Annotated in this window: 215 protein-coding genes, 1 tRNA gene, 2 pseudogenes and 2 riboswitches (1 of these 220 running past the window's edge); of the genes and pseudogenes, 92 read left to right on the top strand and 126 right to left on the bottom strand. The window is 66.2% G+C overall.

What is annotated here, in order from left to right; all coding sequences use genetic code 11:
- The 3 genes in view from EP380_RS04790 to rsmA are tightly spaced (each overlapping or abutting the next) and all read left to right on the top strand, a layout consistent with a single transcriptional unit that may run on beyond the window.
- Positions 1–374 carry the 3' end of a peptidylprolyl isomerase gene (locus tag EP380_RS04790; RefSeq protein WP_420845837.1) on the top strand. 553 nt of this gene lie to the left of the window's left edge, so only the last 374 of its 927 coding nucleotides appear in the window; its start codon lies beyond the left edge, outside the window; it ends in the stop codon at positions 372–374.
- Entirely contained in the window at positions 364–1395 is a 1032-nt protein-coding gene (gene pdxA, locus EP380_RS04785; RefSeq protein WP_338036293.1) for a 4-hydroxythreonine-4-phosphate dehydrogenase PdxA, read from the top strand. The genes EP380_RS04790 and pdxA overlap by 11 nt, the downstream gene beginning before the upstream one ends.
- Entirely contained in the window at positions 1392–2225 is an 834-nt protein-coding gene (rsmA, locus tag EP380_RS04780; protein WP_127597075.1) for a 16S rRNA (adenine(1518)-N(6)/adenine(1519)-N(6))-dimethyltransferase RsmA, read from the top strand. The genes pdxA and rsmA overlap by 4 nt, the downstream gene beginning before the upstream one ends.
- A gap of 10 nt (positions 2226–2235) precedes the next feature.
- Here rsmA and gmk read toward each other — a convergent pair whose 3' ends face one another.
- The 8 genes from gmk to EP380_RS04740 all read right to left on the bottom strand — a co-directional run bounded on the left by gmk (position 2236) and on the right by EP380_RS04740 (position 9947).
- Entirely contained in the window at positions 2236–2892 is a 657-nt protein-coding gene (gene gmk / locus EP380_RS04775; RefSeq protein WP_106572365.1) for a guanylate kinase, read from the bottom strand.
- A gap of 3 nt (positions 2893–2895) precedes the next feature.
- On the bottom strand, positions 2896–3783 hold the full coding sequence (locus EP380_RS04770; RefSeq protein ID WP_127597073.1) for a YicC/YloC family endoribonuclease: 888 nt from the start codon (positions 3781–3783) through the stop codon (positions 2896–2898).
- A gap of 36 nt (positions 3784–3819) precedes the next feature.
- Positions 3820–4992 carry an endolytic transglycosylase MltG gene (mltG, locus tag EP380_RS04765; RefSeq protein ID WP_106572367.1) on the bottom strand — a complete coding sequence of 391 codons (1173 nt, stop codon included), beginning with the start codon at positions 4990–4992 and terminating at the stop codon, positions 3820–3822.
- A gap of 103 nt (positions 4993–5095) precedes the next feature.
- On the bottom strand, positions 5096–6358 hold the full coding sequence (gene fabF, locus EP380_RS04760) for a beta-ketoacyl-ACP synthase II (protein ID WP_127597071.1): 1263 nt from the start codon (positions 6356–6358) through the stop codon (positions 5096–5098).
- A gap of 46 nt (positions 6359–6404) precedes the next feature.
- Entirely contained in the window at positions 6405–6641 is a 237-nt protein-coding gene (locus EP380_RS04755; RefSeq protein WP_106572369.1) for an acyl carrier protein, read from the bottom strand.
- Between the two features lie 279 nt (positions 6642–6920).
- Positions 6921–7658, bottom strand: coding sequence for a 3-oxoacyl-[acyl-carrier-protein] reductase (fabG, locus tag EP380_RS04750; protein WP_106572370.1), 738 nt, complete (start codon positions 7656–7658; stop codon positions 6921–6923).
- Positions 7659–7724: 66 nt separating this feature from the next.
- Positions 7725–8660, bottom strand: a complete 936-nt coding sequence (gene fabD / locus EP380_RS04745) for an ACP S-malonyltransferase (RefSeq protein ID WP_127597069.1) — start codon at positions 8658–8660, stop codon at positions 7725–7727.
- Between the two features lie 120 nt (positions 8661–8780).
- Positions 8781–9947, bottom strand: a complete 1167-nt coding sequence (locus tag EP380_RS04740; protein WP_127597066.1) for a M20 aminoacylase family protein — start codon at positions 9945–9947, stop codon at positions 8781–8783.
- 211 nt (positions 9948–10158) lie between these two features.
- On the opposite strand from EP380_RS04740, the gene EP380_RS04735 reads away from it, so the two are divergent.
- The 12 genes from EP380_RS04735 to EP380_RS04680 all read left to right on the top strand — a co-directional run bounded on the left by EP380_RS04735 (position 10159) and on the right by EP380_RS04680 (position 22164).
- Positions 10159–11100 carry a calcium/sodium antiporter gene (locus EP380_RS04735; RefSeq protein ID WP_238719735.1) on the top strand — a complete coding sequence of 314 codons (942 nt, stop codon included), beginning with the start codon at positions 10159–10161 and terminating at the stop codon, positions 11098–11100.
- Between the two features lie 267 nt (positions 11101–11367).
- Positions 11368–11763: a 30S ribosomal protein S6 gene (gene rpsF / locus EP380_RS04730; RefSeq protein ID WP_106572378.1), complete on the top strand. Its 396-nt coding sequence runs from the start codon at positions 11368–11370 to the stop codon at positions 11761–11763.
- 11 nt (positions 11764–11774) lie between these two features.
- On the top strand, positions 11775–12023 hold the full coding sequence (rpsR, locus tag EP380_RS04725; RefSeq protein ID WP_106572379.1) for a 30S ribosomal protein S18: 249 nt from the start codon (positions 11775–11777) through the stop codon (positions 12021–12023).
- Between the two features lie 200 nt (positions 12024–12223).
- Positions 12224–12817, top strand: coding sequence for a 50S ribosomal protein L9 (rplI, locus tag EP380_RS04720; protein ID WP_106572380.1), 594 nt, complete (start codon positions 12224–12226; stop codon positions 12815–12817).
- Between the two features lie 137 nt (positions 12818–12954).
- Positions 12955–14232 (top strand): SAM-dependent methyltransferase, encoded by a 1278-nt coding sequence (locus tag EP380_RS04715; RefSeq protein WP_127597064.1) that lies wholly within the window; start codon positions 12955–12957, stop codon positions 14230–14232.
- Positions 14233–14425: 193 nt separating this feature from the next.
- On the top strand, positions 14426–15916 hold the full coding sequence (locus tag EP380_RS04710; protein WP_106572382.1) for a replicative DNA helicase: 1491 nt from the start codon (positions 14426–14428) through the stop codon (positions 15914–15916).
- Positions 15917–15947: 31 nt separating this feature from the next.
- Positions 15948–17132, top strand: a complete 1185-nt coding sequence (gene alr / locus EP380_RS04705) for an alanine racemase (protein ID WP_238719734.1) — start codon at positions 15948–15950, stop codon at positions 17130–17132.
- On the top strand, positions 17132–18529 hold the full coding sequence (radA, locus tag EP380_RS04700) for a DNA repair protein RadA (RefSeq protein ID WP_106572383.1): 1398 nt from the start codon (positions 17132–17134) through the stop codon (positions 18527–18529). Before alr ends, radA begins: the two co-directional genes overlap by 1 nt.
- Before the next feature lie 48 nt (positions 18530–18577).
- Positions 18578–19099, top strand: coding sequence for a CvpA family protein (locus EP380_RS04695; RefSeq protein ID WP_106572384.1), 522 nt, complete (start codon positions 18578–18580; stop codon positions 19097–19099).
- A 71-nt stretch (positions 19100–19170) separates the two neighbouring features.
- Positions 19171–20673 carry an amidophosphoribosyltransferase gene (gene purF / locus EP380_RS04690; protein ID WP_238719733.1) on the top strand — a complete coding sequence of 501 codons (1503 nt, stop codon included), beginning with the start codon at positions 19171–19173 and terminating at the stop codon, positions 20671–20673.
- Between the two features lie 16 nt (positions 20674–20689).
- Positions 20690–21451, top strand: a complete 762-nt coding sequence (locus EP380_RS04685) for an SDR family NAD(P)-dependent oxidoreductase (protein ID WP_238719732.1) — start codon at positions 20690–20692, stop codon at positions 21449–21451.
- Between the two features lie 92 nt (positions 21452–21543).
- Positions 21544–22164, top strand: coding sequence for a hypothetical protein (locus EP380_RS04680; RefSeq protein WP_127597059.1), 621 nt, complete (start codon positions 21544–21546; stop codon positions 22162–22164).
- Between the two features lie 83 nt (positions 22165–22247).
- Here EP380_RS04680 and EP380_RS04675 read toward each other — a convergent pair whose 3' ends face one another.
- The 3 genes from EP380_RS04675 to EP380_RS04665 form a co-directional block, all read right to left on the bottom strand.
- A complete protein-coding gene (locus EP380_RS04675) occupies positions 22248–22892 on the bottom strand; it encodes a hypothetical protein (RefSeq protein ID WP_127597057.1) in 645 nt (214 codons plus the stop codon).
- 133 nt (positions 22893–23025) lie between these two features.
- Positions 23026–23784, bottom strand: a complete 759-nt coding sequence (locus tag EP380_RS04670) for a class I SAM-dependent methyltransferase (protein ID WP_127597055.1) — start codon at positions 23782–23784, stop codon at positions 23026–23028.
- Positions 23785–24001: 217 nt separating this feature from the next.
- On the bottom strand, positions 24002–25006 hold the full coding sequence (locus EP380_RS04665; protein WP_127597053.1) for an AraC family transcriptional regulator: 1005 nt from the start codon (positions 25004–25006) through the stop codon (positions 24002–24004).
- A 195-nt stretch (positions 25007–25201) separates the two neighbouring features.
- On the opposite strand from EP380_RS04665, the gene EP380_RS04660 reads away from it, so the two are divergent.
- A complete protein-coding gene (locus tag EP380_RS04660) occupies positions 25202–25654 on the top strand; it encodes a cupin domain-containing protein (RefSeq protein WP_106572390.1) in 453 nt (150 codons plus the stop codon).
- The gene (locus EP380_RS04655; RefSeq protein WP_338036295.1) at positions 25651–27255 is read left to right on the top strand and encodes a flavin-containing monooxygenase; all 1605 of its coding nucleotides are present in this window, start codon (positions 25651–25653) and stop codon (positions 27253–27255) included. The genes EP380_RS04660 and EP380_RS04655 overlap by 4 nt, the downstream gene beginning before the upstream one ends.
- A gap of 67 nt (positions 27256–27322) precedes the next feature.
- Here the strand turns inward: EP380_RS04655 and EP380_RS04650 are convergent, their stop codons facing one another.
- The 6 genes and pseudogenes from EP380_RS04650 to EP380_RS04625 form a co-directional block, all read right to left on the bottom strand.
- Entirely contained in the window at positions 27323–27667 is a 345-nt protein-coding gene (locus EP380_RS04650) for a RidA family protein (protein ID WP_106572392.1), read from the bottom strand.
- A 60-nt stretch (positions 27668–27727) separates the two neighbouring features.
- A complete protein-coding gene (gene pssA, locus EP380_RS04645) occupies positions 27728–28546 on the bottom strand; it encodes a CDP-diacylglycerol--serine O-phosphatidyltransferase (RefSeq protein ID WP_238719731.1) in 819 nt (272 codons plus the stop codon).
- 3 nt (positions 28547–28549) lie between these two features.
- Positions 28550–29251 (bottom strand): annotated as a pseudogene (locus EP380_RS04640) (phosphatidylserine decarboxylase); the annotation flags it as partial.
- Positions 29252–29330: 79 nt separating this feature from the next.
- Complete coding sequence (locus EP380_RS04635; protein WP_238719730.1) at positions 29331–31229, bottom strand: ABCB family ABC transporter ATP-binding protein/permease; 1899 nt, start codon at positions 31227–31229, stop codon at positions 29331–29333.
- 37 nt (positions 31230–31266) lie between these two features.
- Positions 31267–31593 carry an ArsR/SmtB family transcription factor gene (locus EP380_RS04630; protein ID WP_106572394.1) on the bottom strand — a complete coding sequence of 109 codons (327 nt, stop codon included), beginning with the start codon at positions 31591–31593 and terminating at the stop codon, positions 31267–31269.
- Between the two features lie 58 nt (positions 31594–31651).
- Positions 31652–33424 (bottom strand): LysM peptidoglycan-binding domain-containing protein, encoded by a 1773-nt coding sequence (locus tag EP380_RS04625; RefSeq protein WP_127597048.1) that lies wholly within the window; start codon positions 33422–33424, stop codon positions 31652–31654.
- A 115-nt stretch (positions 33425–33539) separates the two neighbouring features.
- Between EP380_RS04625 and EP380_RS04620 the strand changes: the two genes are divergently transcribed.
- Positions 33540–34148 carry an LOG family protein gene (locus EP380_RS04620; protein WP_106572396.1) on the top strand — a complete coding sequence of 203 codons (609 nt, stop codon included), beginning with the start codon at positions 33540–33542 and terminating at the stop codon, positions 34146–34148.
- A gap of 60 nt (positions 34149–34208) precedes the next feature.
- Here EP380_RS04620 and rarD read toward each other — a convergent pair whose 3' ends face one another.
- The 6 genes from rarD to cysS all read right to left on the bottom strand — a co-directional run bounded on the left by rarD (position 34209) and on the right by cysS (position 40327).
- Positions 34209–35114, bottom strand: coding sequence for an EamA family transporter RarD (gene rarD, locus EP380_RS04615; protein WP_106572397.1), 906 nt, complete (start codon positions 35112–35114; stop codon positions 34209–34211).
- A 76-nt stretch (positions 35115–35190) separates the two neighbouring features.
- Positions 35191–36807 (bottom strand): citramalate synthase, encoded by a 1617-nt coding sequence (gene cimA / locus EP380_RS04610; RefSeq protein WP_127597046.1) that lies wholly within the window; start codon positions 36805–36807, stop codon positions 35191–35193.
- Positions 36808–36842: 35 nt separating this feature from the next.
- Positions 36843–37799: a prolyl aminopeptidase gene (pip, locus tag EP380_RS04605; RefSeq protein ID WP_127597044.1), complete on the bottom strand. Its 957-nt coding sequence runs from the start codon at positions 37797–37799 to the stop codon at positions 36843–36845.
- A complete protein-coding gene (locus tag EP380_RS04600; RefSeq protein ID WP_106572400.1) occupies positions 37796–38266 on the bottom strand; it encodes a GFA family protein in 471 nt (156 codons plus the stop codon). Before EP380_RS04600 ends, pip begins: the two co-directional genes overlap by 4 nt.
- Positions 38263–38754, bottom strand: coding sequence for a GFA family protein (locus EP380_RS04595; protein ID WP_127597042.1), 492 nt, complete (start codon positions 38752–38754; stop codon positions 38263–38265). Before EP380_RS04595 ends, EP380_RS04600 begins: the two co-directional genes overlap by 4 nt.
- A 31-nt stretch (positions 38755–38785) precedes the next feature.
- Positions 38786–40327, bottom strand: a complete 1542-nt coding sequence (gene cysS, locus EP380_RS04590; RefSeq protein ID WP_127597040.1) for a cysteine--tRNA ligase — start codon at positions 40325–40327, stop codon at positions 38786–38788.
- A 136-nt stretch (positions 40328–40463) separates the two neighbouring features.
- On the opposite strand from cysS, the gene EP380_RS23720 reads away from it, so the two are divergent.
- Entirely contained in the window at positions 40464–40895 is a 432-nt protein-coding gene (locus tag EP380_RS23720) for a hypothetical protein (RefSeq protein ID WP_238719729.1), read from the top strand.
- Between the two features lie 31 nt (positions 40896–40926).
- Here the strand turns inward: EP380_RS23720 and EP380_RS04580 are convergent, their stop codons facing one another.
- Positions 40927–41694: an SOS response-associated peptidase gene (locus tag EP380_RS04580; RefSeq protein ID WP_127597038.1), complete on the bottom strand. Its 768-nt coding sequence runs from the start codon at positions 41692–41694 to the stop codon at positions 40927–40929.
- Positions 41695–41783: 89 nt separating this feature from the next.
- Between EP380_RS04580 and EP380_RS04575 the strand changes: the two genes are divergently transcribed.
- The 7 genes from EP380_RS04575 (at position 41784) to EP380_RS04545 (ending at position 45958) form a co-directional block, all read left to right on the top strand.
- On the top strand, positions 41784–42242 hold the full coding sequence (locus tag EP380_RS04575) for an NUDIX hydrolase (protein ID WP_127597036.1): 459 nt from the start codon (positions 41784–41786) through the stop codon (positions 42240–42242).
- Positions 42243–42244: 2 nt separating this feature from the next.
- Complete coding sequence (locus EP380_RS04570; RefSeq protein ID WP_106572482.1) at positions 42245–42619, top strand: TIGR02301 family protein; 375 nt, start codon at positions 42245–42247, stop codon at positions 42617–42619.
- A gap of 129 nt (positions 42620–42748) precedes the next feature.
- A complete protein-coding gene (locus EP380_RS04565) occupies positions 42749–43006 on the top strand; it encodes a hypothetical protein (RefSeq protein WP_106572406.1) in 258 nt (85 codons plus the stop codon).
- 124 nt (positions 43007–43130) lie between these two features.
- A complete protein-coding gene (locus tag EP380_RS04560; RefSeq protein WP_238719728.1) occupies positions 43131–43880 on the top strand; it encodes a hypothetical protein in 750 nt (249 codons plus the stop codon).
- 62 nt (positions 43881–43942) lie between these two features.
- A complete protein-coding gene (locus EP380_RS04555; protein ID WP_106572408.1) occupies positions 43943–44371 on the top strand; it encodes a hypothetical protein in 429 nt (142 codons plus the stop codon).
- A gap of 100 nt (positions 44372–44471) precedes the next feature.
- A complete protein-coding gene (gene ygfZ, locus EP380_RS04550; protein ID WP_127597032.1) occupies positions 44472–45365 on the top strand; it encodes a CAF17-like 4Fe-4S cluster assembly/insertion protein YgfZ in 894 nt (297 codons plus the stop codon).
- Between the two features lie 32 nt (positions 45366–45397).
- Positions 45398–45958 carry a YfbR-like 5'-deoxynucleotidase gene (locus EP380_RS04545; RefSeq protein WP_106572410.1) on the top strand — a complete coding sequence of 187 codons (561 nt, stop codon included), beginning with the start codon at positions 45398–45400 and terminating at the stop codon, positions 45956–45958.
- A 35-nt stretch (positions 45959–45993) separates the two neighbouring features.
- Here EP380_RS04545 and EP380_RS04540 read toward each other — a convergent pair whose 3' ends face one another.
- Positions 45994–47448, bottom strand: a complete 1455-nt coding sequence (locus tag EP380_RS04540) for a RimK family protein (protein ID WP_127597030.1) — start codon at positions 47446–47448, stop codon at positions 45994–45996.
- Positions 47445–48545, bottom strand: a complete 1101-nt coding sequence (locus EP380_RS04535) for a GNAT family N-acetyltransferase/peptidase C39 family protein (protein WP_127597028.1) — start codon at positions 48543–48545, stop codon at positions 47445–47447. The genes EP380_RS04540 and EP380_RS04535 overlap by 4 nt, the downstream gene beginning before the upstream one ends.
- A 271-nt stretch (positions 48546–48816) precedes the next feature.
- On the opposite strand from EP380_RS04535, the gene EP380_RS04530 reads away from it, so the two are divergent.
- Together EP380_RS04530 and EP380_RS04525 are read left to right on the top strand one after the other, a co-directional pair.
- Complete coding sequence (locus EP380_RS04530) at positions 48817–49677, top strand: mechanosensitive ion channel family protein (RefSeq protein WP_164749760.1); 861 nt, start codon at positions 48817–48819, stop codon at positions 49675–49677.
- Positions 49678–49810: 133 nt separating this feature from the next.
- Positions 49811–51049: an MFS transporter gene (locus EP380_RS04525; protein WP_106572412.1), complete on the top strand. Its 1239-nt coding sequence runs from the start codon at positions 49811–49813 to the stop codon at positions 51047–51049.
- A gap of 3 nt (positions 51050–51052) precedes the next feature.
- Here the strand turns inward: EP380_RS04525 and EP380_RS04520 are convergent, their stop codons facing one another.
- The 11 genes from EP380_RS04520 to EP380_RS04470 all read right to left on the bottom strand — a co-directional run bounded on the left by EP380_RS04520 (position 51053) and on the right by EP380_RS04470 (position 62919).
- The gene (locus EP380_RS04520) at positions 51053–51571 is read right to left on the bottom strand and encodes a PaaI family thioesterase (protein WP_106572413.1); all 519 of its coding nucleotides are present in this window, start codon (positions 51569–51571) and stop codon (positions 51053–51055) included.
- Positions 51572–52330 carry a DNA repair protein RecO gene (gene recO / locus EP380_RS04515; protein ID WP_127597026.1) on the bottom strand — a complete coding sequence of 253 codons (759 nt, stop codon included), beginning with the start codon at positions 52328–52330 and terminating at the stop codon, positions 51572–51574. It abuts the gene before it with no gap.
- Positions 52331–52745: 415 nt separating this feature from the next.
- On the bottom strand, positions 52746–53690 hold the full coding sequence (gene era, locus EP380_RS04510; RefSeq protein WP_106572415.1) for a GTPase Era: 945 nt from the start codon (positions 53688–53690) through the stop codon (positions 52746–52748).
- The gene (rnc, locus tag EP380_RS04505) at positions 53663–54385 is read right to left on the bottom strand and encodes a ribonuclease III (RefSeq protein ID WP_127597024.1); all 723 of its coding nucleotides are present in this window, start codon (positions 54383–54385) and stop codon (positions 53663–53665) included. The genes era and rnc overlap by 28 nt, the downstream gene beginning before the upstream one ends.
- Positions 54382–55128: a signal peptidase I gene (gene lepB, locus EP380_RS04500; protein ID WP_127597021.1), complete on the bottom strand. Its 747-nt coding sequence runs from the start codon at positions 55126–55128 to the stop codon at positions 54382–54384. Before lepB ends, rnc begins: the two co-directional genes overlap by 4 nt.
- Positions 55129–55228: 100 nt before the next feature.
- A complete protein-coding gene (acpS, locus tag EP380_RS04495) occupies positions 55229–55630 on the bottom strand; it encodes a holo-ACP synthase (RefSeq protein WP_127597019.1) in 402 nt (133 codons plus the stop codon).
- Complete coding sequence (locus tag EP380_RS04490; protein ID WP_338036292.1) at positions 55627–56187, bottom strand: DUF2062 domain-containing protein; 561 nt, start codon at positions 56185–56187, stop codon at positions 55627–55629. The genes acpS and EP380_RS04490 overlap by 4 nt, the downstream gene beginning before the upstream one ends.
- A gap of 231 nt (positions 56188–56418) precedes the next feature.
- Positions 56419–58662 (bottom strand): RelA/SpoT family protein, encoded by a 2244-nt coding sequence (locus EP380_RS04485; protein WP_106572420.1) that lies wholly within the window; start codon positions 58660–58662, stop codon positions 56419–56421.
- A gap of 103 nt (positions 58663–58765) precedes the next feature.
- On the bottom strand, positions 58766–59170 hold the full coding sequence (gene rpoZ, locus EP380_RS04480) for a DNA-directed RNA polymerase subunit omega (protein WP_106572421.1): 405 nt from the start codon (positions 59168–59170) through the stop codon (positions 58766–58768).
- A gap of 126 nt (positions 59171–59296) precedes the next feature.
- Positions 59297–60196, bottom strand: a complete 900-nt coding sequence (gene folD / locus EP380_RS04475) for a bifunctional methylenetetrahydrofolate dehydrogenase/methenyltetrahydrofolate cyclohydrolase FolD (RefSeq protein WP_127597016.1) — start codon at positions 60194–60196, stop codon at positions 59297–59299.
- A gap of 101 nt (positions 60197–60297) precedes the next feature.
- Positions 60298–62919, bottom strand: a complete 2622-nt coding sequence (locus tag EP380_RS04470) for a GNVR domain-containing protein (RefSeq protein WP_127597014.1) — start codon at positions 62917–62919, stop codon at positions 60298–60300.
- A 204-nt stretch (positions 62920–63123) separates the two neighbouring features.
- Between EP380_RS04470 and EP380_RS04465 the strand changes: the two genes are divergently transcribed.
- Positions 63124–64431: a lipopolysaccharide biosynthesis protein gene (locus EP380_RS04465; protein ID WP_420845836.1), complete on the top strand. Its 1308-nt coding sequence runs from the start codon at positions 63124–63126 to the stop codon at positions 64429–64431.
- 34 nt (positions 64432–64465) lie between these two features.
- Here the strand turns inward: EP380_RS04465 and EP380_RS04460 are convergent, their stop codons facing one another.
- The 3 genes from EP380_RS04460 to EP380_RS04450 are packed head-to-tail and all read right to left on the bottom strand — an operon-like array spanning position 64466 to position 67349.
- On the bottom strand, positions 64466–65395 hold the full coding sequence (locus tag EP380_RS04460) for a DUF6492 family protein (protein WP_238719726.1): 930 nt from the start codon (positions 65393–65395) through the stop codon (positions 64466–64468).
- A complete protein-coding gene (locus tag EP380_RS04455) occupies positions 65392–66183 on the bottom strand; it encodes a WecB/TagA/CpsF family glycosyltransferase (protein ID WP_127597012.1) in 792 nt (263 codons plus the stop codon). The genes EP380_RS04460 and EP380_RS04455 overlap by 4 nt, the downstream gene beginning before the upstream one ends.
- Positions 66180–67349 carry a glycosyltransferase family 4 protein gene (locus EP380_RS04450; protein ID WP_127597009.1) on the bottom strand — a complete coding sequence of 390 codons (1170 nt, stop codon included), beginning with the start codon at positions 67347–67349 and terminating at the stop codon, positions 66180–66182. Before EP380_RS04450 ends, EP380_RS04455 begins: the two co-directional genes overlap by 4 nt.
- Positions 67350–67495: 146 nt before the next feature.
- Between EP380_RS04450 and EP380_RS04445 the strand changes: the two genes are divergently transcribed.
- The 3 genes from EP380_RS04445 to proC all read left to right on the top strand — a co-directional run bounded on the left by EP380_RS04445 (position 67496) and on the right by proC (position 70717).
- Entirely contained in the window at positions 67496–68524 is a 1029-nt protein-coding gene (locus tag EP380_RS04445; protein WP_420845835.1) for a glycosyltransferase family 2 protein, read from the top strand.
- Positions 68493–69803 (top strand): O-antigen ligase family protein, encoded by a 1311-nt coding sequence (locus EP380_RS04440; RefSeq protein WP_127597007.1) that lies wholly within the window; start codon positions 68493–68495, stop codon positions 69801–69803. Before EP380_RS04445 ends, EP380_RS04440 begins: the two co-directional genes overlap by 32 nt.
- 98 nt (positions 69804–69901) lie before the next feature.
- Positions 69902–70717, top strand: coding sequence for a pyrroline-5-carboxylate reductase (gene proC / locus EP380_RS04435; RefSeq protein ID WP_106572427.1), 816 nt, complete (start codon positions 69902–69904; stop codon positions 70715–70717).
- Positions 70718–70756: 39 nt separating this feature from the next.
- Here proC and EP380_RS04430 read toward each other — a convergent pair whose 3' ends face one another.
- Complete coding sequence (locus EP380_RS04430; protein ID WP_127597005.1) at positions 70757–72052, bottom strand: acyltransferase family protein; 1296 nt, start codon at positions 72050–72052, stop codon at positions 70757–70759.
- 155 nt (positions 72053–72207) lie between these two features.
- Entirely contained in the window at positions 72208–73518 is a 1311-nt protein-coding gene (locus EP380_RS04425) for an NAD(P)H-dependent oxidoreductase (RefSeq protein ID WP_127597003.1), read from the bottom strand.
- Between the two features lie 183 nt (positions 73519–73701).
- Here EP380_RS04425 and EP380_RS04420 point away from each other — a divergent pair, with 183 nt between their 5' ends.
- Positions 73702–74706, top strand: coding sequence for an Ldh family oxidoreductase (locus tag EP380_RS04420; RefSeq protein ID WP_338036291.1), 1005 nt, complete (start codon positions 73702–73704; stop codon positions 74704–74706).
- A gap of 11 nt (positions 74707–74717) precedes the next feature.
- Here EP380_RS04420 and EP380_RS04415 read toward each other — a convergent pair whose 3' ends face one another.
- Positions 74718–75227 (bottom strand): tyrosine phosphatase family protein, encoded by a 510-nt coding sequence (locus EP380_RS04415; RefSeq protein WP_106572490.1) that lies wholly within the window; start codon positions 75225–75227, stop codon positions 74718–74720.
- Positions 75227–76288 (bottom strand): threonine-phosphate decarboxylase CobD, encoded by a 1062-nt coding sequence (gene cobD / locus EP380_RS04410; protein ID WP_127597001.1) that lies wholly within the window; start codon positions 76286–76288, stop codon positions 75227–75229. The genes EP380_RS04415 and cobD overlap by 1 nt, the downstream gene beginning before the upstream one ends.
- On the opposite strand from cobD, the gene cbiB reads away from it, so the two are divergent.
- On the top strand, positions 76287–77264 hold the full coding sequence (gene cbiB, locus EP380_RS04405; protein ID WP_127596999.1) for an adenosylcobinamide-phosphate synthase CbiB: 978 nt from the start codon (positions 76287–76289) through the stop codon (positions 77262–77264). The two genes, cobD and cbiB, sit on opposite strands and share 2 nt — an antisense overlap.
- Here cbiB and EP380_RS04400 read toward each other — a convergent pair.
- The 6 genes from EP380_RS04400 to EP380_RS04375 all read right to left on the bottom strand — a co-directional run bounded on the left by EP380_RS04400 (position 77248) and on the right by EP380_RS04375 (position 81693).
- Positions 77248–78708 (bottom strand): cobyric acid synthase, encoded by a 1461-nt coding sequence (locus EP380_RS04400; protein WP_127596997.1) that lies wholly within the window; start codon positions 78706–78708, stop codon positions 77248–77250. The two genes, cbiB and EP380_RS04400, sit on opposite strands and share 17 nt — an antisense overlap.
- Before the next feature lie 34 nt (positions 78709–78742).
- Positions 78743–79357 (bottom strand): cob(I)yrinic acid a,c-diamide adenosyltransferase, encoded by a 615-nt coding sequence (cobO, locus tag EP380_RS04395; protein WP_127596995.1) that lies wholly within the window; start codon positions 79355–79357, stop codon positions 78743–78745.
- Positions 79358–79873 carry a bifunctional adenosylcobinamide kinase/adenosylcobinamide-phosphate guanylyltransferase gene (gene cobU / locus EP380_RS04390; RefSeq protein ID WP_106572433.1) on the bottom strand — a complete coding sequence of 172 codons (516 nt, stop codon included), beginning with the start codon at positions 79871–79873 and terminating at the stop codon, positions 79358–79360.
- Positions 79866–80582: a CbtA family protein gene (locus EP380_RS04385; RefSeq protein ID WP_127596993.1), complete on the bottom strand. Its 717-nt coding sequence runs from the start codon at positions 80580–80582 to the stop codon at positions 79866–79868. The genes cobU and EP380_RS04385 overlap by 8 nt, the downstream gene beginning before the upstream one ends.
- Before the next feature lie 13 nt (positions 80583–80595).
- A complete protein-coding gene (locus EP380_RS04380; protein WP_106572434.1) occupies positions 80596–80775 on the bottom strand; it encodes a CbtB domain-containing protein in 180 nt (59 codons plus the stop codon).
- A gap of 36 nt (positions 80776–80811) precedes the next feature.
- Positions 80812–81003, bottom strand: a riboswitch (cobalamin riboswitch).
- Positions 81004–81099: 96 nt separating this feature from the next.
- Positions 81100–81693 (bottom strand): LysE family translocator, encoded by a 594-nt coding sequence (locus EP380_RS04375; RefSeq protein ID WP_127596991.1) that lies wholly within the window; start codon positions 81691–81693, stop codon positions 81100–81102.
- Between the two features lie 105 nt (positions 81694–81798).
- Positions 81799–81999, top strand: a riboswitch (cobalamin riboswitch).
- A 38-nt stretch (positions 82000–82037) separates the two neighbouring features.
- On the opposite strand from EP380_RS04375, the gene EP380_RS04370 reads away from it, so the two are divergent.
- From EP380_RS04370 to EP380_RS04340, 7 genes and pseudogenes are all read left to right on the top strand, one after another.
- The gene (locus EP380_RS04370) at positions 82038–82493 is read left to right on the top strand and encodes a DUF1636 family protein (protein WP_127596989.1); all 456 of its coding nucleotides are present in this window, start codon (positions 82038–82040) and stop codon (positions 82491–82493) included.
- On the top strand, positions 82490–83527 hold the full coding sequence (cobW, locus tag EP380_RS04365; RefSeq protein ID WP_127596987.1) for a cobalamin biosynthesis protein CobW: 1038 nt from the start codon (positions 82490–82492) through the stop codon (positions 83525–83527). Before EP380_RS04370 ends, cobW begins: the two co-directional genes overlap by 4 nt.
- Before the next feature lie 19 nt (positions 83528–83546).
- Positions 83547–86894, top strand: a complete 3348-nt coding sequence (gene cobN, locus EP380_RS04360; RefSeq protein ID WP_127596985.1) for a cobaltochelatase subunit CobN — start codon at positions 83547–83549, stop codon at positions 86892–86894.
- Positions 86891–88228, top strand: coding sequence for a precorrin-3B synthase (cobG, locus tag EP380_RS04355; protein ID WP_127596983.1), 1338 nt, complete (start codon positions 86891–86893; stop codon positions 88226–88228). The genes cobN and cobG overlap by 4 nt, the downstream gene beginning before the upstream one ends.
- The gene (locus EP380_RS04350) at positions 88225–88857 is read left to right on the top strand and encodes a precorrin-8X methylmutase (RefSeq protein WP_127596981.1); all 633 of its coding nucleotides are present in this window, start codon (positions 88225–88227) and stop codon (positions 88855–88857) included. The genes cobG and EP380_RS04350 overlap by 4 nt, the downstream gene beginning before the upstream one ends.
- The gene (locus EP380_RS04345; RefSeq protein ID WP_106572441.1) at positions 88854–89594 is read left to right on the top strand and encodes a precorrin-2 C(20)-methyltransferase; all 741 of its coding nucleotides are present in this window, start codon (positions 88854–88856) and stop codon (positions 89592–89594) included. Before EP380_RS04350 ends, EP380_RS04345 begins: the two co-directional genes overlap by 4 nt.
- A pseudogene (locus EP380_RS04340) lies at positions 89591–90368 on the top strand (precorrin-3B C(17)-methyltransferase). The gene EP380_RS04345 and the pseudogene EP380_RS04340 overlap by 4 nt, the downstream one beginning before the upstream one ends.
- On the opposite strand, the gene EP380_RS04335 reads toward EP380_RS04340, so the two are convergent.
- Positions 90317–91096: a cobalt-precorrin-6A reductase gene (locus EP380_RS04335; RefSeq protein WP_127597523.1), complete on the bottom strand. Its 780-nt coding sequence runs from the start codon at positions 91094–91096 to the stop codon at positions 90317–90319. The pseudogene EP380_RS04340 and the gene EP380_RS04335 sit on opposite strands and share 52 nt — an antisense overlap.
- Before the next feature lies 1 nt (position 91097).
- Between EP380_RS04335 and cbiE the strand changes: the two genes are divergently transcribed.
- The 14 genes from cbiE (at position 91098) to EP380_RS04265 (ending at position 105767) form a co-directional block, all read left to right on the top strand.
- Positions 91098–92342, top strand: a complete 1245-nt coding sequence (cbiE, locus tag EP380_RS04330; protein WP_127596979.1) for a precorrin-6y C5,15-methyltransferase (decarboxylating) subunit CbiE — start codon at positions 91098–91100, stop codon at positions 92340–92342.
- Complete coding sequence (locus tag EP380_RS04325) at positions 92339–92725, top strand: cobalamin biosynthesis protein (RefSeq protein WP_164749758.1); 387 nt, start codon at positions 92339–92341, stop codon at positions 92723–92725. Before cbiE ends, EP380_RS04325 begins: the two co-directional genes overlap by 4 nt.
- Complete coding sequence (gene cobM, locus EP380_RS04320; RefSeq protein ID WP_127596975.1) at positions 92722–93486, top strand: precorrin-4 C(11)-methyltransferase; 765 nt, start codon at positions 92722–92724, stop codon at positions 93484–93486. Before EP380_RS04325 ends, cobM begins: the two co-directional genes overlap by 4 nt.
- Entirely contained in the window at positions 93483–94286 is an 804-nt protein-coding gene (gene cobA / locus EP380_RS04315) for a uroporphyrinogen-III C-methyltransferase (RefSeq protein WP_127596973.1), read from the top strand. Before cobM ends, cobA begins: the two co-directional genes overlap by 4 nt.
- Positions 94283–95599, top strand: coding sequence for a cobyrinic acid a,c-diamide synthase CobB (locus tag EP380_RS04310; protein ID WP_127596971.1), 1317 nt, complete (start codon positions 94283–94285; stop codon positions 95597–95599). The genes cobA and EP380_RS04310 overlap by 4 nt, the downstream gene beginning before the upstream one ends.
- Before the next feature lie 2 nt (positions 95600–95601).
- On the top strand, positions 95602–96369 hold the full coding sequence (cobS, locus tag EP380_RS04305; RefSeq protein ID WP_127596969.1) for an adenosylcobinamide-GDP ribazoletransferase: 768 nt from the start codon (positions 95602–95604) through the stop codon (positions 96367–96369).
- Positions 96370–96385: 16 nt separating this feature from the next.
- The gene (cobT, locus tag EP380_RS04300; protein WP_127596967.1) at positions 96386–97399 is read left to right on the top strand and encodes a nicotinate-nucleotide--dimethylbenzimidazole phosphoribosyltransferase; all 1014 of its coding nucleotides are present in this window, start codon (positions 96386–96388) and stop codon (positions 97397–97399) included.
- An 18-nt stretch (positions 97400–97417) separates the two neighbouring features.
- On the top strand, positions 97418–98185 hold the full coding sequence (gene cobF / locus EP380_RS04295) for a precorrin-6A synthase (deacetylating) (protein ID WP_106572451.1): 768 nt from the start codon (positions 97418–97420) through the stop codon (positions 98183–98185).
- Positions 98186–98405: 220 nt separating this feature from the next.
- Positions 98406–99356: a TRAP transporter substrate-binding protein DctP gene (gene dctP / locus EP380_RS04290; protein WP_127596965.1), complete on the top strand. Its 951-nt coding sequence runs from the start codon at positions 98406–98408 to the stop codon at positions 99354–99356.
- Positions 99357–99383: 27 nt separating this feature from the next.
- Positions 99384–99881, top strand: coding sequence for a TRAP transporter small permease (locus EP380_RS04285; protein WP_127596963.1), 498 nt, complete (start codon positions 99384–99386; stop codon positions 99879–99881).
- A gap of 119 nt (positions 99882–100000) precedes the next feature.
- A complete protein-coding gene (locus EP380_RS04280) occupies positions 100001–101317 on the top strand; it encodes a TRAP transporter large permease (protein WP_127596961.1) in 1317 nt (438 codons plus the stop codon).
- 103 nt (positions 101318–101420) lie between these two features.
- Positions 101421–103580 (top strand): thiamine pyrophosphate-dependent enzyme, encoded by a 2160-nt coding sequence (locus EP380_RS04275; protein WP_127596959.1) that lies wholly within the window; start codon positions 101421–101423, stop codon positions 103578–103580.
- Positions 103577–105187, top strand: a complete 1611-nt coding sequence (locus EP380_RS04270; protein ID WP_127596957.1) for an indolepyruvate oxidoreductase subunit beta family protein — start codon at positions 103577–103579, stop codon at positions 105185–105187. Before EP380_RS04275 ends, EP380_RS04270 begins: the two co-directional genes overlap by 4 nt.
- A 37-nt stretch (positions 105188–105224) precedes the next feature.
- Positions 105225–105767, top strand: coding sequence for a MarR family winged helix-turn-helix transcriptional regulator (locus EP380_RS04265; RefSeq protein ID WP_106572457.1), 543 nt, complete (start codon positions 105225–105227; stop codon positions 105765–105767).
- A gap of 100 nt (positions 105768–105867) precedes the next feature.
- Here the strand turns inward: EP380_RS04265 and EP380_RS04260 are convergent, their stop codons facing one another.
- The 11 genes from EP380_RS04260 to EP380_RS04210 form a co-directional block, all read right to left on the bottom strand.
- Positions 105868–106953 (bottom strand): cyclase family protein, encoded by a 1086-nt coding sequence (locus EP380_RS04260; protein ID WP_127596955.1) that lies wholly within the window; start codon positions 106951–106953, stop codon positions 105868–105870.
- 176 nt (positions 106954–107129) lie between these two features.
- A complete protein-coding gene (locus tag EP380_RS04255) occupies positions 107130–108578 on the bottom strand; it encodes an aldehyde dehydrogenase family protein (protein ID WP_127596952.1) in 1449 nt (482 codons plus the stop codon).
- A gap of 32 nt (positions 108579–108610) precedes the next feature.
- Complete coding sequence (locus EP380_RS04250) at positions 108611–109378, bottom strand: sugar isomerase domain-containing protein (RefSeq protein ID WP_106572459.1); 768 nt, start codon at positions 109376–109378, stop codon at positions 108611–108613.
- Between the two features lie 46 nt (positions 109379–109424).
- A complete protein-coding gene (locus EP380_RS04245) occupies positions 109425–110159 on the bottom strand; it encodes a phosphorylase family protein (RefSeq protein ID WP_127596950.1) in 735 nt (244 codons plus the stop codon).
- Positions 110156–111007, bottom strand: coding sequence for a carbohydrate kinase family protein (locus EP380_RS04240; RefSeq protein ID WP_164749757.1), 852 nt, complete (start codon positions 111005–111007; stop codon positions 110156–110158). The genes EP380_RS04245 and EP380_RS04240 overlap by 4 nt, the downstream gene beginning before the upstream one ends.
- On the bottom strand, positions 111000–111575 hold the full coding sequence (locus EP380_RS04235; protein ID WP_127596946.1) for a cysteine hydrolase family protein: 576 nt from the start codon (positions 111573–111575) through the stop codon (positions 111000–111002). The genes EP380_RS04240 and EP380_RS04235 overlap by 8 nt, the downstream gene beginning before the upstream one ends.
- Positions 111572–112471, bottom strand: coding sequence for an ABC transporter permease (locus tag EP380_RS04230; RefSeq protein ID WP_238719725.1), 900 nt, complete (start codon positions 112469–112471; stop codon positions 111572–111574). Before EP380_RS04230 ends, EP380_RS04235 begins: the two co-directional genes overlap by 4 nt.
- On the bottom strand, positions 112468–113550 hold the full coding sequence (locus EP380_RS04225; RefSeq protein WP_127596944.1) for an ABC transporter permease: 1083 nt from the start codon (positions 113548–113550) through the stop codon (positions 112468–112470). The genes EP380_RS04230 and EP380_RS04225 overlap by 4 nt, the downstream gene beginning before the upstream one ends.
- Positions 113543–115093, bottom strand: coding sequence for an ABC transporter ATP-binding protein (locus tag EP380_RS04220; RefSeq protein WP_164749756.1), 1551 nt, complete (start codon positions 115091–115093; stop codon positions 113543–113545). The genes EP380_RS04225 and EP380_RS04220 overlap by 8 nt, the downstream gene beginning before the upstream one ends.
- A 104-nt stretch (positions 115094–115197) precedes the next feature.
- Entirely contained in the window at positions 115198–116232 is a 1035-nt protein-coding gene (locus EP380_RS04215; RefSeq protein ID WP_127596940.1) for a BMP family lipoprotein, read from the bottom strand.
- 35 nt (positions 116233–116267) lie between these two features.
- Positions 116268–117056, bottom strand: coding sequence for a GntR family transcriptional regulator (locus EP380_RS04210; protein WP_127596938.1), 789 nt, complete (start codon positions 117054–117056; stop codon positions 116268–116270).
- 450 nt (positions 117057–117506) lie between these two features.
- On the opposite strand from EP380_RS04210, the gene EP380_RS04205 reads away from it, so the two are divergent.
- Together EP380_RS04205 and EP380_RS04200 are read left to right on the top strand one after the other, a co-directional pair.
- Positions 117507–117583: transfer RNA gene (locus EP380_RS04205), tRNA-Met, on the top strand.
- A gap of 420 nt (positions 117584–118003) precedes the next feature.
- Positions 118004–119233, top strand: coding sequence for an ATP-binding protein (locus EP380_RS04200; protein ID WP_164749755.1), 1230 nt, complete (start codon positions 118004–118006; stop codon positions 119231–119233).
- Between the two features lie 533 nt (positions 119234–119766).
- Here EP380_RS04200 and EP380_RS04195 read toward each other — a convergent pair.
- The 11 genes from EP380_RS04195 to EP380_RS04145 form a co-directional block, all read right to left on the bottom strand.
- Positions 119767–120321 carry a GNAT family N-acetyltransferase gene (locus tag EP380_RS04195; RefSeq protein ID WP_127596933.1) on the bottom strand — a complete coding sequence of 185 codons (555 nt, stop codon included), beginning with the start codon at positions 120319–120321 and terminating at the stop codon, positions 119767–119769.
- Complete coding sequence (locus EP380_RS04190) at positions 120318–120626, bottom strand: type II toxin-antitoxin system TacA family antitoxin (protein ID WP_106573347.1); 309 nt, start codon at positions 120624–120626, stop codon at positions 120318–120320. The genes EP380_RS04195 and EP380_RS04190 overlap by 4 nt, the downstream gene beginning before the upstream one ends.
- Before the next feature lie 518 nt (positions 120627–121144).
- Positions 121145–122875 (bottom strand): hydantoinase B/oxoprolinase family protein, encoded by a 1731-nt coding sequence (locus tag EP380_RS04185; RefSeq protein ID WP_127596931.1) that lies wholly within the window; start codon positions 122873–122875, stop codon positions 121145–121147.
- Positions 122876–122885: 10 nt separating this feature from the next.
- Entirely contained in the window at positions 122886–124925 is a 2040-nt protein-coding gene (locus EP380_RS04180) for a hydantoinase/oxoprolinase family protein (RefSeq protein WP_127596929.1), read from the bottom strand.
- A 160-nt stretch (positions 124926–125085) separates the two neighbouring features.
- Positions 125086–126096, bottom strand: a complete 1011-nt coding sequence (locus tag EP380_RS04175; RefSeq protein WP_127596927.1) for a dipeptidase — start codon at positions 126094–126096, stop codon at positions 125086–125088.
- Positions 126097–127203: an ABC transporter ATP-binding protein gene (locus tag EP380_RS04170; protein WP_238719724.1), complete on the bottom strand. Its 1107-nt coding sequence runs from the start codon at positions 127201–127203 to the stop codon at positions 126097–126099.
- Complete coding sequence (locus EP380_RS04165) at positions 127200–128225, bottom strand: ABC transporter ATP-binding protein (protein WP_238719723.1); 1026 nt, start codon at positions 128223–128225, stop codon at positions 127200–127202. Before EP380_RS04165 ends, EP380_RS04170 begins: the two co-directional genes overlap by 4 nt.
- Positions 128222–129076: an ABC transporter permease gene (locus EP380_RS04160; protein WP_238719722.1), complete on the bottom strand. Its 855-nt coding sequence runs from the start codon at positions 129074–129076 to the stop codon at positions 128222–128224. Before EP380_RS04160 ends, EP380_RS04165 begins: the two co-directional genes overlap by 4 nt.
- Before the next feature lie 41 nt (positions 129077–129117).
- On the bottom strand, positions 129118–130035 hold the full coding sequence (locus EP380_RS04155) for an ABC transporter permease (RefSeq protein ID WP_106573353.1): 918 nt from the start codon (positions 130033–130035) through the stop codon (positions 129118–129120).
- 75 nt (positions 130036–130110) lie between these two features.
- Positions 130111–131649 carry an ABC transporter substrate-binding protein gene (locus EP380_RS04150; protein ID WP_106573354.1) on the bottom strand — a complete coding sequence of 513 codons (1539 nt, stop codon included), beginning with the start codon at positions 131647–131649 and terminating at the stop codon, positions 130111–130113.
- A gap of 124 nt (positions 131650–131773) precedes the next feature.
- Complete coding sequence (locus EP380_RS04145; protein WP_106573355.1) at positions 131774–132538, bottom strand: IclR family transcriptional regulator; 765 nt, start codon at positions 132536–132538, stop codon at positions 131774–131776.
- A 488-nt stretch (positions 132539–133026) separates the two neighbouring features.
- Here EP380_RS04145 and bchI point away from each other — a divergent pair, with 488 nt between their 5' ends.
- Genes bchI through EP380_RS23510 form a run of 6 tightly spaced genes read left to right on the top strand, consistent with a single transcriptional unit; the run spans position 133027 to position 139715 of the window.
- Positions 133027–134064 (top strand): magnesium chelatase ATPase subunit I, encoded by a 1038-nt coding sequence (bchI, locus tag EP380_RS04140; RefSeq protein WP_127597519.1) that lies wholly within the window; start codon positions 133027–133029, stop codon positions 134062–134064.
- The gene (locus tag EP380_RS04135) at positions 134057–135919 is read left to right on the top strand and encodes a VWA domain-containing protein (protein ID WP_164749754.1); all 1863 of its coding nucleotides are present in this window, start codon (positions 134057–134059) and stop codon (positions 135917–135919) included. Before bchI ends, EP380_RS04135 begins: the two co-directional genes overlap by 8 nt.
- Positions 135916–136842: an alpha/beta fold hydrolase BchO gene (gene bchO, locus EP380_RS04130; protein WP_127596920.1), complete on the top strand. Its 927-nt coding sequence runs from the start codon at positions 135916–135918 to the stop codon at positions 136840–136842. The genes EP380_RS04135 and bchO overlap by 4 nt, the downstream gene beginning before the upstream one ends.
- Positions 136839–138413, top strand: coding sequence for a phytoene desaturase (locus EP380_RS04125; protein WP_127596918.1), 1575 nt, complete (start codon positions 136839–136841; stop codon positions 138411–138413). The genes bchO and EP380_RS04125 overlap by 4 nt, the downstream gene beginning before the upstream one ends.
- The gene (locus EP380_RS04120; protein ID WP_127596916.1) at positions 138410–139570 is read left to right on the top strand and encodes a phytoene/squalene synthase family protein; all 1161 of its coding nucleotides are present in this window, start codon (positions 138410–138412) and stop codon (positions 139568–139570) included. Before EP380_RS04125 ends, EP380_RS04120 begins: the two co-directional genes overlap by 4 nt.
- Complete coding sequence (locus EP380_RS23510; protein ID WP_164749753.1) at positions 139563–139715, top strand: hypothetical protein; 153 nt, start codon at positions 139563–139565, stop codon at positions 139713–139715. The genes EP380_RS04120 and EP380_RS23510 overlap by 8 nt, the downstream gene beginning before the upstream one ends.
- Here EP380_RS23510 and EP380_RS04115 read toward each other — a convergent pair.
- Both EP380_RS04115 and crtD read right to left on the bottom strand, forming a co-directional pair.
- Complete coding sequence (locus EP380_RS04115) at positions 139712–140575, bottom strand: carotenoid 1,2-hydratase (RefSeq protein ID WP_238719721.1); 864 nt, start codon at positions 140573–140575, stop codon at positions 139712–139714. The genes EP380_RS23510 and EP380_RS04115 overlap by 4 nt on opposite strands.
- Before the next feature lie 2 nt (positions 140576–140577).
- Positions 140578–142161: a 1-hydroxycarotenoid 3,4-desaturase CrtD gene (crtD, locus tag EP380_RS04110; protein WP_127596914.1), complete on the bottom strand. Its 1584-nt coding sequence runs from the start codon at positions 142159–142161 to the stop codon at positions 140578–140580.
- Positions 142162–142263: 102 nt separating this feature from the next.
- Here crtD and EP380_RS04105 point away from each other — a divergent pair, with 102 nt between their 5' ends.
- The 12 genes from EP380_RS04105 to pufC all read left to right on the top strand — a co-directional run bounded on the left by EP380_RS04105 (position 142264) and on the right by pufC (position 153353).
- The gene (locus tag EP380_RS04105; RefSeq protein ID WP_127596912.1) at positions 142264–143133 is read left to right on the top strand and encodes a polyprenyl synthetase family protein; all 870 of its coding nucleotides are present in this window, start codon (positions 142264–142266) and stop codon (positions 143131–143133) included.
- Between the two features lie 9 nt (positions 143134–143142).
- A complete protein-coding gene (locus EP380_RS04100) occupies positions 143143–144333 on the top strand; it encodes a methyltransferase (RefSeq protein ID WP_127596909.1) in 1191 nt (396 codons plus the stop codon).
- 140 nt (positions 144334–144473) lie between these two features.
- Entirely contained in the window at positions 144474–145415 is a 942-nt protein-coding gene (bchC, locus tag EP380_RS04095) for a chlorophyll synthesis pathway protein BchC (RefSeq protein ID WP_238719720.1), read from the top strand.
- Positions 145412–146419 (top strand): chlorophyllide a reductase iron protein subunit X, encoded by a 1008-nt coding sequence (locus tag EP380_RS04090; RefSeq protein ID WP_238719719.1) that lies wholly within the window; start codon positions 145412–145414, stop codon positions 146417–146419. The genes bchC and EP380_RS04090 overlap by 4 nt, the downstream gene beginning before the upstream one ends.
- A 15-nt stretch (positions 146420–146434) precedes the next feature.
- Positions 146435–148012, top strand: a complete 1578-nt coding sequence (gene bchY, locus EP380_RS04085; protein ID WP_238719718.1) for a chlorophyllide a reductase subunit Y — start codon at positions 146435–146437, stop codon at positions 148010–148012.
- Complete coding sequence (gene bchZ, locus EP380_RS04080) at positions 148006–149451, top strand: chlorophyllide a reductase subunit Z (RefSeq protein WP_127596905.1); 1446 nt, start codon at positions 148006–148008, stop codon at positions 149449–149451. Before bchY ends, bchZ begins: the two co-directional genes overlap by 7 nt.
- Before the next feature lie 44 nt (positions 149452–149495).
- Entirely contained in the window at positions 149496–149729 is a 234-nt protein-coding gene (locus tag EP380_RS04075; protein ID WP_127596903.1) for a hypothetical protein, read from the top strand.
- Between the two features lie 117 nt (positions 149730–149846).
- The gene (pufB, locus tag EP380_RS04070) at positions 149847–150068 is read left to right on the top strand and encodes a light-harvesting antenna LH1, beta subunit (protein WP_127596901.1); all 222 of its coding nucleotides are present in this window, start codon (positions 149847–149849) and stop codon (positions 150066–150068) included.
- Positions 150069–150080: 12 nt separating this feature from the next.
- Positions 150081–150278 (top strand): light-harvesting antenna LH1, alpha subunit, encoded by a 198-nt coding sequence (pufA, locus tag EP380_RS04065; protein WP_127596899.1) that lies wholly within the window; start codon positions 150081–150083, stop codon positions 150276–150278.
- A 98-nt stretch (positions 150279–150376) separates the two neighbouring features.
- Positions 150377–151222 (top strand): photosynthetic reaction center subunit L, encoded by an 846-nt coding sequence (gene pufL / locus EP380_RS04060; RefSeq protein ID WP_127596897.1) that lies wholly within the window; start codon positions 150377–150379, stop codon positions 151220–151222.
- A gap of 11 nt (positions 151223–151233) precedes the next feature.
- Complete coding sequence (gene pufM, locus EP380_RS04055) at positions 151234–152199, top strand: photosynthetic reaction center subunit M (protein ID WP_127596895.1); 966 nt, start codon at positions 151234–151236, stop codon at positions 152197–152199.
- 11 nt (positions 152200–152210) lie between these two features.
- Positions 152211–153353 carry a photosynthetic reaction center cytochrome PufC gene (gene pufC, locus EP380_RS04050; RefSeq protein WP_127596893.1) on the top strand — a complete coding sequence of 381 codons (1143 nt, stop codon included), beginning with the start codon at positions 152211–152213 and terminating at the stop codon, positions 153351–153353.
- A gap of 254 nt (positions 153354–153607) precedes the next feature.
- Here pufC and idi read toward each other — a convergent pair whose 3' ends face one another.
- Genes idi through bchF form a run of 15 tightly spaced genes read right to left on the bottom strand, consistent with a single transcriptional unit; the run spans position 153608 to position 169913 of the window.
- A complete protein-coding gene (idi, locus tag EP380_RS04045; protein WP_127596891.1) occupies positions 153608–154132 on the bottom strand; it encodes an isopentenyl-diphosphate Delta-isomerase in 525 nt (174 codons plus the stop codon).
- A 36-nt stretch (positions 154133–154168) separates the two neighbouring features.
- The gene (hemA, locus tag EP380_RS04040; protein WP_127596889.1) at positions 154169–155386 is read right to left on the bottom strand and encodes a 5-aminolevulinate synthase; all 1218 of its coding nucleotides are present in this window, start codon (positions 155384–155386) and stop codon (positions 154169–154171) included.
- A 29-nt stretch (positions 155387–155415) separates the two neighbouring features.
- Entirely contained in the window at positions 155416–156267 is an 852-nt protein-coding gene (gene puhE, locus EP380_RS04035; protein WP_127596887.1) for a putative photosynthetic complex assembly protein PuhE, read from the bottom strand.
- Between the two features lie 9 nt (positions 156268–156276).
- On the bottom strand, positions 156277–157386 hold the full coding sequence (gene acsF, locus EP380_RS04030) for a magnesium-protoporphyrin IX monomethyl ester (oxidative) cyclase (RefSeq protein ID WP_127596885.1): 1110 nt from the start codon (positions 157384–157386) through the stop codon (positions 156277–156279).
- Complete coding sequence (locus tag EP380_RS04025; RefSeq protein ID WP_238719717.1) at positions 157383–157691, bottom strand: hypothetical protein; 309 nt, start codon at positions 157689–157691, stop codon at positions 157383–157385. The genes acsF and EP380_RS04025 overlap by 4 nt, the downstream gene beginning before the upstream one ends.
- Positions 157691–158182, bottom strand: a complete 492-nt coding sequence (gene puhC, locus EP380_RS04020; RefSeq protein ID WP_127596882.1) for a photosynthetic complex assembly protein PuhC — start codon at positions 158180–158182, stop codon at positions 157691–157693. Before puhC ends, EP380_RS04025 begins: the two co-directional genes overlap by 1 nt.
- 9 nt (positions 158183–158191) lie before the next feature.
- The gene (gene puhB, locus EP380_RS04015; RefSeq protein ID WP_127596880.1) at positions 158192–158866 is read right to left on the bottom strand and encodes a photosynthetic complex putative assembly protein PuhB; all 675 of its coding nucleotides are present in this window, start codon (positions 158864–158866) and stop codon (positions 158192–158194) included.
- Positions 158863–159642 (bottom strand): photosynthetic reaction center subunit H, encoded by a 780-nt coding sequence (gene puhA, locus EP380_RS04010; protein WP_127596878.1) that lies wholly within the window; start codon positions 159640–159642, stop codon positions 158863–158865. The genes puhB and puhA overlap by 4 nt, the downstream gene beginning before the upstream one ends.
- A 37-nt stretch (positions 159643–159679) precedes the next feature.
- Positions 159680–161119 (bottom strand): BCD family MFS transporter, encoded by a 1440-nt coding sequence (locus EP380_RS04005; RefSeq protein ID WP_127596876.1) that lies wholly within the window; start codon positions 161117–161119, stop codon positions 159680–159682.
- Positions 161116–161835, bottom strand: coding sequence for a magnesium protoporphyrin IX methyltransferase (gene bchM / locus EP380_RS04000; RefSeq protein WP_127596874.1), 720 nt, complete (start codon positions 161833–161835; stop codon positions 161116–161118). Before bchM ends, EP380_RS04005 begins: the two co-directional genes overlap by 4 nt.
- Positions 161836–161851: 16 nt before the next feature.
- The gene (gene bchL, locus EP380_RS03995; RefSeq protein WP_127596872.1) at positions 161852–162781 is read right to left on the bottom strand and encodes a ferredoxin:protochlorophyllide reductase (ATP-dependent) iron-sulfur ATP-binding protein; all 930 of its coding nucleotides are present in this window, start codon (positions 162779–162781) and stop codon (positions 161852–161854) included.
- Positions 162778–166548 (bottom strand): magnesium chelatase subunit H, encoded by a 3771-nt coding sequence (locus tag EP380_RS03990; RefSeq protein ID WP_127596870.1) that lies wholly within the window; start codon positions 166546–166548, stop codon positions 162778–162780. The genes bchL and EP380_RS03990 overlap by 4 nt, the downstream gene beginning before the upstream one ends.
- Positions 166523–168061: a ferredoxin:protochlorophyllide reductase (ATP-dependent) subunit B gene (bchB, locus tag EP380_RS03985; protein WP_127596868.1), complete on the bottom strand. Its 1539-nt coding sequence runs from the start codon at positions 168059–168061 to the stop codon at positions 166523–166525. The genes EP380_RS03990 and bchB overlap by 26 nt, the downstream gene beginning before the upstream one ends.
- Entirely contained in the window at positions 168052–169359 is a 1308-nt protein-coding gene (locus tag EP380_RS03980) for a ferredoxin:protochlorophyllide reductase (ATP-dependent) subunit N (RefSeq protein ID WP_127596865.1), read from the bottom strand. The genes bchB and EP380_RS03980 overlap by 10 nt, the downstream gene beginning before the upstream one ends.
- On the bottom strand, positions 169356–169913 hold the full coding sequence (gene bchF, locus EP380_RS03975; protein ID WP_127596863.1) for a 2-vinyl bacteriochlorophyllide hydratase: 558 nt from the start codon (positions 169911–169913) through the stop codon (positions 169356–169358). The genes EP380_RS03980 and bchF overlap by 4 nt, the downstream gene beginning before the upstream one ends.
- Positions 169914–170300: 387 nt before the next feature.
- Here bchF and EP380_RS03970 point away from each other — a divergent pair, with 387 nt between their 5' ends.
- From EP380_RS03970 to EP380_RS03945, 6 genes are all read left to right on the top strand, one after another.
- On the top strand, positions 170301–171113 hold the full coding sequence (locus EP380_RS03970; protein WP_127596861.1) for a cobalamin-binding protein: 813 nt from the start codon (positions 170301–170303) through the stop codon (positions 171111–171113).
- A 59-nt stretch (positions 171114–171172) separates the two neighbouring features.
- Complete coding sequence (gene ppsR / locus EP380_RS03965) at positions 171173–172549, top strand: transcriptional regulator PpsR (RefSeq protein ID WP_238719716.1); 1377 nt, start codon at positions 171173–171175, stop codon at positions 172547–172549.
- A gap of 104 nt (positions 172550–172653) precedes the next feature.
- Positions 172654–173574: a chlorophyll synthase ChlG gene (gene chlG, locus EP380_RS03960; protein ID WP_127596856.1), complete on the top strand. Its 921-nt coding sequence runs from the start codon at positions 172654–172656 to the stop codon at positions 173572–173574.
- Between the two features lie 63 nt (positions 173575–173637).
- Positions 173638–174966, top strand: coding sequence for a BCD family MFS transporter (locus EP380_RS03955; RefSeq protein ID WP_238719714.1), 1329 nt, complete (start codon positions 173638–173640; stop codon positions 174964–174966).
- Positions 174967–175004: 38 nt separating this feature from the next.
- Positions 175005–176210, top strand: a complete 1206-nt coding sequence (locus EP380_RS03950) for a geranylgeranyl diphosphate reductase (RefSeq protein WP_127596852.1) — start codon at positions 175005–175007, stop codon at positions 176208–176210.
- Positions 176207–176542: a hypothetical protein gene (locus tag EP380_RS03945; protein ID WP_127596850.1), complete on the top strand. Its 336-nt coding sequence runs from the start codon at positions 176207–176209 to the stop codon at positions 176540–176542. Before EP380_RS03950 ends, EP380_RS03945 begins: the two co-directional genes overlap by 4 nt.
- Here EP380_RS03945 and EP380_RS03940 read toward each other — a convergent pair.
- On the bottom strand, positions 176473–176919 hold the full coding sequence (locus tag EP380_RS03940; RefSeq protein ID WP_127596848.1) for a TspO/MBR family protein: 447 nt from the start codon (positions 176917–176919) through the stop codon (positions 176473–176475). The genes EP380_RS03945 and EP380_RS03940 overlap by 70 nt on opposite strands.
- Positions 176920–177213: 294 nt before the next feature.
- On the opposite strand from EP380_RS03940, the gene EP380_RS03935 reads away from it, so the two are divergent.
- Both EP380_RS03935 and EP380_RS03930 read left to right on the top strand, forming a co-directional pair.
- Positions 177214–179112, top strand: coding sequence for a 1-deoxy-D-xylulose-5-phosphate synthase (locus EP380_RS03935; protein WP_127596846.1), 1899 nt, complete (start codon positions 177214–177216; stop codon positions 179110–179112).
- Between the two features lie 125 nt (positions 179113–179237).
- Positions 179238–180185: a cobalamin B12-binding domain-containing protein gene (locus tag EP380_RS03930; RefSeq protein ID WP_238719713.1), complete on the top strand. Its 948-nt coding sequence runs from the start codon at positions 179238–179240 to the stop codon at positions 180183–180185.
- Between the two features lie 79 nt (positions 180186–180264).
- Here EP380_RS03930 and EP380_RS03925 read toward each other — a convergent pair whose 3' ends face one another.
- The 17 genes from EP380_RS03925 to EP380_RS03845 all read right to left on the bottom strand — a co-directional run bounded on the left by EP380_RS03925 (position 180265) and on the right by EP380_RS03845 (position 199108).
- Positions 180265–181689: an FAD-dependent oxidoreductase gene (locus EP380_RS03925; RefSeq protein WP_238719712.1), complete on the bottom strand. Its 1425-nt coding sequence runs from the start codon at positions 181687–181689 to the stop codon at positions 180265–180267.
- Positions 181690–181691: 2 nt separating this feature from the next.
- Positions 181692–182306, bottom strand: coding sequence for a cysteine hydrolase family protein (locus EP380_RS03920; RefSeq protein WP_127596844.1), 615 nt, complete (start codon positions 182304–182306; stop codon positions 181692–181694).
- The gene (locus tag EP380_RS03915) at positions 182303–184363 is read right to left on the bottom strand and encodes a hydantoinase/oxoprolinase family protein (protein WP_127596842.1); all 2061 of its coding nucleotides are present in this window, start codon (positions 184361–184363) and stop codon (positions 182303–182305) included. The genes EP380_RS03920 and EP380_RS03915 overlap by 4 nt, the downstream gene beginning before the upstream one ends.
- Positions 184360–186108 (bottom strand): hydantoinase B/oxoprolinase family protein, encoded by a 1749-nt coding sequence (locus tag EP380_RS03910; RefSeq protein WP_127596840.1) that lies wholly within the window; start codon positions 186106–186108, stop codon positions 184360–184362. The genes EP380_RS03915 and EP380_RS03910 overlap by 4 nt, the downstream gene beginning before the upstream one ends.
- The gene (locus EP380_RS03905; RefSeq protein ID WP_127596838.1) at positions 186105–186974 is read right to left on the bottom strand and encodes an isocitrate lyase/PEP mutase family protein; all 870 of its coding nucleotides are present in this window, start codon (positions 186972–186974) and stop codon (positions 186105–186107) included. Before EP380_RS03905 ends, EP380_RS03910 begins: the two co-directional genes overlap by 4 nt.
- On the bottom strand, positions 186971–187477 hold the full coding sequence (locus EP380_RS03900) for a LeuD/DmdB family oxidoreductase small subunit (RefSeq protein ID WP_106573360.1): 507 nt from the start codon (positions 187475–187477) through the stop codon (positions 186971–186973). Before EP380_RS03900 ends, EP380_RS03905 begins: the two co-directional genes overlap by 4 nt.
- The gene (locus EP380_RS03895) at positions 187474–188751 is read right to left on the bottom strand and encodes an aconitase/3-isopropylmalate dehydratase large subunit family protein (RefSeq protein ID WP_127596836.1); all 1278 of its coding nucleotides are present in this window, start codon (positions 188749–188751) and stop codon (positions 187474–187476) included. Before EP380_RS03895 ends, EP380_RS03900 begins: the two co-directional genes overlap by 4 nt.
- Positions 188751–189455 carry an ABC transporter ATP-binding protein gene (locus tag EP380_RS03890; RefSeq protein ID WP_106573362.1) on the bottom strand — a complete coding sequence of 235 codons (705 nt, stop codon included), beginning with the start codon at positions 189453–189455 and terminating at the stop codon, positions 188751–188753. Before EP380_RS03890 ends, EP380_RS03895 begins: the two co-directional genes overlap by 1 nt.
- Positions 189448–190194, bottom strand: coding sequence for an ABC transporter ATP-binding protein (locus EP380_RS03885; RefSeq protein WP_106573363.1), 747 nt, complete (start codon positions 190192–190194; stop codon positions 189448–189450). Before EP380_RS03885 ends, EP380_RS03890 begins: the two co-directional genes overlap by 8 nt.
- Positions 190187–191167 carry a branched-chain amino acid ABC transporter permease gene (locus EP380_RS03880; protein ID WP_127596834.1) on the bottom strand — a complete coding sequence of 327 codons (981 nt, stop codon included), beginning with the start codon at positions 191165–191167 and terminating at the stop codon, positions 190187–190189. The genes EP380_RS03885 and EP380_RS03880 overlap by 8 nt, the downstream gene beginning before the upstream one ends.
- 2 nt (positions 191168–191169) lie before the next feature.
- A complete protein-coding gene (locus tag EP380_RS03875) occupies positions 191170–192042 on the bottom strand; it encodes a branched-chain amino acid ABC transporter permease (protein WP_106573365.1) in 873 nt (290 codons plus the stop codon).
- A 64-nt stretch (positions 192043–192106) separates the two neighbouring features.
- Positions 192107–193351 carry an ABC transporter substrate-binding protein gene (locus EP380_RS03870; RefSeq protein ID WP_106573366.1) on the bottom strand — a complete coding sequence of 415 codons (1245 nt, stop codon included), beginning with the start codon at positions 193349–193351 and terminating at the stop codon, positions 192107–192109.
- A 2-nt stretch (positions 193352–193353) separates the two neighbouring features.
- The gene (locus tag EP380_RS03865) at positions 193354–194253 is read right to left on the bottom strand and encodes a GntR family transcriptional regulator (RefSeq protein WP_106573367.1); all 900 of its coding nucleotides are present in this window, start codon (positions 194251–194253) and stop codon (positions 193354–193356) included.
- Positions 194254–194526: 273 nt separating this feature from the next.
- Positions 194527–195375 (bottom strand): HTD2 family dehydratase, encoded by an 849-nt coding sequence (locus tag EP380_RS03860; protein WP_127596832.1) that lies wholly within the window; start codon positions 195373–195375, stop codon positions 194527–194529.
- Entirely contained in the window at positions 195372–196490 is a 1119-nt protein-coding gene (locus EP380_RS03855; protein ID WP_127596830.1) for a CaiB/BaiF CoA transferase family protein, read from the bottom strand. Before EP380_RS03855 ends, EP380_RS03860 begins: the two co-directional genes overlap by 4 nt.
- Before the next feature lie 8 nt (positions 196491–196498).
- The gene (locus EP380_RS03850) at positions 196499–197671 is read right to left on the bottom strand and encodes an acyl-CoA dehydrogenase family protein (RefSeq protein WP_127596827.1); all 1173 of its coding nucleotides are present in this window, start codon (positions 197669–197671) and stop codon (positions 196499–196501) included.
- Between the two features lie 48 nt (positions 197672–197719).
- The gene (locus EP380_RS03845) at positions 197720–199108 is read right to left on the bottom strand and encodes an MmgE/PrpD family protein (RefSeq protein ID WP_238719711.1); all 1389 of its coding nucleotides are present in this window, start codon (positions 199106–199108) and stop codon (positions 197720–197722) included.
- Between the two features lie 129 nt (positions 199109–199237).
- Here EP380_RS03845 and EP380_RS03840 point away from each other — a divergent pair, with 129 nt between their 5' ends.
- The gene (locus EP380_RS03840; protein WP_106573371.1) at positions 199238–200143 is read left to right on the top strand and encodes a LysR family transcriptional regulator; all 906 of its coding nucleotides are present in this window, start codon (positions 199238–199240) and stop codon (positions 200141–200143) included.
- Between the two features lie 16 nt (positions 200144–200159).
- Here the strand turns inward: EP380_RS03840 and EP380_RS03835 are convergent, their stop codons facing one another.
- From EP380_RS03835 to EP380_RS03770, 14 genes are all read right to left on the bottom strand, one after another.
- On the bottom strand, positions 200160–201131 hold the full coding sequence (locus EP380_RS03835; protein WP_127596824.1) for a CobW family GTP-binding protein: 972 nt from the start codon (positions 201129–201131) through the stop codon (positions 200160–200162).
- Positions 201128–201448 carry a hypothetical protein gene (locus EP380_RS03830; RefSeq protein WP_106573373.1) on the bottom strand — a complete coding sequence of 107 codons (321 nt, stop codon included), beginning with the start codon at positions 201446–201448 and terminating at the stop codon, positions 201128–201130. The genes EP380_RS03835 and EP380_RS03830 overlap by 4 nt, the downstream gene beginning before the upstream one ends.
- Positions 201449–201508: 60 nt before the next feature.
- Entirely contained in the window at positions 201509–202414 is a 906-nt protein-coding gene (locus EP380_RS03825) for a polysaccharide deacetylase family protein (protein WP_127596822.1), read from the bottom strand.
- Positions 202415–202707: 293 nt separating this feature from the next.
- Entirely contained in the window at positions 202708–204165 is a 1458-nt protein-coding gene (hydA, locus tag EP380_RS03820) for a dihydropyrimidinase (RefSeq protein ID WP_127596820.1), read from the bottom strand.
- Positions 204166–204230: 65 nt separating this feature from the next.
- A complete protein-coding gene (locus EP380_RS03815; RefSeq protein ID WP_127596818.1) occupies positions 204231–205169 on the bottom strand; it encodes an N-carbamoyl-D-amino-acid hydrolase in 939 nt (312 codons plus the stop codon).
- 32 nt (positions 205170–205201) lie between these two features.
- The gene (locus tag EP380_RS03810) at positions 205202–206116 is read right to left on the bottom strand and encodes an NAD(P)-dependent oxidoreductase (RefSeq protein ID WP_238719710.1); all 915 of its coding nucleotides are present in this window, start codon (positions 206114–206116) and stop codon (positions 205202–205204) included.
- Positions 206113–206505, bottom strand: a complete 393-nt coding sequence (locus tag EP380_RS03805) for a carboxymuconolactone decarboxylase family protein (protein WP_106573377.1) — start codon at positions 206503–206505, stop codon at positions 206113–206115. The genes EP380_RS03810 and EP380_RS03805 overlap by 4 nt, the downstream gene beginning before the upstream one ends.
- A 28-nt stretch (positions 206506–206533) precedes the next feature.
- The gene (locus EP380_RS03800; protein ID WP_199190544.1) at positions 206534–207928 is read right to left on the bottom strand and encodes an amidase family protein; all 1395 of its coding nucleotides are present in this window, start codon (positions 207926–207928) and stop codon (positions 206534–206536) included.
- A gap of 331 nt (positions 207929–208259) precedes the next feature.
- Complete coding sequence (locus EP380_RS03795; protein ID WP_106573378.1) at positions 208260–209396, bottom strand: ABC transporter ATP-binding protein; 1137 nt, start codon at positions 209394–209396, stop codon at positions 208260–208262.
- A 48-nt stretch (positions 209397–209444) separates the two neighbouring features.
- Complete coding sequence (locus tag EP380_RS03790; protein WP_338036290.1) at positions 209445–210266, bottom strand: ABC transporter permease; 822 nt, start codon at positions 210264–210266, stop codon at positions 209445–209447.
- Between the two features lie 4 nt (positions 210267–210270).
- Entirely contained in the window at positions 210271–211134 is an 864-nt protein-coding gene (locus EP380_RS03785; RefSeq protein ID WP_127596816.1) for an ABC transporter permease, read from the bottom strand.
- Between the two features lie 65 nt (positions 211135–211199).
- Complete coding sequence (locus EP380_RS03780) at positions 211200–212489, bottom strand: ABC transporter substrate-binding protein (protein WP_127596813.1); 1290 nt, start codon at positions 212487–212489, stop codon at positions 211200–211202.
- A 197-nt stretch (positions 212490–212686) separates the two neighbouring features.
- Positions 212687–214459 (bottom strand): hydantoinase B/oxoprolinase family protein, encoded by a 1773-nt coding sequence (locus tag EP380_RS03775; protein ID WP_106573382.1) that lies wholly within the window; start codon positions 214457–214459, stop codon positions 212687–212689.
- 10 nt (positions 214460–214469) lie between these two features.
- A complete protein-coding gene (locus tag EP380_RS03770; RefSeq protein ID WP_127596811.1) occupies positions 214470–216557 on the bottom strand; it encodes a hydantoinase/oxoprolinase family protein in 2088 nt (695 codons plus the stop codon).
- 299 nt (positions 216558–216856) lie between these two features.
- Between EP380_RS03770 and EP380_RS03765 the strand changes: the two genes are divergently transcribed.
- Positions 216857–217765, top strand: coding sequence for a LysR substrate-binding domain-containing protein (locus EP380_RS03765; RefSeq protein ID WP_106573384.1), 909 nt, complete (start codon positions 216857–216859; stop codon positions 217763–217765).
- 22 nt (positions 217766–217787) lie between these two features.
- On the opposite strand, the gene EP380_RS03760 is transcribed toward EP380_RS03765, so the two are convergent.
- Positions 217788–218513, bottom strand: coding sequence for an isochorismatase family protein (locus tag EP380_RS03760; RefSeq protein WP_238719709.1), 726 nt, complete (start codon positions 218511–218513; stop codon positions 217788–217790).
- 75 nt (positions 218514–218588) lie between these two features.
- Between EP380_RS03760 and EP380_RS03755 the strand changes: the two genes are divergently transcribed.
- The 5 genes from EP380_RS03755 to EP380_RS03735 all read left to right on the top strand — a co-directional run bounded on the left by EP380_RS03755 (position 218589) and on the right by EP380_RS03735 (position 222846).
- Positions 218589–219572, top strand: coding sequence for a LysR family transcriptional regulator (locus EP380_RS03755; RefSeq protein WP_238719708.1), 984 nt, complete (start codon positions 218589–218591; stop codon positions 219570–219572).
- Positions 219573–219634: 62 nt separating this feature from the next.
- Complete coding sequence (locus EP380_RS03750) at positions 219635–220681, top strand: ornithine cyclodeaminase family protein (protein WP_127596809.1); 1047 nt, start codon at positions 219635–219637, stop codon at positions 220679–220681.
- A 24-nt stretch (positions 220682–220705) separates the two neighbouring features.
- Positions 220706–221317: an isochorismatase family protein gene (locus tag EP380_RS03745; protein ID WP_127596807.1), complete on the top strand. Its 612-nt coding sequence runs from the start codon at positions 220706–220708 to the stop codon at positions 221315–221317.
- 240 nt (positions 221318–221557) lie between these two features.
- Positions 221558–222157 (top strand): LabA-like NYN domain-containing protein, encoded by a 600-nt coding sequence (locus EP380_RS03740; protein ID WP_106573388.1) that lies wholly within the window; start codon positions 221558–221560, stop codon positions 222155–222157.
- An 8-nt stretch (positions 222158–222165) separates the two neighbouring features.
- A complete protein-coding gene (locus tag EP380_RS03735; protein ID WP_420845834.1) occupies positions 222166–222846 on the top strand; it encodes a uracil-DNA glycosylase in 681 nt (226 codons plus the stop codon).
- A gap of 33 nt (positions 222847–222879) precedes the next feature.
- Here the strand turns inward: EP380_RS03735 and smpB are convergent, their stop codons facing one another.
- A complete protein-coding gene (gene smpB / locus EP380_RS03730; protein WP_106573389.1) occupies positions 222880–223353 on the bottom strand; it encodes an SsrA-binding protein SmpB in 474 nt (157 codons plus the stop codon).
- Between the two features lie 24 nt (positions 223354–223377).
- The gene (dapA, locus tag EP380_RS03725) at positions 223378–224259 is read right to left on the bottom strand and encodes a 4-hydroxy-tetrahydrodipicolinate synthase (RefSeq protein ID WP_127596805.1); all 882 of its coding nucleotides are present in this window, start codon (positions 224257–224259) and stop codon (positions 223378–223380) included.
- Positions 224260–224487: 228 nt separating this feature from the next.
- On the opposite strand from dapA, the gene EP380_RS03720 reads away from it, so the two are divergent.
- Together EP380_RS03720 and EP380_RS03715 are read left to right on the top strand one after the other, a co-directional pair.
- Complete coding sequence (locus EP380_RS03720; protein ID WP_127596803.1) at positions 224488–226530, top strand: lytic transglycosylase domain-containing protein; 2043 nt, start codon at positions 224488–224490, stop codon at positions 226528–226530.
- 234 nt (positions 226531–226764) lie between these two features.
- Positions 226765–227649, top strand: a complete 885-nt coding sequence (locus tag EP380_RS03715) for an alpha/beta fold hydrolase (protein ID WP_238719707.1) — start codon at positions 226765–226767, stop codon at positions 227647–227649.
- A gap of 479 nt (positions 227650–228128) precedes the next feature.
- Here the strand turns inward: EP380_RS03715 and EP380_RS03710 are convergent.
- Positions 228129–228740: porin (locus tag EP380_RS03710; RefSeq protein ID WP_164749752.1), on the bottom strand; the 612-nt coding region annotated here is incomplete at its 5' end.

The following is a 228740-nucleotide window of genomic DNA, read 5'->3' as shown; positions in this document are numbered from 1 at the left end:
AATCGCTGCTCAGCCGGCGCAAGAAGGAAGCCAACGCCATGCGCGGCCGCTTCAACAACTGCCAGAATACGCGTGAGTTCGCCAAGGGCCTCGTCGACGTTACCGTCCGTGACCTGGGCCGGGTGATCGCGCCGGAACTGCCGCCGGACTGGAAGAGCCTGATCCTGGAAACCAAACCCGGCCAGGCGACCAAGATCCGCGAAACCGAGCGCGGTGTTGAATTCATCGGCATTTGCAGCACGCGCGAAATTTCGGATGACCGCGTCGCCCAGATGGTGTTCGAAAACGAAGGCGAACTCGACAAGAAGGCGGCCGAGCTTTCCGAGAAATACCTCAAGGAACTGCGCGAGAAAGCCAGCATCATTGAGCGCTGAACAGCGACGCCCGCTTGCCCTGACATGCGGCGATCCTTCCGGCATCGGACCCGATATCGCGCTGGCGGCCTGGGCTGCGCGCGCGCACTATGCCCTGCCGCCGTTCTATGTGCTGGGTGATGCCGAGCAGCTTGCCGTGCGCGCGCGCAGCTTGGGTCTGTCGATCCGTTTCAAGCCGTCCGACCCCGCCTCGGCGGCGGGCGACTTCGAAACGGCGCTACCGGTCGTGCCGCTCCACAACCGTCTGACCGACAGGCCTGGCGCGCCGTCCTCGGCCAATGCCGCCGGCATCATCGAGGCGATCGAACGTGGCGTTGCCGACACGCTTTCGGGCGCGGCCGGCGCGATCGTCACCGGACCGATCGCCAAGAAGCCGCTTTACGACGCCGGTTTCGCCTTTCCCGGCCATACCGAGTTTCTGGCCCATCTGGCGCAAAAAGCGACCGGCATGCCGGCCAGACCGGTGATGATGCTTGCCGGGCCGGAACTGCGCGCCGTGCCGGTCACCATCCACATCCCGCTCGCCGCCGTCCCGGCCCGGCTTACGACGGCGCTGATCGTGGAAACCGGCCAAATCACGGCCGGCGACCTGGCGCGTCGTTTCGCCATCGCCAGCCCGCGCCTCGCGGTGGCCGGCCTCAACCCGCATGCTGGAGAAGACGGCGCAATAGGCCGCGAGGATATCGACGTCGTGCGGCCCGCAGTCGACGCGCTGCGTGCGGAAGGGATCGACGCGCGCGGTCCGCTGCCGGCCGACACGCTGTTTCACGCCGAGGCGCGGCACAGCTACGACGCCGCGCTTTGCATGTATCACGATCAGGCCTTGATACCGGCCAAAGCGCTGGCCTTCGACAAGACGGTCAATGTCACGCTCGGCCTGCCTTTCGTGCGTACCTCTCCCGACCACGGCACAGCCTTCGCGATCGCCGGCACGGGCGCAGCGCGCGCCGACAGTCTCGTTGCCGCGCTGCACCTGGCGGCGCGACTGGCGACGACGGAAGCCGGACATAAGGCTGCATGACGCGCGACGGCCTGCCTCCCCTGCGCGAGGTCATCCAGCAGCACGGGCTTGCTGCGAAAAAATCGCTCGGCCAGAATTTTCTGCTCGATCTCAACCTGACCGACAAGATCGCACGCACAGCGGGCGACCTTTCCGGGGCCACGGTGATCGAGGTCGGCCCCGGTCCCGGCGGGCTGACACGGGCGCTTCTGGCGAATGAGGCCAAAAGGGTGATCGCCATCGAGCGCGACGAACGCTGTCTAGCGGCCCTTCAGGAAATTGAGCGCCACTATCCGGGCCGGCTCGAGATCGTTGCCGGTGATGCGCTCAGGACCGATTTCGCCACACTCGCGGCAGGTGCCGGGCCGGTACGGATCGTGGCCAACCTACCCTACAATATCGGTACCGAGCTGTTGGTGCGCTGGCTCACCGTCGAGCCCTGGCCGCCATTCTACGTCTCGATGACATTGATGTTTCAGCGTGAGGTCGCCGAGCGGATCGTGGCAATGCCCGGTGAAAGTGCCTACGGACGGCTCGGCGTTCTCGCCGGCTGGCGCAGCTCGGCCCGAATCGCCTTCACCGTGCCGCGCGAGGCCTTTACCCCGCCGCCCAAGATCACCTCGGCGGTTGTCCACCTGACACCGCGATCCGCGCCATTGGCATGCGAGGCCAAGCGACTTGCGCGGATCACCCAGGCCGCATTCGGCCAACGCCGAAAAATGCTGCGTCAAAGCCTGAAGGCGCTCGGTGGCGAAACGCTGCTGCAAAAAGCCGGGATCGAGCCGACGCGGCGGGCCGAAACCCTGTCGATCGCGGAGTTCGTCGCTTTGGCCAACGCGCTCGAGAACTGAGCCGGCCCTATTATTCGGTCCGCTCGTCAAGCAGCCCGCTGACGAAATCGAACAGGCCCGGCCGGCGATCGCGTTTCAGGCGTTCGGCGACAACAATAGCGCGCACGGCGGCGTAGGCGCGATCGAGATCGTCATTGACCACGACATAGTCGTAGTCGCGCCAATGTTCGATTTCGGAACGCGCATTCTCGAGCCTGGTCTGGATGGTGGTGTCGGAATCCTCCGCTCGCCGGCGCAATCGCGATTTCAGTTCGGTCATCGACGGCGGCAGGATGAAGATCGATACGATGTCGGCCGGCATCGTCGCCTTGAGCTGTTCGGCGCCCTGCCAGTCGATATCGAACAGCATGTCGCGGCCTTCATCCATGGCGATCTCGACCGGCTCGCGCGGCGTACCGTAGAAATTGCCGTGCACCTCGGCGGATTCCAGCAGCGCATCGGTGTCGCGCATGCGCTCGAAATCCCGCGTCGACAGAAAATGATAATGCACGCCGTCGATCTCGCTGCCGCGCCGCGGTCGGGTCGTCACGCTGACCGACAATTCCAGCCCGCCATCGTTTTCGAGCAGGCTGCGCGCAATCGTCGACTTGCCCGCGCCGGACGGCGAGGACAAAACCAGCATCAAGCCGCGACGGCGAATTGACAAGGCGGGCTGCATGGCGCCCATGGGCTACTCCAGATTCTGAACCTGTTCGCGAAACTGATCGACGACGGCCTTCAGTTCGAGCCCGATGGCGGTGACCGACGTCGCATTGGACTTCGAACACAGCGTATTCGATTCGCGATTGAACTCCTGCGCCAAAAAATCGAGCTTGCGCCCGACAGCACCACCTTTCTTCAGCAATTGCCGCGCCGTCGCGACATGGGCTTGCAGGCGATCGAGCTCCTCGCGGATGTCGGCGCGCGTGGCCAGAAGGGCGGCTTCGGTGTGCAGACGCTGTTCGTCGAGGCCGGAGGCCGCGTCGAGCAGCAATCCGACCTGCATGGCGATACGCTCGCGAATGGCCGCCGGCTCGCGCGAGGGATCGGCTTCGGCATCGCGGGTGTATTTCTCGATCGCGGCGACGTGGTCTTCGAGCACGACGGCGAGCTGTTCGCCCTCCGCCAGACGCGCGGCCTCCAGATCCTCCAATACGCTGTCGAACGCGGTCATGATGACCGCGTCGAGGGCTTCGCGCCCCTCCTCGTCCTCGACCGTGTCTGGGATGTCGAGTACGCCGCGCAGCGCAAGCAACCCGTCGGCGGAAGCCGGCGAGCAGCCGAATTGCTCTTCCAGACGCCGGGCAAGGCCGGCAACATCGCGCAGGAAGGCCTCGTTGACGACGGGTTGCGCCAGCCCCGGCTGCCGGCTGACGACCAGCGTGGCCTGGACGTTGCCGCGCGAGAACCGGCGCTGCACCGCCTGCTTGGCCGGCAGTTCGAGCCGTTCGAAGCCGGACGGTAGCCGCAGGCGCACGTCGAGGCCGCGGCCATTGACCGAACGCACCTCCCAGGAAATGGCGGTGCCGTCCCGATCGGCCGCCGCACGGGCAAAGCCCGTCATGCTTTGTAGCGCCATCACTCCCCCCGCCCCCGGCGTTACCCCGGCGTTAGGTCAGTTCGAGCCGGTCCCGTCCTGACCGGTTTCGTCCGCCTGGTCCCGTCTCTTCTTCTCGATCTCGCGCCAGCGCGCAACGTTTTCATTGTGCTCGTCCAGCGTCTTGGCGAACACATGCCCTCCCGTGCCGTCGGCCACGAAATAGTACTCGTCGGTCTTTGACGGGTTGGCGACCGCCTCCAGCGCGGCGCGGCCGGGCGTGGCGATCGGCGTGGGCGGCAGCCCGTCGATCAGATAGGTGTTGTAGGGGGTCAGCTTGTCGATGTCGGAGCGGTAGATCGGCCGGTCGGACGGCTTGCCTTCGCCGCCGAACAGGCCGTAGACGATCGTCGGATCGGACTGGAGCCGCATGCCGCGCCGCAGCCGGTTGATGAACACGGCGGCAACGCGCGGCCGTTCGTCGGCGCGGCCGGTCTCCTTTTCCACGATCGAGGCGAGCGTCACGAATTCATCGATCGTCTCCAGCGGCAGGCCCTCGACGCGGCGTTCCCAAACCTCTTCGACCAGGCTTTTCTGGTCGGCGATCATCTTTTCGATCAGTTCGGCGCGCGTTGTTCCGCGCGTGAAACGCTGCGTGTCGGCAACCAGCGCGCCTTCCGGCGGCAGCTCGGCCGGCATCTCGCCGGTCAGCGCTTCGTGCTTGGCGATCCGATCAAAGGCCTGGTTGACCGTCAGTCCCTCGGGAACGGTCAGCGAATAAAGCACCGAGCGCCCGCTGACCAACAGATCCATGATGTCGCGCATGGAGGCGCCGGCCTTGATCTCATACTCGCCCGCCTTGAGGGCGTCGTCGGCGCCGGCGGCCCTCACGCCCAGCCGGAACACGTTGCGGTCGCTGATCAGATTGCGCCGCTCCAGCATCAAGGCAATCTCCGAAACGCTCGTTGCCGGCTTGACCAGCACCATCTCGGTGCTTTGAGCAGGACCGGGACTGTCGAACTCTCGCTTGCCCAGATAGACGGCGAGACCGGCGACCAGAACCACGAAGATAACCGTCGACATGACGAAATTCATGAACACGACGACCTGGTTGCGCGAGCCCTGCGAGCGCCGCGGCGGCGGGGTGCCCTGTTCGGGACGCAGCGCTTCGCTCGCGGATTTCGGCACGATCGGCTTCGGCGCCTCGTTCCTGTTGCCGAAAGTGGTTTCGTTCGCCGGTTCCGTAGTCATCGGCCGTCACGCTTCTCCGTTATGCCAAAACCCGACGCCGTCCCGCCGGGACGTTGCAAGGACTAGCGATGAATATGGCAAAATTGACGACCGGCGCAGCCGTTTAGCCATCATGGCGGCGGAAAACGAGCGAAGCATTGGTGCCCCCGAAGCCGAAAGAGTTCGACAGCGCCACATCGATCGTCCGGTCCTTGGGCCGATTGGGCACCAGATCGAGCGCGGTTTCGACGGACGGATTTTCCAGATTGATGGTCGCCGGCGCCTTGTTGTCGCGGATAGCCAGGATGGAAAAGATCGCCTCGGCCGCCCCGGCCGCGCCCAGAAGATGGCCGATGGAGGATTTGGTCGACGACATGGCGATCCCCGAGGCCGCATCGCCCACCAGGCGCTCGACCGCGCCCAGCTCGATCGTGTCGGCCATGGTCGAGGTGCCGTGCGCGTTGATATAGTCGACGTCGCCGGGCGTTAGGCCGGCGCGTTTGAGAGCCGCGCTCATGCAGCGATAGGCGCCGTCGCCGTCTTCGGACGGGGCGGTGATATGGAAAGCGTCGCCGCTTAGACCATAACCGATGATTTCGGCGTAAATCCGCGCGCCGCGCGCCTTGGCGTGCTCCAGTTCCTCAAGCACGACCACGCCGGCCCCCTCGCCCATCACGAACCCGTCACGGTCGCGATCATAGGGACGCGAGGCCTTTTGCGGCGTGTCGTTGTAGGCGGTGGACAAGGCCCGGCAGGCCGCGAAGCCGGCGAGTGACAAACGGTTGATCGGCGCTTCCGCGCCGCCGGCCAGCATCACCTCGGCGTCGCCGAAGGCGATCAGCCGCGCCGCGTCGCCGATCGCATGCGCTCCGGTCGAACAGGCCGTGACCACGGCATGGTTCGGCCCCTTCAGGCCGTGCCGGATCGAGACCTGACCCGAAACCAGATTGATGATATTGCCGGGAATGAAGAACGGGCTGATGCGGCGTGGGCCGCGATCACGCAGGATGAGTGCGTTTTCGGCGATGCCCTCGACGCCGCCGATGCCGGAACCGATCATCACGCCGGTGGCGTTCTGGTCGTCCGGCGTTTTCGGCGTCCAGCCCGAATCCTTCAGCGCCTCGTCGGCGGCGGCGATGCCGTAGAGGATGAAATCGCCGACTTTGCGCTGTTCCTTGGGCTCGAGCACATGGTCGGGATTGAACGTGGCATCGCTGCCGTCGCCCCGCGGAACGACATTGGCGATTTTGCACGGCAGATCGTCGGTCTCGAAATGCTCGACCCGCCGTGCCGCGCTTTCACCCGACAAAAGACGGCGCCAGGAATGCTCAACGCCCACCCCGAAGGGGGAAACGAGACCCATTCCCGTGACGACGACTCGTCTCATCACTCAACCACCACGGATATCTTGCGGAATTGCCCGAAGGCTGCCGTTAGGCGGAGGCTTTGTCGATATACTTGACCGCATCGCCCACGGTCAGGATCGTCTCAGCCGCGTCGTCGGGGATCTCCACGCCGAACTCTTCCTCGAAGGCCATGACCAGTTCGACGGTGTCCAGGCTGTCCGCGCCAAGATCGTCGATAAAGCTCGCGCCCTCGGTGACCTTGTCGGCTTCAACGCCAAGATGCTCTACAACGATTTTTTTGACGCGCTCTGCGGTGTCGCTCATTTGGAAACCCTCGACTTCGGTTCAAGTTGGTCTTCGTTAGCGGCAGGATGCCCGCTAATCAAGTTGAAAGATCGCGCCACGCCGGCATGACCGGCCACGGCTTCTCCGGACGAAAAACCGGCGCAAAACGCACGGCGGACAATGCCCGGATCGCCAGTTTGCCGGGCCGCATACCATGAAAACCCGGACCGGCAAAGGCGAAAACACGCCGCAAAGAAGCGCATTGCCGCCATTTCGGCGCCCGCGGACGACGACGGCCGAATCAACGGCGCGGCGGGCTCAAATCATCGCCATGCCGCCGTTCACGTGCAGGGTCTGTCCGGTCATATAGGCCGCCTCGGTGGAGGCGAGAAAGGCCACGGCAGCGGCAACCTCGGCGCCGGTTCCCATGCGCTTCATCGGGATCGCCCCCATGATCGCGTCACGCTGCTTGTCGTTGAGCTTGCCGGTCATCGCCGATTCGATGAAGCCGGGCGCCACGCAATTGACGGTGATGTTACGGCTCGCCACTTCCTGCGCCAGCGATTTCGAGAAGCCGATCATGCCGGCCTTGGAGGCGCAGTAATTGGCCTGGCCGGGATTGCCGGTGACGCCGACGACGGAGGTAATGTTGACGATGCGGCCGAAGCGGCGGCGCATCATCGGATGGGTGAGTTCGCGCGTCAGGCGGAAGACAGCGGTCAGATTGACCTCCAAAACAGCATCCCAGTCATCGTCCGACATGCGCACGAACAAGCCGTCGCGGGTGATGCCGGCATTGTTGACGAGAATATCGACGCCGTCGAGTTCGGCTTCGGCCTTCTGGCCCAGCGCCTTGACGGCAGCGCGGTCGGACAGATCGGCCGGAAAGATCGTCACACGCTCGCCGAGCTCGCCGGCAAGGGCCTCGAGCTTTTCGACACGGGTTCCGTGCAAGCCGACATTGGCGCCCTGGGCGTGCAGCAGGCGGGCAACCGCCTCGCCGATGCCGCCGGAAGCGCCGGTGATGAGGGCCTTGCGGCCGGTGAGATCAAGCATGGTTCGTCTCCTGCTGGGCTCCGAGGCCAGCCCGCGCAGCCGGCAGGGCGTGGCCGCGATGGTTCGTTACAAGGCGGCGAGCGCCGCGTCGATATCGGCCGGGGTGCCGACGCTGGCGGTCGCCAGCGTGCGGTCGATGCGGCGGGCAAGCCCCGACAGCACCTTGCCGGCGCCGATCTCGTAAAGCCCGGTCACGCCGTTGCCGGCGAAAAACTCCACCGTCTCGCGCCAGCGTACGCGGCCGGTGACCTGCTCGACCAGGCGCCGTGCGATCTCGTCAGGATCGGTGAGCGGGGTGACGGTGACGTTGGCCACCACCGCGATGGCGGGCGCCTGCATCGCCACCTCGGCCAGGGCCGCGCGCATGGCCTCGGCGGCCGGCGCCATCAGCGCGGAATGGAACGGCGCGGAAACCGGCAGCATGATGGCGCGCTTGGCGCCCTTTTCGGTGCACAGTGCGGCCGCGGCTTCGACAGCCGCCTTTGCGCCGGAGATGACGATCTGGCCGCCGCCATTGTCGTTGGCGATCTGGCAAACCCCGTTGCCGGCCGCCTGGCAGGCGGCTTCGACCTCGGCGTCGTCCAGGCCCAGGATCGCCGCCATGGCACCCTCGCCTGGCGGCACCGCCGCCTGCATGGCATTGCCGCGGATACGCAGCAGGCGCGCGGTATCGGCAAGCGAGAAGACGCCGGCCGCACACAAGGCCGAATATTCGCCCAGGGAATGGCCGGCGAGATAGTCGACCTTGTCCTCCAGCACCAGCCCGCGCGCCTGCATGGCGCGCAAGGCGGCGATGGAGACGGCCATCAGCGCCGGCTGCGCGTTCGCCGTCAGCGTCAGCCTGTCCTCCAGTCCCTCCCACATCAGCGTCGACAACTTCTCGCCCAGCGCCTCGTCGACCTCGTCGAAGACGGCACGGGCCTCGGGGAAGGCCTCGGCCAGTTCGCGGCCCATGCCGACGGCCTGGCTACCCTGGCCGGGAAAGGTGAATGCGATCGCCATCGGGCGGTATCTCCCCTTCGATTGTCTCGCGCTGCCTGTGCGGCAGGACGGACCGCGAAGTCAAGGCCGGGCAGACAATCACCAGGAGGCCGCGAGCGGGAGCGCCGGGGCGATCCCTTCTCAGCCGGCCGGCAAGGCGGTCTCCACCAGCCTTGCCCAGTAGGAGCAGCCGATCGGGATGATCTCGTCGTCGAAATCGTATTCGGGATGGTGGAGATATTGGGTGTCGCCCTGGCCAAGATAGATGAAGGCGCCCGGCCGCGCCTCCAGCATGAACGCGAAATCCTCGCCGCCCATGACCTGCGGCGTTTCGGTGTCGACCTTGTCGCCGGCCACCTGGCGCGCCACGTCGGCTGCGAAACCGGCCTCGCGGGCATGGTTGGACAAGACCGGGTAGTGGCGCTGATAGTCGAGCGTGGCCTTGGCGCCGAAAGCGGCGGCGGTGTTTTCGACCACCTGCGCCATGCGTTCTTCCAGAAGGTCGCGCACTTCCGGCGACAGGGTGCGCGCCGTGCCGGTGAGCCGCGCGGTCTGCGGAATGACGTTGAAGGCGTCGCCCGCCTTGAACGTCGTCACCGAGATCACCGCCGCCTCCACCGGATCGACGCTGCGCGACACGACCGACTGCAAGGCGGTCATGATATGCGCGCCGACAAGCGTGGTGTCGATGCAGCGCTGCGGGCGCGCGGCATGCCCGCCCACGCCTTCGATGTCGATCACGAACATGTCGGCCGCGGCCATCATCGAGCCGCTCCTGAGCGCGAACTGGCCGAACGGAATCCCCGGCGCGTTGTGCATGCCGTAGACCTCGTCGATCGAGAACCGATCCATCATGCCTTCCTCGACCATGACGCGACCGCCGCCGCCGCCCTCCTCGGCGGGCTGGAAGATGACCACCGCAGTGCCATCGAAATTGCGCGTTTCGGCAAGGTAGCGCGCCGCGCCCAAAAGCATGGCGGTGTGGCCGTCATGGCCGCAGGCATGCATGACACCCGGCGTCGTGGACTTGTAAGGCCGCTCGACCGCCTCCTGGATCGGCAGGGCATCCATGTCGGCGCGCAGGCCGATCGTCCTGCCGGACTCCGTCTTGCGGCCACGAATGACGCCGACCACCCCCGTGCGCCCGATGCCGGTGACGACTTCGTCGACCCCGAATGACTTGAGCTTGTCGGCGACGAGCGCCGCCGTGCGATGGACATCGAACTGCAGTTCGGGATGGGCGTGGATGTCGCGGCGCCACGCAGTGACATCCTGATGAAACTCGGCAATCCGGTTGACGATCGGCATGTTGTTTTCTCCTCCGGCTCGTTTCGGCGTTTCTGCGTTCCCTTGCCGCCGTTTTGCACGATCGTCGGCGGCGCGCAAAAGAAAATCGGATGATCCAGCCCCCCGCCCGGCCGCGCGCCGACGGCAAGCGGCCTTGCATGGCCGGATCGCCCTCCCCATCTTAGCGCGACCGCGCAAGGGGCTTGGCGGCAAACAGGGGAAATGCTCGTCCGTGCGCGATATCGTCTTCGTCATCGTCGGTTTCATTCTGTTGTTCGGCGGCGGCGAACTTCTCGTGCGCGGCGCGGTTTCGGCGGCCAGGCGGTTCGGCGTCACGGAACTGGTGATCGGCCTCACCGTGGTCGGATTCGGCACGTCGATGCCGGAATTGCTGGTCTCCGTCGAGGCCGCCCTGAAAGGCCGGCCCGAAATCGCCATCGGCAATGTCGTCGGGTCCAACATGGCCAACCTGCTTCTGATCGGCGGCGTGACGGCGGTGCTCGCCCCGTCCGGCGGCTGGGGCGCGGATGTGCGCCGTGACGTGCTGTTGATGCTTATCGCCACGGCGCTGTTGTTGCTGGCTGCCGCCTTTGGCGTGCTGCCGACTTGGGGCGGCCTGCTGCTGGTGCTGTTTCTGGTCGCCTATCTCTACGCTCATTACCGTGCCAGCCGGAACGGCGGTGAAGCCGATGGCGGCAGCGTCGTGGTCGCGCCGAAAAAACCGGCCTGGCTCGCCGCCACGCTGCTTGCGGCGGGTCTGGCGCTGCTGTTCGTGGGTGCCGATCTGCTGGTCGAGGGCGCCAGCGCCATCGCCCTGGCGCTCGGGGTTTCGGAAGCCGTGGTCGGCCTGTCGATCGTCGCCATCGGCACCAGCCTGCCCGAACTCGCGACCTCGGTGGTGGCCGCCTGGCGCGGCCGGGCGGGCGTTGCCATCGGCAACATCGTGGGATCGAATATTTTCAACATACTGGGCATATTGGGCGTGACGGCGCTGGTCGCGCCGCTGCCGATCTCCGAACGGTTCTGGCAGGTCGACGTTCCGCTGGTGCTCGCGATCAGTCTCGCCTTCGCCGCGATGCTGGTCTTGCGCGACCGGCTGGGCCGCACCACTGGCTTCGTCATGCTGGCCGCCTACGTCGCCTACACGATCGGCCTATATACCGTTGCCGGCTAGACGCCCGCGCTTGCCAGATTGGCAAAAACCTGTATAAGCGCGCTCACTCTGCCGGTCCAGTTGGGGGCTGAACGGAGGGCCGTGCGCGCATTTCCTTTGAAAATTCGCTCCGCGTGTGAAGGCAAAAGGCCTTCCGCCTCCCGTGTCTCCGCTCTCGACCGTCTCGACCATGCGCCTTTCTTCTCCCGCCAGAGCGGGCAAAGACAAGTCGCAGAGGCTTAGCCGCTGGTTGCCGGGAGAGCGAAACGGAAGAAAGGCAAAGAAACAATGGCTCTTTACGAACATGTGTTCCTTGCCCGGCAGGATCTGTCGCAGCAGCAGATCGACGCGCTTGTCGAACAGTACAAGGGTGTCGTGGAAGCCAATGGCGGATCGGTCGGCCGGGTGGAAAACTGGGGACTGAAGTCCCTGACCTACCGCATCAAGAAAAACCGCAAGGCCTATTTCACGCTCATGGACCTGAGCGCACCGGCTGCCGCCATCAACGAGATGGAGCGCCAGATGGGCCTGTCGGAAGACGTGTTGCGCTTCATGACCATCCGCGTCGACGCGCATGAGGAAGGCCCCTCGGCGATGATGCAGAAGCGCGACCGCGACGATCGCGGCGACCGCTTCGGCGGCCGTGGCGATCGCGGCCCGCGCCGGCCGCGCGAACAGTCCTAAGGAGCACGACAATGGTCGACATCAACCAGATCCCGACCCGGCGCCCCTTTCATCGCCGGCGCAAGACCTGCCCGTTCTCCGGCTCCAACGCGCCGAAGATCGACTACAAGGACGTAAAGCTGCTGCAGCGCTATATTTCCGAGCGCGGCAAGATCGTGCCCTCGCGCATCACCGCAGTCAGCCAGAAGAAGCAGCGCGAACTCGCCAAGGCGATCAAGCGCGCGCGTTTCCTCGGCCTTCTGCCCTACGTGGTCCGCTAAGGCTCCTCGGCGCCGCCGCCAGGCGGCGCCAGTCCCCCGCGACGGGCGCGGTACGGACGGATCGAACGAAAATCCCGGGCTGGGGCCCATGCCCCTAACTGCCGGATGGCAGGACAGCGACAGGACGGCGACCATGCCGCCATTCGGCTTCCCGCAATCCGGCCCGCGCCGCAAAGGCGCCCGAAACAAGGATTGATACGATGGAAGTCATTCTTCTCGAACGCATCGCACGGCTCGGTCAGATGGGCGAAACAGTCAAGGTGCGCGACGGCTACGCCCGCAATTTCCTGCTGCCGCAGGGCAAGGCGCTGCGCGCCAACGAAGCCAACAAGAAAAAGTTCGAAAGCCAGCGCGTCCAGCTCGAAGCGCGCGACCTGGAGCGCAAGTCCGAAGCCGAAAAGATCGCCGAGCGCCTCGACGGCATGTCCTTCATCATCGTGCGTGCGGCCGGCGAAACCGGCCAGCTCTACGGTTCGGTGTCCCCGCGCGACATCGCCGACCTGCTGGCCGAAGAGGGCTTTTCGGTCAATCGCAACCAGGTCGAGCTCAACCAGCCGATCAAGGCGATCGGGCTGACCAACGTGATCATCGCGCTTCACCCGGAAGTCGAGGTGACCGTGACCATGAACATCGCGCGCTCCACCGACGAGGCCGAACGCCAGGCAGCCGGCGAGAAGCTGGATTCGGCGGAAGCGATCTACGGCGACGACATCAACGAAAACGCTCGCCCGGACAGTTTCTTCGACCCGAACGAGGACGGCGAAGGGTTCGACGAGGGCGATCAAACGGTCTGATACAGAAAAAAAACCGTTCAGGATCAATGCCCGGGATGCGAATTCCGGGCATTTTTTTCTTGATCGAAGGACGGCTGTTCCCACATTCTCGGGTACGGGTGATCCAAAAAGTGACTGTTGCGGGAGGTGCTGCTCCCATGAACGTGTTTTTGCGCAGCCTTATCGAACGTCTGATCCGGACGGGCAATCTGACCGTGATCGACCACAGGGGCCGGTCGGCCTCGTTCGGCGACCAGAGCGGACCTCGCGTGACCGTCGCCATCCATTCCGCCCATGCCGAGCGCGCCATCACCTTCGACCCGGTGCTCGCCCTGCCCGAGAGCTACATGAATGGCGAGATCGACCTTCTGGAAGGCGATCTGCTCGACCTTTTGCAGGTGATCTACCAAAACTCCCCGACCCTGGATGTCGGCGCCTTGTGGACCCGGATGGCCGATGGTTTCCGGCACGGGCTGAGGCGGCTGCAGCAATTCAACACGACCGAACGCGCCCGACGCAACGTGCGCCGGCACTACGACCTTTCGCGCGAACTCTACCAGCTCTTTCTCGATCGAGACCTGCAGTATTCCTGCGCCTATTTTGCGCGGCCGGACATGACGCTCGAGGAGGCCCAGGAGGCCAAGAAACGCCACCTCGCCGCCAAGCTGGCGCTCAGACCCGGACAGACCGTGCTGGACATCGGATGCGGTTTCGGCGGGCTCGGCCTCTATCTCGCCCGCAATTTCGATGTCGACGTCTTGGGCATCACCCTGTCGGAGGAACAGTTGGCGATCGCCTCCGAGCGCGCACAGCAGGAAAGGCTGGAGGGCCGGGCCCATTTCGAGCTCAGGGACTACCGCAAGCTCGGCGAGCGCTTCGACCGCATCGTTTCGGTCGGCATGTTCGAGCATGTCGGCGTCAACCATTATCGCGCCTTCTTCGACAAATGTGCGACGATCCTGAAACCGGACGGCGTTATGGCGCTGCACTCGATCGGCCGCTCGGGACCGCCATCGACGACCACGCCCTTCATCCGCAAGCATATTTTTCCCGGCGGCTACATTCCCGCACTCTCGGAAGTGCTGCCGGCGATCGAGCGCTCGGGCCTGCAGGTCACCGACGTCGAGATACTGCGCCTTCATTACGCCGAGACGCTCAAGCACTGGCGCCAGCGTTTTGCCGCCAACCGCGACCGCGTGCGCGAGATTTACGACGAACGGTTCTGCCGGATGTGGGAATTTTATCTCGCCGGCTCGGAGGCCGGTTTCCGCTGGCAGGATCTGATGGTGTTCCAGATCCAGCTCACACGCCGCAACGACACCCTGCCGGTGACCCGCGACTATATCGGCGTCGCCGAAGACAGGCTGGCCGATGCCGATGACCGCCGACCGCCCGACCCGGCCGCCGCGCAAAAGCGCAAGCGCACGCCGTCGTAGTTCCTGCCGGCGCCACGGCGCAAACGGGAAGCCGGCGGCCGTCGGTGGTAGAATGTGATTCGGTCAATCAGTTTGTGACGCGCCGCGCGAATTGTCCTGTGGACGCGTGTGAATTGCGTGCGGTGAACGCTTTTACTTCACCATTCGTTAACCGGTTCTGGTACCGAAAGGCCGACAGGGGCCGAAGGGAATCATGGCAGAAGCAGTCCACAAGCTCGGCGCGCCGGAAACGCCGCTCTATCGCGAGCCGCCGCACAATATCGAGGCCGAGCAGGCGCTGCTCGGCGCGATTCTGGTCAACAACGACGCCTTCTACCGGGTGTCGGATTTCCTGAAGCCGGGTCATTTCTTCGAGCCGCTGCACCGCAAGATCTTCGAGGTCGCGGGCGAACTGATCCGCATGGGCAAGACCGCCAACCCGGTGACGATGAAGACCTTCCTGCCGGCGGAGGAAAAAGTCGGCGACATGACGGTGGCGCATTACCTCGCGCGCCTGGCCGCGGAGGCCGTCACGGTCATCAACGCCTCCGATTACGGGCGTGCGATCTACGACCTGGCCACGCGCCGGGCGCTGATCACGGTCGGCGAGGACATGGTCAACATCGCCTTCGACGCGCCGGTCGACATGTCGCCCGCCGACCAGATCGAGGACGCCGAGCGCCGCCTGTTCGAGCTTGCCGAAACCGGACGCTACGATGGCGGCTTCGAGAGTTTTACCGACGCCGTCAAGACCGCGATCGACATGGCCAACGCCGCCTATATGCGCGACGGCCACCTCTCGGGCATCTCGACAGGTTTTCGCGATATTGACGGCCGACTGGGCGGGTTGCAGCCCTCCGACCTGATCATCCTGGCCGGGCGACCGGCGATGGGCAAGACGTCGCTGGCGACCAATATCGCCTTCAACGTCGCCGCCGCCTACACGCCGGCGCAGCAGGCCGATGGCTCGTTCAAGGCCGCCAATGGCGGCGTGGTCGGCTTCTTTTCGCTCGAAATGTCGTCCGAACAGCTCGCCACCCGCATCATCTCCGAGCAGACGGAAATCTCGTCGTCGAAGATCCGCCGCGGCGAGATCACGGAAACCGAGTTCGAAAAGCTCGTCGCCTGCTCGCAGATGATGGAAAAGACCCCGCTTTATATCGACCAGACCGGCGGCATCTCGATCGCCCAGCTCGCCGCACGCGCCAGACGCCTCAAGCGCCAGCGCGGCCTCGACGTGATCGTCATCGACTATGTTCAGCTCATGCAGGGCACGAGCGCGCGCGCGGCGCAGAACCGGGTCCAGGAAATCACCGAGATCACCACCGGACTGAAGGCGCTGGCCAAGGAACTGCAGGTGCCGATCATCGCGCTGTCGCAGCTCTCGCGCCAGGTCGAAAACCGCGACGACAAGCGCCCGCAGCTCGCCGACCTGCGCGAATCGGGCTCGATCGAGCAGGACGCCGACGTGGTGCTGTTCGTCTATCGCGACGAATATTACATGCAGAACAAGGAGCCGGAGGAAGGCACGCCCGAATACGAGGAGTGGCGGATGAAGTTCGAGCGGGTGAAGGGCAAGGCCGAACTGATCGTCGCCAAGCAGCGCCACGGCCCCACCGGAACCGTGGAACTCGCCTTCGAGGGCCAGTTCACCCGCTTCTCCGACCTGGCCGAGGAAGATCGCCTTCCCGAGCGTTTCGAGTAGGCCGGCGTTTCGAGTTAATTCGAGTTAAAAAGTGTCAGACACGATCAGCATTCACGAAACCGGGACCGACGCCCGGCTCGCCGGCGCGTTCGCCACCATCGATTTGCGCGCGCTGCAGCACAATTACCGCGCCCTGGCGGCCCAGGCCCCGACGGCGCGCACGGCCGGCGTGGTCAAGGCCGACGCCTATGGGATCGGAATCGCCCAGGCCGTCCCCGCGCTTGCCGCAGCCGGCTGCGACACGTTTTTCGTCGCCTGGCCGGATGAAGGCCGCGCGGTGCGCCGGGCGGCCCCGCAGGCCCGGATCTTCGTCCTCGGCGGGCTGTTCGGCCGCGAGGCGGCCCAGGCCTATGCCGAAGCGAAGCTGATCCCGGTGCTCAATTCGCGCCGCGAAACGGCGATCTGGGAAGGGTTCTGCAACACCGATGGCGTTGCCCATCCGTGCGCGATCCATGTCGACACCGGTATGAACCGGCTCGGGCTGACGCTCGAGCAGGCCAAGACGCTGGCAGAGGAAAATGCGCTGACCGGCGCCCTCAATCCCGTGCTGGTGATGAGCCATCTCGCCGCTGCGGACCAGCCTGACCATCCGCTCAACCGACGCCAACTCGACGCGTTCACGGCGGCTCGTCGGTTCTTTGGCGGCGTCGAGGCGAGCCTGGCCAATTCGGCCGGGATCGGGCTTGGCAGCGCCTATCATTTCGACCTGATCAGGCCCGGCATCGCGCTCTACGGCGGATTGTCGGGAACGGGCCTGGAACCGGTCGTGCGCGTGGAGGCGCGGATCGTGCAAATCCGCCAGGCGCGCGCCGGCGAGGCGGTGAGCTACGGCGCCGCGGCGGTGGTGCAGCGCGACAGCCGTGTTGCGATCTGCGCGGCCGGCTATGCCGACGGCCTGCCGCGCGCGCTGTCGGGCGCGGGCGTGCCGCTGCGCGAGGTCACCGGCGGCGGACACGGTTTCGCGGGCGGGCGGCGCGTGCCCGTGCTCGGCCGCGTCACCATGGACATGACCATGTTCGACATCACCGACGTGGAGGACGGGGCGCTCACGGTCGGCGACCGGATCGAGTTCTTCGGCCCGAATGTCGATATCGAGGAAGCCGCGACGGCGGCCGGGACGATCTCCTACGAATTGTTAACCGGGCTCGGCCGGCGCCACCACCGCACCTATATCGGGCCGGCGGCTGAAAGCAGCACGAACGGAGACGGGAACTGATGGCGCGCGCGCGCATCCAGTTCATCTGCCAGAATTGCGGCAGCGTGCATTCGCGCTGGGCCGGCAAATGCGACGCCTGCGGCGAGTGGAACACGCTGGTCGAGGAAGGGACCTCGGGCGGCATCGGCTCAGGGCCGGCCGCAACGCGCAAGGCGCGCCCCGGCCGTGCGGTGGCGTTGACGACACTTTCGGGCGAGATCGAGGACGCGCCGCGCATCGCTTCGGGCATCGACGAGCTCGACCGGGCCACCGGCGGCGGTTTCGTGCGCGGCTCGGCGCTGCTGATCGGCGGCGACCCCGGCATCGGCAAATCGACCCTGCTCACCCAGGCCGCCGGCGCGCTGGCACGCCAGGGCCACCGCGTGGTCTATGTCTCGGGCGAGGAAGCCGTGGCCCAGATCAGGCTGCGGGCCCAGCGCCTGCAGGCCGCCGATGCGCCGGTCGAACTGGCGGCGGAAACGAATGTCGAGGATATTCTGGCCACCATCGCAGAGGGCAGACGGCCGGACCTTCTGATCATCGATTCGATCCAGACGCTGTGGACCGACATGGCCGATTCCGCGCCGGGCACCGTCACCCAGGTGCGCGCCTCCGCCCAGGCGCTGATCCGTTACGCCAAATCGACCGGCGCGGCCGTGGTGCTTGTCGGCCACGTCACCAAGGATGGCCAGATCGCGGGTCCGCGCGTCGTCGAGCATATGGTCGACGGGGTGCTCTATTTCGAGGGCGAAGGCGGGCACCACTATCGCATCCTCAGAACGGTTAAGAACCGCTTCGGCCCGACCGACGAGATCGGCGTGTTCGAAATGTCGGACCGGGGCCTGCGCGAGGTCTCCAACCCGTCCGAACTGTTTTTGGGCGAGCGCACGGCCCAGGCGCCGGGCGCGGCGGTGTTTGCCGGCATGGAAGGCACCCGGCCGGTACTGGTGGAAATCCAGGCGCTGGTGGCTCCCTCGCCGCTCGGCACGCCGCGCCGCGCCGTGGTCGGCTGGGATTCTCCGCGGCTTTCCATGGTGCTCGCGGTGCTGGAGGCCCATTGCGGCGTGCGGTTTTCCACCAATGACGTCTATCTCAACGTCGCCGGCGGCTATCGCATTTCCGAGCCGGCCGCCGATCTCGCGGTCGCCGCGGCGCTGGTTTCCTCGCTGGTCGGGCTTGCCCTTCCCGCGGATTGTGTCTATTTCGGCGAAATCAGCCTTTCGGGCGCCGTCAGACCTGTCGCGCATGCGCAGCAGCGGCTGAAGGAGGCCGAGAAGCTCGGCTTTGCCCAAGCGGTCATGCCGGCCGGCAGCGGAGATATCGCCGGGGGCATCGCGGCGCGATCCTTCCAGCCCGGCGCGCTTGCCGATCTGGTGGCCCGGATCGCGGGCTCGAAACGAGGACGCGACGAGGATTGACACCTTGCTTCAAACGGACGCCCGTGGGTCACTGGGAGTGGAACTCTGATGCCGATCACGCTGCTTGACGGAATCCTAATCGGTTTCACACTCGTGTCGGCCGTGCTGGCCATGGTGCGCGGCTTTTCGCGCGAAATCCTGTCGATCGCGTCCTGGGCGGCGGCCGCGGCGGCGGCCTATTTCTTCTATCCCTTGGTGCTGCCTTACGTGACGCCCTATATCGACAATGCGCAGATCGCTCTTGCGGCGGCGGCGGCGATCGTGTTTTTCGTCGCGCTTATCGTCGTGTCGGTCATCACGATGAAGATCGCCGACTTCATCATAGACAGTCGCGTCGGCGCCCTCGACCGCACGCTCGGTTTCGTCTACGGCGCCGCACGCGGCATTCTGGTGATCGCGGTCGCCTTGTTGTTCTTCAACTGGCTGGTCGGCGAAAACCGACCGACCTGGGTGGCGCAAGCCAAGTCGCTGCCGTTGCTTGAAGGAATCGGCGAAAGGCTGCAGACGCTGCTTCCGGACGATCCGGAAAACTCGATCCTGAAGAAGATCACCAGCAGCGACGACGGCTGAACATCCGGCCACAGTCGAGCCGGCGGCAACGCGGACGGCACCGCGTATCGGTCAAGTGAAAGGCGGCTGTCATGACGGACATGCTTGCGAGGCCCGTTGGCGGGGATGAGCGCGAGCGGAGCGCGGCCGCGGAAGCGGACGATCATTTCCACGACGAATGCGGCGTGTTCGGCATATTCGGGCGCCAGGACGCGGCGGCGATCGTCACGCTCGGCCTGCACGCGCTTCAGCACCGAGGCCAGGAGGCGGCCGGCATCGTCTCCTTCGACGGCAGCCAGTTCCACGTCGAGCGCCATGTCGGACTGATCGGCGACACCTTTACCAAGCAGGCGGTGATCGACAGCCTGAAAGGCAACCGCGCGATCGGCCATACGCGTTACGCCACCACCGGCGGCTCGGGCATCCGCAACATCCAGCCGCTGTTTGCCGAACTGGCCGATGGCGGCTTTGCCGTGGCCCATAACGGCAACATCACCAACGCCATGACCGTGCAGCGCAACCTGCAGAAACAGGGCGCGATTTTCTCGTCGACCTCGGATACCGAGACCCTGCTTCATCTGGTCGCGACCAGCCAGGAGAAGGATTTCAACGCCCGGTTCACCGAAGCCGTGCGCCAGCTCGAGGGCGCGTTCTCGCTGGTGGCGCTGTCGTCGAAGAAGATGATCGGCTGCCGCGACCCGCTTGGCATCCGGCCGCTGGTGCTGGGCGATCTCGACGGGGCATGGATTCTCGCATCGGAGACCTGCGCCCTCGACATTATCGGGGCGCGTTTCGTGCGCGACATCAAGCCGGGCGAGATGGTGGTGATCACCAAAAAGGGCGTGGAAAGCCATTTTCCGTTCGGCGAGGTGCGGCCGCGCTTCTGCATCTTCGAATATGTCTATTTCGCGCGGCCGGACTCCTCGGTCGAGGGCCGCAACGTCTACGACGTGCGCAAGAATATCGGCATGGAACTGGCGCGCGAATGCCCGGTCGAAGCGGATCTGGTGGTGCCGGTGCCGGATTCGGGCACGCCGGCGGCGATCGGCTTTGCCCAGGCGGCCACCCTGCCCTTCGAGCTCGGCATCATCCGCAACCACTATGTCGGTCGAACCTTCATCCAGCCGGGGGATTCGATCCGCCACATGGGCGTGAAGCTGAAACACAATGCCAACCGGCGCACGATCGAGGGCAAGCGGGTGGTGCTGGTCGACGATTCGATCGTGCGCGGCACCACCTCGCAGAAGATCGTGCAGATGGTGCGCGACGCCGGCGCCAAGGAAGTGCATATGCGCATCGCCTCGCCGCCGACGCGCGCCTCGTGTTTTTACGGCGTCGACACACCGGAGACGGCGAAGCTGCTCGCCTCGCGCATGTCGATCGAGGAAATGCGCGATTTCATCCGGGTCGATTCGCTGGGTTTCCTGTCGATCGACGGGCTCTACCGAGCGGTCGGCGAGGCCGCGCGCGACAGCGAGGCCCCGCAATTCTGCGACGCCTGCTTCACGCGCGACTACCCGACCCGGCTGCTCGACCACGAGGGCGCCGACAATGTGCGCCAGCTTTCCATCCTCGCCTCGCGCGCGCAATTCTAAGAGAAGCAGCCCCGACGTGACCTCCTCCCCTGACCTTACCGGGCGCCTGGCGCTCGTCACCGGCGCCTCGCGCGGCATTGGCTATCATATCGCCAAGCAGATGGCGGCGGCCGGCGCGCACGTGATCGCGGTCGCGCGCACCGTCGGCGGCCTCGAGGAGCTCGACGACGAGATCAAGGCCGAGCATGCTCGTACCGGCAAGGGCGAGGCAACGCTGGTGCCGCTCGACCTGGCCGACATGGCCGGTATCGACCGGCTCGGCGGTGCGATCCACAAACGCTGGGGCAAGCTCGACATTCTGGTCGCCAATGCCGGCGTGCTTGGCGTCGTTGCGCCGATTGGCCATGTCGAGGCCAAGGTGTTCGAGAAGGTGATGACGCTCAACGTGACCGCGACATGGCGGCTGATCCGCTCGCTCGACCCGCTGCTGCGCGCCGCCGACGCCGGACGGGCGATCGTGCTGTCGTCGGGGGCCGCGCATTCGGCGCGCGCCTATTGGGGCCCCTACGCGGCCTCGAAGGCCGCCGTCGAGGCGCTGGCGCGTTCCTGGGCCGACGAAACCAAAAACACGCCGCTCAGGGTCAATATCGTCAATCCCGGCGTGGCGCGCACCGCCATGCGGGCACAGGCAATGCCGGGCGAGGATCCCGACACCCTGCCGCATCCGGCCGAGGTGGCTGCGCAAATCGTGCCGCTGGCCGGCCTCGACATCACCGAGACCGGAAAGATCTGGGATGTCGAACTCGGCCGTTTCACCGCCTGGCAGAAACCGCAATAGGCAGGCTCTCCTACACGCGAACGTGACTGGCGCTGCACGGGAAGCCGCCGGACACTGATCCGGGGGCGCAACACCGTGTGCGGAGGAACGCCATGAAACGCCTGGTTTTGACAGTCGCCATCTCGACATTCGCCACCCTGGCCGGCGCGCAGGCGCAGGACAACGCGATGAGTTTCTTCATCACCAGCGCCGGCCCCGGCAACGGCGCGGATCTCGGCGGGCTCGCCGGCGCGGACGCGCATTGCGCCAGCCTGGCCGCGGCGGCGGGCGCAACCGGCAAGACCTGGCGCGCCTATCTGTCGACCGACGCCGAAAACGCGCGCGATCGCATCGGCACCGGCCCTTGGTACAACGCCAAGGGCGACAAGATCGCCGACGACGTGGCCGCGCTGCATAGCGACGCCAACGCGATCAATAAGCAGACCGGGCTCGACGAAAACGGCGCCGCGATAAACGGCCGCGGCGACCAGCCCAATCGGCACGACATCCTGACCGGCTCCAACCCCGACGGTACGGCGGCGGCCGCGACCTGCGCGAACTGGACGGCCAGCGGCGACGGCCAGGCGATCGTCGGCCATCACGACCGCATGGGTTTGCGCGACGACGCGCCGTCGAAATCTTGGAATTCATCGCATCCCTCGCGCGGCTGCAGCCAGGAGGCATTGCGGAGTACGGGCGGCGACGGCCTGTTTTACTGCTTCGCGACCGACTGACCGTTTTCGGGCCTTGCACATAGCAGAGCATAAAAAGGCCCCGGATGCGCCGTCCGGGGCCTCGTCGCGGCGCTGTCTTCAAATCAGCGGCCGAGCTGCATCTGGTAGTCCCCGCCGAACCGCGTGTAGCCGTTCGAGCCATAGCGACGGTGCAGTTCCTCGCGCTTCTGCGCCTTTTCGCGCCAATATTTCATCGCCGCGTCGCGCTTGGCCTTCTGCTTGGCCCGCCAGGCAGCCAGACGGCGCTCGCCTTCGGCCTCGCGCTGGCATTGCCGGCAATTCGCCTTGTCGTGCTCGACCTCCTGCTTGACGCGGCGGGCGCGTTTGGCCGGCTTGCCGCCGAGCACCTGGCGCGTCACATCGCCGGGGGTGTAGCGCGTATCCATGCCAAACCCCTTGTCGAAAATGCACCACACGACGGTGCAGGAGAAATCGCCGACCACGCCGCCGATCACGCTCAGCCCGACCCGGCGCGGCGCGCCGCCCATCTGGATGATTTTGGCGGCATCATCAAAGCCATTGCGCTTTTTCTTCGGCTTCGACGGCTTTTTGGTTTCCTTTTTCTGCGGCGCCGCGGCGGGCTTGTCGCCGATCTCGATCGTGCTCGAATAGCTGCGATCGGGGCCACCACCGTCGCGGGCGGACGCGATGTCGGTCGCAGCCAGCGAGCCGGCCAGGATCGCGGTCGCGGTCAAGAGATGGGTCAGTTTGAAGAGTTTGGCAGACATGTCGTCCCTCCGTTTTGTGCGTTGCCAATATCGATTGGTCGTCACGACGCGGAGAAAGGTTCACGGTGCCGTCAAAAAAATGTTCGGTCTGGCCGATCCGGATGGCCGAAGCGGCTTCGACACATCGGCGCGACTAGGCGGGCCGGTAAGCTTCGAAGCTGATGCTGTCGTCGCCTTTGCGCGGTTGTCGCCCGTGCTGGTAATTGCCCGACGCCACCACGTCGACGAAACCGGCATCCCGCAAAAACAGGGAGAATTCCCCGACACCCCACCACCGCAGCTTGAACAAATCGAGTTCGCTCGCCAGCAGACGGCCGTCGCGCCAATGATCGTAGCGCAGATGGGCGAGAGTGGTCTGCGCGACACAGTCCGTTTCGACCCGTTGTTCGGTAAGCGTCAGCAGATCGCCATCCGGCGTCGTCCAGCTTCGAACCGAGCCGGCCGGTTCCAGAAAAGCACTGACCGGGTCGAGATCCAGCAGCAATTTTCCGCCCGGCACCAGATAGTCGAAAAACCGCCGTAGCACGGTTTTCGCGGACGCCGCGTCCGTGACCAGTTGAAACGACCCGGCGGGGACGATGATCGCCGAAAACGCGCTCTCGTAATGAAAATCCGCAAAAGTCTGCCTGGTCAGCCGGGCGGACAGGTTGCGCCTTCGGCATTCATCGCGGCAATAGGCCAGCATCTCGTCCGACGCATCGAAGCCCTCCATCGCAAACCCGGCTTCCAGGAGCGGAACGAAAACGCGGCCGTTCCCCACCGCGGGCTCGAGAACGGGTCCCCGGCACGGCTCAAGGCGCTGCCGGTAGTACTCCACGTCGCCGAACGAACGGCCGACCGGCTTGTCGAGATTGTAGACCCAGGACGCGAGTCTTGCGTAACGATTGTTCATGCTGCACTGACGGAATTGAACAAAGACGATGGCATCGCATGGCCGCCACGCCGGGTTCTCCGGCCGACCACCGAAGGCCCGGTAGACGATCAGGCGCGAAACCGCAAACGTGTCGGCGAGATCACCCGGCGAATATTTTCCCGTGTCGTCCGACGGTCACAGATACCGGCCGCGACCGAGCAAAAAACATCCATTTTCGAGCCAAAACCATCTATTTTTATGAAGAAGCCGCAGTCCGCCGCGTGGTTTCGCGCGGTAATTCGCCGAATTCGCGGCGATAGGCGGCGGAAAACCGGCCGAGATGGGAAAATCCCCATTTCAGCGCGATGTCGGTGACCGATACGCCATCGCCGCCTTGCTGCAGATCGAAACGCACCCGCCGCAGGCGCTCGCGCTGCAGGGCGTGCATGGGCGACAGGCCGTGGCGCGTCTTGAAGGCGAGCTGCAGCGTACGCGGCGTCACCTCGGCCGCCTCGGCGACGTCGAGGAGGGTGATGGGGCGATGGCAATTGGCGCGCAGGAATTCCTCGGCCCGGCGCAGATGGCGCGGTGTAGCGCCTTCCGGTCCGTGTTCGAGAAAGATCGACATGTTGCTCGGCTGGCCGCGCAGGAACGCCTCCAGCAAGCGCTGCTCGTTGTAGGCGGCCTGGAGGCCGGTCGCCCAGCCTGGGCCGCATTCGGCGGCCTGGAAAAGCCGCTCGGCGAGCCGGCGCCATTCGCGCATTTCGGGACGGGAGAAATCGATCTGCGGATCGAAGATGATCGGTCCGGGCAGCGCACGGTCGCACAGGCGTTCGGCGAAAGCCATGAACGGCGCCTTGCGAATCTGGACCAGCAATTGTCCGCAGCCGCGCCACCAATGCATGCGCGTCTCGAGATCGGCATTGAGGATCGAGGCCGTCTCCAGCCCGGTCAGGAACTGCTTGCGCCCGTTGCAGATGGTCGCCGCGCCGGCGATCGGCATCTGGATCAGGTAAAAACTGTCCAGCGCGCCGGGATCGATCATCACGTCGGCGCCGTAGCTGATGTAATTAAGGGAGATCATGCTGCCGGGCGCATGGTGCTGGGTGGCGTGAAAGGCGGCGCCGTCGCCGACGATCTCCAGGCGATGATTGCAGAAAATGCGCGCGACCCGTTCGCGCGCGCAGTCCAGGTCGACCGTCTCGAACAGGACGTGACCGGAAAGAGGAGGCGCGTGGCGGGAACCTTCTTCAGCCCTCATCCGAACAGTGTAGCATCGTTGGGCCACCATCCAAGTTTTCGTCGCTTCATTCGGCCGCAGCGGAGCGTTTTTTTCGTTTTTTGGATAGTCGGCTCGCAATCCGGACAGAAATCGTACGCCGGTCGTGCCTAATCTGACAACGAGAACACAGGCGTCCGGCTGAAGGCGCCTTCTCGCACACAATGGGAGAACGATATGGCTGACGACCTCGACAAGGGCATCACGCGCAACGGCACCGGCTTCAACGGCACCACCTGGAACATTCTCGGCCAGGTCTATTTTCCGAAAGCGTCGTGCGCGTCCACATTCGCCTTCGAAACCAACAGCGATCCGGGCCAGTTCGTGCCGGTCCACATCCATCCGACCCAGGACGAGTTCATTCTGGTCCAGGAAGGCGAACTCGACCTGAAACTCGACGGCGAATGGTCCAAGGCCAAGGCTGGCGATCTGGTGCGCATGCCGCGCGGCATTCCGCACGGCTATTTCAACAAGTCGGACAAGCCCGCGCGGGCGCTGTTCTGGGTGTCGCCGGCCGGCGAACTCGAAGCGCTGTTCAACCGGCTGCACGACCTGAGCGACCCGGACGAAGTCGTGAAAATCTCCGCCGAACACGCGGTCGACTTCCTTCCTCCCGAAGCCAACGACTGAACCTTACGGGCAGCAAAGGCGGCGGCCGCCGGAAACGGTCGCCCGCGGCGTGCATGGCGCGCCGCCGGCGGAGCCGTGAGCAAACGGCCGCCCAAAACCGGGGAACCACCATGGTCGAGAAGAAGAAAGTCGCCGTTATCGGCGCGGGCGTCAGCGGCTTGGCCGCGGCCAAGGCGTTCAAGGAGCGCGGGCATGCCGTCACCGTCATCGAGCGCAGCCACGCGCTGGGCGGGGTGTGGGAGCCGTCGCGTTCCTACCCAGACGTCCAGACACAAAGCCCGAAGGATCTTTACCGCTATACGGGCAAGCCGATGCCGGACCATTATCCGGAATGGCCGAAGGGACCCCAGGTCCACGCCTATCTGACCGACTACGCCCACGAGAACGGTCTGACACCGCTGATCCGCTACGAAACGCGTGTTGCAGCCATGGAGCGACGCGCCGACGGCCGCAAGGGCTGGACGCTGGCTCTGGAAGGCGCCGACGGCACGGCCGGAACGGAGACGTTCGACTTCGTCGCCGTCTGTACGGGCCAGTTTTCGGAAAAAAACATTCTGACCCACCCCGGCCAGGACGCGTTCGTGGAAGCCGGCGGGCAGGTGATGCACTCGTCAGACTATACCGATCCGGCCATGCTCAAGGGCAAGAAGGTGGTGGTGCTCGGCTTTTCCAAATCGGCCACCGACATCGCCGTCAACGCAGTCAAGTCGGGCGCGGAAGCGGTCACGATCGTCTATCTGGAGACGGTGTGGCGCGTGCCCTACTTCATCGGCGGGCTGATCAACTTCAAGCGCATTCTCTACATCCGGGCGCAGGAAAAAATGTTTCCCGGCTGGGGCCAGTCGACGATGGCCAGGCTCAATCACGCGCTCGCCAAACCGTTCGTGTGGGCCAACTGGCGGGCACTGGAAAGCCTCCTGTCGATCCAGCTCAAGCTCAAGAAAACCGGGCTGAGACCCAAGGAGCCGATCGAACGCGGCATCAACTGCTCGGTGCCGATCGTCACGCCCGGCTTTTTCGATATGGTCGCCGACGGCCGTATCCGCGCCGTGCAGGGCACGTTCGACCGTTACGAACCCGGCACGGTGGTTTTGACCGGGGGCGAGCGGGTGGCCGCCGACATGGCGATCCTCGCCGTCGGCTGGAAGCTCGGCGTGCCCTTCCTGCCGGAGGAATACCGCAAGAAGCTGGTCGAGCCCGACGGCCAGTACCGGCTCTATCGCATCATCGCCAATCCGGATCTGCCGGATATGGGGTTTGTCGGGTTCAACTCCTCCTTCTGTACAGTGCTTTGCGCCGAACTCGCCGCCAACTGGCTGGTGCGCTATGCCGACGGCATGCTCGCCCATCAGCCGAGCGCCGAGGAGATGAACCGCAATATCGACATGATGCTTCAATGGAAGCGCACGGAACGGCCGGCGGCCGGTGTCTATGGCGGCCTGTGCGTGGCCCCCTATCACTTCAAGCATTTCGACGAATTGCTGGCGGACATGGGCGCGCGCAAGAAGAAGCGCAATCCGGTGGCCGAAAACCTGGCCCCGCCGAACGCCGACGCCTATGCGCGCTATCTGGCCTCGACGCCGCAATATCGCGCGGCCTGAAACGTCGAAGGGCGGCCGCTGGGCCGCCCTTGCTGGTATTGGCTGAACGCCAGGCCGATGGCCCGGTTCAGAGCGCGGCGATGACGATCACCTCGACCAGGTGCTGCGCGGTCGCAAGCCGTGCCTCTCCGGTGGCGCGCGCCGGCGGGTTCTCGGGATCGACCCAGGCATCCCAGACCTCGTTCATGGCGGCGAAATCGCGCATGTCGGACATCCAGATCGTCGCCTGGAGGATCTTCGACTTGTCGGATCCGGCCGCGGCCAGATGACGCTCGACGGCGGCGAGCGCATCCCTGGTCTGGTCGGCGACGCTCTTGCCCGGGGTTCCGACCTGGCCGGCCAGATAGACGGTGTTACCGTGGATGACGGCCTGGCTCATGCGCTTGCCGGGCTCGAGACGACGAATGGACATTGCAAAACTCCTTGTTGCTTGCGGGGAGAAAACGGTGCGACGCGGCAAAGTGCGTCCGTGTCAGGCGGGTTCCGTGGCCCGCTCGCGCGCTTCGCGGCGCCGGTAGAAGTGCCAGCTCAGCGGAATGAAGGCGAGATAGGCGATGGCGGTCACGCTCATCGTATGCCAGGGATAATTGATCAAAAGCAGCACGTAGGACACGATCGCCAGGATCAGCGGCATGACCACGTCACCGCGGACGCGGCCGACATTCTTGCCCGACCAGACCGGCACGCGGCTGACCAGAAGACAGGCGACCAGCAGCGTGAAGACGCTGGAAAGACCGGCAAAGACGGCGCCGTGCTCGACACCGAGAAAGCTGAGATAGGCCGGCAGGAGCACCAGCATGGCGCCCGCCGGCGCGGGCACACCGACGAAATAGCCGGCCCGCCAGCCCGAGGCGCGGTTGGGATCGTGGTCCATGACATTGAAGCGCGCCAGCCTGAGGCCGCAGGCGATCGCAAACAGGAGCGCTGCGATCCAACCCGGCGCGCCGGCGCCGTCCAACAGGAATGCATAGAGCACCAAGGCGGGCGCGACGCCGAAATTGACGATGTCGGCAAGCGAATCCATTTCCGCGCCGAATTTCGAGGTCGCCTTGAGGGCACGCGCCACGCGGCCGTCGACGCCGTCGAGGAAAGCGGCCAGAAGCACCATCGCCACTGCCAGTTCGATGCGCTGTTCAAAGGCAAGGCGGATTCCGGTCAGACCGGCGCAAATCGCAAGCACGGTAACCAGATTGGGCACCACCATGCGCAACGGGATCTCGCGGATGCCCGGCCCGCGCGGATCGGGCGTCTTGTGCCCGCTCCCATCGTGCGATTTGCCGGTAAACGGCACCGGTCAGGACACCCTGACCAGCGGCGCGACGCGCGGCGCCCCGAATTCGGCGATGACCGTCTCGCCGGCGATCGCCGTCTGGCCGATCGCCACGCGCGCCACCGCGCCCTCCGGCAGGAATACGTCGACCCTGGAGCCGAAGCGAATCAGGCCGATGCGTTCACCGACTGCGGTGTCGGTGCCCTCCTCGACCCAGCAAACGATACGGCGCGCGATCAGGCCGGCGATCTGCACAGTGGCCACGCTGCCGTGGGGGCTTTCGATGACGAGCCCGTTGCGCTCGTTTTCCTGGCTCGCCTTGTCGAGCTCGGCATTCAGGAACTTGCCGGCCCGGTGCTCGATGCGCGACAGCCGCCCGCGTACCGGCGCCCGGTTCACGTGGCAGGAAAAAACGTTCATGAATACGGAGATGCGCAGCATCTCGCCGGCGCCCAGGCCAAGCTCGCGCGGCGGAACGGCCGGCCCGACGGCCGAAACAATACCGTCGGCCGGGCTGATGGCCAGACGGTCGTCGACCGGGGTGACGCGCTCGGGATCGCGGAAGAAATAGGCGCACCAGGCCGTCAGAATGGCGCCGATCCAGAACAGGCTGGTGGAAAACACGCCGAGAACGATCGCCGCGCCGGCGAAGGCGCCGATGAACGGCCAGCCCTCGCGATGCACGGGCACGAATGCGTTGCGGATCGATTGCTGCAGGCTCATCGCCGTCGACTGGCTCCGGTTTCGTCAGAGCCGGAGGCTTAACCGAAACACCCGTCGCCCGCAACGCGGCGCGTGAGACGCGTCAATCGCGGACGGGATCGATTTCCGGCGTGCGGCGGCGCACCACGACACCCATCTCGTCGGTCTCGCGGGCGCGGCGCAAACGCTCCTCGGCCTCCGTCGCTTCGCGCTGGCGGTCCCACATCGCCGCGTAGAGCCCGCCGGCATCAAGCAGGGCGCGGTGGGTGCCGCGCTCAGCGATCAGGCCGTCCTTGAGGACGATAATCTCGTCGGCGCCGATCACTGTCGACAGGCGATGGGCGATCACCAATGTGGTACGACCCTGGCTGACCAGATCGAGCGCCGCCTGGATTTCCTGCTCGGTATGGGTGTCGAGCGCCGACGTCGCTTCGTCGAGGATCAGGATCGGCGGTGCCTTCAAAATCGTGCGGGCAATGGCGACGCGCTGTTTTTCGCCGCCGGACAGTTTTAGGCCGCGCTCGCCGACCATGGCCTTGTAGCCACCCGGCAATTGCTCGATGAAACCGGAAATTTGCGCCAGTTCGGCCGCCTTGCGCACTTCCTCGTCGGTGGCATCGATGCGGCCGTAGCGAATATTATAGGCGATGGTGTCGTTGAACAGCACCGTGTCCTGCGGCACCATGCCGATCGCGGCCCTGAGGCTCTTTTGGGTAACGTCGCGCACATCCTGGCCATCGACGGTGATGCGGCCCTCCTGGATGTCGTAGAAGCGGAACAGGAGCCGCGAGATAGTCGACTTTCCCGCACCCGACGGGCCGACGATGGCCACCGTCTTGCCCGGCGGCACCTCGAAACTGATGCCCTTGAGGATCGGCCGGCTTGCGTCGTAGGAAAACCGCACGTCCTCGAAGCGGATCGCGCCCTGCCCTGCAGCGAGGTCGTGCGCGCCGGGCCGGTCACTGATTTCCTGCGGCACGTCGAGCAAGTCGAACATCTGCTCGATGTCGGTCAGCCCCTGGCGGATCTCGCGATAGATGAAACCGATGAAATTGAGCGGCACGGAAAGCTGCATCAGCATGGCGTTGACGAACACGAAATCGCCGATCGTGTGCGTGCCGGCGATCACTTCGCGCGCCGACATCACCATGATGACGGTCATGCCGACGCCGAAAATGGCACCTTGGCCGAAATTCAGCCAGCCGAGCGAGGTCCAGGTCTTGGTGGCCGCACTTTCGTAGCGCGCCATCGAGCGATCGAAACGGCGCGCCTCCATGGCCTCGTTGTTGAAATATTTGACGGTCTCGAAATTCAGCAGCGAATCGACCGCCTTGGTGTTGGCGTCGGTGTCGGAGTCGTTCATCTCCTTGCGGATGGCGATCCGCCAGTCGCTGGCGCGCACCGTGAACCAGGTATAGGCCCACACGGTGGCGGCGATGACGGCGACATAGGCAAGGCCGTAGACGAAGGCAAACACCACCGCCACCAGAGCGAATTCCAGGATCGTCGGCACCGTGTTCAGGATGGTGAAGCGCACGATCGTCTCGATGCCCTTGACGCCACGCTCGATAACGCGCGACAGGCCGCCGGTGCGGCGCTCCAGATGAAAACGCAGCGACAAGGCGTGCAGATGCACGAAGGTCTTGTAGGCGAGCTGGCGCACGGCATGCTGACCGACCCTGGCAAACAGGGCGTCGCGGAGCTGGTTGAAGCCCCATTGCACCAGCCGCACGACATTGTAGGCGACGACCAGCATCACCGGCGCGAGCAGAAACGCCGGCAGATAAGAAGGCTCGCCCCCGTCGCCGGCGAGCGCGTCGGTGGCCCATTTGAAGAAGAACGGCACCATCAGCAGCACGAGCTTGGCCGCGACCAGGAAAAAGCTCGCCCACACCACACGCATTTTCAGGTCGGCGCGGTCGGCCGGCCACATGTAGGGCCACAGATTGCGCAGGGTCTTCAGCGTGGCGCCGGAATCGGCGGAAACGGTTTTGTCGGCCAATCAAGGCTCCCTGGATGGAATTGCGACCGCGCCGGGTTCAGGCACAGCACGAGGACAGAAAGGTCGACATCCGCCCCTCGAGGCGCGCCAGCGCGTCCCGATCGACCATGTAGCGCGAGCGACGGTTTTCCGGGACGTACCGCACCAGACCGGCATCGACCAGCACTTTGAGATGCTGCGAGACGGTCGACTGCGCCAGATCGAACGCATCGACGATCTCGCGGCAACAGCAGGCTTCCCGACAGGCCAGATGACACAGAATGCGCAGCCGCGCCGGGTGCGCCAGCGCCGCGAAGCCGGCGGCGAGTTCAGGCAGATCGCGCTGCACGCGGGCCGGGGCGCCGGGAATGTCGAGATTATTCATCGTATATCGACGATAAACGATGAATTCATCCGGCGCAAGGTTCTGACCGACCGCGTCGCTATTCGACGGCGGTCGTCGCTCCGCCGCTAGCCTCGATCGTGGTCATCTGGTCCTCGAGCGCCTGCATGTCGGCTTCTTCACCGTCATCCGACGTATCCGGAACGCGGAACACCTGCCCCGGCCAGATACGGTCGGGATCTTCGATCTGGTCCTCATTGGCGAGATAGATCGTGGAATAACGCACGCCGCGACCATAGACCCGCCGCGATATCCGCCAAAGCGTGTCGCCGCGGCGGATAATCACCGCACTCTGTACCGATTGCAGCTTCGGCGCCAGCACCTCCTCGACCGCGGGCGCTGCCGGTTCGGTGTGCGCCGCAACGACTGCCTCGCCGGCGTCGCCGTCCTGGTCCGCCGCGGTTTCGCCGTTGGCTGCGGGCGCCACGGTTTCGGCCGTCGCCTGCGGCCGCTGCGCCGGCGCATCGTCAGGCTCGTCGACGACGGGCGCCTCTTCGGCACGTGCCGTCTCGGCGGGGTTCTCGGCCTCGGACGGCAAAGGCGCCACGGCGGCCACGGCCTCGCCCGGTTCGCGCTGGAACGGCACGGCGGCGCGGGCCACGACCTTGCGGCCCCCATCATCGAGCAGATCGGCGCGCACGATATAGTCGCCGACCGGCAGATCGCGCTCGGTCTCGATCAGGAAACGGCCGGAGGCCGACACTTCCGTCTCGCCGAGCAGGATGGCGTTGGCATAGACCCTGACGATCAGACCGGGCGCGCCCGTGCCGGCCACGAAGACCTGACGCCCCTCGATCTCGACGGCCTCGACCCGCACCTGCGGCGCAGCCTTGTCGGCGGTTTTTTCGGCGGGCGCGGGCTTCTCGTCGGCTGGCAGTGCCACCGCCGCCTCGGCGGGGTCCGCGGCTTCAACGTCCTCGGCCATCTCGGACGCGCGATCGGCTGCCGCCACCGCGACCGGCTCCTCCGCCGCGGCATCAGGCCTGTCGGCGGTGGCCGGCGGATCGGCGGGCTCGGTACCATCGTTTTCGGCCGGCGTCTCGTCCGCCTGCGTCGCCGCACGCTCATTTTGGGCATCCGCGTCGGCCGGCGCGTCGGTCCGCACCTCCGGCGCCGGCTGCTCGGACGCGATTTCCTCCTCCGCCCGCGTCGGGTCCTGAACAGGGGGGTCGGGCGCGACGAGATCGGTCGCCTTCCCCCCTTCCGTTGCGTCCTCGGTCGCCGTACCCTCGGGCACGGTGATCAGCTTGCTCGGCTTGCCCGGCTCCTCCACCAGCGCCAGAACCTGCCCTGATTCGGTCTCCGGAATCGCGACCACCGCGGTTTCGACGGAGGTGGCGACGACATTGTCGGGTGTCGTGGAGCGCAGCACGATCTGGTAGTTCCCCGGCTCGAGCGGATCGTCGAGGATGACGGCGAAGTCGCCCTCCAGGCTCGCGGTCGCCTTGGCGATCACCCGCGATCCGGCGATGATCTCGACCGAAGCCTCCGGCGCGGCCTTGCCGGCAAAAACGACGGACCCGTCCGGCTCGACACGAACCAGATCGAAACTCGGCGGCAAAATATCTTTGTTTTCAGGAGTTTGCGCCTCACCCTCAACGACCAGACCGGCCGAGGGCGCATCCTTGGCGGGCCCATTCCGGTTTGCGGTGCGGTCGGCCTTTGCAGCCGCGCCATCATCCGGCAGGGCCGCGACCATAGCCGGCGGCTCCTTCAAGAAACCGTCGAACGCGCCGCTAATATAGGCGGTCGACACGGCAGCGGCGGAGACACCGGTCAGAAACAGAAGCGCCTTGAGCGGCGAAATCACCATCTTGAGTGCGGTCCTTTGCCGATTAGGGACGATTTATCCTGTTTTCCGCGGTGCGACAAGAAAAACGGCATGCGGCACTTGACCCGCGAAGCCCGGGGGATCACCAATCGCGACCATGAAAAGCATTCATTCGATCTGCGTTTATTGTGGTTCATCTGCAGGCAGCTCCGCCCGCTATGTCGAGGCCGGGGCGGCGCTCGGCGGAGCGATCGGCGCGGCCGGCCTGCGCCTCGTCTATGGCGGCGGCGCCAAGGGCGTGATGGGCGCGGTCGCGTCCGGCGCGATGGGCGCCGGCGGCAAGGTGACCGGCATCATCCCGCGCTTCCTGATGAACAAGGAGGCCACCGAAGACGCCCTTGCCCAGCTCGACGAACTCGTCACCACCGAGGACATGCACCAGCGCAAGCATATCATGTTCGAAAAATCCGACGCTTTCGTGGCGCTGCCCGGCGGCATCGGCACGCTGGAGGAAATCGTCGAGATCATGACCTGGGCCCAGCTCGGGCGCCATTCCAAACCGATCGTGTTTGCCAATCTGGACGGCTTCTGGGATCCGATGCTGGCGCTGCTCGACCATATGCGCGCCGAAGGTTTCGTCCATACGGGCGACCGCGTGCGGCCGCTGGTTATCGACCGGGTCGACGACATCGTCCCGACACTGGTCGCCGAAACGTCGGCAGGCCAGGACGCGCGCGGCGACCGCCAGGTGATCAACCGACTCTAGCGTTTCAGCCCCGTCCGGGAAGGCTTGTAGCCGGAGGCGGCGTCAAGCCGGGCGCGTTCCCTATGCCGGCGTGCCGCGATCGCGGTACATCGACCAGCTGTAGAGCGCCAGCGCGATCCAGATCAGGCCGAAGGCCAGCAGACGGGTTTCGCCGAAGGGTTCGCCAAACACGAACACGGCGAGCAGGAAGATCATGCTCGGGGCGATATATTGCATGATGCCGATGGTCGACAGCCGCAACAGTTTGGCACCGAAACCGTACAGCATCAGCGGCCCGGCCGTGACCACCCCGCAGCCGACGAGCAACAGCATGTCGGCCGGCGCCGTCAGCACGAAATGCCCCTCGCCGCGCATGGCCAGCCAGGCGATATAGGCGAGCGCGGGCAGACACAGCACCATCACTTCGAGGAAAAAACCCTGGCTCGGCCCGATGGGCAGCGTCTTGCGGAAAAAGCCGTAGACGGCGAAGGAGAAGGCCAACACCAGCGATACCCACGGCAGGCCGCCGGCTCTGACCGTCAACAACGCGACGGCGGCCGCGGCGAGCGCGATGGCGACCATCTGCAGGCGCGACAGCCGCTCCTTCAAGAACACCGCTCCCATCAGCACGCTGACCAGCGGATTGATGTAGTAGCCGAGCGAGGCCTCGACCGTGCGTTCGGCCGCGATCGCCCAGACATAGACGCCCCAATTGACCGAGATCAGGGCGGCGGTGAGCGTGGCCATGGCGAGCGTGCGCGGCGAGCGCAGGGCGGCCTTCACATCGGCGGTTCGGCCGAGCAGGATCAGCACCATGCCGGCGAGCGGCACCGACCAGAGGACACGGTGGGCGAGCACCTCGACAGCCGGAACATGGCCCACCAGCTTGAGGTAGAGCGGCAGAAGCCCCCACAGGAAATAGGCGCTGAAGGCAAAGGCAAAACCGCGCGCGGCGGCGTTTTCGGCCGGAGCCGTGTCGACTGTCATATTGGTGCTATGCGCCCTGACCCCACGCGCGGTCAACGGCATGTCCGCATGGATCAGCGGTGAAACCGCTTCTGGCCTACTGTGCCGCGGCCAGGGTTTGCGCTTCGCGATTCTTGATCAGCTTGTAGACGATCGAATCCATCAGTGCCTGGAAAGAGGCGTCGATGATGTTGTCGGACACACCCACCGTCCACCAGCGCGCGCCGGCGCCGTCATGCGATTCGATCAGCACGCGGGTCACCGCTTCCGTGCCGCCGTTGAGGATGCGCACCTTGTAGTCGACCAATTCCATGTCGGCGATCTCGTTCTGGAAAATGCCGAGATCCTTGCGCAGCGCGATGTCGAGCGCGTTGACCGGCCCATGCCCCTCGGCCACCGAGAGCTTGGTTTCGCCATCGACCGTCACGCGCACGATTGCCTCCGACACGGTCTTCAACTGGCCGTTGGCGTCGAAACGGCGTTCGACCATGCAGCGGAAGGAATCGACCGCGAAAAAATCCGGCACCCGGCCGAGCGTACGCCGCGCCAGAAGCTCGAAACTGGCGTCCGCGCCTTCATAGGCATAGCCCGACGCCTCCCGCTCCTTGACCAGCGCGATCAACGTGTCGAGACGCGGATCGTCCTTTGCGACCGCGATGCCGCGGCGCTTCAGCTCGGCGATGAAATTCGCCTTGCCACCCTGGTCGGAAACCATGACGCGCCGCGCATTGCCGACGGCCTCCGGCGGCACGTGTTCATAGGTCTGCGGCTCCTTCAACAGCGCCGAGGCATGGATGCCGGCCTTGGTGGCAAAGGCCGACGCGCCGACATAAGGGGCCTGCGGCTCCGGCGCGCGGTTGAGCAATTCGTCGAAGGCGTGGCTGAGACGCGAAATGCCGGAGAGCGCTTCGGTCGACAGGCCGGTCTCGAAGCGGTCGGCGTAGACCGGCTTGAGCATCAGCGTCGGGATCAGCGAGACCAGATTGGCGTTGCCGCAGCGCTCGCCGATACCGTTCAGCGTCCCCTGCACCTGGCGCACGCCGGCCTCGATCGCGGCCAGCGAATTGGCCACCGCCTGCCCGGTATCGTCATGGGCATGAATGCCCAGCCGATCGCCGGGGATGCCGGCGGCGATCACGCTTTCGACGATCCCGCGAATTTCGGCCGGCTGAGTGCCACCATTGGTGTCGCACAACACCACCCAGCGCGCACCGGCCTCGTGGGCCGCCCGGACGCAGGCGAGCGCATAGTCGGGATTGGCCTTGTAACCGTCGAAGAAATGCTCGCAATCAAGCATCGGCTCTTTGCCGGCGGCGACCGCCGCGGCGACCGAGGCACGGATCGATTCGAGATTTTCCTCGTTGGTGCAGCCAAGCGCGACGCGCACGTGGTAGTCCCAGCTCTTGGCGACGAAACAGACCGCGTCGGAGGCCGAGGCGATCAGCGCCGCCAGCCCCGGATCGTTGGAGGCGGAGACGCCGGCCCGCTTGGTCATGCCGAAGGCGACGAAGGCCGAGCGGACCGTACGCTTTTCGGCAAAAAACGCCGTATCGGTCGGGTTGGCGCCCGGATAGCCGCCTTCGACATAGTCGATGCCGAAATCATCCAGAAGCGCGGCGATGGCGATCTTGTCCTCGACCGAAAAGTCGATGCCGGGCGTCTGCTGGCCGTCCCGGAGCGTGGTGTCGAAGAGATAGATGCGCTGTTTTGTCATATCAGATGTCCGAAACAGGGCCGCGTGGCGCGGCGTCATGGTCTGTCCGCAAAACTGTCGGTGGCGCGGATAAGACGGTCGAGAATGCCGGGTTCGGAGAAGGCATGGCCGGCGCCCTCCACCAGATGGAATTCGGCCCGCGGCCAGGCCTTGTGCAAGGCCCAGGCGTTTTTGGCCGGACAGGGCATGTCGTAGCGGCCGTGGACGATGACGCCGGGAATGTCGGCGAGCCGGCCGGCGTCGCGCAGCAACTGTCCCTCGTCGAGCCAGCCGCCATGAACGAAATAGTGGTTCTCGATACGGGCGAAAGCGAGCGCGAAATCGTCCTCGCCGAACTTGCCGCTGGTGGCGGGTTCGGGCAGGAGCGTGATTGTCTCGCCTTCCCACAGGCTCCAGGCCTTGGCCGCCTCGATCCGTGCGGCCCGGTCGGCGCCGGTCAGGCGCCTGCGATAGGCGCCCATCATGTCGTCCCGCTCGGCCTGCGGGATCGGGGCGACGAACCGCTCCCACTTGTCGGGAAACATTTCCGACACGCCGAACTGATAATACCAGGAAAGCTCGGCCTGGGTCAGCAGGTAGATGCCGCGCAGAACCAGTTCAGAAACACGCCCGGGGTGGGCCTGGGCATAGGCGAGCGCCAGGGTGGAGCCCCAGGAACCGCCGAAGACCTGCCATTTTTCGACCCCAACCATCGCGCGCAACCGTTCGATGTCGGCGACCAGGTGCCAGGTGGTGTTGGCCTCGAGCGAGGCGTGCGGGGTCGAGCGACCGCAGCCGCGCTGGTCGAACAACAGCACGTCGTAGCGGGCCGGATCGAACAGGCGCCGATGCGCCGGCGCGATGCCGCCGCCCGGCCCGCCATGCAGGAAGACGGCCGGTTTGGCACCCTTTGTGCCGGCGCGTTCCCAATAGATGACATGGCCGTCGCCGACATCGAGCCGTCCGGTTTCGAACGGTTCGATCTCGGGATAAAGCATGCGCAACGCGGTCATGACGAACCTTCCGGCGGCCAGGTTTCGGTGTCGCGGTCGGGATGCTGGTGGCTTTCGACCGAAGCCATGAATGCCTCGGCGGCCGGGCTTTCGCCGGCGACCCGCCACGGCAAGCCGTGAAGCGTTTCGACGAAGGCCAGCTTGTCGGCCGGGTTGAACTGGACAACGGGTGCGGCCAGCGTGGGATCGTCGAGCGCACCGATGGCGATCTCGACGCCGCCATCATATTCATAACTCAGCGGCGTGCCGCATTTTTGGCAGAAGCCGCGCCGGACCAGATTGGAACTTGCGAACCGCGCCGGGGCGGCACGTGTCCATTCGAGCCCCAGCGCCGTCACCAGCGGCCCGTAAAAGCCGCCGAACGCCTTCTGGCACATGCGGCAATGACACAAGGAAGCGCGACCGAGACCGCCGGCGCGAAACCGCACCGCGCCGCACTGGCAACCGCCGGTAATGGGATCGCTCATCGCTCGTCCTCCGGCGGCCAGGTTTCGGTGTCGTGGTCGGGATGCTGGAAGGAGTCGATTTCGTGCAGGAACGTGCCGGCTGCTTCATCCTCCAGCGTCGTGCGGCCGGGCAGGTCGCGCAGGGCGTCCACGTAAGGCAGCTTGGCCTCCACGCCCCACTGCACGACGGGCGCGATCTCTTCAGGCTGGTCGAAGGCGGCGATGGCGAGCGCCACGCCGTCCGGCGCCTCGTAGGTGAGCGGCGTGCCGCATTTTTCGCAAAAGCCGCGCCGCACGTGATTGGACGAACGAAACCGGTTCGGTTCGGCACGGGTCCATTCGAGCCGGGCGGCGCGCACGGACACCAGCGGCAGGAAAAAATTGCCGCTCGCCTTCTGGCACATGCGGCAATGGCACACCGACGCCTCGCCGAGCGCGCCCTCGACGCGAAAGCGCACCGCGCCGCACTGGCAGCCGCCGGCATAGACCGGCTTGTTGTCGAGGCTCATCGCGTGCCTCCTCCACGCCTCAACGCCGCCCTCACCGCTTCACCTCCCAGGTGGTAACGCGCTCGCCGGTCTCGGGGTCCTTGCCGTCCTTCAACTGAATGCCTTGAGCCGCCAGTTCCTCGCGGATGCGGTCGGCCTCGGCCCAGTTTTTGTCGCGGATCAAGGCGAGGCGCTCGGTGACCCGGTTTTCGACTTCCTGACGGGTTAACCCAACCAGGCCGGCCATCAATTCTTGTCGCAACTCAACACTGTCAGCTTTGGCGACTTCAAAATCTCGTCCCTCGTCCGCCAAGCCCAACCATACCAACGTTGCAGCCAAATCGTTCTGGGAGTCGGCTGGCGAGGCGTTTGCTGGAGACCGTGCCCATTTCGAAAGTTCATCTAGGGCCTGTTTGGCCGTCCAGAAATCGAGATCCTCTTTAAGCGCGCTCACCACCGGGCCATGCACGCTGCCCTTTGAGGGAATGCCTCGACTTATCTCCGGGCCCAACCAACCAGTCAGCAAGAAGCCAGCCTCTTCCAGCCTGCGCACGGAAAAATCGATCGGCTCGCGGTAATGGGTCATCAGCATGGCGAGCCGCAAGACCGCGCCGGGCCATTTGCGGCCGCCGAATTTATCGGTGTGCAGCAGATCGTGGATGGTGACGAAATTGCCCTCCGACTTCGACATCTTGCGGCCCTCGACCTGCAGAAAGCCGTTATGCATCCAGTAGCGCGCCATCGCCTGGGTGCCGTGGGCACAGCGCGACTGGGCGATCTCGTTCTCGTGATGCGGGAAGATCAGGTCAAGCCCGCCACCGTGAATGTCGAAGACCTCGCCGAGATAGGCCGCCGACATCGCCGAGCACTCGATGTGCCAGCCGGGCCTGCCGCGAATGGTCGTGCGCGCGCCGTCGATGACGAAGGTCGCGTCCCAGCCGGGCTCGTCGCTGGACGACTGTTTCCACAACACGAAATCGGCCGGGGTCTTCTTATGGGCCTCGACCGCCACGCGCGCGCCGGCCTGCTGGTCCTCCAGCCTGCGCCGCGAGAGGCGGCCATAATCGGGCATGGAGGCGGTATCGAACAGGATTTCGCCTTTCGCCGCATAGGCATGGCCGCGTTCGATGAGCGTTTGAATCAGGCCGACCATGTCGGTCTTGCCGTCGTCGCGCGGCAGTACGAATTCGGTCGCGCGCGGCTCGAAATCAGGCTCGAGGCAGCCGAGCGCCTTGACGTCCTCGTGAAACTGGTCGGCCGTCTTTTGCGTCACCTTGCCGATCGCCTGGTTGAGGCTCAGACGGCCGGCGCCGATCTCCGCGCCGAAATCGCGCAACGCGCGCGCGTTGATCTTGTCGTCGACGTCGGTGATGTTGCGCACATAGGTGACGTGATCGGCGCCGTAGAGATGGCGCAGCAGCCGGTAAAGCACGTCGAAGACGATGACGGGGCGGGCATTGCCGATATGGGCGAAATCGTAGACCGTCGGCCCGCAGACATAAAGGCGCACATTGTCCGGATCGAGGGGGATGAAATCCTCCTTCTCCCGGCTCAGCGTGTTGTAGAGGCGTAGTCCGCGAAAGGCCTCAGACATGCGTTTTTCCTTCACCACCGGCCGCCGGAACCGGCCGGCCGCTACCCGAAATCCGTCGCCCGCCGACTGGCCGGGGCGTTTTTCTCAACCGTGAAGAGGAACGAAAACGACCGGGCCAGCGGGGCGCTAGCCACAAATGCAGATGCCGATAATGGCGCCAAGCGTTTTCATGGCCGGCTTTATCGCCCCCGCGACGCCCACCGTCAAGACGAATTGGCGCGCCGCCGACGCCGGACATGTTGTCGGAACGCAACAGTGGGCCCGCAAGAAACCCTCCGTTAAGCGGAATCACCGCACCCTGGGAAACAGAGCGGCAACTGCCACGTTTCGGTCGCAATCGAGACCCAAGTGGCGGCCGTTCAGCGGTTGCCGCGAACGAGAACGAGACAGGTTCAAAAACGCCATGCCACGCACCACGATCGAAGCCGAACGCGAACGCCAGCGCGCCGAGGATCAAGCACTCACCAGCAAGTATCGCGCCATCGGCCCGGCGGCCGTTCTGGCGGCCCTGATCTGCCTGAAGGCGAAAGAGAACAACGGCGTTTCGGCCACCGGCCGGACGGCTTAGCCACGCGCCACCGCGCCTTGCGCGGACGCCGTCAAAACAGGTCGAGTTGGGCTCCCGCGGCCTGAGCGGGCGAAGCGGGCGCCTCGCCAAGGCCGGTTGCGGGCGCAAGCGCGACCGGTTCCAGGATATCCGCGCCGGCATTGGCGACCTTGTTGACCTTGTCGGAAATCGGGATCGCCTCGAAGAAGCCGGGCTCGACCGGGCTCAGAAGATCGGCGACATCGGCCGGGCCGTTTCTGCGGCAGTCGAGCCAGCGCGAAAAATGCTCAGGGCGGATCACCACCGGCATACGGTGGTGGATATCGGCGATCTTAGCGTTCGCGGCCGTGGTCAGGATCGCCGCCGTGTCGAGTTCCGATCCGCCGGGATCGAGATAGGTTTCCATCAGCCCGCCAAAGGCGACCAGCCCGCCCTCGCGCGGCCGCACGAAATAAGGCTGCGCCTTTGCCTTGTCCCGGCGCTTCCATTCGAAAAAGCCGGAGGCCGGGATCAACGCCCGGCGATGGCGCATGGCGGCCTTAAAGGTGTTTTTTTCCGCCGCGGTCTCCGAGCGCGCATTGATGAGCAGCGGCAGGTCCGTCGGGTTCTTGGCCCACGCAGGAATGAACCCCCAGCGCACAAGCAGCGCCTGCCTGTCGGGCAGGTTCGAACCCGGCTGGCGCGGCGGGCCGGCGAGCGCGACCAGGATCGGCTGGGTCGGGGCGATGTTGTAGCGCGGCGGGAAATCCTCGCCGCCGGCCACGCCCAAAAACGTCTCGACCTCGTCGAGCGTCGCCGTCAATGCAAACCGTCCACACATGGCGACAGGGTCGCCGCCGGCGGTGCCCGCGTCAAGCCGGCGCCGGCACAGATTGCGCAGCGGCGCGCGGACGGCTACCTGTTGCGGCCATGAGACAGGTTGAAGCGCCCATACTGGCCGTGTCGGTCGCGCTCAGGCGCGGCGACCGGCTGTTGCTGGTGCGGCGCGCGCGCGCGCCGTCGAAGGGCGTCTATGCCTTTCCCGGCGGCCGGGTGGAGGCCGGCGAGACGCTCGAGGAAGCCGCGCGGCGCGAACTGAGGGAAGAAACCGGGCTTTCGGCGGGTGCGCTCGTCGTGCACCAGGTCGTCGACCTGCCGGCGGCCAGCGACCACCCATCGACATTCCGACTGACGGTGTTTGCGGCCGATTATGCCGGCGGCGAGGCGGTCGCGGCCGACGATGCCGAAACGGTCGGCTGGTATTCGCTCTGCGAGGCGCGCGCGCTTGCCATGCCGCCGTCGATGCGCAGCGCCGTCGACGCCATGCTGGCGGGAACCGGCGTGGCGGCCGGTCTTGCTGGTGACAAAATCAGCGGCCAGGATCGATGACCATGCGCGTGACAACCGCCCTTCTCTACGCCGTTCTGGCGCTTTCGACACTGACGGCCATACCGGCGCGCGCCGTCGACGCGCCGTATGAAGAGCGACTGTTGCGGCTCGCCGAGGTGCTGGGTTCGCTGCATTATCTGCGCAATCTGTGCGGAGAGACGGGCAATTTGTGGCGCGAGCAGATGGAGGCGCTGCTGGCGAGCGAAAATCCATCCGCGGACAAGCGGGCCCGCTTCGTCGCGCGCTTCAATCGCGGCTACCGTTCCTTCGCCGAGACGCATGTGACCTGCACCGAATCGACCATGGCGGCGATCGAGCGCTACATGAAGGAGGGCGAGGCGTTGTCGCGCGATACCGCGGCAATGTTCGGCAATTAAGGCTCCGTTAACTTTTTCCGCAAGCGCGGCGTGCAAGCCGTTCCGCATATGCTAAAAGATTAACGGGACATTAAGGGACGACGGCCGGCGGAGCCGATTCGGCGCACCGCTGAAAGGGTGGAATGCTACATGGAACACGGCAGCGGCGAGATTGACGCGCTGATTCGCGAAGAAAAGCGCCTGACCGCGATCGAAAGTCAGACGGAAGCCTGGGCCGAGGGCCTTTCGGCCGGAATCGAGCCGGAGATCATCGCCGAGGCGGCGCTGACCACGGCATTTGAGGAATTGCTGCGATCCTGCAACGAGGATGTCGCGCTCGGACTGATCGAAAAGATTCGCGAAAAAGTGGTCAGCGGCGAATTCGAACATTCCCGCTCCTGCCACTGACGCCTCGTCCGGGACAAGGACCAAGCCAGGCGATCCAGACCGCATGCTGAGCGCATCGACAGGACGATCACGGGCCGGACCGAAAAGGCGATGGGCGCTGGCGCTGCTTCTGGCGGCCGCGGGCATGAGCCTTGCGACATCGAAAGCCGAGGCCGGCGCGACCGCAGTCACGGTCGGCGCAAAGGTGGCGCTCAGCGAACTCAAACGCAACGAGATGCCGGACCCGGCGCCCGAGGATGCGGGCGACGAGGCCGGGCCCGCCGACCAGCCGGTCGAAACCGTTCCCCTGCCCGACCCGATCGAGCGCTTTCCATTGCCCGACACGCCCGCGGACACGGTGGAGACACCGCAACCGGAGGTTCCGGGCGAGGATGACGGCACCGAGGCTGCCGCTGACGACCAGGCGCTTCCGGAGATCCTCTACGATCTCGACCGGCTGCCCGAACCGGTACGGCGCATGCACGGGCTGATCATGTCGGCCTGCCGCAGCGGCGACCTGGAGGCGTTGAGGCCGCTGATCGGTCCGGGCCCGAAGGGCACCCAGCTTTCCTTCGGCGCCGTCGAGGGCGATCCGATCGATTTTTTGCGCCAGGCGTCGGGCGATGCCGACGGCCAGGAAATCCTCGCCATTCTGCTCGAAGTTCTGGATGCCGGCTACGTCCATCTCGATGCCGGCACGCCGAACGAGATCTATGTCTGGCCCTACTTCTTCTCGATGCCGCTCGACGCGCTGACGCCACCGCAGCGGGTGGAACTGTTCGAGCTCGTCACCGCCGGCGACTACGAGGACATGAAGAATTTCGGTGGCTATAATTTCTATCGCGTCGGCATCACCCCGGAGGGCCGCTGGGTGTTTTTCGTGGCCGGCGACTGAGCCCTTGCGCCTTGCAAGCGGTGCCGGCGCACCCATATGACAAGGCAAGAGGGAGAACCGTGATGAGCGCGCGAGACCAACTCGCTCCGCCTTTCGAACATAGCTTTCAACGCGGCCGCTCGCGCGCAGGCATGCTTCGCCGCGTCGCCGTCTTCCAGATAAAACTCTTCGCCGACGGGCTGCGCGACGTGGTGATGAGCCCGCTTTCCATCCTGGCCGCGATCGCCGGTGCCTTTTCCAGGCGCGACCCGGACGTCTATTTCGATCGGCTGATGCATTTCGGCCGCGGCACAGACCGCTGGATCAACCTGTTCGAGCTGCACGATCCGGCGTTGCGCGACACCACGACGCTCGACACGATCGCCGACGACCTGGAACAGGCCGTGCGCCGCGACTATGCCGGCGGCGGGCTCAGCGCCCAGGGTGCGGAACGCCTGCGCAATCTGGCAGCACAATTGCGCCGACGCGGCAACGCCAAAACCGACGGCTAGCGGCGCGTGCCCCGGCGGGCCGGGCCGCTGCTCTCCCCTTGCCCCTCCGGCCGGCCCGGCCTACCTAGGCGGGGTATTCAATCACAGGCCGATTTTGTTGATGCCGATTATCCGTCTTGACGACCGCGCCCTGATTAGGGTGGCCGGTGCCGACGCCGAAACCCTGCTCCAGAACGTGGTCACGCCCGATCTGACCTCGCTGGGTCAGGGCGCGGCAAAACCCGGTGCACTGTTGACCCCGCAGGGTAAAATCCTGTTCGACTTCCTGATCGCCCGCGATGGCGAACAAGGGTTCGTGCTGGAGTGCCGCGCCGACATCGCGGACGATTTCCTGCGCCGCCTGATGCTTTACAAGCTTCGCGCCAAGGTGGAAATAACCAAACAGGATCAATGCCCTGTGCTTGTTTCCTGGCAAAATGATTCGGACGGCTCACGTCTTGAGTCACCTGGTTTAGAAACCGATTCAGGCGCGCTGGACGACAGCCGCTTCCCCGCAGAACTTGTGGTACGGCGCCATCACCACGCCGCGCCCGACGCGCCGGCTGGCACCGGGCAAGAGGCCTGGACGCGGCTGCGGATCGAGCATGGCGTGGCCGAAAGCGGCGCCGACTACACGCTCGGCGACGCCTTTCCGCATGACGTCCTGTTCGACCAGAACGGCGGGGTCGGGCTGCGCAAAGGCTGTTTCGTCGGCCAGGAAGTGGTCAGCCGCATGCAACATCGCGGCACCGCGCGGCGGCGCCTGTTGATCGCACGTGCGCGGTCGCCGCTGCCCGCGCCCGGCACGCCGGTGACCGCCGATGGACGCGCGATCGGCACGCTCGGCTCGGTGGCCGGCGAAAACGGCCTGGCGATTGTACGCATCGACCGGGCCAAGGCGGCGATCGACGCCGGCACGGCGATCAGCGCCAGCGACGTCGCGGTGACGCTGGAAATCCCGCCCGGCATGGATTTTTCCTTTCCCGAACCGAAGTCCGATGGAGCCGCGCAGTGACCGCCGCCGCGCCGGGACGCGCCTGGCAACGCATGCTGTCGGGACGCCGGCTCGACCTGCTCGACCCCTCACCGCTCGACATCGAGATTGTCGACATCGCCCACGGGCTGGCGCGCGTGGCGCGCTGGAACGGGCAGACCCACGGCGACCACGCCTTTTCGGTGGCGCAGCACTCGCTGCTGGTGGAAGCGATCCTCGCCCAGACCCCCGGCCGGCAGGGGCGCAGCCCGCGCCTGGCCGCCCTGCTGCATGACGGCGCCGAATATGTGATCGGCGACATGATCTCGCCGTTCAAGGCCGTCGTGGGCGGCGGCTACAAGGAGGTGGAGAACCGCATCCAGGCGGCTATCCATCTGCGCTACGGCCTGCCGGCGAAACTGCCCGAGACGCTGAGAAAAGCCATCAAGCGCGCCGACCAGATCGCCGCCTATTTCGAGGCGACGGAACTGGCGGGGTTTTCCGAAAGCGAGGCGGCGAAGTTTTTCGGCCGGCCGCGCGGCTTTACGGCCGCCATGCTCGACCTCGCGCCGAAACCGGCAAGCGAAGCGCAACGCGCGTTCGTGGCGCGTTTCGAGGCGATCGAGGCCGGCTGAAGCCAGCGGCACGCTGCCACGATCCGGAACCTGGCCTATCGCTCCAGCCGGTCGAGAAACCACTGCGTCAGACGCGTCCAGACCGCGTCCTTCTCGCCGGCGTCCTCGCAGCCATGGTCGAGATTGGGATTGTCGTTGACCTCGATGACGAACACGCCGTCCGGCGTTTCCTTGAGGTCGACACCGTAGAGCCCGTCGCCGATGCAGCGCGCCGCGCGCACGGCGACATCGATCACGCCGGCGGGGGTGTCGCGCAGGGTGAAGGCCTTGAACCCACCCTGAACGGGTTTGCCCCTGCGATCGTGATTGACGATCTGCCAGTGTTTTTTCGCCATCAGATACTGGACCGCGAACAGAGGCTCGCCGCCGAGCACGCCGATGCGCCAGTCGAACTCGGTCGGCAGAAATTTCTGCGCGATCAGAAGGTCGGATTCGCGCAGCCAATGGCCGGCAAGCTCCTTGAGCGCACGCTCGTCGGCCGCCTTTTTCACCCCGCGCGAAAAGGCGCCGTCAGGGATCTTCAGCACCAGCGGAAAGCCGAGCCGGCTCGCGGCGGTGTCGAGATCGGCGAGGCTTGCGATCATCACCGTCGGCGGCACCGGTACTTTGTTGAGCTCCATCAGCTCGTTGAGATAGACCTTGTTGGTGCAGCGGATCATCGACAACGGGTCGTCGATGACCGGCATGCCCTCCTGCTGGGCGCGCCGGGCGAAACGGTAGGTGTGGTTGGAGATTGCCGTCGTCTCGCGGATGAACAGCGCATCATAGTTTGCAAGACGAGCCAGATCCTTCTTCGTCACCGGCTCGACCTCGACCCCCATCCTGGCGGCCACCCTCGCCCAGTGGCGCAACGAGGCCACCTGCGAGGGCGGCAGCTCCTCGTTGGGGTCGATCAGCGTGGCGAACGTGTAGCGCGCCACCGTCCGCGATTTCGTCTCGCGCCACTCACGGCCGGTATAAGTGGCCAGGCAGGCGACGAAGCGCGCCTGCTCGTCCGGCTTCATGCGGGCCAGCGGCAGAAAGCCGATCTTGCGGATCGCCGCCCAGCCGGCACGATCCTCGATCGTCACCTCGAGCGCCGGCGCCCGAAACCAGTCGAACAGCAGGCGCGCGAAGCGGTCGGTCGCCTTGGTCGGCGCGATCCCGAAGAACACCGTCAGTCGCGCCGGCACCATGCCGCCGAGCTCCTTGCGGCACCGATTCAGCGCCTGTTCGAGTTCCGGCAGCGCGTTTTCGTACAGCTTGCGCTCCGACAGGTCGATGATCGTCTCGACCGAGGGGATTACGCGATGCCCCCGCGAGGAAGCGAGCAACGAGGCATAGTAGCCGCGGCTTTGATAGGCATAGCTGTTCGACAGGTTGATGACCTTCGGCCGCTGGCCGCGAAACAGCGCCGGATGGGCGAGGTAATCGCGGTTGGTGATGATCTTGTGCGGCGTGGCGGCCGGGCCGAGGTCGTTGCGCCTGCCCGTGAGAATGACCCAGCTCATCGTTCCTCTTGCCGTTTGAGCATCACCGCGGCGCGCAACCCGTCGCTGCCGAACTGCGCCATGCGCATGAAAATCGCGTAGGGCACGGGGATGCCGGCCGCGTCGGTCATGGTTTCGCCGCGCTCGTCCTCGACCCAGGGATCGTGGATCGTGACATGCGTGCCATCGTCGGCGATGACAAGCACCCAGTGCGGCACCTTCTGGCCGAACATCAGATACCCGCTCACCAGCACCATCGCGAGACCGCCGCCCGACAGACAGGCGCGGATATCGTCCAGCGAAAAGGCGCGCGTGTGCGTGGGAATGTCGAGGGCCGCGGCGCGCCGGCGGAAATCGGCCTGGGCCACTTCCATCACGGAGCGCTTTTCGTGGCTGCGCACGGATTGCAGGAAAAGCGGACCGACGGCCGACACCAAAATTTCGGCCGACAGGCCGACATCGTGCGCGGCCACCGCCAGGCCGAACGGTTCGCAGCCGCCGGCGCCCGACATCATGAACACCGTCGTCGCCTGGCGCCACAGCCGCAGTTCGGCGGTGTGGTCGGCCTCGTAGCCGGGCAGAAAATGGCCGGCGGCCATCATCAGGCAGCACGGCCCACAGGTGAAGTCCCAGCTCTGCCGGTAATAGGGAACGCCGGTTACCGGCGGATGCGCGCCGCGCAGCGTCTTTTCGAAACGCAGCGCCGCCATGCCGTCATGATAATAGCCGGGTTCGCGGCCGATGCGGCGATAGCCGTTCTGTCTGTAGAGTGCGATCGCCCGGTGATTGTCCTCGCGCACCTCGAGCCGCAGGAGGAGCCTTTCGCGGTCATAGGCCGCGTTTTCCGCCGTCTGGAGCAGCAGCGGCCCAAGCCCGGGCCGATCGGAGGCCCGCGCGATCGAATAGAGCCTGGCAACGCCGCTCCCCTTGCGAAACAGCACCATCGCATAACCGGCGACGCGTCCTGCCACCTCGGCGACAAAGGCGGCCGCGGTCTCGCGTTCGATCAACTGGCGAAAGGAACGGCGCGATATCCGATCGCCCGCAAAAGCGGCCTGCTCGATAGCCACCAGTGCATCGATATCGGCGGCAACGGCCGGGCGAACGCGCGAAGACATGCCTGCGTCTTGATCCATGGGCGACCCGGTGGCTCCGCCCTTGGAGCCGCCTGCACCGGGTCGTCATGCGGCGCAGGCTGAGGACTGCCAACGCGCCCGAATTGCGACGGAAGTGTGGCGAAACCTGTGGACGAGCGGTGCCGCTCGCAAGCGAGAAACCCCGGTATCGCGCGACCTGGCGGCGCGTGCCGCTTTTGTAGCGGGCGGCCTTTCAAGCCGGAACGCGATCCGGTCTAATGCCGGCCAAATCACACAGTCGCGAAGGACACCCATGGACACGATCGGAGAAAACGCAACCGGCCTGATGGCGGCGCTCGGCGCCGGGCTGGAGCAGGCGGGCGCGCTCGCCGTCGAATATTCCTTCTCGGTCCTGGGCGCGGTGATCCTGCTGATCGCCGGCTTCATCGTCGCCGGGGTGGTCGAACGCTCGGCCTATCGCGGGCTGGGCGGGGTGCGCGGCTTCGACGAGACGCTGAAGAAGTTCCTGTCAAAGACGGCACGCTACGGCGTGTTGGTCATCACCGTCGTCGCCGTTCTGGCGCAGTTCGGCGTCCAGACCGCCAGCATCCTGGCCGCGCTCGGCGCCGCCGGCCTGGCCATCGGCCTTGCCCTGCAGGGCACCCTGCAGAACATCGCAGCCGGCATCATGCTGCTGGTGCTCAGGCCGTTCCGGGTCGGCGAATATGTCGATGCCGGCAGCGTTTCGGGCTCCATCGTGGAGATCGGGCTGTTCGCAACCGAGCTGAAGACGGTCGACGGGCTGTTCGTGCTGGCCCCCAACAGCGAATTATGGAATTCGCCGGTCACCAACTATACGCGCAACGCGCTGCGCCGGGCGGACGTGACGATCGGCATCGGTTACGGCGACGACATCGACCTGGCCCAGGCGACGCTGGCCGGGCTGATCGACGGCGACAAGCGCGTGCTTTCGGAACCGGCACCGGCCACGTTCGTCAGCGAACTCGGCGACAGCGCGGTGGCGGTGACGGCGCGTTACTGGACCAAGACGCCGGACTGGTTCCAGACCAAGCTCGACGTGACCAAGGCCGCCAAGCTCGCCTTCGACGACAAGGGTATTTCGATTCCTTTCCCGCAGCGCGACGTGCACCTGATCGGCCAGGACAAGGACTGATCCCTAGCGGTGCCGGGCGCGCCACCAAGCGCCCGCGCCTTTCATCAAAAAAATTGATCTACACAACGCGCTCTATTCGCTGGAATGAACCCGGCCGATCGGTAAAATCCATGCGAACAGGAGCTCTCCCCACATGGCCATTCCGTCCAGTCCCGCCGCGAGTCGGTCCGCCCTGCCCTGGCTCATCATCATTTGCGGCGGCCTGATCGCGGCGCTGACCTTCGGCCCGCGCTCGGCGATGGGTTTTTTTCAACTGCCCATGCTGGCCGAAAAGGGCTGGGACCGCACCACGTTCGGCCTGGCAATGGCGATCCAAAACCTGGCCTGGGGGCTGGGCACGCCGCTGTTCGGCGCAATTGCCGACAAATTCGGCACCTGGCGGGTGCTCGCCCTGTCAGGCGCGATGTATGCCGCCGGGCTCTATCTGATGGCGGGCGCCGAGAGCGCGACCATGCTGCATATCGGCGGTGGCCTGCTGGTGGGGCTCGGAGTCGCCTCGGGCTCGTTCGGCATCGTGCTGGCAGCCTTTGCCCGCAATGTGCCGCCGGAGGGCCGCAGCCTCGCCTTCGGCATCGGCACCGCCGCCGGCTCGGCCGGCATGTTCTTGTTCGCCCCGCTGAGCCAGGGGCTGATCGACGCCTACGGCTGGCACGACACGCTGGTCGTCATGAGCGTGATGATGCTGGCCATTCCGCTATTGGCAATTCCTTTGCGCGGCAATTCGTCGAGCGGCAGCAACAGCCAGGCCGAGATCGATCAGACGACCGGCCAGGCCCTGCGCGAGGCTTTCGGCCATCACAGCTATCTGCTTCTGGTGTCCGGCTTCTTCGTCTGCGGTTTCCAGGTCGCCTTCATCACCGCGCATTTTCCCGCCTATATTTCCGATATCGGCATCGAGGCCCGCTACGCGGTGATTGCCCTCGCCCTGATCGGCTTTTTCAACATTATCGGTTCGCTCGCCTCCGGCTTCATCGGCCAACGTTATTCCAAACCGATCTTCCTGGCCTGGATCTATATCGGCCGTTCGGTGCTGGTGACGGCATTTCTGCTCTTGCCGCAATCGCCGGCGAGCGTCGTCGTGTTCGCCATCGTCATGGGGCTGTTGTGGCTGTCGACGGTGCCGCCGACCAACGCGCTGGTCGCCATCATGTTCGGCACCCGCCATCTCGGCATGCTGGGCGGGTTCGTCTTCCTGTCGCACCAGATCGGCTCGTTCCTGGGCGTGTGGCTGGGCGGCTATCTCTACGACCTCTACGGCTCCTATGACGCGGTGTGGTGGCTGGGTGTCGCGCTCGGCCTGTTCGCGGCCATCGTGCACTGGCCGATCAGGGAACAGGCGGTCGAGCGGCCAGGACTGGCCGCGGCCGAATAGAAATCAGCGCGGACGCAGATTGCGCGCCGGAAAGATCGAGCAGGTTTCGGTACCGAAGGCGAGAAGCTTGCCGCTGGCGTCAAGAAGCTTGGCTTCGGAAACCGCCAGCGTGCGGCCCTTGTGCACGACGACGCCCTCGCAGACCACCTCGCCGGTCCCGGGCGTGATCGGGCGGGTCAGGTTCACCTTGAACTCGGCGGTCGTGTAGGCCTCGCCCTTGGCCAGCAGCGTCTGTACAGCACAGGCTAGGGCCGAATCGAGCAAGGTCGCCGCCCAGCCGCCATGGACGCCGCCGAGCGGGTTCAGATGGCGCTCGCTCGGCACGCCTCGAAACACCGCGCGCCCCTCGGAGACCTCGACCAGGCCGTAATTCAAGGTCGCGCCGATCGGCGGCGCGGGATAGGCCCCGTCGACGATACGCTGCAGAAGCTCCAGCCCGGTGTGATTTTCGATATCCTCGTGCGGGATCGTGCCGACACCGAGCGGAGAGATGTGACCAGGATACAGTTCCACCGCGCTCATTCAGGTCTCCTCGTTCACTGCGACAGCCGTCGCGGCCCGGCTTCGCCTGAGCGCCGCCAAAAAACCGGCCCTGGTCTGCGGCAGCGCGATGCCGCGCGGCTCGTAGACATGCCGGGTGAAAAAATAGCCGGTCAGGCGGAACGCGGCCTCGACTGCGTCGGGATCGCCGCCGCGTCCGGCCCGCGCGTGCAGGAATGCCGGCAGCGGCAGCAGCCGGTCGGCATAGGGCTCGCCGGCCAGGCGCGACACCGCGCGCCCGGATTTGGGCGAAACGTAGACCAGATCCTCGACCGCGCCGGTGGCCGCGCAGCGCGACAAATCGAGCCCGAAACCGAGCTCGTCGAGGATCAGCAGTTCGAAACGCACGATCAGTTCGGCCGCCAGGGCCTCGTCGTCGAGATGCCGCAGGATCACGCCCAGCGTCTCGAAAAGCCGGGGATGCGGGTCGCGCTCGGGCAAAAGCCGCAGATGCGCGGACAGGGTCTGCAGACCGTAGACGGCGCAGGCGCCCGACAGGAGCCGGGCCGCGTTCAGTTCCAACGCCTCGACCTGATAGGTGCCGAGATGCTCGTCGAGCCGTGCCCGCCAGGCCAGTTCGACACGGTTTCCCGCCTGCAGCAGCGGCTGCTGCTTGCGCGAACGCCCGCCGCGCACCAGACCGAGATGTCGGCCATGGGCGCGCGTCATCACCTCCAGAATGAGGCTGGTCTCGCCGTGCCGGCGCGAACCGATGATGATGCCCTCGTCACGCCATTCCATTGCCGATGCGTGAACCGATTTCGTCCGGAAGGCAAGACCGGCCGGGCCGGTCAATCGACGGAAGCCGCAGCCCATTCGAAGCTGACGAGAAGATCGATCGCGTAGACGGCGAGCACCAGGAGGGCGACGACGACCAGCCCGGCGAAGGTGCCCTATTGTTCCACGAGATTGAGATGGTCGCGGTCGGCGCGGCGTATCCAGCCCAGCACCTCGGCGTGGCGGTCCTCGACATATTCCTTCGGCATCAATCAGCCGACATGCGTCGCCTGACAGTAGATGAAGGGAATCCGGAGCACGGCAAGCAGCACGCAGGTCAGGACCAGGTAAAACCATTCACTCGTCATCGATCGCGCCGCCGGCAAAGGACGATGGCGAATAATTTAACATAAACATAGATTAACTGATGCCGGCGCGATCAGCCCGGATAGTCGAGCCCCATTTCGCGATAACGATCCGGGTCGTCGCCCCAGTTCTCGCGCACTTTGACGAACAGGAACAGGTGCACCTTTTGCTCGAGCACCTCGGCGATTTCCTTGCGCGCGGCGCTGCCGATCGCCTTGATCGTCTCGCCCTTGTGACCGAGCACGATCTTCTTCTGGCTGTCGCGCTCGACATAGATCACCTGCTCGATTCGCACCGAGCCGTCCGGCTTTTCCTCCCATGTCTCGGTTTCGACATGCGAGGAATAGGGCAGTTCCTGATGCAGGCGCAGATAGAGCTTTTCGCGGGTGATCTCGGCGGCGAGCTGACGCATCGGCAGGTCCGAAATCTGATCCTGCGGATAATACCACGGGCCTTGCGGTAGGGTTTCGGCGAGGTAGTCGAGCAGATCGTCGCAGCCCGAGCCGGTCAGCGCGGAGATCATGAAGGTGCGCGAGAAAGCCGCCTTTTCGTTCGCAGCCGCGGCCAGTGCCAGCAAGGTCTCCCGCTTCACCCGGTCGACCTTGTTGAGAACCAGCACCATCGGTTGCGAGATTTCACCGACCCGGTCGAGCAGCGCCTCCGCGTCGCCTCTGATTCCACGCTCGGCATCGATCATGACCACAACGATATCGGCGTCCCTGGCCCCGCCCCAGGCCGTGCTGACCATCGCCCGGTCGAGGCGGCGGCGCGGCTTGAAGATGCCGGGCGTGTCGACGAACACGATCTGGGCATTGCCGTGAATGGCGATGCCGCGCACGATCGCGCGCGTCGTTTGCACCTTATGGGTGACGATCGAAACCTTGGTGCCGACCAGTTGGTTGATCAGCGTCGACTTGCCCGCATTCGGTGCGCCCACCAGCGCCACGAAGCCGGAATGCGTCGACGTGCCGGTGCGTTCGGTGTTTTCGGTCACTGTGCCGGTTCCGTCTTTTCCCATACGCCCTCGCGCACCAGCATCGCGGCAGCCGCGGCCTGCTCCGCCTCGCGCTTGGCGCGGCCGCTGCCCCTGGCCGGGGCAAGGTCGCCGACCCTGACGCTGACGGTGAACAGCGGCTCGTGATCGGGGCCTTCGCGGCCGTCAAGCTGGTAGGCCGGCGTCGTGCCTGCGGCCTGGTGGGCCCATTCCTGCAACGCGGTCTTGGCATCGCGCTCAGCCCCTTGCGCCTTGCGGCTGCGCGGCTCCCAATATCTCAGGATGAAGGGCCGCACAGCATCGAGCCCGCCGTCGAGATAGATCGCGGCGATCAGCGCTTCCATGACGTCGGCGCGGGTGCTGCGCCCCTTGCGCCCCGACGCGGATTTGAGCCCCGATTCGGCGCGGATGAAATCGGCCAGGCCGATCTCCTCGGCGACCTCGGCGCAGGCCTCGCCGCTGACCAGCGCGTTGAGCCGAAGTGCCAGTTCCCCCTCGGGCGCGCCGGGGAAGGCGTGAAACAGAAGATCGGCCACGACCAGCCCGAGCACGCGGTCACCGAGAAATTCGAGCCGTTCGTAATCCGCACCTGACCGGCGCCGGGCGCTCGAATGCGTCAGCGCGCGCTCGAGCCGCTCGAGATCGTTGAAAACATACCCGGTGCGCTCACGCAGCGCGTCGACCAACGCCGGCCCGGAAAAGCGTTTTCTGGCCGTCATCTGATCATGTTGAACAGGCGCGTCGGGCGAATGTGGCTCGGCCATTTCCAGATCTCGAGCGGGCTGGCGCCGCCGGAGATGGAAAAGAAGATGATGTTGGCGCGGCCGACCAGATTTTCCTCCGGCACGAAGCCGAACACGCGGCTGTCGGCGGAATTGTCGCGATTGTCGCCCATCATGAAATAATGTCCGTCCGGCACGACGAATTCGCGCGTGTCGTCGCTGATGCCGTTCGGCGTCACGTCCAGCGTATCGTAGGAGACGCCGTTGGGCAGGGTCTCGCGATAGACATCGACCGGGCGGTTGACCTCGGTGATGTCCGGATTGTCGATCTGGCCGGTCTTTTCGCGAACCACGGGCTCGCCATTGATGTAAAGTTGACCCTCGCGCATCTGGATACGGTCGCCCGGCAGGCCAATGACGCGCTTGATGTAGTCGAGCGCCGGATTGGGCGGATATTTGAATACCGCCACGTCGCCGCGCTCGGGCGCACCGTCCCAGATGCGGCCTTCGAACAGACCGGGCGAAAACGGCAGCGAATGCCTAGAATAGCCATAGGCCCATTTGGTCACGAAGAGATAGTCGCCCTCCAGAAGCGTCGGGCGCATCGACCCGGACGGAATCGAAAACGGCTGAAACAGAAATGTCCTGATCACCAGGGCCAACAGCAGCGCCTGGACGATGACGTTGACAGTCTCGCCCAGCCCGCCAGATTTTTTCCGCGATTTGTCAGCCACGCTCATTTCGTCCTCAAATCAGTCAGCCGACCGGTCTTATCGGCTTGCGCGGCGCGGAGCAACGGCATTGCCCGGCCGCCTGCGGCAAACATCGCGATCGTGGCACTTATTCGGCAGGAACCGCCTCGATGATCACGAACGCCTGGGCCAACGGATGGTCGTCGGTGATGGTGAGGTGGATCCGCGCCTCGTGGCCCGGTGGCAAAATCATGCGCAGCCGCGCCGCCGCGCCGCCGGTAAGCTCCATGGTCGGGCGGCCGCCGTCGAGATTGACCACGCCCATCTCGTTCCAGAACACCCCCTCCGCGATCCCCGTCCCCAGCGCCTTGGCGCAGGCCTCCTTGGCCGCGAAGCGCTTGGCGTAGGAAGCCGCGCGGTGTTTGCGCCCCTCCGATTTCGTTCGCTCGGTCTCGGTGAAGATGCGCTGCGTGAAGCGTCGTCCGTAGCGCTCGAGCGAGCGTTCGATGCGACGGATGTCGATCAGATCGGACCCGAGACCGACAATCATCCGCGCGCAACCGCCCCGTCGGCCGGCCGTACGGCGCGGCGCATGGCCCGCTCGGCGAGGCGACGCTGGCGCTGGCGCCGAAAGGCGGCCACGCCCCAGCGGGTCACGAGGTAAAAACCGAGCGCGAATGCCATGCCGAGCGGGATGCCGCCGGCCGTCATCGGTTTCAGGAGCGGGTCCCAGAGCTGGGAAAATTCGAGATGGCGCAGCATGCGCCCGAAATGGATCGTCGCCGAGGCTCCGGGCTGACCGCTGCCGAGAAGGAAGCTGCCGAATTCGAAGGTGCTGGCCCAGATCAGCGGAAAGGTGATCGGATTGCCGATGGCGGTTCCGATCGCCGAGGCAAGCAAATTGCCGGCGAGAAGCCAGGCGAACACGGCGGCGAAAACGAAATGAAACCCGAGAAAGGGCAGGAAGGAGACGAACACGCCCGAGGCGATGCCGGCGGCGATGGCGTGCGGCGTCGCATTAAGGCGCAGGACGCGTTTGACGTAGTATTGGGCCGAGCGCCAGAAAGAGCGACGCGGCCACACGAATGTGCGTGTTCGCTCCCACATGTCCGCCGGCTTTCTACGCCGAAACAACATCGATCAACCACCCCGGCTCGTTCGCGGAAATCGGGATCGGAACCATGTCCGAACGCCGCCGCCGGGCCCAACCCGGCCAGGCAACCATCCCATCACCCGCTTAACAAAGATATAGCCCCGCAATGTGGCATCGCCAACATCGATATCCGTCGCAGCGCCGGCACGCGCTCCCTGTGCGGTTCGTCGTCGGGCGCAATCACCCTAGCCGTTGACACGATGTCCTTCGCTGACGGACGGCGTGTCGCGTAACTGCCCGAGCAGCCGGTTGAGATGTTTGAGGTCCCAAACCTCGAGATCGAACACCATTTCGGTGAAATCGGGGGCGGTGCGCACCATCGACAATTTGTGGATGTTGGCATCGTTGGAGGCGATCACTTGGGCGATTTCGGCCAACGACCCCGGCTCGTTGATCGCGGTGACCGAAATGCGCGCGGGAAAGCGTTCATTGGTGCCTTCGAGGATATCCCAGCGCACGTCGATCCAACGCTCCGGCTGGTCGTCGAAGGCGGTCAGCGAAGGCGACTGGATCGGGTAGATGGTGATGCCGGAGCCCGGCTGCATGATGCCGACGATGCGGTCGCCCGGAACCGCGCCCTCGGGAGCGAAACGCACGGGAAGGTCGCCGGCGACGCCGCGAATCGGCAGGGCGCCGTCCTCGGAGAGCTTTTTCTTGCGCTTCTGCGCGTCCTCCTTCTTGGCCGACCGGCCGGGAATCTTGAACAGCATGCCGGCGGCGTTGCGCAGGTTGAACCAGCCTTCCTCGCGCGGGCGCGGCGCCGCGGTCACGCGCTCGTCCTTGTAGTCGGGAAACACGGCGCGCAGCACGTCGGGCGAGGACAGCTCGCCGCGTCCGACCGCCGCAACCACGTCCTCGATGTCCTTGCGCGCCAGGCGGTGCAGCACCGGCTTCAACTGATCGCGCGAATAGGTGTGGCCGGCCCGCTCGAAGGCCCGTTCGAGGATGCGCGTGCCGAGACCGGAATATTGCTTGCGGATCGCGGCGCGCGTGGCACGCCTGATGGCCGAGCGCGCCTTGCCGGTGACGACCACCTGTTCCCAGGCCGCCGGCGGCACCTGCGCTTTGGAACGGATGATGTCGACCTCGTCGCCGTTCTTGAGCTCCGTCATCAACGGCATGATGCGGCCGTTGACCTTGGCGCCCACACAGGTGTCTCCGACATCGGTGTGGACGGCGTAGGCGAAATCGATCGGTGTCGCGCCGCGCGGCAGGGCGATCAGCTTGCCCTTGGGCGTGAAGCAGAACACCTGGTCCTGGAACATCTCCAGCCGGGTATTTTCCAGAAATTCCTCGGGATTGTCGCCTTCCGACAACGCCTCGATGGTGCGGCGGAGCCAGGCATAGGCGTTCGTCTCGGTCGAGATCGCATGGCCGGCGCCGTTCGGCTTACTGCCGAGATCCTTGTAGATGGAATGGGCCGCGACGCCATATTCTGCGACCCGGTCCATGGCGTAGGTGCGGATCTGCAGTTCCACGCGCTGGCGCGAGGGCCCGACGATGGTGGTGTGGATGGAGCGATAGTCGTTCTGCTTCGGCGTCGAGATGTAATCCTTGAAGCGGCCGGGCACCATCGACCAGGTGGTGTGGATGGCGCACAGCGCCCGGTAACAATCCTCCACGCCGTCGACCAGCACACGAAAGCCGAAAATGTCGGAAAGCTGCTCGAAGGAAAGCGCCTTGGTCTCCATCTTGCGAAACACCGACCAGGGCTTTTTCTGGCGGCTCTTCACCTCCGCCTTGATGTCGTATTCGGCAAACAGCGCCGACAGGGCGGACTCGATCTCGCCGATGACGCCGCGATTGCGCTCGAAGATTTCCGTAAGGCGCTCGGTGACCGCCCGATAGCCACCCGGATTGATATGCTTGAAGGCGAGTTCCTCGAGCTCCTCGCGCATGTCCTGCATGCCCATGCGCCCGGCCAGCGGGGCATAGATGTCCATGGTTTCCTCGGCAATGCGCAGGCGCTTGTGCTCCGGCACGTGGTCGAGCGTGCGCATATTGTGCAGCCGGTCGGCCAGCTTGACCAGCAGCACGCGCACGTCTTCGGAGATGGCCAGCAACAGCTTGCGCAGATTTTCCGCCTGCTCGGCCTTCTTGGAAACGAGGTCGAGCTTCTTGAGCTTGGTCAGACCGTCGACCAGCTTGCCCATGTCCTTGCCGAACAGCTCGTCGATTTCCTGACGTGTGGCGGTGGTGTCCTCGATCGTGTCGTGCAGCAGGGCAACGGCGATGGTCGATTCGTCGAGATGCATGTCGACCAGAATCGCGGCGACCTCGAGCGGATGCGAAAAATACGGGTCGCCGGAGGCACGCTTCTGGTGGCCATGCTTTTGCATGGCATAGACATAGGCCTTGTTCAGAAGCGCCTCGTTGACGTCGGGCTTGTAGCGCTGCACACGCTCGACAAGCTCATACTGGCGCATCATCGTCAGGCCGGCTCCGCAAACGAAACATGCGCCGCGGCGACACGGCGCATGTCATAATTATACACGAGCGGCCGCCCCCGGTAGGGGGCAAGACGCCTCGCCATCAGAAATCGTCGCTTTTCTCCGGCGGAACCAGGCCTTCGATGCCGGCCAGAAGCTCTTCTTCGCTCATCCGGTCGAAGGAAACCGGCTCGTCCTCGCTCGGCGCCGCCTCGGCGATCGGCGACGCGGCCTCGTCCTGCTCGATCACGGCCGGCTCGTCCGCCTCGGGCTCGTCGACCTCGACATGCTTTTGCAGGGAGTGGATCAGGTCTTCCTTCAGATCGCCGGGCGACAGCGTCTGGTCGGCGATCTCGCGCAGCGCCACGACAGGGTTCTTGTCGTTGTCGCGATCGACCGTGATCGCCGCGCCCTGGGAAATCTGCCGAGCGCGGTGACCGGACAGGAGTACCAGCTCGAAACGGTTTTCGACCTTATCGATACAGTCTTCAACGGTGACGCGGGCCATCAATGCCCCTTTCAGCTTCGATTGTTCGGGATTCGGTCGGCTCCATACTCCGGATACGGCCGAATTACAAGCATTGCCGCACCGGCCCCCGCCGCTGCGCGCGCTCTGTCGACGCGGCGGCGGCCGCTAGAAGGACGGCGCGGCGACGCCGGCGCGCCGGCAGGCCGAGACCAGCGTGTTGGCCATCAGCATGGCGATCGTCATCGGTCCGACGCCGCCCGGCACCGGCGTGATCGACCCGGCCTGCGCGCAAGCCGCCTCGAAGTCGACATCGCCGACCAGACGCGTCTTGCCCTCGCCCTTCTCGGGCGCAGGAATCCGGTTGATGCCGACATCGATCACGGTGGCGCCCGGCTTGATCCAGTCGCCCTCGACCATCTGCGGCCGGCCCACCGCGGCCACAAGAATGTCGGCCGTGCGGCACAGCGCAGCGAGATCGCGGGTCCGGCTGTGGGCGATGGTCACGGTTGCGTTGGCCGCCAAAAGCAGATTGGCCATCGGCTTGCCGACTATGTTCGAGCGACCAACGACGACGGCATTGAGGCCAGACAGATCGTGGCCGCGCACACGCTGCGTCAGGATCATCGAGCCGGCCGGCGTACACGGCACGAAGGCGCTATCGGTTTCGCCGGTGGAGAGCTTGCCGACATTGATGAAATGAAAGCCGTCGACATCCTTGTCCGGGTCGATCGACTGAATGACACGACCCGCATCGATATGAGCGGGCAAGGGCAGTTGAACCAGAATGCCGTGAATGGCCGGGTCGGCATTGAGGTCGGCGATCAGAGTAAGAAGCGTTGCTTCATCGGTGTCCTCGGCCAGTTCGTGCTGCACGGAATGGAAGCCGCATTCCTTGGCCTTTCTGGACTTCGAGGCCACATAAACTTGGCTGGCCGGGTCGGAACCGACGATCACCACCGCGATGCCAGGCACGACGCCAGCCTGCGCGCGCAGGCTCTCAGCCCCCTCCTTCACGGTCGCGACGACTTCGTCCGCGACCTTGCGCCCCTCTATCAGTTCGGCCATTCGACGCTCCCCCGAATCCATTCGATCCGGGAGCTTTATGCGACAATCGGCACGGACGATACCTGCCATTGCGTCGCGGCGTGCCGTAAACGCGAAAGCCGTCAGATGAAGCGACGGCGGCCGCGATTCTCACTGAGCTCGCGCAGGGCTTCGCGGAACTCGCGCAGGCTCTCGCGGATTTCGTTGATTGCCGCGCTGTCATGCTCCTGTGCCTCGACGGGCGTGTCCATGGCGGGGCGAGCGGCGGCGTCGGCATGGAGCGCAGGCCCCCTGTCGGCCGGGCCTGCCTGCGGCGGCGCCTGGTGCTGCCACGACGGGGCATGATGCTGCGGAACGGGCCAGTAGGGCACCGTCTGCGGCGCCGGGTGGGCCCAATAGGCAGGCGGTGCGGGCGGATAACCAGGTCCGGCCGGGCCCCAAGGATGATAGGATTGCGGCGCGGAGCTATGGATCGGCGCGGCGGACGCGGAACCGGGCTCGCCGGCGAAAGCCGGATGCCAGCCATAGGCCGAGCCGGGCGCGGGATAATGAGCGCCAGTGGCCGGGTCGTACCAATAGGGCCCTTGAGGGCCGGGAGCATTGTCGGCCGTTTCGGGCGAACGTGATGTCTGCCAAGCTGAATAGTCCGGCATGCGGTGCATATCTGCCTCCTCGGCGGTCTCCGTCGCGGCGGCGACGGGTTCGGTTGCACTGGATTCGCGGTGACGGGACTCGGAGCCGGAAGCCTCTACAACATCGGGCTGCGGCGACTGGGTTGTTGGGGCGAGAGCGCCATCGTCCTCAGGTTCGTCGCCCTCCTCGCGCCGCCGCTCGACAGGCGCTCGCGCGTGGCGCGGCGCCGGCGAGACGGGGGCAGGCGTCCGGTCGGGCGCGGCGGACGTTCTGCTGCCAAGAGTGGCGCGAAAACTGTCATAGGCGCCACGGGCCGCGCCAAGTCCAACGCCGGCGCCAAATCCCAACATCGTGGCGAGTACCGTCATCGTCTTGCGCGACATGCCGGTCGGTTCGAGCGGCGGCGTGGCTTCGGAGATCACGCTGATATTGACGGCGTTGATGTCCTTTTGCTCCCCGGTCTCGCGGGCGCGCATCAAGAACGTCTCGTACACGGCCCGTTTGGCGGCGGCTTCGCGTTCCAGCTCGCGCACCGTCACCAACTCGTCGCTGAGATTGGCCTGGCGCGCCTTGAGCTGTGCAAGACGCGCGGCCAGTTCCTGCTCGAGCTGCACAGCCCGTTTGAGGTCGACCTGGATCGACTGGGCGACCAGGCGCAGTTCCTGCGAGATCTGCTGACGCGCGCTGGCAAGCTGGGCCTCGACCGCGGCGCGTTCTGGATGCCGGGGGCCGAGCTTGGCGCCGAGCCGGTCGGCCTCCTGGCGCAGGGTCGAATATTGCGCCCGCATTTCGGTCAGAACCGGAGAGTTGATCTGCTCGGGCAAGTTTCCCGTCAAGATGGTATCGACCGAGATCGAACGCGCCGACTCCGCACGCGCATTGAGTTCAAGCGTGCGGGCGCGCGCGGTGGTGAGCTGGTCGTTGAGCTTGATGATCTCATCGTCGCTGATCAGGCGCCCCTGGGCGTCGACGATGTCGTTTTCGGCCTTGAAAGCTTCGATTTTGCGTTCCGCTTCCTCGACTCCGGCGCGCAATTCGGACAATCGGGACGACAGTTCGTCCGAGGCCTTACCGGCCGTGCCGGACTGCAAATCGCCGTAGGCTTCCAGGAACACCTCGGTGACGGTGTTGGCGATCAGGGCCGCCTTTTGCGGGCTTTGCGATTTGGCGGCGATGGAGATGACGAAGGTCTTGCCGCCGCGCTCGGCATCGACGGCGCTGTAGAGGTTCTCCACCGTTATCGCATGGCGGTTGGCATTTGCCCCCTCGCCGCCGCCGCCGGAGAACGAAATCAGGGATGTCAGCCCGGAAAACAGGCTGCCCAGGCCGCCGCCACCGCCCTCGCCGTTGAACTCGGGATCCTGGACCAGATTGAGCCTGGCGACGGTCTTGTTCATCACGGTGCCGGAAAGGATGACCCGCACCTGGTTTTCCACCAGCGCCAGGGTCGCGTCGGACGGCAGGCCGCCGGACGTCAGATCGCGGTCGACGAACTTGATGTCGCGCGGGTCGACCAGCATCTCGGCGATCGCCTGGTACTCCTTCGGCGTCGACAAGGCGATGAACACGCCCAGCAGCGCACCGCAAACCGTCGTGGCGGCTATCAGGCCTTTCGAGTTGAAGACGCCGCCGATAACGGCCATCGGATCGATCAGCGGCCGCCATTGGGAATCGCCGTCGTCGACTGAAGAGACAGGCTGGAAGCCCCGACGCCGGGAGGCGTTTGTCGTATCCGGACCGTCGGCCGGCGCCCCCCTGTAGGTCTCGCCCCCAGGCGCGTCTACGCCGCCGGCCCCGCGCTGCGGCCACTCGGGCCTGGCGTCGCGCTCCTCGTTCGTTCGCGGCCCATCCCCGATCGTCGCCTTAGCCTCCGAGGCGGTGGACGCGCGCGACGAGGCCAAAGCCTGGATCAGCGAACTATGGCCCGCCTCGCGGCGCGAGCGCGCGACCTCGTGGCGTTCGGCCGGGGACACCGTCGGGGCGTCGGAAGAGGTCGCCGGCTTGCGGCCGGCGGTCGCGCCCTGCGCACGCGACGCGTCCGCCTGCGGATCGACAAGGGCCAGGAGAGACCCTTTTCGCTTCTTGCGGTCGCGGTGGTCGAATGCAGGCATCGGTTCGCACGTCTCGGATAAGTTGCAACGCCCGCCGGCGCCAATCGTTAAGGCACGCTAAACAGCCATGGGAAACAAAAAGTTAATTTGCTTAATTTTTAACGCCCCCACGGAGCCGGTTTCACGGCAGCGCGCAGGACGACAAAACCGCACGTTAATGTTTCATCGATACGCTGCTTTCGAAAAGGCAGGACACCAGGGCCTATGGCACCGCAATCCGGCATCGACGCCACCGCCGCCAGGGCCGGTGCGATGGACCGCATTTCCGATTTTCTGACCTCGCGAACCGCCTTGGTGCGCAACTACCTGACGGCGGTGAGCGGTTCGCTCGGTCGCCTCGTCTTCTCGCTGCTCTACTTCGTCGTGCTGGCCAACGCCCTGTCGATCGCCGAGTTCGGGCTCTTCGCCACCGCCTCGGCCGCCGGTGTGATGCTGTCGCGCATCGTCGGTTTCGGCTTCGTGTCCTCGCTCTATCGGATAGCGACCGTCAAACCGCGCCTGCTGGGCACCTTCGCCGGCGGGTTCCTGTTGATGACGGCGCTGTCGCTTCCAGCGCTCGCGGCCGCGAGCTGGCTCACGCACGCGATTTTCTTTGCCGGCGAGCTGCCGCTTGCGACCTTCGCGCTGGTGATCGTGTCCGAGGCGCTGCTTTGGCGTTTGGTCGAGACGGTGGTCATCGTCAATAACGGGCTGAACCGCTTCGCGGCCGCGGCCGTGCTTGTAATTGCCGGAACGGCGCTGCGCGCGGCCGCAGCCGCGCTGTTCGCCTTTGCGGCCACGCCCACGCTCGGCGACTGGGTCTATTATTACCTGGCGGCGAACGGGATCTGTCTGGCGATCGCGCTCGTCTTCTTCTGGCCGCGCCAGCGGCTGCGGCTGCGGCCGGCACTCTACTGGTCGCGGCTTGCCGACGCGCTCTACGTGGCGGGTGCGGAACTTCTGTTTTATCTGCAGATGGAGTTGGACAAGCTGCTGGTGCTCGCTCTGGGCGGGCCGCATCTTGCCGGCATCTACGCGATCGTCATGCGGCTGGTCGACCTGACCGCGATCCCGATCCGCACCTTCACCATGCTGCTCGTGCAACGGGTGATGCGCGCCCCCGAAACGCTGTCGAAACTGTGGCTGCGCGTCGGCTTCGAAGCCGGCATCCTAACCGTTTCCACGCTGGGGCTGGCCGCGCTTGCGCTGGTGCTGCATTTTTATCCGACGATCCTGGGCAAGAACGTATCGCAGGCCGCACCGCTGGTCATTCTCGCGCTCGCGGTGCCAGGGCTGCGCAACCTGATCGAATATCAGGCCGAATTGCTGTTCGCGCGCGGTCAGATGTTGTTGCGTGCCATAAACCTAGCGCTTCTGGCCGGGGCCAAAGCGCTCGTGCTCGGTTATCTGCTGCTTAACGGGCCGGACGCGCAGCAGTTGGTGCTGATGCTGAACGCCGCTTTCGCGGTGCTTTATCTTGCTTCGACGACGCTGACCTATAGCGCGTTAAGACGACCGGCAAAACGCGCCTGACGCACGGGGCAACGGCGACCGGGGCCAAGCCAAGCTAGCGGCCTTCTGCGGCGCGCACCAGATCGCGGATCAGGTCCATGTCGGTGCCGATGAAAGACTGCATTCCGATCGCCACCTGGCCTGGATCCATCCCGTCCACGAAGGCCCGCACCGTCGCCGACGTCAGGCGCGGGCCGCGCCAATAGACCCGGCACAGTTCCTCGCCGGAGAGGAAATGGCCGCGGCCCTTGATGACCTCGTCGACATAACGCCCGTAGATCATGCATTCGGAAAATTTCCGCTCCGCGCCGATCGCCGCCACCCAATGGCGGCCGCTGATGCGCTCGATCCGCTCGCACATCGACACGACCGCGTCGCGCCGCCAGGCGATGAAGGTGGCGATATAGTCGTGCGGCGCGACCGCCGGGGCCTCGATACCGAGTACCCTCGCTGCGTTTTCCGACCAGATTTTCTGATCGCCGTCCACAGGACCGCGAAGCGCGTCGTCGCGCCGGAACAGGCGCACCTGCCCGTCCTTCCAGAAGCGAGCGCAGTCGAAATCCTTCAAAATCACCACGTCCGAATCGCAATAGACCAGCGCGTCCTCGTCGGCGTGGGCGGCGATCGCGATGCGGCGCAATTGCTGCACATGCCAGCCGCGCAACGGCTTGGTGCGCGTCGACAGCCAGAATTTGCGCCGGAAAAGGCTGGTCGGGTCGGGCACCACCCGCAGCCAGGCGGGCAGGATATCGCGCTCGTCGATCACCACCCGGTTGGTGGTTTCGAGCGCGCGAAAAAGCGGTACGTCGGCATGCGCGACCAGGATGTAGTGCCGGCTGTGGCCGGTAACGTGGCGGTCGATGGTTTCGCACAATAGACGGCAGCGCTCGAAATCCGGCGCATAGCTGGCCGTCACCAGCGCGCTGGTGCCCACGGCTTGCGCGGCGGCCGGCGCCTCGTTCCGCGGATGGACGGCCACGTTCACGCAGCCGGCCCCGCACGCCGCAATCTTTGCATCAGGACCCGAAACAAAAACAGCGGATTGCCGACGATATAGCGACGCCACAGGCGCGAAGGCTCCAGGCCGAGCCGAAACAGCCATTCCAGGCGCAGCCAGCGCACCCATGACGGCGCGCGCGGGACCGCGCCGCTTAAGAAGTCGAACAGCGCGCCGACCGCGAACGCGGTAGTGCAATGGTCCGCGCTGAGCCGGCCGTCGATCCAGTATTCCTGGCGCGGCACGCCCATCGCCACCAGAAGCACATCGGGGCGCAACCGGCCAAGGCGCGCCAAGATCTCGTCTTCGGCCGCGGTATCGAAAAACCCGTCGTGAATGACGGTGACGCGATGTTGCGGCATCATCGCTTGCAGGCGCGCGGCCGCCCGCTCGACATTGTCCCTGCTCGCTCCAAGCAGCCCGATCGTCAGCGACTCTTGCTGCGACTTCAGGAAGGCGGGAATGAAATCGGTGCCGTTGAGATTGGCGGGGAACGGGGCGCCGTAGAGGATCTTCGCCGCCACATCGACGCCGACGCCGTCCGCCAGCACCACGAAATCGGACAACAGGGCAGCGAAGCGCGCATCGGTGCTGGCGACGTTGGCGATATGAGCGTTGAGGAAGCCGATCTTGGTGAAACGCCGCTCGCGGATGCGGCGCGCCAGGAAGGCGATCGCCTCGGCCCGGTCGAAGGGCGCGACGTTAACACCGAGAATATCCTTCCGCCGCTGCTGCGAAGGGTTTTCGACCGCCGTGGTGAGGGACTGCATGCTCATGCCGCCACCTCGCCCCGGGCAACACCGAGCGCGTCCAGCCCCGTGGCGATGGCGGCGTCGAGTGCGCGTATCTGACCGGCGTGGAAAGCCGAGCCGTCGAGAGCCTCGGCCTGCCCGGCCGCACGCTCAACCAAGGCGGCAGCGAACGCGTCCGGATCGTCGGCCACCGTGCAATTGGACGGCAGATAGGAAACGCCGCGCAGCGAACGCGACGTCGCCACGGACGGCAGCCCCAGTTCGAAGGTCTCGATGGTTTTGAGCTGGACGCCGGTTCCGGCCTGCGCGATCAGCGGCACCACCGCGGCCTGGCGCACGAAGTCGCTCGCATCGGGAACCCGGCCGACGAATTCGACGCCGGCGGGCACGCGTCCAAGCCCCGCAGGCACGTGCCCGGCGATCCTGACACGGAAGCCGGCAGGCAGGCGTGGCGACACCTCGCGCAGGAACCAGTCCAGGCCGATACGGTTCGGCTCCCAGCTCCAGGTGCCGATCATGCCGGCCTCGAAGGCGATTTCACGCGAGCGCGGCCGCGGCGGCTCGTCCCGCGTCACCAGCGCCAGCGCCGCCGAGCGCGGCCCGGTCACGCCGAGCGCTTCGCGGTCCTGCTCGGCGAGCGTGAAGACAAAGCGGGCCTGCCGGCACAGCCGTTCCTCCATAGCCCGCAAAAGGCGCGCCTCGCGGCGGAAAAGCGCGCGCTGGACCACGTCGCGCGCGGCAGCCGCGTTTTCCAGAGCCGAGCGAAACTCGACATTGTGGGCGACGAAGATCGACGGCTTGTCGGTGAAAAGATGCTCGTAGGCGCCGGCAAGCTGAACCGCGTTGAGCACATAGGCGTCGAAGGGGCCGATCCGCTTCAGCGCCGCGCGCAGTTCCCGTTCGGACGCGGCGCGCATCTTGACCGACGACACCGTCAGGCCCGACGCCATCGCGCCGGCCAACCACTTCATTTTCTGGATCGCCGGCGCGCCCTGGGTGCGCACATCGACCGATCCGAGCGCGACGGTGTTGTGCGGGTCCGACGGAGCCTTGCCGGGCCAGGTATAGCCGAGCACGGTGACCCGGGCGCCGGCGCGGCGCAAGGCGGCGATGATCGCGGCATTCGCGATCTCGTAGCCGGTCGTCGGCGCGCCGTCGGGGACGAGTGATGTAACAAAAACCAAATGCATGTCGCTTACCTGAATGTGAGCCTAGCAGCCTCCGGTGAAGTCTTGCTTAAGCAGGCAAGGGACGTGCCTTGTGACGGCAAAACGGCAACTACGGCACGGCAAAACCACCGCAGTGCTTAACCATACGTTAACAGGCAACGCGCTTTATGAACGAAACGGACGGCCAAGGTCTCAGCATGCAAGCGCTCGCCACTGTCGAAAACGTCCGGCTCGTCGCGCAATCGCCCGGACTCGAGCCGGACAAGGTACGAATCGCCGTCACCCTGCCGACCTTTCGCCGGCCCGAACAGGTGCTGGACACCATTCGCTCGGTCGCCGCCCAGAACACCGAACGCGGCTTCGCGCTGATCGTGATGGAAAATGACGCAGAACGGCACGCCGGGGCCGACGCGGCCGCGCCGCTGTTCGAAAATGGCACGGTGAACGGGCTTTTGATCGTGGCGGAGGAGCGCGGCAATTGCAGCGCCTACAATGCCGGCTGGTCGACCGCGCTGGCCGCCTTTGCCAATCTGAGCCACGTTCTGGTGATCGACGACGACGAAATCGCCGGCCCGGATTGGCTCGAGACCATGGTCGCTACCGCCGAAAGGCTGGGGGTAGACATTGTCGGCGGCCCGCAAGTGCCGGTCTTCGAGGGAACCGGAAACGACCATTGGGCCGATCACCCGGTGTTTGCGCCACCCTATCGCGAGACGCGGGCAGTGGAAGCGCTCTACTCGTCCGGCAATCTGCTTGTCTCGCGCCGCGTGCTCGACGCCATGGAGCGGCCGTTCCTGGAGCCGGCTTTCAATTTCATGGGCGGCGGCGATTCGGATTTCCTCAGCCGGGCGGCGCGCAAAGGTTTCAGGCTCGCATGGTGCGCGGAGGCACCAGTCATGGAGACCATTCCGGCGCGCCGTCTGGAAAGCGACTGGATCAGGGCGCGTTCGCTGCGCAACGGCGTGATCTCGACGCTGGTGGAAAAACGCAGGCGGGCCGGCGATCGGCTCGGCGCCGTGCGGGTGGCGGCCAAGAGCCTCGCCCTGCTCTGCGCAGCGCCGCTGCGCGGCGTCTTGAACCTGGCGCGCACCGGTTCGTTTCCCATCGGCGCCTACCCCATCTACGTCGCGCTCGGGCGCGTTCTCGCCGAATTCGGCTATGCCAATGAGCAATACAGACAGGCTGAAAAAAACTGAGTTCGCGCCGCTCGACGGCACGACCCTGCGCCAGATCTCGACGGTGCTGGCGACCGTCGTGCTGGCGATCGTGCTGATCTCGTTCCGCCCGTTCCAGCCCGAAGGGCCGGCCGCCGAGGGCGGCGATATCGTCAACCAGATCGGCTTCGGCTCGCTGGGACTGCTTGCCATATTTTCGCTTCTAACCCTCACCGACCGCAAGGTGGTGGCGATGATGCTCAGCCCGTGGTGGCTGATCGTGTTCGGGTTTTTGGCGCTTTCGGTCCTGCACGCCATCGACCCGCCCTCGGCGGCGCGCGCGGCGCTTTTCACCGCGATCGGCGTGCTGGTGATCGTCACCGTGCTGGTGCTGCCGCGCGACGCCGAGTCCTTTACGACGGTGCTGCTCGTCGCCGGCCTGGCGGCGGTCCTGCTCAGCTATGCCGGATTGGCGCTGTTTCCGGGCACCGCGGTCCACTCGGGAGCCGGCGTCGAGCCGCAACATGCCGGACTCTGGCGCGGCGCGTTCTCGCACAAGAACGTTGCCGGGCCGGTCATGGCCTGTCTCAGCTTTGCCGGGCTCTACGCCTTCCGGCGCGGCCGACGCTGGGCCGGGGGGACGTTGCTGGTGCTTGCCATGATCTTCATGGTCAACACCGGCTCGAAGACGACGGCCGGCCTGGTGCCGCTGTCGATCGTGCTCGTCGCCCTGCCGGGCATTGTCGGCATGCGCTTCCTGACGCCGCTGATTTTCCTGACGACAATGGTCGGAGCAACGCTGGCGACGTTGGGGATCGTCTTCATCGGGCCGCTGAAAGACCTTGTCCAGCAGCTCGCCCCCGACCTCACCTATACCGGACGCACGGCCCTTTGGGACTTTCTCGGCGGCATGATCGCGCAGAAGCCGTGGTTCGGCTACGGCTATGAGAGCTTTTGGGGCACGCCTTTCATCTATTTCATGGAGCAACCCTTCGATCGCGACTGGGATATTCGCGGCTCCGTCCACGGCCATAACGGCTATCTCGACATCGCCGTCCTGATGGGACTGCCGGCGCTGGCCGCCTGTCTGATGGCGTTCTGGATCGTGCCGCTTGTGGACTATATGCGCACGCCGCGCCTGAAAGAGAACATCTACCTGTCCGACTTCTTCATGATGATCCTGCTGTTCACCTCGCTGAACGCATTCCTCGAAAGCTTCTTCCTGCGCCGGGTGGATCCGGTCTGGCTTTTCTTCCTCATGGCATGCCTGGGCTTGCGCATGGCCGCCCGTATCAGGTTTCCCTCCTCGTCGGCCGGCTGAGTGCGGAAATTGCCGGTTGCGCCGGCTGGCCCGATACGGCATTGCTGCGGCCCTCACCCAGAAGAAGCGGCGGCCGGGTCTGCCGGAGGAGATCACAAGTGGCTGTGAAAGTAGTGCTGGTCGGATGCGGCAATATGGGTCATGCCATGCTTACGGGCTGGCTGGCATCGGGCAAGCTGGCCGCCGGCGACATCGCCGTCGTCGAACCGAACGAAACCCTGCGCCAACGCGCCTCGCAAACCGGCGCGGCCGTGGCCGAGCACGTCTCTCATTTGCAGGCCGGCTTGCGGCCCGAATTGATTATCTTCGCGGTCAAGCCGCAGGTGATGCGGAGCGTCGTAGCCGATTATCGCGGTTTCGCGACCGGCGGCACGACATTCGTGTCGATCGCCGCGGGCATCGGCATTGCGTTGTTCGAAGCGCTGCTGGGCGAAAAAACGCCAATCGTGCGTTGTATGCCCAACACGCCCGCCGCGATCGGAAAGGGCATGATGGTAACGGTCTCCAACGCGCAGGTCGCGCCGGACGCCGAGACCTTTCTGGCCGACCTGCTTTCGGTCAGCGGCCGGGTGCTGAAGCTCGAAGACGAAGGCCTGATGGACGCCGTGACCGCCGTGTCCGGCTCCGGGCCGGCCTATGTTTTTCATTTCATCGAATGTCTGACCGCAGCCGGCGAGCGGGTCGGCCTGCCCGCGGAGGCGGCGAAGCTGCTGGCCATGCAGACCGTGTTCGGTGCCGCCTCGCTGGCAGCCGAAAGCGAGACCGAACCCGGCCTCCTGCGCGAACAGGTCACCAGCCCGAACGGCACCACAGCCGCCGCCTTGCAGGTTCTGATGGGCCAGGATCGCCTTCGCGCGTTGATCACCGAGGCTGTCGAGGCGGCGCGCGACCGTTCCGTCGAGCTCGGGAAATAGCCGGGCGGCGCTCCCGCCACCCGATTTTGCCAACTCCGCCTACGGGCGCACGGGCGCGCCCAAAAACACCGGCGCGGCGACGGCGCCGCCGACCGCGCGCGCGGTGCGATTGTGCCCGACATGGGCATCGGCGAGTTTTCGCGACAGCCCCTGGAACGGCTTTTCGATCACAAAATGCGCGATCAGCGCCACGGCCACCACCGCCACGATCATCGCCGCCACCATCAGCGTCCCGAAAACCGGCCCGTTGAGGCCAAAACCGTAAAAATCCTGCCCGTTGATCTCGAAGGTGCCGATCAGCTCGAGCCCCACGACCTTCTCCACGATGCTGGCCAGATTGATCATCCGCGCCTGAACGAAAATATGCACGATGTAGATGCCGTAGGAGAGCGCCCCCAGCCACAGAAACAGCCTGGTTCTGAGCAGTCGGCTGATCATGCCGCCTTCCAGAACGAAGACGCACAGGGTGAGCGCGAACACGAACGGCGCCGCGATGCCGGCCGCATTGTCGCCGGCAACAGCGACGAATGCGGCCACCATGACGATGGCGGCGAGTTCGAGCGCGCTGGCGCCGGCCACCGCGCCCACGCCAGGCCGTACCGCCAGGCCCGCCTTGGCCGACAGCAATTTCGAGCCGGCCGCGAAATAAAGCAGCGCGCCGAGCGAAAACCCGTAGACGCAGCGCACGAAACCTAAATCCCAGGTCGCGTCCATATAGTCGGGCGAAAACAGGTAGAGCACCACCGGACCGGTGACGACGGCGACAACCAGCGCGATCCAGGAGCGGCGCCCGAGCAGCACCACAAGCCCGCCGAAGAGAATATAGGTCCAGAACTCGGCCGAGATGCTCCAGCTCGGACCGTTCCAGGTCAGCCGGCTATCGACCCCCATGCCGTTGAGAAGGGCGAGGCTCGTCAGCAATTCGGACGGGCTGTTGCCGTCGGTAAACGGCGCCGGGCCGTTTCCGGCCAGTGCCGGAACGCTCCAGCGCAGCGCCTCGAAGGCGACGAACAAGGCAAGCACGGCAACATGGAGCGGATAGATCCGGCCAATGCGCAGAACGACGAACCGCAGATAATCGACCCCCTCGGCCAGCTTGGCGCCGTATCCATAGGCGATCACGAAGCCCGACAGCACGAAGAAATAGTCAACGAACAGATAGGCGTTGCGCACGACCAGGCTTTCGCCGAGCGGGCCGGAGGCCGGAAAATGCATCACGGCCACCAGCAACGCGCAAATGCCGCGCCAGGAATCGAGCGTTTCGAGCCGAATATTGGCCTTGGCAGCGCTGCGATGTGTCGCCCTGATACGGGCCACCGTGTCGTTCTGGTTCATTTGACCGTCGTGCTCCCTCGTTCGGACACGCAAACATCGCCGCGCGCCATCGCACACAGGCCTGAAGCAAAACCCGCGCCAAAACGGTCAAGACTTCTTGATTTTCAGCTCGGGCCGCGCCTATCGGGGCCCGAATCCCGGTTTTCGGCCGCTTGTTATCCGTACAGCATCTGGTCCTGACGTCGGCGCAGCGCATAAAGCCGCGTGCTCGGATCGGGCGCGGCATTGTCGGTGGTCAGCAACTCGCCTTTCTTGACCGACTTCAAAACCTTGCCCCCCTCGAGAAGGCCGACGGGAACCGCATTTTTGGCGCGCGCGTCGGTCACCGTCATGGTGAAGGAGCGGTAGCAGGTCTCGCCGATCGCATCGAAAGCCTCGCCGGCGGCGAGATCGCGCTTGGCGAGCGCGCAGACTTCGGCCACGGGACGCGGCAACGGCACCATGTCGGGCTTGCCGGTCAGCATGATGCGCGCCGCCGTCAGCGGAACTTCGAGCGAGGTCAGATGGTAGGGCCGGAAGAAGCTGTAATAGGGACCGGTGCCGATATGCAGGTCGTCCATGCGCTCGATGATACGTGGGTGGGTCGCCTCGACGATGACAAAGACGCCCGGTGCGACGCCCTTGCCGACCGTGTAGTCGACCACGCCCTTGCGCGTCAGGATGCCGCCGTCCTGCCGGGGGATCAGCACCTTGACCATCTCGTCTCGGTCCGCGCGCGGCCCGTGCATGCCGGGAACGTCCGGTACCAGACCGGTGGCGTTGGCGATCGCGGCCATCTCGACCATGGTCTTGGACCCGTCGACGAACTCCACCAGCATACGCGGGTTCATGTTGCGCCGCGTCGCCTCCTCGACATAGTCGTCGGGCACGGCGTCGTGGTTGAGCGGATTGTTCTTGCCCTTGCCGGCCGAAACGATGGAATAGCCGAGCGCGGAAGCGAATTCGATCAGTTCCATGCACGAAGACGGCTCGTCGCCCGCGCCGACCGTGTAGACGACGCCCAGCCGGTCGGCCTCCTGTTTGAGCAGGCAGCCGATGGTGACGTCGGCTTCGACATTCATCATCACCACGTGCTTGCCGTGCTCCATCGCCATCAGGTCGAAATCCGCGGCGACGCCGGGCTTGCCGGTGGCATCGATCACCACGTCGACGAGCGGATTGGTGACGAGCAATTCGTTGGAGGTGATCGCGATCCTGCCGGCCTCGATCGCCGCCGTGGCGGCCGAAGCCGTACCGGCCTCGCGCGCCATCGCCTCGTCGCCATAGGCGATGCGGATCGCATCGCGCGCGGTATGCGGCCTGCGTGTCGAGATCGCGCAGACCTCGATGCCACGCATCAGCATGGCCTGGGTGACAAGGTCGGTCCCCATCTCGCCGGAGCCGATCACGCCGACGCGCACGGGTCGGCCTTCATCCGCCCGCCGCGCAAGATCACGGGCCAGACCGGTAAGAGCGACATTGGTCATGGACAGCATTTTTCCCGCACGCTTCGGTGCGCGGAGCTAGTACCCCCATGCCGGCAATGTCAATCGTTGCGGCATCACGCGAGTGAAGACGCGCCGAAATGCGCGCCTTCGTCCACATGCCCCCTACCCTTCGGGATCCGGCCGGCCGATAGTCGCGACAGCGAATCCGCCGCGAGCAGACCAATGTCCAGCATGATCCTGACGACCGCCGAGTGCTTAACCCTGTGCCGCGAGGCCGCGCTCGGCGCCGGCGCCCATGACGGAGCCGCGACCGCGCTCGCCCGGGCGACGGTTGCCGCCGAAGCCGCAGGCAACAGCGCCATCGGCCTGGGGCATTTCGAATTCTATCTCGACGCCCTGCGCGCGGGCCGGATCGACGGCCGGGCCGAGCCGGCGATCGAACGGCCGCTGCCGTCGATTTTCCATGTCGACGCCCGCCGGGGTACGGCGCATTACGGCTACGCGCTCGTCCGCGACCGGCTGATCGCCGCCGTGCGCACGGCCGGTCTGGGGATCTTTGCGCAAAAGAACGCCTTTACCTGCGGCGCGCTCGGCTATTTCGCCCAGCAACTCGCCGAAGCCGGCCTGGTGGCACTGGCTGCCACCAACGGCCCGGCGCTGATCACCGCAGCGGGCGGGCGGCGGCCGGTCTACTGTACCAACCCGCTCGCCTTCGCCGCGCCGCTTGGTGGGGACGACACGCTGCTGATCGACCAGTCGTCGAGCCAGACGGCCTATGTCAAGCTGCGGCAGGCCGCCGAACGGGGCGAATCGATTCCAGAAGGCTGGGCGATCGACGGCCGGGGCCGGCCGACAACGGACGCCCGCGCGGCGATCGAAGGCGCGCTTCTGGCGTTTGGCGGCGCGCGCGGGGCCAATATCGCGCTGATGGTGGAAGTGCTTGCGGCCGGACTGACCGGCGCCAACTGGTCGCTCGACGCGCCATCGATCACGCAGGGGCCAGACTCTCCGCAAACCGGGCTGTTCGTGCTGGCGGTCGACCCGGCCGCGTTCGGTCAAGGCTTCGCTGCCCGGCTCAGCGACCATGCCGCACGGCTCGAGGCCGAGGGCATCCATATTCCAGGCCGCGCCCGGCGCGAACGCGTTGCGGCGGCGGGCCGCGACGGGATGCGCGTGCCACGCGCGCTGGTACAGCGCATTGCGGCCTTTGCCGACCCCGCGCCATAAAGCGCAAGGGCTCAGCTGTCGACAGACAGGGCGAACGGTGCGCCCTCGAAGGCATCGGCACCACGACCGATCGAGCGCACCGCCTCGACCATGCGGCCGTCGCGCCCCAAAATTTCGTCGGCCAGCGCGACCAGCCGGATATTCGGCGTCGCGGAGGGCGAGAGACGGCGCAATGTGCGGGCGAGTTCGGCTTCGCCGCGCATGGGCGCCAAGGCGGCGGCGATGATGTAGGCGGAGGCGGTGGAGCGCGAAATGCCGGCAAAGCAGTTGATCACAAGTGGCGTGGCCCGATCCCAACCCCTGCCGAATTCGATCAGGCTTTCGACATGCGCGCTGGCCGGCGCCACCATGTCTGGCGCTTCCTCGACGATGTCGTGCATCGACAGCAAAAGGTGCTGATCGGCGGCGATCGGCGCCGGCCGGTCGAACGGGGTTCCGTGTTTGAGCAGCGTCAACAGCCGGCGCGCGCCGGTCGCGCTGATCGTCTCGCCGAGACGCGACAGGGGGCAGACCCAGATCATCATTTTTTTGCCTCCTTGGCCGGATCGGTTTGCTGGTTTCGCGCGGACCATGCCGCAAGCGCGGCCTCGAGCCGTGGCCAGGCGTCGTCGTCGGGCAGGCCGATCCGCAGACAATCCGGCCGGGCTTGGAAGCGGCGGGTGAAAATGCCGGCCGCGCCCAGCCATGCAAACAGGTCCGGCGCGGCCGGATCGCGCAGGAAGGCGTAAAGCGCGGTGCCGCCGCGGGGCTCGATCCCGGCTGTGGCAAGCACGGCGTCGAGACGCGCACGCTCGGCCCCCAACCGGGCGCGCATCCGCGTCTGCCAGGCCTGGTCCGCCAGCGCCCGCAGGCCGATCTCGAGCGTCGGGCCGGAGACCGCCCAGGGCCCGAGCGTAGCGGCCAATCCGGCCACAAGGTCCGGCGCGCCGAGTGCAAAGCCGAGCCTGATGCCGGCAAGGCCGAAAAATTTCCCGAACGAGCGCAGCACGACGACCCCGCCTTCCCCGCAGGCGTCGCCGAGAGAATGCGCGGCGGGACCGACATCCATGAACGCCTCGTCGAGCACCAGCAAACCGCCCTTGGCGTGCATATGGCCGGCGAGCGCGAGCAGGGTTTCGCGTGCGACGACGCGGCCGTCCGGATTGTTCGGGTTGACGATGACGGCAAGATCGGCGTCGTAGAGCGCAGCGACATCGCTCACTTCCTCGACCGCATGGCCGGCAAGGCGCGCGCAGCGCCCATGTTCGGCATAGGTCGGTCCGAGCACGCGGGCCCGGCCGGCGGGAATCTGCCGCATCACAAGCGGCAGCAAGGCCTGGGTGCCGGGCGCGGCCACAACGGCGACATCCGGCCCGGCGCGATAGGCGCCGGCGGCAAGGCGCGCCAGTTCGGCGATCCGGCCCGGCTCGGGCAGGCGCGAAAAAGCGGTGGCCGGCAGGTCGAAAAGCGGATAGGCGTGCGGGTTGATGCCGGTCGACAGGTCGACCCACGGTCGCGGCGCATCGGGAAACAGCGCCCGGGCCGCGTCGAGGCTGCCGCCATGATCGGAAACCGCGGTTTTTTCAGCCCGTTGCAACGCCATGTTCTTGTCCACCGCCTTTCTGTCGCTGCTTGTCGAGCGGGCCGCCGGCTATCCCGACCGCCTGTTCATGGCGATCGGCCATCCGGTGACCTGGATCGGCGCGCTGATCGACCGTCTCGACCAGCGCTGGAATCGGGAGACGGACAGTCCGGCGCGTCGCCGGCATGCCGGGCTGGCCGCGCTCGTCACCATTGCGCTGCTCACCGGCGGCGCCGGGCTGGGCCTGCAGGCGCTGCTTATGACCCTGCCCGCCTCCATAGCCCTCGCGCTCGCTGCCTGCCTGGCGGCAACGCTGATCGCGCAAAAAAGCCTCGACGATCATGTCGCGGCCGTCGCCGGCGCGCTGGAAACCGGCGGCCTCGACGCCGGACGGGCGGCGGTGTCGCAGATCGTCGGGCGCGATCCCGACACGCTCGACGAGGCCGGGGTGAGCCGCGCGGCGATCGAGAGTCTGGCGGAAAACTTCTCCGACGGCGTCACCGCGCCGCTCGTCTGGCTCGCGCTCGCCGGCCTGCCGGGCATCGCGGTCTACAAGGCGGTCAACACGGCCGATTCGATGATCGGTCACCGCACACCGCGCCACGAGGACTTCGGTCGCGCCGCCGCCCGCTTCGACGATCTGATCAACCTGCCGGCCTCGCGGCTGACGGCACTGGCGCTGGTGGCGGCCGCGGCCCTTCTGCCATCCATGTCCGGACGCAACGCCTGGCGGGCGGTCCGGCGCGACGCGAAAAACCACCGCTCGCCCAATGCCGGCTGGCCGGAGGCGGCGATGGCCGGCGCGCTCGGCCTGGCGCTCGCCGGCCCGCGCTCCTATGGCGGACATGTGGTGGACGACGCGGTGATGGGCCAAGGCGGCCGCCGGAGCGCCGACGCGAGCGATATTCGCCGTGCACTTACCCTTTACCGGTGGGCGGACGGGCTGTTGATTGTGTCGACCGGCGCGCTCGCTGTGTTGGTCAGCGCGCATTTTTGATCAGCCCGTCAATGTCGAGATGGGCCTCCATGTGGTCGGCCAGTCCGTCGAGCGCGGCCTCGACGCCGCCCTCGTAATCAAGCCCGGAGGCGGCGCCACCAAGACGCTCCAGCCAGGCGGCGCGCTGGCGATCGTCGGCGAACAGCCCGTGCACATAGGTGCCGGCAACGCGGCCGTCGGGCGCGGTGGCACCATCGGCCCGCCCGGCGATGGCGGCGAACGGCCGCGCGGCGTCGGGACCGGCGGTGACGCCGATATGCATCTCGTAGCCGTGAAAGGAGACACCGTCGGCCGTGTCGCCACGCACCTCGACCAAAGCCTTTTCGCCTGTCAGGCGGGTGTCGACCTCGAGCAGACCGAGGCCTTTCACCCGTCCTGCCTGCCCTTCGACGCCGTCCGGATCGTCGATGGTACGGCCGAGCATCTGGTAGCCGCCGCACAGGCCGAGCACGAAGCCGCCGCGGCGGCGATGGGCCGCGATATCGACATCGAAGCCGGCGGCGCGCAGGGCGGCCAGATCCGCGATCGTTGACTTGGAACCGACCAGCAGCACCAAGTCGGTATCGCCGGGAACCGGCATGCCTGGCCACAACCGTGTCAACGCCACGTCGGGTTCGGCCTCGAGCGGGTCGAGATCGTCGAAATTGGAGATATGCGGCAGGATCGGCACCGCGACCTTCACCCGCCCCCCGGCGCGGCCGCGCCGATCCTTGCCGGTCAGCGCCAGCGCGTCCTCCGCCGGCAGGCGGTTGGCGTCGGCAAAATGCGGCAAAAGCCCGAAGGAGGCCCAGCCGGTACGCCGCGCAATCTCGTTGATGCCGTCGACGAACAAGGCCGGATCGCCGCGAAAACGGTTGACGAGAAACCCGACGACGAGCGCGGCGTCGGCCGGATCGATCACCGCTTTGGTGCCGACCAGACTGGCTATGACGCCGCCCCGGTCGATATCGCCGATCACCACCACCGGCACGTCGGCGGCGCGCGCGAAGCCGAAATTGGCGATGTCGTTGGCACGCAGATTGGTTTCGGAGGCACTGCCGGCGCCTTCGACCAGCACGATATCGGCCTCTTCCTTCAGACGCGCGAAACTGTCGAGCACGGCCGGCAGCAGACTGGGCTTGACGCCCTGATAGTCAGCCGCGCGCGCGGTGCCCCGGACCCGCCCCTGGACGACGATCTGCGCGCCCGTCTCGCCCTGCGGCTTCAACAGAACCGGGTTCATGTGCACACTGGGCGTCACGCCGGCCGCGCGCGCCTGCAAGGCCTGGGCGCGGCCGATCTCGCCGCCATCGCCGGTGACGGCCGCGTTGTTGGACATGTTCTGCGGCTTGAACGGACGTACGCGCAGGCCGCGCTTGGTCAGGGCGCGCGCCAGGCCGGCCACGACCAGCGTCTTGCCGACATCGGAGCCGGTGCCCTGGAACATCAGCGCACGGGCCGTCATGGCGGCGTCTCGCGGGCCCGACAAACAGACATTGCTAGAACTCGATACCCTTTTGCGCCTTCACGCCGGCGGCGAAATGATGCTTGACCTGCCCCATCTCGGTGACGAGGTCCGCGGCCTCCGCCAAGGCGGGCTTGGCGTTGCGACCGGTGACGACGACATGCAGATCGTCGCGCCGGGCCTTGAGCGCCTCGACGATCTTTTCCACGTCGAGATAGTCGTAGCGCAGGGCAATGTTGAGCTCGTCGAGAATGACAAGGCCGATTTCGGGATCGGCCATCAATGCCTCGGCTTTGGTCCAGGCGGCCTCGGCAGCGGCCACGTCGCGCTTCAGGTCCTGGGTCTCCCAGGTGAAGCCCTCGCCCATCGCATACCATTCCACCTTGCCGCCGAAGGTCAAAAGCGCGTCCTTCTCGCCGGTGTGCCATGCGCCCTTGACGAACTGGACGACGCCGACCTTGCGGCCGTGGCCGAGCATGCGCAGCGCGAGCCCGAAGGCCGCCGTCGACTTGCCCTTGCCCGGGCCGGTATTGACGATCAGCAGGCCCTTTTCGATCTTTTTCGACGCCACTTCGGCGTCCTGAACGGCCTTGCGCTTCTCCATCTTTGCGCGATGGCGCGCGGCCTCGGTTTCGCTGACTTGTTTCATCTATTTCACCCGCATCGGCAGTCCGGCGACCATGAAAACGACCTCGTCTGCCACGGCCGCGACCGCCTGGTTGAGGCGCCCGGCCGCGTCGCGAAAACGGCGGGCGAGCGCGTTGTCCGGCACGATGCCGAGGCCGACCTCGTTGGCGACCGCGACCCAAAACCCGCGCGGGGCGGCAAGCGCGGCGACCAGACCGGCGGTCTCGGTCTCCACGTCCCGGCCGGCCAGCATCTGGTTCGACAACCACAAGGTCAGGCAGTCGACCAGAACCGGCCCTTCGGCCTCCGGCGTGGCCAAAGCCCCGACAAGATCGAGCGGCGCATCGTGCGTCGACCAACGCCGGTCGCGCCGGGCCCGATGTGTGGCGATGCGCTCGCTCATTTCGGCATCGAAGGCCTGCGCGGTCGCCAGATAGGTCCAGGGCGCCGGCTGCGCCTCGATCAGCGTTTCGGCGTGCGCGCTCTTGCCCGAGCGCGCACCACCAAGCACCAGGATCAGCCGTCCTTTGTCAGGCAAAGCTTGTCCGCGCATTGTCGGCCTGGCCGAAAAAGCGCGGCCGCAGCGCACCGACGGCCGCGCCCAGCACCAGCCAGAAGACGAGGTTGGTGACGGTGACGACAACGACGAAGCGGTGATGCAGATCGGCCGGAACCGGCGATTCGTGGCTGACCGGCTGTGGCGCGCCGATCAGATGCGGCGCGACGATCAGCGCCACCCCGACCACCGCCCACACGGCCGAGGCGCGAAACGCGATCAGCGCCAGGCCGGCCGCGGTCGCGGCCACGGTGGCGATCCACCATATCTGCCGGGCAACAAGATCGGCAGCCGGCATGGCCGGCAATTCGGGCGGCAGGCCAAGGCCGGGCGCCAGGGTGAAAACGGCGAAACCGGCAAAACCCCAGACGAGACCCTGACGCCAGCCGGCGATGCCACCGGCGAATTCCGACGCCGCGACCAGCAGAAGCCCGAATCCGACACCGGTAACGATGGCGGCGAGTGCCGTATAGAGGTTTCGTTCCATTCCGTCGGCCGGCGCCCAGGCTTCCACGCCATCCTCCGCCTCGGAGACGGCGGCCTCGCCATGATGGTCGCCGCCAGCGCCCTCGAAGGTCTCGGCCTGGAGGATCAGCGGCACGGTCGCGTAGATCTGCATGGCCGTCAGCACGAGCCCGGCCAAAAGCCCGGCGAGCGCCGCGACGAACACGACGTTGCGAAGATCAGACATGTCGAACAATCCGTTAGTGGCAGGGAAATGCCATGGAGTGGCGATAGTCGTGGGCGGCATTGTGGACCGCCTCCATCGGGGCGAAGCCCGAAACCGCGACGACGAAAAGCCCGAGTAGCGCGGCCATCGCTAACGGCATGGCCCGGGATCGAGTCGAGACGGGCGCGCCCAAGGTCGTGGTGTTCGAATTCATGTCCTGTCCTTTCGCCCTCCACCCGAGGGCCTTGGCATTGCGTTCGCGACGACGGCAGGTTTCCTGGCTTGCGGCTCGACGCTCCCTGCCCGCCTTCCCGAAGCAGCGCTTCAGTGGCCTGTGGGGTGGAGCTTGCCGCCTACAGTTGCGGGGGCAGCCGCGGATTTGGGCACGAGGCCCGCACCGCATTCCCTTCTTCCCTCGGGAACCATCGACGATCGGAAACATAACGCAAATCGAAACGGGCGCAAACCTCAATTCACCCGCTCCGCTGTCCCGATGCCGACATCACGGCCCGGGACCGGCCGTCGGTGGTGCTCCCGCTCAGATGCTGAGCGCGAGCACCACCGACAGGATCAGCAGCGCGGCGAAGGCGACGTTGACAATGCGGTTGAGCCGCGGCTCGCGCAGAACTCGGGTCAGAAGGGCACCGCCGGCGAGCCAGACCGTATTGACCAGGGTGAGGATGACAAGCAGCAATCCGGCCTTGATGAACGCGTCGACGATGGAGGAACCGGCAAACAATACGAAGCCGGTAAACATCGCCGCCATCGCCGCGTAGGCCTTCGGGTTGAGCAGGGAAAGCACGATCCCGTCGCCGGCGGAAGGCGCCGGTTTTGTCTGCCGCGCCTCCGACAGCGGCGGCGCGTTGGCGATACGCCAGGCGAGATAGAGGAAATAGGCCGCCGCAGCGGCCGTCACCACGGGCCCGAGCGCGGGCACGGCCAGGACGATTGCGATCACCCCGCTCGCCGTCAGCCCCATGACCAGCACCATACCGAGGAGAAGTCCCGTCATGTAGCCGAGGCCGCGCCGGGCACCGAACGCGGCGCCTGTCGCGGCGAGGCTCAGCGTGTTGGGACCCGGACTGCCGGTCAGCACGAAGCCGGCGACGAGGAACCCGATCAGGTCTTCCATGGTATGCGTCCGTTGCGATCCAGCCGGAAATGACAGGTTCCTACAGTCGAGACGCGGCGGCAAGCCGCCTGGCGCAGCTTGGATTGACAGTTCCGGCGCTCGCGGCCTAAATGCCGGCCTGACGGTTCCCTTCCACGCGGAAGGGCTAAGAGGGAACGCGGTGCGAAGCGACCGGCTTCAACTCCGCGGCTGTCCCCGCAACTGTGAGCGGCGAGCTTCGCGTCGATTGCCACTGGATTTGTCCGGGAAGGCGGCGCGGTGCGGCGACCCGCAAGCCAGGAGACCTGCCGTCGCAACAGCAATCCTAACCGTCCGGCGGGTGACCCGGGCAAGGAGTTCGACGATTGACCTTCGACGACAGGACTGATTCGTCCGCCACGGACCCGGCCGCAACGGCAGACGCGCCGACGCCCGCCACAGCGACAATCCTTGTGTGCAGTTCATGCCGCGGCGCGGACGGCGCCGACGACCGGCCGCGTCCGGGACATTTTCTCGCCGAGGCCGCACGCGCGGCCAGCGACGATACCAGCATCCGGATCGTGGAGATCGAATGCCTGGGCAATTGCAAGCGCCGGCTGAGCGCGGCGCTGTTGCGCGAGGGGGCCTGGAGCTACGTGTTCGGCGACCTCGCGGTCGAAAACGGGGCCGACCTGGTGGCCGGAGCCAAGCTCTTCCAGACCTCCGAGAACGGGCTCATGCCCTGGCGCGGACGGCCCGAATGTCTCAAGCGCGGGCTCGTCTCCAGATTGCCGCCCGCAACCGCCATCGCCCCTGCCGCAACCCAAAAGGTTTCATCATGACTGCTTCCGCCGACCGCGTCCCCTGCACCGTCGTCACCGGTTTCCTCGGGGCCGGCAAGACGACGCTGATCCGCAACCTGATCGAGAACGCCAATGGCCGGCGTATCGCCATCATCGTCAACGAGTTCGGCGATGTCGGCATCGACGGCGAAATCCTGAAAGGCTGCGGCATCGAGAACTGCCCGGAAGAAAACGTGCTCGAACTGGCCAATGGCTGCATCTGCTGCACGGTCGCCGACGATTTCGTGCCGGCGCTCGACCAGATACTGGCGCGCGAGCCGAAGGTCGACCACATCCTGATCGAGACCTCCGGCCTGGCCTTGCCCAAACCGCTGGTGCAGGCGTTCCAGTGGCCGGCGATCAAGGGGCGGGTGACCGTCGACGGCGTGGTGGCGGTGGTCGACGGGCCGGCGCTTGCCGACGGCCGGGTCGCCGCCGACATGGACGCGCTCGCCGCCCAGCGCGCGGCCGACGAAACGCTCGACCACGACGATCCGGTCGAGGAAGTGTTCGAGGATCAGGTTGCCTGCGCCGACCTGGTGATTTTGTCAAAAAACGACCTGCTTGACGAAAATCAGGCCGGCCGCGCCCGCGCGGCGGTGGAGCGCCACCTTGCGCGCGCGGTTAAAATCGTGCCGGCCGCCAACGGCAAGGTCGATGCCTCCGTGCTGCTCGGGCTGGGGCTGGCGGTCGAGGACGATATCGAAAACCGGCGCACGCATCATGACGGCATGCTCGACCACGAGCACGACGATTTCGACACGCATGTGATCGAGCTGCCCGCGATTTCCGATCCCGACGCGCTGGCGCGCCGGGTGACGGCGGCGGCGGAAAATGCCGGCGTGCTGAGGCTCAAGGGTTTTGCCCATGTCGAGGGCAAGCCGATGCGCCTGCTGGTGCAAGCGGTGGGACCGCGCGTGTCGCATTATTACGACCGCGCCTGGGGCCCGGACGAAGCCAAGGGCACGCGCCTGGTGGTGATCGGGCTCAAGGGCCTGGATCGCGAGGCGATCGAAAAGACCCTGGCGGCATAGGAGGACGACCCGCAGCGCGATGCACATCCTCGCCACCAGTTCCGCGACGCTCGACGATCTGATCGAGCCGGTCGACTTGCGCCAGGCGCCGGCCGACATGGTGGCGTTGTCGTTCACCGACAGCGATCTTTCGGCGCTGGCCGCCGCCTGGCGGGCCGAAGGCGAGGCGGTGCCGTCGCTCAGGCTCGCCAGCCTGCGCGAGTTGCGCCACCCGATGTCGGTCGATCTGTGGCTCGACAGCGTCGCCGCCCGGGCGAAAGTGATCCTGGTGCGGCTTCTGGGCGGCTATGACTGGTGGCGCTACGGCTGCGACCGGTTGGCCGAGATCGCGCGTCGAAAGGGCATCGCGCTGGCACTGTTGCCGGGCGAGTGCCGCGAGACCGACGAGCGGCTCGCCGCGTTGTCGACGATCGCTGCCGAGGAGCAGGCCGGCCTGCTCGCCTATTTCCGCGAGGGCGGGACGGCGAACATGCGCGCGCTGCTGCGCCGGATGGCGATGCACGCCGGTCACGACATCGAGGTCGAACCGGCGACACCGCTGCCCAAGGCCGGGTTTTATTGTCCCGGCCACGGCGCGGTCGACGCCGCGACCGCGCTGGCCGCGCGGCCGGACGGCGCGGCGACAGTGCCGCTGCTGTTTTACCGTTCGATGCTGCTTGCAGAGGACGTCGCGCCGATCGACCGGCTTTTCGAGGCGATGGCCACGCGCGGGATGTTTGCCCTGCCGCTGTTCGTCTCCAGCCTGAAGGATCCGGCGGTCCGCGCCTTCGTGACCGATACGGCGCGGCAGCAGGCGGCGCGCGCCATCGTCACCACGACGGCCTTTGCCAGCGGTGCGGAGCCCGGCGCCGAAACGCTGTTCGACGCGCTCGGCGTGCCGGTGTTCCAGGCGGTGATCGCCACGACGCGGCGCGAAGCCTGGCAGAGCGGCGCGCGCGGTCTGGCGCCTGCCGACCTTGCCATGCATGTCGTCCTGCCGGAACTCGACGGGCGTATCCTCGCCGGGGCGATCTCCTTCAAGGACGCTGTCGATAGCGGCGACGCGCTCGCCTATCGCGGCCAGGTCAACCGGCCCGAGCCCGACCGTGTGGACGGTCTCGCCGACCGGATCGCCGCCTTTCTGGCGCTTCAGGCGACGCCGCGCGCAAAACGCCGCATCGCCATCCTGATGCCCGATTATCCGGGCGCGGCCGGGCGCACCGGCTACGCCGTCGGGCTCGACGTGCCGGGCAGTGTCCTGGCCATGCTCGCCGACCTTAAGGCGACCGGCTATGACGTTAAGAACATTCCGGAAACGTCGCGCGAGCTGCTGCGCTTGATCGAGCGTGGCGAAAAGGCCGTGTCGGCCAAGACCTATGCGCGCCATTTCGAAACCCTGCCCGACGCCGCGCGTGTGGCCGTGGAGGCGGCGTGGGGGCCCTCGCCCGCCGACGGATCGGAGGATTTCGGCTTTCGCGCCGCGACGTTCGGCAATGTCACGGTGGCGCTCGCCCCCGATCGCGGACGCGCGGAGGACCGCCGCGCCGACTATCACGACCCGGCCCTGCCGCCGCGCCACGACTTGCTCGCCTTCGGGCTGTGGCTGCGGGAGCGGCACGGGTGCCACGCGCTTGTCCACGTCGGCGCGCACGGCACGCTCGAATGGCTGCCGGGCAAGACAGTGGCGCTGTCAAACGCCTGCTTTCCCGAGATCGTGACCGGCGGCCTGCCGGTGATCTATCCCTTCATCGTCTCCAATCCGGGCGAGGCAGCCCAGGCCAAGCGCCGCATCGCGGCCGTCACCATCGGCCACCTGCCACCGCCTTTAACCGGTGCCAGCCTGTCGCCCGAGCAGCAGGAACTGGAGCGCCTCGTCGACGAATACGCCCAGGCCGACGGGCTCGACCGGCGCCGGCGCGACCGTCTGGCCGGGCTGATCGTGGAGATGGCAGCACGCAACGGTCTTGCCCCGGAAGCCGGCGTTGCGGAGGGCGACGATCCCGACGCCGCGCTGATGAAGATCGACGCCTGGCTGTGCGACCTGAAGGATTTCGCCGTCAAGGACGGTCTGCACATCTATGGCCGCGCGGCCGCACTCGACGACGAACCGATCCGGCAAAACAGCGCCGGCGCCGAACGCGACGCGCTGATCGCAGCCCTCGACGGGCGCCATGTCGCGGCCGGCCCTGCCGGCGCGCCGGCGCGGGGCCGCACCGACGTGCTGCCGACCGGCCGCAATCTCTATACCGCCGACCCGCGCACCATGCCGACGCCGACCGCCTTCGAACTCGGCCGGCTGGCCAGCGAGGAAGTGCTGCGGCGCTACTTGCAGGATCACGGCGACTGGCCGCGCTCGCTGGTGATCGATCTGTGGGGCAGCGCCAGCCTGCGCACCGGCGGCGAGGAGATCGCGCAGGGGCTGGCGCTGATGGGCTGCCGGCCGCAGTGGGACGCCGCCACGGGCCGCGTGACCGGCATAGAGGTCTTGCCGCCGGCGCGCCTGGGGCGGCCACGCGTCGACGTCACCTTCCGTATTTCCGGCCTGTTCCGCGACATGTTCGCGACCCAGATCGCGCTGCTCGACGCCGCCGTCGCCGCGGTGGCCGCGCGCGAGGAGGCGGCCGGCGACAATCCGCTCGCCGAGGCAAGCCGCGGCGGCGCCCGGCCGCAGCGGATTTTCGGCTCCTCGCCCGGCGCCTATGGCGCGGGCATCGAAGGCCTGCTTGCCGGCGGAGCCTGGGCCGAGCGTGCCGAGATCGGGCAAGCGTTTCTGGACGCGACCTCGCACGCGTTCGGCGGCGCCGAGGGCGAGGCCATGGCGGCGCCCGGCGCCTTCGCCGAACGCGTGGCCGACGCCGCGCTGCTGATCCATACCGGCGACGATCCGGGCCGCGACATTCTCGAGGGCTCGGCCGACGTCGCCTTTATCGGCGGTTTCGCCGCAGCCGCGGCCGCGCTCGGCAACAAGGCCGACCTGATCGCGCTCGACACCACCGATCCGGCTAGGCCGCGCGCCCGTTCGGTGGCGGAGGCGGTGACGCGCGTGGTGCGCGCACGCGCGGTCAATCCGCGCTTCATTGCCGGCCAGATGCGCCATGGCCCGCGCGGAGCGGCCGAATTCGCCGAGACGGTCGATCGTCTGGTCGGTTTTGCCGAGACCACGGCGGCGATACCGGGCAGCCTGATCGAGGCCGTGCACGAGGCCTATCTCGGCGACGAACAGGTGCGCGCGTTCCTGCTCAGGGAAAACCCGGCCGCCGCGCGCGCGATCGCCCAGCGCTTCGCCGACGCGCGCCGGCGCGGCCTGTGGCATCCGCGCCGCAACGCCATCGACGACGATCTCGCCGCTCTGATCGCGGAAGCACGCGCCGGGGAGCAGGCGGCATGAACGCGTCCCCGCGGCGCGGCGCCTGCCCGTCCCTGGCCGTACCGATGGAAACCGGCGACGGGCTGCTTATCCGGCTGCAGCCCTTGCAGGGCGGGGTGAGCCCGGTCCAGCTTGCCGGCCTTGCCGAGGCCGCGGCGCGCTTCGGCAACGCGATGATGGAGGTGACGGCGCGCGGCAGCCTGCAGATCCGAGGATTGACCACCAGTTCGGCCGGCGATTTCGCCGCCGCCGTCGACCGGCTCGGCATCGCCGTACGCGACGGCGTGCCGGTCGAAACCGGGCCGCTCGCCGGTCTCGATCCGAGCGAAGCCGCCGATCCGCGCCCGCTGGCAGAAAAGATCCGCGCCGGCATCGCCGCCGCCGGCCTGGCGCCGAAACTGGCCCCGAAAATTTCGGTGATCGTCGATGGCGGCGGGGTCCTGACGCTCGGCGACCTGATCGCCGATCTGCGCCTGACGGCGCTGGATGCGAACTCCTGGCGGCTTGCGGTCGGCGGCACGGCGGCGCGCGCGCGGGTGCTCGGCATCGTGACGGACGAGGCCGCCCACGCTGTGATCGTGACGCTGCTTGAGGCGATCGCCGCCAAAGGAGGTGCTGCGCGCGGGCGCGATCTCGCGCCCGACGAGCTTGCAGGCACGCTGCGCGGCCTCGCCATCGCTGAAGCAGCCGAGACCGATGCCAGGACGCCCGCCGCCTCCCTGCCGGTCGGCCGGTTTGCGCTGAAGGACGATCGCGTCGCCCTGGGCGTCGCGCTGGCCTTCGGCCAGGCCCATGCGGACGCCCTCGCCGGCCTCGCGGCAACGGCCGAACGCGCCGGCATTGCCGAAATCCGCTTCGCACCGGGGCGTGGCCTGATGTTGCCGGCGCCGGCCGACGCCAAGATTTCGACCGTGCGGCAGGCTGCGGAAAAACTCGGCTTCGTTGTCGAGCCCAGCGACCCGCGCCTGTCGGTCGTCGCCTGTGCCGGCCGGCCGGCCTGTGCCGCCGGCCGTTACCGGACCCGTGAGACCGCAGCCGCGATCAGCGAGGCGGCGGCCGGCCTGCTGGACGGCTCGATGCGGCTGCATCTTTCGGGTTGCGCCAAACGCTGCGCGCAGCCGGCACGACCGGGCTGGACGCTTCTCGGTGGCGACGCGGCCCGCATGCTGACCGCCGACAGGGCCGGCGCATACGAAATGCGCGGCAAGGTCGCGGCCGGAGAAGAAGCCGACGCATTCGCACGCTTGACGGCGGCCTTCGCGCGCCACAGGAAGACGAACGAATCTGCCGCCGCCTTCCTGGCCCGCCAGGACGCCTCCACGCTTACCACTTGGCTTCGCCGGGACCCGACATGACAACGACCGACTATATCCGCGACGGCAACGCGATCTACGAACGCTCCTTCGCGATCATTCGCGAGGAAGCCGACCTGACCCGGTTTTCCGACGCCGAGGCCGACGTCGCGGTGCGCATGATCCACGCCTGCGGGCTGGTCGAGGCGGCCGCGCAATTTTCCTTCGCGCCGGGTTTCGTCAAAGCCGCGCGGGCCGCGCTCGTGGCCGGGGCGCCGATCCTGTGCGACGCGGAAATGGTGGCGCACGGGGTGACGCGGGCACGGCTGCCGGCCGACAACGCCGTGATGTGCACGCTTCGCGATGCACGCACCCCCGACCTTGCAAGACAGATCGGCAACACGCGTTCGGCCGCGGCGCTGGAATTGTGGCGCGACCGGCTCGACGGCGCGCTGGTGGCGATCGGCAATGCGCCGACGGCGCTGTTTCATCTGCTCGACATGATCGCGGCCGGCGCGCCGAAACCCGCCGCCATCATCGGCATGCCGGTCGGCTTCGTCGGCGCGGCCGAATCCAAGGACGCGCTGGCGGCGAACGCGTTCGACATCCCCTATGCGATCGTGCGCGGCCGGCTGGGCGGCAGCGCGATGACGGCGGCCTGCATCAACGCGCTGGCGAGGGCGGGCCTGTGACCTCTCCCCGCCCAGGCCGACTGATCGGCGTCGGCACCGGTCCCGGCGATCCCGAACTGTTGACGGTCAAGGCCGTGCGCGCGCTTGAAAACGCCGACGTGGTGGCGCATTTCGCCAAGCGCGGCAACAATTCCAATGCGCGGCGCATCGTGGCCGACTTGTTGCGGCCGGACGTCGCCGAACTGGCGCTGCTTTATCCGGTCACGACCGAGATCGACAAGACCGAGGCCGCCTATCGCCGCGCGATCGACGGGTTTTACGAACAGGCCGCTGCCAGCGTCGCCGAACGGCTCGACGCCGGCCAGACCGTGGCGGTGCTGTCGGAGGGCGATCCCCTCTTTTACGGTTCCTACATGCATCTGCACGTGCGGCTGGCCGAACGCTACCGGGCCGACATCATCCCCGGCGTCACCGCGATGTCCGGCGCATGGTCGCAGACCGGGCTGCCGATCTCCCAGGGCGACGACGTGTTGACGGTGCTGCCCGGCACGATGGCGGAGGCCGAACTTGCGCGCCGGCTTTCCGACACAGACGCCGCCGTGATCATGAAGGTCGGGCGCAACCTGCCCAAAATCCGCCGCGCACTCGAACATGCCGGCCGGCTCGACAACGCCTTTTACGTCGAGCGCGCGACGATGCAAAATGGGCACGCAACACGGCTTGCCGACAAGGGCGACGACGAGCAAGCGCCGTATTTTTCCATCGTGTTGATACCGGGCTGGCGGGGGCGCGCATGACCGGCAGGCTGTTCGTGATCGGCACCGGACCCGGCAATCCGGCCCAGACCACGCCGGAAGCAAGCGCGGCGATCGCCGAGGCCGGGCATTTTTTCGGCTACGGACCCTATCTCGACCGGCTTTCGCTGCGGCAAGACCAGCAGCGCCACGCCTCCGACAATCGCGAGGAGCTGGCGCGCGCGCGCGGCCCTCGGCATGGCGGCCGGCGGTGCCGCGGTGGCGGTCGTTTCGGGCGGCGATCCCGGCGTCTTCGCCATGGCGGCAGCGGTCTGCGAGGCGATCGAAGCCGGCCCGGCGCGCTACCGCTCGATCGATCTCACCGTCGTGCCCGGCGTCACCGCCATGCTGGCGGTCGCGGCCCGGGCCGGCGCGCCGCTCGGCCATGATTTCTGCGCGATCTCCCTGTCCGACAATTTGAAACCCTGGACGCTGGTGGAACGCCGACTGGCGGCGGCGGCCGAGGCCGGGTTCGTGATCGCGCTCTACAACCCGATCAGCCGTGCCCGGCCCTGGCAGCTCGGCCGCGCCTTCGAACTGTTGCGCGCGCATCTGCCGGCGCATGTGCCGGTGGTGTTCGGGCGCGCGGCCGGGCGGGCGGACGAGACCATCACCGTCATGCCGCTCGGCGATGCCGACCCGGCCAAAGCCGACATGGCGACCTGCATCATCGTCGGATCGGCCGAAACGCGGCTGATCGAGCGGCCCGGCCGGCCGGCTCTCGTCTACGCGCCGCGCTCGGCGGAAACGGTTGCGGAAAGGGCGGGCACGGAATGAGCCAGCGCCCGTACCGCCTCGTCCACGCTCGCGACGGTGATGCCGTCTGCGGGAACCGGCGGCCGGCGTACCAATACGCTTTCGATGCCGAGCGTGCGGGCGGCGGCAAGCTTGGCGTAGGTCGCATCGCCGCCGCTATTTTTGGCAAGCACTGCGTCGATGCCGTAGCGCCGGAACAGCGCTTCTTCCGCGTCCTCGGCGAACGGACCACGGGCGAGCAGATACGCGACGGAGGGCAATGCCAGCGGCGGCTCGACCGGGTCGACGCTGCGCACGAGATAAAAATGCCGCGGCGCGGACAGAAGCGGCGCCAGTTCCTGGCGTCCGAGCGCGACGAACACGCGGCGCGGCGCGGTGCCGAGCGCAGCAACCGCCTCGGCGACCGTGCCGACCTCGCGCCAGCGATCGCCCTCGTGCCGCTGCCAGGCAGGCCTGCGCAGCGCAATCAAGGAAACACCGGCGGCGCGCGCGGCCGCGGCGGCATTGGCGGTGATGCGCGCGGCGAAGGGATGGGTCGCGTCGACCAGCACGGTCACGCCTTCGCGGCGCAGCCATGCCTCAAGGCCGGCCGCGCCGCCGAAGCCGCCGACACGCACCGGCACGGGCTGCTCTGGCGGATTGCGGGTGCGGCCGGCGAGCGACAGGGTGAGCCGGCATCGACCCTTGAGCCGCGCGGCCAGATTTCGCGCCTCGCCCGTTCCGCCGAGGATCAGGATATGGTGCTGCATCATGCCATCTAGCGATCCACGCCCGATCAGCTCAACCGAAAAACGCTGGCTGACGATCGTCGGCATCGGCGAAGACGGGCTCGACGGGCTCGCGCCGCAGGCGCTGCGCGCGATCGCGACGGCCGAACATGTTTTCGGCGGCCGGCGGCACCTGAAGCTCGCCGCGGGTCGGATCGCCGGTGTCGCCCACCCCTGGCCTTCGCCGTTCGGTGCGGCAATGGCGGCGGTCTGCGCGCTACGCGGTCAAGAGGTCTGCGTGCTCGCCTCGGGCGATCCTTTCTGCCACGGCGTCGGGGCAACGCTGGCGCGCCATCTTCCGGCCTGCGAGATGACGGTGCTGCCCGCGCCCTCGGCGTTCAGCCTGGCGGCGGCGCGGCTGGGCTGGGCGCTCCAGGACGTCGATACGGTATCGCTGCACGGCCGTCCGGTCGACTATCTGCGCCCGCTGCTGCAGCCGGGCCGGCGCGTCCTGGCGCTGACCTCGGACGAGACCGGCCCCGAAGAGATCGCCGAATTGCTGCGGACCGACGGGTTTTCCCGATCACGGATGACCGTGCTGGAAGCGCTCGGCGGCCCGGCGGAGCGGATCACGACACTCAACGCCGGCGCGGCCCTGCCCGAGACGATCAACCCGCTCAACCTGGTCGCCATCGAGCCCGTGGCCGACGCCAATGCCAGGCTTTTGCCGCGCGCCGCCGGCCTCGACGACGCGCTGTTCGTGCATGACGGCCAGATCACCAAACGCGAGATCCGCGCGCTGACCCTGTCGGCGCTGGCCCCGCTGCGCGGCCAATTGTTGTGGGATGTCGGCGCGGGGTCCGGCTCGGTGGCCATCGAATGGATGCTGGCCGATCCGGCCATGCGCGCTATCGCGGTCGAATCCGATCCGGCCCGCGCCGAAACCATCCGCCACAATGCGCGGCGCATCGGTGTGCCGGCGCTCGCAGTGGCGGAAGGTGCTGCGCCGGACGCGCTTGCCGGCCTGGAACCGCCCGATGCGGTCTTCGTCGGCGGCGGCGGCACGCTGCCGGGCGTGATGGAAACGGCAATGAAGGCGCTGAAACCGGGCGGACGGCTGGTCGCAAACGCGGTGACCCTGGAGATGGAAGCCCGGCTGTTGGCATTGCGCGTGCGCCACGGCGGCACCCTGACCAGGCTGTCGGTGGAACGCGCCGGAGCGGTCGGCACGATGACGGCCTGGCGGCCGGCCATGCCGATCGTGCAATGGACATGGAGCAAGCCATGATCGTGGCGGGTTTGGGCTGCCGACGCGGGGTGTCGGCCAACGACGTTCTGGCCGCGGTCGAGGCCGGCATGACACGGGCCGGGCTGTCCGGCACGATGCCCGACATGCTTGCGACCGGGACAATGAAGCGCGACGAACGCGCTATCGGCGAAGCCGGCGCACGGATCGAGCGGACGGTGGTTCTGGTCGACGGGCCGGCGCTCGCCGCCGTCGAACCGGCGCTGGTGACGCGCTCGGCCGCCTCGCGCAAGGCGAGCGGATCGTCCTCGCTGGCCGAGGCGGCAGCGCTGGCGGCCGCAGGCCCCGGCGCGAAACTGCTCGCGCCGCGCACGATTTTCGGCGCGGTGACCTGCGCCGTCGCGCAAGCCGGAGGCCGGCGATGACGGTGCACTTCATCGGCGCGGGCCCCGGCGCGGCCGACCTGATCACGGTACGCGGCCGCGACCTGATCGCGCGCTGTCCGGTCTGTCTCTACGCCGGCTCGATCGTGCCGCCTGCTCTTCTGGAGCATTGTCCGCCGGACGCGCTGGTGCGCGACACCGCGCCCTTGTCGCTTGACGAGATCGAGGCCGCCTTCGTCGACGCGCACGCCAAGGGCCAGGACGTCGCGCGCCTGCATTCGGGCGATCTGTCGGTGTGGAGCGCCGTCGCCGAGCAGATGCGCCGGCTCGACAAAAGGGGCATCGCCTATACACTCACGCCCGGCGTGCCGGCCTTTTCGGCCGCCGCCGCGGCGCTCGGGCGCGAGCTGACCATACCGGAGGTCGCGCAAAGCCTGGTGCTGACGCGCGTCTCGGGCCGCGCTTCCAAGATGCCGCCGGGCGAAAGCTTGCAGGTCTTCGGCGCGAGCGGCGCCACGCTGGCCATCCATCTCGCCATCCATGCGCTCGACCGGGTGGTGGCGGAACTGACCCCGCTCTACGGCCCCGATTGCCCGGTGGCGGTGGTGGCGCATGCGAGTTGGCCGCAGGAGCGTATCGTTCGCGGCAGCCTCGCCACAATCGCACGCCAAATCGCCGACGACCCGATCGAACGCACGGCGATCATCTTTGTCGGTCCCGGCCTGGCGGCCGAGGATTTCCGCGAGAGCGCGCTATACGACGCGGCCTATCAGCGCCGTTTCAGGGGACGGGAGGCGATATGAGCATCGAGAACGCGATCGGCCGGCTGGCGCCCGAAATCGTCGAGTTCAAGGTCGGCCAGGTCTGGCTTGCCGGGGCGGGCCCGGGCAATGCCGGCCAGCTTACGCTCGACGTGGTTTCCGCGCTCGCCCAGGCCGACGCGATCGTCTACGACGCGCTGGTCGACCCGTCGATCCTCAAGGCGGCGCAAGATGCCGACCTGCATTTCGTCGGCAAGCGCGGCGGCAAGCCCTCGACCCCACAGGACGACATCACCGCGCTGTTGATCGCGCTCGCCGGCCGAGGCAAGCGCGTCCTGCGGCTGAAGGGCGGCGACCCCTACGTGTTCGGACGCGGCGGCGAGGAGGCAATGGCGCTTGCCCGGGCCGGAATCCCGTTCCGCATCCTGCCGGGCGTCACCTCCGCCTTCGGCGCCCTGGCGAGCGCCGGCATTCCCGCCACCATGCGCGGCCTGAACAAGGCGATCATCCTGGCGACCGGCCACGCCGCCGGCGAACCGGAGGATCTCGACTGGGCGGCGCTCGCCCGCACCGGCCAGCCGATCGTGGTCTATATGGGACTGAGACGGCTCGAGACGATTGCCGCGGCCCTGATGGCGGGCGGCCTGTCGGCGACGACGCCGGCTGCGGTGATCGCGGCCGCCACGACCGAGGGCGAAACCGTGCTGGTGTCGACATTGGCCGCAATCGCGCGCGAGGCGGCCACTTGCGGCATCGCCTCGCCGGCGCTGATCGTGGTCGGCGAGATCGTGTCGATGCGCGCCGAACTCGGTCAGTTCGTCAAGCTGGTCAAAAGCGCATGACCGCGCGCGCCTTGATGATCGGCGCCGCCCGCTCGGGTTCCGGCAAGACCAGCGTCACCATAGGCCTGCTGCGCGCCCTCAGCCGGCGCGGTATCGCCGTCAGGGGTGCCAAATCCGGACCGGACTATATCGATCCCGGCTTCCACGCGGCCGCCACGGGACGACCCGGCGTCAATCTCGACAGTTGGGCGATGCCGCCCGCCCTGCTCGACGCGCTGACGGGAACGGCCGCGCATGGCGGCGATCTGGTGATCGTGGAAAGCGCGATGGGGCTTTTCGACGGCATCCGCGCCGAGCCCGGCCGCACGGGTGCCGCGTCGGATTTGGCGCGGCGCTACGGCGTGCCGGTGCTTCTGGTGCTCGACGTGTCCGGCCAGTCGCAGACCGCCGCCGCGATCGCGCGCGGCTTTGCCAGCCACGACCCGCAGGTCCGGATCGCCGGCGTGATCCTCAACCAGGTCGCAAGTCCCCGGCACGAGACCTATGTGCGCGAAGCGCTGGAGGATATCGGCATCGAGGTGGTGGGCGTCATCTACCGCAATCCCGAAATGGCGTTGCCGGAACGCCATCTCGGCCTGGTGCAGGCAAGCGAGCACGCGGCCATCGACGCCTTTATCGAGCGGCTGGCCGACACGATGGAAAAATCGATCGATCTCGACCGGGTCATGGACCTTGCCGGCCCGTTCGCGCCTGCTTCCGACGGCGACGCCACAGCGAACCTGCCTCCGCCCGGACAGCGGGTCGCGATTGCCCGCGACGCGGCGTTTTCTTTCGTCTACCCGCATGTGCTGGCTGCTTGGCACGCTGACGGGGTCGACATCCTGCCGTTTTCGCCGCTCGCCGACGAGGCACCGGACGAAACCGCCGATGCGTGCTGGCTGCCCGGGGGCTATCCGGAGTTGCACGCCGCCCAACTTGGCGCGGCCACCCGTTTCAGGGACGGCATGCACGCCTTCGCCGCGACCAGGCCCGTCCATGGCGAGTGCGGCGGCTTCATGGTGCTCGGGCGGGCAATCGAAGATGCCGACGGTGCCGGCCACGCCATGCTCGGCCTGCTCGGCCACGAAACCAGCTTTGCCAAGCGCAAGATCAATCTCGGCTATCGGCAGGCGCGGCTGCGTTGCGACTGCGCCATCGGTCGGGCCGGCGACACGGTGCGCGGTCACGAATTTCATTACGCGCGCGTCACCCAGGCGGGCGACGACGAGGCCCTGGCCGACATCGCCGACGGCGCCGGCAATCCGCTCGGCCTATCGGGCGCGCGGCGCGGTACCGTCACGGGCACGTTCTTTCACGCGATCGCGAGGGCCTGACAATGGCGGGACTTCCCCGTTCGGACGAGATTTTGGCCGATATGGCAACCGCGCTCAGCTTTTTCACACGCCTGCCGGTTCCGTTTTCGACAGATGCCGGGCGCTCGCTGTCGCAAAGCCTGTGGGCCGCACCGCTGGCCGGGCTGGCGGTCGCGCTGACCGGTTGGCTGGCCTTCGTCGTCGCGCTGTGGCTCGGCCTTTTCACCGACATCGCGGCACTCGTGGCGCTTGGTGCGATGCTCGTGGTCACCGGCGCCCTGCACGAGGACGGGCTTGCCGATGTCGTGGACGGCTTCGGCGGCGGACGCGAGCGCGAGGCAAAACTCGCCATCATGCGCGACAGCCGCATCGGCACCTATGGCGTATGCGCGCTCACACTCAGCCTGATCGCACGCTGGCTTGCTCTCGCCGCGCTGGTGACGCCCGGCGAGGCGCTTGCCGGCCTCGTCGCCGCGCACATGGCCTCGCGCGCGCTGTTGCCTGCCTTCATGCGCCTAGTGCCGAATGCGCGCCACGACGGACTGTCGGCCGGCGCCGGCGACGTCGACACGCGCACCGTCCAGATCGCCGCCCTGTTGGGCGCGGTGGCGCTGCTGTTGCTGGGCCTTGCCGGTGCGGTCATGGCCGCCCTGGCGCTCACGCTGTGGGTCTTCTGTCTGCGGCGGATCGCCATGCGCCAGATCGGCGGACGCACCGGCGATGTTTTGGGCGCCCTGCAGCAGGGCGGCGAAATCATCGTGCTGGTGACCGCCTGCGCCATGCTCGCTTGAGCCCACGGGAGTTTTCATGAACGGCTTTTCGACGCTCGCCCATCTCAAGGCCGCCTGCCGCGACCTGCCCGAAGCCGATCCCGGTGCCGACGAGGCGGCGCGGGCGCGCCAGGGGCAGTTGACCAAACCGCCCGGCAGTCTCGGCCGGCTGGAGGACATGGCGGTATGGCTCGCCGGCTGGCAGGGGCGCGAAAAACCCCGACTCGACCGGGTCGAGGTGATCGTGTTCGCCGGCTCGCACGGCATCACCGCGCGCGGCGTCTCGGCCTTTCCGGCCGAGGTGACCGCACAGATGGTGGCGAATTTCTCCGCCGGCGGCGCGGCCATCAACCAGCTCGCCCACGCCGCCGGCGCGGGGCTGAAAGTGGTGCCGCTTTCAATCGACAGACCGACGGTCGATTTCACCGGAGCTCCGGCGATGAACGAGGCCGCGTTTCTCGCCGCGGTCTCGACCGGTTACGCGGCGGTCACGCCCGGCACCGACCTGATCGCGCTCGGCGAAATGGGGATCGGCAACACGACCGCGGCCGCGGCACTGGCCGCGGCGCTGTTCGGCGGCACCGGCGCCGATTGGGCCGGACGCGGCACCGGCGTCGACGACGCCGGGCTGCAACGCAAGGCGGCCGTGATCGACGCAGGGCTCGCCCGGCACGGCGAGCGCCGCGCCGACCCGCTCGGCCTGCTCGCCGCGCTCGGCGGGCGCGAACTGGCTGCGATCTTCGGCGCGACGCTTGCAGCCCGGCATCACCGCATTCCCGTCGTTCTGGACGGGTTCGTGTGCACCGCCGCCGCCGCGCCGCTTGGAAGATTGCATGCGCGCGGCCTCGCGCACGCCGTCGCCGGCCATGTCTCGGCCGAGGCCGGGCACCGGCGACTGCTCGAGGCGGTCGGGCTGTCGCCGCTGCTCGATCTCGGCATGCGGCTCGGCGAGGCTTCCGGCGCCTGCGTGGCGCTCACGATCCTGCACGCGGCGGCCGCCTGTCACGCGGGTATGGCCACCTTCGCCGAGGCCGGCGTTTCCGACGGCTGAGACGGAGAACCTGGTATCATGCGCACCCTTCTTGTGATCGGCATCGGCGCCGGCGACCCGGACCAGATGACGGTTCAGGCGATCAAGGCGCTGAACAGGGCCGAGGTCGTTTTCATCCCAGCCAAACAGGGCAAGGACGGGCTCGCCGAACTGCGCCGCGAGATCTGCCGGCGTTTCATGACCCGCGAGAACTGGCGCGAGGTCGGCTACGAGGTACCGAAACGCGCGGAGCCCGAGCCGTCCTACCGGCAAAGCGTCGACGACTGGCACGCGGCGATCGGGGTGACCTGGGAACGGCTGCTGGACGAGGAACTCGACGAGAACGGCTGCGCGGCGCTGCTCGTGTGGGGCGATCCCTCGCTCTACGATTCGACGCTGCGCATTGTCGACCACCTGGCGCGGCGCGGCCGCATCGCTTTCGAGTACGAGGTCTTTCCCGGCATCACCAGCGTCCAGGCCCTGGCGGCGCAACACCGGATTCCGTTGAATACGATCGGCGGTCCGGTCCACATCACCACCGGCCGACGCCTGTCGGAAAAATTTCCCGCCGACGCCGACAGCGTCGTCGTCATGCTCGACGGCGTGCAGGCCTTCCGCGGCGTGCCGCCGGACAATGTCGACATCTACTGGGGCGCCAATCTGGGTACCGACAGCGAAAGCGCAATCGCCGGACCGCTTGGCGAAAAGGCCGATGCGATTTCACAGGCCCGCGCGACCGCCCGCGACAAGGCGGGCTGGGTGATGGACACCTATCTCTTGCGCAAGCGCGCGCCCGACACCGACTGAACCGACAGACGGCACACCGCCCTTCACGCCCCGCCGACAGGCCCGCCCTGCCCCGGTCGCCAGGCCCCGCCCTGCGTCACGACCGGCCGGGCCGGACGACACGCGCGCCGTGCGAATTTCGCCGGCAACACGCCGCGCATGGTTGACGGGCGCGCGGAGCCTCACTAACAAATATGTAAATGAATATAATTTGGTCCAAACGGACCGCAGGGAGGAAAGCATGAAAAAGACACTCGCACTGACCGCCGCCTTCGCGATGCTGGCCGGCTCGGCCGCAGCCGAAGAGGTGACATTGAAGGCGGCGAGCGCCTTCGCGACCGGAACGACCTTCGCGCGGCCGTTTGCGGCCTTCGTCGACTGGGTCAACGAAAACGGCAAGGGCGTGCTGCAGATCAACGTGGTCGGCGGACCGGAGGCGGTGCCGCCCTTCGAGCTCGGCAACGCGGTGTCTTCGGGCGTCGTCGACCTGGCCAACAACACCGCCGCCTTCTACACAAACCTGCTGCCGGAAGGCGACGCGTTGAAGCTCGCCACCAACACGATCCAGGAGCAGCGGGAAAACGGCTGCTACGACATCATCGACGAGATGCACCAGTCGGCGATGAACGTGAAATATCTGGCGCGCACCGGCGACAACGTCAATTTCCACCTCTATCTGACCAAGCCGATCGAGAAGCCGGACCTCAACGGCCTGACCATCCGCACCACGCCGGTCTATCAGGCGATGTTCAAGGCGCTCGGCGCCAATCTGGTGCGCACCGCGCCGGGTGAAGTCTACACCGCGCTCGAGCGCGGCGCGATCGACGGCTATGGCTGGCCGATCCAGGGCGTGCTCGATCTCGGCTGGGACGAGCAGACGAAATACCGGGTCGATCCGGGTTTCTATCAGGTCGACGTCAACGTGATCGTCAATCTCGACACCTGGAACGGGCTCGGCGACGAGCAAAAGGCGCTTCTGGAAAAGGCGGCCGCGTGGATCGAGGCCAAGAACGCCGACAATCTCGACATCAACGCCAAGGAGGCCGCCGCGCAGGCCGAAGCCGGTATCGAGGTGATCGAATTCTCCGGCGCCGACCGCGAAGCCTGGCTGAATGCGGCGCAGGACGAAGGCTGGGCCGCGATCGCCGAGATCAATGCCGAGGCGGCCGACAAGCTCAAGGCCTGCTTCTGACCGGGATCGGTCGACGGATCGGCACCGATGCGGGCACTGACATCGCTTTATCGGATCGTGGTCCAGGCGCTCGCCATCGCAGCGGGCGCCATTCTCGCCGCCATAGCTCTCGCGATCGCGCTCGACGTGGCGCTGAGGACGTGCTGCACCAGCGCTATCCACGGCCTGACCGACATGACCGAGCACGGCATCGCGGCGGCAACCTTCCTGGCGGCGCCGTGGGTGTTGATGAAGAATGCCCATGTGGCGGTCGACCTGGTGGTCATGCTGTTGCCGACGCGCACGCGGCTGCGCCTCGACCTGGTCATGAACGTCGTCGGCGCCGGGGTCTCGGCCGCGTTTTCCTGGTATCTGCTGCAGGCCCTGACGAGCGCCCTGCAGCGCGGCTCGATGGTGCGCGGCATCATCGTCGTACCCGAATGGATGACGTTCGCCGCACCGGCAGCCTGCACCCTGCTGCTAGCGATCGGCTTCGCGCTCAGGATTGGCACTGTCCCCGAAAAACGCAGCGCGACAGGGCTTTAGGGTCTTTCATGCACAAAATGATTCAAGTTCGGTTCGCGGCGAATGCGTCGCGCAGCGCGACGGACGGGACCGGTCTTTCAGACCGAGCGTCGTGCGACGGCCGCATGGAGCGCTAGCGCATGGATTGGCCATTGATCCTGCTCTTGATGCTCGGCGGTCTGGTCGCGCTGCTGGCCGCCGGCCTGCCGGTCGCCTTCGCCTTCATCGCGGTCAACCTCGTCGGCGCGTTCGTCATTCTCGGCGGCGAGATCGGCCTGGTGCAGATGGCACGCAACTCGGTCCAGTCGATCACCAGCTTTCAGCTCACGCCGATCCCGCTGTTCATTCTGATGGGCGAGATCCTGTTCCAGACGCGAGTCGCCCACAGCGCCATTGACGCGGTCGAACGCGTGGTGACGCGTATTCCCGGCCGGTTGTCGATCGTGACCGTATTCGCCGGCACGATCTTCGCCGCGCTGTCCGGCTCGACCATCGCCAACACCGCCATGCTTGGCTCGACGCTTTTGCCCTCCATGCTCAAGCGCGGCTATCATCCCACGCTCGCCTTGGGGCCGATCATGGCCTCCGGCGCGATCGCGATGCTGATCCCGCCCTCGGCACTGGCCGTACTGGTCGGCAGCCTGGCCGGCATCTCGATCGCCGGGCTTTTGGTCGCCGGCATCGTTCCAGCACTGATCCTGTCGCTCGCCTTCGTGGCCATCATCGTCGTGTCGGCGCTGCTACGGCCGGAACTCGCCCCCCAGGACGAGCTGCCGCCGATGTCGGCCTGGGAGCGGTGGAAGCCGTTCGTCACCCATGTGCTGCCGCTGTCGGGCATCTTCGTCGTCGTCATCGGCAGCCTGCTGGCCGGGCTCGCCACACCGACCGAGTCGGCCGCGCTCGGCTGCATCGCGGCGGTCGCGGCCGGCGCCGGCTACCGCTCGCTCAGCCTGAAGAACCTGTCGGTGGCGGTGATGGAAACGGTAAAACTGTCGGTGATGATCCTGTTCATCATCGCCGCCAGCCAGACCTTTAGCCAGATCCTGTCCTTCAGCGGCGCGACCAACGGCCTAATCAACCTGATCCAGACGATGGAATTGTCGTCGCTGCAGATCCTGATCGGCATGATCCTGATCCTGCTTTTTCTCGGCTGCTTCGTCGACCAGGTGAGCATGTTGATGGTCACCATCCCCGTTTTCGTGCCGTTGGCCCGCGCCGTCGGCATCGACGATTTGATCCTGGGGGTGATGTATCTGCTGACCATGGAAATCGCGCTTCTGACGCCGCCGTTCGGCCTGTTGCTGTTCGTCATGCAGGGTGTGTCGCCAAGCTGGATCAAAATGCGCCATATCTACGTCGCGGTGACGCCGTTCGTGATCACCAAGCTGATCGTACTGATCCTGGTGCTCGCCTTTCCTGCGCTCGGAACCTGGCTGCCGGCCCAACTCGGCCGCTGAGCGGAAACGATCCGGCAACCGGTTTGACCCGGCCTTCGCGAGAGGCAATAATATATGCAGATGAATATAATTCTTCCTACCGATCACAGGGGAGGTCGTACCGATGGCTGAACGCTCCTTCGCCAAGGAAGTCGAGAAGCTACGTCTGGGCGACGGCGAAACCTTTCATGGCGAAGGCATCCTCGCCATCACCAAGGCGCTGCTGCAATGCGGCGTGGGTTATGTCGGCGGCTATCAGGGCGCACCGATCTCCCACCTGATGGACGTGCTCGCCGACGCGCAGGACATTCTGGCCGAGCTCGGCGTACGCTACGAGGCCAATGCATCGGAATCGGCGGCCGCCGCCATGCTGGCCGCCTCGGTGCACTATCCCATCCGCGGCGCCGTCGCCTTCAAATCGACGGTCGGCACCAACGTCGCCTCCGACGCCCTCGCCAATCTTGCATCGGGCGGGGTGACCGGCGGCGCGCTGGTCATCGTCGGCGAGGATTACGGCGAAGGCTCCTCCATCATGCAGGAGCGCAGCCACGCCTTCGCGATGAAATCGCAGATATGGCTTCTCGATCCGCGCCCCAACCTGCCGTCGATCGTCAAGGCGGTCGAGGACGGGTTCGAACTTTCCGAGGCCACCAACACGCCAGTGATGCTGGAGGTACGCATTCGCGCCTGCCACCTCTATGGCGCGTTCGAGACCAAGGCCAACCGCCGCCCGCCACTGACCGTACGCGAGGCTGTCGACGCTCCGCGCCGCCAGACGGATCGCATCGTCCTGCCGCCGGCCGCCTTCGCCCACGAGCAGGAAAAGATCGCCAAACGCTGGCCGGCCGCCCAGGCCTTCATCAAGGAGCACGGCCTGAACGAATTTTTCGGGCCGCAGGCGGGCAAGGTCGGCATCATACTGCAGGGCGGCATGTACAATTCCGTCGTGCGCGCACTGCAGCGGTTGGGACTGGCCGACATTAACGGCGACACCGAGGTGCCGCTCTATGTGCTCAACGTCACCTATCCGCTGATCGACGACGAGATCGCGGCGTTCTGCGCCGGCAAGGACGCGGTGCTGGTCGTCGAGGAGGGCCAGCCCAACTATATCGAGCAGGCGATCGGCGCCATGCTGCATGCCGGCGGCGCCCCGACCCGCGTGATCGGCAAGACGGCGCTGCCGATGGCCGGCGAATATACCGGCCAGGTCATGCTCGACGGCGTCGGTCGCTTCCTGCGCGAAAACGGCCCCGGGATGCTGGCGCCCGAGCACCGGGCGCCGAACCGCCCACGGGAGCCGCAGCCCGCGCCGGAGCTGGCCGAGATCGTGCCGCAGCGCCCGCCCGGCTTTTGTACCGGTTGCCCGGAACGGCCGATCTTCGCGGCCATGAAACTGGTCGAGCAGGAGCACGGCAAGCATCAGATCGCCGCCGATATCGGCTGCCACCTGTTCTCGATCCTGCCGCCGTTCGAGATCGGCGGCACCACGATGGGCTACGGCCTCGGCCCGGCCTCCAATGCCGCCTTTCACGGCGGCGGCGGCAAACGGCCGATCTCGATCATCGGCGATGGCGGTTTCTGGCACAATGGCCTGTCGTCGAGCATCGGCAACGCGGTCTACAACGAGGCCGATGGTGTCATTCTGATCGTCGACAACTATTACTCCGCGGCCACCGGCGGGCAGGACGTGCTGTCGTCGAGGGCCGAGAACCGTTCCAAATCGACCAACCATCCGATCGCCGACGCGGTCCGGGGGGTCGGCGTCAAATGGGTGCGCCAGATCGACCGCACCTACGATGTCGGCAAGATGCGCGACACGCTGGCCGAAGCACTGACGACGCCGGAAAAAGGGCCGAAGGTGATCGTCGCCTCGTCGGAATGCATGCTCAACCGCCAGCGCCGCGAAAAGCCACTGATGGCCAAGGCGGTCAAGGACGGCAAGCGGGTGGTCAAGCCGCGCTTCGGCGTCGACGAGGACGTGTGCACGGGCGATCACGCCTGTATGCGGCTGTCGGGCTGCCCCTCACTCAGCGTCAAGACGCTCGACGACCCGCTGCGCGACGATCCCGTCGCCGCGATCGACCAAACCTGCGTGGGCTGCGGCAATTGCGGCGAGGTCGCCGACGCCGCCGTGCTGTGCCCCTCCTTCTACCGGGCCGACGTCATCCGCAATCCCACCCGGTTGGAGCGTGCCATGACGCGGCTGCGGCAGCGCGCCACCCGCGCGCTCGCCGGCTGGCGCCAGCGCCGCCGCCTGACCTTCGCCGGAGACGCCGCAGCATGACCATCGCCATCGGTCCCGACGCGCCCCCGGCAATCCCGATTGCCGATCCGCACATCGTCAAGCTCGCCATCCTGGCCGTCGGCGGCCAGGGCGGCGGCGTGCTGTCCGACTGGATCGTCCAGGCGGCCGAGGAAAGCGGCTATGCGGTGCAGACCACCTCGGTGCCCGGCGTCGCCCAGCGCACCGGCGCCACGATCTACAGCATCGAAATGACGCCGCGCAGCGACAGGCTGCCGGTGCTGGCGCTGATGCCCTCGCCCGGCGACGTCGACATCGTGATCGCCGCCGAACTGATGGAGGCCGGACGCGCGGTGATGCGCGGCCTGGTCACGCCCGACCGCACCACGCTGATCGCCTCCACCCACCGCATGCTCGCCGTCTCGGAAAAGATCGTCGCCGGCAACGGCATCGCCGACGGCGACACGGTGCTCGCCACCGTCGAGGAGGCGGCCAAGCGGTTTATCGGCTTCGACATGGACAAGATCGCCGCCGAGGCCGGCACGATGATTTCGGCGAGCCTGTACGGCGCGCTCGCCGGGTCGGGCGCGCTGCCCTTCGAGCGGGCCGCGTTCGAGGCCGCGATCCGCAAAGGCGGGCGCGGGGTGGAGGCCAGCCTGCGCGCTTTCGAAACCGCTTTCGAGCGGGCGCGCAATGCGGACGCAACGGCCAATGCGGCCGATGATGCGCCGCAGGCGGTGGCGGGAATGGCCGCGCCCAGCGGACCGGCGCACCTGCTCGAACGCTGGCGCGACCTGTGCGAGCGGATTGCGGCCTATCCGCATGCCATGCGCGACATGGCCACGCGCGGACTGGCCAAGGTGGTCGATTTCCAGGATCTCGCCTATGGCGCGGCCTATCTCGAACGACTCGACGTGGTGCTGGCGGTCGACAAGGCTACCGGAGCCGATGGCCGGGAATGGGCGCTGTCGGTCACGGCGGCCAAGCATGTCGCCAACGCGATGGCCTATGACGACGTGATCCGCGTCGCCGACCGCAAGACCCGGGCCGACCGCTTCACGCGCATCAGGCGGGAAGTCGAAGCGCCCGCGGACGCGCTCGTGCAGGTGACCGAATTCATGCACCCGCGCGGCGAAGAGGTCTGTTCGATGCTGCCGGCGGGCCTCGGCCGGTTCGTCGAGGCGCGGCCGCGCCTGCTCGCCGGGCTCGACCGGATGGTCAATCGCGGCCGGCGCGTGCGCACCGATTCCCTGATCTGGTTCACCGTCTTGTTTACGCTCGCCGGACTGCGCCGCTGGCGGCGGCGGCTGTTGCGCCATGCCAAGGAAACCGCCCATATCGACGAATGGCTGACCCAGGCGCTGCACATGGCGCCGCAAAACTATGCCCTCGCGGTCGAGATCGTCGCATGCCGGCGCCTGATCAAGGGGTACAGCGACACGCATCAGCGCGGCCTATCGAAATTCGACCGGGTCCTGGCGACGGTGCCGCTGCTTGCGCCGCGCGACGACGGCGGCGACTGGCTGCGCCGGCTGCGCGAGGCCGCGCTGAAGGACGAAGACGGCAGCGCCCTAGACGGCGCCATCGAAACCGTGCGCTCCTTCGCGGAAACCGGTGACACGCTTGCGGCGCGCGTCAAAGCCGACTAGTCGGAGCCCCGTGGGTCAGGTGTAGTCAGGATTTTCAATGCGGGAGCGATCGGAACCGGAACAGACGGACGCGCAGCCGGACAGCGGCCGGCGGACCGTGCTGCTGGAAAACATCCTGCCCTATCTCATCAACCGGCTCGGCTTCCGGATGAGCCGGATGCTGAACCGCGACCTGCGCGCCTACGGCCTCGGCATCTCCGACTGGCGCGTTCTGGCGGTGCTGGATTCGGCGCGCGCGGTCACCATCAACGATCTTGCCGACTATGCGATGATCGAGCAGTCGACGCTGAGCCGGCTGGTGATGCGCATGGAGCAGCAATCGCTGGTGCGGCGCGAGCGCGGCGGTCCCGACGGACGTGTCGTCACCGTATCGATGACGGAGGACGGACGCCTTGCCTACGAGAAGGTGCGTGCCATGAGCCTTGCCCATGCCGAGCGCGTGGTGATGGGGTTTTCCGACCGGGAGAAGGCGGAGCTGAAAAAGGCGGTGCGCCGCATGACCCGTAATCTCGACAATTACGATATCGCCAAGGACGAGGCACCAGGCCAGCCGGCACGGATCGTTCCGCGCCGGCCCTGAGGTTCGTCTCCTGCACGACGACGGTGATGCAGTGAATCACCATCGTCGTCTATCATCTTGTTGCGACGCGGTTTTCAGGAACCGCTATCCGCTTTCAAGTTCACGCGCCCGGTACGCCGATGGAGACCGGCCGCACCGGCGAGCCCGAGCCGCCGCGCGAGCGCAGCGGCAGGATCATTGTGCACGAGGTCCACACCTTGTCGGCCGCCAGGTCGCCGAGCCGTGCGTTCTGGATCTGGTGGATGCCGGCCTCGGCCAGATTGAAGCTATGGATGGCGAAAGGCTGTCCATCCGGCACGCCCTCCGGCGGCCCCGCCTTGCCTTGCAGCGCGCCATCGTTGACCGGGTCGGTAAAGGGATTGTCGAGGGCGAGCAACACGATGCGCTTTTCGGCCAGATATTGCGCGGCGTCATAGGCCAATCCCGGGCCCATGCCGTAATAGGGCGTATCACCGGCCGGGTCCTGCCAATTCTCGCTCCAGCCGGTGTGGATGTAGACCACGTCGCCGGGCAGGATGCCGCGCTCGGCCAGCCCCTGGCTTTCAAGCATCGCCTCGATATCGGCAGTCGTCACCCGGTCGCCGGCGCCCAGCGCCTCGCCGCCATTGTGCGCCTTGGCGTCCAGCAGAACGGCCGAGGTGACGATCGGCGGCACGTGCTCTATGCCGAGCTTGAGCAGCGGCGAATCCGGCGCCGGCTTGACCTCGTCCTGGCTGTAGCCGCCATAATACTGCGCCGTGCCGGCCGGAAATTCGCCCTGGCCGTCCCAGGCCTTGGGCAGGATGGCGAAATGGCCGAGCGCGTCCATCTGCGTGCCCTGCGCGCCGGGCTCGCCGCTTTCGACCTGCTCGCCGTTGAAGGCGTGCAGGGTGCCGGGGATGCCGACCGTCGGGCGGTAAACATATTTAAGCGGCACGCCGAACGGCGACAACGGCATGGTGTTGGAGCGTTCGTGCGACAATTCGTAGGCCTTGGCGTCCGGCGCGGCCAGGTGCGCGGCACAGCGCAGCCACGTTCCCTGCCCGAGCGCGTTGGCCATGCCGACCTGGTCGCCCTCGCCCCAGGGCGGGCTCGGCACCATCGTCTTGGAGCGTTCGACGGCATCGGCCAGGCCGTCCGACTGCGCGAACGCACCGCCCGCACCGACAAGCGCGAGCGTCGCCACGACGCCCAGAAGCTTTTTCATGATGATCCTCCCTCGACTGTTCCGGGCGGGCTTTCTGCACGGCCGGTCACAATTATGTGCATTTACATATAATCAGGCCCACCGGCCGGAGTCGAGCGCGGCCGCGCATACAAAAAGGCGCGACCGGAACCGGCCGCGCCTCGTGTCCAAACGCAGGCTTCGAACGCGCAACGACCTCAGAACGCGGCGGGCAGCCGCATTTTGAGGTGTTTGGTTTCCAGAAAGGCGTCGAGGCCCTCCGGTCCGAGCTCACGCCCCATGCCGCTCATCTTCCAGCCGCCGAACGGCGCCTGCAGCTCGCTGGTGTCGTTGACGTTAACGCCGATCGCGCCGAATTCCAGCTTTTCGGCGATCGCCCACAACCGGCCGAGATCGCCGCCATAGAGATAGGCGGCAAGCCCGTATTCGAGCCCGTTGGCCATCGCCAGCATGTCCTCGACGCCGTCGAAGGGCGCGATCCCGACAAGCGGGCCGTAGGTCTCCTCGCTCATCGGCATGCTGTCGAGCGGCGCGTTGTCGATCACGGTGGGGCGATAGAAATGACCGTGGCCGAAGGCGCCGTCCTTGGGCGCGAACCCGCCGGCAAGCAGGGTCGCGCCCTTGTCGAGCGCGTCCTTCTTGTGCGCCTCGACGCGGCGGATGACGGACGGATTGAGCACCGGTCCATAAGCGACGCCGTCCTCGAGCCCGTTGCCGAGTTCGGTCGCCTCGGCGAGCGCGCCCAGGCAGTCGGCGAAATCGCGATGCACCTCGCGCGCCACCAGGATGCGGTTCACCGTAATGCAGATCTGGCCCATGTTGGAAAAGCCGCGCCGGTGGGCGGCCCTGGCCGCCGCCTCGATGTCGGCGTCGGGCATGACGATGAAGGGCGCATGGCCGCCGAGTTCGAGGCTGACTTTCTTCAGATTTCCGGCGGCGTTGCGCATGATGTCCTGGCCGGCCGCGATCGAGGCGGTGGCCGAGATCATGCGTATCTTGGGATGGCGCGACAAGGCGGCGCCGGCGACCGGGCCGAGCCCCGGCAGATCGGCGATCGCGCCTGCAGGCAGGCCCGCCTCGTGGAGGCAGTCGACAAACATGCCGATCGCGAATGGCGTTTCGTGCGGGCTCTTGACCACCAGCGGACAGCCGGCGGCGATTGCCGGGCCCACCTTCCAGCAATAAAGGTCGACCGGATAGTTCCACGGCACGATCGCCGCGCAGACGCCGACCGGGTGGCGGGTCACCAGATTGCGGATGTCCGGCGCCGAGGCCGGCCGCAACGAGCCGCCGAGGCGCACCGCCTCGCCGGCATAATAGCGCAGAACCTCGGCGCCGAAGCGGATCTCCTTGATATTGTCGGCGACCGGCTTGCCCTGCTCGCGGGTCAGGAGCACCGCCATGTCGTATTCGCGCTCGATCATCAGCGCGGCCGTGCGCTCGAGGATCGCCGCGCGCTCGCTGGCCGCCATTTCCGCCATCACCGGCGCGGCGGCAACGGCTGCCTCGACGGCTTGGTCGATATGGGTCTCGGCGGCCAGCAGCGTGGTGCCGACCGGTTTGCCGGTTGCGGGCTCGGCGATGTCGAAACGCTCGGCATCGTCGAAGAACCGCCATTGCCCGGCGATGAAAAATCCGCGTTGCATGGTCATTATCCCGATTGGTTGCTGTCGCCGGTTCAGCGCGCCTTCAGGCGGCGCCACAATTCGGCGTAGTTGCGGTCGTTCTGGGCGTCGGCGGCGGCCTTTTCGGTGGTGTTGGGCGAAACCATGACGAACGGCTTGACGCCGCGCCCGGCCAGTTTCTCGGCAGTGGCGGCGTTGATCGCCTGGCCGACGGCGATCGCGATCGAGGTCGAGGTGGCGCCCACCGCGCCCTCCACACCGTCGATGCGGATCGACGCGTCGCCCTTGGGCACGCCGGTGTCGATGACCACGTCGGCGAGCTCGAACAGGCGCTTGCCGCAGCTATGGCGCGAGGGCGTGCTGGAGGAATGCGGCACCGAGGTCACGCCGATCACCTTCATGCCGCGCGCCTTGGCGCCGACGGCGATGTCGAGCGTCACGGCGTTGAGGCCGGAATGGGAAAAGATCAGCATGGCGTCCTGCCCGTCAAGCTGGTGCGAGGCCAGGATCGCGTCGCCATAGCCTTCGCGGCTGTGGATGAAACGGTACTGGCGCGCGCCACCGTCGCCGAGCACGCGGTGGAAGGAGATCATCGTGCTTTCCACGATCGGCCGGAAGCCGGTGACGGTGCCGGTGCGCGGGAACATCTCCATGGCGGCGAACGAGCCGTGGCCGGTGCCGAAGGTGAAAACGAGCTTGTCGCGGGCAATCGCCTCGGCGCAGATTTCGGCGGCGGCCTCGATGGCTTCGGCCTGGGTTTCCATCACGGTGTTGAGCCGCTCGATGACGAGCGCGAAATAGTTTTGGGCAATCGTGGTCATGCGAAGCTCCGTTGGATCGATTGGCGGGCCGGCAAGCCGGCCGCGTTTAAAGGGATGTGATGGCGCTGAGCGCGGTCGTGAACAGCCGGTGCTCTGCGGCGGCCATCGCCTCCGGCTCCAGCTTGGCGCGTGTCACGCCGTCGACCGTGCCAACGCACAGGCTGGTGAAGCGGACGTCGAGCGCGGCCGCGGCATTGACCAGCGCCGAAGTCTCCATGTCGGCGGCGACGACACCGCGCTCGGCGAGCATGGCGCGATTGGCATCGACCCGCGCCTGGGTCGGTGCATCGAGCGCGAACATGTCGCGATAAAACGCGTCGAAGGTGGCGAAGGTGCCGGTGTGGAGTTGAGCGTCGCCGGCTGCGACCGCCGTGGCCACCGCGCGGTTGAGGCCTGCGTCGGCGCGCTGCGCCTCGACATCGTCGACATAGGACCGGGATGTCCCTTCGAAACAGGCGATGCGGTCGCTGAGCACGAAATCGCCGGGCGCGACCGGCGCAAAATACATCGCCGTGCCGATGCGCATGAAGCTTTTGACGCCGAGATCTGCCAGTTCGTGCAGCACGACGGTGGCGATCGGCGCGCCCATGCCGAAGGCGACCGCCGTCACCTTTTTGCCGGCATAGGTTCCGGTCACCGATTTGAGGCCACGCTTGACCGGCATCGGCCGGGCGTCGTCGAGCAACAGCGCAATGCGGTCGACCCGGTCGGGATCGCCGGCCAGCAACGCCCTGTCGCCGACATCGGCTTGCGAATAGCCCAGATACCAGGCCGATTTCATGAAAGGCTCCTTTCTGCGCGACCGCGGACCTCGAGCATCTGCCGGGTCGCCTCGGCCGCGACCTGCGCGGCGGCGTGCGGATCGCCGTCTTTCAAATATGCGCCGATGAAGGCGCCGGCGAAGGTGTCCCCGGCGCCGGTCGGGTCGGAGACGGAAACCGGATCGGCGGCGACGAAACGGCTTTGCCCATCGACGCCGACCTGATAGCCGCGCCGGCCCATCGTCTCGATCACGATCGCGTCTTCGCGGGTACCGGCTGTGATCAGGGCGCGTTCGGCCTGGTTGCAGAAGATGACGCTCGCGCGCGCCGAAAGCCGTGCGCACAGGGCCGGCGTGAAACAGGTCGGGTCGTTCTTGGCCACCCAGTAGAGTCTCGCGTCCGGCCCGACGAGATCGAGGATTTCGGCAAGCAGATGCCCCGGCCCGACGGTGACGCACACATGCGCCGCCTCGGCGAGGTGCTGGCGCTGCACCGGGGTCAAAGCCTCGCGGCCGGCGAAACCGGGATCGTAGAGGCAGATCGAGGTCCCGTCCGCTTGGTAGAGCATCAGCGAGATCGGCGAGCGCGGCGCGTCGATCCTGGCAAGGGCGTCGGTCGCCATGCCCGCCTCTCCGGTCATGCGCACATAGGTATCGCCGGCCTGGTCGGAAGCGACCCAGCTTATCGGGGTCGCCCGATGACCGCCGCGCGCCAGCGCCGCACCGGCATAGGCCGGCGAGCCGCCGAGCCGCGGCCAGGCACCGGGATCGCGAAAGCGGATCTGCGTCGTGCTGTCGCCCGCCACCGTGCCGTCGAGCAGCGCGGGGTAATCGAGGCTGGCATAACCGGTGATGACCACCTCAGCCATCGGAACCGCCGGCAAGCTGGGACAGCGCCTCGTCGAGCTCGACGACATGACCGAGATAGCGGTCGATGTCTTCCAGCGAGGCTGCCTGGAGATTGGCGCGGTTGGAGTTGGTGGCCTGGCGCGGCACCACCACCCTAAAACCGTTGGCGAAGGCGTCCTGGGAGGTCGCGCGCACGCATACATTGGTCTTGACGCCGCAGATGATCGCGGTCTCGACGCCGTTTTCGCGCAGCATCAGGCCGAGATCGGTGGCAAAGAACGCGCTGTAGCGGCGCTTGACGATCTCGACCTCGCGCGGCGCGTCGGCGAGCGGACCGAAACCCTCGAAATAGGCGGCGTCGAAACCACCTTCGAGGCAATGCTGGGGCAGGCGCTTCTGCTCGAAGTCGACGAGCCCACGGCGATGGCGGTCGAGCGTGTGGACGATCAGGCGTTTGCCGGTGCGGGCGGCGTCCAGAAGCCGGCGGACCGGCTCAATGGTCTCGCCCGCGGCCGGATAGTAATTTTCCCCTTTCGGATGCAGGAAGGAATTCTGCATGTCGATGACGATCAGTGCGGGCTCGCTCATGCTTGCGCCTTTCTTTTCAGGTTCCAGGCCGTCAGGCACAGGCCGAGAATCACCATGGCGTATGGCAGGGTGCCGATCAGTTGCGGCGGCAGGCCCACCGTTTGCAGGCGGATCTGGGTCGCATCGAGAAAACCGAAAAACAGGCACACCAGCGCCGTGCCGACCGGGCGGTTGCGGGCGAAGTAGAAGGCGGCGAGCGCGATGAAACCGCGGCCGGCCGTCAGCCCCTCGTTGAACAGCCCGATCGAGGCCAACGCCAGGTGCGCGCCGGCAAGACCCGAATAGAACCCGGCGAAGGCGGTGCCCAGATCCTGCAGCGACTTTTCGCGCAGCCCGACCGCGCGAGCGACGTGCGGGGCGTTGCCGGCCGCGCGCAGCCGCAGGCCGAGACGCGTATTGGCAAGCAGGAACGGCAGGGCCGCCACACTCAGCCAGGCGAAGACAGTGAGCGGGTCGAGATCGGCGAGCACCTCGCCGACGAGCGGCAGCGCGGCGACGGAATCGGGCAGCAATTTGGGCAGCAATTCCACATCGGGCATGCGCAAGGTGCCGCTGGCGTCGAAGCCGACATTCATGATGAAGCCGACGAAACCGGCAACCAGCACGTTGAGGCCGAGACCGGCGATGATCATGTTGGCGCGGGCGCGGGTGATCGTCAGCGAAAACAGATAACCGATCGCCGCCGAAACGAGGGCCGCGGCCAGGACCGCGACACCCCAGGAGCCCGTGGCCGAGGAAACGATGACGGCGACGAAGGCGCCGGCGAGCATTTTGGCTTCCAGCGCGATGTTGACGATGCCGCCCTGGCGGTTGACCAGCCCGCCGATGGCGGCAAGCAGGATCGGCGTGGCGAGCACGACGGAGGTGGCCAGAACCTGTTCGGCAATCTGCATCATGAGGCCCGTCCCCGCCGCAGCGACAGGCGGCCCAGTTCCATCACCGCGAAGATCATCACCGTGCCCTCGATCACGTTGACGATGTCGAGCGGCACGTCGGAAAACAGCTGAATGGTGGTGCCGGCCGAGGCCAAGGCGCCGAACAGCACGGCCCCGAACACGATGCCGAAGGCAGAATTGCGGGCAAGCAGCGCCACCGCCATGCCGGTGAAACCGTAACCGGCGGAAAAGCCGTCGGAGAATTTGTGCACCTGGCCGAGCGCGTGGCTGGCGCCGCCGAGCCCGGCGACGATGCCCGAGATTGCCATCACCAGGACGATGGAGGCGGGGATCGCAATGCCGACGGCACGCGCGAAACGCGGGTTGAGGCCGACCAGCTTGGCCTCGTAGCCTGCCGGTGTCCAGCGCGCCCACACCCAATAGGCGGCAACGCAGGCGAGCCCGATCAGAAAGCCGCTGTGAAGCGTCGAGGGCGGCATCAGCCTGGAAAGTTCGGCCACGTCGTGAATGGTGTCGGTGGTGTTGTTGCCGGAGGTTTCCGACAAGAGCAGCGTGTTGACCAGGAAGCCGGACAGGCCCAGTGCGATGAAGTTGAGCATCAACGTCGACACCACCTCGTCGACGTCGAGCCGCGCCAGCAACAGGCCCGGCACGTAGAGCCAGACCCCGGCAACCGCCATCGCGGCCACCATGGCGAGCGGCGCGATCGACCAGCCGAACGCCACCGGCAAAAGGGCGCCGGCGGCGGCCGCCGCCAGTCCCCCGAGCACGAAAGCGCCGTCGACGCCGACATTGAAGACGCCGGAGCGAAAACAGATCGCCGTGGCAACGGCGGTGAACAGAAGCGGGGTCGCGGCCGACAGGGTGGCGGCAATGCGCCGCGACGACCCGAAACCCTCCGACAGCATCAGCGCGTAGGTGTCGAGCGGGTTTTCGCCGATGAAGGCCAGCACCACCGCGCCGACGAAAAACGCGAACAGGACCGGCAGCGCGAAGCGCGCAATGTCGCCGGCCATGCGTTCGAGCGCCGGCATCAGGCTCGGCCGGCCGGCCCCCGGCTCCGCGGTTGCATCAGCCATTGGCCGCCTCCCCGTGACTGTCTTGCTGCAGCATCAGCCGGCCGATCGCCTCCGGCGTCGCGGTTTCGTCGGCGATCTCACCGACGATGGCGCCCTCGGCCATCACCACGATACGGTCGGACAGCGCGATCAGCTCGTCGAGTTCCTCCGACACCAGAAGCACGGCGCCGCCGCGCGCTGCGAAGTCGCGCAGGATCGCATGAATGGCGGCGATGCCGCCGAGATCGACACCGCGCGTCGGCTGGGCGACGACGAGCAGCGCCGGCTCGGTCGCGATCTCGCGGGCAAAGACGAGGCGCTGCTGATTGCCGCCCGACAGGCTGGCGACCGGATCGGACAGGCGGCCGAAACGCACCTTGAGCTGGGACAGGCGGCGGAAGGCCTCGGTCCGCACGGCGCCCAGGCGGCGGAACGGACCGCGGCGGAAAGCCGGCGCGCGCTGGCTCGCAGCCATGACGTTATCCTCGATCGACGCGCTCTTGGCCAGGCCCTCATGCGCCCGGTCGGGGCTGATATAGCCGAGGCCCGCGGCGCGAAAATCGGCATTGTCGCGGCCGGCGAGCGCGCGCCCGTTAAGGCCCACCGCGCCCGAAGACGGCTTGCGCAGGCCGACGACGCACTGGATGAACTCGTCCTGGCCGTTGCCGGCAATACCGGCCATGCCGACGATCTCGCCGGAGCGCACCTGAAGATCGACCGCACGGACCGGATGGGAACCCGCGATCGCTGGCGCGCTCAGCCCCGTCACATCGAGCACCGGCGCGCCGGCAGCGGCGCGCACAGCGGCCGCCGGCGGTGCGACAGACGCGGCCTCGCCAACGATGTGGCGCGTCATCGTGTCGATGTCGGTCTCGTCGATGCGGGAGGAGGCCACAACCCGGCCGCGGCGCATGATCGTCACGCGGTCGGCGAGCGCGATCACCTCGCGCAGCTTGTGGCTGATGAAGACGATCGACGTGCCCTGATCGCGCAATTGACGCAGCAGCGTGAACAGGTCGTCGGCCTGCTGCGGGGCCAGCACCGCCGTCGGCTCGTCGAGGATCAGCACTTTCATGCCGCGCTGCAAGAGCCGCAGGATTTCGGTATATTGCTGGATGTGGACCGGCGCGGTGCCGGCACGGCGGTCCCAGTCGATCGCCAGGTCGGTCTTGGCCGCCAGGGCATCGCCGGCCGCGCGCGCCGCGCGCCAGTCGATGTGGCGGCCGAGCGGGAGCGCGGCCGTCACCGGCTCGTGGCCGAGGACGAAATTCTCCAAAAGGGTCAGTTCCGGCGCCAGCATGAATTCCTGGTGCACCATGCCGATGCCGAGACCGAGCGCCTGCTCGGGGTCGCGCAGCCGGATCGGCCGGTCGTTGAAGACGATGCTGCCGGCATCGGGCTGTTCGAGCCCTTGCAAGAGCCGCATCAGGGTCGACTTGCCGGCGCCGTTCTCGCCGACGATCGCATGAATCTCGGCCGGAGCGACCTCCAGCGTGATGCCGCTATTGGCCCGCACGGCGCCGTAGCTCTTGGCGACGTCGCGCGCGCCCAGCCGCACGGCCACCGGCGCGGTGCTATGATTTCGGATGTCGGCCAAAACGGTTTACCGGGCTTTTTGCAACGGGAAGAATGGCCGGGCGTCGCACGCCCGGCCCAGACGGCGATCGATCAGTTGTAGAAGTCGGGATAGCCCTTCTCGGTCACGTCCCAGACCTCGACGGAACCGTCGACGATGCCGGCCTTCAATTCCTCGACCTTGGCGAGATAGGCGGCGGGAATGCGGTCCTTGGTGTGCTCCATGTCGGACAAGGCCACGCCGTTCTCCTTCAGGCCGAAGGTCAGCACCTGGCCGCCGGGAAACGCCCCGCCGGCATAGTCCTCGAGGATCTTTTCGACCGCCACGTCGACGCGCTTGACCATGCTGGTCAGCACATGGCCGGGCGCCATGGAATCCTGGTCGGTGTCGACGCCGATCGCGTAGCGGCCCTCCGCCTTCGCCGCCTCGATGATGCCGATGCCGGTGCCGCCGGCGACCTGATAGACGATGTCGGCGCCCTCGGCGAACATCGCCTTGGCGAGCTGTTCGCCCTTGGCCGGATCGCCGAAGGATTCGGCATAGGCGACCTTGACGTCGATATCCGGATTGACCGCCTTGGCGCCCTGGATGTAACCGACGATGAACTTGTCGATGCCCGGCGACTTGACCCCGCCGATGACGCCGATCACCGGATCGGCGTTGATGCCCTCGATCGACGTGTCGGTGGTGACCTGGGCGGCGAGCGCGCCGGCCAGATAGGAGCCCTGATGCTCGGCGAACACCACCGAGGCGAGATTGGCGCCCTCGCGGGTCTGGTTCATGATGACGAAATTGGTGTCGGGATAGTCGGGCGCGATCTTCTGCATCGGCTCGCCGTGGATCCATTCCAGGCTGACGACCAATCCGAAGCCGCCATCGGCGGCGCGGCGCATGATCTCCTCGCCCTGGGCGACGACATCCTTGGATTCGATCGGACGGCCCTCGACGCCGGTCTTTTCGAGCCCGGCCTTGAAGCCGGCATAGGCGGTGTCGTTCCACGAGCCGTCGCCGAGACCGCCCTGGGCGATGATCAGCGCGGCCGGGGCCACGTCGGCGGCCCCCGCCTGCGGGGCGGCGACGGCACCCAGAACGGTCGACACGGCAAGCAGTTTCGTCAGGTTTTTCATAAAATTCCCCTTTTCCATTGGCTCCAACCTTTGGTTCAGAAATCCGCTCCCGCAGCGACGATGCGCAGGCCGGAGCCGGCATGGCGCTCGCCACGGACCAGATGGGTGTCATAGGTGTAGAAATCGGCGCGATAGACCGCTTCGACGGCCTCGACCAAAAGATTGTCGGCCGCGTAGCTGGTCCGGAACACGACCATGACCGGGCTCGGCGCAGTCACGGCGAGCACGGCGCATTCCGACGCCGTCGCCAGCCGCGCGGTGACGCGCTCATGCGCCTCGCGCACCGCCAGGCCGGCGGCCTCGAAACGGGCGTAGAGCGAAAAGTCCGGATCCTTAAGCAACGCGGCCGCGCCGTCGCCGGCAAGACCGATGCGCTCGCACACGGCGGCCGGGATCACCGAGCCATGGACCGCGCACGGTTCGCCGTCGATCAGGCGCACGCGCTCGAGCCGACGCGCCGGCGCGGCGACGCCGAATTGCTGCGCCTCGGCGTCGTCTGCCGAGCGAAAGGCGAGCAGGCGCTGCTCGGAGCGGTGCCCGTCCTGGCGCGCGGTCTGGGAAAAGCTCAACAGATGGCCGGCCTTGCGGTGCAGCGAGCGGTTGGCGACGAAACTGCCCGCGCCCTGGCGTCGGGTGACGAAGCCCTGCGAGACAAGCTGCTCGATGGCGCGTACGACGGTGCCGCGGCTGACGCCGTTGGTCGCGCAAAGCTGCGCCTCGCTCGGCAGCCGATCGCCCGGCTTCAAGACGCCGCCCTCGATGCGCGCACGCAGCTCTTCGGCGAGGACGAGATAGCGGGGCGTGCTGGCGGCCATCGGTTTCATGCCATCACGGTAAAATAGACTAGTTGACTAGTCAAGTTTGAAATTATGGTCTTCCCTCGTGCGGGATCTCGCCCGCCCGTGCCCTCTCCCGCTTCCCGCAAACCGCCGGCCACCGGCCCGGCCGAGCCGCCATCCCCTGGGGCGCGGCGCCCGCCGCCGGCCGGTTCGCTTGCGACGTCGTCGATCGCGGCCACGTCCACTGCCGCCGCGCGCGGCGCAGCAAGGCCGCCCTGCCCGCGCGAGCGCCGCCGGCCGAGCCGGACAAGGGGGCGGACAAGCGGTTCGAAGACCCAGCCCACGGGCCGCCGCCCGCCCTGGCCACAAAAATTCGCCCGCGGTCGCCGTCGCGGGCGAAAGCTTGCTTGACAGGCTTGCCGCGGCGACCCTATATCCGCCCAACCTTGCGGTTCGGGCCTGCCCGGACACCGCGCCGCCTCGCGGCGTGAACGGGGCGGAGTAGCTCAGCCGGTTAGAGCAGAGGAATCATAATCCTTGTGTCGGGGGTTCGAGTCCCTCCTCCGCTACCAAAAATCATCAATGATTTCAGATAGATAAGTCTAGCATTTTTAATCGACAGCCGGCGTGAACGGCGCTCGGTGCCGTTTTGGTTAACACGGGCGTGCGCTTGGACGCGACGGGAGACTCCAATCCGAGGCGTCTTGGCTCTCTTGAGGTTGTTGTTGAGACCGTCAGCGCCGAGCTCAAAGTTGATTGTATCGTCTATAAGCTATTCGACCTAACGGGCAATGAGGTCACGCTCTGGGAACGCGCGATTTGATGGTTCCTGTTCCCACGCTGATTTCAGCTTGGCGTTCGACAAGTATTCCGGGGATTGTGAGGGACGAGATCTATTCGTTCATGACGGCGAAGTGTAGATTTCTCGCATGACGGGTCATTTGGATACAATGCGTGCGGTCCTTTCAGAATCCGAACACGACTTCGGAATCATGCTGGGTAAGGTCTTGTCGCCCTCCCAGCCGCTCCAGTCGGAGGAGTTTCTCAGGGGCCGAGAAGAACAGCTTCAAGGCATAAAGCGCGCGCTATACCAAGCAGGTAGACACGTCCTGATTCACGGCTTGCGCGGGGTCGGCAAGTCATCTCTCGCCCAGACCGCCGCCTTCAGCCTGTCCACGGACATGGACCCGATCATCATGGCCTGCGACGACAAGAGCACGTTCGGCAGCGTCATCAGGGAGATGTTCGACGGCGCGGTGACGAACAATCCGCTCGTGGAGAAACGCATCAGAGAGGCGGGCCTGAGTTTCTCGAAACTCGGGATCACGCTCGGCGGGAAAGAAGCGACCCAGGAGGGCAAAGCGAGCGCACCGGGTTCGGTGAACGAAGCGGTCCGGTTGGTCCAATTCCTGTGTGAGAGCTACACGGTGAAACCCGTCATCGTGATCGACGAGTTCGATCAGCTTACCGACAAGGACGAACAGCAGTTCTTCACCAACTTCATCAAGCAGGTATCAGACAGGCACGTTCCGGCGCACTTCATATTCTGCGGGATCGGCGAAAGCATCGACGCCATCATGTCCGCCCACGCGAGCGCAGATCGATACTTCCACACGGTGGGACTTGGCCAGCTTCCGTGGGAAGCGCGCTATGAGATCGTCAACGGGGCAGCCGAGCGGCTTGGCGTCACAACGGACGAGAATACCGTCATCCGGATCGCCCGCATCAGTGATGGCTTCCCGCATTATGTCCACTTCGTCTCTGAAAAGCTGTTCTGGAGAGTGTTCGAGGCGCAGAACGGTGGCCGGATCACGCCCGAACTTTTTGGGTTTGCCATGTCGGATGCGGCTTCATCGATGGACATGAAGCTGCGCGGGCCGTACGAAACCGCCACGCAGAAATACAACAACGACTACGAAGCCGTGCTCTGGGCTGCAGCGGACGGGCACGAGATGAAGCGGCAGAGTTCTGCCATCTACGAGTCTTATCTGCGCATCATGCGGGATCGCCCCGAGGAAGCCTTGGATCGCGCCAAGTTCAACCAGCGCATCAACAGGCTGAAGCAGCCCGCCCACGCCAGCATCCTCACAGGCAGCAGACAGGGGTGGTACGAGTTCACCGAGAAGATGATCCGTGGGTACGTTCGGCTCCGAGCAGAGCAGGCAGGCGTCGTTCTGGAGGTCGACCATCCGGCAATGAAGCGGCGTCTCCGGACTTTCTGAAGCCTCACAGGCAACATACCATACGACCCCCGAAATTTGGTGATTTGAGGACAGCGGCTTGAAGAAATGTCCCCGTTGTTGTACGCGGGGACATTGATCGAAACCGTGAGACAATCACAATTTTCCGGTTCGAAGATCAATGACTTAGCGGCTGTCAGAGGACATCGTCCCTCCTCCGCTGCCATTTTTCCTTTTATTCTAGATAGTTAAGACAACGTCACACCCCACAAGTGTTAGGATCTCGTTGGAAGATCACGCCTCTGAGTACGGCGCGTGGATACACTCCAGACGCTCTTGCTGGCTGATCGAACGCGCTGCGGCCAATGGCCGTGCACCGGCCCCGCCCCGCGCCCTCACACCGTTCGCGCGTTTTTTGCGTCCCTATCGATGAACTGCGGGATGATGTCGCCGAGCGTCGGCGTCGGCGCCTCGGGCGAGCCAGGAACGGTGACGTCCCCAGACGCGGTGTAGCTGGTTAGCGCGATGGTCTGTCGCGATCCGGACCAGTGCCGACCTGCAACGAATTGACACCACTACGCAGATGATGCGCCCAGTATCTCCTGAATGGTTGCTACAGGAAGGAACATTCTGGGCGGATCGGATTTGAAGGGTATAAAGCCGTAGCCCTCGTAGAGTTTCTTGCGGCGGGCGGTCAGACCGGGATTTCCATCGTCAAGAACATCAAGCACGACTACGGCGATCCCCAAGCTTTCAGCGGCGAACGCGATGCGCTGCAACGCATCCACGAGCAGATCACCTCCATAGCCACGTCCTGTATATCTTTGATCAACGCCGATCATGGACATGTATGCGGCTGGGATCGACCCATGGCGCGGACGGGATCGGGCATAGGGCTTCGGCAGTTCCTGATAGTCGACCGCATGGGCATTGATCGCATAGAAGCCGATGACCTCGCCAGCTGCGCCAACCATGATATGGACGCGCAGATTGCCGGCCTTGGCCAGTTTGTTCGCGGTCTTTTTGAAGAAGTTGTCGACCTGCTCAACACCACAGGAAAAAGCCGCCCGATCATGTTTTTTAGGATCGAACGGCTCTATGATCAGCCCTGCATCGGCGGGCGAGGTCACTTGGAAGCGATACGCGATCGATGGCGCGCAAAGGCATCCCGCAACTTCGCAGTCGGGGCCGGCGGGTTGTCGAGTGCCAAGAAGAACGCGGCATGATCTGCCGGATCAAGCATGGTACGCTCATGCGTGGCAATCGTCTCCAACGCCGAGCTATAAGCGGCGTTCATCGTGAAGACAGAATCGTCCACTCCGCTCAGCGCCGCCGCTTGCTGGATCGCCTTCTTGATATGGGGCTTGGTACGGAAATTCATCCGTTCGCTCGCCCGCTCATCAATGGTTTTCGTGTGATCATGGAAAGCGCGCATCGTCGCCTCCTCAATGTTAGCTCAAAGATTATGTACGTCGCCATGGCGTACATGTCAACTTGGGGACGGCTTTTCTCTCTTGCCGATATGCCCGCCTCGCACCACTCCATCACCAGTTCGCGAGGCCAAGCCACCATAATGTTCGAGAAGCGGACACGGCGAGGAAAGCGCCCAATTCCTCCCATCGCAAAAGCCAAGAGCTGGATACTCCAATACCTATTGGCTTCAGGTCGCACCGGGTCAAAGAGATGCGTTGAGGTCCAGTTTGCGTCTGCGTCACAACAAGTGCCCGCACCGAAGACATGGGTGACGGTACGCATCCATCACACTGGCTGACGGCTCGTCCTCAAGACACGCCCTTCAGCCGGCTTCCGCGGCGCCGTGCTGCATGCGGCCGGCCTGACATTGGTGGTTCGGCGCGGATGCTCCGGGGCTGTGATGCGCGATCCCGCTTGCGGCTGTCCGGTCCTAATCCCGCTCCGGCTTCCGAGGACCTCGCCGCTGTTCGGCCTGGCCCGCTACCGCGCCGCACGCAGCCGCTGCGTGACGGCGCCGTCGACCCGGTCGCCGTCGATCTTCACCCCGTAGATCGCCTCGGCGTCCTCCCGGCTCAGCAGTTCGTCGAGCACGTCGCGCAGCACCCGGTCGGGCTCGCGCTCGAACGGATCGCCGAAACCGCCGCCCGAGGAGGATCTCATGCGCAACACGTCGCCGGCGCGCAGATGCAGCACCTTGATGCGTCCGACCGTGCGGCTTGCCTGCCCGGGCGCGTCGATTTCGGCCAGGCTGTTGCCACCGGGCGTGCCGCCGGCCACGCCCCACGGGCGGCAGCGGAACCGGTCGAGCCCGCGCACCGTGATCGCGGCGTCCGGGGCCCGGTTCTCGAGCTCGATCGCCACCGACGCGCCGCCGCGAAACCGGCCGTGACCGAAGCTGCCGGCAACCAGGTCGTGGCGGCGTAGGATGAGCGGCATCTCGCTTTCGACATGCTCGACCGGCGCGCTTTTCAAAACGGCGATCATGGTGTCGCTCGCGTCCACCCCGTCGCCGCGCACGCGTCCGCCGGAGCCGCCCGAAAACGGCTCGACGACGGCGACGCGCTGCCGCCCGTCGCCCGACGGGTTCCAGGCATAGCTGATGATCCCGGCCTGGCCCGCGCCGCAGGCGACGATGCCGCCGGGCACCGCCTGGTTGAGACAGCCCATCAAGGTGTCGTAGCTGCGCATCACCGCCACGAAGCGGTTGCCCATCGCGGCGGGAAAGGTGGCGTTCATCACGCTGCCGCGCGGCGCGCGGGCGCGGATGGGACGCATGATTCCGCCATTGACGGGAATGTCCGGCTCAACGGTGTGGATATAGTGGGTCAGCGCGAGGCACAGAAACGGGTGGGTGCGGTCTCCGGTGGTGAAGTTGAAGGCCGCGCGCACCTGCGGCGAGCTCCCGTCATAGTCGATTTCGGCCTCGTCGCCGCGAATGGTGAGCCTGCAGCGGAACTCGATATCGGCGCCGTTCTGGTCGCCCTCGATCCGGTCGGCAAAGCTGTACTGCCCGTCCGTCAGCCCCGAAATCGCGCGGCGCGCCTTCATCTCCGCGTAGGCCATCACATCCGCCACGCCCTGCTCGAAACCGGCGCGGCCGACCTTTTCGCACAGTTCGTTGATGCGCCGGTCGAGCAGGCGCATTGCCGCCATCATCGCCTCGAGATCGCCCCAGATCGCCTCGCCGATGCGCGAATTGTCATGCAGGATATCGACGATGTCCTGGTTCAGCCGCCCGGCCTCGACCAGTTTTTTCGGCCGAATCCGCAAGCCCTCCTGAAAACACTCATAGAGATCGGGGGAGATGCTTCCGGGCACCGCGCCGCCAATGTCGGAGGCGTGGATGAAAGACCAGGCGAAACAGGCGAGCCGGCCGTCGACGAAGATCGGCCGCGCCATGTGGATATCCATCATGTGGGTGACGACGCCGTCGGTGCGGAACGGGTCGTTCGAGATCAGCACGTCGCCGGGCCGCAGCTGCTCGGCGCAAAAATGCTTCAGCAGGCCGGCGATCGTCTGCCCGCTTCCCGTCACGACGCCGGTCTGCATCGGATAGGCAAAGAAATACCCGTCCAGATCGGCCACGGCGACCTGGAAATCCTGGGTCTGCTTGACGAAGGTCGTATGCGCGGTCCGGTAGGCCAGCGTGGCCGCCTCCTCGGCCATCGCGGAGAACCGGTTCTTCATGATTTCGGTCTGGACGGGATCCATCGCTTGCTCCCTACCGTCGTTCCATCTCGAGATTGCCGAGGCCGTCGACGCGCGCCCGAAACCCGTCGGGAACCAGGATCGTGGCGATTGACTGCTGCACGATGGCCGGGCCGTCGCAGTGCCAGCCCGTTCCAAGGTCGTGCCAATTCCACACCGCCACACGCCGCCAGGAGCCGTTCAGCCGGATATCGCGCTCGCCGGCCGGGACAGCCGCGCCAAAGCGCTCGGCAAGCATGCCCGCCGCCGGCCGCGCGCGCGGCCCGATCGTGCGTACGCGCAGCGCGTCGATGCTGACGGGAGCCTGGCGGTCACAATAATCGAACAATCGTTGATGCTGGTCGTGGAACGCCGCCTCGGCGGCCGCGATCGACATCGCGCCGGCCTGCGGCGCGGACACGTCGACGGATATGGTGAAAGACTGGGCGGCGTAGCGCATATCGGCCAGATAGACGTGACGCACCGCGGCCAGCTCCGTCACCTTTTGGGCGGCAAGCCACCGCCTGCCCTCCTGCGCGAGGGCCGCAAAACCGACAACGAGCTCGTCGGTGCCGAGCCGCTGACCGTGCACGGAGCGGACCGCGTCGTGCATCATGTCGGACACGAGGCCGCCGAAGGCACAAAAGACGGAGGGAATGCGCGGCACCACGACGCGGCGAATGCCGACCTCCTCGGCGAGCAAAGGGCCGTGGATGCCGCCGGCGCCGCCGAATATCATCATGGTCAGGTCGCCGGCGCTGACGCCGAGCCTGGCCAGGAACGGCGTGATCTTGGCAAGCATTTCGGAGGTGGCGACCGCCACGGCGCTTTCGGCGACCTGCACGCTGTCGAGACCGAGCCGCTCGCACAGCGGCTGCAGGGCCCGCACCGCCAGGTCCCGGTCTAGCCCCAAACGACCGCCCAAAAGCCCTTCGCCGGGCAGATAGCCAAGCAGGAGATAGGCATCCGACAGTGCCGGCTCGTCGCTGCCGAGACCGTAACAGGCGGGCCCCGGCGACGAACCGACGCTGCGCGGACCGACTTTCAAAACGCGGTCGTCGAGCCCGATGACGGAGCCGCCGCCCGCCCCCATCGCCTCGACCGCCGTCACCGGCATCATCAGCGGAAAATCGCCGACTTCCGCCTGCCCGGTGGTGGTCGGTCGCCCGCTCTCCACCAGCGACACGTCCACCGACGTGCCGCCCATGTCGAAGGTAAGCACATGATCGATACCGACATGCTCGGCGAGCACCTGGGCCGCGGTCACGCCGGCGGCCGGGCCCGAAAGCAGCGTGTGGATCGGCAGCCTGCGCGCCTCGTCGACCGACATGATGCCGCCGTTCGACTTGGTCAGATAGAGGCGCGCCTCGGGGTAGCGTGAACGCAAAAAACCGTCGATCTCGTGCAGATAGTCCTGCATGAGCGGCTTCACATAGACGTTAAGCAGGGTCAGCACGGCGCGTTCGTATTCGGCCTGTTGCGGCCACACCTCGTGCGAGGCCATCACCTCGAGCCGGGGAAACTCGCCGCGCGCGATCTCCAGCGCTCTCACCTCGTGTTGTTGATACCGGTAGGCGTTCACAAAGCAGATCGCGGCGCCGGCCAGGCCGCGATCGACAATTGTGCGCAACGCCCCGCGCAGACCGTCCTCGTCGAGCGGCCGGTCCTCGGTGCCATCCGCAAGGATGCGGCCGGCAACGGCGAAGACGTTTTGGCGCGGGACAAGCGGCCTGGCTCTCCGGTTAAAGAGGTCGACCGGCTTGTCGAGACGCAGCCGCGCCAGGCCGAGAATGTCGCGAAACCCTTCCGTGGTGATCAGTCCGACCGGAGGCTGCGAGCGCTCTATCACCGCATTGGTGCTGACGGTCGTGCTGTGCACCACGGTCAGGGGCGCCCGATTAGAATAGCCGAGCTCGGCGACGATCTCGTCAATACCCCGCTTGACCGCCTCGGCGAAATTCGGCCGCGAGGTGGGAATCTTGCGGCTTTCGATCTGCGCGTAGCCGTCGCCGTCATCCTTCCAGACGGCGAAATCGGTGAACGTGCCGCCGATGTCGATGCCGATCCTGAGCATACCGCGCTCCCAAAACGCCGGTCACGATCTCGTATCCGCCCCGGCGAGCGGCTTGCGGGATCGCGGCGGCGGCTGCGCCAACGATTGGCGATGTTTCGGACTGGATTGTCGACCGCCCGCAACGACCGCAAGGCCTTTGCGGGCGGGATCGACCGCGCCGTCAGTTCTTCCAGACGTCGCCGAGAACGCGCAGCCAGTTGCCCGACATCACTTTCTCGATATCGCTCTCGTGGTAGCCGCGGGCGCGCATCTTGTCCCAGACCAGCGGCGTCGTGGAGATCGTCTCCATGCCCTGGGTCGAGCGGTCCTCATAGGTATACCAATCGCCGAGCACACCGGTGACGTTGGGATAGAGACCGTTCGGCCCCCACATTTTCTGCCAGGCGTCCTTAGTCTGGCCGATGTCCTCCGGCAGGTCGCTGGCAAACGCCACATGCTCGATACCGCCGACCTTGACCAGGTGATCGAGGTGATCCAGGTAATCGTCGAGCGTCGGGCGCTGGTCCCAACGCACGACGGGCGCCCAGGTGACGGCGCCGATCAGGCCGCCTGTCTCGGCGACGCCGCGGATCATTTCGTCGGTCTTGTTTCGCGGGCTGGGGCACACGGCATAGGCGTTGGCATGGCTGAAGACCAGCGGACGCTTGGCCGCCGCCAGATAGTCGAGGCTCGTGCGGTGGCCGCAATGCGACAGGTCGACCAGAATGCCGAATTCCTCCATCGCCTCGAGCCACATGCGTCCGGCCTCGGTGATGCCGCGGTCGCCCATATCCGTGAAGGACGCGCCGTAACCGAATGCGTTGCGCTCGTTGTAGGTGGGCTGGATGATGCGCATGCCCAAGGCATGAAAGCTCGCCAGCAGCTTGACGTCGGGCTCCGCCATCAAGGTGTTCTGCGCGCCGAGAATGACGCCGACCACGCCCTTGTCATGGGCGGCGACGATCTGGTCCACGGTCGTGACGACGGTCGCCAGTTCGGGCATGCCCTCGATCGCGCGGCGCGCCTCTTCGAGTTGCAGCAACGCGTCGTGAAGATGCGCGCCCGGCCTGATCGCCGTCAGGTTCATCGCCGAGATGCCCCCTTCCAGCGTCCGCTTGAGCTGACCCGGGGTGACCCCGGCGCAATTCAGCCCATCGATAACGATCGGGCGCGTTTTGGTTTCGGCACTCATCTATACCTCACTTGCATCTTGACTGTTGTGGATGGTTGGGAGCTGCTGGCGGGTGCGCGCGGCATAGGCTGCAACGCGCCGCCGCGCGGCGGGTGAGAGAATGTCCAGCGGATCGGGCGAGCCTTCCCAATCCGGCAGGTCGGCGGCCCTGTGACAGGCGACCGCGGCATCCGTGCCGATCTCGGCAAGGGTCGGCTCTTCCTTGCGGCAGCGGTCGACGGCAAACGGGCAGCGGGGATGGAAACGGCAGCCCTGGGGCAGGTCGATCGGGTTGGGGATTTCGCCCGACAACGCCATCCGGTTCAGCCTTTCGCGAGGATTGGGCTGCGGTATCGCCGACAGGAGCGCCCGCGAGTAGGGATGGCGCGGCATGGCAAAGAAATCCCGCTTCGGCGCGGTTTCGATGATCTTGCCCAGATACATCACCGCGACCCGGTCGGAGATGTGTTTGACCACCGCCAGATCGTGCGAAATGAAAAGATAGGACAGGCCGAGCTGCGCCTGCAGATCGCCCAAGAGATTGATCACCTGAGCCTGGATCGAGACGTCCAGGGCCGAGACCGGTTCGTCACACACCACAAGCTGCGGTCGAACGATCAATGCCCTGGCGATCCCTATCCTTTGCCGCTGCCCGCCCGAAAATTCGTGCGGGTACCGACCGGCATATTCGGGGGCGAGCCCAACCTGCCGCATCACCTCGTCGATGCGCGCCCGGCGTGTCGCCTGGTTTCCGAGATCGTTGACGATCAGCGGCTCCTCCAGCGTCTGCCAGACCGTCATCCCGGGATTGAGCGAGGCGAACGGGTCCTGAAAGATGATCTGCATATGCCGCCGGAAACGCCGCAATGGCGCCCCGCGCAGTCCGCCGATGTCGCTGCCGTCGAAGCGGACGGTTCCCGCCGACGGTTCGATCAGGCGCATGGCGAGCCGCGCGGTGGTCGACTTTCCGCATCCGCTTTCGCCCACCAGCGCCAGCGTCTCCCCGCGTTTCAGCGAGAAGGACACGCCGTCGACGGCCCGCAACACCTGCTTGCGCCGGGTAATCAGCGATTGGGAGATCGTATAGGTCTTGGACAGGTCGCGTACTTCCAGAAGCCCTTCGGTCACGATTGGCCCTCCTCGATTGGCGCCTTCAGGCAGGCAACGGCGTGCCCGTCGGCCACGGCCGTCAATTCGGGCCGCTGCCGGGTGCATTCCTGACCGCTGAAGACGCATCTGGGATGGAACCGGCACCCCGGAGGCATCGACGCAACCGGCGGCACCACCCCGTCGATGGCCAGCAGCCGCGTGGCGGCCTGGTCCATGCGCGGGATGCTGCCGAGCAGACCGAGCGTGTAGGGGTGCTGCGGGTCGGCGAACAGCGCGTCGCAGCTCGCCTTCTCCGCGATGCGCCCGGCATACATGACGGCGACCTCGTCGGCGACCTGCGCCACCACACCCAGGTCGTGGGTGATCAGAACGATCGCCATATTGGTCTCCTGCTGGAGATCGCGCAGAAGATCGAGGATCTCGGCCTGGACGGTCACGTCGAGCGCCGTCGTCGGCTCGTCGGCGATCAGCACCTCCGGCTTGCAGGACAACGCCATGGCGATGGCCGCGCGCTGGCGCATGCCGCCCGACAATTGGTGCGGATATTCGTCGAAACGTCTCTCCGCCGCCGGCATGCGCACCTGCACCAGCGCCTCGATGGCACGGCGGCGCAGCACCTCGTAGGACGACTTGCGGTCGTGCGCGCGCATCGCCTCGACGATCTGGAAGCCGACGGTCAGAACCGGATTGAGGCTCGTCATCGGTTCCTGGAAAATCATCGCGATACGATTGCCGCGGATCCGTCGCATCTCGGCCGGCGACACGTCGAGCAGGTTTCGTCCGGAAAACTCGATCCGTCCCTCCAGCCGACAGGGCGGCGGCACCAGCCCCATCACCGACAGCGACAGCATCGACTTGCCGCAACCGCTTTCGCCGACGATGCCGAGCGTCTTGCCGCGCCGTACCGACAGGTCGACGCCGTCGACCACCGTCACGCCGCCGGGTCGCGAGCCGAGCGTCGTGCGAAGCTGCTTGATCGACAGGATCTCGTCGTGCCGTTCGACACCGGCGCTTGGCCTGCTGGTCATGGTCAAGCTCATCGGCCGTCCTCCCCGGACAGGCGGGGATCGAGAGCATCGCGCAGAACGTCGCCGATCATGTTGATCGCCAGAATGGTGGACGCGATGGCGATGCCCGGAAACACCGAGGCGGCCCAGGCCAGGCTGATATATTTCTGGCCCTCGCTGATCATGCCGCCCCATGTGGGCGTTGGAGGCTGGATGCCGAGCCCCAGAAAGCTCAGCGTCGCCTCGATAAGGATCATGCGCGACAGCTCGTAGGTGGCGAACACGATGGTCGCCGACAGCACGTTGGGGCCGATATGCCGGAAGATGACACGCATTGCCGGCGCGCCGATCGCCCGGGCGGCCTCGACATACTCCATTTCCCTGACCGAGATCACCGCCGCGCGAACGATGCGGGCGAATTGCGGCCAGCCGGAAACGCCGAGCACCACGATCAGGGTGAGCACGGACGAGCCGACGACGGCGACCACCGCGATCACCAGCAGGATCACCGGAAAGGCGAGCTGCATGTCGATCAGGCGCAAGACGAGCGCATCCGTCCTGCCGCCGTTATAGCCTGCGACCAGACCGACCGTCGTACCGATGCTGCAGGAGATGACGACCGCGGCGATGCTGATCAAAAGCGTCGCGCGCGCGCCGTAGATGATGCGCGACAGGATATCGCGACCAAGCTGGTCGGTTCCCAGAAAATGCCCCTCCGGTCCACCCAGGAAGGACGGCGGCGCGAGCCTTGCCAGAAGGCTCTGCTCGGCGGGATCGTGCGGCGCCAAGAGGCCCGGCGCGAGCGTGGCCAAGAGGGCCAGCCCGACCACGATCAGGCTGGTGACGGCCACCGGCGAGCGCAGATGGCGCATAAGCGAGCCCAAGCGCCTGTGCCGACGAGCCGGCATGGATACAGGTGCAGCGGTCATTTGTAACGGACCCTTGGATCCAGCACCGCCGAGAGGATGTCGGCGAGCAGGTTGGAGAGGACGAAGATCAGGGCGAAGAAAAACACCACCGCCTGGACGACCGGATAGTCGCGCGCATAAATCGCCTGGATGACGAGGCGGCCAACGCCCGGCCAGGAAAAGACCGTTTCGGTGACGATCACGCCGCCCATCAAGACGCCGAACTGCAGCGCGATCACCGTCAGCACGGGAATGAACGCGTTGCGCGCGACATGGCGCATGACGACGGTGAATTCGCCCAGCCCCTTGGCCCTCGCGGTGCGAACGAAATCCTGCCGCATCACGTCCAGCATCGTCGAGCGCATCACCCGCGCCAGCAGCGCGACGAGCGTGGAGGCCAACGTGGTGGCGGGCAAGATCAGGTGAACGAGCCCGCCGCTGCCACCGGTCGGCAGCCATTTCAGCCACACCGAGAAGATGAGGATGCACAAAACGCCCCAGTAGAAGGTCGGCACGGCCTGACCGAATGCAGCCAGGCTGCGCACCGCCACGTCGAGAAGCGAGTTGCGGTAATAGGCGGACACGATGCCGGCCGGAATGCCGACGCCGACGGCGATAAAAAGCGTCGCCAGGGCGAGCTGAATCGTCGCTCCGAGCCTCTCTGCGAGCAGGCTTATGGCCGGCTCTCCGAAGCGCAGGGAATTGCCGAAATCGCCCTGCAAGGCCTTGTAGAAGAACGCGACGAACTGCTCCATGAGCGGCTTGTCGAGCCCATACTGGACCCGAAACGCGTCCCGCGCCTCCTCCGAGGCATCGATCGGCAGAAACAGGTCCGTCGGATCACCGCTCAGACGCGTGAGGAAGAAACACACCACCACAATGCCGAGCAGCGACGGAATTGTGTAAAGAAGGCGGCGCAACACATAATCGACCATTGGACACCTGTGGTCGCGGGAGTGCGTGAAATCGGGCGGTAGGGCTTCGCGCCGGTCGGCGCGAAGCCCGCAACGTTAGTTCAAGGACATTCCGTAGATGACCCAGCGCTGGTCGCCGCGCGGCGCGAAGCCGTCCACACGCTCCGAAACGCCGTAGAGATCGACACCCTGGTACAGGAACAGCACATGCGCCTGATCGTGCATGATGCGCATGGCTTTACTGTAGATCTCCTGCCTCTTGGCGCGATCCAACTCGCTGCCACCGGCGTCGATAAGTGTGTCGAGCTCGGGATTGTTGACGTAGGAATACCGCCAGTCCGAGCGGTATTGCGAGAGCTGCAGATCGGGATCGTCGGCGGGAGCCAGCCCGACATAGCCCATCGGCTGCAGTTCGCGTCCACTGAGCTGACGCAGGAACTCGCCTGGTTCGAGCGATACCATCTGGGTTCTCACGCCGACGGCGCCCAGCATGCCGGCAACCGCTTCGGCCACTTCCCTGTCCTGCGCATAGCGGCCGGTGGGGAATTTGAACGTGATGTCGAAACCGTCGGGATAGCCGGCTTCGGCGAGCAACGCCTTCGCCTTTTCGGGATCATAGGGGTAGTCGCTGATGTCGGGATTGAAACCGACCTGCTCCTTGCGCAACAACTGTCCGTTGAGCGATCTCGCCTGCCCCTGAAACAGCCCTTTGATGATGCCTTCCTTGTCGACCGCATAGTTGATCGCCTGGCGAACGCGGACGTCATGCAGGGGGCTCTCCTGGCCGGGTAGATTGGACAGGGAGACCGTGAAGATCCGATAGCTGGGGATGGACAGCACCTCCAGGCCGGACTGGCCGCCGATCTGCGCCGAAGCCGCGATCGGGACATTGGTGGCAATGTCGAATTCACCGGCCATGAGCGCGGAGGCACGCACCATGTCGTCGGGGATCGGACGCAGCACGACGCGCTCGATTCCTTCGGGAGCCTGCCCCCAGTAATCGGGGTTCGCTTCCATCACCAGTTCGCTGTCGCGCACCCAGTCGGCCAGCTTGAAGGGTCCGGTGCCGATCGGCTTGCTGCCAAACCCGTCGGGCCCGCCGACTTCCTGCCAATAGGCCGGCGGGACGATGAAGACCTGGCTCAGCACGAGGTTAAGCGCGGGATAACGCTGGTTGAGATAAAGCATGACCGTGTGGTCATCGACCTTTTCGGCCCTGTCGATGACCACGGAGTAGCGCCCATAGGCGGGCGTGGTCTTTATGTCGGTGAAGATGTCGAACGAATGGACGACCGCATCGGCGTTGAAGGGCTCCCCGTTCGTAAATTGGATATTTTTGCGCAGCGAGATACGGACCGTCTTGTCGTCGACCAGTTCGTAGCCCTCGGCCAGGATCGGCTGCGCCTCATCGGAATCCGGCGGCACCCAGAACAGCGGCTCGACGATCAGGCTGCCGACATTGATCTGCTCCTGGGTGGTCGAATAGTTCGGCCACAGCGAAACGGGATCGAAGCCCTGGGCAATCGACAACACGCCCTCTTCCGTCGCCGAAGCCGGAACGACACCCACAAACTGCGAAGCCAGCAGCGACACCGACATCAAGCCGGAGAGAAACGTTCTTCTGATTATCGTCATGGATTTTACCCCTCTTTCCTTTTTGCGATAAGTTGATTTCACCCTGCGGCAGACCGAAACCCCGCAGAGCGGCGCCAGGTGACCGGGCCGGCTTTCTCCTTGGCCGGACCCGAGAATTTCGTGTTCAGAGCGTCTCCGTTGCACGCGCCGGGTCCGACCAGAACGGATCGCCCACGCTCTTTCCGATACGCAGCGCCTCCTCGCGCACCCGCGCCCGCATGCGCTTCAGCAACTGCTCGTCGACGGCGTCCGACGGATAGGAGATCGAAAACGAAATGTTTTCGTGACGCGCCGGGTCGCAAACGGCGGCGCCGACCGCCGACACGCCCGACCGCATGCCGTCGTACAGGTTGAAGACACCCGTGCGACGGGTCTCCTCGATCCTGGCCATGGCGTTTTCGCGCGTCTCTTCGCTATCCAGGCTGCCTGCGAGCGTGGCCAGGATCTGATCGTCCGCCTGCCTGGCCAAGAGCGTGACGCCGAGCGCCGTCGGCAATGCGGGCATGCGTCGTCCCACCGCATGCACGAGACGCAACGGATAGGAGCCCGACTTGGCCCGCAGGATGATGATGTCGGCGCCGGACAAGACGGCGACGTAGCCAACGAACTGGAACTCCGAGATCAGGTCGTCGATGCTGGTGTTGACCATCGACAAGAGCGACCGCGCCGCGACGAAGCAATCCGCCAAAGCGAGCGCCTCCACCCCGAGAACATAGCCCGCATCGCCCGCTTCGCGCTCGACAAGCCCGAACTCGCTCAACGTCTTCAGCAGACGCGACACCGAGCTTTTGGGGATGTCCAACTCCCGACACACCTCGCCGACCCGCAGCACCGGGCGCTCCTTGCTGAAGTGGGTGAGGATTTTGAGACCGTTTTCGAGCGAGCTCATGTCGTTCCATATACAGCAACAGTGTTGTTCTATATAGTTCAATCTCTATCCACCTTTTTGTCAACCCGGAATCTCCGCAAGCGCCCTTGCGGCACGCATACCGGCTGTGAAGATTCTCCATCGGCTTGATTGGAAAGGGATCTTTTTCCTCGAAAATCCGGGCGGGGCGGTCTCGATCACCGCGCCGCGTCCGGCCTCGGACAAAGCGGCAACCGACATGCGCCGACGCGCGCCGTCATGGCCGGACGCGTTGCAGCCGTCTCCGAGCGTCGAAAATGCGACGTGCCCTTCGCCGCCCGCTCCCCCATTCGAGAAGTCGGTGCCCGGCAAGCCGGCGCGGCCAGATCGGTAGACGACCGGCCGCTGCCGGGCGTCCCGCACACGGATCGACCTTGCGGGCCGGCGAGCGTGAAAGAAAAACCACGCGGCCCCTTCAATCCGGTGGCAAAATGTGTCAATTTATATTGACACTCAAGGTTGACGGCGCCATGTCCAGCCCCTTTCCCTTCTCGGCCATCGTTGCCCAAGAGGATCTGAAAAGAGCCCTGCTGATGGCGGCGGTGGAGCCGCTTCTGGGCGGCGTCCTGATCTTCGGCGATCGCGGCACCGGCAAATCCACGGCCGTGCGCGCCTTGGCCGAGCTGCTGCCGAAGATCGAGACGAGAAGCGGCTGCCGCTTCAATTGCACGCCCGCAGAGCCGCAGGCGGCCTGCCCGGTGTGCACCCCGCGGGACGGTGGAAAACCTGCGCGAATCGTCAAAATCCGCACCCCGATGATCGATCTGCCGCTCGGCGCAACGGAAGACCGCATCTGCGGCGCGCTCGATCTGGAAAAGGCGCTCGTGGCCGGGCAAAAGGATTTCGAGCCCGGCCTGCTGGCTGCCGCCAATCAAGGCTTCCTCTATATCGACGAGGTCAATCTCCTGGAGGACCACCTTGTCGACCTGCTGCTGGATGCCGCCGCGTCGGGTGTCAATGTTGTCGAACGCGAAGGGTTGAGCGTCCGCCACGCGGCCCGTTTTGCCCTTGTCGGCAGCGGCAATCCGGAAGAGGGTGATCTCAGGCCGCAACTGCTCGACCGGTTCGGCCTCAGCGTCGACATCAAAACCATTGACGAGCTGGATCAGCGCATCGAGGTGATCCGCCGCCGGGACGCCTATGAAGCCGATCCCGTTGCCTTCTGCCAACGCTGGTCGCGCAAGGACGCCTCCATCCGCAACCGGGTCGTCAAGGCCCGGAAGATACTCCGGCAGGTCGACATCCCCGACCATGTGCTGACACGTATGTCGCAGCTCTGCATGAGCCTGGGCATAGACGGCATGCGCGGCGAACTGACGTTGATGCGCGCCTGCCGGGCTGCGGCCGCGCTAGACGGACGGCCGCAGGTCGACTGGAACGACGTCTCCGACATCTCGCCGATGGTGCTGTGCCACAGGCTGCGCCGCGATCCGCTCGACGATGCCGGCAGCGCACCGCGGATCGAACGCGCCGTCGCCGCCGTCGCCGCCGGGGCCGGACATGGATGAGCTCGCCTCCATGCAGGGCTCCGAAACGGCCGCGCCCGACCCGTGGCAGGATGCTCTTGTGGCGGCAAAAATCCTCGCGGCCGGCGGGCCCGGGATCGGTGGTCTGTGGCTGAAGGCCAGGGCCGGCGGTGTGCGGGAGACCTATCTCAACCATCTCGGCGCCCTGCTCGATCCCGGCGCGGGTTGGGTTCGCGTACCCGCCGGCGTGTGCCTGTCCGCGCTCACCGGCAGTATCGACTTTCCAGCAACGGCTTTGGCGGGGCGCCTTGTCACCCAGCCAGGATTGCTGGCCAGGGCGGACCGGGGCGTGCTGCTCGTGCCCATGGCCGAGCGGCTGGAAGCGCCGGCGGCGGCCCTGCTCGGCGAGGCCATGGACACGGGAAGCTGCGCCAAAGCCGGACGGTCCGCCAACCGGAGCGAACGCGAAAATGCGCGGTTCCAGGTCATCGCGGTCGACGAAAGCGCCGGCCCCGACGAAAGCCCGCCGCAAGCGCTGACGGACCGTCTCGGCCTGATCGTCGACCTGAATGCGGTTGCCTGGAGCCAGGTCGCGTCTGTCGCCGCGCCTGCCTCCGCGGCCTCCCCCTCTCCGGTGGCGTTTGAGACAGTTACGGCCAGCGACGATCTGGTCCGGCTCTTCTCCGACCTTGCCTGCGCCGCCGGCGCCCGGTCCCTGCGCACGCTGCGCCATCTCGTAACCGCCTGCCGCATCCTGACCTGGCTCGACGGCCGGTCCCGTGTCAGCGAAAAAGACGTCCTGACCGCCCTGCGGCTGTGTCTCGGCGTCACGCTCACGCCACGGCAACAGGCCGCGCCCGAAAGCGCCGAGACGCGGGCGGGCGATCCGCCGCCTCAGGACATCGCCCATTCGGCGCGCGATTCAGACCCGCCGCAGGATCGACACGCGCCGCCCGAGGACGGCCCGTCCAGCCTCGCCGACCTCGGCGAGCTTCTGGCCGCCGTTGAAGCCGGAACGATTGCCGGCCTGCCGGATTTCACGTCCAGCACCACCGTGCGTTCGCCGCGCGCGCGTGCGGGCAAGTCCGGAGCAGCGCACAAGCAAGCGCGCCGCGGCAGGCCCGTCTCGACCGTCCGCTCCGCGCCCTATCGGGACGCGCGGCCGAACGTGATCGCAACGCTGCGCGCGGCCGCTCCGTGGCAGGCTCTGCGCAACCGGCAGCGCCAGCTTGTGGCGTCCAGGCTGCACAGAGGGCCCGCTGGCGGCAAGCAACCGCGCACGCTGATCACGCGGGACGACTACCGCTATCGGCGTCTGCGCCACGAGACACCGTCAACGGCGATTTTCCTCGTGGACGCGTCCGGCTCTACCGCACTCGAGCGCCTGGGCGAAACCAAGGGCGCGATCGAGCAGTTGCTCTCACGCTGCTACGTGCGCCGGGACGAGGTCGCCATGATCGCCTTCCGCGGCGCGGGCGCGGACACCGTCCTGCCGCCGACCCGGTCGCTGGTGATGGCCAAGCGCAAGCTTGCCGGCCTGCCCGGCGGTGGCCCCACCCCGCTTGCGGCCGGACTGGAACGGGGCCTGGACATGGCCCTCGCCGTGCGCCGCCAGGGCAGCACGCCCGTTCTGGTGTTGCTGACCGACGGCAGCGGCAACGTCGCGCTGGACGGCAGTGCGGACCGGGCACTTGCCGCACAACAGCTGACGCGCATTGCAACACGCTGCCGCGGCGAAGATATCCGGTCGGTGTGCATCGACATTGCGCGGCGCCCGCGCGCGGCAGTTGCCAGCCTGGCCGAAACCATGGCCGCCGAGCTGCATGTCCTGCGCCACGCGGATGCAAGCCATATGTGCGAGGTGGTGAACACATCGCTGGAGGAGGCGCGCTCGTGACGGCGCAGCGAACCTGGCTCGCCTGGGAGACGGACGGCCGGATATGGCCGCACCGCCAGGCGAGCCTGTTTGTCTCGACCGGCGGCTATCGCTGGCACGTGCAGATGTTCGGCCCGGATCAGGCCCCGGCATTCGTCCTGCTTCACGGCACAGGGGCGGCGTCCTTTTCCTGGCGCGCGCTCGTGCCGTTGCTGCAGGACCGTTTTCGCCTGGTCGTGCCGGACCTGCCCTGCCACGGTTTCACCCGACCGGAATCGGCGGCGGATCTGTCGCTGTCAGGCATGACCGCGGCCATCGGCGGTCTGCTTCAGCATCTTCATATCCGGCCGCAACTGGTTCTCGGCCATTCGGCCGGAGCGGTGATCGGGCTCTCCCTCGCGGCCGCTGCCGCGCGGCACAAGGACGGGTCCGTCGATCGGCCGCGGATGGTTTTCAGCGTCAACGGCGCCCTCAAACCGATCCGCGGCAACCGGCTGCTGTCGCCCATGGCAAAGGCGCTGTTTGCCAATCCCCTGTCGGCTTCGATGTTCTCGCTTCTGGCCAAGACGACCCCGCTCGGCAGCAATCTCCTCGCGGCAACCGGCTCGCGGATCGGTCCCGAGGGCGAGGCGATCTACCGGCTGCTGCTGGGGTCGTCCGGGCACGTGCGCGGCGCGCTCGGCATGATGGCCTCCTGGGACCTGGAACAGCTTCCATCCCTGCTGCGCCGCCTGCCGGTCCGGCTCGCGCTGCTCGCCGCCCGCGACGACCCCATGGTGCCGGCGACAAGTTCCCAAAACGCCGCCGCCCTCGCCCGGGACGCGCGCCTGACCCTCAGCGATACCGGCGGCCACCTGCTGCACGAGTGCGATCCCGAACGCGTTCACGCCTGGATCGACGACGCCTTGCGCGAACGCCATTCGAGCGGAGTGGATGCGGCATGAACATCGCCCAACGCTTCGCCAGCAGCGCTTCCTCCCCCGGGGCGCGGGACAAGCCCCATGCCGTCGTCATCGGCGCCGGCGTCGGCGGCCTCGCGGCCGGCGCGCTTCTGGCGGCGCGCGGCTACCGCGTCACCATATTCGACCCGCTCGACGCGCCTGGCGGACGCGCCTATGCCTACCGGCAGGACGGCTTCACCTTCGATGCCGGCCCGACCATCATCACCGCTCCCTGGCTGTTCGAACAATTATGGGCCGATTGCGGCGCGTCCCTGAAGGACGATCTCGATATCCGACCCAACACCCCGTTCTACAAAATCCGCTTCGACGACGGCACGGTGTTCAGCTATTGCGGCGACCGAGCGGCGATGGAAGCCGAGATCGGGAAGATCTCACCGGAGGATGTCGCCGGCTACCGCAGTTTCATGGCGGAAAGCCGGCGCATCTACGACATCGCCTTCCTGCGGTTCGCCGACCGGCCGTTTCACAGCAAGTTCTTCACCGCCGGCGCGCTTGCCAAGCTCGTGCGGCTCGGCGGCTACCGCTCGGTCTATTCGGTGGTTTCGCGGCATTTCCGGCATCCCAAACTGCGAACCGTCTTTTCCTTCCATCCGCTGCTTATCGGCGGCAATCCGTTCACGGCAACGTCGTTCTACTGTCTGATCGCGCATCTGGAGAGCAAGCACGGCGTCCATTACGTCCTGGGCGGCACCAACGCGCTGGTCGACGGCATGGCCGGTCTCGTCAGGCGCAACGGCGGCACGATCCGTCTCGGGCAAACGGTCGAAACCATCCTGACGAGCGGACGCAACGCGACCGGCGTCCGTCTGGCCGGCGGTGAAACGGTCGCCGCCGATATCGTCGTGTCGAACTGCGATCCCGCCGTGACCTATGGCCGGCTGCTGAAAAACCTGCCGCGCAAGCGCTGGACGGACAAAAAGATCCGCCGCAGCGACTATTCCATGAGCCTGTTCGTCTGGTATTTCGGCACCGACCGCCGTTTCGACGATGTCGGTCACCACACCATGCTTTTCGGACCGCGTTATCGCGGCCTGTTGAACGATATTTTCGGCAGCAAGCGGCTTGCCCGCGATTTCAGCCTTTATCTGCATCGCCCTTCCGCAAACGACCCCTCGGTGGCCCCGAAGGGCTGCGACGCGTTCTACGTGCTGAGCCCAGTGCCCAATCTCGCCGGCACCACCGACTGGAGCGAAAAGGCACTGGCCTATCGCGACCGGATCGCCGCGCGCCTGGAAGAAACGCTGCTGCCCGATCTGCGCCGGCATATCGTCACATCGCGCATCACGACCCCGGTCGATTTCCGCGACCGTCTGCATTCATGGCAAGGCGCCGCCTTTTCGCTCGAACCCAAGCTGTTTCAAAGCGCGTGGTTTCGCCCGCACAACAAGAGCGAGGAACTCGACAACCTCTATCTGTGCGGCGCCGGAACCCATCCCGGCGCGGGCCTGCCCGGGGTGGTCTGCTCCGCGCGGATCGTCGCCGATCTCGCGCCGGACCCGGCGCGGTTCGCCGCGTCCGCGCAGCCCGGGCCGCAACGCAGAGGACGACCATGAGCGCGATCGACACGGGCCGGCTCGAGGGCGCCGCGGCGCCCGCGCCATCGGGGCCTGCCTGGTCCCGCGGCCAGGCTTACGGGTTTTGCGGGCACCAAACGGATCTCGGCGCCTGTGCGGCAGCTATCCGCAAAGGCTCGAAATCCTTTCACCTGGCCTCCATGATCCTGCCACGGGAAACCCGTCAGGCCGCTCAGGCGCTCTACGCGTTCTGCCGCCATGCCGACGACCTGATCGACGATCCGCGCGCGAACCGGCTGGCACTGAACCGGCTGCGCGTCCGGCTCGACCTGATCTATCGCGGTACGCCGGCCGCCTATGCCTGCGACCGGGCCTTCGCGCGCACCGTGGCGGCCTATGCGATCCCCAAAACCGTGCCGTTGGCACTGCTGGACGGCTTTGCCATGGACATCGCCAACCGGCGCTACCGGACGATCGCCGAGGTCAAGACCTACGCGACCCGCGTCGCCTCGACCGTCGGCCTGATGATGGCGCTGGTCATGCGAACCGGCGACAGGCAAGCCCTGGCGCGCGCGGCCGATCTCGGCATCGCGATGCAACTGACCAACATTGCCCGCGATGTCGGCGCGGATGCGCGCCTTGGCCGGCTTTATCTGCCCGCCGACTGGCTCGAGGCTGCGGGTGTGGATGCGGAGCGTTTCCTGCGGGCTCCCCGGTTCTCGCCGGCGCTCGGCGAGGTGGTGCAGCGCCTCGTCGGGGAAGCGGCGCACCATTACCGGCTGGGTCATGCCGGGATCGCGGCTCTGCCGGCCAGATGCCGCCCGGCCATTCGCACGGCGGCACTGGTTTACGAGGAAATCGGGGCCGCAATCGCCGCCAACGGCTATGACAGCGTCTCCCGCCGCGCGCATATCAAGCTCGGCGGAAAGCTTGCGCTGATGCTGCGGGCCCAAGGGCCGGCCCCGAGCGGCCCGACCTCGTCGGCAAGGCTGCTGGGCGCCGCCGCGGATCCAGCGGCGGCCGAACTGGTCGCCGCGGCGGCGGACGCGTTTTCGCGCGCGCCGTCGCGAATAGCGGCCGATCGCGCCGATCCGGGCCGCTTCCTGACCATCATCATGCGGCTCCAGGCACAGACCCGAGACGAGCGGCGGTTCCGCCGCCTCGAGGCCCGGGAGAAAGCGTCCGGCCTTGTTTGAGGCTTATTTCGGCCTGATCGAAGTGGCCCTGGTTTTCGGCCTTGCCGTCGCCTTTTACCTCTGGCAGCGGCATGACCTGAAAAAGGCGCGCGACAAGACCCGCGCCCGCGAACGGCAACGGCAGGCGGACAAGAAAACCGACTAGGCCGAAGTCCGACGCGGCATGCGGAAGGGCAACATCAGCCGGACCATTGGATTGGCCAGCCGCCTGCAGTTCAGCGCTTCGTGAACCATGGTCACCGGCACGCCCTCAAGCGACGTGCGCACGAGCGCGCGGCTGTAAAAAGGCGTGTCCTCCAGCCTGCACAACAGCTGCGGCAAAGCCCCGGCGTCACAGCCGATTCCGCCGCCAACGCCCCACAGGCCGCGTGGAAGCGGGTGACGCGGCGGCGGCGTAAAGTCGGCAGCCGTGCCATCGGTCGAAAAAGACAGGCCAAGGGTACGCCGTCGGCCGTCCTTCAAAACCGCATCGTAGAGGATCGCGGCCGCCTCGGACCCAACCTGCCCGCGTGCCCAGTCCCAGCCGTCAAAGTCGGTTTCGAGGGGTCGGTCACCCGCGTTGAAGTCGTGATAGGCCTCGCCTTGCCAGCCGCCACCGGGAAAGAAATCGCTTTCAACGCTGATCCTGGCCCGCGGAAAGACCGGCCACCAGCGGTGATGCCCGTGCGGATCGAGCTCGATGACGACATGGTTTCGTATTTCCGGCTCAATGCGGATCGCTCCCGAGATGCGCGTCGGCAGCAGGCGCTGCCCGGGCCAGGGCAGCGCCATCTCGTCGAACTGGATCTCAAGCCCGTCGCCGTCCTTGGCATAGTCGAGGCGGCTGTTGCCGATGCACAGTCTCTGCGGCGTCCGCAAAAGACTTTTGCGCCCGCGTTCCGTCATCGCCCAACCGTTCCCGCCAGGCCGGTACAAGGCGACATTGAACGCGACGTGATCCTGCGGAGCCTTACGCCCGGCCCAGTGATAATAGGGCGAGAATACCGAACCGATAAAGGCAATCACCGTCAGCGCGAACTGTCCGCAGTCGCTGGTCGCGTCCGCATACCACCAGCAGTAGCCGCCGGGCGGAACCGGCCGGTCGAAGCAAGGTCGGCCAACAGGCAGTCGGCCGCGATCTTGCCCGACAGCGCCGCCATCGGCACGCCCGGCCCCGGGTGGACGCTGCCGCCTGCCAGGTACAGCCCCTGCAACGCAGCGCGGGCGCCCGGACGGTTGAACGAGGCCATCCAGCCGTGCGATGCCCGGCCGTAAAGGGCGCCGCCCGTCGCCGGATAGAGACGATCGAAAAGGTCCGGCGCGCTCAGAACCTGGGCCTGCCGGTTGCGTCGCAGCACCAATCCGTTTGCCGCCAGCCGGCGGTCCATCGCTGTCAGGCATCGATCCAACTCGCTTTCGGAATAGTCGTGCCGGTCGCCGTCCGCCGGCAGGTTCATCAAACAGTAGATGCGCTCGGCCGTCGCGGCGGCCGGCCCTGCGACACCGCCGCCGGTACGGTCCTGCGCGCAGACGTAAACCGTCGGGTCGTCCGGTGGCGCCCGCCGTTCGAAAACGGCGTCGAACTCGGCTTCATAGGCATCGGAAAAAAACACCGTATGGTGGGCAAGCGGCACCCCCTGCGGCCGCGCCGGAGCGCAGACGACCAGCGCGGATTGGGACCGTTGAGCGGGATTGCCACCTCTACGCGGTCTTTCCGGCCGCCCGAGAAGCTGCGCCAAGGCGGCCACATCGCCGTTGAAGACCACCTGCTCGGCCGGGACGGTTTCTCCACCCGACAGGCTGACACCGGCAACGCGCGTCCCGCCTGCAGCCGTCACGATGGTTTCGACACGGGCCGCGTATCGAATTTCCACGCCGAGACCGGCAGCCAGATCAACCAACCGCCGCGCCAGGGCGTGCATGCCGTCTTTCGGGATCCAGACACCGGTCTGCTCCACATGCGCGACCAGCATCAGGGTCGCCGGGGCGAGATAGGGCGAGGAACCGCAATAGGTGGCGTAACGGGCGAAGAGCTGCTTGAGACGCGGATCCGAAAAATAGTCGCCAAGAACCGACCAAAGCGTGGAAAAGGGTTTGAGGGCGAACAGAGCGCCCGGCTTCGTCATGCCGATCCGCCAGGAAAGGCTTACCGGATTGGGGCGGGTCGCGTCGATGAAGGTGGTTTTCAGCAGATCGAAAACCCGGCGGCTGTCGGCGGCAAATCTCTGAAAGCCTTCCGCCTCGCGATCGCCGGCAAAAGCCCGAATGGCTTCGACATTCCTGCCCGGGTCCGCGTGCAGATCGAGGCAGGCGCCGTCCCGCCAGTAATGTCGCGCCAGCAGATCGGCCTTTTCCAGCGCCAGTTCGTCGTCCAGGCAGGTGCCGCAGTCCTTCAACAGATCGTCGAAGACCCATTTCATGGTGAGGACGGTCGGACCCGCGTCGAACATCCGCCCGCCGGCCCGCACCTGGCGCAGCTTGCCGCCCGGCGCATCCGAGGCCTCCAGAACCAGCACCGAGCATCCGGCCGCAGCCAGCCTCAGGGCGGCCGCGATGCCGCCGATCCCGGCCCCGACAACCACGACCCTGTGCTTCGGTGCTCGTCTTCGCATGCAGCGCTCCGACGTTGACATTTACCCGCATTTCGTCACTTTATATTGACAGTGTATCGTCAATTAAAGTTGACATCCATGTCAAAAACAGGGAGCGGCCCCATGGACCTGTCGGAACGCATCGAAACCGGGATGCAAACTGCCATCCGCTACGCCACCGCAAATGGCTGCCCGCAAAAACTCGCCGGCGCGTTGCGCTACGCGGTCTTTCCCGGCGGCGCGCGCATTCGGCCGCGCCTCTGCCTCGCCGTCGCACTGGCGTGCGGCGATCGCAACCCCCGCGTCGCCACAGCCTCGGCCAGCGCCATCGAACTGCTGCATTGCGCCTCGCTGGTTCATGACGACCTGCCCTGTTTCGACAACGCCGCCACCCGCCGCGGCAAGGCTTCCGTCCATAAGGAGTATGGCGAGGAAATCGCGCTTCTGGTCGGAGACGGCCTGATCGTGGCCGCGTTCGAAACCATTGCCCGCGAAACGCTGCACGCGCCGCACCTGACCGCCCGCCTCATCTCCACCGTCGCCAACGCTGTCGGCTCGCCCTACGGGCTGGTCGCCGGCCAGGCCTGGGAAAGCGAACCGAAAATCAATATCGCCGCCTATCACCGCGCAAAAACCGCATCGCTTTTCACCGGCGCCGTCTCCACCGGCGCGCTGTCTTCGGAAGGCAATCCGCTCGACTGGTACGCTCTGGCCGATGCCCTGGGTGCCGCCTACCAGGTCGCCGACGACCTCTACGACGCGATGGACGAGAGCGGAAGCATGGGCAAGCCCGTCGGCCAGGACAGGCTGAACGGCCGGCCCAATCTGGTCGCGGAACTGGGCGTCGAAGGCGCCCTGAAACGACTTCTGGACCTGGTTGACCAGGCGGCGGACAACGTGCCGGACTGCGAAGGCGCCGGCATGCTGCGCGCCATGATCCACAAGGAAGCAAAACGGCTCATGCCGGCAAAACTGGCGGCAAGCGCCGCCTGACGCCGCGCGATGTCGGAGCGCGTCACAACACGCCCGCAAAAGGCCGAGACGCGCCCGACAAAAGGCTTGGCGCCCGACAGATCCGCCGTGCGCGGCCTTGGCCTGCGGATACGCCAATGGCGCAACGCCTTGCTGGGCTCTCCTGAATTTCGCAGCCGGATACAGCGTTTTCCGGCCACGAAATGGCTCGCCAACAAAAAAGCCAATGCGCTGTTCAGACTTACGGCCGGGTTCGTCCATTCGCAGGTTCTGGCCGCCTGCGTGAAGCTTCGCGTCTTCGATCATCTGCGCGATCGCAGCCTGAAGACCGCGGAGCTGGCCGAGCGCTGCGACCTGCCGGAGGCCCGGATGCGGCTGCTGCTGGAGCAAGCCGCGCGCCTCGGCCTGGTCAGGCAGGCCGAGACGGACGGGTGGATACTGGACGACGCCGGCGTCGTCGTGGCGACCGATCCCGGCATCGCGGCCATGATCGCTCATCACGACATGCTCTACCAGGATCTGGCCGATCCGGCGACGCTGCTCAGAGCACCGGAGACCGACACGCAATTGAAGCGGTTTTGGGCCTATGCTCGCAACGAAAAGCCGGGCGCCATCGATCCGGACCGCGCGGCGTCCTATTCCGGCCTCATGCAGGCAAGCCAGTCCATGCTCGCCGACTGCATTCTCGCCGCCCATGATTTCGGCCACTACAAGTCCATTATGGATGTCGGCGGCGGTGACGGCACATTTTTGGCGACCGCCGCGGCGGCCCATCCGCATCTCGCGCTGCACCTGTTCGAGCTGCCGCCCGTCGCGGAGCTCGCCCGCCGGAATCTGAGCGCGAAACCCCTGGGCGCACGCAGCGAACTGCACAGCGGAGATTTTGCCGCGGATCCGATCCCCGCAACCGCGGACTGCGTCTGCCTGATTCGCATTCTGTGCGATCACGACGACGCGCGGGCCCTCGCCATTTTGAACAATCTGCATCGCAGCCTGGCGCCGGGCACACGCGTGATGATTGCCGAGGCGATGGCCGGACCAAGCGAGGGCGCGCAGCTCGCCGCGGTCTATTTCAGCCTCTACTTCCTCGCCATGGGCTCCGGCCGGTGCAGGACGGACACGGCAATCAAGGGATTGTTGGTACAAGCCGGCTTCGGACGCCCGCATACGGTCGCAACGCCCAATCCCCTCCTGGCCACGCTGGTGTTCGCCGAACGTTAAACGACTGCAATGCCCGTCTCGCAAGCGACGGATCCGCCGTTTCCCACCAATGTGACTGTAAATTTTAATTGACACTCACATGCGTCAACTTACAATGACATATCGTGAGCCGCCAAACCCCGGCTGCGGGAGGCATGAAATTGGACACCACGGCAATCGTTTTCGAAAAGCCCGGCGCGCTGCGGGTCAAGCGCCTCGCGCTGAGCGCGCCGAAACGTGCCGACGTGGTCGTCGAAACCATCATGAGCGGCGTCTCGACCGGCACGGAAAAACTGCTGTTCGACGGCTCCATGCCGGCCTTCCCCGGCCTGGCCTATCCACTGGTCCCCGGCTACGAATCCGTCGCGCGCATCATCGAGGCCGGCCCTGAATCCGGACGTACGGCCGGCGAGACCGTCTTCGTTCCAGGGGCGAGCTGCTTCGAGGGAGCGGCCGGCCTATTCGGCGCTTCGGCCGACCGGCTCGTTCTGCCCGGCGCGCGGACGGTCCCGGTCGGGGACGATTTCACCGAGGACGCGGTTCTTCTGGCGCTGGCGGCGACGGCGCATCGTGCGGTCCGGCGGGCCAGCGGCCCGGTGGACCTCATTGTCGGCCACGGCGTTCTCGGTCGGTTGATTGCGCGGGTCGCGCAGGCGCTCGGAGCGGCATCGCTCCAGGTTCTGGAGACGTCTGCGGACCGGCGCACCGGCGCCACGGATTACGACGTTCTCGACCCGGCATCGCCTGCCATCCGCGCGAGTTGCAAGTGCATCGTCGACGCCAGCGGCAACCGGACCGCGCTCGATCCGGCCATTGCCAGGCTCGACAAAGGCGGGGAACTGGTGCTGGCGGGATTTTACGGCGACCGCGTGAGCTTCGACTTCCCCCCCGCGTTCATGCGTGAGATCTCGATCCTGCTGGCCGCGGAATTCAAACCGGCAGACATCCATGCCGTGCTGGATCTCGTGGCGACTGGCCGGCTGTCGCTCAAGGACCTTGTCACGCATCGCGCCCCGCCGTCCGAGGCGCACAGGGCCTACCGGACCGCGTTCGCCGATCCGGCCTGCCTGAAAATGGTGATCGACTGGAGGAAAGCCGCATGACCCTGGAAAACCCGACCAGCCAGCACTACCGGATGGAAGACTTCCTGCGCGAGGAGGCCGCCATCGAGCCGGACCCACCGGCCACGGGACCGGTCACCAAAGAAACCCAGATCATTGCCATTTACGGCAAGGGCGGCATCGGCAAGAGCTTCACCCTCGCCAACCTCTCCTACATGCTCGCCCAGCTCGGCAAGAAAGTGCTGCTGATCGGCTGCGATCCGAAAAGCGACACAACATCGCTGCTGTTCGGCGGTCGCGCCTGCCCGACGATCATCCAGACCGCCTCCTCGGCAAAGGAAGCCGGCAGCGAGGTGACCGTCTCGGATGTCTGTTTCAAGCGCGACGGTGTCTTCGCCATGGAGCTGGGCGGCCCGGAAGTCGGCCGCGGCTGCGGCGGCCGCGGCATCATCCACGGCTTCGAAACCCTTGAAAAACTGGGGTTCCACGACTGGGATTTCGACTATGTGCTGCTCGACTTCCTCGGCGACGTGGTCTGCGGCGGCTTCGGCCTGCCGATCGCGCGCGACATGTGCCAGAAGGTGGTGGTCGTCGGTTCAAACGATCTGCAATCGCTTTATGTCGCCAACAATGTGTGCTCGGCGGTCCAGTATTTCCGCAAGCTCGGCGGCAATGTCGGCGTGGCCGGCCTGGTCGTCAACAAGGACGACGGCACCGGCGAGGCCCAGGCCTTCGCCAAGGCCGTGGGCATTCCGGTTCTGGCGGCCATTCCCCAAGACGAGGACATTCGCCGCAAAAGCGCGAATTATCAGATCATCGGCATGCCGGGCGGCACCTGGGCACCGCTGTTCGAGACCTTGTCCGTCAATCTGGCCGAGGCTCCGCCGGTGCTGCCGGAACCGCTCGATCAGGACGGGCTGCTGGCTCTTTTCGATGCCAGCGAAACCGGCGCCGACTACCAGCTGACACCGGCCACCCCCGAGGACATGTGCGCGGCCGGCGCCGCCGACAGGCCGTCGCTCGAGGTGATTTACGACACGGTTTAACAACCGGACGGGATTATGAACACACACGCGAAGCACTTGGAGATGCAAGCCGTCGGAACCGCCGCGCCCCGCGAAAGCGCGGCGGCTGAACCGGGCGGTCGTGCCGCGGCGCACTCCGCCGGCTGCCATGGCGGCACGGAGCTGTCGAAAGCCGCGGCGCGGGCCGCGGGCAACCAAGACCTGATGGACCGCTACGAAAGCGATTATCCCAAGGGGCCTCACGACCAGCCGCAATCCATGTGCCCGGCCTTCGGCTCGCTGCGGGTCGGTCTGCGCATGCGCCGGGTGGCGACGATCCTGTCGGGGTCGGCCTGCTGCGTCTACGGGCTGACCTTCACCTCCCATTTCTACGGCGCCAAGCGTTCGGTCGGTTATGTGCCGTTCAACTCCGAGACCCTGGTGACCGGCAAGCTCTACGAGGACATCGTCGAGGCCGTGCACAAGATGGCGGATCCGGCGCGGTTCGACGCCGTCATCGTCACCAATCTGTGCGTCCCGACCGCTTCCGGTGTGCCGCTGCGGATGCTGCCCAAGGCGATCGACGGCGTGCGCATCGTTGGTATCGACGTTCCGGGTTTCGGCGTGCCGACCCATGCCGAAGCCAAGGACGTCCTGTCCGGCGCCATGCTCGCCTATGCGCGCAAGGAGGCCATGGACGGGCCGGTTCTGCCACCGCGCGACGGCCTAACGGACAAGCCCACGGTCGCTCTGGTGGGGGAAATGTTTCCGGCCGATCCGATGGTGATCGGGGCCATGCTGGAGCCGATGGGTCTGGCCGCCGGCCCCACCGTTCCGGTGCGCGAATGGCGCGAGCTTTACGCGGCGCTCGACTGCGCCGCCGTGGCCGGCCTGCATCCCTTTTACACCGCGACCTTCCGGGAATTCGAGGCCGCGGGACGCAAGATCGTCGGCTCGGCGCCCATCGGCCTGCACGGCACCGATGCCTGGCTGTCGGCCATCGGCGAGGCGTGCGGCATTGCCGCGGACAAGATCAATCTCAGCCGCAACGCCATGCATGGCGCCATTTCGGCGACGCTTGGCGACAACAGGATCGACGGCCGCATCACCTTGTCCGGCTACGAAGGGTCCGAACTCCTGGTCGGGCGGCTGCTGACGGAGCTTGGCGCGGATCTGCGTTATGTCGGCACCGCCTGCCCGAAGACGCCCTACAACGCAGCCGATGCCGAGTGGCTCGAGGCCCATGGTGTCGAGGTCCGGTTCCGGGCATCGCTGGAGCAGGATCTGGCCGCGTTCGAGGAATACCGGCCCGACCTGGCCATCGGCACCACGCCGGTCGTTCAAAAGGCCAAGGAACGCGCGACACCGGCGCTCTATTTCACCAATCTCATTTCCGCCCGCCCGCTGATGGGCCCGGCCGGAACCGGCTCTTTGCCGGGGGTGATTTCCACCGCGATCGCCAACAAGGACCGCTTCGTCAAGATGCAGCATTTCTTCGAAGGCGTCGGTCAGGGCGACACGGCCGGCATTTGGCAGGACGTGCCGCAGGACAAGAGCAGCTATCGGGCGAAATACGCCAAAAAGGTCCGTGTGTCGCAGAACGCGGTCGACAACGGGGAGAGCGTGGGATGCTAATCCTCGACCACGACCGGGCCGGCGGTTACTGGGGCAGTGTTTATGTGTTCACTGCCGTCAAGGGGCTGCAGGTCATCATCGACGGACCGGTCGGCTGCGAAAACCTGCCGGTCACCTCGGTGCTGCACTACACCGACGCCCTGCCGCCGCATGAACTGCCGATCGTGGTCAGCGGTCTGTCGGAAGACGAACTCGGCCAGCATGGCACGGAAGCGGCGATGAAACGGGCCCGCGAGGCGCTGGATGCCGACCTTCCCGCCGTTGTGGTCACCGGCTCGATCGCCGAGATGATCGGTGGCGGCGTCACGCCGGAAGGCACGAATATCAAGCGCTTCCTGCCGCGGACCATCGACGAGGACCAATGGCAGAGCGCGGACCGGGCGCTCAAATGGCTGTGGAGCGAATTCGGGCCGAAACGCGTGCCCAAACCGCGTGGCCGCAAGGACGGCGCCAAGCCGAAGGTCAATATTGTCGGCCCGATCTACGGCACCTACAACATGCCCTCCGACCTGCACGAAATCCGGCGCCTCGTGGAAGGCATCGGCGCGGAGATCAACATGATCTTCCCGCTCGGCAGCCACGTGGAGGACGTGCGCAAACTGGCCGACGCCCAGGCCAATATCTGCCTTTATCGCGAGTTCGGGCGGCTTTTGTGCGAAACCCTCGACCGGCCCTATCTGCAGGCGCCGATCGGCATTCATTCGACCACCGCCTTCCTGCGTTCGCTGGGCGAGATATTGGAGCTCGATCCGGAGCCGTTCATCGCCAGGGAAAAGCACACCACGCTGAAACCGCTGTGGGATCTGTGGCGCTCGGTAACCCAGGACTTCTTCGCCACGGCCAATTTCGCCGTCGTCGCCAACGAGACCTATGTGCGCGGCATTCAAAATTTCCTCGAAGAGGAAATGGGCCTGCCCTGCGCCTTTGCCGTCGCGCGCAAGGCGGGGACCAAGACCGACAATCCGCAAGTGGCGGAACTGATCGCGAGCAGGCCGCCCATGGTGATGTTCGGCTCCTTCAACGAGCGCATGTACATGGCCGAAGCGGGCGCGCGCGGGAAGTTCATCCAGCTCTCCTATCCGGGCGCGATCGTGCGCCGGCATACCGGCACGCCGGTGATGGGCTATTCGGGCGCCTGCTGGCTGATCCAGGAAGTCTGCAACGCGCTGTTCGACATGCTGTTCGAGATCCTGCCGCGGGCGGGCGAGCTCGATGCGATCGAGGCCACGGCCGCTCGGGCGCGCGCCGAGATGCCGTGGCAGGCGGGCGCCCAGGCGGCCCTCGACGAACGGATCAACCGGGAACCGGTACTGGTACGCATTTCCGCCGCCAAACGCCTGAGGGAAGCGGCAGAGCGGGAGGCCCGCCGCGACAACGCTTCGCACGTAGAGCTGACACATGTCGACAGGGCGACGCGCCTGTCGGCGGCGCCGGCCTGATCCCCCGACGGGGTCGGAATCGGCAGAACTGAGGGAGGTAGAAAATGCTCTCCACGGCACACGACAACCGGCTGGCCCGCCGTCACCGGGAGCGGGAATCGGAACGCCAGATGATGAAAAGACTGTTTTTCATCGTCTTTCCGCTCTGCCTGGCGGCCGTGGCGCTGGCGCGGGTCATCCAGGTGTTCGGCCCGCGCGACGGCACTGTCGAGGGCTCCGTTTTCGCCGAAGCCAAAGCTTCGGCCTATGCAGCCTTAGGGTACGCATTCCACGTGTGACCCAGGATTTTGCCGGTGTTCTCGACATCGGCAAGAGCCCAGTGAGACTGATCATCCGGCTTCACTGGAACCCGGCCGCGGGGGCGCCGCGGCGTTTCGAGACTAGGAGGTGAATTGATGGCTGATTCATCAAATGTCTCACTTTCGGGTCTGACCGAAAGCGAAGCGCAAGAGGTCCATGGATTCTTCATCCAAGGCTTTTTGATATTCACGGCGATCGCGATCGTTGCGCATATCTTGGTCTGGTTGTGGCGTCCCTGGATTCCTGGTCCGGATGGTTATGCCTCCCTCGACGGGGTCAACCAGACGGCTCAGGCGCTTCTGTCGATGCTTGCATAGGGAGGTCGCAACATGTGGAGAATCTGGCTCATGTTCGATCCGCGCAGGGCGCTCGTTGCTCTGTCGGTCTTCCTGTTCACGCTCGCCATTCTGATCCATTTCATCCTGCTGAGCACGGATCGTTTCAACTGGCTTGAGGGGAAACCCGTCACGACCGGTTCGATCGAGCAATCCGTCACGGGCAGCGAGGGTCTGAAGCTTATCGGCTGAAACGGGCGGCGGGCGCGGCCGTGTCAACGGTTCCGTCCGCCGCCAAAACACAAGACAGCCCTGTCGCCATGCGGCTGATCATCCGTAGGAGAGGAACAATGGCGCTGCTGAGTTTTGAACGCAAATATCGCGTACGTGGCGGGACGCTGATCGGCGGCGACCTCTTCGATTTCTGGGTCGGCCCGTTCTATGTCGGCTTTTTCGGTGTCACCACCGCGTTTTTCGCCAGCCTTGGCACCGCCCTGATCGTCTATGGGGCCGCGCTCGGCCCCACCTGGAACATCTGGCAAATCTCGATCGCGCCGCCGGATCTGTCCTACGGCCTGGCACTGGCCCCGCTGAAGGAAGGCGGGCTTTGGCAGATCATCACGGTCTGCGCGCTCGGCGCCTTCTGCTCCTGGGCGCTCAGGGAGGTCGAGATCTGCCGCAAGCTCGGCATCGGCTATCACGTACCCTTCGCCTTTTCCTTCGCGATCTTCGCTTATGCGACGCTGGTGGTGTTCCGGCCGTTGCTGCTGGGCGCCTGGGGTCACGGGTTTCCGTACGGCATTTTCAGCCATCTCGATTGGGTGTCGAATGTCGGCTACCAGTACCTGCATTTCCATTACAACCCGGCGCATATGATCGCCGTGTCGTTCTTCTTCACGACCTGCCTGGCGCTGGCGCTGCATGGCGGGCTGATCCTGTCGGCGGCCAATCCGGGCGAGTCCCAGGAAGGCGGCGGCAAGCAGGCCGAAGTCAAGACGCCCGAATACGAAGATACGTTTTTCCGCGACATTATCGGCTACTCGATCGGTACGCTCGGCATTCACCGGCTGGGCCTCATCCTCGCGCTCAACGCGGGTTTCTGGAGCGCTGTGTGCATCATCATCAGCGGGCCGTTCTGGAACCAGGGCTGGCCCCAGTGGTGGAACTGGTGGCTCGACCTGCCGATCTGGAGTTGAGGGGAGCTGTCATGACCCAGTATCAGAACATCCTGACCGTCGTTCAGATCAGCGGCCCGGTCGAAGCGGGCCTGCCCCTGCCCAAGGGCGACAGCGCCCGCAAGGGCACGCCGTTCATGTCGCGCCTGCTCGGCTGGATCGGCAATGCCCAGATCGGCCCGATCTATCTCGGCTATCTCGGCTCCCTGTCGTTGCTGTTCGGTTTCATCGCCTTCGAGATCATCGGCCTGAACATGCTGGCTTCCGTCGGCTGGGACCCGATCCAGTTCGTGCGCCAGCTGTTCTGGCTCGGCCTGGAACCGCCGCCGGCCCATTACGGCCTTACCGTGCTGCCGCCGCTCAACGATGGCGGCTGGTGGCTGATCGCCGGCTTCTTCCTGACCGCGTCGGTGCTGCTGTGGTGGCTGCGCGTCTACCGGCGCGCGCGCCAGCTTGAACTGGGCACCCATGTCGCCTGGGCCTTTGCCTCGGCGATCTGGCTGTTCCTGGTGCTCGGCTTTATCCGCCCGCTGCTGATGGGCAATTTTTCGGAAGCCGTGCCGTTCGGCATCTTCCCGCATCTGGACTGGACCGCGGCATTTTCGATCCGCTACGGCAATCTCTACTACAACCCCTTCCACTGCCTGTCGATCGTCTTCCTCTACGGCTCGGTGCTGCTGTTTGCCATGCACGGCGCCACGATCCTGGCGGTCGGCAAATATGGTGGCGAACGCGAGCTGGAGCAGATCACGGATCGGGGTACGGCCTCCGAACGCGCCGCGCTTTTCTGGCGCTGGACCATGGGCTTCAACGCCACCATGGAGTCCGTCCATCGCTGGGCCTGGTGGTTCGCCATCCTGACGCCGCTGACCGGCGGCATCGGCATCCTTTTGACAGGCACCGTCGTCGACAATTGGTACTTGTGGGGCGTTGAGCACGGGCTCGTTGCGCCTCTGCCCGACATCTATCCGGACGTCGTCGATCCGGCCGCGCGGTAAGGAGAGGGAAAATGCAACTTTGGATACCGTTTGCTGCTTCCGCCGGAGCCTTGCTCGCCATCGCCAGCTTCGTCGGCGCCGGCTGGGACGCCCCGCCGGTCGAGACGACCCAGATCGGCTATCGGGGAACCGGCATGTATCTGGAACAGGATGTCGAAAAACTGGAGGCGCTCAAGGCCGCCAATGTCGTGCCGGAAGCCCCATGGGAAGCGGATCCGGAAGGCGAGCGCGCCGGCGACATCTACCAAAATGTCCAGGTGCTCGGCGATCTGTCGGACGATCAGTTCAACCAGTTCATGGCGGCGATCACCCAATGGGTCGCCCCGGAAGACCAGGGCTGCGCCTACTGCCACGATATCGAGAACATGGCGTCGGACGAGGTTTATCAGAAAGTCGTCTCCCGGCGCATGATCCAGATGAACCAGGCGATCAATGTCGACTGGCAAGACCATGTCGGCCAGGTCGGCGTGACCTGCTACACCTGTCACCGAGGCGAGGCCGTGCCGGCCAATTACTGGGTCGACGACCGCGAACCGAAACCGGCAAGCAATGCCAGCCGGGCCGGCCAGAACGTCGCCGGCAAATATTCCGGCAACACTTCGCTGCCGCAGAACGCGCTGATGGATTACCTGCTCGGTGACGAGGCCATCCGCGTCCACTCGCTCACGGCCCTTCCAACGGGCACCAACACGGCCGGCGTGAAGGAGACGGAAAACACCTGGGCGCTGATGATGTACATGTCGGAATCGCTCGGCGTGAACTGCGTCACCTGCCACAATTCCCGCGCCTTCAACGATTGGGACCAGAGCCCGCCGCAACGGGTCACCGCCTGGCACGGCATCGCCATGACGCGCGCGCTCAATGCCGACTATCTGACCGGCCTTGCCCCCGTCTTTCCGGCGGAGCGCAAGGGACCGCAAGGCGACGTCTTCAAGGTCGGCTGCGCCACCTGCCACAACGGCGTTCAAAAGCCGCTCAACGGCGTGTCGATGCTTCAGGACTATGTCGATGCGCTCGACAAGAAAGAAGGCCCGGCCGATGCGCCGGACTACACGACTTATGTGCCGGGTGAAACCCAGGTGCTGGGCGCCGACGCGCCGACCACCTCGTCCGCACTGCCTGCCCGGACCACGGTCGCCAATACGCAGGATTGACGGGCAAGCCGCCGCACCTCGAAGGGAGCCGTCAGGCTCCCTTTTGCGTGTCCGAACCACCCTGGAACGGATAGATGCAGCCCCTGGCAAGCGACCGTTCGGGCATATCGACGTTGAAAAAGGGCACTTTGCCGGGGCGCGCCCGGTGAAACCCGGAGCGCCGCGAAGCCCGGCTATCCGTTCGGTTTTCTTCTACAATCCTGGAGGCAAAACTCCTGGAGGCAAAACCGGGTCGCGGTTCCGATGGAGTTGGCCTAACCGAAGGTCAGGTCGGGAAAACGCTGCAGGTAGATCCGGAACCAGGGCGCGAAATCCTGCGGGGCGCTTGCGACTTCGCGATGCAGCTCGTCCGGACTGATCCAGCGCACCGCGTCGACTTCGTCCGGATTGGGCTCCAAGGCCAAGCTGTGACGATCGACCTCCGCGCTGAACAGCGTCACGCGCTCATGCTCGCTGAGCCCCTCGCCGACCGGCGCTTGATATTCCACGGTCCGGTGGCGGGTGAGCGGCACGGTGAAGCCGAGCTCGTCCTGCAGGCGGCGCTCGGCGCAGGCTTGGAGGCTTTCCCCCCAATGGGGGTGGCTGCAGCACGTGTTGGCCCATTGCCCGCCGCAATGATATTTGGCGGCCGCGCGCCGCTGAACCAGCAACTCGTCACCGTCGAAGACGAACACCGAGACCGCCAGATGCAACAGGCCCTTCACGTGCGCGTCCATCTTCTCCACCGGATAGGAGGAGCCGTCGCCGGCGATTGCCGGGATGATGATAGGCCTGTTCATGCTTCACGGACTCCTGGACCCGCTCGATCGCGCCCGTCACGCCGCGGCCCGCGCCAGGGCGCATTGCGACCACAACGCGCACACGGATTCGGCCAGGTGCCGGATATCCGCGTCGCTGTGCAGCGGTGTCGGCGTGATGCGCAGTCTTTCGGTGCCGACCGGCACGGTCGGATAGTTGATCGGCTGCACATATATGCCGAAATCGGCCAGAAGGACATCGGAAATCCATTTGCACTTTGACGCATTGCCGACCATCACCGGCACGATATGGCTGGGATTGTCCATATGCGGGATGCCGCGGGCGTTGAGCGCGGCGCGAACCTTGGCGACGTTTTCCCCGTGGGCCCGGCGCTCGGTCGTGCTTTCCTTCAGATAGCGGATCGACGCGGTCGCTCCGGCTGCAAGCGCCGGCGGCAGTGCCGTGGTGAAGATGAAGCCGGAGGCGAAGGAGCGCACGAAGTCGATCAGCACGGCTGGACCGGTGATGTAACCGCCCATGACACCGAAGGCCTTGCCGAGCGTGCCCTCGATTACCGTCACGCGGTCCATCAGCCCTTCGCGCTCGGCGACCCCGCCGCCGCGCGGGCCATACATGCCGACCGCGTGCACCTCGTCGAGATAGGTGATCGCCCCGAAATCGTCGGCCACGTCGCAGATGTCCCCGATCGGGGAGATGTCGCCGTCCATCGAATAGACGCTTTCAAACGCAACCAGCTTCGGCGCGTGCGGGTCGTCCGCTTCCATCAGCTCGCGCAGATGGGCCGGGTCGTTGTGGCGGAACAGGCGTTTCTGGCAACGCGAATGGCGGATGCCCTCGATCATCGAGGCATGGTTGAGCGCATCGGAATAGACGATGATCCCCGGGATCTTCGACAACAGCGTCCCGAGCGCCGCCCAGTTGGAGACATAGCCCGAGGTGAAGATCAGCGCCGCCTGCTTGGCGTGGAGGTCGGCAAGTTCGCGTTCCAGAAGCACATGGTAGTGATTGGTGCCGGAAATGTTGCGCGTGCCGCCGGCACCGGCGCCGCATTTTTCGATGATTTCCTTCATCCGGCCGGTAACGATCGGATTCTGCCCCATGCCGAGATAATCGTTGGAGCACCAGACCGTCACCTGCCTCGTCTTGCCCGTCTCCTCGTAGAAGGTCGCTTTGGGAAAGTCGCTGCAGTGGCGCTCCAACTCGGCGAATACGCGATAATTGCCGGCGGAGCGAAGACCGGAGAGAGCGGTTTCCATGTGATTGAAAATGTCCATTTCCTGTTCCTCTTCCCTCTCTGGTGCCGTCAGGGCGTTTTCGCCGGATGGTCTGCGCCGGCCGAGGCGAGGGCCGGCTCCACGTTTGGTGTCTTGGCCGCGCCGGTCGCGGGCGCTCCGGGCACCGCCCAGCGCCACAGGGCCGCGTCGGAGACCGGCAAAACGAGAATGAGATGCTCGATGATGGCGAGCGCCATGAAGGTCGACAGCAGGATGTGGCCGACCACCGAATAATCCTGCTCGGCCCGCAGAGCGCCGGCCACCAGCACCGCCAGCAGGCCGACCGCTGCGGCAAGCAAGAGCGGGAACAAGGGCGTCGTCCTGCCGGTGTTGAAATAGGATTTCAGATGCAGGATCGCCGGCGGCATCAGGCCGCTGATGGCGTGGCGCGCGCCCAGGAAGATCAGCACCTTGGCCGAGACCCGCATGCCCCACAGCAGGCCGAATGTTGCCAGGCCGAACGGATTGTCCGTGTCCCTGAGCATGAACCAGAGAAAGAGGCCGGTGACCAGGAGCGCGATTTCGTGGTCGCAGACCGCCTTCCAGGCGGCCTTGAACCGGTCGAACCCGGTCAGGCCCGGGGGACATTCCTGCTTGCGCCGCCCGGTGACCATACCGGTCAGGAAGGTGGTTTCGTGCCAGGCCCAAACCAGAAGCGCGCCGAAAAAGCCCGCATAGGAGCCGAGCGGTGTCCGTTGTCCGCTGCCGTAGAGCATCAGCAGGAAACCGACCATGCCGACCAGCGTCACCGTCGCCAGCAACGGCCACGGGCCGAGCCGGCGCTTGGTCGACCAGTGGACCATGGCCAGCACGAGCCCGGTCGAAAGCCACCAGACGCCGATGGCGATCAACGCGGCGATGACCGGGGTCGCGAAGTTCATGGCTGCGCCCTACCAGACCGGCTGCAGACGCGAGGTGTCCGGCAGCGCGTTGGTTTTGGTCGGGATCATGTACATGCGCAGGAAATTGACGCCGGCGGCGCAGCCCCACCAGGCCTTGCCGAACCGGCCGGTCAGGCCGCCCTTGGCGCCCGCCGCCTGCATTTTGCGATTGATCCGTTCCATGCGCCGGAAGCCGTCGACCAAAGCCGGGTTGTCGAGATCCAGCACCAGCGGGAAGCACTGGCGCGAGATTTCCGAGGTCAGCTTGAAGACCCGCATGTCATAGGCGTGGATATCGACGCCCAGCGCCTTGTGAAAGGCCGGGCGCATGTGATCGCGCGCATACATGGTGGTGAACACCGCCAGGAGGAAGAATTTGATCCAGAGCTTGTTGCGCCCTTCCAGAAGCCGCCGGTCAGAACGGATGATCAGCGAAAAGGCTTCACCGTGGGAGAACTCGTCATTGCACCATTGCCGGAACCACTTGAAAATCGGGTGGAACCGGTGCTCGGGATGCTGTTCCAGATGCCGGAATATGGTGATGTAGCGGGCATAACCGATCTTTTCCGACAGATAGGTCGCGTAATAGATGAATTTCGGCTTGAAATAGGTGTATTTCTTCGCCTTGGCGAGGAAACCCATATTGACGCCGATGCCGAAATCCTTGAGCGCGTCGTTGATGAAGCCCGCATGGCGGCTTTCGTCGCGGCTCATGTAACCGAAGAGCTCACAGATCTCCTTGTTCTTGCCGCGCCGCTTCATTTCCTTGTAGAGCACGCAGCCGGAAAATTCCGAGGTCAGCGAGGAGACCAGGAAGTCGATAAGTTCCTCCCGCAGGTCGTCCGGCAGGGCGGCAAAGTCGATCTCGTCCCAATCCTCGTTTCGCTTAAAATGGCCCTTGTTGGGATCGCTCCTCATCTGCGCAATCAGCGCGTCCCATTCCTCGCGTACCGGTTCGACGTCGATCTTGTCCATCTCGTCGAAGTCGGTTGTATAAAAACGCGGGGTCAGCATGGTGGAGACCAGCGCGCTGCGGGTGGTGTCGTTGACGGACGCCTTGCGCGCGTCGGCCATCGGCGTGTGGCCGGCCAGGTCGGCCTTGGAGACAGGCTTGTTCATGACAGTGCCCTTTCCGTGAAACTGAATTCGCACAATTCCATCATGTCGAAATCCCCGGTCGCGCGCGTCCAGGCGCGCTCGAGCCGCCCGGCACGGCGGATCGTCGCTTTGCGGCGGAAACTCTCGCATCGACCGTAGGGGATGGAGACCGGCGCGCCGTGCACGAAGACCTCGTCTCCGGGATGGACCACGGTGCCGTTGTCGAAACGCACATGGGCGCCAAGCTGGTCGAACGTGTTGTTGATCTCCACGGTGCAGTCGACCGTTTCCCGGCGCCGCATCAGGGAAAAAAGCGGGTTGGTCATCAGCTTGCTCCTCCACGAGCCTCGAGCAGGGCCTCAAAGGCGGCCGCGTTGTCCTTGCCGAACGCTTCCAGATAGATCCGCTCGCCCGTCGCCGTGTCGGACAGGCTGACCGTTCCGGCCTGCCACTTGATCAAACGGTAAGGAACGGCCTCGGAAACCTTGGCCACCATGCGCATGCGTTCGAACGCGCGCAGCGAGCCGCGTACGAAGCCGCCCGTGTCCTTTTCATAGGTCGCAATTCGGCTGCCGCTGGCGGCGTCGGCCACGACGACGATGTCGTCGGCGCCGCGCAAAATGGTGATGTCTCGGATGGCGACAGGCGCCCCGGTGCGGTGCTTGATCACACCGATCCCGGTGGCCTGGCCAAAAACCACCGCGCCGGCGGCAAACACGAGCAGCAATGCCGCGCCGATCAGGATACCGGCCGGGAACGGATTGCCGTGCCTGCCCTTGCGGTCCGACAGATAGCCGAGATGGGATGCCGAAGCCATGGTGTCCTCCTATTCCGCGGCCACGACCGCCGGCGCCAGCGCGTCCGCCGCGCGATCGTCCTGCGCCAGCCGGGCATGCCCGGATGTCAGCGCCGCATATTGGGTGATCGCCAGCGCCAGGATGTCGGCCGCCTTCTTCGCGTCCGGCAGGCAGATCAGGCTCGGTTCCGGATCGGATAACCGCCAAGCGCGCGTGTGTGGCCATTGCAGCAGCCAGGACATCCGGTGCCCGGCAAGCAGTTGGATCGCCACATGCCCCGCCCCGCCGCCGAGTTCGGCAAGCGACAGGGCGTTCACCTGCTTGAAGGGCAGATTGAGCGTCAGCGAAAAGGCGACACCGAACCGCATCACCACGCGACGGGACGTGATCGTATAAAGCGTGGTTTTGTGAACCGCCCAGGCAAACAGTTCCAGGATACCGATGACGGCGGCCGCAAGGGCCGTCAGCACGGCGACGGAAAACACGATCCCAGCCGCCGGGCGGCCGTCATAAAGCCCGCCGACGACCGCCCAGGCGATCAGCAGCCCGAAATACCCGGCGATCCAGCGATTCTTGAGCACATGCCGAGCGACGAGCCGGGCGCAGGGCCGGCCCTGCCAGAGGATCTCCTCGCCATGCGGCGGATAACCCGGCAGGCCCGCAACGGGCTCGATCTCATGTTCACGCACGACAAACTGTTTCACAGCAGAGCCTCCCGTCGGTTGCGCAGGGCATAGAGGAGGCCGCCGCCGTAATAGGCCGCGATCTTGTCTTCTTCCAGCCGCGTCACCGTTTCCGCTTTTGCGTGGCCCGGTACGTCGGCGAACTGCTCGGAGGTGACGGCGTGAACGTAGAGATACGGCTTGTCGCCCCTGGCCTTCTTGATGACGACGAAATTGTTGGGCAGCAACGGGCCGGAGGCTCCGTCCTCGCCCTCGATTTCGTAGTAGCGGATCAGGTGTTCGGAGCGATCCACCCAAACGTCCTTGACGATGCCGGCGGGCTTGCGGTCGCAGCCGACCACCGGCAGGCCGCGCGGATCCGTTTCGCCCGCGGCGATGTCGAACCCGTCGGCGACGCGCATCGGCACGATGCGGGCCTCGCCGTGGGCGGTCAGGTCCGGAAGGTCCTGGCGCTCGGCCCAGGAGCCCGGCCCGACGCCGGCCAGCATCGGGTTGCCGGTCGGCTCAAGCGGAGAGCCCGACGCGCGCGCCATGCGTTCCGCATTCAGCGCCCGCTCGTCGCGGGCGAGATCAGGGACTTGTTTCGTACCCTGGCCATGAGGAAGAACGAAGGTCTTCTTGTCCGGCACGAACAGCCATGGGCTCTTGTTGTGGGCGCCGGAAACGTCATCCTCCAGCGGATACCCCTCGCGCCGGTCCTCCTTGCGGATGTACCAGATGAGCCCGGCGAAAAAGACCCAGAACGCGTAGAGCACCACCTGTGCGACATCTATGCTGCCGACCACTGAACCCGTCATGGGTACCTCCTCCTCCAAATGGTGGCCTCGCCCCGGATCAGCCGGGCATCTCGGCCAGTCCAAATCGCATGTTATGGCGGCTGTCCTGCCGGTAGCGGTGTCCCGTCAGCGGGCCGAGTACGGCCAGGCAAACGAACAGCAGCCCGATCTCCAAGTGATAGACGACAAGATATCCGGTCGCCGCGGTGTCCATGGCGGTGCCGAGCGCCCCGTCGAGCGCGAGCGTGTTGACGGCGTTCTTGATGATGCCGCCCAGAAGCAGGCTGGCGCCGATCGCGCTTGCCTGAACCGCGCCCCAGGCGCCCACCAGGATGCCGCTGTCGGAACGGGCCGAAATACCCATCGCAGCCAGCATCGTACCGACCGCGAACAGCCCGCCGCCGAGCCCGATCCCGGCCGCGCCGGCATAAAACAGGCCATCGACGCCGAGCGGGGATGCGAAGATCACCCCGGAGAAGGCCGCGATGCCGATCAGCAGCCCCCGTGCGGCCACCCGGTACATATGCGCGCCACGGTTGAGACTGTGCGCCGCCCAGGCAAAACCGACCATGGTGCCGGCGGGCCAGAGCCCGGTCAGAAGCGTGGTCTGGCCGACGCTCATGCCGAGGATTTCGCCGCCATAAGGCTCCAGAAGGATGTCCTGCATCGAAAACGCCGCCGAGCCGACGGCGACCGCCAGCAGCAAGCGCACGGTGCCCGGATCCCGACGATAGTCGGCGAGCGCCTCGAAAAAGCCTGGCAGCGTGCGGTCCCTGGCGGTCCGGCTCGGGTCGCGCGCCTCCTGCTTCCACATGGCGATCACATTGAGCGCGATGGTGAGGACCGCCGTACCCTGAATGACCTGAATCAGCAGTTTCGGCGTGAAATCGACCAGGAAAAAGCTGTAGAAACCCGAAGCCGCGATCATGCCCGCCAGCAGCAGGACATAAAGAAGCGCCACGACCCGTGGCCGTTTCTCCCGCGGCACGATGTCGGTCGCGAGTGCGAGGCCTGCGGTTTGCGCCATATGCAGTCCGAAACCGGTCAGCAGGAAGGCAAGGCTGGCGCCTGCCGCCCCGGCCCATTCGGGGCCCAGCGTTTGGGATTGCAGCAAAAGAAGCGCAAACGGCATGATCGCCAGGCCGCCGAACTGCAGCAGGCTGCCGAGCCAGAGATAGGGCACGCGCCGCCAGCCGAGCACGGATTTGTAGGTGTCGGAGCGATAGCCGAAAAAGAGCCTCAACGGGGCCGCCAGAACGGGAATGGCGACGACGGCCGAAACCAGCGCGACCGAAACCCCGAGTTCGACGATCAAAACCCGATTGAGCGTTCCGGTCAGCAGCACCAGCACGCAGCCGGCGGAAACCTGGAACAGGGAGAGCCGCAACAGGCGCGAGAGCGGCACCTCGGTCGTGGCCGCATCCGCAAACGGCATGAAGCGCAGTCCGGCCTTTTGCCAGAGCGCAACCATCCTGCGGTTTGCGGCGCCAAGCATCATGAGCGGACCACCTCCACCGCCTGGGACGTGTAGAAACCGACGGAAATCCGCTGGCTGCGCCCCACTCGCCAGCCGGACATGTGTTGCTGGGCGACCAGTTGACCGGCCAGTTGCTCGGGATCGGTCGGGTAGATGGCGGGTGCCCGGTCCGATCGCGGAAAGACCTTGCCGATCATCAGCATCGCCCTGAGCAGGTGCGAGCTGGGTGCCAGCGTGAACAGAAGGCCGCGGCGGGTGCGCTCGGCGAACTGTTCCAGGACGCTCCTGGCGTCTTCGGGCGCGTAATGGATCAGCACATCCATCGCCACGACGGCGTCGAACCGCCCGAGACGCGGGTCGAGCATGTCGCCGCTGCGAAAATCGACGCGGCCTGCGGTCGGTACGCTTCTTTGGGTCTGCAGCTCCGCCGCGCGCTGCCGGGCGAAGGACACCATCTGCGCGGAAAGATCGATGCCGACCACATCCGCGCCGCGCGCCATCAGCTCGAGCGACAGGACGCCGGAACCACAGCCGGCATCCAGGATCCGCCAGCCGGTCAGATCCCGCGGCAACCAGCCGGCGAGCGTTTGGCGCATCGCCTCGCGGCCCTGGCGGACGGTCGCCCTTATGCCGCTGACCGGCTGGTCCCCTGTCAATCTCTTCCAGGCCGCCAGCGCCGTGCGATCGAAATAATGTTCGATCTCGCTGGTTCGCCTGACATAGCTGGCCCGTGTCATGCCTGCTCCCAAAGCCTCACTCGAAACCGAGAAACTCGAAAATCTCCCGGTCCTTCATCGGTTCGGCGCTCAAGGCCTCCGTGCCCGCCCACAGCTGTTCGGCGAGCTGGAGATATTCGTTCTGGATGGCCTGGATCTCCGGCGCGTCGCCCATTTCGAAAAGCGTGCTCTTCTTCAGCCGGCTGAGGCGCACGTGATCGGAATCGGGCACGTGCGCCAGCCGTTTCAGGCCGACCGCCTCGTTGTAGCGGTCGATCTGGTCGGTCTCCCGCGACCGGTTGGCGATGACCCCGCCAAGGCGCACTTCGTAGTTCTTTGCCTTGGCCTTGATGGCCGCGACGATGCGGTTCATGGCAAACACGCTGTCGAAATCGTTGGCGGCCACGACCACGGCCCGCTCCGCATGCTGGAGCGGCGAGGCGAACCCGCCGCAGACCACGTCGCCGAGCACGTCGAAGATCACCACGTCGGTATCGTCGAGAAGATGATGCTCCTTCAGCAGCTTGACGGTCTGGCCGACCACATAGCCGCCGCATCCGGTGCCCGCGGGCGGGCCGCCGGCCTCGATGCACTGCACGCCGTTGAAGCCCTCGACCATATAGTCCTCCGGCCGCAACTCCTCGGTGTGGAAGTCCGCCTGCTCGAGAATGTCGATCACGGTCGGGATCAGGGATTTGGTCAGGGTGAAGGTGCTGTCGTGCTTGGGATCGCACCCGATCTGAAGCACCCTCTTGCCGATCTTGGAAAAGGCGACGGACAGGTTGGACGAGGTCGTCGACTTGCCGATGCCGCCCTTGCCGTAAATGGCGAAGACCTTGGCCCCGTCAATATCCATGGTCGGATCGAGATGCACCTGGACGCTGCCCTCCCCGTCCGCGCGTTCGCGCAGCCTTGCGGCGGTACGCGCCTCTCGCTCGGCGGTTTTGGGATGAGTGTAGATATTCATTCGGCTGCCTCCGTCACCAGGCCTTCGAGCCGGTCTTCGAGTTCGTCTCCCGCCCGGCGCAAGGCCTCGAGCGTCTCCGGGTCGGGCTGCCAATAGTCGCGCTCGTGCGCCTCCATCAGCCGTGCGGCAACCCGTGCGGCTGATGCCGGGTTGAGCTCGGCGAGCCTGCGGCGCATGGCCTCGTCGAGAACGTAGGTTTCGGTGATTTTCTGGTAGATCCAGGGATCGACACCGCCCGTGGTCGCCGACCAGCCGAGCGTGTTGGTTACGTTCGCCTCGATGTGGCGCACGCCCTCGTAACCGTGCTGGAGCATGGCTTCGTACCATTTCGGATTGAGCGTGCGCGTGCGGGTCTCCAGCGCGACCTGTTCGCCGAGCGAGCGGACCCTGGCCTCGCCCTGGGTCTGGTCGGAGATGAAGACGGGCAGCTCCGCGCCGCCTTTGGCTTTCGAGACCGCCTTGGACAGGCCGCCGAGCGTGTCGAAATAATGCTCGATCGTCGTCACGCCGATCTCGACCGATTCCAGGTTCTGATAGGCCATATCGACTTCGGCAAGGACGGCGTCCAGGAGCGCGCTCTGACGGCTGGTCTTGCCCCTGCGGCTGATCGCGAAGCTCTTGCGGCTGGTGTAGGTCTTGGCGATTTCCTCGTCGTCGGTCCAGGCGGACGACGCGATCAGCATGTTGACATTGGATCCGTAGGTGCCGTCGGCGTTGGAAAACACCCGGTAGGCGGCCGTCTCCAGATCGCAGCCGCTGGCGGCGCAATAGGCCAGCGCGTGCTTGCGGATGAAGTTGCGCTCGGCCGGCTCGTCCGCGGTCGCGGCGAGGTAGCTCGCCTCGGCGAGCATGCTGGCCTGGATCGGCAGCAGATCGCGGAAAATTCCCGACAGCGTCATCACCGCGTCGATGCGCGGGCGGTTGAGCTCCCGCAGCGGGATCAGCTCCGCGCCGCAGACCCGGTTATAGGCATCGAGACGCGGCCGCGCGCCCATCAGTGCCATGGCCTGGGCAAGCGGCGCGCCGCCGGTCTTCAGATTGTCGGTGCCCCACAGCACGATGGCCACCGTTTCGGGCAGCTTGCCGTCGCTCTCCAGATAGCGTTCGAGAATGCGCGCGGCCTGCCGCGCACCGTCCTCCAGGGCGAACCTGCTGGGAATGCCGAACGGGTCGAACCCGTGAATGTTGCGTCCCGTCGGCAGCAGATCCGGCGTGCGCATGAGATCGCCTGACGGAGCCGGCGGCACGAACCGGGCGTCGAGCGCGCGCACCAGACCGTCGAGTTCCCGGTTTTCGGCAAGCTCGCGATTGATCGCAGCGAGTTTGCGGACCGTCTCGCGAGCCTCTTCGTCCAGACCGGCGCCGGCGGCTGCGAGAGCCTCCCGGTCCGCCCCCGCAATGGCCAGGCAAAGCGCCTGATCGGCGACAAAGCCGGATCCGGTTTCCAGGCCGACGGCCATGCGGGCCAGCATTTCGGCGCGTTCGCTGGTCGTCATGCCGCGTCCGGCGACGTGAAGTCCATGCGGGATCAGCGCGTATTCGGTTTCAGTGAGCGCCTGCACAAGATGCTGCACGAAGGCGCTTTCGGAAAACTCCGCCGTGTCGCCGGCCAGATCGAGCTGGTCGGCCTGCACGCGAATGACGTCCAGCAACCGTTCCCGCTCGGCGCGCGCTTCGGGCGGCGTCGACCGGTACTGGTCGAGGCTGGCCTTCAGGCTGTTGAGGCCCTTGTAGAGACCGGCCTCCGTGATTGACGGGGTCAGATAGGAAATCAGCGTTGCCGCCGAACGGCGCTTGGCGATCGATCCCTCGGAGGGGTTGTTGGCCGCGTAGAAGTAAAAATTCGGCAGGCTACCCAGCAGACGATCGGGCCAGCAGGTGCTCGAGAGGCCGGTATGTTTGCCCGGCATGAATTCCAGCGCCCCGTGCGTGCCGAAATGCAGCACCGCATCCGCGCCGAAGGTTTCGCGCAGATAGGTGTAGTAGGCCACGAAGGCGTGGTTGGGAGCGAAACCGCCTTCAAACAGCAGCCGCATCGGATCGCCCTCGTAGCCGAAGGGCGGCTGGATGGCGACCAGCAGGTTGCCGAACTGCCGACCGAGCACATGGATGCCGCGGCCGTTGGAGAGGACCCGGCCCGGCGCCGGGCCCCATTGCGCCTCGATCTCCGTCAGGTGCCGCTCCTGGCGGACATGATCGTCAGCCGACACCGTCGCGTGGACATTGGCTTCCGTTCCGAAACGATCGGCATTGCCCTTCAGGATCATGTCCTGCAGCGTGTCGGCGTCGGCCGGCACTTCGACGTCGTAGCCTTCGGCCGCGAGCCGCTTCATGGTCTCCAGCAGGCTTTCGAAAACCGACAGGAACGCGGCCGTGCCGATATTGCCGCCATTGGGCGGGTAGTTGAACAGGGTAAGCGCGATCCGGCGCTCCGGCCGCGGCGTCCGGCGCAGCCGCGCCATGGCGGCCAGGCGGTCCGCCAGGAGGCCGACGCGTTCGTCGTCGGGCCGCATGCAGGCACGGCCGGACGGGCAGTTGCCGAGTTGGCGGGCGCACACGCATGGCTGTTTTTGGTCCACGGCGCCGGAGCGTCCGCCGATCACCATGGCGCCGACGGCGCCGTCGAGTTCGGGAATGGCCACCATCAGCGTCGTCTCGATCGGGGTCAGGCCCTGGGTCGAGGCCTGCCAGGCTTCGCGGGTCTGAAACTCGGTCACGCAGGCCGACAGATAAGGCACATCGAGCTTTGCCAGGGTTTGGGCAGCGGCCGCGGCATCGCTGTAGGCTGGGCCGCCGACCAGGGAAAAGCCGGTCAGCGAGCACAGCACGTCGACGGTGGCCCTGCCGTCGGCATCGGTCATGTAGTCGTCGATCGCCGCGCGCATGTCGAGGCCGGAGCAGAACACCGGCACGACATTGAAACCGCGGGCCTCGAGCGCGGCGACCACACCGTCATAGTGGCCGGTATCGCCGGACAGGATGTAGGTGCGCAGCAGCAGCAGCCCGACCGTGCCTTTCGGCTTGCCGACCCTGGCCACGTCCTTCAGCCGGGTCGCGACGCGCGGCGAACAGCGCGGGTGATAGAGCCCCCGCTCCGGATAGTCCTTCGGCGCGTCCGCAGTGACTTGGCCGCGCAAGGCCTTGCGCTCGCCGGACGCGTATTTGCCGACCAGCAACCGTACCATGTTGGCGATGTTGTCGTCCGACGCGGCGATCCGGTATTGCAGCGTCAGGAAATAGTTGCGCACATCCTGTGCGGTGCCGGGAATGAATTTCAGCAGCTTGGGCAGGCGCCGCAACATGGCGAGCTGGCGCTCGCCGGCGGTCCTGCCGCTTTCCTTGCCACCGCGCGAACTGCCGCCGCGCAGTTTCTTCAGCAGCGCCAGCGGGCCCTTCTGCGCGCCGCTCATGCGGAAGCGGCCCATGGCGGTGTATTTCATGATCGTGCCGGCCGACATGCAGCACACCATGGCATCGCAGTTGAGGTGACGGGCTTCCAGCTCGTCGGCGATCGCCTTGACGTGTTCCTCGACGAAGATCATCGACACGACGATGATGTCGCCGGTGCGGATCGCTGAGCGGCACGCGGCCAGGGATTGCGGGTCCTCCGCCCAATCCGTGGCCGCATGAACGGACAAGGTGAGGCCGGGCAGGTCCTTCGCCAGCAGCTTGCGCGCATCGTCAACGGCGGCCGCGACATGGTTGTCCAGCGTGATCAGAACCACCCGAACCGGGAGGTTGCTATCGGGCGAAATGGGCTTTCGCATCGTATAACGTCTCCACGGTGATCGGGTGAATGCCGTTTTCGGCAGCGAAATGCTCGGTGTTGCGGCGGGCCTTGCCCCGAACGAAGAAGGGCACTTTCTTCAACTCGCGCTCGGCTTCCCGCGTCCACCGCGTGTCCTGATCTGACAGTGCGATCGGCGTGTCGGCCTCGGTCTCGGCCGGCTGCGGGGCCGGGCTGTGGGCATGAAGGTGCGACGCGGGGGTCTCGTCGTTGAATTCGAAATCGTCCCGGAACATGGCGAGCAGATGTTCCTCCAGCCCCATCATCAGCGGGTGCACCCAGCTGTCGAAAATGACATTGGCGCCTTCGAAACCCATTTGCGGCGAATAGCGGGCCGGGAAATCCTGCACGTGCACCGGCGCGGAGATCACCGCGCAGGGCACCCGCAGGCGCTTGGCGATATGCCGCTCCATCTGGGTGCCGAGCACCAGTTCGGGTCGGGCCTCCACGATCGCGTCCTCGACCTCGAGGTGATCGTCGCTGATCAGCGGCTCGACGTCATGCTCCCTGGCGGCGGCGCGCACTTCGCGGGCATATTCGCGCATATAGGTGCCGAGCCCGCATACCTTGAAGCCGAGTTCGTGCGTCGCGATCCGGGCGGCGGCGATCGCATGGGTGGCATCGCCGAAGATGAAGACGCGCTTGCCGGTCAGATAGGTGCTGTCGATCGACCGCGAATACCAGGTCAGCCGGTCGCCGTCGTTCGATGCCTGTCCGTCAAGGCCGGCGAGCGTCCGGGCCTCGGCAACAAAGCGCCGCGTGGCCGCGACACCGATGGGGATCGTCGACAGGAACGGCATGCCGTAGGCCTTGCTCAGCCAGCGGGCCGACGTTTCGGCGATTTCGGGATAAAGCACGATGTTGAAGGCCGCCTCCGGCAGCATGGCCAGATCCGCCGGTCGGGCGCCGAGCGGGGCCACGACACGCACATCCAGACCGTTGGCCTCGAGCAGGGCGGTGATTTCGCGGACATCGTCGCGGTTGCGGAACCCCAGCGCCGTCGGCCCGAGCAGGTTGCAGCTGTTGGCGGCAACGGTGTCCGGTCGGCTCCGGTTGCCGACACAGGCGCGGACCAGGCGATAAAAGGTCTCCGACGCGCCCCAGGCCTCCTTCTTCTGGTAGGAGGGCAGTTCCAGCGGCACCACCGGGATGTCCAGCCCCAGCGTTTTGGCAAGGCCGCCGGGATCGTCCTGAAGCAGTTCGGCGGTGCAGGAAGCCCCGACCAGCAGTGCGTCGGGCTCGAAGCGATCGACGGCGTCCCGGCACGCGGTCTTGAAGACATCCGCGGTGGACCCGCCGAGATCGCGTGCCTGGAAGGTCGTATAGGTGACCGGCGGGCGCGCCTTGCGGCGCTCGATCATCGTGAACAGCAGATCGGCATAGGTGTCGCCCTGCGGAGCATGCAGAACATAATGCACGCCTTCCATCGAAGCGGCGATGCGCATGGCGCCGACATGCGGCGGTCCCTCATAGGTCCACATGCTCAACTGCATGACGCGCCCTGCCCGGCTGTCAGCCCCGTGTCCAGCAATGCGTTGCGCCGCAAGGGGCGCGCGAACAGTTCGGCCAGGTCGCCGGCCTGCTCGTAACCGTGGATCGGCGTGAAGGCGAACTCGATCGACCACTTGGTCAGGCGGCCCTCGGCCTCGAACGGATTGGCAAGGCCCATGCCGCAGACGATCAGATCGGGATCGGATGCGCGGCAACGCTCGATCTGCCGATCGACGTCCTGGCCTTCGGAGAGCGCAACGCCGGCCGGCAGCAGGGCGAGTTCGCCGGCGGCATGATCGCGGTGCAGATAGGGACTGCCGACCTCGACGATCTCGGCCCCAGCTTCCCGCGCCAGAAAACGGGCCAGCGACGGTTCCAGTTGCGAATCGGGAAAGAAGAAGATCCGCCGCCCCTCGAGCCAGGGCAGATAATGCGCCAGCGCCGCCCGCGCGCGCTTGCGCGGCGCGGCGGTGACCTCGTGGAAGCGGCCGGCGGACACGCCGAAGGCGGTCGCGATCGCCTGGAGCCAGGCGGTGGTGCCCTCTTCACCCAGCGGAAAGATCGCATCGATCCGCCTGGCGCCCCGCGTCTCCAACGCGGCGGCGGCCGCGCCGAGATAAGGCTGTGCCAGGATGAACCGGGTCTGCGGGCCGACGACCGGCATGGCGCTGCTGCGGCGGCCGGGCAGGAAATGGACCTTCTCGATACCAAGCTCGCTCACCAGGCGCGCAAGCTGATCCTCGACCACGTCCGGCAGGCATCCGGCGATGACCAGGCGCGCCGCGTCGGCGGGGGATTGCGGCCGGGGCGCCTCGCCGATCAGAGCCGACAGGAAATTGTCCTCGCCCTGGGTGAAGGTCGTCTCGATGCCGCTGCCGGAATAACACAGCACCCGGTGCCTGGGCGCGTGGACACGGTTCAAGCGTTCCGCGGCCTTGGAAAGATCGAACTTGATCACCTCGGAAGGGCAGGAAGCGACCAGAACCAGCATCCCGATGTCCGGCCGGCGGGCGAGCAGCTTGTCGACCACACGGTCGAGCTCGTCATGCATGTCGGCCATGCCCGCAAGATCGCGCTCTTCCATGATCGCGGTGGCAAAGCGCGGCTCCGAAAAGATCATGACGCCGGCCGCCGACTGCATCAGATGGGCACAGGTGCGCGAGCCGACGATCAGGAAAAACGCGTCCTGGACCTTCCGGTGCAGCCAGATGATCGATGTCAGACCGCAGAAAACTTCGTGCTGACCGCGCTGGCGGATCGTCGGGGCGGTGGCGCAACCGGCGGAAAAAAGCTGGTTCATCGCACCGACCCCGCGCCCTGCAGTTCGCCCGCGGGCGCCGCCACGAGACCGTCAGCCGGCGCCTGTTGCCGTGCCGAGCGGTCGAGACGCGCCAGACGCAGTTTCCAGACGAACTGGCCGGCATTGACGACATAGGCGGCATAGGCGGCGAGCGCGAGCCCCATCAGGCCGAGCGGGCCGAGGAACTCCAGGTAGAGCGCGGCCAGGTAGGCGGTATGAAGCGCCAGCACCAGCATGGAAAAGACGTCTTCCCAGAAGAACGGCCGGGCGAACAGGTACCGGCCGAAGACCTGCTTTTCCCAGATCGAACCGGTGATCATGATCGCGTAGAGCGCCAGAGTCTTGATCACGACGGAGATTTCGGCCGCCGCAAGCCCCTTGCCGGTGACAAGGAAGACAAGGATCAGCGCCAGGCTGATCAGAAAGACAAGAAACTGCACGGGCGCGAGGATGCCCTGCACCAGCGTCCAAACGCTCTCGTCGCGCCGCCGCCGCTCCTCCTGGGTATAGAGAAACCCGGCCTCTACCGACTTGCTGGCTGCACTTGCGGACATCCGATCCTCCCGCCCGAACCCGACGCAGGGTCCGGCAGATCAGGAGGGTAACGCCGTGACGGCAAAAGTGTCAACTTTGAGTGACGTATATTTTTGTTTACACGAAACAAGAGGGGAGTCATGCTAAGCGCGCTCACATGCGCAAGCAAAGCCAGGACCCGCAGACCCCAGAGCTTGCCCCCTTTCCGCAAAGCCAGGGAGGCCGACCGCAAAGTGAGGATGAACGGCACCATAGAGCCACCCGTCGAGGCCGCGCACGCGCGCAGCACGCCCGCTGCCGCCGAGAATTTTTTTGTGCGATGCAACGCACAAATGCTAAAAAGCTCCCGGCTCAACAGAGGTGAACGGGCAACGCTTCGCAGCCTCATACAAGGACCCGTGGCTGCCATGACCGCCGAACATTTCTCTGGTTTGCTGGACACGGGCCTGGAAAACAACGACCATTATAAAGACGCCATAGCCGGCTTGAAGAAGCGCGTCCTGGCACCCGGCACACGGATTGCGGACTTGCTCGCCTTTCTCGACACGGCAATCCGGTTGCGTGTCATGACTGGCGAGGAAGGGGCGGCGCGGAGCCCGACGGCGGTAAAAGTCCTGCTTGCCGAGGCAGTTGCGCGGCAGCTCGGCAAGGATTGGACATCCGACAGGGCCAGCTTCATTGACGTCTCCATCGCCTCCTCGCGCCTCCAGGAACTCGCCCAGGCGCTGACGCGCGAGGCCAGCGTCAAGGCCGGCAGGTGGCGGGCGCCGCTTGCCGCCATCGTGCTGCCGCGGGGCGAACAGCACAGCCTGATGTGCTATCTGACCGGCGCCCTCTTTCAGACGCTGGGATGGCAGCAACAGGTCGTGCCGCACGAATCGTTTGATCAGCCCAAGATTGCCGAAATGATTGCGCGCGCAGACGTGGTTTGCGTCGGCTGGAGCAATATGCGGCTGAAATCGGATGTCCAAAAGCTGATCGCCGACATCAAATTGAACACCCAGGAGAAGGCGCCACCCGTGATTGCAGGCGGCGTCGCAGCGCTTGACTTTGTCGATTTTCTTGTGGGAATGGGAACAAATTGTGTGTGCGACAGCGCATATTCGGCCGTAAAAATCTCGGAAAACTACTATAATTTGGGAAAAACCAGTCATTTTCCTGCGCCGATGGGCGATAATGCCGACAAAAAAACAAGCAGGATCGATCGGCAATCCCAATGACCCTTCCTCCGGCACACGGCGCGCAACGAGATATCGGAGTCACGAGCGATTTGCTTGAGATGCTTGGCCCAGACGCTCTGACGGCGTTGATCGGAATCGGTGCGGACATCGTCTGCCTGGTTGACGACAAGGGCATCGTGAACCGGCTTCACTATAAAAACCGGGAACTTGACGCCTATGGCCTGTCGGCGATCGTCGGCAAGCCCCTGCGCGACTGCGTGACGGTGGAATCGGTACCGAAAATCGATGCCCTGCTTGCTCCCGATTCGAAACAGCGTCCCGCACGCGGCTACCAAGTCAATCACAGCGCAGCCGGCCAGCCCGACCTGCCCGTCGCCTATCTTGCGGGAACGTCTGCGGGCTTTCCCTTTACGATCGTTGTCGGACGCGAGATGCGCCGGCAGATGCAGGACCAGCAAAGACTGGTCGAAGCCCAGATCGCGATGGAGGCCGACTACCGGGAGCTGAGGCAGGCCGAAGCGCGCTACCGGACGGTCTTCAAGATGTCCGAGACGGCCCATCTGGTGCTCGACGGCGAAAAGAGAATCGTTTTGGAAGCCAACGCCGCGGCTGCCGCGGTTCTGGCAGCAAGTTCCGGCACGCTCACCGGCAAACCGGTGCGCGACCTGTTCAACAAGCAGGACAGGGACCGGCTGGGAGATGCCATTGGCGAGGCCCGGCACAGCGGAGAGCCAATCCAGCTCGAGGCGCTGAAAACGGCCAAGGGCGCCGAAATCGATGCAGAGCTGCGCGCCTATCGCGAACATGGCGCGACCAACCTCGTCGTGACCCTGCGGGCTTGCCAGGAGGGGGGCGCCGTGCCGGCCCGCCCTGCCCCCGTTCACTCGAATGGCGCGGATGTCAATTTGGACCTCCTGCCGGAAGCCGCGCTCATGACCGACGCGGAAGGTACGGTCCTGGCTGCAAACACGCTCTTTCTCGACCAGGTCCACGCCCCGACACACAATCAGGTGCTCGGACGCAATGCGGCCAACTGGCTGGGCAAATCCGCGATAGAGCTCAATGTGCTTTTCACGCGCGCCAAGGACGAACGAACCCTCAGCGGCTTTTCCTCGGTCGTCACCGACATGCTGGGCGAGGAACACGCCGTGTCTCTTTCGGCCCGCTACGACAACGCGTCGGACACGGTACAGTTGCTGGTGATCCCGCAACCGGCAAGCGCCGACAAGGTGGCCCTGCGGCCACCTGCGACCCCGGAACAGGCCGAGGGCTTCGCCAGCCTTGTCGGCAAGGTGCCGCTCAAGGTCCTGATCCGCGAATCCCTCGACGTGGTGGAAAAGATCTGTATCGAGGCCGCTCTCGATCAGACCAAAAACAACCGGGCCAGCGCCGCGGAAATGCTGGGCCTGTCGCGGCAGAGCCTCTACATCAAGCTGCGCCGGCACGGGCTGGAAAACTACCGGCCCAACTCATAGCGCCTTTCCCGGCCGCGTAAACGGTCAAGACGGCGAGCCGTCGCCTGCGTGATCGCGCCCATGAGTGTCAATGTTAATTGACACATTTTCGGGCCGGACATAGCATGCCGGTCATGGAACTGACACGCCACCCATCGCAGGCAAACTGGCCCATGCCAGGCGCCGTGATCGCGTTGCTCAAACCGATCACCTGGTTTCCGCCGATGTGGGCCTATGCCTGCGGCGCGATTTCAACGGGACACAGTCTCAGCGACCGGTTCGGCTTCGTCGTGCTGGGCGTTCTGCTCGCCGGCCCGCTCCTGTGCGGAACCAGCCAGGCGGTCAACGACTGGTACGACCGGCACGTGGATGCCATCAACGAACCGGAGCGGGTGATTCCCTCCGGCCGCGTCCCGGGCCATTGGGGGCTTTATATCGCGATCATCATGTCGGCGCTTTCGCTGATGGCGGCGTGGATGCTGGGCACGCTGATTTTCGCCGCCGCGCTTGTCGGCCTGGCCTTCGCCTGGGGTTACAGCGCACCGCCTTTGCGCTTCAAACAAACCGGCTGGCTCGGCAACGGCGTGGTCGGCTTCAGCTACGAAACCCTGCCCTGGCTCACGGCAGCGACCGCGATCACCGGCCTCGCCCCCGCCGCCTCGAGCTGGACCGTCGCCCTGCTCTACGGCGCCGGTGCCCACGGAATCCTGACACTCAACGATTTCAAGGCGATTGCCGGCGACAGAACAATGGGCATCAAGACGCTGCCGGTCCTGCACGGCGCCCGCCCCGCCGCGTTCATCGCCTGCGCGATCATGGCCGCGGCGCAGGCCGGCGTGGTCGCGACGTTGTGGTCGCTGGGCCTGCCCCTTTCCGCCCTCACAGTGCTGCTGTTGCTGATCCTGCAGATAGTCTGCATGGTGCGTTTCGTCGGCGATCCGGTCCGTCTCGCCGTCTGGTACTCGGCAATCGGCGTCGGACTCTATGTCACCGGCATGATGGTGACCGCATTCGGACTGCGCACGCTTGTGCCTGCGGCTTTGTAGGACCGCGCGAAGGGAGCCCCCATGCTTGGCCGGCAAGACAGCAATCGGGACGCAGCTTCGGACATGCAAGGTCTCAGCTGGTTCGCGATCGTGCGGCTGGGCCTCGTCCAGGCCTCCCTCGGCTCAGTCGTGGTGCTGACCAATTCGACGCTGAACCGTGTCATGATCGTGGAGCTTGCCCTGGCCGCCGTCATTCCCGGCCTTCTGGTCGGGCTTCATTACGGCGTACAGATTTCGCGCCCGCTCTGGGGGCACCGGTCCGATATCGGCAATTCCCGCACGCGCTGGATTCTCGGGGGCCTCGCCCTGCTTGGCGTGAGCGGGACCGCCGCGGCAGCAACCACCTTCCTGTTCGAAATCAGTTTCGCTGCCGGTCTGGCGGCCGCCAGCGTGGCTTACGCGCTGATCGGCGTCGGCATCGGCGCCAGCGGCACCTCGCTGCTGGCGTTGCTGGCGACCAAAACCGCGCCGGAGCGGCGGGCTTCGGCGGCCACCATCACCTGGATGCTGATGATCGCCGGCATCGTCGCAACCTCCATCGTCACCGGCCTCAATCTGGAGCCCTATTCGCATCTGCGCCTGGTCGCGGTGACCGCGGCCACCGGGCTTGTGGTGCTGGTGCTGTCGGCGGTGGCCGTGGCCGGCATCGAACGCCGGCCGACGCTCGCCGACGGCCAGAAGCGCGAAAAGGCCGGCAGTTTCCGCGAGAGCGTGCGGGAAGTCTGGAGCGACGCGGAAGCGCGACTGCTGACCGTGTTCATCTTTCTGTCCATGCTGGCCTACTCCACGCAGGACCTGGTGCTGGAGCCCTTCGCGGGCCTGCTCTTTGCCATGTCACCGGGCGAAACCACCCGGCTTTCGGGCGTGCAGCACGGCGGGGTATTCGCCGGCATGGCCGTGGTCGGCATCGCGGGGGCGCTGTTTTCGAAACAAAGGCCCGGCCTGATGAAGATGTTCATTGTCGCCGGCTGCCTCGGATCAGGCTTGGCGCTCGTGGGCCTGGCGGTTTCGGCATCTTTCGCGCCGACCTGGCCGCTCGCGGCGAATGTCTTCCTGCTCGGCCTGATGAACGGGGCTTTCGCGGTCGCCGCGATCGGCACGATGATGATCCTCGCCGGGGCCGGCACACGGGCCAACGAAGGCATGCGCATGGGCGTCTGGGGCGCCGCCCAGGCGATTTCCTTCGGGCTTGGCGGCCTTGCCGGCACGGTTGCGCTGACCTTGGGCAGATGGGCGACGGCGCAGGACAGTACGGCGTTTGCGATCGTCTTCGCGCTGGAAGCGGTGCTGTTTTTGGTGTCGGCGGCGATCGCGCTGCGCATCGGTGCCGGCCGCCCGTCATCCGCCCTAACGGCCGCGCGCCCAGTGCCGCCCGCGGTACCGGCGGAATAATGGAGACGAGCCTGCCCCTCTAGAGAATGGAGTGCGCCATGCAGACGATCTACGACGCGGCGGTTATAGGCGGGGGGCCCTGTGGGGCGACGGCGGCGCAAAAACTGGCCGCGGCCGGCCATTCGGTCGCGCTCGTGGATCCCGGCGACCGGATCAAACCGTGCGGCGGCGCCATTCCCTCGCGCGCCCTTCGCGATTTCGACATTCCGGATCAGCTTCTCGTCGCCAAAGCGCATGCGGCCCGCGTGATCGCGCCGTCCGGAAACACCGTCGACATGCACATCGGCGATGTCGGTTTTGTCGGCATGGTCGAACGCGAAAGCTTCGATCCGTTTCTGCGGGCCCGGGCCGAAGCCGCTGGCGCCCATCGCATTGCCGGCAAGCTGGTGGCGATGGAGGAAGCCCCGGACGGCACTTTGCGGCTGACGATTGATCGCATGGGCGACGACGGCCACGGGGCGAAACATACGGTCGGCGCACGGCTGGTCATCGGTGCCGACGGCGCCAATTCCACCGTCAGGCGGCTGACGTTTCCCGCGCGCAGCAAACCGCCTTATGTCTTTGCCTATCACGAGATCGTGGAAAGCCCGTCCGACGCGAACCCACTCCGTTTTCGGGGCGACCGGTGCGACGTTGTCTATGACGGCCGCATCTCCCCCGATTTCTACGGCTGGGTGTTTCCGCATGGCGACCGGACCTCGGTCGGCTGCGGCACGGCAATCAAGGGACACAATCTGCGCCGGGCAACGTCGGCGCTGCGCGACCGGGCCGGGCTGACGGGCCAGCGCACGCTGCGACGCGAGGGAGCGCCGCTGCCGCTCAAGCCGATGCGACGCTGGGACAACGGCCGCAATGTGCTATTGGCGGGAGACGCCGCCGGCACGGTCGCACCGTCCTCGGGCGAAGGGATATATTATGCCATGCTGTGCGGCAGTCTCAGCGCCGAAGCGGTCGCGGCCTGCCTGGCCACCGGCCGGGCGTCCGCTCTCAAGCAAAGCCGGCACCGCTTCATGCGCGCGCATGGCCGCGTCTTCTTCATTCTCGGGATCATGCAAACCGTCTGGTATCGCAGCGATCGTCTGCGTGAACGGTTCGTCTCGTTGTGCGCGGACCCCGACATTCAGCGCCTGACCTGGGAATCCTATCTCAACAAACGTCTGGTGCGACGGGATCCGCTTGCTCATGTCCGGGTGTTTTTCAAGGATCTCGCGCAACTGGTCGGCATCCCGGCAGGTCAGAAATGAGCGTAGTCTTCACCTGGTTCCAGTCCGGCTGGGTCGCCTTTGGCGCGATCGCGTTTCTGTGGGCCGAATTCGCGCTCGTGTGCTATCTGTCCGCCGCGCCCGGCCTCCGTTTCAGACTGTTGCTGGCCAACGTGCTTGCCGGAAGCTGCCTCCTGGCCGCCTTGGGGTTCGCCCTGCGCGACGGGGTGCTGCCCTGGGTGCCGGTCTTTCTAAGCCTGGCGCTGATCGCGCATGTCTGGGATGTCGCTGCGCGCCTGCGCGGTCAGTCGGCTTCGTTAAGGCGCAAGACGGAAAAATTGAGCAGGCCGGCGATCGTCACCCACACGAGATAGGGCGCGAACAACAGCGCGGCGAGTTGGGACACCGGCCAGGCGGTCACGATAAACCCAGCGATGGCGAGCCACAGAAGAGCGACATCGCCAAGCGCGAGCCCCATCCGCCTCAAGCCGAAAAACAGCCAGGACCACATGCCGTTCAGGACGAGCTGCGCCGCCCAGAACAACAAGGGCAGCGACCAGCCGGCCGCCGCCCACACACTCCAGCCGGCATAGGCGATCATGATGTAGAGGATCGTCCAGACGGTCGGAAAGGCCCAGTTCGGCGGTGTCCAGGACGGTTTGCGAAGCGTCTCGTACCAGGATCCCGGCTTGAAGACGGCACCGCTGGCGGCTGTCAGGATAACAAGAACGATGAAGATCGCAGCAGCCATGCGCCGGCTCCGTTTCGACAGTGAAAGCCCTCTCAACCTACATGGCGGCGCCAGCGGCGGAAAGCGGGTCCGCAAACCGTCCTGCGATAGCGGGCAAAGGCGCCACGCATTGACGCCGGAACGCAACTATCCGCCGCTCACGACGATTTTTCCGACCCGACTGTAAAAAAAAGTTTACACTTCTGCCAAGTTCCCGGACAATGCACGCTAGACGCCGCCGTCCACCGGCGCCCCGGTTCCGCGGTGTTGACAACTACCGGCAGGTGGACGGGTTCGAGCGCGGGAGGAAACGCTATGGGCTCCACGTTCAGGGAAGATGCCGCTACGTCGTTGCTCGACCGGATTGAGGGTCCACACGATCTCAGACGCCTGAGCGAAGACGAACTCGTCCTGCTGGCCGATGAACTGCGCGCGGACATCATCGACGTCGTGTCCGAGACCGGAGGGCATCTCGGTTCCGGCCTCGGGGTCGTGGAACTGACCGTTGCCCTGCATGCCGTCTTCGACACACCGCAAGACACGCTGATTTGGGATGTCAGCCATCAGTGCTATCCGCACAAGGTGCTGACCGGACGCCGTGAGCGGATACGCACCCTGCGCAAGAAGGACGGCCTGTCCGGCTTCACCAAACGCAGCGAAAGCCGCTACGACCCCTTCGGCGCCGCCCATTCCTCGACTTCCGTCTCCGCCGGCCTCGGATTTGCCGTTGCCCGCGATCTCAAGGGTGAAGCCGGGCATGTCGTCTGCGTCATCGGCGACGGCGCCCTGACGGCGGGAATGGCCTATGAAGGGCTCAACAATGCCGGGGGCCAAAAACGGCGCCTGCTTGTCATCTTGAATGACAACAACATGTCGATCTCGCCGCCGACCGGCGCCATGTCGGGACATCTGAACGCGCTGGCGGCGCACCGGGACGGTGCCGCGCGGGATCGCAACCTATTTGAAAACATGGGCTTTACCTATTGCGGCCCGGTGGACGGTCACGACGTGCGCGGACTGCTCGCCACGCTGCACAGGCTCAAGCACGAGGCCGACGGGCCGGTACTGCTTCATGCCATTACCCGGAAAGGCGCCGGCTACGGCCCGGCCGAGACCGCCGCCGACAAATATCACGGCGTCTCGAAATTCGACGTTCGGTCCGGCAAGCAATTCAAGCCGCGGCCAACTGCGCCGAGCTACACCAAGGTGTTCGCCAATGCGCTGGTCGAAGAGGCCAGGCACGACCCGCGCATCGTCGCCATCACCGCGGCGATGGCCGCGGGAACCGGTCTGGACGTTTTCGGCCGGCAGTTTCCCGAACGCACCTTCGATGTCGGCATCGCCGAACAGCACGCCGTCACCTTTGCCGGCGGGCTCGCGGCAAGCGGCATGCGTCCGTTCTGCGCCATCTATTCCACGTTCCTGCAGCGCGGCTACGATCAGGTGGTTCACGATATCGCCCTGCAGAACCTGCCGGTGCGCTTTGCCATCGACCGGGCCGGACTGGTGGGCGCCGACGGCCCGACCCATGCCGGCGCCTTCGACATCGGCTATCTGGCGAACCTGCCCAATTTCACCGTGATGGCGGCCGCCGACGAGGCCGAGCTGGTCAACATGGTCAAGACGGCGGCGGAACATGACCGGGGACCGATCGCCTTCCGTTATCCGCGCGGCGAAGGCACCGGGGCGCTCTTGCCCGAGACAGGCTTGGCGCTGCCGATCGGCAAGGGGCGCATTGTCGATATCGGGCATACGGCAGCGCTGCTGTCGTTCGGCGCTCGACTGGACCAATGCCTGGAGGCGCGTGCGCTCTTGGCGGCACTCGGTATCTCCGTCACGGTAGCCGATGCTCGTTTCGCCAAGCCGCTCGATGTGGAGTTGATTGAAGACCTGTTCTCCAGACACCAGCTTCTGGTGACCATCGAAGAAGGCGCGACGGGTGGTTTTGGCGCGTTGGTGCTGCATTACCTGGCCGGTCGCGGGTTGCTCGACGGACGTTGCGACATTCGCACGATGACCTTGCCGGACACGTTCATATCCCAGGCCGCGCCGGCGGACATGTATGACGAGGCGGGACTGAACGCACAGCAGATCGCGGCGCTTGTCCGAAACACCCTGGCGCAGGCCGACCACGGTTCGGCGGCGAGACTGAGCGGGTACATGACAGGTATTCAGCACCGCCCCCAATGGGCGCATCGTGCGGAGGACCGGTAAAGATCGACGACGTCAGATTGCACCTAAACGAAGACATGATCTCGTTTGGCGGATACAATTTGATGTAGTACAGTCGACTTCGTGGAGGAGCCTGACCGCCTAGGCCGAGTCATCGGGAGGGGGAATTGGCCTATAAAGAGCCCAGTAACGTTCAGACGGGAACAACAAAGTCTTCGTTACCGTTCACCGAACATGGCCAGACGTTAGAGACAGACAAGACCAGCCGCCTTTCCTCGCAGGACCTGACGGTTCTGGAGCAGAGCGTACGTAGCCAAGTGTCTGGTCTGGTCGGTGCCCTGCACGCCGGCTCCAAGGATGCAGGCGGCAAAGCCACGCGTGCTGCGGACATCGACCATCGACTTCATCCCGAACTCGACGAACGGGCCAGGCAGATGCCGGCCATGGACCGGGCGGTCTCGTATCGCGAACGGTTCCTGAAGGCGCTTATCGATCCGGACCCGCGGCACCACCGGGACCTGATCCAGGAACTGCTTCAGGCGGATATCCCGCTCCAGACGCTCGCCATTCATCTTTTGTGTCCGATCGCGACGGAGCTCGGCAATTACTGGTGCGATGACGATGCCGATTTCATCCAAGTCGCGGTCGCCTCCACCCGGTTGAGCAACGTGGTCCATCATTTGACCCATGCGGGGCCGCAGCCATCGCAGCCCGCCTCGGCGAAGCGTATCCTGCTTGCCCGTTCCCACGCGACCAAGCACACGCTCGGCGTCACGCTGGTCAGAATGTGTTTCAGGGATCTGGGCTGGATCGTCGATGGCGGCGCCGACATGGAAATCGGCGAAACCATGTATATGCGCCTGTCCGCCCGCTCCTACCATCTGCTCGGCCTGTCGATCGGACAGTTGGAGGAAGCAAGGGACTGCAAGGAAGCCATAGATCGCTGCCGGTCGGACGCCACCACCCGCACCATGAAGATCGCGATCGGCGGCGCTGCCGTTCTTGCGCAACCGGACGGGTTCCGGCACACCGGCGCCGACATCGTCGCGCATTCGGCTCTGGAGGTCATCAGGCTGGCGGAGCAGTTCGGCGCGGCTGGTCAGTCGCGCAGTTGACGGGTTGCGGCCGCGCGCCGGCCGCGCGCAAGGGTGGTCCCGCCGCCGCTCGCTCCGCCAAACGAGAGCCGTTGCGATGTTATCCGGCCGGCTCCAGCGCCGCCCGCACCGCCGCGCGGCCGGCGAGGAAGCCAAAGGCGATCGCCGTCAAAAGCCCGTTGCCGGACAGATAACCCGACACGTCTGGGCCCGACACGCCGCAGGCCGCGCCGCCGCCGGCGAAAAGATTGGCAAACGGCCGGTCCTGCCGGTCAAGGACGCGGGCGCAACCGTCGATCCGCAATCCGCCCTGGGTATGGAACAGCGCGCCGGTCACCTTGACCGCGTAAAACGGCGGCAACAACGGCGCCAGACCGGAAAAATCGCGCCCGAACGGGTCCGGCCTGGTGCCGGCGCAAATCCGGGCCACCTCAGCCAGGCTGGCGGCGAGCCGCAATTGCGGCAGCCCGGTCATGGCGGCGAGCGCACCGACAGTCGGCGCCGTGCGCACGGCGCCTGCGGCAACCGCCTCGCGATAGTCGGGAAAGGTGAGGCCGAAGCGGTGGACCGTTTCGTCGTAGATGTTCCAGGCAAAACCGCCCGGCTGGGCCAGCACCTTGACCGCCTGCTCGGAATAGCCGCCGCTTTCGTCGGAAAACCGGTCGCCCCGCTCGTTGAGCTGGATCGCGCCTTTCATCATCAGCGCCCAGGAAATCAGGATCGCGTGCGGATGGGCCAGCGAGCCGTGCCCCTGGTAGCCGGACATGTGCGCGAGCCCGGCGCCGAGCGCCTTGCCCCAGCGCACGGCATCGCCGGTATTGCCGGCATGGCCGTAATAAAGCGCCCCGCCGAGTTCGGGAATGTGGGTTTTCACCAGGTCCGGATCGCCGCCGAAACCGCTCGAGGCCAGGACCAGCGCGCCGCAGCCGAGCGTCTCGCGCCCGCCGCCCGGCCGCTCGATCCCGACCGCCACGATCCGGTCCCCGGCATCGGCATCGGCATAGAGCTGGGTGGCGCGCGCCTGGGTGGCGATCGCGATCTCCATCGTCTCGGCGGCGGCCAGCAGGCGCGCATGCAGCGCGGCCCCGGTGCGCTCGTCCACGCAATGCATGCGGTGGCGGCTGTGACCGGGGTAAAGAAAATCATCGAGAACCCGCCAGTCGACGCCGGCGTGATCGGCGAGCCATTCCAGCGCCGGGCCGATGGTTTCGGCGGCCAGGGTCGCCAGTTCCGCGTCGCAACGCCCGTTCGCCTTGGCCAGGATGTCGGCCGCGAAGCGGGCCGGCGTATCGTCCGCAACGCCGATCTCGCGTTGGAAGCGGGTGGCCGGCGCCGGCACGAAACCGGACGACATCGCGGTCGAGCCCGAGGGCGTGGCGTCGCGTTCGACAACCAGCACCTGCGCCCCCTCCGCACGGGCGCGCAGCGCCGCCATCAGCCCGCAGGCGCCGGCGCCGATAACCACGACATCGGCCGCCGCGTCGACCCGTTCGGGCGCGCCGCGCAAAACGGGGGCCGCCGTCACCGTCAAGACCCTTCGACAAGGTCGCGCGCGTCGGCGCAGCGCATGACGCGCGCCACCGTGGCCAGATCCGCCACGGCGCGCTCGTGGGTGTCGCGCGAGAACGCCGCGCAGCCGTCCGACACGACGATGGTGGCGAAGTCGCGCACGTGCGCGTCGCGTACCGTGGAGGCGACGCCGCCATTGGTGACGATGCCGCAAAAGATCAGCGTGTCGATGCCGGCCTTGCGCAGCAGCCATTCGAGCCGGGTCATGTAGAAGGCCGAATAGGCGATTTTTTCCACCGTCAGATCGGCCGGCTTGAGACGGTCGACCAGATCGTGGCCCCACGAACCGGGAGCGAAGTCGCCCTTGCCGAGAAAGGGTCGCATCGCCTTGAGATGCGGCGCGATGAAAGGCTCGCCGCCCTTGCCGGGAACCAGGGTAAAATGCGTCGAGACGACCCAGCCGCCCCGCGCGCGCAGCGCTTCGGCCAGAGGCAGCACGCGTTGCGGCAGGGCAGCGATGTCGTCATTGGCCTGACCGCCGCGGGCATAGGCGCCGTCGGGATGCAGGAAATCGTTTTGCAGATCGACGATGACCAGCGCAGTGCGCGCGGCATCGATTGCGGCATGCGTCATTTTTCATCCCTTTTCGGCGTGATCACCAGATTGCCGAAACGGTCGACGGCGGCGACGAGCCCCGGGTCGACGAAGATCGTGGTATCGGGTTGCTCGAGTAGCGCCGGCCCCTCGATCACCGCGCCGACGGCGAGGCCGAGCCGCTCGTAGACACCGGCCTCGTGATGGGCACCATCGGCATAGACTTGCCGGGTCGCGGTCCGGCACGCTTCGGCCGGCCGGCCGTCGACGGGCGCGAAGACCTTCATGTCGAGCGCCGGCCGCCGGCCGATCACCGCGACGCGGTGGTTCATTATCCGTTTGGGGATGCCGTCCAGAAGCCGCCCGAAGGCCTCGCGATAGGCATCGTCGAAGGCGCCGGCAACCGTTTCGGCGTCGAGCCCGCCGGGGCCGATCGCGATCGGCACGGCGACGGAATGGGTCTGGCCGAGATAAAGCATGTCGAGCTCGAACACCCGATCGACGCGCTCGAAGGCGACGCCGGCACGCGCCAGCACCGTCTCGGTTTCCTCCGCGACGGCCAGCATCGCGCGGCCGAGCGCTTCGGCGTCGACATCGTCCAGGAGCCGATTGACCGTCTGGACCCGGTCGTGACGCATATCGGCCACGACGCAGCCGAGCGCGGAGGTGACGCCGGGAAAGCGCGGCACCAAAGCCGAGCCGAGGCCGACCTCCTTGATCAACGCGCCGGTGTGCAACGCGCCGCCGCCGCCGAAGGGCATGGCCGCGAACTCGGCCGGATCGTGCCCCTTCTCGATCGAGACCAGGCGGATGGCGCCGGCCATCTTGGCGTTGGCGAGCCGCAGAACGGCTTCGGCCGCGTCCTCGACCGAAAGCCCGAGCGGCTGTGCGATCCGGGCTTCGATCGCCGCACGCGCGGCTTCGATGTCGAGCCGTTCCAGCTTGCCGCCGATCGGGCGATCGGGATTGATGCGGCCGAGCACGAGATTGGCGTCGGTGACCGTCGGGCGGTTGTTGCCGAGACCGTAACAGACCGGGCCGGGATCGGAACCGGCCGATTCGGGACCGACCTGCAGCAGGCCGCTCTTGTCGAGCCCGGCAATCGAGCCGCCGCCGGCGCCGATCGTGGTGATCTCGATCATCGGGGTACGCACCACCAGGCCGAAATCGATCGCCGTCTGGGCGGCGAGCGCGGCCTGGCCGTCGGCCACCAACGAGACGTCGAAAGAGGTGCCGCCCATGTCGCAGGTGATGATGTTGGCAAACCCGGCCGCCCGCGCGATGGCGGTTGCCGCGATCACGCCGGCCGCCGGTCCCGACAGCGCCGTGCGCACGGGATAGCGGCGCGCGGTCTCGGCCGACATCACCCCGCCGTTCGACTGAACGATCAAAAGCTCGCCGGCGAAGCCGCGCCCGTCCAGCCCCTGTTGCAGCCGCTCCAGATAGGACGAAACCACCGGCTGCAGATAGGCGTTGAGCGTGGCGGTGGAGGCGCGCTCGAATTCGCGGATTTCCGGCAGGATCTCGGTGGCTGCGGTGACGAAGGCGTTGGGCCAGACCGAGCGCACCGCTTCGACGGCGCGTCGCTCATTGTCGTCGTTGGCGTAGCCGTTGATGAAGAAAACGCACACCGCCTCGCAGCCGGCCGCGGCAAGAACGCCGGCCCGCGCACGCACCGCGTCCGCATCGACCGGGGTGAGCACGGTGCCGTCGGCCAGCACCCGCTCGGCGACCTCGAGCCGGTCGCCGCGTTCGACCACCGGCGTGAAGCCGCCCTTCAGGCCCCAGGTGGTCGGACGGTCGCGCCGGCGCATTTCGATCACATCGCGAAACCCCTCGGTGGTGATGATGCCGGTGCGCGCGCCCTTGCGCTCCAACAGCGCGTTGGTGCCGACGGTGGTGCCGTGGACGAGCGTGCGAATGTCGGCGAAATCGGCGACGATCTCGGCGATGCCCTGGACGAAGCCGCGCGATTGGTCGCCGCGCGTGGAGGGAACCTTGGTGGTGATGACGGCGCCCGCGGTCTCGTCGAGCACGAAAACATCGGTGAAAGTGCCGCCGACATCGACACCGACAATATAGGCTTTGTCGCTCACGTGGCGGCCTCCCGGCTGCGCAGTTGGCGGGTGGCCTCGTCGTCAACGGTGCCGTCCGTCGAAAACGCCACGCCATAGCTGGCGGCCGCCTGTTCGACGCTGACGAAACCGAGCCGCAGGTCGCGCGCGACCTCCTCGATCGGGCGTGAAAAGGCCGGACCGTAGCCGCCGCCGCCCGGCGTTTCGAGCCGCAGGCGCTGGCCGCGGGCAAGCTGGACGCCGACCGTCTTGGACACCATCGGCGGCCGGTGCTCGCCATCGTTCTGCTGGTAGGCGAAGCGGTTTTTTGCCCCGTCGCCGCCACCGACGACGCCGCGCGGGGCGAAACGGCCGCGCTCGCCGAACAAGAACACGTCGGCCCGCTCTTCCAGAAGCTCGATCTCGTAGATGGCGCCGAGCCCACCGCGATAGCGTCCGGGGCCGCCCGAATCCGGGCGCAGCGCCCATTGCGTGAAGCGTACCGGATAGGCCGCTTCCAGGATTTCGAGCGGAGGGATGGTGGCGGTCGAGATCGGCGCGTTGCCGTGGTTGAGGCCGTCGCCGCCGCCATGGGCGCCGTGGCCGCCGCCGAAGAAGGAAAACATCACCCAACGCTGGCCGGTACCGCGATGGCCGGCCAGAGACAGCGCGTTGATGGTGCCGTAGGCACAGGCCATCGCCGGCTCCGGCGCGATCCGGGCGACCGCCTGGAAGACGACGTCGATCAGGCGCAGGATGGTTTCGGTGTACCCGCCGACCGGTTTCGGTGCGGTGACGGAAAGCAGCGAGCCGGGATCGATGCGGAACTCCACCGGCTCGAGTACCCCGGCATTGGCCGGCACGTCGCCGAAAATATGTTTCAGCGCGACATAACAAGCCGCCACCGTGGTGGCGCGCGAGATGTTGACCGGGCCGGCACAGGCCGGCGATGAGCGCGAAAAATCCATCACCATGCGGCCGTCGCCGACCGTCAAATCGAGCGCGATCCTCAGCGGCTCGTCGACGATGCCGTCATTGTCGAGAAAATCCTCCGCCGACACGGTTCCGGCCGGCAATTCGGCGATCTGGGCGCGCATCATCTCCGCCGCACGCGCCTTCAGGGCAGCAAGTGCTGCGGAAATCGTCGGCGCGCCATAATCGTCGATCAGCGCGTGCATGCGTTTTTCGCCGAGTTCGAGCGCGTTGATCTGGCCGTTCAGGTCACCGTAGAGCGACATCGGCAGGCGCGAATTGGCCGACAGGATGTCGACCACGTCCTGGCGGAACGCGCCGCCATCATAGAGCTTGACCGGCGGGATCAGCATGCCTTCCTGAAAACACTCGGTGGCGGCGGGATTGTAATTGCCCGGCACATTGCCGCCGACATCGTGCCAATGGCCGACCGAAGCGAGAAAGCAGAACACCGCGCCGTCGCGGAAGACCGGCTTGACCAGCCGGAAGTCGGACAGATGGGTGCCGCCGTCATAGGGATCGTTGAAGATCCAGACATCCCCCTCGTGGATGCCGCCCCGGTGCCTGGCCTTCTCGATGACCGCCTGCACGGCGAAGGCCATCACGCCGACGAAGATCGGCAGGCCGGACTTGCCCTGGACCAGGGTCTCGCCGGTCGCCGCGTCGTAGATGCCGTGCGAGGCGTCATGCGCCTCGGCGATGATCGGGTTGAAGGCGGAGCGGAACAAGGTGGCATCCATCTCGTCGGCGATCTGCTCCAGCCGGCCCTTCAGGATCGCCAGCGTCACGGCGTCGACGGTCGCGGTGCCGCTCATTGATCGTCCTCCGCGTCATAGCGCTTGCCTTCGGCGAGCAGCTCCGGCGTGCCGATGACCCCGTTCAGCCCCGCGAAATCGAACATGCGGTCGCGAAAGGCCTGGTTCGAGCCGGTGCCCAGCAGGTTGGCGTAATAGGCGCGCGCCGTCGCCGCGACCGCACGCACCACCCCACCCGGAAAGATGACCAGGTCGAAGCCGAGCGCCTCCAGGCCCGCGGCATCCATCGCCGGGGTCTTGCCGCCCTCCACCATATTGGCCATCAGCGGCACGCGCCCCTTGAAGCGCTGGACGATCTCGCCGATCTCGGCCAGCGATTGCGGGGCCTCGACAAAAAGCATGTCGGCGCCGGCCTCGACATAGGTCTCGGCCCGGTCGAGGGCGGCCTCGAAACCTTCGACCGCGATCGCGTCGGTGCGGCCGATGATCAGGGTTTCCTCGCTGGCGCGGGCATCGCAGGCGGCGCGGATCTTGCCCGCCATCTCCGCCGTCGAAATCAGCGATTTGCCGTCGAGATGCCCGCAGCGCTTGGGCATCGTCTGATCTTCGAGCTGGAGGGCGCCGGCACCCATGCGCTCGAACACGCGCACGGTGCGTTGTACGTTGAGCGCGTTGCCGAAACCGTTATCGGCGTCGACCACGATCGGCAGGCTCACCCGGTCGCGCAGCGCGGCGATGGTGTCGGCGACCTCGCTCATCGAGACCAGCCCGATATCGGGCCGGCCGAAGCGCGTATAGGCGATCGAGGCGCCCGACAGGTAGACGGCCTCCGCCCCGGCCTGCTCGGCGATCAGGCCCGACAGGGCGTCGTAGACGCCCGGCGCGAGCAGGATCGGTGACGTCTGCAATCGTTTCTTGAGGCTCATCGGCCCGTCTCCCGCGCGCGCTCCGCGGCGAAGCGCTTCTTGAGATGCGGCACCAGGCCGCCGTCACGCAGCATGCGCCTGAGATTGTCGGGCAAGGGCTCAAGACGCACGCAGACGTCGCGGTCGGGCAGCCGCAACCGGCTTGCGTCCAGGTCGAGCACCGCCCGCTCCCCATCCGCGACCGCGTCCAGATCCGCGCCGACCAGAACCGGCAGGCCGAGATTGATGGCGTTGCGATAGAAAATGCCGGCGAAGGAGCGCGCCACCACCCCGGCGACGCCGAGATGTTTCAAGGCCTCGGCGGCCTGCTCGCGCGAGGAGCCCATGCCGAAATTCCGGCCCGCCACCACGACATCGCCGGGCTGCACGGTGGCGGCGAAATCCGGCCGCGCCGTTTCCAGGCAATGGGCGGCCAGCGCCTCGATGCCGCCCTTCATATAGGCGCCCGGCGCGAGCTGGTCGGTGTCGATGTCGTCGCCGAACAGGAAAACGCGCCCGCTCATGCCGTGTCTCCGCCGGCCAGCAGGTCGCGCGGATCGACGATGCGGCCGGCGACCGCCGCGGCCGCCACGGTATAGGGAGAGCCAAGCCACACTTTCGCCGACGCCGCCCCCATGCGCCCGCGGAAATTGCGCGCGGTCGAGGAGATGCAGGTGACGTCCTCGCCGAGCCGGTCGGCGCCATAGCCGGCGCAGATGCCGCAGGCATTGGGCAGGATGCGCGCGCCGGCGCCTTCGAACACGGCCATGATGCCGTCGGCGGCCGCGCGCTCCTGGTCGCGGCGCGAGGACGGCGCCACCATCAGCGCGACGCCAGCGGCCAGGCGCCGGCCTTTCAGGATCGCCGCGGCGTTTTTGAGATCGTCATATTTGGCGCCGGTGCAGGCGCCGATATAGGCGACGTCGATGCTCGTCGGCGGCGCCTCGCCGACCGGACCGGCATTGGCCGGCGAATGCGGCGCGGCCACTTGCGGGGCGAGTGCGGCGGCGTCGAAGACATGATGTTCGAGCAGCGCCGCGCCGGGATCGGTGTTGAGCCAGCCCCAGTCGCCGGCATCGCCGCCATGCGCGGCAAGCCAGGCCACCGTCGTGGCGTCGGGCGCGATCAGGCCCGCCTGCGCGCCCAGTTCGGCGGCCATGTTGGACAGGGTCATGCGCTCCTGCATCGACAGTGCCGCGACCGCCTCGCCGGCATATTCGACCGCCTGGTAGCGTCCGCCATCCATGCCCAGCCGTGCGCACAGCGCCAGCATCATGTCCTTGGCGACGACCCCGGGCCCGAGCCGGTTTTGCCATTCGATCAAGATCGTTTCGGGAACCTTGAGCCAGATCTCGCCGGTCGCCAGCACGCCCGCCATCTCGGTCGCGCCGACCCCGAACATATAGGCGCCGAAGGCGCCGCCGGTCGGGGAATGGCTGTCGCCCCCGACCACGAACATGCCGGGCCTGAGATGGCCGCGCTCGGGCAGGACGACGTGACAGATGCCCTCGCCGTCATGGAAGGCGACCTTGCGCTGGCGCGCCCACTGCCGGGTGAGTTCGAGAATGCGGGCGCCCTCGTCTGTGTCGCCGGGCACGAAATGATCGGAGATCAGCACCACTTTTTGCGCATCGAACAGCCCGACGCCCAGTTCGCGCAGGATCGGCTCGACCCGGCGCGGGCCGCCCGAATCGTGGATCATGGCGAGATCGACGGCGGCGGTGACGACCTCTCCAGGCGCGACCGTGTCGCGGCCGGCCGCGCTTGCGATGATCTTCTGCGCCAAGGTGTGCGCCATCACACCAGCCCGAGATAGGAGCGTTGCAATTCGGGATCGTCGAGCATGGCGGCGGCCTTGCCGGACAGGCGGATTTCGCCGTTCTCCATGACAAAGGCGCGGTCGGCGATCTCGAGCGACTGCAGAACGTTCTGTTCGACCAGCAGGATCGTCAGTCCGGCCTCGTTGAGCTGCCGGATCAGGGCGAACATTTCTTCCACCAAAAGCGGCGACAGGCCGATCGACGGCTCGTCGAGGATCAGCAATTCGGGTTCCGCCATCATGCCGCGCCCGATCGCCAGCATCTGCTGTTCGCCGCCCGACAAGGTGCCGGCCTTCTGATCGAACCGCTCGGCGAGCCGGGGAAACGTCTCGCCGACGCGGGCGATGTTGGCGGCACGGTTGGGCTTGCCGCGCCGATAGGCGCCGAGCTCGAGATTTTCGCGCACCGTGAGATTGGGAAAGATATGCCGGCCTTCCGGCACCTGGATCAGGCCGAGCTCGACGATGCGCCGCGCGCCGAGCCGGGTGATGTCGTGGCCGGCAAAGCGGATGGTGCCGCCGCGGCAGGGCAGAAGCCCGGACAGAAGCGCGGCGAAGGTCGTCTTGCCGACGCCGTTGGAGCCAAGCAGCGCGACGATCTCGCCACGGGCAATGTCGATGTCGACGCCGCGCAGCACCTCGACCGCGCCATAACCGCCGCGCAGACCCGCTACCTCAAGCATTGGCCGCCTCCCTGGCGCGCATGCGCTCGGCCATGCCCTTGCCCAGATAGGCTTCGATCACGCGCGGATCGGCGACCACGTCCGACGCCGTGCCCTCGGCGATGATTGCGCCCTGATTGAGCACCCAGGTATGTTCCGACAGGCTCATCACCGCCTGCATGACGTGCTCGATCAAAAGCACGGTCACGCCCGCGTCGCGGATCGCGCGAATGACCGGGATCACCGCCTCGATCTCGGACGGGTTGAGCCCGGCCATGACCTCGTCGAGCAGGATCAGCTTCGGCCGGGTGGCGAGCGCGCGGGCGACTTCGAGCCGTTTGCGCCCGGCGACGGTCAGCGCGGCCGCGTCGATGTCGAGCCGGTCACCGAGCCCGACCTTGCGCGCCACCTCGCCGGCATAGGCGAGCGCGCCGGCCCGCGAGGCGATGTGAAGATGGGCGCCGACGGCGATGTTGTCGCGCACCGTCTGGCCGGCGAAGGGCTGGACGATCTGAAAGGTGCGGACCATGCCGCGCCGGGCGATCGCCTCGGGCGAAAGGCCGGTGATGTCCTCGCCGCAAAACCGCACCGTGCCGCGGTCGGGGCGATGAAAGCCGGTGATCATCGCAAACAGGGTCGTCTTGCCGGCGCCGTTGGGACCGATCAGCGAGGCGATCACGCCTTGCGGCACGGTGAAACCGACATCACGGGCGGCCTGAACGCCGCCGAAATTCTTGGACAGGCCGGCGACCTCAAGCATGGCGGCGCTCCACGGCGAGGGCGCGCGCGCCGCGCCGGGCGCCGAGACGGCCGACGAGGCCGGCCAGGCCGCGCGGCATGAAGGTGACCATGACAACCAGCAGCGCGCCGTAAACGGCCAGGCTGATGCCCGGCGCGTCGCCGGTCACCTCGCTGGTGAACTCGGAAACGGCGTGGATTGCGGCGGCACCGAGCAGGGGACCGAACAGCGTGCCCATGCCGCCGATAATCGGCACCAGCAGGCTTTCGATGGAGACCGCCGGACCGTAGGCGATCGACGGGTCGAGATAGAGCAGATATTGCGCGTAAAAGACCCCGGCCAGGCCGGAAAAGACACCCGACAGCACGATCGCGCCCATCTTGACGCGAAACGCATCGACGCCGAGCGCGCGGGCGGCCTCCTCATTGTCGCGCACCGCCATCAGCCTGGCGCCGAACCGCGAATTCCCGATCCACCACACGACGAGGAAGGCCGCCAGCGTCATCGTCCAGATCAGCCAGAAATAGGATGTCTTGGAAGCGAATTGCAGATTGGCCAGGCTGCGCTCCAGCGGGATCAGGATACCAACGCCGGCGCCGGTGACCTCGACCGAGTTCGACAGGATGCGCAGGACCTCGGCGAAGGCGAGCGTGACCAGCGCGAAATAAGAACCGCGCAGGCCGTAGCGGAAGGTGGAAAAGCCGATGAAGGCGGCGACCGCTCCCGCCGTCAGCGCGCCGGCGACAAGCCCGATCCAGGGATTGACGCCGAACTGCACCTGCAGCACCGCGACGGTATAGGCGCCGGTACCGAAATAGGCGGCATGGCCGAAGGAGAACTGGCCGCCATAGCCGCCAAGAATGTTCCAGGCCTGGCCCAGCAGCGCGGCGTAAAGCGTCATGATGATGACGTCGAGCCAGAATTCCGAAACGACCAGCACCGGGGCTGCCCCGATGACAAGGAAGACCGCGAACAGGAGCAGCAGCGAACGCATCTCTAGACCCTGTGCCCCAGGAGGCCGGTCGGCCGGAAGATCAGCACCAGGATGAAGATCGCGAAAATGCCGATCTGGCCCAGGCTCTCGCCGAGGAACAACCCGCCCATCGCCTCGACCACGCCGATGACGAAGCCACCGATCAACGCGCCGACGAACGATCCCATGCCCCCCAGTACGACGATGGTGAACGCGATCAGCACGAAGCCGTGGCCGACCTGCGGATTGACGTAATAGCTCGGCAGAAGCAGGCAGGCGGCAACGCCCAAACAAGCAATGCCGAGCCCGTAGCTCATCGCGTAGACATGATCGGTGTCGATGCCGACCAGGGCCGTGCCCTTCTTTTCCTTGGCCACGGCGCGGATGGCCCGGCCGAGATCGGTGCGCGCCATGACCAGCCACAAAAGCGCGGCGGTGACGATGGCGCCGGCGAACGCCACCACTTTGGGCAGTGGCAGGAAGGCGCCGAGGATCTCGACCGTCTCGAAGGAATAGGGCGTGTCGATGATGCGGGTGTCGGAGCGGAAGAAAAACAACGACAGGTTCTCGATGACGATCGCCAGACCGAGCGTGACGAGCAGGATGTTCTCGTCGCGACCGTGGCTGGCGCGGCCGATAATGCCGCGCTGCAGCGCATAGCCGAGGGCAAACATCGCCGGCGGCACGATCAGCAGCGCCAGGTAGGGATCGATGCCGAAGCGCGCCTTGAGATAATAGACGGCGTAAAGGCCGAGCATCAAAAGCGCGCCATGGGCGAAATTGATGATGTGCAGAACGCCGTAGATCAGCGTCAGCCCGAGCGCCACCAGCGCGTAGAGCGCGCCGGTGGTGATGCCGTTGAGAACCGAGGGGATGATGATGGCGAGATCGGGCATGTCGGTGTCCGCATTGCTGTCGCTCCGCCGGGCCGGGGCGCGGCGGAGCGCGTCGCGACTGCGATCAGCCCATCGGGAAGACCGCTTCGGCGGAAGCGAACTCCTCAGGGAAGATCACCTCGATGGCGCCATTCTGGACTTGCGTGTTGACCGGCTGGGCGCCCATGTTCTGGCCGTTTTCCATCTTGGTGGGGCCGTAGGGCATGCCGTGCTTGTCCCAGGTCGAGCCGGTGAGCGCCGCGATCACGGCCTCCTTGTCGGTCGAGCCGGCGCGCTCGATGGCGTCGGCCAGGAAGGCGACGGCGTTGTAGGCCAGGAACACCTCGTAGGTGTAGATCACACCTTTGGCCTCGGCCGCCTTCTTGCGCTCCATCGCGACCTCCGATTTCGGATCGAACCAGTGATTGCAGTCCATGATCTGCTCGGCGGCCTGCGGATACTCATTGACGAACTGATAGCTGGACGCCGCGCCGCCGAGCACCGAATAGATGCCCTTTGCCGCGACCTGCTGCTGTTGCAGCGTGCGCGCCAGAAGTACGTATTCGTTGTAGTAATTGGCCGGAATGATCAGGTCCGGCTGCTTCGACTTGATCTGCAGGGCGATATTGGTGAAGTCGCGCGTCGGGTTGGCGTGCTTGATGACATCCATGACCTCGATGCCGATGCCCGGCAGTTTTTCGGTCAACAGGTTGGCGGTGCCGGTGCCGAACAGCGATTCCTCGTGCACGATCATCGCGCTCTTGGCGGGCGAACCGGCGGCTTTGTTGATGGTGTCGAGATTGGAGACCGCGATCTCGGCCACCTTGCCGTAGCCCGGCGCGAAGCGGAACGTATTGGCCAGGCCGCGGCTGGTGATCTGGTCGGACACGCCGACATCGACCACGTGGGGCGTGTTCGTTTTGGCCGCTTCCTGCGAGGTGGCCAGGGAAATCGCGGAGGAATAGCCCGCGACAATGCCGGCAACGCCGGCCTCCACCATCTTGCTTACTTCCTGCGCGCCGATTTCGGGCTTGCCCTGGCTGTCGCCCAGAACGGCTTCGAGCATGGCACCGCCCATCGACTTGATGCCGCCGGCGGCGTTGATGTCGTCGATCGCCATCTGTGCGCCGGTCCGGCACTGGGTGCCGGAAAAGGAGATGAATCCGGTCACCGGGTGGATCAGCCCTATCTTGACGGTGTCGCTCTGCGCCCGCAGCACGGCCGGAAAGCCTGCCGAAGCCACGCCGAGCGCGGCGGCGCCGGCCAGAAAGTCGCGTCTTGCGATGCGGGGCTGCGATCGAACGAGCCTGTCGGTCGTCTTGGTCTTCATGACTATCCTCCTGTCGTCATCCGGCCTGGATTCCCCGAGGGTCCCTTCTCTTCCTCATCGCCGGCCGGAATCGGCGATGACGGCATTGTCGCCCAATGCGCTCCGTCCTTGGCGCGGACCCGGCGCATGGACATTTCGAAGCGGTAGAGATCGGGCCGGTAGACCACGCGGATATATTCCACCGGCCGGTCCTTGCTATCGCGTACCACGCGCCTGACCTCGATCAGCGGCGCACCGGCATCAATGCCGAGCGCGGCGGCGACGGCGGCGTCGGCAAGCGTGGCCGAAACCGTCTGGCGGGCGGAGGCGACCTCGACGCCGGCCTTTTCGAGAAGATGCAGCAGCGGCCTCGCCTCCAGGTCCTCGCGCTCGTATCTGCGCCCGACGCGGCTCGGCACATAGGTGACCAGAAACGACATCGGCTCGCCCTCGAGACTGCGCACGCGCACGGCGCGCTGCACCTCGTCGCCGGGCGCCACCTCCAGTGCCGCGGCGATATCGGCGGAAGCGGCCACATAGCCGAATTCCAGCACCCGCGCCTGCGTGGCGATGCCCATCAAGGACACGTTTTCCAGCCAGCCCTCAATCGAGGCCATCACCGCCGGAGCCGGCGGCTGCGCGACGACACGCGTGCCCCTGCCCCGCTCGCGCACGACCAGACCGGCATCGGCAAGCTCGTTGAGCGCCCGCTTGGCGGTGATGCGCGAGACGCCGAACTCCTGGCACAGTTCCTGCTCGCTCGGCACGAGATCGCCGGCCGACAGGCCCCCGCCATAGATGCGGCTGCGCAGGATGACGAAAAGCTGGTGATAAAGCGGAACGCGGGAGGCTTCGTGGAGTTGGCGAGCCGGGCGCGGCTTGTCGCGACGGGCGGTGCTCGCCGACTCGTCCAACCTGTCCATCACACCCTCCCGATGCGCTGCCTATATGGCATGTAGGTATATCATTATATCAATTGAATGGTTGCCGCAAGCGGCAATCCACGACCGCTCTTGCGGCGTCGGTGGCACGCGGCAGCGCGTCGTGCGGCAACCGCCCGGTCGTCGCGGGCGACCCGGTTCGCAAGCTTGTCAAAACCCGGCGCGTCACGCGGCGCCGGGCTTTGGCAGGGGGTTGTCGAAGACGAAGGTGTTGGAAGGCGGCGGTCTCTGGCCAAGCCGGCCCGCCGGCGCGCTTCAGAAAACCAGTGTGGCGCTCATCGTCCTGGCCGCCTGGCCATCGGCGCACCAAAGGTCCAGCCCCTCGCCGGAACGGACCGCGTTGACGGTGAACGGACCGCCGTGGAAGAGCGGCGACAGGCCCCGATAAGAAAAGCCGCGTGGCGGACGACCGCCGAGCCGCGCGCCGAGATGCAGCATAAGCGTCGCCTGAAGCGGACCGTGCACGACAAGGCCCGGATAGCCCTCCTCATCGCGCGCATATTCGACGTCGTAATGGATGCGATGGCCGTTGAAGGTCAGCGCCGAATATCGAAACAAAAGCGTCGTGGTCGCCTCGACCGTCTCGGTGTGGTCGGCGGCCGGCATCGGCGCGAGCGATCCGGGTTGCGCGGGCGTAGCGGGCGCGGTGGACGGCGCGCCGCGATAGACGATGTCCTGGCGCTCGCTGATCACCGTGCGGCCGTCGCAGTCGAAATCGTGCTCGACCGTCACGAAGACCAGTTCGCCGCTGCGGCCGGTCTTGTGAACGATGTCGGCGATGCGCGAAACCCTCCTCACCTCGGCCCCGATCGGAAGCGGCGCGTGAAAGGAAAGCGCGCCGCCGGCCCACATCCGGCGCGGCAGCGGAACGGGCGGCAGAAACCCGCCGCGCGCGGGATGCCCGTCCGGGCCCAGTTCGCCGGGCGGCACGGCCGGCGGCGCCAGGCACCAATGGATGGCGAGCGGGGCGGCGACGGCGTCGCGATAGGCCGAGCGGCCGAGCGTGGCCTCGAAACGCTCGGCAAGGCCCGGCGAAACGATGTCGCCTGCCCGCTGCTCGCGTCCGATCCAGCGCTTGAGATCGTCGATGTCGACCGCGCTCATGACGACGCCTCGGCGAATTCGCGCCGCACGGCGTCGGTGTGGACGCCCAGCGCCGGCACGGGCCCGCCCTTGACGGCGCGGCGCAACGGCGAGGCGACCCCGTCGAAGACGCCACCCGGCGTCTCGATCGGGATGCGCCGCAGAGCCGCGTGGCCGGAAAGATCGGCCACCGTGGAGACATTGGACCAGGCGAGCCGGTTGGCCTCGAGCTTGGCGATCGCCTCGGCCCGGCTCATGCCGCCGAAAATTTCCGCCATGATCCCACCCAGCCGTTCGCGGTTTTCGACCCGGCTCGGATTGTCGTGATAGAGCGGATCGTCGACCAGATCCGGCCGCTCGAAAACGCCTTCGCACAGGCGCCGCCATTCGCCCGGATTCTGCACCACGATCACGATCTCGCCGTCGCGGCAGGCGACCGAGCAATAGGGGTAGATCGCGGCGTGGGCGAGCCCGGTGCGCGGCGTCGGTTTGCCGCCATAGTCGTGATGCAGCAAAGGCACGCTCATCATGTCGGCCATGGTGTCGAACATGGCGATCTCGATGGCCGCGCCGCGTCCGGTCGCGGCCCGGCCGACCAGCGCCTCCAGGATCGCGGCATGGGCGTTCATGCCGGTCATGACGTCGGCGATCGACACGCCGACCTTGACCGGCGTGTCGGGCGTGCCGGTGACCGCGCAGACGCCGCTCTCGGCCTGGATCAGCATATCGTAGGCGCGCATGGCGCGCGCGGGACTGTCCTGAGGGTAGCCGACGATGTCGACGGCGATCAGGCGCGGATGGCGCGCGACCACGTCGGCGGCCCCGAGACCCAGCCGGGCGGCGGCGCCCGGCGCCAGATTCTGCACGAAGACGTCGGCGCGCGCCACCATGCGCTCGACCAGCGCCCGGTCGTCATCGTCTTTGATGTCGAGCACTGTGCTTTCCTTGCCCCGGTTCAGCCAGGCAAAATAGGCGCTGGTGCCGTGAACGGCCTTGTCGTAATGGCGCGCCGTCTCGCCCTCCGCGCGCTCGATCTTGATGACACGGGCACCGGCATCGGCGAGCCGCAGCGTGCAGGTCGGCGCGGCGACGGCCTGTTCGATGGAGACGACCAGAAGACCTTCAAGCGGCAGCATGGCTTTCCTCAATAGGAGCGCGGCAGGCCGAGCACGTGCTCGGACAGATAGCTCAGGATCAGATTGGTCGAGATCGGCGCGACCTGGTAGAGCCGGGTTTCGCGGAACTTGCGCTCGACGTCGTATTCCTCGGCGAAACCGAATCCGCCATGGGTCTGCACGCAGGCTTCCGCCGCCGCCCAGGAAGCCTCGGCCGCAAGCATCTTGGCCATGTTGGCCTGTTCGCCGCAGTCCTCGCCGGCCTCGAACATTCTGGCTGCCTGGTGGACCATCAGTTCGGCCGCGCGCATCTGCGCATAGGCGCGCGCGATCGGGAACTGCACGCCCTGGTTCTGGCCGATCGGACGGCCGAAAACCCGCCGCTCGCCGGCATAGGCGCTCGCCTTCTCGATGAACCATTTGGCGTCCCCGATACATTCGGCCGCGATCAGGATGCGCTCGGCGTTCATGCCCGACAGGATGTAGCGAAAGCCCCTGCCCTCCTCGCCGATCAGGTTGTCGGCCGGCACGCGCACGGAATCGAAAAACACCTCGGTGGTGGCGTGGTTCATCATCGTGCGGATCGGCTTGATCGTCATGCCGTCCTTCAACGCCTCGCGCATGTCGACGATCAACACCGACATGCCGGCGGTGCGCTTTTCGGCCTCCTCCTTCGGTGTCGTGCGCGCCAGAAGCAGCATCAGGTCGGAGTGCTCGGCGCGCGAGGTCCACACTTTCTGCCCGTTGACGACATAATGGTCGCCCTCGCGCCGGGCGAAGGTCTTGATGGACGTGGTGTCGGTGCCGCTGGTCGGCTCGGTGACCCCGAAAGCCTGGAGCCGCAATTCGCCGGCGGCGATGCCGGGCAGATATTTTTGTTTCTGCGCCTCGCTGCCGTGCCGCAGCAGCGCGCCCATGATGTACATCTGGGCGTGGCAGGCCGCGCCGTTGGCGCCGGCGCGCTGCACCTCTTCCAGGATCGCGGCCGCGGCCGACAGCGGCAGGCCGGAGCCGCCATATTCCTCCGGGATGAGCACGGACAGATAACCGGCATCGGACAGCGCCTTGACGAAGTCGCTCGGATAGGCGTTGTCGCGGTCGAGCTGGCGCCAGTAGTCGGGAGCGAAGTCCGCGCACAGCCGTCTGACGCTTTGCCTGATCTGCGCGATGTCCTCGCCTTCCGGAAGATCCTTGATGGTCATGAAGTTTTCCGATTTTGGTCTGGTTGATCTGTGTCGGCGGGGCCGGGTTCAGGAGAGGCCGGCACCGCGCGCGGGCATCAGCGCGCCGATATGGTTGGCGCGTTCGATCGTCCACAGGCGCGGCAGCACCACGTCCATCTCGGCCGCGTCGGCGGCCCGGCTGAAGGCGGCGAGGCCGCGCACCTTGGCGTCGATCTCCTCGCGGCTGAGCGTGTTGCCGGGATCGCCCTTGGGCTCGTCGACCCTGGCCTCGATATGGCGGCCGTCGCGCGTCTCCAGCGCGATCTTGCCGATCCAGCGCGCCGGATAGGCGGCATTGACCTCGTCGTCCAGCCGCATGACGACGCGCGCGCGGAAGGCAGCGACCTCGGGACTGTCGAACCCGTTCTGGAACTCGCTCATGCCCGCGCGGCCATGGGCGGCGATCAGGCCGAGCGTGGTGCCCATGGAGAATTTCGCCTGGTGCACGCTCGCCGGCGCCGTCACCGGCCCGAGCACGTCGATGGCGGCCTGGTGGACCAGCGCCGTGACGCTGCCGATATCGTCGATCGTGAGATCGTTGTCCTGCATGGCCTTCAACAGCGCGTCGGCGGCGGGATGGGTATGGCGGCAGGAGGCGTGAAACTTGAACGAGGTTTCGGCCAGCGCCCAGCGCACGCCCAGCCGGTCGGTCAGCCTTTGCGGGTCGGCGTCGCTCGACATGCCGGCGCCCATGCCCTGCGCGCCTTCCAGAATGCGTTTGGCGCCGGTGAAGCCGTCGGCGGCGAGATAGGCCGCGATCAGCCCATTGGCGGCCGCCTTGCCGGTGTGCAGCGGCTTTGAATCGGCCGCGTCGCGCAGGAATTCCCAAAGGCCCGCGGCCTGCGTGCCGGCCGACCCGAACGCGTCGAGCATGGCGGCGGGCGTCAGTCCCAGCAACCGGCCGGCGGCCGCGGCGGCGGCCAGCGCGCCGGCGGTGCCGGTGGTGTGGAAGATACGGTAATGCGAACGGCCGAGAAATTCGCCGATGCGGATGCCGGCCTCGTAGCCGGCCACAACCGCGGCGATGAAATCGCGACCGGAGGCGCGGTTGGCCTGGGCGACGGCGAGCGCTGCGGGAAACACCACCGCGGCCGGATGGAAGACCGAGCCGTTGTGGACATCGTCCTGCTCGGCCACGTGCGAGGCGGCGCCGTTGACCAGCGCGGCAAACAGCGGCGAGCTGGAGCCGCGGCTTGCAAGCAGTTCGCTCGGCCCGTCCGCCGGCCCCATGCGCGCGGCGAAGGCGGCGACGATCTCGACCGGGCGCACGCCCTTGCCCGCGAGGGCGGAACCGGCCCAGTCGACGAACAGATCGACGGCGCGCTCCACCACCGGCTGCGGAATATCCTCATAACGCAGCCCGGCGGCAAAGGCGGCCAGCCGGGCGCTCGGTGTCTCGTCCAGGTGCTCGTGCATGGTCGCGCTCCGTCACGGCCGGCGGGAGTGACCGGCCCGCCTCATCGTGCATGTAGCGCCTTGTCGCGCAATTCGTTATTCAGGAAACACGCCTTCAGCACAGGCGAACGCTCCCGGAGAAAAGGCTCGATGTCCGGCCTTCGTTACGACCTCGTGGATCTGCGGCTTTTCGTCAGCATCGCGGAAGCCGGCAGCCTGACCAAAGGCGCCGAACGCGCGCATCTGTCGGTCGGCGCGGCATCGATGCGGGTCAAGAACCTCGAAGAGGCGCTCGGCGCGCCGCTGTTGGTGCGCACCAGCCAGGGGGTCAACCTGACCCCCGCCGGAGAGGCGCTGCTGACGCACGCACGCCGGGTTTTCCGCGATCTCGAACGGCTGCACGGCGACCTGCAGGCCTTCTCGCGCGGCCTGCGGGGACGGGTGCGCGTGTTCGCCAACACGACCGCGATGACCGAAATCCTGCCGGCAGCGCTCGGCTCCTTCCTGGCCGCCCACCCGCATGTGGACATAGACCTGGAGGAGCGGCTCAGCCCGGAAATCGCCCGCGCCGTGGCCGACGGCAGCGCCGATATCGGCATCCTGGCCGGCACCGTGCGTACCGACGGGCTGGAGGTGCTCGCCTACCAGGAGGACACGTTGGTGCTTGCCGTGCCCGCCGGCCACCCGCTTGCCGGCGCCGACACGGTGGATTTCGCCGAGGTGGCCGCGCTCAGCCTGGTTTCGCTGCAGCGCGGCAGCGCCATACACGGCTTCATGGAGAATATTTTTGCCGAGATGGGCGTCGCGCCCGACATCCGCATCCGGGTGTCCAGCTTCGAATCGCTGTGCCGCATGGTCGAGGCCGGCGTCGGCATCGGCATGCTGCCCGGCTCGGTGGCGAACCGGCTCAAGCACAACCACGCCATTGCGGTCGTGCCGCTTTCCAACCGCTGGGCGGTCCGCGAACTCAAGATCTGCGTGCAGAAGCTCGACGAGTTGCCGGCATTCGGCCATGCGCTGGTCGAACACCTGGTGTCCGGCGCCCGCGCGGCGTGATGGGCGCGCCGCCCGCTCAGCGTCCCTCGCCGGTGAAATAGGCCAACGATCTGCGCAGATCCTCGGCCCGAAAGCCGCGGCCGATCACCACCACGGAATTGTCGTCGTCGGTCGGCTTCGCGCCGGCTTCGGGCACGATTTCGGGCTGCTGGACGACCTTGCGCACGCTTTGCAGGAGCAGCCGCCCGGCCGGCGTGCGCACCACGCCCTTGACCCGCATGATGTCGTCGCCGCGCGCGTGAAGCAGCGCGCTCAGCCAGATCGAAAAGGCCGGCCAGTCGGTGGCCTCGGAAAGGTCGAGCCGCGTGGCGGCGATCGGGGCGGCCGCGCCCTCGCCTTGGGCCGGCGGGATCGCGACCGGCTCGATGCCGGCATGGTCGGGCAGGCCGGCGCCGCTGCCCATGGCCGCCCCCGCTATCGCCGCACCGGGATTGAGCGCGTGCAGAGTGGCGACGAGCCGGGCGAGATCGGGCCCAGCGGCGGCGTCGACCTTGGTCACCAGCAGCCGGTCGGCGGTCTCGATCTGGCGCAGGGTCAGCGGCTCGTTGCGCATCTGGTCGAGCCCGTAGAGCGCATCGATGGCGATGATGATCTCGTCGACCATCAGATGGTGGATCAGGACCGGGTCCGTGCGGATTGTGTCGACGATCGGGCCTGGATCGGCCAGCCCGCTGGTTTCAAGCACGACACGGTCGAGCGAGGCCAGCGCGTCGTCGCCGCCGACGCGCGCGTCGCAGATGGCGCGTAATAGCGTGACCAGCGCCTCGCGCCCATCGCAGCACGCACAGCCGCCCGCCAGCACCCGCAGTTCGGCCGATCGCGCCAGCAGCGCGTCGTCGACCGGCACCTCGGCCGCCTCGTTGACGATCACGAGCGCGTCCTTCATCTGCCCGTGATGCAACTGGTGGCGCAGCCAGGTCGTCTTGCCCGAGCCGAGAAACCCGCCGAGCACGGTCAGCCGCATGCGCCCGTCGCGGGCCTCGCTCATGTGTCCTCGCGCCCCTCCGCGTCACACGCTTCGGCGAGGAAACGCGGGTCGAGCGGATCGATGACGTGTCCGCTCATGCGTTCGGCCGCCTGCCAAACCTCGTTGACGTCGCCGACCATTTCGTGGCGGCCGGTGCGATCGGACAGGGTGAGGCCGGGTGTGACGCCGTCGTCATGCACGCTCAGGCCGAATGCCGGCAACACCGTTTGCAGCAACTGGGCGCGGCGGAAGCGCGCGCGTATGCGGTCGGTCGGCGTCGAGGCGCCGGCTTCGGTCCAGTGGCCGGGGACGGACGGAAACCCGCAATTGGCGCACATTTGTCTGCTCCTTCGATCGCGGCGGACGGCGCCGAACGCCGCCCGCCCTTGTCCGACCGGTCAGATGACCGGCGGGCGCTGCTTGCCCTCGAACGGGTAGCGCGCGCGGAAATCCTCGGCGATTTCCTCGAACGGGACCCAGCGCACGCCGTCGTGGCCGTTAATATAATCGATCAGCCTCTCGAGCATCAAAAGCACCTGCGGCCGGCCGCTGACGTCGGGATGGATGGTAAAGCAAAACGCGGCGTAATCCATCTCGCGATAGACCCAGTCGAACTGGTCGCGCCACAATTCCTCGATGTCACGCGGGTTCACGAAGCCGTGGCTGTTGGGCGACTTCTTGATGAACATCATCGGCGGCAGGTCGTCGACATACCAGTTGGCGCCGATCTCGACCAGGTCGATCTCCTTGCCATGCTCGAGCGGTTTCATCCACTCCTCCGCCTTCTTGGAGTAGTCGATCACCGTCCACTTGTCGCCGACGCGGGCATAAAACGGCTGGAAGTCGCGATAGCCCTGGCTGTGGTCGTATTTGAAGCCGTATTTCTGCAACAAGGCGGCGGTGCTGTTCGACATTTCCCACCACGGCGCGACATAGCCACGCGGCGCCTTGCCGCTCATCTTCTCGATCAGCTCGACCGACTTGGCCAGCACGGCCTCCTCCTGGGTCGGCGTCATGGCGACCGGATTTTCGTGGGTGTAGCCGTGGGCGCCGATCTCGTGGCCCTCGTCGACGATCTGCCGGCACTGGTCGGGAAAGGTCTCCAGCGAGTGGCCGGGAATGAAGAAACTGGTGCGCAGATCGTATTTCTTAAACAGACGCAACAGCCGCGGAACGCCGACCTCGGAGGCGAACACGCCACGCTGGATGTCGGACGGAGAATCCGCGCCGCCATAAGAACCGATCCAGCCAGCAACCGAATCGATGTCGGTGCCGAACGAACAGAAAATCTCTTTCTTTGCCACTTCGAGTCCTCCTTCCAAGTGTAAACCGAACGTCTTCCGCGCCACGCCCGCCCATCCGGCGCGGGCGGTGGTGGGCGGTGGTGGGCGGCATCGCCGGGCCTCGGTCCCGGAGCCGATGCCAGGCCGATCCCGCAAACGGGATCGAGCGGACGAAGCACTTTCCGGGATGCTATACAAGCGCTACGATATTGGCAATTCTCCTTTCATTTTATTGCTTTAGCCAAACGCTTCCGTTCATTGATGCATACTTTGATATCAATTAATTCGATTCCGGTATCGTCGACCGCTCGGCCTCAAACCCCGATCGGCATATGCTCGGCCGACCGTTGCACGGCGCGCGGGGCGGTCAGTTCCTTCCAGGTCGACAGCGCCCGGTTGACGGCGGGAAACGGCGGACGCTCGACAAAGCGGCCCCGGCCGGGCCGCGGCTCGTTGGATCCCTCCTCGCCCCACACCACCTCGCCGCGCGACAACGTGTAGCGCGGCATGCCGCGCACCTCGTGCCCCTCGAACACGTTGTAGTCGATGATCGATTTCTGGGTGGCGGCGCTGATCGTCTTGGTCTTTTTCGGATCCCAGACGACGATGTCGGCGTCGGCGCCGACCATGACGGCGCCCTTGCGCGGATAGACATTGAGGATCTGAGCGATATTGGTGGAGGTGACGGCGACGAACTCGTTCATGGTCAGCCGGCCGGTCTCCACCCCATGCGTCCACAACAGCGACAGCCGGTCTTCCAGACCGCCGGTGCCGTTGGGAATCTTGGTGAAATCGGTGCGTCCGAACTGCTTCTGCTCGGTGGTGAAGGCGCAGTGGTCGGTGGCGACGACCTGCAGCGAGCCGGCCGACAGCCCGGCCCACAGCGATTCCTGGTGCTGCCTGTCGCGGAAGGGCGGGCTCATCACCCGCCGCGCGGCGTGGTCCCAGTCGGCGTTGGCGTATTCGCCCTCGTCAAGCAAAAGATGCTGGATGAGCGGCTCGCCGTAGACGCGCATCCCTTTCTGGCGCGCCCGGCGGATCGCCTCGTGCGCCTGTTCGCAGGAGGTGTGGACGATATAGACCGGCACGCCGGCGGCGTCGGCGATCATGATGGCGCGGTTGGTCGCCTCACCCTCGACCTCGGGCGGACGCGAATAGGCGTGCGCCTCGGGTCCGGAAATGCCCATCTCGAGACATTTCTGCTGCAGGGCGGCGACCAAATCGCCATTTTCGGCGTGCACCAGCGGCAGGGCGCCCAGCGAAGCGCAACGGCTGAACGAGGCGAACATCTCATCGTCGTTGACCATCAGCGCGCCCTTATAGGCCATGAAATGCTTGAAGGTGTTGACGCCGCGCCCGACCACGGTGGCCATGTCGTCGAAAATCTGCTTCGACCAACCGGTCACCGCGACATGGAAGGAATAGTCGGACGAGGCCTGGCGCGCGGCGCGCTCCTCCCAGGCGTCGAGCGCCTTTATCATGCCGTCCTCGCCGGGGACGACGAAATCGACCACCATGGTGGTACCGCCCGACAAGGCGGCGAAGGTGCCGCTTTCCCAGGTCTCGGCTGTGGTGGTGCCCATGAACGGCATTTCCAGATGGGTATGCGGGTCGATGCCGCCCGGCATGATGTAGGCGCCCTCGGCGTCGATGACCTTGTCACCGGCGAGATTGTCCCCGATCGCGGCAATGGTTTCGCCCTCGATCAATATATCGGCCTCGTAGCTGCGGTCGGCAGCCACCACGGTTCCACCCTTGATCACGGTCGACATCGTGTCCTCCTAGCGTTGTTCAAAACCATCGGGCCGGCGCAGCGGTCGCGCCGGTACTGTCTTCGTCACATCGGCGGCGGCACCGCACCCTTGCGCTCCACGATCAGCCGATAGGCATCCGGCTCGCGATGGCGCGCGAAATCGAAGATGGTCTCGCGATAGCGCTTGCCGATATCGAGATCGCAGCGCGCGGTGATGACCTCGTCGCCGATGGTCGAGGCCATGGCGACGATCTCGCCGGACGGAGAGATAATCACGCTCTGGCCGACCATGTTGGAGCCTTCCTCCACGCCGCATTTGGCCGTGCCCACCACCCAGGTGGCGTTCTGATAGGCGCCGGCCTGCATCGACAGATGGTTGTGGAACTGCGTCAGGCTGTCGATGTCGGGGTGCTGGGTGTGGTCGTAGGGCGTGTTGTAGCCGAGCACGACCATCTCCACCCCCTGCAGGCCCATGACGCGGTAGGTTTCGGGCCAGCGGCGATCGTTGCAGATGCACATGCCCATCACGCCGCCATAGGCGCGCCAGACCCCGAAACCGAGATTGCCGGGTTCGAAATAGCGCTTTTCCAGATGCTGGTGGGTGCGGCCGGGCTGCGGCTCGTCATGGCCGGGCAGGTGCACCTTGCGGTACTTGCCGACGATCTCGCCCCTGGGGTCGACCAGGATCGCGGTGTTGAAGCGGTGCTTCTTGCCGTCTTCGTGGACGAGTTCGGCATAACCGACATTAAAGCCGATGCCGAGTTTCTTGGCCTCCTCGAAGAGCGGCGCCGTCTCCGGGCCCGGCATCTCGGTCTCGTAGAAACTGTCGAGCTCGGCCTCGTCCTCGATCAGCCAGCGCGGAAAGAAGGTGGTGAAGGCGAGTTCGGGAAACACCACCAGTTCCGCGCCGCGCGCCTTGGCCTCGCGCATCATCTCGATCAGCCGGCGCACCGTGTCGCGGCGGGTCTCCGAACGGCTGATCGGCCCCATCTGGGCCGAGGCGGTGTTGATCAATCTTGCCATGATGCGTCTCCTTCGTTCGGCGGCCGGCCGCCTCACACGGGTTTGCGGGCCCGCGCCCGCTTCTTCAAAAATGCGTGGATCAAGGTGTGGTCGGCACCCTGGCCGAGATCGGCCAGGGCAGCCGACCACAGGGCAGCCGCCTGCTCGGCCCCGCATGCGGTCATGCCCAGCTCTGTCGCCAGATCGCTGGCGGTATGAAGGTCCTTGGCCATCAGGGCCATGGCGAAACCGGAGGCGAAGCTGCCCGAAAGGATGTGCGGCTTCAGCTTCACCTCGGTGGAATTGTTGCGGCCGGTCGAGGCGTTGAGAATGTCGACCAGCGTGCCGGGATCGACGCCGAAAGCCTCGCCGATCAGCGTCGCCTCGCAGGCCGCCGCCAGGCCGGCCGCCGATACGTAATTGTTGAGCGCCTTGGCGGCATGGCCCGAGCCGAGCGGCCCGGCATGGATGACCGTCGTACCCATGGCATCGAGAAGCGGCCTGGCGCGGGCGATATCGACCTCGCGGCCGCCGGCCATGATGCACAGCGAACCGTCGCGCGCCCGGGCCACCCCGCCCGACACCGGCGCATCCACGAGCGCGATGCCCTTCTCCAAAAGGCCGGCGCCGAGCAGACGCGTGCCCATCGGCGCCGACGAGCTCATGTCGACGACGAGGGTTCCTTCCTTGAGGAATCCCGCGACGCCGCCCGCGCCCAAGAGCGCGTCGCGCACCACCGCACCGTCGGGCAGCATGGTCACGACGATGTCGCAATCCGCGACCGCCGTGCGCGCGTTCTCGAACACACGGGCGCCGGCGGCGGCGAGCGCCTGGCGCGCGGCGGCGTCCGTGTCGACGCCGCGCAGGTCGAAGCCGGCCGCAACCAGGCGCTCGGCCATCGGCCGCCCCATCATGCCGAGCCCGATGAAGGCGACGGGGCCTGTGCCGTCGGACGCTGCCGCCGTCACACATCCATCTCCTTGAACACGTCCCTGGCGATGCGGAAACAGTCGAGCGCCGCCGGTACGCCGCAATAGACCCCGATTTGCAGAAACACTTCCTTCAGTTCGTCCTTGGTCAGGCCGTTGTTGAGCGCGCCGCGCAGATGCAGCTTGAACTCCTGCGGCCGGTTGAGCGCCGCCGTCATGCCGAGATTGAGCAGGCTGCGATCGCGGCGCTCAAGTCCCGGGCGGTTCCAGATCTCGTCCCAGCACCATTCGGTGGTGAGCTGCTGCATGGCCCAGTTGAACTCGTCGGCCTGTTCGAGCGACGTATCCACATAGTCCGCGCCCAGCACGGCACGGCGGGTTTTGAGCCCGCGCTCGAACTTGTCCGATCTCGGTTTTTGTCCGTTCATCCTATCCGTCCTTGCCGCCTCGTCGTGTTCACGTCCGTATCCAGGTCGGTTCGAACAGGCCGCCAAGCAGGCGCTCGATCTCCAGTCCGGCGCTCATCAGCCGCGTGTCGTGGCCGTAAAGCCCCGAAATCAGGATGCTGGTCGGAAGCCCGTCGCCGTCGCGCCCGGTCGGCAATGCAAGACCGCACAGACGCAGAATGTTGCCGAACATGGTGTTGCGCAGCGTGCGCAGATTGACCCGGTGAAAGAGCTCGTCGTCGGCCTCCAGCGGCGCGACTTCCGGCGCCGTCGTCGCCGTCGTCGGCATCAACAAGAACGCATCCTCCAGCTCCGCTTCGATATGCGCGATCGCCGCGGCGCGTTCCGACTGCAGCGACTGCAGATCGTGGGCCGACATCGCCTTGCCCTGCAGGATGCGGTGGGTTACCCGGCGGTCGATCCTGCCGCCGTCGGGTCCGTCCACCAATTCGTGATATTCGTGATAGGCTTCGGCCGCCGCCAGCGAGCCGTGGCTGGCCGTCATGCGGCTGGCCATCTCCAGCGCCTCGACGGGGCGCCTTTCCACCGTGGCGCCAGCCTTTTCCAATCGCCCGATCGCGGCTTCGTAATTGTCCAAAACCGCCTGCTCGGCCTCGTCCAGAACGATGTTCGTGGCGGCGACGAAGCGGGTCGCGGACAGATCGGCGCGCCGGGCCTCGGTCGCCGGCGCGCCGCGCAACACCATGTCGAGCATCACGCAATCGGCCACGCTGCGGCCCAGGGGCCCGATCGTGTCGAGCGTGCGGGCGAGCGGCACCATGCCGGTCTTGTCGATCCGCCCCTCGCTGGTCTTCAGCCCCACGACCCCGTTGAGCGATGCGGGAATGCGCACCGATCCGCCGGTGTCGGTTCCGACCGAACACGGCACCAGCCCGGCCGCGACCGCCGCACCCGAGCCCGAGGACGACCCGCCCGGCGAGCGGGCGACCCGGCGGTCGTTGGGATTGACGGGCGTGCCGTAATGCGGATTGAGGCCAAGACCGGAATAGGCGAATTCCGTCAGGTTGACCTTGCCGAGCGTCACCATGCCCGCCGCCGCGGCGTTGGCCACGCAAAAGGCGTCGCGCCGTTTGGGCGCGGCGTCTCGATAGAGCGCCGAGCCGGCCGTCGTCGCCACCCCGGCCGTGTCGAAAAGGTCCTTCCAGGCGATCGGCACCCCGTCGAGCGGCGACAGCGGCAGGCCTTTGCGGAAACGCTCGGCCGCCGCGCGCGCCTCCTTGCGCGCCCGTTCGTGCATGGTCGCGATGAAGATGCGGTCCGCCTTCGCAGCGTCGATGCGTTCCAGGAAATATTCGGTCACGGCGACCGGGTCGGTCTCGCCGTTGCGATAGGCCAATGCGATTTCGCCGGCCGTGCGACGGGCAATCGCCTCGATATCTTTCACTCTTTCGCTCCTTCGCGATCGTCACCCGCCGGGGCTTCTCAAGCCGTGCGCGGTGGAGTAGGGTCAAAGGATTGCTGCCTGCCCGCGCGCAGTCATCGCGCCGTCTCCGGGCGCAATGCGGCCGCTGCGATTTCCGCCAAGCGTGTCGGGATCTGCCCTTGCAGCGTGGCGAAACACGCGATTTCCGGACAAAATCCTCCCTTGCGGCACGCCAACAAGCGCGCCACATCGTGTCGGACGACACCGCCAAGCGGTTATGCGGATGGGATCAGCCGTTCAGTCGGTCCATCTCCTCCCGTTCTTGTTGCGTCTGCATGGTTCGCGCCGCCCGCTAACGGGCCGCGTAGGGTTCCGGCACGCCGGTGTCGACCCTGTCGAGCAGATGGGCGTGCTGCTTGTCCCAGCTTGCCGCCACCGCGTCTCCGGGGCCGATCGGCTCGACGAAATAGTCGTGGTCGGGAACGTTGGCGACAAACGTGTCCATCCCCGGCACCTGCAGGCTCACCTTTACGAAATTGCCCTGATATTCGATGGAATCGACCGTGCCGAGGACGGCGTTGGTGGCCGCTTCCGTTTCGGCTTCGGTGCGCTTGCGGATGGCGATGTAGTCGCGGCGCACGGAAAAGGACATGTCCTCGCCCACCGCCGGCGCGACAGACTGCCGGGGGAGTTCGAACGTCTCGCCGCGCGCGCTCTTCAGCCTGGCGACGCCGCCTTCGATGCCTTCCACCTTGCCGGTAAGGACGTTTTGCGCGCCCATGAAGCGGGCCACATAGGGTGTGGCGGGGCTGTTGTAGATCTCGCGCGCGCTGGCGGCCTGATCGATTCGGCCGGTATCCATGACCACCACCATGTCGGCGAGTGCGATCGCCTCGGGCTGGGTGTGGGTGACGTGCACGAAGGTGATGCCGAGCTCGGCCTGCAGCGTCTTGAGCTCCACCCGCATCTGCAGGCGCAGAAACTCGTCGAGCGCGGAAAGCGGTTCGTCGAGAAGCAGCACGCGCGGATTGGTGATCAGCGAGCGCGCCAGGGCGACGCGCTGCTGCTGACCGCCCGAAAGCTGCGCCGGCATGCGGTCGCGCAGATGCGCAAGCTGGACGCGCTCCAGCATCTCGTCGGCGCGCTTGCGGCGTTCGTCCTTCCCCACGCCGCGCATCTTCAGGTAGAAGGCGACGTTGTCGCGAATGCTCAGATGCGGAAACAGCGCGTAGCTCTGGAACATCATCGCCGTGCCGCGCTGCACCGGCGGCAGGCCGATCACCGAGGTATCGCCGATGGTGATCTCGCCCGATGTCGGGGTCTCGTGCCCGGCGATCATGCGCAGGATCGTGGTCTTGCCGCAGCCCGACGGGCCGAGAAGACAGCAATAGGAGCCGTGCGGAATGGTCAGGTTGATGTCCTTGACCGCATGGGTGTCGCCGAATTTCTTGGTCAGATCGACCAGGCGGATCTCGCCGGAATTCGACATGTCGGTCGCCGAGGCGCCTGACGGGGCTGTAACGGGTGTGAAGTTCATCTATTTCGACCGTCTGCGTTGAATGAGGATGATCGAGCCCAGGGCCACGGCGATCACGAAGAAGGAGATCACCGTCGTCACAGTGCCCAGGGCGTAGAGCGCCGGCGAGGTGACGTTGGTCGTCATCGTCCAGATCTCCAGCGGCAAGGTGTTCTTGGTGCCGACCGTCAGCCAGCTACGCGGGAATTCGTCGTAAGACAGCGTGAAGCCGAACAGCGCCACCGCGATCATGCCGGGAAACACGATCGGCACGACCACGTCCTTGATCGACTGCCAGCGGCTGGCGCCGAGGTCGAACGCGGCTTCCTCGTAGGACGGGCTCAGCCGCCCGAGGATCGCGAACATGATCAGCAGGCCGAACGGCAGCGTCCATGTCAGATGGGCGCCCAGCGCGGTGCCGTACCAGCTCGCCGACAGGCCGAGAAACTGGGCCGTCACCAGAATGCCGATCGACAACACCAGGCCGGGAATGATCAGGCTGGCGATCGCCATGTAAAACAGCGGTCCCGAGCCGCGAAAGCGATGGCGGAAGCCGAAGCCGGCCGTCACCGAGATCAGCACCGTCAGCACCATGACCACCAGGGCCAGCGGCAGCGAGCGCGAGAAGGCGCCCGGAACGTCGCCGACGCGAGTCGGATTGAACAACTCGTCGAACCAGATCAGCGAGGGATCGCGCAACGGGAAGTTCAGCGATGCCGACGGCCCCTGGAAGGACAGCACAAGCACCGAAATCATCGGCCCGTACAGGAACATCACGAAGAGCAGCATCAACAGGGCGAGGACGTAAAAGGTCCAGGGTCTGCGGTCTTGGGAGGACGGCATGGCGTTACCTGACGAGTTCCTCGCGCACATCGACCAGACGGAAGATGGCGGAGGCGATCAAAAGAACGACGATCAAGAGGATGACCGCGTTGGCGGCGGCCCGCGGATAGTTCAGGAATTGCAGATCGTTGAAGATGGCCGACGCGGCCGATCCCGACAGCCCGCCGCTCATCACGGTGACGACCGAAAAGTCGCCCATCACCAGGGTCACCACGAACAGCGTGCCGAGGGCGATACCGGTCTTGGACAAGGGCAGCACGACGTTCCAGATCACACCCCAGCGGCTGGCGCCGGCGTCCATCGCCGCCTCGAGCAGCGACTTGTCGATGCGTGCCATGGAATTGAAGATCGGCACGATCATGAACAGCGTGAACAGATGGACATAGGCGACCACCACCGCGAAATCGGAATAAAGCAGCCATTCGACCGGCTGGTCCGTCAGGCCGCTGCCGACCAGGGCCTGGTTGACCAGCCCCTCGCGCCCGAGCACCGGACGCCACGAGATCATGCGGATGATGTTGGACGTCCAGAACGGCACCGTGCACACCAGGAACAGCGCGATCGCAGTCACCAGATTGCGGATGTGGAAGACGAGGAAATAGGAGATCCAGAAGCCGATGAAGCCGGTGATCGCCAGCACGATGACGGCGAATTTGAGCGTCGACCAGTAGAGCAGCCAGTTGGTCTGGTTGGTCAGGATGTCGGCATAGTTCTTGAAGGTGAAATCGGGAACGATGCCGACCAGCATCTGGTAGCGAAAGAAGCTCACCAGAAGCACCAGCGCCACCGGGATGGTGAAAAACAGGATCAGGACCAGCGCCAGCGGCGAGACCTGGATATAGGGAAGGGCCGAGGATCTGCTGTTCATCTTTGAAGGTGTCCGGATGTCGGGGGTGGACGGCGGCCGGAGCCGCCGCCCGGTTCTCGCGGCCGTCAGGCGGCGCTGAACTCGTTCCACTTGGAATAGAGGAACTCGGCCTCGTCCATGAGGTTGTTCCACACGGCAACGCTGGAGAAACGGTCCTCGTAGGACCCGCCGTCGCGCACGTCGCCGGCCGAGTTGGTCTTCTGGCCGGTCGGGCTGGTGATATCGGCCGTGGCCGCCTTGCCCTCGTAGAAGAAGCCGCGCTCGTTTTCGCTGAGCGCCGCCTTGGCGGTCTCCGGATTGGAGCTGTAATAGCCCTGCTTGGCGATGAAGCCGCCGACCCAGCCGGAATTGTACCAGGTCATGTATTCATAGGCGGCATCGCGCCTGAGACCGTCGAGATGGGCCATCATCGCCAGCCCGTTGCCCCAACCGCGATAGCCTTCCTTGAGCGGCTGGTAGACGCAAGGCACGTTCTGGGTCTGGACCGCGGTGACGGCGGGCGACCACATCGACTGGATCACCACCTCGCCGCCGGCCATCAGATTGACGGATTCGTCGAACGTGTTCCACAGGGCGCGCCAGTGACCGCCGCGCTTCAGCTCGATCAGCCGGGCGATCGTCTTTTGGATCTCGTCCTGGGTCGGGTTGCCCTTGTCGCCATAGGTCAACTCGCCGGCGCTCTCCAGCGCCATCATGGCGTCCATGATGCCGTTGGTGGGAATGTTCTGGATCGCCGCCTTGCCCTTGAAGTCCGGCGAGATCAGATCGGCCCACGAGGTGATGTCGCGGCCCACCAGGTCGGGGCGAATGCCGAGCGTATCGGCATTGTAGACGCCCGGGACGAAGGTGGCGAACTCGGTCTGACCGCTGGCGAAGGCCTTGGCGTCGACCGCGTCGAGATAGATATATTCGATCGGCGCATCGCCTTCGCGCGACACTTCCTTGCCGTTGAACACGCCGGTTGTGTAAAGCGTGGTGAGCTGATCCCAGTTCTTGATCTTGGCGATCTCCACGCCCTGGATCACGCCTTGCGGAACGGCGATCTTGGTCTGCCAGATCTCCATGTCGGCCACGTCGATCGACTTGGGATCATTGATCATGCGGTTGATCAGGCCGGGATGGTCGACGACCGACATCTCGACCTTGAATCCGAGATCCTCGCTCGCCTGGCGGGCGATGTCCGGCAGGGTCGAATAGGACATGCCGGTATGGTTGATCGTGATGTCCTTGAGGTTCTGCGCCCAGACCGTCGGGAAGCCGGTGACCAGCGTCGTGCCGGCAACAGCGGCGCCACCCTTCAAAATCGAGCGCCGCGACACGCGGCCCTTACCGATCGATTTCGCTGATTTTTTCATTTCCTACTCCCATTCGTCAGTATGAAACATACTCCGCGCCATTCCCATGGCGCTTGACGGGCGAAACCTTGCGTTGGCCGTGTTTTTGTCGCTTCGCCGCCGTCGTCACTGCTTATGCAGTCCTTCATCGCCGCCCCATGAATGCGATGTGTTTTTCCGCTCCTTTCACCAGGGCCTCATGCCGCATCCAGACCCGATTACTGCGCGCCCATTTGCGCCCGCAGCTTGCGGGTTTCGTTCAAGTCAAGCTTCCAACCGTAGCCATCGTCAATCTCTTCCAGCACCACGCCGTAATCGTCGCGGGCGTGCTCGCGGGTGATGAATCCGTCCAGCACGTCGTCGAGGACCTTGTCCGGATCGCGCTCGAGCGGATCGCCATAGCCGCCGCCGCACGGCGAAAAATAGGATACCACATCGCCGGCGCGGGTGAGCTTGCCGGAGAATTTCGCCGGCTCCAGGCTGACCTCGCCGGTGTGGACGTTGCGGATCTCGACCTTGCCGCCGGCGCCCGGCTTGCCGCCGAACACGCCCCAGGGCACGTCCTCGTGCCGGTCGGCCTCGTGCGTCATGTAACCCGGGCTGAGGAAGCGCTGCGACTTGACCACCCCGGCGCCGCCGCGGAACTTGCCGGCGCCGGGAGGCGCATCGTCGCGAACCTCGTAGCGGTCGCAGATCAGCGGCAAATGCATGCCCAGATCCTCGAGCGGGTTGTTGCGCGTGTTGCGCATCAGTTCCTCGATCGTGTCGGGGCCGTCGGATTGCGGGCGCCCGCCCATCGCCGCCTCGTTGACCTCGAGGAAGACCCAGTAGTCGCCGCTCTCGCGCACGCCGGAATAGGCCGCAAACGACAGGACCGCCGCGTTGCCGGCCGTGCATTTGTCCGGCAGCACCGGGGCCAGCGCCTTGATGATCAGGTCGACGATGCGCTGGATCTGGGCGAAGCGCGCTTCGGCAGCGGCCGGCGCGATCGGGTTGAAGATCGAACCGGGCGGCGCGGTCACCTTGACCGGACGGAACGAACCCTCGTTCTGGGGAATGTACTCGGAATGGGTATAGGTATCGAGCAGCAGGGCGCGGAAGGCGAAAAAACAGGCGACCTTGGTCGAGCCCTCGAAGGGAACGTTGTAGGCCGTCGGCACCTGGGCCGACGAGCCGGTCAGATCGACCTCGACCGCGTCGCCGGCAACCCGCACCGTCACCTTGAGCGGCAGGGTGATGCCGCGGTTGCGGCCGTCGTCGTCCAAAAACCCTTCCGCGACATACTCGCCGTCGGGGATTTTGGCGATCTCGCGGCGCAGCATGTTTTCGGTATAGTCCATCAGCTGGCGCGTGGCGCCGAGCACGGTCGCCTTGCCGTATTTTTCCATCAATTGCTGGAACCGCGCCACGCCGAGCTCCGCCGAGGCGATCTGGGCCTCCAGATCGTTCATCACCTGGCTCGGAACACGGGTGTTGTCGCGGATATATTTCCACATCGTGTCGTTGCGCTTGCCGGCCTCGAACAGCTTGATGCCGTTGAGCAGCATGCCTTCGGCATAGACATCGGGAATGTCCATGATCAGGCCCGGCGTGGCGGCGCCGATGTCGATGTGATGGGCGGTGTTGGCGGAAAAACCGACCAGTTCGTCCTCGAAGAAAACCGGCATCACGATGGCGATGTCGGGCGAATGGCTGGCGCCGAAATAGGGATGGTTGTGAATGACGACGTCGCCGGGCTGCCACTGGTCGAGCGGGATCGATTTCTCGATGCCGCGCAGATAGCCGGGCAGCGAGCCGATATGCATCGGCGTGGAATCGGACTCGCACAGCGTGTTGTAGTCGCGGTCGAACAGCCCGGCGCCAAGGTCCTGGCTTTCGCGGATGATGGACGAATAGCTCATCCGGTAGAGAACCGTGCCCATCTGCTCGGCGATCGAGTGCAGCGCGCCGCCAATGACCTGGAGCGTGATCGGATCGACTTCCCGTGTCATCCCTGCCTCCTCAGTTCCGGCCGATCAGAATGTCGCCGAAGCGCATGACCTGGGCAACATAGCCCGGCGGCACGATGGTGGTGGAATTATGCTGGATCACGACGGCCGGACCCGAGACCCGGTCGTCGGCGCGCAGTTTCTCGCGCTGATAGCGGGGCGTGTCGTGCGCCTGGCCGTCGTCGAACACCGTGCGGCGGCTGTAGAGACGCGCCTCGTCGGGGTTTTCGCGCCCGCCATGGCTGAGTTCCGGCAGGGCCAGCGTTTCGACCGCGACGGTCGCCACCAGCCGCAACGTGATCAGTTCGCAGGCCTGGTCGCGGAAGGCGTGGCCGTAGATCTTCTTGTGTTCGTCGTAGAAGCTGTCGACGATCACCTTGGCATTGCCGGCATCGACCGCGCCGTCGGGCATCGCGGCACGCAGCTCGAACCCCTGCCCGACGTAGCGGCATTCGGCGATACGCTGGAAGCGCCGCGCCGCGCGCGGGATGCCGTCGGCGTCGAGCTGCCTGTGCGCCTGGTCCATCAGGCCGTCGAGAGCATCGTTGACGGTCTGGAAATCGGCGTCGCTGGCGTTGTCGAGCACCATCAGCAGCGGATGGGTGTATTCGTACTGCAGATCGGTGACCAGCAGGCCGGTGGCGGCGGTGATGCCCGGCTGAACCGGCGAGATGATGTCCTTGGCGTGGATCGCCTCGGCAAGCGAGACGGCGTGCAGCGGACCGGCGCCGCCGAAGCCCATCAAGGTGAAATTGCGCGGATCGACCCCCTTGGCCATCGAATTGGCGTTGATGGCGAGCGCCATGTTGTTGTTGACGATCTTCAGGATGCCGAGCGCGGCTTCGTCGAGCGACAGGCCGAGCGGCTCGGCGATGTGGCTGCGGATCGCGGTTTCAGACAGCGCGGCATCGATCTTGATGTCGCCGCCGAGGAACTGTTCGGGATCGAGCCGCCCCAGCACGACCTGGGCGTCGGTGACCGTGGGTTCGGTGCCGCCCTTGCCGTAGCAGGCCGGCCCCGGCACGGCGCCGGCCGAGCGCGGCCCGACGCGGAACGCCCCGCCCGGATCGAGATAGGCGATCGAGCCGCCGCCGGCGCCGATCGCGTCGATGTCGATCATCGGCACCAGCACGGGCAGCAGACCCACTTCGGTGTCGCGCGGGTTCTTGATCCGCAGGTCGCCATCCTGGATGACGCCGATATCGGCCGACGTGCCGCCGATATCGATGGTGATGATGTTGGACTTGCCGCAATTGTCGCCGGTCCAGCGCCCGCCGATGACGCCGCCGGCCGGCCCCGACATCAACAGGCCGATCGGCAATTCGCTCGATTTCTCGACCGTGGTGATGCCGCCGTTGGACTGCATGATGCGAATGATGCCGCCGACGCCCGCGGCCCGCAACCGCCCTTCCAGCTTGCGCAGATAGGCAGAGGTCTTGGGCCCGATATAGGCGTTCATCGCCGTCGAGGAGAAGCGCTCATATTCGCGGATCGAGTTCACGACTTCAGAAGAGCAGCACACATAGGTGTCCGGCAGGACCGATCTCACGATCTCCTTGGCGCGCTGCTCGTGCTCGTTGTTGAGGAAGGAGAACAGGAAGCCGATGATGACGGCGTCCATGCCGCGCTTGGCGAAGAGCTCGGCCGCCTGCTTCACCTCGTCCTCGGCAAGCGGCACCTCGATGCGACCGTCGGGCGGGAGGATGCGCTCGGTCACAACGAGGCGGTCGCGCCGCTTGACGAGGGGCTTGGACTGCCACGGCACGTCGAACTGGAGCGAGAAATTGTGCGGGCGCTTGTGGCGGCCCATATGCATGATGTCGCGGAAACCGCGTGTGGTGATCATCCCGACCCTGGCGCCGCCGCGCTCGATGACGAGGTTGGTGGCGACGGTCGTGCCGTGAAACACCGCATCGATGGCGCCCGGCTCGACGCCGGCCATCTCGCAGACATTGAGTATGCCCTGCACGACGCCTTCGGACTGGTCATGCGGCGTGCTCGACACCTTGGTGACCACGACCGACTGCTTGCCGCCGGCGTCGGCACGCTCCAGGATAATGTCGGTAAAGGTCCCGCCGACATCGACACCGACACGGATCATGACAGCCACCTCCCGGCGCTCGAATACGGCCGGGCGCAGCGCCCGACAAAGCACGGCGCCACCGGCTTATGACCGGGCAGCGCGGAGCGGATGGCGCCGCCTCGGCGGCGGGGCGCTGCGATTATCGCGGCGCCCGATACGGCACGGATTCGTGGCATTCGAAAAAAAACGCCCCCATTGAGTTGTTCGCCTCGGCGACCTCTGCGGCCGCTCTTTGATTGATTGATCGGATAGTAGACATCGAAAATCTGCATGTTAAATAATGATTTCGCAATGATTGATACGATGGCGTTATCAAAGTGCACTATGATCTGAAGCATCTGTCCACCTTTGTGGCCGTGGCCGAAGAGCTGAATTTCCACCGTGCCGCGGAACGTCTGGGCATGGCGCAACCCGCGGTCAGCCGGCTGGTTCAGGAGCTCGAAGACCGGCTCGGCGTGAAGCTTTTGGAACGCACCACCCGCAAGGTGATGCTGACGGAAACCGGGCGTTATCTGCTGGAGGAAGCCCAGGATGTTCTCGACCGCCTGGACGTTGCCGAAAGCACGGTGCGGCTGCTTGCCTCCGGCACCAAGGCGATCCTGCGCATCGGCTACACGACGATTACCGGCCACTCGCTGGTGCCGAAGATCGCCCGCGAGTTCCGGCTCGAAAACCCCGAAGTGCGCCTCGAGCTCACCTATCTGACCTCGCCGGTCCAGCGCGACCGGATTTTGCAGGACGAGATCGATCTGGGCTTTATCGAGGGCTCGTTTTTGAGTTCGGAGATCGAGTCGCGCGCGGTCGCGCGCCATTCGCTGGTCGCGCTTTTGCCGCCCGGCCATCCTCTGGCCGCCAAGGAGGCGTTGACGGTGGCCGACCTCGCCCGCGAGGCGCTGATCCTGGGCACCAACGCCGAGTGGCCGACCTTCCGCCGCATCGTCGTCGACATGTTTCAGAACCACGGCCAGGTGCTGACGGTCGGCCAGGAGGCCTCCAGCCTGACCGGCATTCTCGGCCTGGTCACCGCCGGCGTCGGCATGACCGTATTTTGCGGCATGCCGAGCTTTTGCGGCCCGGAGGTGCTGACGGTGCGCCCGATCGCCACCGACACGCCGACCGAGGTGGAAACCCACCTCGCCTGGCGACGCTCCAATCTGACGGCGGCCATGAAGCGGTTCGTGGAAACCAGCCAGCGCGTCGGCGCGAATTACCGCAGCATCGTGTGAGGCGGACGCCGGGCGACACAACTCATTCGGCCGCCACGCGGGCGCCATCGACCGTTTCCAGATAGGCCACGCATTCGTCGGCCGAGTGTACGTCGGCGAACTTGGCGTCGATGTCGTAGAGGTTCCACGCCACCGCGCCGGGCACGCGGTCGCCGATGCAGTCGCGCACGGCGATGGTGCGGAACCCCTCCGCCAGCCCGTCGCAGATGGTGGTGCGCACGCAGGCCGTGGCCGTGACGCCCGTGACCAGGATGGTGTCGACGCCCGCCGCCCGCAAAATACCGGCGAGCGGCGTGCCGTGGAAGGCGCTGGCGCGCTTCTTGAGCAAAGTGTGCTCGCCGTCGACCGGGGCGATGCGCGAATCGATCGCCCACAGCTCCGTGTCGGTCGTCGACACCACCTCGATCGGGATCTTGCAGTGCCACAAGCCCATATCGGTGAAGGGGGCGTCGCGGTCGGTGATCTCGTAGGCCGTCGTCACATGGATGACCGGATGACCGTTGGCGCGGCAGGCCGCCAGCAGCTTTTGCATGCCGGGGATGATTTCCGCGTCCATGGCAAGCTGGTCGCAGGTGAAGGGATTGCCGGGCCGGGTCCAGGCGTTGGCCAGGTCGACGCTGACGAGCGCCGGGCGCCGGCCGAAGCCGATGCGACGTTGAAAACCGCGCTCCTGGTAGATGCGCGTCGACGCCTCGAAGGCGGCACGCAGCATTTCTTCGAGTTTCCTGTCGTCAAGCTGGTCCATCATGGCGCTCCCTTGGTCGATCGCGGCCAAAACCGCTCGGGAGAGTATCGCGGCAGCGTTATGCATGCGGAATTGGCAATGATGCCATTATTAATGCACATTGTGCATCAATTGTTCCTACCGGCAGACATGATGGACCAGCATCCCGGGCTCGAGCTCGCACACTCCTTTCTGATCGCGGCGGAGGAACTCAGCTTCCGGCGCACGGCCGAACGGCTGGGTATCGACCAGTCGGCGCTCAGCCGGCGGATCGCCAAGCTGGAGCGCCAGCTCGGATTCCAGCTTTTCGAGCGGACCACGCGCGAGGTGGTGCTGACGCCGGCCGGCCGCAGTTTCTACGAAGCCGGCGCGCCGCTGCTGGCGGGATACGACCGTGCCGTGGCGACGGCGCGGCGCGTGGCGCAGGGCAAGACCGGCCTGTTGCGAGTCGCCTATATGGCGTTTGCCGCCATCGAGCTGATGCCGCGCGTGGTCACGCGCTTCCGCGCCGCGAACCCCGCCGTCGAGCTTGCCCTGCGCTACCTGCCCACGCAGGAACAGAAGATCGCCCTGTCGGAGGGCGAGATCGATCTCGGCTTCATGATCGGCCCGTTCGAACACTCCGATTTCGACAGCCGGCAACTGGCCTCGGACCCGCTGCATGTGTTCATGCCGCGGGGCCACCCGCTGTCGGCCAGACGTTCCGTCGCGCCGTGCGACCTCGCCGGCGAGGACCTGCTTTTGGGCGACATGGCCGAGTGGGAGGCCTATCGACACCATCTCGGCGAAAAATTCGCACGCGCCGGCGTTCCGGTGACGCCGCGCCAGGAAGCCTCCAGCACGATGGCGCTGCTGGGCCTGGTCGCGGCCGGATTCGGCATCACCGTCTATCCGCGCCAACTGACCGGACTGACCGGCACGACGATCGTGTCGCGGCCGATCGCCGATCCCGCCTTTCACATCGAAACGGTGCTTGTGCGGCGGCGCATCGACCGCGCGGCCGGCGTGCGCGGCTTCATCGACTGCGCGCTGGAGACCGCCCGGCCGGCGCGCGCCGGGCGCAAAAATCGCGCCGGCCATTGACGCATCGTCAAGTTTGCGACCTGATTGGAGCGGACGCGGATGCTTCGGCCCCATCGGCGATCATGAGTGACATCGTGACGATCGTGGAGGCGAAGATGGAAAATTGGGCCAACCGCAAGACGCTGATTTTGGGCCGCAGCGAGATGATCGGGCTTTTGAGCCCGGCCGAATACAATCAATGCGTGGAACAGGCCTATCGCATGCATGGCGAAGGCCGCTTCTACATGGATCCCAAGGGCCATATCGTGCTCGACCGGTTCGCCGGCGAGTGGGAGGCGATGCCGTCCTATATCGAGGAACCGCACGCGGCGGCCTGCAAATGGGTGTCGATCCGCGAGCAGAACCGCGAGCGCTACAATCTGCCGACGGTGTTTTCGATCCTGATCTATACCGAACCGGAAACCGGCTTTCCGCTGGCGATCGTCGACGGCTCCTACCATACGGTGATGCGCACCGGCTCGGCCGGCGCGGTGTCGGCCAAATGGATGGCGCGCCCGGATTCCAAGACGCTCGCCATCGTCGGCGCCGGGCATATGGCCGAAGGCGCGCTTGCCACCTGCAACGAGGTGTTCGACTGGTCGGACGTGCGAGTTTGGAGCCGCAGCCAGGCGACGCTGGACCGCTTCGTGCGCGAACAGCAGCCCAAATATGACGGCTTCACCATCCGCACCTCCACCGATCCGGAAGAGGTCGTGCGCGGGGCCGACGTGGTCGTCACGCTGACGCCTGCGCGTACGCCGATCATCAAGGCCGACTGGGTGTCGCCCGGCACCCACATCGCAGCGGTCGGCGCCGACAAGACCGGCGACCAGGAGCTCGAGGGCAGGCTGCTGACCCGGGCGCGGATCTTCGTCGACGACATCCGCCAGTGCCGCACCGACGGCGAGATCAACGTGCCGCTTTCCGAAGGTCTGATCACCGAGGCCGACATCGCCGGCGAAATCGGCGAGGTGGTCACCGGACGCAAGGCGGGAAGGACGTCCGACGACGAGATCACGATTTTCGATTCGACCGGCATCGCGCTGCAGGATTCGGCGACCGTACCGCTCGAATATCAGCGCGCCATGGAAAAGGGCGTCGGCATCGAGAAAAAGATGATCTCGACCTGATCGGCAAGCCAGGACATCGCGACCATGACCAACACCGACATCTACGCCCAGCAGAGCTTCGGCCAGGCGACGGGCCTCGGCGACACGCCGGCCCTGCTCGTCATCGACTTCGTCAACGGCTTCAACGATTCCGAAATCCTCGGCGGCGGCAATATCGATGCCGCCGTCAAGGCGACCGTTCCGCTGCTCGCCCATGCAAGGGCGCGCGCGGTACCGGTCATCTTCACCCGCATCGTCTATGCCCAGGACGGCAGCGACGCCGGCTTGTGGTGCGAAAAGGTTCCACGACTGCGTGAGCTTACGGAAACCGCGGCGGCGAGCCAGGTGGTGGATGATCTCGCACCGCGGACGGGCGAAACGATCATCCGCAAGACCCAGGCCTCGGCCTTCTTCGACACCACGCTTGCGGCGCAACTTGCCTATCGCGGCATCGATTCGCTGGTCATGGTGGGCTGCACCACCAGCGGCTGCGTGCGCGCCAGCGCGATCGACGCGATGAGCAACAATATCCGCGCGGTCGTGGTGTCGGACTGCGTCGGCGACCGGGCGCTGGAACCGCACGCGGCCAATCTGTTCGATATCGGCCAGAAATATGCCGATCTGATGAGCGCCGAGCAGGTGATGTCGATACTGTAACGACCCCGTGCCGGCGGTATTCGGCGCGGGCGGATACGGCATCGGCGCCGCGACCGGGACGCTGCCTTTGCGCACGCCGCCTGCCGCGGGCGTCGGGTGCGCGGCGCCGCAGTTTCGCGAACAGACGCTGTTTCCCTTTGGGTCGTTTTATGGCAATTCTATTCGCATTGCCGCCCGACGCCGAATTTTGCACGTCGCGACCATTGCCCGACCTGTCCGTTACCGACAAAGGACTTTGCCATGTTCGATCCACGCGAAAAGATCGCGCTGTTCATAGACGGCGCTAACCTCTACGCGACATCGCGGGCGCTCGGCTTCGACATCGATTATCGCAAGCTTCTCGCCAGCTTTCACAAACGCGGCTATCTGCTGCGCGCCTATTACTACACCGCGCTGGTGGAGGACCAGGAATATTCCTCGATCAGGCCGTTGATCGACTGGCTCGACTACAACGGCTACAAGGTGGTTACCAAACCGGCCAAGGAGTTCACCGATTCCAGCGGGCGGCGCAAGATCAAGGGCAATATGGACATCGAACTGACCATCGACGCGCTCGAGCTCGCCGATGTCGTCGACCATTACGTGATCTTCTCCGGCGACGGCGATTTCCGCACCCTCGTCGAAGCCCTGCAACGGCGCGGCCGCAAGGTCAGCGTGGTCTCCACCATGGCCTCGCAGCCGCCGATGATCTCAGACGATTTGCGCCGCCAGGCCGATTACTTCATCGATCTGATGACGCTGAAGGGCGATGTCGGCCGCGACCCCAGCGAGCGCCCGGCGCGCCGCGTCGAAAATACCGACGTCGACGATGACGACGACGACCACGGCGACGACGATTGAAGCCAGCCATGATGTCCGACCCCGTGCGGGCGGTCGAGCCGCCCAGCGATTGCGCGCTGTGCCCCCGCCTGCACGGCTTTCTCGCCGATTGGCGGACGCGCGAGCCCGACTGGCACAATGCGCCGGTGCCGTCCTTCCTGCCGCCGCGAGGCGGTGAAACCGTGCGCGTGCTGATCGTCGGGCTGGCCCCGGGACTGCGCGGCGCCAACCGCACCGGCCGCCCCTTCACCGGCGACTATGCCGGCGACCTGCTCTACGCCACGCTGAAGCGGTTCGGGCTGGCGCGCGGCACATTCGAGGCGCGCCCCGACGACAGTCTGGAACTGGTGGAAACCGCGATCACCAACGCGGTGCGATGCGTACCGCCGGAAAACAAGCCGGTCGGCGCCGAGATCAACACCTGCAGGCGTTTCCTGGTGCCGACCATCGAGGCCCTGCCCCGGCTCGAGGCCATCCTCACTCTGGGCTCGATCGCGCACCAGTCGACGGTGCGCGCGCTCGGCCTGAAGATCAAGGATGCCCCCTTTGCCCATGGCGCGGCGTTCGACGCCGGCCGGATCAGGCTTTTTTCCAGCTACCACTGCTCACGCTACAACACCAATACCGGCCGGCTGACGGAAGCGATGTTCGTCGACGTGTTCGCCAAGCTTGCGGAGCATGTGCGCGCGCGGCGACACGCCGCCGAATAAGCGCCGGCCCTGCCTGGGCGCGGGGATTGCCGGTCAGCCGCGCTCCTTCAAAAGCCGCGCTTTTTCGCGGTTCCAGTCACGCGCCTTGGACGTCTCGCGCTTGTCGTGCAGCTTCTTGCCGCGCGCGATCGCCAGCAGCAGCTTGGCGCGACCGCGCTCGTTGAAGTAGATCTTCAACGGCACCATGGTCATGCCCTCGCGTTCGACCGCCCGCGCAAGCCGGGCCATTTCGCGCTTGTTGAGCAAAAGCTTGCGACGCCGGCGCGGCTCGTGATTGAAGCGGTTGCCCTGCAGATATTCAGGCACGTGCGCATTGATCAGCCAGATTTCGCCGTCCTCGGCCGAGGCATAGGCTTCGGCGATATTGGCGTGGCCCTCGCGCAACGACTTGACCTCGGTGCCGGTCAGCACCAGGCCGGCCTCGATCGTGTCCAGCACCTCGTAGGAGAAGCGGGCCTTACGGTTTTCGGCAACCGTCTTGGAGTTGGATTTCTTGTCCTGGGCCATCGTTTACGCTGCGCGCGACGCGCGTCAGTTCATCAGCCCGGCATGTTTCATGGCCGCGTCGATGCGTTCGGCGGTGGCGGCTTCGACCGCCATCATCGGCAGCCGCACGCCGCCGCCGATGCGCCCGAGACGCGACAGCGCGTATTTGGCGCCGGCCGGGTTGGGCTCCACGAACAGCGCCCGGTGCAGCGGCATCAGCCGGTCTTGCAGGTCGATCGCCCGGTCCCGGTCGCCGTTCAGCGAGGCTTCCTGGAACTCCGCGCACAGGCGCGGCGCGACGTTGGAGGTGACGGAGATGCAACCAACCCCGCCATGGGCGTTGAAGCCGAGCGCGGAGGCGTCCTCGCCCGAAAGCTGGATGAAATCGGCGCCGCAGGTCGCGCGCTGCTCGCTCACACGCTCGACCTTGCCGGTCGCATCCTTGACGCCGGCGATGTTGGCGAAATCCCGCGCCAGCCGCCCCATGGTCTCCGGCAGCATGTCGATGACCGAGCGCGGCGGGATGTTGTAGATAAAGATCGGCAGCTTGGTGGCGCGCGCCACGGCGGCAAAATGCCCGTAAAGCCCGCGCTGGTTGGGCTTGTTGTAATACGGTGTCACCACAAGCACGCCGTCGGCGCCCACGCTTTCGGCATAGTCGACCAGGCCGACGGCCTCGGCGGTGTTGTTGGAGCCGGCACCGGCAATCACCGGCACGCGACCGGCGGCGACCTCGACGCAGACCTTGATCACTTGGCGATGCTCGTCATGGGTGAGCGTGGGCGATTCACCGGTCGTGCCGACCGGGACAAGCCCGTTGGAGCCCTCGGCGATCTGCCACTCGACAAAGGCGCGGAACGCTTTCTCGTCAAAACTCCCGTCGGATGCGAACGGGGTGACGAGCGCGGTAAGCGAGCCTCTGAACATGTTTTCTTCCCAAAATCCTGACGAAAAGGGGCACGCACGCGCCCGCCCCGCTCAATAACCGATTGCGCAGCCGCGCACCATAGTCTTGCCACGAGCAGCCGACAAGATTCACGCTGATCAGGCCCGTACCGCGCGTTAACCGGTCGTTTACGCCGTTTTCACCGGCACACGCCATAGTGACGGCGACAGGGCCATGGACACGGGCTCCCACGGAGGCGGACAACAGCAATGAAGGCGAAGACGACGGCGGGCAGGATCGGGTTGGCGGCGCTGTTGATCGTGCTGCCGGCGCTGCTCGTGGTGGCGCTGGTGGACGCGCCCGGCCCGGCCGTCGATGTCGACAAAGAGCTGACGACGGGCTCGGTCGCGGCGCGGGTGCCGGGGCGCGACCGCGAACCGGCGGCCGACAGCGAAAGACTGGCCCTGCTCAAGGACGGCCTCGATGCGCTTTCCGCCGGTGATGTCGACGGGGCGCGGGCGCGGCGCGACGCGCTGCCGGCCGACGCGCTCGACCGCAAGATCCTGGCCTGGGCGATCGCGCTTGCCGGCGGCGAGAGTGCCGCCACAGCCCAAACCCCGCCCGACTGGCCGGGGCTGGAGGCGCTGCGCCGCGATAGCGAACGCCGCCTTGCCGCCGACGATCCCGAACCGCAGGTGGTGGCCGACGCCTTTTCCGCCACCCCGCCGCAGACCTTCGAGGGCACGATGCTGCTCGGCAAGGCGCTGCGCGCGCTCGGCCGCGACCAGGAGGCGCGCGCTTTGCTGAGCCCGTTCTGGCGCCGCACCAAGCTCAATGCGCGCCAGGAAACGGCCTTCCTGCGCGCCTTCGGATCATTCCTGCCGGCCGCCGACCACCGCTACCGCGCCGAGCGCATGCTCTATGAGGACCGCATCCGCTCGGCCGAGCGCGTGGCCGCGCTGGCCGGCGTCGAGGCGCTCGTTGCGGCCTGGGGAGCGGTAATCCGCAACCGCGACAATGCCGGCGCCCTGCTCGAGGCCGTGCCGGCAGCGCAGCGCGAGGCCGGCTATCACCACGCCAAAGCGAAATATCTCAGGCGACAGGGTCGGTTCGTCGAGGCCGCGCGCGTGCTCGCCGACCCGCCGAGAGCGGGCGAGCAACGGATCGACCCCGACGCCTGGTGGGTCGAGCGGCGGGTCTTGTCGCGGGAATTGCTGGATAGCGGCGCGGCCGAAACTGCCTACAAGGTCGCCGCCGACCACAGCGCCGAGAGCGCGGCGGCGATCGCCGATGCGGAGTTTCACGCCGGCTGGTACGCGCTGCGCGGGCTCGGCGACGCCAAAAAGGCGGCGGCCCATTTCGCGCGTATCGCCGCGGTTTCGTCGGGACCGATCTCGCTGGCGCGCGCGCATTACTGGCTCGCGCGCACGGCGGAGGCCGGCGGTCCGGGCGAGGCGATGCAGGAATACCGGCGCGCGGCCGTCCACGGCACCGCCTTTTACGGCCAGCTCGCCGCCGCCAGGCTGGGGCAAACCACGATCGCGGCCGGCTATCCGGAGCCGAATGCGGCCGACCGCGGCCGTTTCGCGGGCCGCGACATCGTGGCCGCGATCGACAGGCTGGAACGCATCGGCCAGGGCCGGCGCGCGGAGATTTTGTATCGCGGCCTGGCCGACGACTTGACCAGCCCCGGCGAGATCGCGCTGCTGGCGGCCAGGGCGCAAGGCCGCGGCAATCATTTCCTGGCCCTTAAGATCAGCAAGATCGCCGCCGCGCGCGGCATCGATACAGGCGCGCTCGCCTATCCGCTTGGGGCTATCCCGCCTTCCGCCGACGTCGCGGAGGCCGGCAAGGCCCTTGCCTACGCGGTGGCGCGCCAGGAAAGCGAATTCAACGTCGCCGCGATCTCGGGCGCCGGCGCGCGCGGGCTGCTGCAGCTTTTGCCCGGGACCGCCAAGGACATGGCGCGCAAGACCGGGCTTGCCTACTCGGCGGCGCGGCTGACCAGCGACGCCGGCTACAACGCCACGCTGGGCGCGGCCTTCCTCGACGAGCAGCTGGCGCGGTTCGACGGGTCCTACGTGCTGACCTTCGCCGGTTACAATGCCGGGCCGCGCCGCGCCGCCGAATGGGCGACGCGCTATGGCGACCCGCGCGGCGCCGACATCGAGACCGTGATCGACTGGATCGAGCGCATCCCCTACACGGAGACGCGCAACTATGTGCAGCGCGTGATGGAAAACTATCAGGTCTACAAGATGCAGCTGACCGGCCGTGTCGACATCGAAAAGGACCTGACACGCGGGCGCTGAGCACGAACCGGGCGCAGACCGCGGCAATCGCCCTGATTGCGCACGGGCGAAGAACAGGTTGTGCGTTTGACCTTGCCGGCGGCGCCCGGTAGAGCGTGACAGGGCACATTTAGATCGGCCTTTTGCGAAAAAGACCGTGTTTCAACAAAGAGATGGATCGCGACGCCAAGTCGGCGGAACGGCCCGTCGGTCAACAGCCGCGCAAGCGCGATGCGGACGCCAGAGGAGCCATTTGTGACGCAGGACGCCGCCTGGCGGAGCTTTTTCTTCACCGCTTCGGACGGATTGCGGCTGCATGCGCGGCTTTATCCGGGCGACGGGGCTCTCCTGCCGCTGATCTGCCTGCCGGGACTGACGCGCAATGCCCGCGATTTCCACGCGCTCGCCCTCGCCCTGGCAGGCGAAACCGGCCGCGCCCGCCCGATCGTCGCCTTCGACTATCGCGGCCGCGGCCTGTCGGCCTGGGACAAGGACTGGCGCCGCTACGACGTGCTGGTGGAGGCCGAGGACGTCGTCGCCGGCCTGGTGGCGGCCGGGATCGAGCACGGCGCCTTCGTCGGCACCTCGCGCGGCGGACTGATTATCCATGCGCTCGCGGCGCTGCGTCCCGGCCTGATGAAAGCGGCGATCCTCAACGATATCGGCCCGCGCATCGACGGCGCGGGGCTGGCCCAGATCCGCGCCTATCTGGAACGCGCGCCGCGGCCCAAAACGCGCGCCGACGCGCTCGCCATCCAGCGCGCGGCGGCCGGCCCGTCGTTCGAGGCGCTGTCGGAGCGAGACTGGGAACGCATGGTCGACGCGCTTTACGTCGAAGACAGCATGCCGCCGGTGCCCGCCTACGACCCGGCGCTTTTGAAGACGGTAACGGGCGTCGACCTGAACCGGCCGCTGCCGGAGCTGTGGCGGCAATTCGCCGGGCTCGGCGCGATCCCGGTGCTTGCCATTCGCGGCGCCAATTCGAAATTGCTTTCCGCCGCAACACTGGCCGAGATGGCGCAGCGCCATCCCGACATCGAGACCCTCACCGTGGCCGGCCAAGGCCATGCGCCGCTTCTGGAGACCGGCGACCTGCCCCGGCGCATCGCCGCGTTCCTGGCCAAGGCCGACCGTCGGTAGGTCAGGAGAGCGCTTCGGCTCGTCGCCGTCGCGACCAGATTTCGCGGTCCGGGGCGATCCTGGCGTGAAGCCGGCTCCCGCTTTTTGCGTCCACGCGGCGTGAGACGGCAACCGTCCCGGACGTTCTTCGGGCGGACCCGCTTGCGCGCCGCGAGGGCGCGATCCGGCCGGAAATACGGGACAAGACAGGGGTCGCGGCGCAAGCCGCACGGGCCGATGAGACAGGGGTTAGGGGGTTAGGGGGTTAAGGGACGGGAGGCGGAAGTCGGTCGGTGCAAGCCGGCGGACGGGTCTTCCGTCCGAAGTCTTCAGTCCCGCGCGGCGGTTGTGCCCGGGCGTCAACGCTGCGGCCCGTTGCCTGCCCGTTACCGGCGGATGGGCGCGCCGGCGATGCCCGACCGCTGTCGTTTTCTCCGATCCGAACGCGAAAAACCCGGCGGTTGCCCGCCGGGTTTTCCTCAAATCAGCCGATCAGCCGATTAGAAGTAGCGCGTGAAGCGCAGGTAGCCCGAAACCGTGCCGTCCGGATCCAGCGGAGCCGGGGTGGCCGGGAAGTTGAAGGCACCAACGTCGTCGTAGTGGATCTCGGCGCGGACTTCGAAGTCCGAAACCGGGAACCAGACCAACGAGAACTCAGCACCCCAGGCATCAGCACCGGAGAGCAGGTCCGAACCCGCGTAGTACAGGTCGTTCCACCACTGGAACGCCACCGAGGCGCCGAGGGTCGAGGAGAACTGATGGTTGTAGGAAACCAGCACGCTCCACTCGGAACCGCCGTAGTAGCTTTCGGCGGTCGGGCCGAAGATCGCGCTCGGCGAGCCGACATTGTAGGCGTGCGCGCCATCAGCGTAGAACACGAACGCGCGGAGCGAGGAGCCCGGCATGTTCGGGATGTTGATCTGCGCGCCAAGCTGAGCGCCGAAGCCGCCGCTGTTGGTGCCGGCGAACGGAGCCAGACCCGTAAGGGTCGGAACCGTACCGTCGAAGCTCTCGTCGTAAGCGACCTTCACCCAGACAGCGCCCCAGCCCTGCGAGATGCCGATCTTGGCGACGACGTCGGGCATGTAGCCTTCACCCGACAGCGCATCGTC

It is taken from the genome of Nitratireductor alexandrii, assembly GCF_004000215.1.
In the GTDB taxonomy this organism is placed as follows: Bacteria; Pseudomonadota; Alphaproteobacteria; order Rhizobiales; family Rhizobiaceae; genus Mangrovimarina; species Mangrovimarina alexandrii.
Note: the sequence above shows the minus strand (reverse complement) of the source record. Positions and strands in the feature narration are given on the sequence as shown.

Excerpts from the sequence above, each read along its gene's own strand:
- EP380_RS03775 (WP_106573382.1), bottom strand. The coding sequence starts at position 214,459 with ATGACACGGGAAGTCGATCCGATCACGCTCCAGGTCATTGGCGGCGCG.
- EP380_RS04225 (WP_127596944.1), bottom strand. The coding sequence starts at position 113,550 with ATGGCTGATGCAACCGCGGAGCCGGGGGCCGGCCGGCCGAGCCTGATG.
- EP380_RS04215 (WP_127596940.1), bottom strand. The coding sequence starts at position 116,232 with ATGAAAAACCTGACGAAACTGCTTGCCGTGTCGACCGTTCTGGGTGCC.
- pufM (WP_127596895.1), top strand. The coding sequence starts at position 151,234 with ATGACCCAGTATCAGAACATCCTGACCGTCGTTCAGATCAGCGGCCCG.
- EP380_RS04440 (WP_127597007.1), top strand. The coding sequence starts at position 68,493 with ATGAGCAATACAGACAGGCTGAAAAAAACTGAGTTCGCGCCGCTCGAC.
- dapA (WP_127596805.1), bottom strand. The coding sequence starts at position 224,259 with ATGTTCAGAGGCTCGCTTACCGCGCTCGTCACCCCGTTCGCATCCGAC.
- EP380_RS04545 (WP_106572410.1), top strand. The coding sequence starts at position 45,398 with ATGCTGTCGGGACGCCGGCTCGACCTGCTCGACCCCTCACCGCTCGAC.
- EP380_RS04385 (WP_127596993.1), bottom strand. The coding sequence starts at position 80,582 with ATGTCTGATCTTCGCAACGTCGTGTTCGTCGCGGCGCTCGCCGGGCTT.
- bchY (WP_238719718.1), top strand. The coding sequence starts at position 146,435 with ATGAACACACACGCGAAGCACTTGGAGATGCAAGCCGTCGGAACCGCC.
- EP380_RS04465 (WP_420845836.1), top strand. The coding sequence starts at position 63,124 with ATGGCACCGCAATCCGGCATCGACGCCACCGCCGCCAGGGCCGGTGCG.
- smpB (WP_106573389.1), bottom strand. The coding sequence starts at position 223,353 with ATGGCCCAGGACAAGAAATCCAACTCCAAGACGGTTGCCGAAAACCGT.
- EP380_RS04665 (WP_127597053.1), bottom strand. The coding sequence starts at position 25,006 with ATGAGGGCTGAAGAAGGTTCCCGCCACGCGCCTCCTCTTTCCGGTCAC.
- EP380_RS04675 (WP_127597057.1), bottom strand. The coding sequence starts at position 22,892 with ATGTCTGCCAAACTCTTCAAACTGACCCATCTCTTGACCGCGACCGCG.
- EP380_RS03840 (WP_106573371.1), top strand. The coding sequence starts at position 199,238 with ATGTCCGGCCTTCGTTACGACCTCGTGGATCTGCGGCTTTTCGTCAGC.
- crtD (WP_127596914.1), bottom strand. The coding sequence starts at position 142,161 with ATGCGAAGACGAGCACCGAAGCACAGGGTCGTGGTTGTCGGGGCCGGG.
- EP380_RS04540 (WP_127597030.1), bottom strand. The coding sequence starts at position 47,448 with ATGAGCTGGGTCATTCTCACGGGCAGGCGCAACGACCTCGGCCCGGCC.
- EP380_RS04180 (WP_127596929.1), bottom strand. The coding sequence starts at position 124,925 with ATGCTCAGGATCGGCATCGACATCGGCGGCACGTTCACCGATTTCGCC.
- EP380_RS04005 (WP_127596876.1), bottom strand. The coding sequence starts at position 161,119 with ATGATGCTTGGCGCCGCAAACCGCAGGATGGTTGCGCTCTGGCAAAAG.
- EP380_RS04285 (WP_127596963.1), top strand. The coding sequence starts at position 99,384 with ATGCGGGCACTGACATCGCTTTATCGGATCGTGGTCCAGGCGCTCGCC.
- EP380_RS03895 (WP_127596836.1), bottom strand. The coding sequence starts at position 188,751 with ATGGCGCACACCTTGGCGCAGAAGATCATCGCAAGCGCGGCCGGCCGC.
- EP380_RS03795 (WP_106573378.1), bottom strand. The coding sequence starts at position 209,396 with ATGTCGAATTCCGGCGAGATCCGCCTGGTCGATCTGACCAAGAAATTC.
- EP380_RS03970 (WP_127596861.1), top strand. The coding sequence starts at position 170,301 with ATGACCGCCGAACATTTCTCTGGTTTGCTGGACACGGGCCTGGAAAAC.
- EP380_RS03850 (WP_127596827.1), bottom strand. The coding sequence starts at position 197,671 with ATGACCATCAAGGATCTTCCGGAAGGCGAGGACATCGCGCAGATCAGG.
- puhE (WP_127596887.1), bottom strand. The coding sequence starts at position 156,267 with ATGAACTTCGCGACCCCGGTCATCGCCGCGTTGATCGCCATCGGCGTC.
- EP380_RS04150 (WP_106573354.1), bottom strand. The coding sequence starts at position 131,649 with ATGACGATAATCAGAAGAACGTTTCTCTCCGGCTTGATGTCGGTGTCG.
- EP380_RS04165 (WP_238719723.1), bottom strand. The coding sequence starts at position 128,225 with ATGAGCTTGACCATGACCAGCAGGCCAAGCGCCGGTGTCGAACGGCAC.
- EP380_RS04240 (WP_164749757.1), bottom strand. The coding sequence starts at position 111,007 with ATGGCTGAGGTGGTCATCACCGGTTATGCCAGCCTCGATTACCCCGCG.
- folD (WP_127597016.1), bottom strand. The coding sequence starts at position 60,196 with ATGGCCGAACTGATAGAGGGGCGCAAGGTCGCGGACGAAGTCGTCGCG.
- EP380_RS04525 (WP_106572412.1), top strand. The coding sequence starts at position 49,811 with ATGGCCATTCCGTCCAGTCCCGCCGCGAGTCGGTCCGCCCTGCCCTGG.
- EP380_RS03780 (WP_127596813.1), bottom strand. The coding sequence starts at position 212,489 with ATGAAAAAATCAGCGAAATCGATCGGTAAGGGCCGCGTGTCGCGGCGC.
- rarD (WP_106572397.1), bottom strand. The coding sequence starts at position 35,114 with ATGACAGTCGACACGGCTCCGGCCGAAAACGCCGCCGCGCGCGGTTTT.
- EP380_RS04555 (WP_106572408.1), top strand. The coding sequence starts at position 43,943 with ATGAGCGCGCGAGACCAACTCGCTCCGCCTTTCGAACATAGCTTTCAA.
- EP380_RS03805 (WP_106573377.1), bottom strand. The coding sequence starts at position 206,505 with ATGAACGGACAAAAACCGAGATCGGACAAGTTCGAGCGCGGGCTCAAA.
- idi (WP_127596891.1), bottom strand. The coding sequence starts at position 154,132 with ATGAACAGGCCTATCATCATCCCGGCAATCGCCGGCGACGGCTCCTCC.
- EP380_RS04660 (WP_106572390.1), top strand. The coding sequence starts at position 25,202 with ATGGCTGACGACCTCGACAAGGGCATCACGCGCAACGGCACCGGCTTC.
- EP380_RS04485 (WP_106572420.1), bottom strand. The coding sequence starts at position 58,662 with ATGATGCGCCAGTATGAGCTTGTCGAGCGTGTGCAGCGCTACAAGCCC.
- bchL (WP_127596872.1), bottom strand. The coding sequence starts at position 162,781 with ATGAATATCTACACTCATCCCAAAACCGCCGAGCGAGAGGCGCGTACC.
- EP380_RS03855 (WP_127596830.1), bottom strand. The coding sequence starts at position 196,490 with ATGCTGCCGCTTGAAGGTCTTCTGGTCGTCTCCATCGAACAGGCCGTC.
- EP380_RS03750 (WP_127596809.1), top strand. The coding sequence starts at position 219,635 with ATGAGTGACATCGTGACGATCGTGGAGGCGAAGATGGAAAATTGGGCC.
- bchI (WP_127597519.1), top strand. The coding sequence starts at position 133,027 with ATGTCCAGCCCCTTTCCCTTCTCGGCCATCGTTGCCCAAGAGGATCTG.
- EP380_RS03950 (WP_127596852.1), top strand. The coding sequence starts at position 175,005 with ATGCAGACGATCTACGACGCGGCGGTTATAGGCGGGGGGCCCTGTGGG.
- EP380_RS04200 (WP_164749755.1), top strand. The coding sequence starts at position 118,004 with ATGCTGGGTAAGGTCTTGTCGCCCTCCCAGCCGCTCCAGTCGGAGGAG.
- EP380_RS04275 (WP_127596959.1), top strand. The coding sequence starts at position 101,421 with ATGGCTGAACGCTCCTTCGCCAAGGAAGTCGAGAAGCTACGTCTGGGC.
- EP380_RS04335 (WP_127597523.1), bottom strand. The coding sequence starts at position 91,096 with ATGCAGCACCATATCCTGATCCTCGGCGGAACGGGCGAGGCGCGAAAT.
- EP380_RS03760 (WP_238719709.1), bottom strand. The coding sequence starts at position 218,513 with ATGATGGACCAGCTTGACGACAGGAAACTCGAAGAAATGCTGCGTGCC.
- EP380_RS03880 (WP_127596834.1), bottom strand. The coding sequence starts at position 191,167 with ATGCGTTCGCTGCTGCTCCTGTTCGCGGTCTTCCTTGTCATCGGGGCA.
- EP380_RS03910 (WP_127596840.1), bottom strand. The coding sequence starts at position 186,108 with ATGAGCGGCACCGCGACCGTCGACGCCGTGACGCTGGCGATCCTGAAG.
- acsF (WP_127596885.1), bottom strand. The coding sequence starts at position 157,386 with ATGAACAAGCCTGTCTCCAAGGCCGACCTGGCCGGCCACACGCCGATG.
- recO (WP_127597026.1), bottom strand. The coding sequence starts at position 52,330 with ATGGAATGGCGTGACGAGGGCATCATCATCGGTTCGCGCCGGCACGGC.
- EP380_RS03755 (WP_238719708.1), top strand. The coding sequence starts at position 218,589 with ATGATGCCATTATTAATGCACATTGTGCATCAATTGTTCCTACCGGCA.
- pip (WP_127597044.1), bottom strand. The coding sequence starts at position 37,799 with ATGACCGCGTTGCGCATGCTTTATCCCGAGATCGAACCGTTCGAAACC.
- purF (WP_238719733.1), top strand. The coding sequence starts at position 19,171 with ATGACGGACATGCTTGCGAGGCCCGTTGGCGGGGATGAGCGCGAGCGG.
- EP380_RS03785 (WP_127596816.1), bottom strand. The coding sequence starts at position 211,134 with ATGAACAGCAGATCCTCGGCCCTTCCCTATATCCAGGTCTCGCCGCTG.
- EP380_RS03900 (WP_106573360.1), bottom strand. The coding sequence starts at position 187,477 with ATGAGCGGGCGCGTTTTCCTGTTCGGCGACGACATCGACACCGACCAG.
- EP380_RS03945 (WP_127596850.1), top strand. The coding sequence starts at position 176,207 with ATGAGCGTAGTCTTCACCTGGTTCCAGTCCGGCTGGGTCGCCTTTGGC.
- EP380_RS04625 (WP_127597048.1), bottom strand. The coding sequence starts at position 33,424 with ATGGTGATTTCGCCGCTCAAGGCGCTTCTGTTTCTGACCGGTGTCTCC.
- cobO (WP_127596995.1), bottom strand. The coding sequence starts at position 79,357 with ATGAAACAAGTCAGCGAAACCGAGGCCGCGCGCCATCGCGCAAAGATG.
- hydA (WP_127596820.1), bottom strand. The coding sequence starts at position 204,165 with ATGTCGACCGTGATCAAGGGTGGAACCGTGGTGGCTGCCGACCGCAGC.
- EP380_RS03870 (WP_106573366.1), bottom strand. The coding sequence starts at position 193,351 with ATGAAGACCAAGACGACCGACAGGCTCGTTCGATCGCAGCCCCGCATC.
- EP380_RS04755 (WP_106572369.1), bottom strand. The coding sequence starts at position 6,641 with ATGAGCGACACCGCAGAGCGCGTCAAAAAAATCGTTGTAGAGCATCTT.
- EP380_RS04535 (WP_127597028.1), bottom strand. The coding sequence starts at position 48,545 with ATGTCTTCGCGCGTTCGCCCGGCCGTTGCCGCCGATATCGATGCACTG.
- radA (WP_106572383.1), top strand. The coding sequence starts at position 17,132 with ATGGCGCGCGCGCGCATCCAGTTCATCTGCCAGAATTGCGGCAGCGTG.
- cobN (WP_127596985.1), top strand. The coding sequence starts at position 83,547 with ATGCACATCCTCGCCACCAGTTCCGCGACGCTCGACGATCTGATCGAG.
- cbiB (WP_127596999.1), top strand. The coding sequence starts at position 76,287 with ATGTTCTTGTCCACCGCCTTTCTGTCGCTGCTTGTCGAGCGGGCCGCC.
- cobF (WP_106572451.1), top strand. The coding sequence starts at position 97,418 with ATGCGCACCCTTCTTGTGATCGGCATCGGCGCCGGCGACCCGGACCAG.
- EP380_RS03740 (WP_106573388.1), top strand. The coding sequence starts at position 221,558 with ATGTTCGATCCACGCGAAAAGATCGCGCTGTTCATAGACGGCGCTAAC.
- EP380_RS04565 (WP_106572406.1), top strand. The coding sequence starts at position 42,749 with ATGGAACACGGCAGCGGCGAGATTGACGCGCTGATTCGCGAAGAAAAG.
- EP380_RS04280 (WP_127596961.1), top strand. The coding sequence starts at position 100,001 with ATGGATTGGCCATTGATCCTGCTCTTGATGCTCGGCGGTCTGGTCGCG.
- puhA (WP_127596878.1), bottom strand. The coding sequence starts at position 159,642 with ATGACGGGTTCAGTGGTCGGCAGCATAGATGTCGCACAGGTGGTGCTC.
- EP380_RS04105 (WP_127596912.1), top strand. The coding sequence starts at position 142,264 with ATGGACCTGTCGGAACGCATCGAAACCGGGATGCAAACTGCCATCCGC.
- EP380_RS04580 (WP_127597038.1), bottom strand. The coding sequence starts at position 41,694 with ATGTGTGGACGGTTTGCATTGACGGCGACGCTCGACGAGGTCGAGACG.
- EP380_RS04430 (WP_127597005.1), bottom strand. The coding sequence starts at position 72,052 with ATGAACCAGAACGACACGGTGGCCCGTATCAGGGCGACACATCGCAGC.
- EP380_RS04415 (WP_106572490.1), bottom strand. The coding sequence starts at position 75,227 with ATGATCTGGGTCTGCCCCCTGTCGCGTCTCGGCGAGACGATCAGCGCG.
- mltG (WP_106572367.1), bottom strand. The coding sequence starts at position 4,992 with ATGACTACGGAACCGGCGAACGAAACCACTTTCGGCAACAGGAACGAG.
- EP380_RS04470 (WP_127597014.1), bottom strand. The coding sequence starts at position 62,919 with ATGCCTGCATTCGACCACCGCGACCGCAAGAAGCGAAAAGGGTCTCTC.
- EP380_RS04575 (WP_127597036.1), top strand. The coding sequence starts at position 41,784 with ATGAGACAGGTTGAAGCGCCCATACTGGCCGTGTCGGTCGCGCTCAGG.
- EP380_RS03890 (WP_106573362.1), bottom strand. The coding sequence starts at position 189,455 with ATGCTTGAGGTAGCGGGTCTGCGCGGCGGTTATGGCGCGGTCGAGGTG.
- EP380_RS04710 (WP_106572382.1), top strand. The coding sequence starts at position 14,426 with ATGGCAGAAGCAGTCCACAAGCTCGGCGCGCCGGAAACGCCGCTCTAT.
- fabD (WP_127597069.1), bottom strand. The coding sequence starts at position 8,660 with ATGGCGATCGCATTCACCTTTCCCGGCCAGGGTAGCCAGGCCGTCGGC.
- EP380_RS04455 (WP_127597012.1), bottom strand. The coding sequence starts at position 66,183 with ATGAGCATGCAGTCCCTCACCACGGCGGTCGAAAACCCTTCGCAGCAG.
- EP380_RS04265 (WP_106572457.1), top strand. The coding sequence starts at position 105,225 with ATGCGGGAGCGATCGGAACCGGAACAGACGGACGCGCAGCCGGACAGC.
- EP380_RS04325 (WP_164749758.1), top strand. The coding sequence starts at position 92,339 with ATGATCGTGGCGGGTTTGGGCTGCCGACGCGGGGTGTCGGCCAACGAC.
- pufB (WP_127596901.1), top strand. The coding sequence starts at position 149,847 with ATGGCTGATTCATCAAATGTCTCACTTTCGGGTCTGACCGAAAGCGAA.
- EP380_RS03955 (WP_238719714.1), top strand. The coding sequence starts at position 173,638 with ATGCAAGGTCTCAGCTGGTTCGCGATCGTGCGGCTGGGCCTCGTCCAG.
- rpsR (WP_106572379.1), top strand. The coding sequence starts at position 11,775 with ATGGTCGACATCAACCAGATCCCGACCCGGCGCCCCTTTCATCGCCGG.
- EP380_RS03980 (WP_127596865.1), bottom strand. The coding sequence starts at position 169,359 with ATGAACCAGCTTTTTTCCGCCGGTTGCGCCACCGCCCCGACGATCCGC.
- EP380_RS04025 (WP_238719717.1), bottom strand. The coding sequence starts at position 157,691 with ATGACCAACCCGCTTTTTTCCCTGATGCGGCGCCGGGAAACGGTCGAC.
- EP380_RS04530 (WP_164749760.1), top strand. The coding sequence starts at position 48,817 with ATGGACACGATCGGAGAAAACGCAACCGGCCTGATGGCGGCGCTCGGC.
- EP380_RS03940 (WP_127596848.1), bottom strand. The coding sequence starts at position 176,919 with ATGGCTGCTGCGATCTTCATCGTTCTTGTTATCCTGACAGCCGCCAGC.
- EP380_RS04490 (WP_338036292.1), bottom strand. The coding sequence starts at position 56,187 with ATGTGGGAGCGAACACGCACATTCGTGTGGCCGCGTCGCTCTTTCTGG.
- EP380_RS04145 (WP_106573355.1), bottom strand. The coding sequence starts at position 132,538 with ATGAGCTCGCTCGAAAACGGTCTCAAAATCCTCACCCACTTCAGCAAG.
- chlG (WP_127596856.1), top strand. The coding sequence starts at position 172,654 with ATGCCGGTCATGGAACTGACACGCCACCCATCGCAGGCAAACTGGCCC.
- EP380_RS04260 (WP_127596955.1), bottom strand. The coding sequence starts at position 106,953 with ATGAAAAAGCTTCTGGGCGTCGTGGCGACGCTCGCGCTTGTCGGTGCG.
- rnc (WP_127597024.1), bottom strand. The coding sequence starts at position 54,385 with ATGACGGCCAGAAAACGCTTTTCCGGGCCGGCGTTGGTCGACGCGCTG.
- fabF (WP_127597071.1), bottom strand. The coding sequence starts at position 6,358 with ATGAGACGAGTCGTCGTCACGGGAATGGGTCTCGTTTCCCCCTTCGGG.
- rplI (WP_106572380.1), top strand. The coding sequence starts at position 12,224 with ATGGAAGTCATTCTTCTCGAACGCATCGCACGGCTCGGTCAGATGGGC.
- EP380_RS04090 (WP_238719719.1), top strand. The coding sequence starts at position 145,412 with ATGACCCTGGAAAACCCGACCAGCCAGCACTACCGGATGGAAGACTTC.
- EP380_RS04125 (WP_127596918.1), top strand. The coding sequence starts at position 136,839 with ATGAACATCGCCCAACGCTTCGCCAGCAGCGCTTCCTCCCCCGGGGCG.
- EP380_RS04100 (WP_127596909.1), top strand. The coding sequence starts at position 143,143 with ATGTCGGAGCGCGTCACAACACGCCCGCAAAAGGCCGAGACGCGCCCG.
- gmk (WP_106572365.1), bottom strand. The coding sequence starts at position 2,892 with ATGGGCGCCATGCAGCCCGCCTTGTCAATTCGCCGTCGCGGCTTGATG.
- cobT (WP_127596967.1), top strand. The coding sequence starts at position 96,386 with ATGAACGGCTTTTCGACGCTCGCCCATCTCAAGGCCGCCTGCCGCGAC.
- EP380_RS04190 (WP_106573347.1), bottom strand. The coding sequence starts at position 120,626 with ATGCGCGCTTTCCATGATCACACGAAAACCATTGATGAGCGGGCGAGC.
- cobG (WP_127596983.1), top strand. The coding sequence starts at position 86,891 with ATGAACGCGTCCCCGCGGCGCGGCGCCTGCCCGTCCCTGGCCGTACCG.
- EP380_RS04680 (WP_127597059.1), top strand. The coding sequence starts at position 21,544 with ATGAAACGCCTGGTTTTGACAGTCGCCATCTCGACATTCGCCACCCTG.
- EP380_RS04120 (WP_127596916.1), top strand. The coding sequence starts at position 138,410 with ATGAGCGCGATCGACACGGGCCGGCTCGAGGGCGCCGCGGCGCCCGCG.
- rsmA (WP_127597075.1), top strand. The coding sequence starts at position 1,392 with ATGACGCGCGACGGCCTGCCTCCCCTGCGCGAGGTCATCCAGCAGCAC.
- EP380_RS03865 (WP_106573367.1), bottom strand. The coding sequence starts at position 194,253 with ATGGACAGGTTGGACGAGTCGGCGAGCACCGCCCGTCGCGACAAGCCG.
- EP380_RS04075 (WP_127596903.1), top strand. The coding sequence starts at position 149,496 with ATGCTCTCCACGGCACACGACAACCGGCTGGCCCGCCGTCACCGGGAG.
- EP380_RS03815 (WP_127596818.1), bottom strand. The coding sequence starts at position 205,169 with ATGGCAAGATTGATCAACACCGCCTCGGCCCAGATGGGGCCGATCAGC.
- EP380_RS04235 (WP_127596946.1), bottom strand. The coding sequence starts at position 111,575 with ATGAGCGAGCCCGCACTGATCGTCATCGACATGCAGAATTCCTTCCTG.
- EP380_RS03990 (WP_127596870.1), bottom strand. The coding sequence starts at position 166,548 with ATGCGAAAGCCCATTTCGCCCGATAGCAACCTCCCGGTTCGGGTGGTT.
- EP380_RS03720 (WP_127596803.1), top strand. The coding sequence starts at position 224,488 with ATGAAGGCGAAGACGACGGCGGGCAGGATCGGGTTGGCGGCGCTGTTG.
- pufC (WP_127596893.1), top strand. The coding sequence starts at position 152,211 with ATGCAACTTTGGATACCGTTTGCTGCTTCCGCCGGAGCCTTGCTCGCC.
- EP380_RS03860 (WP_127596832.1), bottom strand. The coding sequence starts at position 195,375 with ATGAGCGCGGTCGACATCGACGATCTCAAGCGCTGGATCGGACGCGAG.
- bchM (WP_127596874.1), bottom strand. The coding sequence starts at position 161,835 with ATGACACGGGCCAGCTATGTCAGGCGAACCAGCGAGATCGAACATTAT.
- EP380_RS04375 (WP_127596991.1), bottom strand. The coding sequence starts at position 81,693 with ATGGAAGACCTGATCGGGTTCCTCGTCGCCGGCTTCGTGCTGACCGGC.
- EP380_RS03745 (WP_127596807.1), top strand. The coding sequence starts at position 220,706 with ATGACCAACACCGACATCTACGCCCAGCAGAGCTTCGGCCAGGCGACG.
- cimA (WP_127597046.1), bottom strand. The coding sequence starts at position 36,807 with ATGACAAAACAGCGCATCTATCTCTTCGACACCACGCTCCGGGACGGC.
- EP380_RS03875 (WP_106573365.1), bottom strand. The coding sequence starts at position 192,042 with ATGCCCGATCTCGCCATCATCATCCCCTCGGTTCTCAACGGCATCACC.
- EP380_RS04255 (WP_127596952.1), bottom strand. The coding sequence starts at position 108,578 with ATGCAACGCGGATTTTTCATCGCCGGGCAATGGCGGTTCTTCGACGAT.
- EP380_RS04630 (WP_106572394.1), bottom strand. The coding sequence starts at position 31,593 with ATGAATAATCTCGACATTCCCGGCGCCCCGGCCCGCGTGCAGCGCGAT.
- ygfZ (WP_127597032.1), top strand. The coding sequence starts at position 44,472 with ATGCCGATTATCCGTCTTGACGACCGCGCCCTGATTAGGGTGGCCGGT.
- fabG (WP_106572370.1), bottom strand. The coding sequence starts at position 7,658 with ATGCTTGATCTCACCGGCCGCAAGGCCCTCATCACCGGCGCTTCCGGC.
- EP380_RS03845 (WP_238719711.1), bottom strand. The coding sequence starts at position 199,108 with ATGCACGAGCACCTGGACGAGACACCGAGCGCCCGGCTGGCCGCCTTT.
- EP380_RS03830 (WP_106573373.1), bottom strand. The coding sequence starts at position 201,448 with ATGTGCGCCAATTGCGGGTTTCCGTCCGTCCCCGGCCACTGGACCGAA.
- EP380_RS04175 (WP_127596927.1), bottom strand. The coding sequence starts at position 126,096 with ATGAGTGCCGAAACCAAAACGCGCCCGATCGTTATCGATGGGCTGAAT.
- cobD (WP_127597001.1), bottom strand. The coding sequence starts at position 76,288 with ATGGCGTTGCAACGGGCTGAAAAAACCGCGGTTTCCGATCATGGCGGC.
- EP380_RS04595 (WP_127597042.1), bottom strand. The coding sequence starts at position 38,754 with ATGAGCCTCGACAACAAGCCGGTCTATGCCGGCGGCTGCCAGTGCGGC.
- EP380_RS04520 (WP_106572413.1), bottom strand. The coding sequence starts at position 51,571 with ATGAGCGCGGTGGAACTGTATCCTGGTCACATCTCTCCGCTCGGTGTC.
- acpS (WP_127597019.1), bottom strand. The coding sequence starts at position 55,630 with ATGATTGTCGGTCTCGGGTCCGATCTGATCGACATCCGTCGCATCGAA.
- EP380_RS04445 (WP_420845835.1), top strand. The coding sequence starts at position 67,496 with ATGAACGAAACGGACGGCCAAGGTCTCAGCATGCAAGCGCTCGCCACT.
- EP380_RS04270 (WP_127596957.1), top strand. The coding sequence starts at position 103,577 with ATGACCATCGCCATCGGTCCCGACGCGCCCCCGGCAATCCCGATTGCC.
- EP380_RS04620 (WP_106572396.1), top strand. The coding sequence starts at position 33,540 with ATGAAAAGCATTCATTCGATCTGCGTTTATTGTGGTTCATCTGCAGGC.
- EP380_RS04245 (WP_127596950.1), bottom strand. The coding sequence starts at position 110,159 with ATGAAATCGGCCTGGTATCTGGGCTATTCGCAAGCCGATGTCGGCGAC.
- EP380_RS04420 (WP_338036291.1), top strand. The coding sequence starts at position 73,702 with ATGTCCAGCATGATCCTGACGACCGCCGAGTGCTTAACCCTGTGCCGC.
- ppsR (WP_238719716.1), top strand. The coding sequence starts at position 171,173 with ATGCTTGGCCCAGACGCTCTGACGGCGTTGATCGGAATCGGTGCGGAC.
- era (WP_106572415.1), bottom strand. The coding sequence starts at position 53,690 with ATGGGAAAAGACGGAACCGGCACAGTGACCGAAAACACCGAACGCACC.
- EP380_RS03885 (WP_106573363.1), bottom strand. The coding sequence starts at position 190,194 with ATGCTTGAGGTCGCCGGCCTGTCCAAGAATTTCGGCGGCGTTCAGGCC.
- cbiE (WP_127596979.1), top strand. The coding sequence starts at position 91,098 with ATGCCATCTAGCGATCCACGCCCGATCAGCTCAACCGAAAAACGCTGG.
- EP380_RS04400 (WP_127596997.1), bottom strand. The coding sequence starts at position 78,708 with ATGACGGCCCGTGCGCTGATGTTCCAGGGCACCGGCTCCGATGTCGGC.
- cobS (WP_127596969.1), top strand. The coding sequence starts at position 95,602 with ATGGCGGGACTTCCCCGTTCGGACGAGATTTTGGCCGATATGGCAACC.
- EP380_RS04770 (WP_127597073.1), bottom strand. The coding sequence starts at position 3,783 with ATGGCGCTACAAAGCATGACGGGCTTTGCCCGTGCGGCGGCCGATCGG.
- puhC (WP_127596882.1), bottom strand. The coding sequence starts at position 158,182 with ATGGCTTCGGCATCCCATCTCGGCTATCTGTCGGACCGCAAGGGCAGG.
- cobW (WP_127596987.1), top strand. The coding sequence starts at position 82,490 with ATGACTGCTTCCGCCGACCGCGTCCCCTGCACCGTCGTCACCGGTTTC.
- EP380_RS04560 (WP_238719728.1), top strand. The coding sequence starts at position 43,131 with ATGAGCCTTGCGACATCGAAAGCCGAGGCCGGCGCGACCGCAGTCACG.
- EP380_RS04250 (WP_106572459.1), bottom strand. The coding sequence starts at position 109,378 with ATGACCACGATTGCCCAAAACTATTTCGCGCTCGTCATCGAGCGGCTC.
- EP380_RS03770 (WP_127596811.1), bottom strand. The coding sequence starts at position 216,557 with ATGATCCGTGTCGGTGTCGATGTCGGCGGGACCTTTACCGACATTATC.
- EP380_RS03935 (WP_127596846.1), top strand. The coding sequence starts at position 177,214 with ATGGGCTCCACGTTCAGGGAAGATGCCGCTACGTCGTTGCTCGACCGG.
- bchZ (WP_127596905.1), top strand. The coding sequence starts at position 148,006 with ATGCTAATCCTCGACCACGACCGGGCCGGCGGTTACTGGGGCAGTGTT.
- EP380_RS03790 (WP_338036290.1), bottom strand. The coding sequence starts at position 210,266 with ATGCCGTCCTCCCAAGACCGCAGACCCTGGACCTTTTACGTCCTCGCC.
- EP380_RS04450 (WP_127597009.1), bottom strand. The coding sequence starts at position 67,349 with ATGCATTTGGTTTTTGTTACATCACTCGTCCCCGACGGCGCGCCGACG.
- EP380_RS03920 (WP_127596844.1), bottom strand. The coding sequence starts at position 182,306 with ATGACGCATGCCGCAATCGATGCCGCGCGCACTGCGCTGGTCATCGTC.
- bchF (WP_127596863.1), bottom strand. The coding sequence starts at position 169,913 with ATGTCCGCAAGTGCAGCCAGCAAGTCGGTAGAGGCCGGGTTTCTCTAT.
- EP380_RS03735 (WP_420845834.1), top strand. The coding sequence starts at position 222,166 with ATGATGTCCGACCCCGTGCGGGCGGTCGAGCCGCCCAGCGATTGCGCG.
- EP380_RS04570 (WP_106572482.1), top strand. The coding sequence starts at position 42,245 with ATGCGCGTGACAACCGCCCTTCTCTACGCCGTTCTGGCGCTTTCGACA.
- EP380_RS04650 (WP_106572392.1), bottom strand. The coding sequence starts at position 27,667 with ATGTCCATTCGTCGTCTCGAGCCCGGCAAGCGCATGAGCCAGGCCGTC.
- pufL (WP_127596897.1), top strand. The coding sequence starts at position 150,377 with ATGGCGCTGCTGAGTTTTGAACGCAAATATCGCGTACGTGGCGGGACG.
- EP380_RS03905 (WP_127596838.1), bottom strand. The coding sequence starts at position 186,974 with ATGAGCCTCAAGAAACGATTGCAGACGTCACCGATCCTGCTCGCGCCG.
- EP380_RS23720 (WP_238719729.1), top strand. The coding sequence starts at position 40,464 with ATGCAGATGCCGATAATGGCGCCAAGCGTTTTCATGGCCGGCTTTATC.
- EP380_RS04740 (WP_127597066.1), bottom strand. The coding sequence starts at position 9,947 with ATGCCGATCGTCAACCGGATTGCCGAGTTTCATCAGGATGTCACTGCG.
- pufA (WP_127596899.1), top strand. The coding sequence starts at position 150,081 with ATGTGGAGAATCTGGCTCATGTTCGATCCGCGCAGGGCGCTCGTTGCT.
- EP380_RS04185 (WP_127596931.1), bottom strand. The coding sequence starts at position 122,875 with ATGGATCCCGTCCAGACCGAAATCATGAAGAACCGGTTCTCCGCGATG.
- cobM (WP_127596975.1), top strand. The coding sequence starts at position 92,722 with ATGACGGTGCACTTCATCGGCGCGGGCCCCGGCGCGGCCGACCTGATC.
- hemA (WP_127596889.1), bottom strand. The coding sequence starts at position 155,386 with ATGGACATTTTCAATCACATGGAAACCGCTCTCTCCGGTCTTCGCTCC.
- EP380_RS04380 (WP_106572434.1), bottom strand. The coding sequence starts at position 80,775 with ATGAATTCGAACACCACGACCTTGGGCGCGCCCGTCTCGACTCGATCC.
- EP380_RS04310 (WP_127596971.1), top strand. The coding sequence starts at position 94,283 with ATGACCGCGCGCGCCTTGATGATCGGCGCCGCCCGCTCGGGTTCCGGC.
- EP380_RS04155 (WP_106573353.1), bottom strand. The coding sequence starts at position 130,035 with ATGGTCGATTATGTGTTGCGCCGCCTTCTTTACACAATTCCGTCGCTG.
- EP380_RS04350 (WP_127596981.1), top strand. The coding sequence starts at position 88,225 with ATGACAACGACCGACTATATCCGCGACGGCAACGCGATCTACGAACGC.
- EP380_RS04715 (WP_127597064.1), top strand. The coding sequence starts at position 12,955 with ATGAACGTGTTTTTGCGCAGCCTTATCGAACGTCTGATCCGGACGGGC.
- lepB (WP_127597021.1), bottom strand. The coding sequence starts at position 55,128 with ATGAGCGTGGCTGACAAATCGCGGAAAAAATCTGGCGGGCTGGGCGAG.
- EP380_RS03835 (WP_127596824.1), bottom strand. The coding sequence starts at position 201,131 with ATGAGCGAGGCCCGCGACGGGCGCATGCGGCTGACCGTGCTCGGCGGG.
- rpsF (WP_106572378.1), top strand. The coding sequence starts at position 11,368 with ATGGCTCTTTACGAACATGTGTTCCTTGCCCGGCAGGATCTGTCGCAG.
- cysS (WP_127597040.1), bottom strand. The coding sequence starts at position 40,327 with ATGTCTGAGGCCTTTCGCGGACTACGCCTCTACAACACGCTGAGCCGG.
- rpoZ (WP_106572421.1), bottom strand. The coding sequence starts at position 59,170 with ATGGCCCGCGTCACCGTTGAAGACTGTATCGATAAGGTCGAAAACCGT.
- EP380_RS04670 (WP_127597055.1), bottom strand. The coding sequence starts at position 23,784 with ATGAACAATCGTTACGCAAGACTCGCGTCCTGGGTCTACAATCTCGAC.
- bchB (WP_127596868.1), bottom strand. The coding sequence starts at position 168,061 with ATGCAGTTGAGCATGTGGACCTATGAGGGACCGCCGCATGTCGGCGCC.
- EP380_RS04210 (WP_127596938.1), bottom strand. The coding sequence starts at position 117,056 with ATGAAACCGATGGCCGCCAGCACGCCCCGCTATCTCGTCCTCGCCGAA.
- cobA (WP_127596973.1), top strand. The coding sequence starts at position 93,483 with ATGAGCATCGAGAACGCGATCGGCCGGCTGGCGCCCGAAATCGTCGAG.
- EP380_RS04135 (WP_164749754.1), top strand. The coding sequence starts at position 134,057 with ATGGATGAGCTCGCCTCCATGCAGGGCTCCGAAACGGCCGCGCCCGAC.
- EP380_RS04600 (WP_106572400.1), bottom strand. The coding sequence starts at position 38,266 with ATGAGCGATCCCATTACCGGCGGTTGCCAGTGCGGCGCGGTGCGGTTT.
- EP380_RS04425 (WP_127597003.1), bottom strand. The coding sequence starts at position 73,518 with ATGACCAATGTCGCTCTTACCGGTCTGGCCCGTGATCTTGCGCGGCGG.
- EP380_RS04230 (WP_238719725.1), bottom strand. The coding sequence starts at position 112,471 with ATGATGCAGATTGCCGAACAGGTTCTGGCCACCTCCGTCGTGCTCGCC.
- dctP (WP_127596965.1), top strand. The coding sequence starts at position 98,406 with ATGAAAAAGACACTCGCACTGACCGCCGCCTTCGCGATGCTGGCCGGC.
- EP380_RS04695 (WP_106572384.1), top strand. The coding sequence starts at position 18,578 with ATGCCGATCACGCTGCTTGACGGAATCCTAATCGGTTTCACACTCGTG.